The organism is Acidovorax sp. JHL-3 (assembly GCF_000526295.1).
Lineage (GTDB): Bacteria > Pseudomonadota > Gammaproteobacteria > Burkholderiales > Burkholderiaceae_C > Acidovorax > Acidovorax defluvii.
This window is the reverse complement of sequence record NZ_JAFU01000001.1, coordinates 57,672-284,585: the sequence shown is the minus strand read 5'-3', so window position 1 is coordinate 284,585 and position 226,914 is coordinate 57,672. Positions and strand designations below refer to the sequence as shown.

The 226,914-nt window shown below is 64.7% G+C and carries 208 protein-coding genes, 1 other RNA gene, 2 pseudogenes and 1 riboswitch (2 of these 212 running past the window's edge); of the genes and pseudogenes, 137 read left to right on the top strand and 74 right to left on the bottom strand.

Translation table 11 applies throughout. The features are described 5' to 3' along the window. The 4 genes from K226_RS0101320 to glk form a co-directional block, all read left to right on the top strand. Positions 1–472: the end of a class I SAM-dependent methyltransferase gene (locus K226_RS0101320; protein WP_024813074.1), read on the top strand. The gene continues 647 nt to the left of window position 1, outside the view; the window shows 472 of its 1,119 coding nt (coding positions 648–1,119); its start codon lies off the left edge, out of view; it ends in the stop codon at positions 470–472. 21 nt (positions 473–493) lie between these two features. Continuing rightward, positions 494–688, top strand: coding sequence for a DUF2905 domain-containing protein (locus K226_RS0101315; protein WP_024813073.1), 195 nt, complete (start codon positions 494–496; stop codon positions 686–688). A 209-nt stretch (positions 689–897) separates the two neighbouring features. Then, entirely contained in the window at positions 898–1,335 is a 438-nt protein-coding gene (gene trxC, locus K226_RS0101310; RefSeq protein ID WP_024813072.1) for a thioredoxin TrxC, read from the top strand. Between the two features lie 195 nt (positions 1,336–1,530). Next, a complete protein-coding gene (gene glk / locus K226_RS0101305) occupies positions 1,531–2,484 on the top strand; it encodes a glucokinase (RefSeq protein WP_369795378.1) in 954 nt (317 codons plus the stop codon). Positions 2,485–2,565: 81 nt separating this feature from the next. On the opposite strand, the gene K226_RS0101300 is transcribed toward glk, so the two are convergent. The 4 genes from K226_RS0101300 to otsB form a co-directional block, all read right to left on the bottom strand. Next, positions 2,566–3,471, bottom strand: coding sequence for a mechanosensitive ion channel family protein (locus tag K226_RS0101300; protein WP_024813070.1), 906 nt, complete (start codon positions 3,469–3,471; stop codon positions 2,566–2,568). Between the two features lie 73 nt (positions 3,472–3,544). After that, positions 3,545–4,927, bottom strand: a complete 1,383-nt coding sequence (otsA, locus tag K226_RS0101295; protein ID WP_024813069.1) for an alpha,alpha-trehalose-phosphate synthase (UDP-forming) — start codon at positions 4,925–4,927, stop codon at positions 3,545–3,547. Then, a complete protein-coding gene (locus K226_RS0101290; protein WP_024813068.1) occupies positions 4,928–6,733 on the bottom strand; it encodes a glycoside hydrolase family 15 protein in 1,806 nt (601 codons plus the stop codon). Further along, the gene (gene otsB, locus K226_RS0101285) at positions 6,730–7,482 is read right to left on the bottom strand and encodes a trehalose-phosphatase (RefSeq protein WP_024813067.1); all 753 of its coding nucleotides are present in this window, start codon (positions 7,480–7,482) and stop codon (positions 6,730–6,732) included. The genes K226_RS0101290 and otsB overlap by 4 nt, the downstream gene beginning before the upstream one ends. A gap of 242 nt (positions 7,483–7,724) precedes the next feature. On the opposite strand from otsB, the gene K226_RS18580 reads away from it, so the two are divergent. Continuing rightward, positions 7,725–7,985 (top strand): co-chaperone YbbN, encoded by a 261-nt coding sequence (locus K226_RS18580; protein ID WP_238324185.1) that lies wholly within the window; start codon positions 7,725–7,727, stop codon positions 7,983–7,985. Between the two features lie 12 nt (positions 7,986–7,997). Here the strand turns inward: K226_RS18580 and K226_RS0101275 are convergent, their stop codons facing one another. Genes K226_RS0101275 through K226_RS0101260 form a run of 4 tightly spaced genes read right to left on the bottom strand, consistent with a single transcriptional unit; the run spans position 7,998 to position 10,410 of the window. Further along, a complete protein-coding gene (locus tag K226_RS0101275; protein WP_024813066.1) occupies positions 7,998–8,480 on the bottom strand; it encodes a DoxX family protein in 483 nt (160 codons plus the stop codon). A gap of 9 nt (positions 8,481–8,489) precedes the next feature. Beyond that, on the bottom strand, positions 8,490–9,263 hold the full coding sequence (locus K226_RS0101270; protein WP_024813065.1) for a DNA-binding domain-containing protein: 774 nt from the start codon (positions 9,261–9,263) through the stop codon (positions 8,490–8,492). Next, complete coding sequence (locus K226_RS0101265; protein WP_024813064.1) at positions 9,254–10,096, bottom strand: DUF692 domain-containing protein; 843 nt, start codon at positions 10,094–10,096, stop codon at positions 9,254–9,256. Before K226_RS0101265 ends, K226_RS0101270 begins: the two co-directional genes overlap by 10 nt. 14 nt (positions 10,097–10,110) lie before the next feature. Further along, the gene (locus tag K226_RS0101260) at positions 10,111–10,410 is read right to left on the bottom strand and encodes a DUF2282 domain-containing protein (protein WP_024813063.1); all 300 of its coding nucleotides are present in this window, start codon (positions 10,408–10,410) and stop codon (positions 10,111–10,113) included. A gap of 199 nt (positions 10,411–10,609) precedes the next feature. Here K226_RS0101260 and K226_RS0101255 point away from each other — a divergent pair, with 199 nt between their 5' ends. Both K226_RS0101255 and K226_RS0101250 read left to right on the top strand, forming a co-directional pair. Further along, positions 10,610–11,152, top strand: coding sequence for a sigma-70 family RNA polymerase sigma factor (locus K226_RS0101255; RefSeq protein ID WP_024813062.1), 543 nt, complete (start codon positions 10,610–10,612; stop codon positions 11,150–11,152). Then, complete coding sequence (locus K226_RS0101250) at positions 11,149–11,790, top strand: NrsF family protein (RefSeq protein WP_024813061.1); 642 nt, start codon at positions 11,149–11,151, stop codon at positions 11,788–11,790. The genes K226_RS0101255 and K226_RS0101250 overlap by 4 nt, the downstream gene beginning before the upstream one ends. 24 nt (positions 11,791–11,814) lie before the next feature. Here K226_RS0101250 and K226_RS0101245 read toward each other — a convergent pair whose 3' ends face one another. Further along, entirely contained in the window at positions 11,815–13,065 is a 1,251-nt protein-coding gene (locus K226_RS0101245) for a multifunctional CCA addition/repair protein (protein WP_024813060.1), read from the bottom strand. A 45-nt stretch (positions 13,066–13,110) separates the two neighbouring features. Between K226_RS0101245 and K226_RS0101240 the strand changes: the two genes are divergently transcribed. After that, positions 13,111–13,599: a hypothetical protein gene (locus tag K226_RS0101240; protein ID WP_024813059.1), complete on the top strand. Its 489-nt coding sequence runs from the start codon at positions 13,111–13,113 to the stop codon at positions 13,597–13,599. A gap of 9 nt (positions 13,600–13,608) precedes the next feature. Here the strand turns inward: K226_RS0101240 and K226_RS0101235 are convergent, their stop codons facing one another. From K226_RS0101235 to K226_RS0101220, 4 genes are all read right to left on the bottom strand, one after another. Further along, positions 13,609–13,902, bottom strand: a complete 294-nt coding sequence (locus tag K226_RS0101235) for a type II toxin-antitoxin system RelE/ParE family toxin (protein WP_024813058.1) — start codon at positions 13,900–13,902, stop codon at positions 13,609–13,611. Between the two features lie 20 nt (positions 13,903–13,922). Then, a complete protein-coding gene (locus K226_RS0101230; RefSeq protein ID WP_024813057.1) occupies positions 13,923–14,207 on the bottom strand; it encodes a ribbon-helix-helix protein, CopG family in 285 nt (94 codons plus the stop codon). Between the two features lie 81 nt (positions 14,208–14,288). Then, positions 14,289–14,972 carry a glutathione S-transferase family protein gene (locus K226_RS0101225; RefSeq protein ID WP_024813056.1) on the bottom strand — a complete coding sequence of 228 codons (684 nt, stop codon included), beginning with the start codon at positions 14,970–14,972 and terminating at the stop codon, positions 14,289–14,291. 243 nt (positions 14,973–15,215) lie between these two features. Beyond that, a complete protein-coding gene (locus K226_RS0101220) occupies positions 15,216–15,788 on the bottom strand; it encodes a 5-formyltetrahydrofolate cyclo-ligase (RefSeq protein ID WP_024813055.1) in 573 nt (190 codons plus the stop codon). A gap of 14 nt (positions 15,789–15,802) precedes the next feature. On the opposite strand from K226_RS0101220, the gene K226_RS0101215 reads away from it, so the two are divergent. Then, positions 15,803–17,788, top strand: coding sequence for a lytic transglycosylase domain-containing protein (locus K226_RS0101215; RefSeq protein WP_024813054.1), 1,986 nt, complete (start codon positions 15,803–15,805; stop codon positions 17,786–17,788). A 150-nt stretch (positions 17,789–17,938) separates the two neighbouring features. Here the strand turns inward: K226_RS0101215 and K226_RS0101210 are convergent, their stop codons facing one another. Then, positions 17,939–18,865: an MBL fold metallo-hydrolase gene (locus K226_RS0101210; RefSeq protein ID WP_024813053.1), complete on the bottom strand. Its 927-nt coding sequence runs from the start codon at positions 18,863–18,865 to the stop codon at positions 17,939–17,941. A gap of 27 nt (positions 18,866–18,892) precedes the next feature. Then, a complete protein-coding gene (locus K226_RS0101205) occupies positions 18,893–20,578 on the bottom strand; it encodes an AMP-binding protein (RefSeq protein ID WP_024813052.1) in 1,686 nt (561 codons plus the stop codon). 237 nt (positions 20,579–20,815) lie between these two features. Here K226_RS0101205 and K226_RS0101200 point away from each other — a divergent pair, with 237 nt between their 5' ends. After that, positions 20,816–21,751, top strand: a complete 936-nt coding sequence (locus K226_RS0101200) for a triacylglycerol lipase (RefSeq protein WP_024813051.1) — start codon at positions 20,816–20,818, stop codon at positions 21,749–21,751. A 329-nt stretch (positions 21,752–22,080) separates the two neighbouring features. Here K226_RS0101200 and phhA read toward each other — a convergent pair whose 3' ends face one another. From phhA to K226_RS0101180, 4 genes are all read right to left on the bottom strand, one after another. Then, positions 22,081–22,920, bottom strand: a complete 840-nt coding sequence (gene phhA, locus K226_RS0101195; RefSeq protein WP_024813050.1) for a phenylalanine 4-monooxygenase — start codon at positions 22,918–22,920, stop codon at positions 22,081–22,083. Positions 22,921–22,933: 13 nt separating this feature from the next. After that, positions 22,934–24,076 carry a 4-hydroxyphenylpyruvate dioxygenase gene (gene hppD, locus K226_RS0101190; protein ID WP_024813049.1) on the bottom strand — a complete coding sequence of 381 codons (1,143 nt, stop codon included), beginning with the start codon at positions 24,074–24,076 and terminating at the stop codon, positions 22,934–22,936. Between the two features lie 190 nt (positions 24,077–24,266). Continuing rightward, positions 24,267–25,244: a lipase secretion chaperone gene (locus K226_RS0101185; RefSeq protein ID WP_024813048.1), complete on the bottom strand. Its 978-nt coding sequence runs from the start codon at positions 25,242–25,244 to the stop codon at positions 24,267–24,269. Positions 25,245–25,248: 4 nt separating this feature from the next. Beyond that, a complete protein-coding gene (locus tag K226_RS0101180) occupies positions 25,249–26,187 on the bottom strand; it encodes a triacylglycerol lipase (RefSeq protein WP_024813047.1) in 939 nt (312 codons plus the stop codon). A gap of 165 nt (positions 26,188–26,352) precedes the next feature. On the opposite strand from K226_RS0101180, the gene K226_RS0101175 reads away from it, so the two are divergent. The 13 genes and pseudogenes from K226_RS0101175 (at position 26,353) to K226_RS20115 (ending at position 39,251) form a co-directional block, all read left to right on the top strand. Then, the gene (locus tag K226_RS0101175; RefSeq protein WP_024813046.1) at positions 26,353–26,835 is read left to right on the top strand and encodes an Lrp/AsnC family transcriptional regulator; all 483 of its coding nucleotides are present in this window, start codon (positions 26,353–26,355) and stop codon (positions 26,833–26,835) included. A 180-nt stretch (positions 26,836–27,015) separates the two neighbouring features. Beyond that, entirely contained in the window at positions 27,016–27,744 is a 729-nt protein-coding gene (locus K226_RS0101170) for a GNAT family N-acetyltransferase (RefSeq protein ID WP_024813045.1), read from the top strand. 90 nt (positions 27,745–27,834) lie between these two features. Further along, complete coding sequence (locus K226_RS0101165; RefSeq protein ID WP_024813044.1) at positions 27,835–28,710, top strand: HlyC/CorC family transporter; 876 nt, start codon at positions 27,835–27,837, stop codon at positions 28,708–28,710. Next, positions 28,710–30,314: an apolipoprotein N-acyltransferase gene (gene lnt, locus K226_RS0101160; protein ID WP_024813043.1), complete on the top strand. Its 1,605-nt coding sequence runs from the start codon at positions 28,710–28,712 to the stop codon at positions 30,312–30,314. Before K226_RS0101165 ends, lnt begins: the two co-directional genes overlap by 1 nt. Positions 30,315–30,520: 206 nt before the next feature. Continuing rightward, positions 30,521–31,063, top strand: a complete 543-nt coding sequence (gene fabA, locus K226_RS0101155; RefSeq protein ID WP_024813042.1) for a 3-hydroxyacyl-[acyl-carrier-protein] dehydratase FabA — start codon at positions 30,521–30,523, stop codon at positions 31,061–31,063. Further along, positions 31,060–32,274 carry a beta-ketoacyl-ACP synthase I gene (fabB, locus tag K226_RS0101150; RefSeq protein ID WP_024813041.1) on the top strand — a complete coding sequence of 405 codons (1,215 nt, stop codon included), beginning with the start codon at positions 31,060–31,062 and terminating at the stop codon, positions 32,272–32,274. The genes fabA and fabB overlap by 4 nt, the downstream gene beginning before the upstream one ends. Before the next feature lie 185 nt (positions 32,275–32,459). Then, positions 32,460–33,380 carry a glycine--tRNA ligase subunit alpha gene (glyQ, locus tag K226_RS0101145; RefSeq protein ID WP_024813040.1) on the top strand — a complete coding sequence of 307 codons (921 nt, stop codon included), beginning with the start codon at positions 32,460–32,462 and terminating at the stop codon, positions 33,378–33,380. A 21-nt stretch (positions 33,381–33,401) separates the two neighbouring features. Next, the gene (gene glyS / locus K226_RS0101140) at positions 33,402–35,543 is read left to right on the top strand and encodes a glycine--tRNA ligase subunit beta (protein WP_024813039.1); all 2,142 of its coding nucleotides are present in this window, start codon (positions 33,402–33,404) and stop codon (positions 35,541–35,543) included. 42 nt (positions 35,544–35,585) lie between these two features. Further along, complete coding sequence (locus K226_RS0101135; protein WP_024813038.1) at positions 35,586–36,236, top strand: HAD-IIIA family hydrolase; 651 nt, start codon at positions 35,586–35,588, stop codon at positions 36,234–36,236. A 65-nt stretch (positions 36,237–36,301) separates the two neighbouring features. Further along, positions 36,302–37,048: a 1-acyl-sn-glycerol-3-phosphate acyltransferase gene (locus K226_RS0101130; RefSeq protein WP_024813037.1), complete on the top strand. Its 747-nt coding sequence runs from the start codon at positions 36,302–36,304 to the stop codon at positions 37,046–37,048. 10 nt (positions 37,049–37,058) lie between these two features. After that, positions 37,059–38,042, top strand: coding sequence for a M48 family metallopeptidase (locus K226_RS0101125; RefSeq protein WP_024813036.1), 984 nt, complete (start codon positions 37,059–37,061; stop codon positions 38,040–38,042). Between the two features lie 96 nt (positions 38,043–38,138). After that, positions 38,139–38,819, top strand: a pseudogene (locus tag K226_RS20120) (MBL fold metallo-hydrolase); the annotation flags it as partial. Next, complete coding sequence (locus tag K226_RS20115) at positions 38,814–39,251, top strand: rhodanese-like domain-containing protein (protein ID WP_238324237.1); 438 nt, start codon at positions 38,814–38,816, stop codon at positions 39,249–39,251. The pseudogene K226_RS20120 and the gene K226_RS20115, both read left to right, overlap by 6 nt. A gap of 83 nt (positions 39,252–39,334) precedes the next feature. On the opposite strand, the gene lysM is transcribed toward K226_RS20115, so the two are convergent. Continuing rightward, a complete protein-coding gene (gene lysM, locus K226_RS0101115) occupies positions 39,335–39,820 on the bottom strand; it encodes a peptidoglycan-binding protein LysM (RefSeq protein ID WP_024813034.1) in 486 nt (161 codons plus the stop codon). A gap of 214 nt (positions 39,821–40,034) precedes the next feature. Here lysM and K226_RS0101110 point away from each other — a divergent pair, with 214 nt between their 5' ends. Then, positions 40,035–40,799 carry a type III pantothenate kinase gene (locus K226_RS0101110; RefSeq protein ID WP_024813033.1) on the top strand — a complete coding sequence of 255 codons (765 nt, stop codon included), beginning with the start codon at positions 40,035–40,037 and terminating at the stop codon, positions 40,797–40,799. Positions 40,800–40,854: 55 nt separating this feature from the next. On the opposite strand, the gene K226_RS0101105 is transcribed toward K226_RS0101110, so the two are convergent. From K226_RS0101105 to K226_RS0101090, 3 genes are all read right to left on the bottom strand, one after another. Next, the gene (locus K226_RS0101105; RefSeq protein ID WP_024813032.1) at positions 40,855–41,631 is read right to left on the bottom strand and encodes a hypothetical protein; all 777 of its coding nucleotides are present in this window, start codon (positions 41,629–41,631) and stop codon (positions 40,855–40,857) included. Between the two features lie 37 nt (positions 41,632–41,668). After that, positions 41,669–42,331 (bottom strand): TetR/AcrR family transcriptional regulator, encoded by a 663-nt coding sequence (locus K226_RS0101100; protein ID WP_024813031.1) that lies wholly within the window; start codon positions 42,329–42,331, stop codon positions 41,669–41,671. A 243-nt stretch (positions 42,332–42,574) separates the two neighbouring features. Then, positions 42,575–43,201: a phasin family protein gene (locus K226_RS0101090; protein WP_024813030.1), complete on the bottom strand. Its 627-nt coding sequence runs from the start codon at positions 43,199–43,201 to the stop codon at positions 42,575–42,577. A 235-nt stretch (positions 43,202–43,436) separates the two neighbouring features. Here K226_RS0101090 and K226_RS0101085 point away from each other — a divergent pair, with 235 nt between their 5' ends. The 33 genes from K226_RS0101085 to K226_RS0100920 all read left to right on the top strand — a co-directional run bounded on the left by K226_RS0101085 (position 43,437) and on the right by K226_RS0100920 (position 78,214). Further along, positions 43,437–44,294, top strand: coding sequence for a Wzz/FepE/Etk N-terminal domain-containing protein (locus tag K226_RS0101085; protein WP_024813029.1), 858 nt, complete (start codon positions 43,437–43,439; stop codon positions 44,292–44,294). Positions 44,295–44,364: 70 nt separating this feature from the next. After that, positions 44,365–45,438, top strand: coding sequence for a dTDP-glucose 4,6-dehydratase (rfbB, locus tag K226_RS0101080; RefSeq protein WP_024813028.1), 1,074 nt, complete (start codon positions 44,365–44,367; stop codon positions 45,436–45,438). Then, positions 45,435–46,337 (top strand): dTDP-4-dehydrorhamnose reductase, encoded by a 903-nt coding sequence (gene rfbD, locus K226_RS0101075; protein ID WP_024813027.1) that lies wholly within the window; start codon positions 45,435–45,437, stop codon positions 46,335–46,337. The genes rfbB and rfbD overlap by 4 nt, the downstream gene beginning before the upstream one ends. Positions 46,338–46,359: 22 nt before the next feature. Beyond that, positions 46,360–47,247 carry a glucose-1-phosphate thymidylyltransferase RfbA gene (rfbA, locus tag K226_RS0101070; RefSeq protein ID WP_024813026.1) on the top strand — a complete coding sequence of 296 codons (888 nt, stop codon included), beginning with the start codon at positions 46,360–46,362 and terminating at the stop codon, positions 47,245–47,247. Further along, positions 47,244–48,059: a KilA-N domain-containing protein gene (locus tag K226_RS0101065; RefSeq protein WP_024813025.1), complete on the top strand. Its 816-nt coding sequence runs from the start codon at positions 47,244–47,246 to the stop codon at positions 48,057–48,059. Before rfbA ends, K226_RS0101065 begins: the two co-directional genes overlap by 4 nt. Further along, entirely contained in the window at positions 48,056–48,598 is a 543-nt protein-coding gene (gene rfbC / locus K226_RS0101060; RefSeq protein ID WP_024813024.1) for a dTDP-4-dehydrorhamnose 3,5-epimerase, read from the top strand. The genes K226_RS0101065 and rfbC overlap by 4 nt, the downstream gene beginning before the upstream one ends. An 83-nt stretch (positions 48,599–48,681) precedes the next feature. Further along, a complete protein-coding gene (locus K226_RS0101055; RefSeq protein ID WP_024813023.1) occupies positions 48,682–49,620 on the top strand; it encodes a WxcM-like domain-containing protein in 939 nt (312 codons plus the stop codon). Then, entirely contained in the window at positions 49,617–50,723 is a 1,107-nt protein-coding gene (locus K226_RS0101050; RefSeq protein ID WP_024813022.1) for a DegT/DnrJ/EryC1/StrS aminotransferase family protein, read from the top strand. Before K226_RS0101055 ends, K226_RS0101050 begins: the two co-directional genes overlap by 4 nt. After that, complete coding sequence (locus K226_RS0101045; RefSeq protein ID WP_024813021.1) at positions 50,716–52,227, top strand: O-antigen translocase; 1,512 nt, start codon at positions 50,716–50,718, stop codon at positions 52,225–52,227. The genes K226_RS0101050 and K226_RS0101045 overlap by 8 nt, the downstream gene beginning before the upstream one ends. A 37-nt stretch (positions 52,228–52,264) precedes the next feature. Beyond that, a complete protein-coding gene (locus tag K226_RS19385; RefSeq protein WP_081739305.1) occupies positions 52,265–53,359 on the top strand; it encodes a glycosyltransferase family 4 protein in 1,095 nt (364 codons plus the stop codon). Beyond that, the gene (locus tag K226_RS0101035) at positions 53,340–54,341 is read left to right on the top strand and encodes an EpsG family protein (protein WP_162150972.1); all 1,002 of its coding nucleotides are present in this window, start codon (positions 53,340–53,342) and stop codon (positions 54,339–54,341) included. Before K226_RS19385 ends, K226_RS0101035 begins: the two co-directional genes overlap by 20 nt. 53 nt (positions 54,342–54,394) lie before the next feature. After that, the gene (locus K226_RS19380; protein ID WP_238324184.1) at positions 54,395–55,339 is read left to right on the top strand and encodes a glycosyltransferase family 2 protein; all 945 of its coding nucleotides are present in this window, start codon (positions 54,395–54,397) and stop codon (positions 55,337–55,339) included. Further along, positions 55,336–56,415 carry a glycosyltransferase family 4 protein gene (locus tag K226_RS0101020; RefSeq protein ID WP_024813018.1) on the top strand — a complete coding sequence of 360 codons (1,080 nt, stop codon included), beginning with the start codon at positions 55,336–55,338 and terminating at the stop codon, positions 56,413–56,415. The genes K226_RS19380 and K226_RS0101020 overlap by 4 nt, the downstream gene beginning before the upstream one ends. 34 nt (positions 56,416–56,449) lie before the next feature. Then, positions 56,450–57,679, top strand: a complete 1,230-nt coding sequence (locus K226_RS0101015) for a glycosyltransferase family 4 protein (RefSeq protein WP_081739303.1) — start codon at positions 56,450–56,452, stop codon at positions 57,677–57,679. A 96-nt stretch (positions 57,680–57,775) separates the two neighbouring features. Then, complete coding sequence (locus tag K226_RS0101010; protein WP_024813016.1) at positions 57,776–58,369, top strand: sugar transferase; 594 nt, start codon at positions 57,776–57,778, stop codon at positions 58,367–58,369. After that, positions 58,366–58,998, top strand: coding sequence for an acetyltransferase (locus K226_RS0101005; protein WP_024813015.1), 633 nt, complete (start codon positions 58,366–58,368; stop codon positions 58,996–58,998). The genes K226_RS0101010 and K226_RS0101005 overlap by 4 nt, the downstream gene beginning before the upstream one ends. A 44-nt stretch (positions 58,999–59,042) precedes the next feature. After that, on the top strand, positions 59,043–60,218 hold the full coding sequence (locus K226_RS0101000; RefSeq protein ID WP_024813014.1) for a DegT/DnrJ/EryC1/StrS aminotransferase family protein: 1,176 nt from the start codon (positions 59,043–59,045) through the stop codon (positions 60,216–60,218). A 26-nt stretch (positions 60,219–60,244) separates the two neighbouring features. Next, positions 60,245–62,158: a polysaccharide biosynthesis protein gene (locus tag K226_RS0100995; RefSeq protein ID WP_035240789.1), complete on the top strand. Its 1,914-nt coding sequence runs from the start codon at positions 60,245–60,247 to the stop codon at positions 62,156–62,158. Positions 62,159–62,261: 103 nt separating this feature from the next. Then, positions 62,262–63,152 (top strand): acetylglutamate kinase, encoded by an 891-nt coding sequence (gene argB, locus K226_RS0100990; RefSeq protein WP_024813012.1) that lies wholly within the window; start codon positions 62,262–62,264, stop codon positions 63,150–63,152. Between the two features lie 182 nt (positions 63,153–63,334). After that, positions 63,335–64,027, top strand: a complete 693-nt coding sequence (locus K226_RS0100985) for a response regulator transcription factor (protein ID WP_024813011.1) — start codon at positions 63,335–63,337, stop codon at positions 64,025–64,027. Between the two features lie 38 nt (positions 64,028–64,065). Next, the gene (locus K226_RS0100980; protein ID WP_024813010.1) at positions 64,066–65,529 is read left to right on the top strand and encodes a sensor histidine kinase; all 1,464 of its coding nucleotides are present in this window, start codon (positions 64,066–64,068) and stop codon (positions 65,527–65,529) included. A 183-nt stretch (positions 65,530–65,712) separates the two neighbouring features. Beyond that, positions 65,713–66,396 (top strand): nucleoid occlusion factor SlmA, encoded by a 684-nt coding sequence (gene slmA / locus K226_RS0100975; protein WP_024813009.1) that lies wholly within the window; start codon positions 65,713–65,715, stop codon positions 66,394–66,396. A 234-nt stretch (positions 66,397–66,630) separates the two neighbouring features. Beyond that, on the top strand, positions 66,631–67,335 hold the full coding sequence (locus K226_RS0100970; protein WP_024813008.1) for a TetR/AcrR family transcriptional regulator: 705 nt from the start codon (positions 66,631–66,633) through the stop codon (positions 67,333–67,335). 4 nt (positions 67,336–67,339) lie between these two features. Then, positions 67,340–69,136: an acyl-CoA dehydrogenase C-terminal domain-containing protein gene (locus K226_RS0100965; protein WP_024813007.1), complete on the top strand. Its 1,797-nt coding sequence runs from the start codon at positions 67,340–67,342 to the stop codon at positions 69,134–69,136. Positions 69,137–69,287: 151 nt separating this feature from the next. Next, a complete protein-coding gene (locus K226_RS0100960) occupies positions 69,288–69,722 on the top strand; it encodes a DUF2147 domain-containing protein (RefSeq protein WP_024813006.1) in 435 nt (144 codons plus the stop codon). Between the two features lie 56 nt (positions 69,723–69,778). Then, positions 69,779–72,205 carry a 3-hydroxyacyl-CoA dehydrogenase/enoyl-CoA hydratase family protein gene (locus K226_RS0100955; protein ID WP_035240787.1) on the top strand — a complete coding sequence of 809 codons (2,427 nt, stop codon included), beginning with the start codon at positions 69,779–69,781 and terminating at the stop codon, positions 72,203–72,205. A gap of 8 nt (positions 72,206–72,213) precedes the next feature. Then, entirely contained in the window at positions 72,214–72,723 is a 510-nt protein-coding gene (locus K226_RS0100950; RefSeq protein WP_024813004.1) for a DUF4442 domain-containing protein, read from the top strand. 12 nt (positions 72,724–72,735) lie between these two features. Next, positions 72,736–73,935, top strand: coding sequence for an acetyl-CoA C-acyltransferase (locus K226_RS0100945; protein ID WP_024813003.1), 1,200 nt, complete (start codon positions 72,736–72,738; stop codon positions 73,933–73,935). Positions 73,936–74,266: 331 nt separating this feature from the next. Continuing rightward, positions 74,267–75,157: an alpha/beta fold hydrolase gene (locus K226_RS0100940; protein ID WP_024813002.1), complete on the top strand. Its 891-nt coding sequence runs from the start codon at positions 74,267–74,269 to the stop codon at positions 75,155–75,157. Between the two features lie 27 nt (positions 75,158–75,184). Further along, a complete protein-coding gene (locus K226_RS0100935; RefSeq protein WP_024813001.1) occupies positions 75,185–76,012 on the top strand; it encodes an acyl-CoA thioesterase II in 828 nt (275 codons plus the stop codon). A 73-nt stretch (positions 76,013–76,085) separates the two neighbouring features. After that, positions 76,086–76,862, top strand: coding sequence for an enoyl-CoA hydratase (locus K226_RS0100930; protein ID WP_024813000.1), 777 nt, complete (start codon positions 76,086–76,088; stop codon positions 76,860–76,862). A 174-nt stretch (positions 76,863–77,036) separates the two neighbouring features. Further along, entirely contained in the window at positions 77,037–77,519 is a 483-nt protein-coding gene (locus K226_RS0100925) for a thioesterase family protein (protein ID WP_024812999.1), read from the top strand. 137 nt (positions 77,520–77,656) lie between these two features. After that, a complete protein-coding gene (locus K226_RS0100920; RefSeq protein ID WP_024812998.1) occupies positions 77,657–78,214 on the top strand; it encodes a polymer-forming cytoskeletal protein in 558 nt (185 codons plus the stop codon). A gap of 54 nt (positions 78,215–78,268) precedes the next feature. Here the strand turns inward: K226_RS0100920 and K226_RS0100915 are convergent, their stop codons facing one another. Beyond that, positions 78,269–78,682, bottom strand: coding sequence for an acyl-CoA thioesterase (locus K226_RS0100915; protein ID WP_024812997.1), 414 nt, complete (start codon positions 78,680–78,682; stop codon positions 78,269–78,271). Positions 78,683–78,722: 40 nt separating this feature from the next. Here K226_RS0100915 and K226_RS0100910 point away from each other — a divergent pair, with 40 nt between their 5' ends. The 4 genes and pseudogenes from K226_RS0100910 to K226_RS19375 all read left to right on the top strand — a co-directional run bounded on the left by K226_RS0100910 (position 78,723) and on the right by K226_RS19375 (position 82,940). Then, complete coding sequence (locus K226_RS0100910; protein ID WP_024812996.1) at positions 78,723–80,540, top strand: ABC transporter ATP-binding protein/permease; 1,818 nt, start codon at positions 78,723–78,725, stop codon at positions 80,538–80,540. 19 nt (positions 80,541–80,559) lie between these two features. Continuing rightward, positions 80,560–81,492: a 2-hydroxyacid dehydrogenase gene (locus tag K226_RS0100905; protein ID WP_024812995.1), complete on the top strand. Its 933-nt coding sequence runs from the start codon at positions 80,560–80,562 to the stop codon at positions 81,490–81,492. A gap of 83 nt (positions 81,493–81,575) precedes the next feature. Further along, a pseudogene (locus K226_RS20110) lies at positions 81,576–81,881 on the top strand (nucleotide pyrophosphohydrolase); the annotation flags it as partial. A 69-nt stretch (positions 81,882–81,950) separates the two neighbouring features. Further along, positions 81,951–82,940: a PIN domain-containing protein gene (locus K226_RS19375; protein WP_255346694.1), complete on the top strand. Its 990-nt coding sequence runs from the start codon at positions 81,951–81,953 to the stop codon at positions 82,938–82,940. 34 nt (positions 82,941–82,974) lie between these two features. On the opposite strand, the gene K226_RS0100895 is transcribed toward K226_RS19375, so the two are convergent. Genes K226_RS0100895 through K226_RS0100885 form a run of 3 tightly spaced genes read right to left on the bottom strand, consistent with a single transcriptional unit; the run spans position 82,975 to position 85,913 of the window. Then, a complete protein-coding gene (locus K226_RS0100895; RefSeq protein WP_024812993.1) occupies positions 82,975–84,012 on the bottom strand; it encodes a DctP family TRAP transporter solute-binding subunit in 1,038 nt (345 codons plus the stop codon). Between the two features lie 48 nt (positions 84,013–84,060). Continuing rightward, the gene (locus tag K226_RS0100890; RefSeq protein ID WP_024812992.1) at positions 84,061–85,359 is read right to left on the bottom strand and encodes a TRAP transporter large permease; all 1,299 of its coding nucleotides are present in this window, start codon (positions 85,357–85,359) and stop codon (positions 84,061–84,063) included. Then, positions 85,356–85,913, bottom strand: a complete 558-nt coding sequence (locus K226_RS0100885) for a TRAP transporter small permease (RefSeq protein WP_024812991.1) — start codon at positions 85,911–85,913, stop codon at positions 85,356–85,358. The genes K226_RS0100890 and K226_RS0100885 overlap by 4 nt, the downstream gene beginning before the upstream one ends. Positions 85,914–86,097: 184 nt before the next feature. On the opposite strand from K226_RS0100885, the gene K226_RS0100880 reads away from it, so the two are divergent. The 9 genes from K226_RS0100880 (at position 86,098) to htpX (ending at position 94,031) form a co-directional block, all read left to right on the top strand. Continuing rightward, positions 86,098–87,021, top strand: coding sequence for a LysR family transcriptional regulator (locus K226_RS0100880; RefSeq protein WP_024812990.1), 924 nt, complete (start codon positions 86,098–86,100; stop codon positions 87,019–87,021). Between the two features lie 381 nt (positions 87,022–87,402). Then, a complete protein-coding gene (locus K226_RS0100875; protein ID WP_024812989.1) occupies positions 87,403–88,302 on the top strand; it encodes an amino acid ABC transporter substrate-binding protein in 900 nt (299 codons plus the stop codon). Positions 88,303–88,407: 105 nt separating this feature from the next. Continuing rightward, entirely contained in the window at positions 88,408–89,163 is a 756-nt protein-coding gene (locus K226_RS0100870) for an amino acid ABC transporter permease (protein ID WP_024812988.1), read from the top strand. Between the two features lies 1 nt (position 89,164). Next, complete coding sequence (locus K226_RS0100865) at positions 89,165–89,836, top strand: amino acid ABC transporter permease (RefSeq protein WP_024812987.1); 672 nt, start codon at positions 89,165–89,167, stop codon at positions 89,834–89,836. A gap of 152 nt (positions 89,837–89,988) precedes the next feature. Next, positions 89,989–90,726: an amino acid ABC transporter ATP-binding protein gene (locus tag K226_RS0100860; protein ID WP_024812986.1), complete on the top strand. Its 738-nt coding sequence runs from the start codon at positions 89,989–89,991 to the stop codon at positions 90,724–90,726. Between the two features lie 159 nt (positions 90,727–90,885). After that, positions 90,886–91,077 carry a hypothetical protein gene (locus tag K226_RS0100855; RefSeq protein ID WP_024812985.1) on the top strand — a complete coding sequence of 64 codons (192 nt, stop codon included), beginning with the start codon at positions 90,886–90,888 and terminating at the stop codon, positions 91,075–91,077. A gap of 73 nt (positions 91,078–91,150) precedes the next feature. Next, positions 91,151–92,191: a dihydroorotase gene (gene pyrC / locus K226_RS0100850; RefSeq protein WP_024812984.1), complete on the top strand. Its 1,041-nt coding sequence runs from the start codon at positions 91,151–91,153 to the stop codon at positions 92,189–92,191. Then, positions 92,176–92,940: a DUF3025 domain-containing protein gene (locus tag K226_RS0100845; protein WP_035240784.1), complete on the top strand. Its 765-nt coding sequence runs from the start codon at positions 92,176–92,178 to the stop codon at positions 92,938–92,940. The genes pyrC and K226_RS0100845 overlap by 16 nt, the downstream gene beginning before the upstream one ends. Before the next feature lie 212 nt (positions 92,941–93,152). Beyond that, positions 93,153–94,031 (top strand): protease HtpX, encoded by an 879-nt coding sequence (htpX, locus tag K226_RS0100840; RefSeq protein WP_024812982.1) that lies wholly within the window; start codon positions 93,153–93,155, stop codon positions 94,029–94,031. Between the two features lie 182 nt (positions 94,032–94,213). Here htpX and K226_RS0100835 read toward each other — a convergent pair whose 3' ends face one another. The 4 genes from K226_RS0100835 to K226_RS19245 form a co-directional block, all read right to left on the bottom strand. Further along, positions 94,214–95,740 (bottom strand): DASS family sodium-coupled anion symporter, encoded by a 1,527-nt coding sequence (locus K226_RS0100835; RefSeq protein ID WP_024812981.1) that lies wholly within the window; start codon positions 95,738–95,740, stop codon positions 94,214–94,216. A gap of 176 nt (positions 95,741–95,916) precedes the next feature. Beyond that, positions 95,917–97,653: an NAD(P)/FAD-dependent oxidoreductase gene (locus K226_RS0100830; RefSeq protein ID WP_024812980.1), complete on the bottom strand. Its 1,737-nt coding sequence runs from the start codon at positions 97,651–97,653 to the stop codon at positions 95,917–95,919. Between the two features lie 430 nt (positions 97,654–98,083). Beyond that, on the bottom strand, positions 98,084–99,001 hold the full coding sequence (gene cysK, locus K226_RS0100820) for a cysteine synthase A (protein ID WP_024812978.1): 918 nt from the start codon (positions 98,999–99,001) through the stop codon (positions 98,084–98,086). 209 nt (positions 99,002–99,210) lie between these two features. Then, positions 99,211–99,846 (bottom strand): class I SAM-dependent methyltransferase, encoded by a 636-nt coding sequence (locus K226_RS19245; RefSeq protein ID WP_024812977.1) that lies wholly within the window; start codon positions 99,844–99,846, stop codon positions 99,211–99,213. Positions 99,847–99,927: 81 nt separating this feature from the next. On the opposite strand from K226_RS19245, the gene rnpB reads away from it, so the two are divergent. Continuing rightward, positions 99,928–100,293, top strand: an RNA gene (gene rnpB, locus K226_RS19335) — RNase P RNA component class A. 87 nt (positions 100,294–100,380) lie between these two features. Here rnpB and K226_RS0100810 read toward each other — a convergent pair. The 4 genes from K226_RS0100810 to K226_RS0100795 all read right to left on the bottom strand — a co-directional run bounded on the left by K226_RS0100810 (position 100,381) and on the right by K226_RS0100795 (position 105,582). Beyond that, positions 100,381–101,499 (bottom strand): M48 family metallopeptidase, encoded by a 1,119-nt coding sequence (locus tag K226_RS0100810; RefSeq protein WP_238324234.1) that lies wholly within the window; start codon positions 101,497–101,499, stop codon positions 100,381–100,383. 137 nt (positions 101,500–101,636) lie between these two features. Continuing rightward, positions 101,637–102,899 (bottom strand): YjgN family protein, encoded by a 1,263-nt coding sequence (locus K226_RS0100805; protein ID WP_024812975.1) that lies wholly within the window; start codon positions 102,897–102,899, stop codon positions 101,637–101,639. A 166-nt stretch (positions 102,900–103,065) separates the two neighbouring features. Beyond that, positions 103,066–103,851, bottom strand: a complete 786-nt coding sequence (locus K226_RS0100800) for an rRNA pseudouridine synthase (RefSeq protein WP_024812974.1) — start codon at positions 103,849–103,851, stop codon at positions 103,066–103,068. A gap of 33 nt (positions 103,852–103,884) precedes the next feature. Next, a complete protein-coding gene (locus K226_RS0100795) occupies positions 103,885–105,582 on the bottom strand; it encodes an MBL fold metallo-hydrolase (RefSeq protein WP_024812973.1) in 1,698 nt (565 codons plus the stop codon). Between the two features lie 59 nt (positions 105,583–105,641). Between K226_RS0100795 and K226_RS18560 the strand changes: the two genes are divergently transcribed. Next, the gene (locus K226_RS18560; RefSeq protein ID WP_155886483.1) at positions 105,642–106,709 is read left to right on the top strand and encodes a metallophosphoesterase; all 1,068 of its coding nucleotides are present in this window, start codon (positions 105,642–105,644) and stop codon (positions 106,707–106,709) included. A 211-nt stretch (positions 106,710–106,920) separates the two neighbouring features. On the opposite strand, the gene K226_RS0100785 is transcribed toward K226_RS18560, so the two are convergent. Then, entirely contained in the window at positions 106,921–108,186 is a 1,266-nt protein-coding gene (locus K226_RS0100785; protein ID WP_024812971.1) for a flavin-dependent oxidoreductase, read from the bottom strand. A 59-nt stretch (positions 108,187–108,245) separates the two neighbouring features. On the opposite strand from K226_RS0100785, the gene K226_RS0100780 reads away from it, so the two are divergent. Together K226_RS0100780 and K226_RS0100775 are read left to right on the top strand one after the other, a co-directional pair. Further along, the gene (locus K226_RS0100780) at positions 108,246–108,833 is read left to right on the top strand and encodes a MarR family winged helix-turn-helix transcriptional regulator (RefSeq protein WP_024812970.1); all 588 of its coding nucleotides are present in this window, start codon (positions 108,246–108,248) and stop codon (positions 108,831–108,833) included. A gap of 65 nt (positions 108,834–108,898) precedes the next feature. Further along, on the top strand, positions 108,899–109,891 hold the full coding sequence (locus K226_RS0100775) for a Bug family tripartite tricarboxylate transporter substrate binding protein (protein WP_024812969.1): 993 nt from the start codon (positions 108,899–108,901) through the stop codon (positions 109,889–109,891). 261 nt (positions 109,892–110,152) lie between these two features. Here the strand turns inward: K226_RS0100775 and K226_RS0100770 are convergent, their stop codons facing one another. Next, on the bottom strand, positions 110,153–110,857 hold the full coding sequence (locus K226_RS0100770; protein WP_024812968.1) for a glutathione S-transferase N-terminal domain-containing protein: 705 nt from the start codon (positions 110,855–110,857) through the stop codon (positions 110,153–110,155). Between the two features lie 115 nt (positions 110,858–110,972). On the opposite strand from K226_RS0100770, the gene dapF reads away from it, so the two are divergent. From dapF to K226_RS0100750, 4 genes are all read left to right on the top strand, one after another. Continuing rightward, a complete protein-coding gene (dapF, locus tag K226_RS0100765; RefSeq protein WP_024812967.1) occupies positions 110,973–111,851 on the top strand; it encodes a diaminopimelate epimerase in 879 nt (292 codons plus the stop codon). Then, entirely contained in the window at positions 111,848–112,543 is a 696-nt protein-coding gene (locus K226_RS0100760; RefSeq protein WP_024812966.1) for a DUF484 family protein, read from the top strand. The genes dapF and K226_RS0100760 overlap by 4 nt, the downstream gene beginning before the upstream one ends. A 129-nt stretch (positions 112,544–112,672) precedes the next feature. Beyond that, positions 112,673–113,644, top strand: a complete 972-nt coding sequence (locus K226_RS0100755) for a tyrosine recombinase XerC (RefSeq protein ID WP_024812965.1) — start codon at positions 112,673–112,675, stop codon at positions 113,642–113,644. 61 nt (positions 113,645–113,705) lie between these two features. Continuing rightward, positions 113,706–114,941 carry a class I SAM-dependent rRNA methyltransferase gene (locus tag K226_RS0100750; RefSeq protein WP_024812964.1) on the top strand — a complete coding sequence of 412 codons (1,236 nt, stop codon included), beginning with the start codon at positions 113,706–113,708 and terminating at the stop codon, positions 114,939–114,941. Between the two features lie 9 nt (positions 114,942–114,950). On the opposite strand, the gene cadR is transcribed toward K226_RS0100750, so the two are convergent. Further along, complete coding sequence (cadR, locus tag K226_RS0100745; protein ID WP_024812963.1) at positions 114,951–115,436, bottom strand: Cd(II)/Pb(II)-responsive transcriptional regulator; 486 nt, start codon at positions 115,434–115,436, stop codon at positions 114,951–114,953. Between the two features lie 104 nt (positions 115,437–115,540). Between cadR and K226_RS0100740 the strand changes: the two genes are divergently transcribed. The 21 genes from K226_RS0100740 (at position 115,541) to ftsZ (ending at position 142,311) form a co-directional block, all read left to right on the top strand. Further along, positions 115,541–117,847 carry a heavy metal translocating P-type ATPase gene (locus tag K226_RS0100740; protein ID WP_024812962.1) on the top strand — a complete coding sequence of 769 codons (2,307 nt, stop codon included), beginning with the start codon at positions 115,541–115,543 and terminating at the stop codon, positions 117,845–117,847. Between the two features lie 159 nt (positions 117,848–118,006). Next, positions 118,007–119,071 carry a GTP-binding protein gene (locus tag K226_RS0100735; RefSeq protein ID WP_024812961.1) on the top strand — a complete coding sequence of 355 codons (1,065 nt, stop codon included), beginning with the start codon at positions 118,007–118,009 and terminating at the stop codon, positions 119,069–119,071. Positions 119,072–119,489: 418 nt separating this feature from the next. Then, entirely contained in the window at positions 119,490–120,038 is a 549-nt protein-coding gene (gene dksA, locus K226_RS19370; protein WP_369795373.1) for an RNA polymerase-binding protein DksA, read from the top strand. A 46-nt stretch (positions 120,039–120,084) separates the two neighbouring features. Then, the gene (locus K226_RS0100725) at positions 120,085–121,800 is read left to right on the top strand and encodes an STAS domain-containing protein (RefSeq protein ID WP_024812959.1); all 1,716 of its coding nucleotides are present in this window, start codon (positions 120,085–120,087) and stop codon (positions 121,798–121,800) included. Positions 121,801–121,967: 167 nt separating this feature from the next. Then, positions 121,968–122,534 carry an ATP-dependent protease subunit HslV gene (gene hslV, locus K226_RS0100720; RefSeq protein ID WP_035240780.1) on the top strand — a complete coding sequence of 189 codons (567 nt, stop codon included), beginning with the start codon at positions 121,968–121,970 and terminating at the stop codon, positions 122,532–122,534. A gap of 86 nt (positions 122,535–122,620) precedes the next feature. Further along, positions 122,621–123,946, top strand: a complete 1,326-nt coding sequence (gene hslU, locus K226_RS0100715) for an ATP-dependent protease ATPase subunit HslU (protein ID WP_024812957.1) — start codon at positions 122,621–122,623, stop codon at positions 123,944–123,946. A 363-nt stretch (positions 123,947–124,309) separates the two neighbouring features. Then, positions 124,310–124,738, top strand: coding sequence for a division/cell wall cluster transcriptional repressor MraZ (mraZ, locus tag K226_RS0100710; RefSeq protein ID WP_024812956.1), 429 nt, complete (start codon positions 124,310–124,312; stop codon positions 124,736–124,738). A gap of 8 nt (positions 124,739–124,746) precedes the next feature. Beyond that, positions 124,747–125,670 carry a 16S rRNA (cytosine(1402)-N(4))-methyltransferase RsmH gene (gene rsmH, locus K226_RS0100705; RefSeq protein WP_024812955.1) on the top strand — a complete coding sequence of 308 codons (924 nt, stop codon included), beginning with the start codon at positions 124,747–124,749 and terminating at the stop codon, positions 125,668–125,670. Between the two features lie 43 nt (positions 125,671–125,713). Then, the gene (ftsL, locus tag K226_RS0100700; protein ID WP_024812954.1) at positions 125,714–126,013 is read left to right on the top strand and encodes a cell division protein FtsL; all 300 of its coding nucleotides are present in this window, start codon (positions 125,714–125,716) and stop codon (positions 126,011–126,013) included. Then, positions 126,010–127,755, top strand: a complete 1,746-nt coding sequence (locus K226_RS0100695) for a penicillin-binding protein 2 (protein WP_024812953.1) — start codon at positions 126,010–126,012, stop codon at positions 127,753–127,755. The genes ftsL and K226_RS0100695 overlap by 4 nt, the downstream gene beginning before the upstream one ends. After that, positions 127,755–129,257 (top strand): UDP-N-acetylmuramoyl-L-alanyl-D-glutamate--2,6-diaminopimelate ligase, encoded by a 1,503-nt coding sequence (locus tag K226_RS0100690; protein WP_035240778.1) that lies wholly within the window; start codon positions 127,755–127,757, stop codon positions 129,255–129,257. The genes K226_RS0100695 and K226_RS0100690 overlap by 1 nt, the downstream gene beginning before the upstream one ends. Continuing rightward, entirely contained in the window at positions 129,254–130,669 is a 1,416-nt protein-coding gene (murF, locus tag K226_RS0100685) for a UDP-N-acetylmuramoyl-tripeptide--D-alanyl-D-alanine ligase (protein WP_024812951.1), read from the top strand. The genes K226_RS0100690 and murF overlap by 4 nt, the downstream gene beginning before the upstream one ends. A 30-nt stretch (positions 130,670–130,699) precedes the next feature. Continuing rightward, positions 130,700–131,878, top strand: coding sequence for a phospho-N-acetylmuramoyl-pentapeptide-transferase (gene mraY / locus K226_RS0100680; protein WP_024812950.1), 1,179 nt, complete (start codon positions 130,700–130,702; stop codon positions 131,876–131,878). A 359-nt stretch (positions 131,879–132,237) separates the two neighbouring features. Next, positions 132,238–133,755, top strand: coding sequence for a UDP-N-acetylmuramoyl-L-alanine--D-glutamate ligase (gene murD / locus K226_RS18550; protein ID WP_155886523.1), 1,518 nt, complete (start codon positions 132,238–132,240; stop codon positions 133,753–133,755). Beyond that, complete coding sequence (gene ftsW / locus K226_RS0100670; protein WP_024812948.1) at positions 133,752–135,017, top strand: putative lipid II flippase FtsW; 1,266 nt, start codon at positions 133,752–133,754, stop codon at positions 135,015–135,017. The genes murD and ftsW overlap by 4 nt, the downstream gene beginning before the upstream one ends. Before the next feature lie 247 nt (positions 135,018–135,264). Further along, the gene (gene murG / locus K226_RS0100665) at positions 135,265–136,329 is read left to right on the top strand and encodes an undecaprenyldiphospho-muramoylpentapeptide beta-N-acetylglucosaminyltransferase (protein ID WP_024812947.1); all 1,065 of its coding nucleotides are present in this window, start codon (positions 135,265–135,267) and stop codon (positions 136,327–136,329) included. Then, entirely contained in the window at positions 136,326–137,759 is a 1,434-nt protein-coding gene (gene murC / locus K226_RS0100660; RefSeq protein ID WP_024812946.1) for a UDP-N-acetylmuramate--L-alanine ligase, read from the top strand. Before murG ends, murC begins: the two co-directional genes overlap by 4 nt. Further along, entirely contained in the window at positions 137,756–138,769 is a 1,014-nt protein-coding gene (locus K226_RS0100655; RefSeq protein WP_024812945.1) for a D-alanine--D-alanine ligase, read from the top strand. The genes murC and K226_RS0100655 overlap by 4 nt, the downstream gene beginning before the upstream one ends. Beyond that, positions 138,766–139,554, top strand: a complete 789-nt coding sequence (locus tag K226_RS0100650) for a cell division protein FtsQ/DivIB (RefSeq protein WP_024812944.1) — start codon at positions 138,766–138,768, stop codon at positions 139,552–139,554. Before K226_RS0100655 ends, K226_RS0100650 begins: the two co-directional genes overlap by 4 nt. 50 nt (positions 139,555–139,604) lie before the next feature. Further along, positions 139,605–140,834, top strand: a complete 1,230-nt coding sequence (gene ftsA / locus K226_RS0100645; protein WP_024812943.1) for a cell division protein FtsA — start codon at positions 139,605–139,607, stop codon at positions 140,832–140,834. 235 nt (positions 140,835–141,069) lie between these two features. Further along, positions 141,070–142,311: a cell division protein FtsZ gene (gene ftsZ, locus K226_RS0100640; RefSeq protein WP_024812942.1), complete on the top strand. Its 1,242-nt coding sequence runs from the start codon at positions 141,070–141,072 to the stop codon at positions 142,309–142,311. Positions 142,312–142,464: 153 nt separating this feature from the next. Here ftsZ and K226_RS0100635 read toward each other — a convergent pair whose 3' ends face one another. Then, positions 142,465–144,249: a methyl-accepting chemotaxis protein gene (locus K226_RS0100635; protein ID WP_024812941.1), complete on the bottom strand. Its 1,785-nt coding sequence runs from the start codon at positions 144,247–144,249 to the stop codon at positions 142,465–142,467. A 228-nt stretch (positions 144,250–144,477) separates the two neighbouring features. Here K226_RS0100635 and lpxC point away from each other — a divergent pair, with 228 nt between their 5' ends. The 3 genes from lpxC to thiC all read left to right on the top strand — a co-directional run bounded on the left by lpxC (position 144,478) and on the right by thiC (position 147,792). Further along, positions 144,478–145,401, top strand: a complete 924-nt coding sequence (gene lpxC, locus K226_RS0100630; RefSeq protein ID WP_024812940.1) for a UDP-3-O-acyl-N-acetylglucosamine deacetylase — start codon at positions 144,478–144,480, stop codon at positions 145,399–145,401. Between the two features lie 7 nt (positions 145,402–145,408). Beyond that, a complete protein-coding gene (locus tag K226_RS20030) occupies positions 145,409–145,585 on the top strand; it encodes a hypothetical protein (RefSeq protein WP_201740999.1) in 177 nt (58 codons plus the stop codon). 47 nt (positions 145,586–145,632) lie between these two features. Then, positions 145,633–145,754: riboswitch (TPP riboswitch) on the top strand. A 112-nt stretch (positions 145,755–145,866) separates the two neighbouring features. Further along, positions 145,867–147,792 carry a phosphomethylpyrimidine synthase ThiC gene (gene thiC / locus K226_RS0100620; RefSeq protein WP_024812939.1) on the top strand — a complete coding sequence of 642 codons (1,926 nt, stop codon included), beginning with the start codon at positions 145,867–145,869 and terminating at the stop codon, positions 147,790–147,792. Between the two features lie 137 nt (positions 147,793–147,929). Here thiC and K226_RS0100615 read toward each other — a convergent pair whose 3' ends face one another. Then, the gene (locus tag K226_RS0100615; protein ID WP_024812938.1) at positions 147,930–149,576 is read right to left on the bottom strand and encodes a methyl-accepting chemotaxis protein; all 1,647 of its coding nucleotides are present in this window, start codon (positions 149,574–149,576) and stop codon (positions 147,930–147,932) included. Positions 149,577–149,896: 320 nt separating this feature from the next. Between K226_RS0100615 and K226_RS0100610 the strand changes: the two genes are divergently transcribed. Further along, the gene (locus K226_RS0100610; protein ID WP_024812937.1) at positions 149,897–151,561 is read left to right on the top strand and encodes a methyl-accepting chemotaxis protein; all 1,665 of its coding nucleotides are present in this window, start codon (positions 149,897–149,899) and stop codon (positions 151,559–151,561) included. 172 nt (positions 151,562–151,733) lie between these two features. On the opposite strand, the gene K226_RS0100605 is transcribed toward K226_RS0100610, so the two are convergent. The 10 genes from K226_RS0100605 to gspG form a co-directional block, all read right to left on the bottom strand. Continuing rightward, a complete protein-coding gene (locus K226_RS0100605) occupies positions 151,734–153,122 on the bottom strand; it encodes a GspE/PulE family protein (protein ID WP_024812936.1) in 1,389 nt (462 codons plus the stop codon). Between the two features lie 11 nt (positions 153,123–153,133). After that, positions 153,134–155,389, bottom strand: coding sequence for a type II secretion system secretin GspD (gene gspD, locus K226_RS0100600; RefSeq protein ID WP_024812935.1), 2,256 nt, complete (start codon positions 155,387–155,389; stop codon positions 153,134–153,136). A 4-nt stretch (positions 155,390–155,393) separates the two neighbouring features. Then, positions 155,394–156,209: a type II secretion system protein N gene (gene gspN / locus K226_RS0100595; RefSeq protein ID WP_024812934.1), complete on the bottom strand. Its 816-nt coding sequence runs from the start codon at positions 156,207–156,209 to the stop codon at positions 155,394–155,396. Positions 156,210–156,235: 26 nt separating this feature from the next. After that, positions 156,236–156,781, bottom strand: a complete 546-nt coding sequence (gene gspM / locus K226_RS0100590) for a type II secretion system protein GspM (RefSeq protein WP_024812933.1) — start codon at positions 156,779–156,781, stop codon at positions 156,236–156,238. Then, complete coding sequence (gene gspL / locus K226_RS0100585) at positions 156,778–158,040, bottom strand: type II secretion system protein GspL (RefSeq protein WP_024812932.1); 1,263 nt, start codon at positions 158,038–158,040, stop codon at positions 156,778–156,780. Before gspL ends, gspM begins: the two co-directional genes overlap by 4 nt. Positions 158,041–158,111: 71 nt before the next feature. Further along, positions 158,112–159,125, bottom strand: coding sequence for a type II secretion system minor pseudopilin GspK (gene gspK, locus K226_RS0100580; RefSeq protein WP_024812931.1), 1,014 nt, complete (start codon positions 159,123–159,125; stop codon positions 158,112–158,114). After that, the gene (locus K226_RS0100575; RefSeq protein ID WP_035241156.1) at positions 159,122–159,793 is read right to left on the bottom strand and encodes a type II secretion system protein J; all 672 of its coding nucleotides are present in this window, start codon (positions 159,791–159,793) and stop codon (positions 159,122–159,124) included. Before K226_RS0100575 ends, gspK begins: the two co-directional genes overlap by 4 nt. A 7-nt stretch (positions 159,794–159,800) precedes the next feature. After that, on the bottom strand, positions 159,801–160,163 hold the full coding sequence (gene gspI, locus K226_RS0100570; protein WP_024812929.1) for a type II secretion system minor pseudopilin GspI: 363 nt from the start codon (positions 160,161–160,163) through the stop codon (positions 159,801–159,803). 5 nt (positions 160,164–160,168) lie between these two features. After that, complete coding sequence (locus tag K226_RS18545) at positions 160,169–160,711, bottom strand: prepilin-type N-terminal cleavage/methylation domain-containing protein (protein ID WP_202899868.1); 543 nt, start codon at positions 160,709–160,711, stop codon at positions 160,169–160,171. 28 nt (positions 160,712–160,739) lie between these two features. After that, on the bottom strand, positions 160,740–161,180 hold the full coding sequence (gspG, locus tag K226_RS0100560) for a type II secretion system major pseudopilin GspG (protein WP_202899891.1): 441 nt from the start codon (positions 161,178–161,180) through the stop codon (positions 160,740–160,742). A gap of 71 nt (positions 161,181–161,251) precedes the next feature. Between gspG and K226_RS0100555 the strand changes: the two genes are divergently transcribed. Further along, the gene (locus K226_RS0100555; RefSeq protein ID WP_024812927.1) at positions 161,252–161,704 is read left to right on the top strand and encodes a type II secretion system protein N; all 453 of its coding nucleotides are present in this window, start codon (positions 161,252–161,254) and stop codon (positions 161,702–161,704) included. A gap of 25 nt (positions 161,705–161,729) precedes the next feature. Here the strand turns inward: K226_RS0100555 and K226_RS0100550 are convergent, their stop codons facing one another. The 3 genes from K226_RS0100550 to ilvA all read right to left on the bottom strand — a co-directional run bounded on the left by K226_RS0100550 (position 161,730) and on the right by ilvA (position 164,759). Continuing rightward, on the bottom strand, positions 161,730–162,320 hold the full coding sequence (locus K226_RS0100550) for a histidine phosphatase family protein (protein WP_024812926.1): 591 nt from the start codon (positions 162,318–162,320) through the stop codon (positions 161,730–161,732). After that, positions 162,317–163,123: an adenosylcobinamide-GDP ribazoletransferase gene (locus tag K226_RS0100545; RefSeq protein WP_024812925.1), complete on the bottom strand. Its 807-nt coding sequence runs from the start codon at positions 163,121–163,123 to the stop codon at positions 162,317–162,319. Before K226_RS0100545 ends, K226_RS0100550 begins: the two co-directional genes overlap by 4 nt. A 76-nt stretch (positions 163,124–163,199) precedes the next feature. After that, positions 163,200–164,759, bottom strand: a complete 1,560-nt coding sequence (ilvA, locus tag K226_RS0100540) for a threonine ammonia-lyase, biosynthetic (protein WP_024812924.1) — start codon at positions 164,757–164,759, stop codon at positions 163,200–163,202. 366 nt (positions 164,760–165,125) lie between these two features. On the opposite strand from ilvA, the gene K226_RS0100530 reads away from it, so the two are divergent. Further along, positions 165,126–165,575 carry an OsmC family protein gene (locus K226_RS0100530; protein WP_024812923.1) on the top strand — a complete coding sequence of 150 codons (450 nt, stop codon included), beginning with the start codon at positions 165,126–165,128 and terminating at the stop codon, positions 165,573–165,575. Positions 165,576–165,714: 139 nt separating this feature from the next. Here K226_RS0100530 and coq7 read toward each other — a convergent pair whose 3' ends face one another. Further along, positions 165,715–166,332, bottom strand: a complete 618-nt coding sequence (gene coq7, locus K226_RS0100525; protein ID WP_024812922.1) for a 2-polyprenyl-3-methyl-6-methoxy-1,4-benzoquinone monooxygenase — start codon at positions 166,330–166,332, stop codon at positions 165,715–165,717. 475 nt (positions 166,333–166,807) lie between these two features. Between coq7 and K226_RS0100520 the strand changes: the two genes are divergently transcribed. The 9 genes from K226_RS0100520 to K226_RS0100480 all read left to right on the top strand — a co-directional run bounded on the left by K226_RS0100520 (position 166,808) and on the right by K226_RS0100480 (position 177,316). Next, positions 166,808–167,902, top strand: coding sequence for a porin (locus tag K226_RS0100520; protein ID WP_024812921.1), 1,095 nt, complete (start codon positions 166,808–166,810; stop codon positions 167,900–167,902). A 340-nt stretch (positions 167,903–168,242) separates the two neighbouring features. Continuing rightward, complete coding sequence (locus K226_RS0100515) at positions 168,243–169,457, top strand: porin (RefSeq protein WP_024812920.1); 1,215 nt, start codon at positions 168,243–168,245, stop codon at positions 169,455–169,457. Positions 169,458–169,789: 332 nt separating this feature from the next. Further along, positions 169,790–170,770, top strand: coding sequence for an ABC transporter permease (locus K226_RS0100510; protein WP_024812919.1), 981 nt, complete (start codon positions 169,790–169,792; stop codon positions 170,768–170,770). Beyond that, positions 170,770–171,987 (top strand): M20 aminoacylase family protein, encoded by a 1,218-nt coding sequence (locus tag K226_RS0100505; RefSeq protein WP_024812918.1) that lies wholly within the window; start codon positions 170,770–170,772, stop codon positions 171,985–171,987. The genes K226_RS0100510 and K226_RS0100505 overlap by 1 nt, the downstream gene beginning before the upstream one ends. A gap of 64 nt (positions 171,988–172,051) precedes the next feature. Continuing rightward, positions 172,052–173,629 carry an ABC transporter substrate-binding protein gene (locus K226_RS0100500; protein WP_024812917.1) on the top strand — a complete coding sequence of 526 codons (1,578 nt, stop codon included), beginning with the start codon at positions 172,052–172,054 and terminating at the stop codon, positions 173,627–173,629. Between the two features lie 85 nt (positions 173,630–173,714). After that, on the top strand, positions 173,715–174,626 hold the full coding sequence (locus K226_RS0100495; RefSeq protein WP_024812916.1) for an ABC transporter permease: 912 nt from the start codon (positions 173,715–173,717) through the stop codon (positions 174,624–174,626). 113 nt (positions 174,627–174,739) lie between these two features. Beyond that, complete coding sequence (locus K226_RS0100490) at positions 174,740–175,711, top strand: ABC transporter ATP-binding protein (protein ID WP_024812915.1); 972 nt, start codon at positions 174,740–174,742, stop codon at positions 175,709–175,711. Next, positions 175,708–176,721, top strand: coding sequence for an ABC transporter ATP-binding protein (locus tag K226_RS0100485; RefSeq protein WP_024812914.1), 1,014 nt, complete (start codon positions 175,708–175,710; stop codon positions 176,719–176,721). Before K226_RS0100490 ends, K226_RS0100485 begins: the two co-directional genes overlap by 4 nt. Positions 176,722–176,818: 97 nt before the next feature. Continuing rightward, positions 176,819–177,316: a YbhB/YbcL family Raf kinase inhibitor-like protein gene (locus K226_RS0100480; RefSeq protein ID WP_024812913.1), complete on the top strand. Its 498-nt coding sequence runs from the start codon at positions 176,819–176,821 to the stop codon at positions 177,314–177,316. Between the two features lie 6 nt (positions 177,317–177,322). Here K226_RS0100480 and K226_RS0100475 read toward each other — a convergent pair whose 3' ends face one another. Then, positions 177,323–178,261: a LysR family transcriptional regulator gene (locus tag K226_RS0100475; protein WP_024812912.1), complete on the bottom strand. Its 939-nt coding sequence runs from the start codon at positions 178,259–178,261 to the stop codon at positions 177,323–177,325. A gap of 252 nt (positions 178,262–178,513) precedes the next feature. Between K226_RS0100475 and K226_RS0100470 the strand changes: the two genes are divergently transcribed. The 12 genes from K226_RS0100470 to K226_RS0100415 all read left to right on the top strand — a co-directional run bounded on the left by K226_RS0100470 (position 178,514) and on the right by K226_RS0100415 (position 192,796). Continuing rightward, complete coding sequence (locus K226_RS0100470) at positions 178,514–180,631, top strand: 3-hydroxyacyl-CoA dehydrogenase NAD-binding domain-containing protein (protein ID WP_024812911.1); 2,118 nt, start codon at positions 178,514–178,516, stop codon at positions 180,629–180,631. A 155-nt stretch (positions 180,632–180,786) separates the two neighbouring features. Continuing rightward, positions 180,787–181,962, top strand: a complete 1,176-nt coding sequence (locus K226_RS0100465; protein WP_024812910.1) for an acetyl-CoA C-acyltransferase — start codon at positions 180,787–180,789, stop codon at positions 181,960–181,962. 209 nt (positions 181,963–182,171) lie between these two features. Next, positions 182,172–183,380, top strand: coding sequence for an acyl-CoA dehydrogenase family protein (locus K226_RS0100460; RefSeq protein WP_024812909.1), 1,209 nt, complete (start codon positions 182,172–182,174; stop codon positions 183,378–183,380). A 10-nt stretch (positions 183,381–183,390) separates the two neighbouring features. Further along, positions 183,391–184,518: an acyl-CoA dehydrogenase family protein gene (locus K226_RS0100455; RefSeq protein WP_024812908.1), complete on the top strand. Its 1,128-nt coding sequence runs from the start codon at positions 183,391–183,393 to the stop codon at positions 184,516–184,518. Between the two features lie 130 nt (positions 184,519–184,648). Further along, positions 184,649–185,449 carry an oxepin-CoA hydrolase, alternative type gene (locus tag K226_RS0100450; RefSeq protein WP_024812907.1) on the top strand — a complete coding sequence of 267 codons (801 nt, stop codon included), beginning with the start codon at positions 184,649–184,651 and terminating at the stop codon, positions 185,447–185,449. 24 nt (positions 185,450–185,473) lie between these two features. Next, positions 185,474–186,727, top strand: a complete 1,254-nt coding sequence (locus tag K226_RS0100445; protein ID WP_051463450.1) for a CaiB/BaiF CoA-transferase family protein — start codon at positions 185,474–185,476, stop codon at positions 186,725–186,727. A 77-nt stretch (positions 186,728–186,804) separates the two neighbouring features. Further along, positions 186,805–187,812, top strand: a complete 1,008-nt coding sequence (locus tag K226_RS0100440; protein ID WP_024812905.1) for a tripartite tricarboxylate transporter substrate binding protein — start codon at positions 186,805–186,807, stop codon at positions 187,810–187,812. A gap of 26 nt (positions 187,813–187,838) precedes the next feature. Next, positions 187,839–188,855 carry a tripartite tricarboxylate transporter substrate binding protein gene (locus tag K226_RS0100435; protein WP_051463449.1) on the top strand — a complete coding sequence of 339 codons (1,017 nt, stop codon included), beginning with the start codon at positions 187,839–187,841 and terminating at the stop codon, positions 188,853–188,855. Between the two features lie 7 nt (positions 188,856–188,862). Continuing rightward, the gene (locus tag K226_RS0100430) at positions 188,863–189,846 is read left to right on the top strand and encodes a nitronate monooxygenase family protein (RefSeq protein ID WP_024812903.1); all 984 of its coding nucleotides are present in this window, start codon (positions 188,863–188,865) and stop codon (positions 189,844–189,846) included. Between the two features lie 38 nt (positions 189,847–189,884). Then, positions 189,885–190,634: an electron transfer flavoprotein subunit beta/FixA family protein gene (locus K226_RS0100425; RefSeq protein WP_024812902.1), complete on the top strand. Its 750-nt coding sequence runs from the start codon at positions 189,885–189,887 to the stop codon at positions 190,632–190,634. Between the two features lie 152 nt (positions 190,635–190,786). Continuing rightward, a complete protein-coding gene (locus K226_RS0100420; protein ID WP_024812901.1) occupies positions 190,787–191,719 on the top strand; it encodes an electron transfer flavoprotein subunit alpha/FixB family protein in 933 nt (310 codons plus the stop codon). A 93-nt stretch (positions 191,720–191,812) separates the two neighbouring features. Then, a complete protein-coding gene (locus K226_RS0100415) occupies positions 191,813–192,796 on the top strand; it encodes a tripartite tricarboxylate transporter substrate binding protein (RefSeq protein ID WP_024812900.1) in 984 nt (327 codons plus the stop codon). Between the two features lie 136 nt (positions 192,797–192,932). Here the strand turns inward: K226_RS0100415 and K226_RS0100410 are convergent, their stop codons facing one another. After that, positions 192,933–193,778, bottom strand: coding sequence for a MurR/RpiR family transcriptional regulator (locus tag K226_RS0100410; protein ID WP_024812899.1), 846 nt, complete (start codon positions 193,776–193,778; stop codon positions 192,933–192,935). Positions 193,779–193,942: 164 nt separating this feature from the next. Between K226_RS0100410 and tal the strand changes: the two genes are divergently transcribed. Continuing rightward, a complete protein-coding gene (gene tal / locus K226_RS0100405) occupies positions 193,943–194,890 on the top strand; it encodes a transaldolase (RefSeq protein ID WP_024812898.1) in 948 nt (315 codons plus the stop codon). Positions 194,891–194,994: 104 nt separating this feature from the next. Continuing rightward, the gene (locus K226_RS0100400) at positions 194,995–196,116 is read left to right on the top strand and encodes a beta-ketoacyl-ACP synthase III (RefSeq protein ID WP_024812897.1); all 1,122 of its coding nucleotides are present in this window, start codon (positions 194,995–194,997) and stop codon (positions 196,114–196,116) included. A 60-nt stretch (positions 196,117–196,176) separates the two neighbouring features. Here the strand turns inward: K226_RS0100400 and zwf are convergent, their stop codons facing one another. After that, entirely contained in the window at positions 196,177–197,631 is a 1,455-nt protein-coding gene (gene zwf, locus K226_RS0100395; protein WP_024812896.1) for a glucose-6-phosphate dehydrogenase, read from the bottom strand. Positions 197,632–197,797: 166 nt separating this feature from the next. Here zwf and pgi point away from each other — a divergent pair, with 166 nt between their 5' ends. Continuing rightward, positions 197,798–199,360: a glucose-6-phosphate isomerase gene (gene pgi, locus K226_RS0100390; RefSeq protein WP_024812895.1), complete on the top strand. Its 1,563-nt coding sequence runs from the start codon at positions 197,798–197,800 to the stop codon at positions 199,358–199,360. A gap of 13 nt (positions 199,361–199,373) precedes the next feature. Here the strand turns inward: pgi and K226_RS0100385 are convergent, their stop codons facing one another. Continuing rightward, complete coding sequence (locus K226_RS0100385; RefSeq protein ID WP_024812894.1) at positions 199,374–200,282, bottom strand: SMP-30/gluconolactonase/LRE family protein; 909 nt, start codon at positions 200,280–200,282, stop codon at positions 199,374–199,376. Between the two features lie 60 nt (positions 200,283–200,342). On the opposite strand from K226_RS0100385, the gene edd reads away from it, so the two are divergent. Beyond that, positions 200,343–202,112 carry a phosphogluconate dehydratase gene (gene edd / locus K226_RS0100380; RefSeq protein ID WP_024812893.1) on the top strand — a complete coding sequence of 590 codons (1,770 nt, stop codon included), beginning with the start codon at positions 200,343–200,345 and terminating at the stop codon, positions 202,110–202,112. 148 nt (positions 202,113–202,260) lie between these two features. Next, on the top strand, positions 202,261–202,893 hold the full coding sequence (eda, locus tag K226_RS0100375; RefSeq protein ID WP_024812892.1) for a bifunctional 4-hydroxy-2-oxoglutarate aldolase/2-dehydro-3-deoxy-phosphogluconate aldolase: 633 nt from the start codon (positions 202,261–202,263) through the stop codon (positions 202,891–202,893). A 99-nt stretch (positions 202,894–202,992) separates the two neighbouring features. On the opposite strand, the gene K226_RS0100370 is transcribed toward eda, so the two are convergent. The 5 genes from K226_RS0100370 to K226_RS0100350 are packed head-to-tail and all read right to left on the bottom strand — an operon-like array spanning position 202,993 to position 206,757. Beyond that, complete coding sequence (locus K226_RS0100370) at positions 202,993–204,354, bottom strand: ATP-binding protein (RefSeq protein ID WP_024812891.1); 1,362 nt, start codon at positions 204,352–204,354, stop codon at positions 202,993–202,995. Continuing rightward, on the bottom strand, positions 204,351–205,016 hold the full coding sequence (locus tag K226_RS0100365; RefSeq protein WP_024812890.1) for a response regulator: 666 nt from the start codon (positions 205,014–205,016) through the stop codon (positions 204,351–204,353). Before K226_RS0100365 ends, K226_RS0100370 begins: the two co-directional genes overlap by 4 nt. 12 nt (positions 205,017–205,028) lie before the next feature. After that, positions 205,029–205,790, bottom strand: coding sequence for a cytochrome b/b6 domain-containing protein (locus K226_RS0100360; RefSeq protein ID WP_024812889.1), 762 nt, complete (start codon positions 205,788–205,790; stop codon positions 205,029–205,031). An 8-nt stretch (positions 205,791–205,798) separates the two neighbouring features. Continuing rightward, entirely contained in the window at positions 205,799–206,305 is a 507-nt protein-coding gene (locus K226_RS0100355) for a diheme cytochrome c (RefSeq protein WP_035240772.1), read from the bottom strand. After that, on the bottom strand, positions 206,302–206,757 hold the full coding sequence (locus K226_RS0100350) for a DUF1924 domain-containing protein (protein ID WP_024812887.1): 456 nt from the start codon (positions 206,755–206,757) through the stop codon (positions 206,302–206,304). Before K226_RS0100350 ends, K226_RS0100355 begins: the two co-directional genes overlap by 4 nt. A 278-nt stretch (positions 206,758–207,035) precedes the next feature. Here K226_RS0100350 and K226_RS0100345 point away from each other — a divergent pair, with 278 nt between their 5' ends. Further along, on the top strand, positions 207,036–207,347 hold the full coding sequence (locus K226_RS0100345; protein ID WP_024812886.1) for a DUF805 domain-containing protein: 312 nt from the start codon (positions 207,036–207,038) through the stop codon (positions 207,345–207,347). 104 nt (positions 207,348–207,451) lie between these two features. Here the strand turns inward: K226_RS0100345 and groL are convergent, their stop codons facing one another. The 4 genes from groL to K226_RS0100325 all read right to left on the bottom strand — a co-directional run bounded on the left by groL (position 207,452) and on the right by K226_RS0100325 (position 212,505). Next, on the bottom strand, positions 207,452–209,104 hold the full coding sequence (gene groL, locus K226_RS0100340) for a chaperonin GroEL (RefSeq protein ID WP_024812885.1): 1,653 nt from the start codon (positions 209,102–209,104) through the stop codon (positions 207,452–207,454). A 174-nt stretch (positions 209,105–209,278) separates the two neighbouring features. Next, positions 209,279–209,569 (bottom strand): co-chaperone GroES, encoded by a 291-nt coding sequence (locus K226_RS0100335; RefSeq protein ID WP_024812884.1) that lies wholly within the window; start codon positions 209,567–209,569, stop codon positions 209,279–209,281. 356 nt (positions 209,570–209,925) lie between these two features. Beyond that, positions 209,926–211,185 (bottom strand): SPOR domain-containing protein, encoded by a 1,260-nt coding sequence (locus K226_RS0100330; RefSeq protein WP_024812883.1) that lies wholly within the window; start codon positions 211,183–211,185, stop codon positions 209,926–209,928. A gap of 348 nt (positions 211,186–211,533) precedes the next feature. Next, positions 211,534–212,505: a YcjF family protein gene (locus K226_RS0100325; RefSeq protein ID WP_024812882.1), complete on the bottom strand. Its 972-nt coding sequence runs from the start codon at positions 212,503–212,505 to the stop codon at positions 211,534–211,536. Positions 212,506–212,779: 274 nt separating this feature from the next. Here K226_RS0100325 and K226_RS0100320 point away from each other — a divergent pair, with 274 nt between their 5' ends. After that, entirely contained in the window at positions 212,780–213,436 is a 657-nt protein-coding gene (locus K226_RS0100320; protein ID WP_024812881.1) for a DsbA family oxidoreductase, read from the top strand. A 219-nt stretch (positions 213,437–213,655) separates the two neighbouring features. Here the strand turns inward: K226_RS0100320 and K226_RS0100315 are convergent, their stop codons facing one another. The 3 genes from K226_RS0100315 to cphA (K226_RS0100305) all read right to left on the bottom strand — a co-directional run bounded on the left by K226_RS0100315 (position 213,656) and on the right by cphA (K226_RS0100305) (position 219,031). Then, positions 213,656–214,165 carry a CreA family protein gene (locus tag K226_RS0100315; RefSeq protein ID WP_024812880.1) on the bottom strand — a complete coding sequence of 170 codons (510 nt, stop codon included), beginning with the start codon at positions 214,163–214,165 and terminating at the stop codon, positions 213,656–213,658. Next, positions 214,162–216,741: a cyanophycin synthetase gene (gene cphA, locus K226_RS0100310; protein ID WP_024812879.1), complete on the bottom strand. Its 2,580-nt coding sequence runs from the start codon at positions 216,739–216,741 to the stop codon at positions 214,162–214,164. Before cphA (K226_RS0100310) ends, K226_RS0100315 begins: the two co-directional genes overlap by 4 nt. A 79-nt stretch (positions 216,742–216,820) precedes the next feature. Then, positions 216,821–219,031 (bottom strand): cyanophycin synthetase, encoded by a 2,211-nt coding sequence (gene cphA, locus K226_RS0100305; protein ID WP_024812878.1) that lies wholly within the window; start codon positions 219,029–219,031, stop codon positions 216,821–216,823. 191 nt (positions 219,032–219,222) lie between these two features. On the opposite strand from cphA (K226_RS0100305), the gene K226_RS0100300 reads away from it, so the two are divergent. The 3 genes from K226_RS0100300 (at position 219,223) to K226_RS0100290 (ending at position 222,668) form a co-directional block, all read left to right on the top strand. Beyond that, on the top strand, positions 219,223–221,535 hold the full coding sequence (locus tag K226_RS0100300; protein WP_024812877.1) for an ABC transporter ATP-binding protein: 2,313 nt from the start codon (positions 219,223–219,225) through the stop codon (positions 221,533–221,535). Between the two features lie 20 nt (positions 221,536–221,555). Next, positions 221,556–222,053 (top strand): DUF1854 domain-containing protein, encoded by a 498-nt coding sequence (locus K226_RS0100295; RefSeq protein WP_024812876.1) that lies wholly within the window; start codon positions 221,556–221,558, stop codon positions 222,051–222,053. 183 nt (positions 222,054–222,236) lie between these two features. Continuing rightward, on the top strand, positions 222,237–222,668 hold the full coding sequence (locus K226_RS0100290; protein WP_024812875.1) for a hypothetical protein: 432 nt from the start codon (positions 222,237–222,239) through the stop codon (positions 222,666–222,668). A gap of 191 nt (positions 222,669–222,859) precedes the next feature. Here the strand turns inward: K226_RS0100290 and K226_RS0100285 are convergent, their stop codons facing one another. From K226_RS0100285 to gspF, 3 genes are all read right to left on the bottom strand, one after another. After that, positions 222,860–223,216: an EF-hand domain-containing protein gene (locus tag K226_RS0100285; protein ID WP_035240768.1), complete on the bottom strand. Its 357-nt coding sequence runs from the start codon at positions 223,214–223,216 to the stop codon at positions 222,860–222,862. 165 nt (positions 223,217–223,381) lie between these two features. Beyond that, a complete protein-coding gene (locus K226_RS0100280; protein ID WP_024812873.1) occupies positions 223,382–224,299 on the bottom strand; it encodes a 5'-nucleotidase in 918 nt (305 codons plus the stop codon). Between the two features lie 184 nt (positions 224,300–224,483). Next, on the bottom strand, positions 224,484–225,716 hold the full coding sequence (gene gspF / locus K226_RS0100275; RefSeq protein ID WP_024812872.1) for a type II secretion system inner membrane protein GspF: 1,233 nt from the start codon (positions 225,714–225,716) through the stop codon (positions 224,484–224,486). Positions 225,717–225,949: 233 nt separating this feature from the next. Here gspF and K226_RS0100270 point away from each other — a divergent pair, with 233 nt between their 5' ends. Beyond that, a complete protein-coding gene (locus tag K226_RS0100270; protein WP_024812871.1) occupies positions 225,950–226,699 on the top strand; it encodes an SDR family NAD(P)-dependent oxidoreductase in 750 nt (249 codons plus the stop codon). A gap of 33 nt (positions 226,700–226,732) precedes the next feature. Here the strand turns inward: K226_RS0100270 and K226_RS0100265 are convergent, their stop codons facing one another. Beyond that, positions 226,733–226,914 carry the 3' end of an LLM class flavin-dependent oxidoreductase gene (locus K226_RS0100265; RefSeq protein ID WP_024812870.1) on the bottom strand. The gene runs 850 nt beyond the window's last position, so the window shows 182 of its 1,032 coding nt (coding positions 851–1,032); the start codon falls outside the window, past its right edge; its stop codon occupies positions 226,733–226,735.

The following is a 226,914-nucleotide window of genomic DNA, read 5'->3' as shown; positions in this document are numbered from 1 at the left end:
CTACCTGACCGAAATCCACGCCCAGGGCGAGGGTTTCATCCGCACGCTGGCCGACCGGCTGGAGCGCGGCGCCATCTTCTTGCTGGACTATGGTTTTGGCGAGAGTGAGTACTACCACCCGCAGCGCCACATGGGCACCGTGATGTGTCACCAGGGCCACCTGGCCGACAGCGACCCGCTGGTGGCGGTGGGACTGAAAGACATCACCGCCCACGTTAATTTCACCGCCATGGCGCTGGCCGCACAAGATGCCGGGTTGGACGTGCTGGGCTACACCACGCAGGCGCACTTTCTGATTAACTGCGGGATGCTCCCAAAAATGGAGCAGCTTGCGCAGGCGCAGCGGGCGACAGCGGCCAAATTGATCATGGAACACGAGATGGGCGAGCTGTTCAAGGTGCTGGCTCTGGCCAAGGGCACGGTGTGGGATGCACTGGGTTTTGTGCGCGGCGACCGTTCGCACCGGTTATGAGTTCATGAAAAAGGCCTTGCCATGATCCGCTGGCTCATCGTTGTGTTCCTGGCGCTGGTGCTCATCAACGGCCTGTCACCTTGGCTGCAGCGCATGGGGCTGGGGCGGCTGCCGGGGGATTTTCGCTTTCGGCTGTTCGGGCGCGAGTGGTTCATTCCGCTGGCCAGCACGGTGCTGCTGAGTTTTGTGCTGAGCCTGGCGGTGAAGTGGCTCTGATATGAAACACCCCTCCTGTGGCGCTTTGTGCCTTCCCCCCGCTCTCGCAGCGCTGCGCGCTGCGGGCAAGGGGACGCTCCCAGCGCTGCGGGGCGGCCCTTGCGCGGGAGCCCTGGCCTGGGTCGCGCCAGTTCAGGCGTCACGGGTCGCGCAATGCGCAGTGGAGACACTGACTTGATTTTTGCGGGGTTTGGCCCGATGTCTGTGCCATGACCGAATCCCTGCACATCGTCTGCCCCCACTGCCACACCACCAACCGCGTCCAGACGGCGCAACTGGGCAGCGCGCCCGACTGCGGCAGTTGCCACAAGCCCCTGTTCACCGGCCACCCGGTGGCGCTGGACGAAGCGGCGTTCGAGAAACACATCGCGCGCTCGCAGGTGCCGGTGCTTGTGGATTTCTGGGCGCCCTGGTGCGGCCCGTGCCGCGCGATGGCACCGGCGTTTGAGCAGGCGGCGCAACAGCTGGAGCCCGGCATGCGGCTGGCCAAGGTGAACACCGAAGAAGCGCAGAGCCTCGCCGCACGCTTCAACATCCGCAGCATCCCCACGCTGGCGCTGTTCGTGAACGGCCGCGAGGTGGCGCGACAGCCCGGCGCTATGGGCGCGGCCGACATCGTGCGCTGGGCGCGTTCGCAGCGCGCCTGACCGCTGGGGCGACGGCCGCGGTGGCAAAGCCGTTCCACGCACTCTGACATTTGCGTAACTGAATTACATGTTCGGTATGATCCGCCCCACATCGCACCGGGGCCGTCATGGGGTGCTGTTGCGGATCGACTTTGTGGACCTGATCAGATGCCGAACACGACCAACGGACTCCTCCGCGCCCGACTGCTCGCTGACGTGGGCGGCACCAATGCCCGCTTCGCCTGGCAGGCCGGGCCGGGCGAGCCCATCACCGACGTGCGCGTGCTGCCCAGTGCCGAACACGCCCGCCTGCAGGACGTGATCCACGTCTACCTGAACGACCTGGGCCGCGGCACGCCGGACGCGGTGGCGATCGCCATCGCCAACCCGATCACCGGCGACCAGATCCGCATGACCAACCACCACTGGTCGTTTTCGCAGTCGGCGGTGAAGGCCGAGTTCGGCTTCAACACGCTGCGTCTGCTCAACGATTTCACCGCACTGGCGCTGGCGTTGCACGACCTGCCGGCGGCGGACCTGCGACCGGTGGGCGGAGGCGTGGCACTACCGGGTGCGGCGATCGGCCTGGTCGGCGCCGGCACCGGGCTGGGCGTGTCGGGCCTGCTGTCGAACGGATTCGGCGGCTGGGTGCCGCTGGAAGGCGAGGGTGGCCACGTCACGCTGCCGGCGGTCACCGCGCGCGAACGTCTGGTGATGGATGGCCTGGCGCGCCGGTACGGCCGCTGTTCGGCCGAGCGCGTGTGTTGCGGTCAAGGCCTGCTCGACACCTATGGCCTGCTCTGCCAGGCCGACGGTGTGGCGCCGGGCGGCGTGGCGAGTCCGGCCGGCGTGAGCGAGGCGGCCCTGCAGGCCGGTCACCCGCAGGCGCTGGAAGCGCTGCACATCTTCTGCGCCATGCTAGGCTCGGTGGCCGGCAACCTGGCGCTCACGCTGGGTGCACGCGGCGGGGTCTACATCGGTGGCGGCATCGTGCCGCAGCTGGGCACCTGGTTCGAGGGCTCTCCGTTTCGTGCGCGTTTCGAGGCCAAGGGCCGGTTCCGCAGCCTGCTGGCCGACATTCCCGTGTGGGTGATCACTTCTCGGCAGTCTCCGGCGCTCATGGGCGCTGCGCGCGCGCTGGACGGCTTGAACCTGAAAAAAGGCGCTTGACCGGTCTTTGGTCCCTCGGCTGGCGCGGGTCCGAATTGCAGGCGTGGCAGCGTGCCCGCGCCCAGCATGGCGCAAGGCTGTTCAGGCCGTTTCGAGTGGACGCATCTGGAACGCGGGTGCCTTGCCGGCGTGGTCCTGACCGGCGTACACGGTGAGGTGCGGGTAGGGGATCTCGATGCCAGCGGCATCGAAGGCGGCCTTCAGGCGGCGCAGGTATTCGCGTTTTACGTTCCACTGCTCCAAAGGCAGGCAACGAAAGCGGCAGCGGATCACCACCGCCGAGTCGGCCCAGCGTTCGACGCCGGCGATCTCCAGGTCGTTCGTGATGCTGGCGCTAAAGGCCGGCTCTTCGCGCATCGTCCGGGCCACCTGGGCCATGACCTGCATCACCTTGTCAACGTTCTCGCGGTAGGCCACGCCGATGTCCATCACCGCGTTGCTGAAGCCGCGCGTCATGTTGATCACGGTGCTGATGTGGCCGTTGGGCACATAGTGCACGTTGCCGTCGTAGTCGCGCAGCTGCACGTAGCGCAGCGTGATGACCTCCACCATGCCGGCGTGTTCCCCCAGCTTGACCACATCACCCTGACGGATCTGGTTTTCCAGCAGGATGAAGAAGCCGGTGAAAAAATCCTTGACCAGACTCTGGGCACCAAAACCCACCGCAAGACCTACCACGCCAGCCGCCCCCAGGATGGGCGCCACCGACACCCCCAGCTCGGAGAGCACCAGCATGCCGGCGATCAGGCTCACCACCACCCCGACCAAGTAGCGGAACACACGCCCCAGGGTTTCGGCTCGCTTGGTCGACTCGCGGTCGTCCATGCGGCTGGCGATGCGTATGCGCAGCGTGCGTATGCCGCGTTGCAGGATGGTGACCAGCAGCCAGGCGGCGATGAGGATGAGGGCCACCCGCATCAGCGTGGTGGCGGCGCTGCCCAGGCTGATCCACCAGCCGGTAGCGAGGTCCAGGATGTTGCTGTTCATGGTTTTTCTCCAGAAGGGGTGTAAAAAAAGCAGGGCGGTGCCCGCCGCCTGGTGGGCACCGCCCTGAGTCGGTTCAGGCTGCTGAAACGGCGTTGAGTGCGTTCAGGAAGCGCTGGCGCCACCAGTGCACGTCCTGTTCGCGGACGTTTTGCAGCAGCGCCTGGTGGCGCTGCTGGCGTTCTTTCAGCGGCATCTGCAGAGCGCGTTGCATGGTTTCGGCCGTGCGCGTGGTGTCGTAGGGATTCACCAGTAGGGCTTCCCGCATCTGCTCTGCGGCCCCGGCAAAGCGCGACAGCACCAGCACGCCGGGGTCTTCGGGGTCCTGCGCGACGATGAACTCCTTGGCCACCAGGTTCATGCCGTCGCGCAGGGGCGTCACCAGCGCCACGCTGGCCGCACGGTACAGGCCGGGAAGACGCTTGCGCGCCACGCTGCGGTGGATGTAACGCACGGGCATCCAGTCGAGTTCGCCGAAGTCGCCATTGACCGACCCGCAGAGACTTTCCAGCTCCTGGCGCAGTGCGGCGTACGCGTTGACCGCCTCGCGGCTGGGCGCGGCGATCTGGATCAGCGTCGCGCTACCCAGGTTTTCCGGGTAGTTCTGCAGCAACTGGCGAAAGGCCTTGATACGCTGCGGCAGGCCTTTGGAATAATCCATACGCTCAACACCCAGCAACAGGCGGCGGCGCGAATATTCGCCGCGCATCTGCTCGTACATGTCGACCGCCTCATGGCTCTGTCCGAGGGCCGTGAATTCGTCCACGTCGATGCCGATCGGGAAGGCTTGCGCCTGCAGGGTCTTGCCGAAGGCCCGGAATTCGTGTTCACCCAGGATGTCGGCCGAGGTTTCGGTGCCCACGTAGCGCGAGAAATGGGACACGTCGGCCTCGCTCTGGAAGCCCACCAGGTCGTAGGCGAACAGCGAGCGCATCAGCCACTCGTGTTCCGGAACGGCGGCCAGCAGCAGGGGCGGGGGCAGGGGGATGTGCAGGAAGAAACCCATGCGCTGCTGGCAGCCCATGTTGCGCAGCTCGGCGGCCAGCGGGATCAGGTGGTAGTCGTGCACCCAGATCACGTCGTCGGGCCGCAGCATCGCCGCCAGCTTGCGCGCGAACATCTGGTTCACCCGCCGGTAGCCGCCAATGAAGCCGGCGTCGAAATCGGCCAGGTCGAGCCGGTAATGGAACACCGGCCAGAGCACGCCATTGCTGTAGCCCAGGTAGTAGCTGTCGTGGTCCTCACGGCTCAGGTCCACGGTGGCGAGCTGCACCTTGCCGGCGGACTGCAGATGGATGTCGCCCTCGCCGGGCGTTCCGTCTTCCACGATCTTGCCGCTCCAGCCAAACCAGAGACCGCCAGAGGCCTGCAGTGCCTGGCCGAGCGCCACGGCCAACCCGCCCGAAGCGGTCTTGCGCGGATCGGCGACACGATTGGAGACAACAACGAGACGGCCCATCTAGATCACCGTGTCCCAGGCGGCCGAGAGGCGAACGGCCGCGTTGATGATGCCCACCATGGAATAGGTCTGTGGGAAGTTGCCCCACATCTCGCGCGTTTCGGGATGGGTGTCTTCGGACAGCAGGCCCAGCGGGTTGCGGGCGTTCAGCATGGTCTCGAAGATGGCGCGCGCCTCGGCCTTGCGGCCAATGCGCGCCAGGGCATCGATGCGCCAGAAGGTGCAGATGTTGAACGCCGTCTCGGGCCTGCCGAAGTCGTCGGCCGCCTCGTAGCGGCGCATGTAGGGGCCGTCGCACAGGCTTTTTTCCATGGCCTCCACGGTGCTCACAAAACGCGGGTCTTTCGGGTCGATAAGGCCCACCTCGGCCATCAGCAGCACGCTGGCATCTAGCTCGTGTCCACCAAAACTCTCGGCAAAGGCCTGGCGTGCTTCGCACCACGACCTGTCGAGAATTTCGGCACGCATGCGGTCTGCATGCTGCTGCCAGTGGCTGGTACGGTCGGCCAACTGCAGGGTTGCAGCGATCTTGGCCAGCCGGTCGCAGGCTGCCCAGCTCATCAGGGCGGACGAGGTGTGTACCCGGGCGCGCGTGCGCAGCTCCCACATGCCTGCATCGGGCTGGCCATACACACGCACCGCGTTCTCGCCCACTTGTTCCAGCCGCGTGAACTCGGCCAGGCCCGCACGGTGCAACAGGCGGTGGTCGTGAAAGGCCTGGGCCGCGCCCAGCACGATGTTGCCGTACACATCGTGTTGAAAGTGTTCGGCCGCCTGGTTGCCAACGCGCACGGGGCCCATGCCCCGGTAGCCCGCCAGCTGGGGCACAAAGCTCTCGGGAAGGTTCTTTTCCAGGCCGATGCCGTACAGCGGCTGGATGTGGCCGTCACCGCCTTCAACCACCACGTTGCTGAGCCAGCGCAGGTAGTCCTCCATGGTGCCAACCTCGGAGATGCTGTTGAGCGCGCGCACCACAAAAAACGCATCGCGCAGCCAGCAGTAGCGGTAGTCCCAGTTGCGGCCGCTGTGGGCGGACTCGGGGATGCTGGTGGTCATGGCGGCCACGATGGCGCCGGTGTCTTCGTACAGCGACAGCTTGAGCGTGATGGCCGCGCGGATCACGGCTTCTTGCCACTCCAGCGGGATGGCCAGGGCGCGGGTCCAGCTGCGCCAGTAGGCCGTGGTCTCCTGCTCGAAAAGGCGCGCGGTGTCGGCAATACCCTCTACCAGCGTCTCGTCGGCCCCCAGCAGAAAGTTGTGTTCGCGTGTAACCACAAACGCCTGACCCGACAACACGTGCGAGACCGGCGCGTCGGTGGACAGGCGCAGCGTCATGCTCTCGCCCACGTAGCGGATGTGGTTGCTGCCGCGTGTGATCTCGGGCGCGGTCTGGCCCCAGTCATAGCGCACCTTGAGCGCCACGCGGATGCGCGGCGCGCCCTGGATGGGGCGCACGCGGCGCACCAGCGTCATGGGTCGAAAGTAGCGCGAGCGGCTGTAAAAACGCGGCGCAAAGTCGGTTATTTCCACCCCATGCCCAGCCTTGTCAAACAGTTGCGTGCGCAGGATGGCGGTATTGGGCTCGTACCACTGGTGGGCCGAGGCCAGGTCTTCCAGCTCGATTGCGAAGTGGCTGCCTTCTTCGCCGGGCTGCAGCAGGGCGTTGAACACCGGGTCGCCATCAAAACGCGGCAGGCAGCACCACACCATGCGGGCGTGGTTGTCAATCAGTGCGCTGATGGCGCAGTTGCCGATCATCCCGAGGTTGAGCGAGCCCGCTTGGGGATCGTTGGCGGCGGTGTTCATCGGCTTCGCTCCGGTTGCGGTTGGTTCCAGTGGGTGCGTGCTGCCGACAGCCAGCCTCTCAACGCAGCCGGCGTCATGCAGCGGTGTTGCGCCATGGTCGGGCCTTCGCCCACCTTGATGCCCCAACCGCCCAATGCCTGCACGGCGGCAAAGCCGGCTTCGTCGGTGACGTCATCGCCCACGAAGACCGGTATGCGTCCCGCAAAAGGTGCCTGGGTCATGAAATCGGCAATGGCCTGGCCTTTGTGGATACCACGTGGCTTCACTTCAAGGACGCACTTCCCGCGCAGAAGCTCCACGCCTTCCATTTGCTGCATGGCTTTTGCAAGGGCGTCATGGCACAGGGCCTCAAGATGGGTTGCCTGGCGGTAGTGAAGGGCCACGCTCACCCGCTTTTGTTCTACCAGCAACTCCGGGTGGCGCGCCGCGAGGGCGTTGGCGGCGTGTAAAACGGGCCCCAGGTCTGGCGGGGAAATCGCAGGCAATGAGGTGTCGGCAAGGCGGTATTGCGCGCCGTGTTCGCTGGCCAGGGGCAAGCGCAGCGGCGCCAGAAATCCGTCGATATCGGCCTCGGGCCGACCCGTCACAATGGCCAGCGCACCGCCCAGGTTGGCATGCAGGGACGACAGTGTGGGAACCAGCCCCGAGGCGACGCGCACCGCCCCAGGGCGCGGTGCCAGCTCGGTGAGCGTGCCGTCGAAATCCAGGAAAAGCGCATGCGCAGTTGTCAGTAGTGGGAGCAGCTGCATGGGCCAAACCTTAGCAGACGCAGCGAAACTGACTGCTGTGAAAGGGTGTTTCAGTGCGGCGGATCGCGTGCAAGGTGTGCGTCCCAAGTTGCACCGGATATCACTGCGGGGCAGCCACGCCTCGAAATTTTGGGGCCGCAGTGCTATGTGTGGACAACCGGGTTTTGCTGCTCCGCTTCCGCATGCCGCCCATGACGGAAATCCTGCACATCGTCTAACCCCAGTGCCGCACCACCCACCGCGTGCAGAGCGCCGACCTGGGGAGCGCGACCGATTGTGGGAAGTGCCATCAGCGCCTGTATGCGGGCGCCCCACTGGAGCTGGAGCGGCGTGTACGCCTGGCCAAACTCGATACCCAGGCCCACCCGCAGGTGGCCGCGCCCGACGGTATTCGCGGCATTCCGACCATGGTGCTGTTCCAGAGCGAGCGAGAGGTGGCGCGCAATTCGGGTGCCAAGGGTGCGGCCGACATCGTGCGCTGGGTGCGCATAGCGGCAGCATGAAAAGCCAAATCCTCAGCGAATTCCGAGCGCCCGGTCGAGCGATACATTGCCCGCGCCGCGCCCCACCAGGTACAGCATCAGCCCCGCCCACGACAGGTGGGTGGGCCAGGCGGCGGGGTACACAAAGACCTGGATCACCAGCGTCATGCCCAGCAGCGCCAGGGCCGACAGGCGCGTGGCCAGCCCCAGCACCAGCAGCACCGGGAACAGGTGCTCAGACAAGGTGGCCATCTGCGCCGCCCATTCCGGGGGGATGAGCGGTAGCTTGTATTCCTCGCGGAACAGCAGGTAGGTCGTGTCGGTGATGGTGAACCAGCCTTCCACCTTGGTGCGGCCCGACATCCAGAATATGCCCGCCAGCGCCAGGCGCGCGGCCAGCGCGATCAGGCTGTGGGGCGTGAACCGCTCCAGCCTCTCGGCCAGGCCATTGCACAGCCCGCGCACGCCGGAGTGGGGTGTGGGGGCCGTACCGTTGGGTGCATGGGTGGTGTGCATGGGGTACTCCTAGTGCAAAGGGGTTTCGGGGGCGCGCAGGGCGCCGGTGCGCAACAGCAGTGCGACGAGCGCAGGCAGGTCGGCGCCAGGGTCGGCCTGCAGTGCCTGGGCGGCGGCGTCCTCAAAGGGGGCACCCGCTGCGCAGGCGTCCAGCAGCGCGCAGCCTGCGTGCGTCAGCGGCGCCCATTGCACGGCGTCGTGCGGGCGGGTCAGCAGCGCGCCTTCGCCCTGCCAGGGCAGGTTGGCATCCCACGCCAGGCCGGCGCGCTGGCGTTGCCACAGGCGGTAGGCCGGGTGCGCTGCGCACCATTGCCAGCGCGCGGCCGGGTGGGGCTGCAGGCGCAGCAGCGCCAGGGCCTCGGGCGCTTGCTGGGCCAGCCAGGCGGCTTGCAGCGCGGGTGCGTCGGCGGCCAGGTGGGATTCGGTCCAGCAGCGGTCCAGCCGCGCCACGGCGCCCAGGTAGGGCAGGTCGGCAGCGGGCGCGAAGTGGTCCAAAAATTCTGCAAAGCCCGCGCCATAGGCCATCAGCCGCCCGTCGGTAGGCGGGTGCTTGTGCACGAAGGCATGTGCCGCAGCGCGCAGCCAGTCGGTGCCCACCAGTGCGTGCACGGCGGGGTAGTTGGCCTGCAGCGCGTCGATGCAGCCCTTGGTCACGGTGTTGCGGTACACGGCAAAGCCCGGCTGGGCCAGCAGCGCATCGAGCCAGGCGGGCGGCGGTGTGCTGGCGCCGGGCCCTGGCAGCAGGGCGCTGGCCAGGCCGTCCTGGAAATCGCTCAGGCGCATGGCATTGCCTCCAGGTTCGTGAGGGCACTGTGCGCGCGTTCGCGCTCGGCCAGCAGCTCGGGCAGGGGCGGAATGGCGTCGTCGCGCTCAATCAGCGTGGGCCGGGGGCCGGTGCGTGCGATCAGGTGCTCGTACAGTGCCCACACGGGCTCGGCCACGGGGGCGTCGTGGCTGTCGATGAGCAGCGCGTCGCCCAGGCGCGGGTCGGCATGGTGGCCCGCGAGGTGGATTTCGGTGATGGCCTGCACCGGAAAGGCGTCGAGGTAGTCGCTGGCGCAAGTGCCCAGGTTGTGCGCGCTGAGGTACAGGTTGTTCACGTCCAGCAGCAGGCCGCAGCCGGTGCGGCGTACCAACTCGGCCAGGAAATCGGTCTCAGACCAGTCGTGCCCGTCGATGTGCAGGTAGTGCGTGGGGTTCTCGATGGCAATGGTGCGACCCAGGGCGTCCTGCGTGGCGCTGATGTTGGCCGCGATGCGCGCCAGAGCCTCGTGCGTGCGCGGAAAAGGCAGCAGGTCCGGGTGGTAGCGCCCACGCCAGGCCGACCAGGCCAGATGCTCGGACACCAGCGCGGGCTCGATGCGCCGCGCCAGTTGCGCCAGGCGGTGCAGGTGGCCCGCATCGGGCGGCGCATCTGCCGCGAGCGAGAGCGACACGCCATGCAGCGACACCGGGTGGCGCGCCCGGATGGCTTCAAGCCAGGCCAGGCGCGGGCCGCCGTCGGCCAGATAGTTTTCGGGGTGCACCTCCCACCACAGGCCGCTGGCGGTGCAGTGCAGGGCCTCGTCGTAATGCTGGGGCTTGAGGCCCAGGCCCGCGGTGAGAAGGGGTGTCATGGTGCGGCTTTCGGTCAGCTCTTCATGGCTTCCAGGGAACCCATGCCCTTGGGCGTTTTGATGCTGGCGCAGGTGCCTGCGGGAACAAACTTCCAGGCATTGCCCTGGTAGTCCACCTTCGAGGTGCCCGCGCAGGTGGTGCCGGGGCCCGCGGCGCAGTCGTTCTTGCCTGCCAGCGAGACGCCGTAGCACTTTTCCATGGCGGGTTTGGCCATGTCGCCGGATTTGTTCATGTTGTCCGACTGCGCCAGGGCGGCGCCGGAGGCGAGGGCGGCAAAGGCGAGTGCGCCAAGGGTGAGGGTGCGTGTGGTCATGGCAGTTTCTCCAGAAAAGATGAATGACAGGAAAGCAGACCTGGGTGCCAGAGCGCGGTGCGCCGCAGTCCCCGATCTGCGATGTAATTCGCGCTGCATGCGGGGCGGGTTACACCGAGTGCAAAAAAATGGGCAGCTTTTTTTGAAGCCTGCTGTAACCGGATGGCTCCAGCGCACGAATACCCTTCTGGGAGACACCATGGAGATTGAAGACAGGCTGCGTGCGCTGCTGCTGCAAGGGCTGGACGCCGACGCAGCGGCCTACCAGCGGTTTTTGAAGGAGTTGAGCGCCCATCTGCGGGCGTTCCTGCGGCGCCGTCTGGCGCAGTGGCCGGACGCGGTGGAAGACCTGGTGCAGGAGACGCTGCTGGCCGTGCACAACCAGCGCCACACCTACCAGCCCCAGATGCCGGTGACGGCGTGGGTGCATGCGATTGCCCGCTACAAGCTGGTGGACTGGTTGCGCTCGCACGCGGTGAAAGAAGCGCGCAACGATCCGCTGGACGATGCCCACGAGCTGTTCTCCAGCAGCGATGCCGAAGCCGCTGAGGCACGGCGCGATCTGGGTCAGTTGCTGCAGACACTGCCCGACCGCCAGCGCTTGCCCATCGTGCATGTGAAGTTGCACGGGCTTTCGGTGGTCGAGACGGCGCAACTCACGGGGCTGTCGGAGTCGGCGGTCAAAATCGGCGTGCATCGGGGGCTCAAGGCCCTGGCCGCCAAGATCAGGGGAATGGCATGAAAACCGATGAATTGATTCATCTGCTGGCCGCCGATGCCACGCCGGTGGCCCGCCACCGCATTGAGCAGCGCTTCGCCCTGGCCACTTTGGCTGGGTTGGTAGGTGCCGGGATGGCGCTGATGGCCTGGTTTGGCTTGCGGCCAGACCTGGCGCAGGCTGCGGCCTTGCCCATGTTCTGGGGCAAGCTGATGTTTGCTGCGTCGCTCGCGGTGGCTGGACTGGCGTTGCTGCGGCGCATGGCGCGCCCCGGCGCCACCCTGGGGCTTTCGGCCTGGTGGCTGGCTGTGCCGCCCCTGGTGGTGTGGGCCATGGCAGCATGGGCTCTGTGGCAGGCCGCACCGGCCGAGCGCCTGCCGCTGCTGCTGGGCAGCACTTGGCGCACCTGCCCGTTCAACATTGCGGCCCTGTCGGCGCCGGCTCTGGCGGCCTGCTTGTGGGCGCTGAAAGGTGCGGCGCCTACCCGCCTGGCATGGTCTGGTGCTGGCGCTGGCCTGCTGGCGGGCGCCCTGGGGACGCTGGTCTATGCATTGCATTGCCCCGAGATGGCGGCGCCGTTCCTGGCGGTGTGGTACCTGCTGGGCATGGCCATTCCCACGGCCGTGGGGGCCGCACTGGGGCCGCGCCTATTGCGCTGGTGAGGTGATTGGTGGTCCTGCGCAGGTTCAGTCGGCCGCAGTTGTCAGAAGCCAGGCGGCCACGGCCCGCACCCGCGCAGCGTGGATCATTTCACCCACTTTTTGGCCTGTAACGCCCGACTCTGCTGCGCGAGCAGCTATCACACTGGTAGCAACCGATTGCACCGCGGCCAGTGCTTCGCTTAGGCGCTGGCGCTGCGGGTAGGGCGCTTCGTCAAAGCCCAGGCGCCCGCGTGCATCGCATTCGCAGGCCAGCAAGATTTCATCAAAGCGCGCCGGTTTGCGAATGCCGTCGCAGCGCTCGATCAGGCGCACCAGGGCGGCTGCGCCCAGCTCGCCGCTGCGGTGGATGTTGCCGTGCTCGCGCGCCACCACGTCGGCGGTTTCGCGGCATTCGGTGGGCACGCGCAGGCGCTCGCACAGGCCCTTGAGCAGTTTGGCGCTGCGCTGCTCGTGGCCGATGTGGCGCGGCAGCATGTCGGCGGGCGTAGTGCCTTTGCCCAGGTCGTGTACCAGGCAGGCAAAGCGCACGGTGAGCGTCGTGGCCAGCCGCGCCGCCATGTCCAGCACCATCATCAGGTGCACGCCGGTGTCCACCTCGGGGTGGTATTCGGGCCGCTGGGGCACGCACCACAAGCGGTCTACCTCGGGCAGCACCACCTTGAGCGCGCCGCACTCGCGCAGCACGTCGAACATGCGCGAGGGGCGCTCTTCCATCAGCCCGCGCGCCAGCTCTTGCCACACCCGCTCTGCCACCAGGTGGTCGGCCTCGCCATGCGCCACCATCTCGCGCATGAGCTGCATCGTCTCGGGCGCCACCGTGAAATCGGTGAAACGCGCGGCAAAGCGCGCCACGCGCAAGATGCGCACCGGGTCTTCGCGAAACGAGTCGGTCACATGGCGCAGCACGCGGTCTTGCAGGTCGCGTTCACCTCCATAAGGATCATAATGGCCTGTAGCGCTTGATGGGTCTGCACTGATAGCTATCGCATTGATAGTAAGGTCACGCCGCGCCAGGTCTTCTTCCAGCGTCACATCGGGCGAGCTTTGCACCACAAAGCCCCGGTAACCGCGCCCGCTCTTGCGCTCGGTGCGCGCCAGCGCGTACTCCTCGCGCGTGTCGGGGTGCAGAAAAACCGGAAAGTCCCGCCCCACCGGCAGATAGCCCAGCGCCAGCATCTGCTCGGGCGTGGCACCCACCACCACCCAGTCGTGGTCATTCACGGGCCGGCCCAGAAGCTTGTCGCGGACGGCGCCGCCTACCATGTAGATTTGCATTGGGCTAGTTTAGAACCTGCGCTGCGCCGTATATTCCAGCCCACCATGTCCCTATCGTCCGACCTTTCCGACCTTTCCGACCTTTCCGACCTCACCATCGCCCAGCTCAACCCTGACGGCAGCGTTCCCGTGCCCACCGCGCCCGATGCGGCGGCCAACGCCGCAGCCGAAGCCCTGCAGCGCGAGGCGCAGTTCGAAGCCCTGAAAGCCAAGGTGGACGACCTGCAGGAAATTTTGGCCAAGCCGCTCAATGAAATCCTGGCCGACCGCGATAAGTTCAAGGAGGCGATGGCCGCGTGGGATGCCTTTGGCGCCATGTGGATGCTGTCGCAGCGCGCCATGAAGCGTGTGGCGCTCGACCTGGCCGCGCAGCAGGGTGTGAGCGACGAAGACGTGGTGGCGCGCGCGCTCGCCTATGCCAACCAAGTGCTGAACGCGGAGGACGAAGACCTGGGCGGCACCATCGCCCCCGCCCAGTTAGTGCACATTGCGCGGCACAAGGCGTTTTTGCGCAAGCAGTTCCGGCAGGGGTGAGGCCAGGCCTCAGCGCTTGAATCCTGCCTCCCGCTGGCTGCGCACCGCCAGCACGAACACGGTGTCAATAGCCTCCACGTAGTGGTACAGCGCCACATAGCCCCGCGAGGCGCGGCCAATCACCAGTTCGCGCTTGCCGCCTTGCACGGGCCGCCCGATCTGCGGGCTGTGGGCGAGGATTTGCAGGGCTTCCAGAATGGCGCCAATGCGATCGGGTGCGGATTCGGGGTCGTATTGGGCGATGTGCTCGAAGAAACGGTCGAAGTCGTCCAGGACTTCCGGGGCCAGCTCAATGCGGGTCATGTGGCGGTAGGCGCTGGCGTTTACTCGTTCGGGATGCGTGCAGCGGGCTTGCGGGGGCGCCCGCCCTGGGCGCGAGAGGCGAGGTAGGCCTTGGCGTCTTCCCAGCCCACCGTTTGGCCCGTGGCGCGGATGCGGGCCCAGCGCTCGTCGGCCAGTGCATGAAAGGTGTTGTCCAGCTCCACCTGCTCCACCGTCTGGGCAATGGCTTCCAGAATGAAGGCGTGGGCCGTTTTTCCCGCCTGCGCAGCAGCGGCGTTGATGCGGGCTTTCAGGTCGTCTTCAAGGCGTATGGTGGTGGTGGACATCGCGGCTCCAATGGTAGGCCAATGTAGCACGCAAGTGCTACATGTGCCATGCGTTTCGGGAAATCAGCCGGGCCGATCGTTTCAGCGCCTCAGCCGGTACGGCTCTTCAAAGTCCAGAAAGTCCTTCTCGGCCAGGGCCTCGTCGATCCAGGCCTTGACGCCGGGCAGCTCGCGCACGCGGTCCACATAGGCCTTGATGGGGGCGGGCACAGGCAGGGCGTAGGTGTGCAGCCGCATGCACACGGGTGCAAAGTAGGCGTCGGCGATGCTGAACTCGCCCAACAGCATCGGGCCGCCATATTGCGCGAGCAGGCCGCTCCACATATCCACCAGGCGCTGCACATCGGCGCGCACGGCGCTCTGGTCGCGCCAGATGAGGGCGCCGGTATCGGGCAGGTGGGCTTCGATGTTCATGGGGCAGGCGCCGCGCAGGGCGGTGAAGCCGCTGTGCATTTCGGCGCAGACGCTGCGGGCGTGGGCGCGGGCGGCCTTGTCCTGGGGCCAGAGATGTTTTTCGGGGTAGCTTTCGGCCAGGTATTCGGCGATGGACAGGGTGTCCCACACCACCAGGTCGCCGTCGACCAGCGCCGGCACCTTGCCGGTGGGGCTCAGGGGGCCGATGGTGCGCTTGAAATCGGAGTCGGCCTCGAAACTGTCAAAGCGCACGCGCACTTCGTCAAACGCAATGCCGGCCTGGCGCAGCAGCACCCAGGGGCGCATGGACCAGGACGAGTAGTTCTTGTTGCCGATATAGAGCGTGGGCATGAATGAAAAGTCTTGCTGGGGCGGAAAAATGGATGCTAACCCCGGCCCTGGCTTTCGCCAATGCTCATTGCCCCGTTGTTTGATGCACGATGCGCATCAAAGCTGCAATGCGTGCAGACTCTGGCCTCCGAGTGAGCCCCCCATGCCAGAGCCACCGTGGAACTGGCTCCACCAGGCCACGGGCGGCGTCCCCCTCGGGGGAAGGCGCCGCAGGCGACCCAGGGGGGGCTTCTATACAGGCCTCTATACCGGCCAGACCACCCCGTTGTCATTCAGGATGGCATCGAGCGGCAGGTCAAACGCTTCGGGCTCGAAGTCGTCCAGATAGCCGTTGGTAAAGCCCAGCCCCACGGTGAACGGCTTGGGCTGCAGCGTGGCCAGCGTGCGGTCGTAAAAACCGCCGCCATAGCCCAGCCGGTAGCCGCCGGGGGCATAGCCCACGCAGGGCACAAAAAGCAGGGTGGGCACGATGACCTCGGTGTCCTTGGGTTTAGGGATGCCATACGCGTCTTCTTCCATGGGGCAGCCGGGGTGCCAGGCATGAAAGGTGAGCGTTTTGTGCACCTTGTTGACCACCGGCAGGCCGATGCGCCGGCGCTGGGGTTCATCGAGCAGTTCGCCGTCTTCCTTCCAGCGGTGCAGGGCGGGCAGGGGGTCGAACTCGCCCTTGATGGGCCAGTAGGCGCCGATCACGGTGTCCGGCCGGTTCACCAGCCAGATGCGCATCACCTGCTGCAACAGGTCGGATCGCTGTAGGCGATCGGGCAAGTTGAGGCGTTCTTCTACCAATGCGCGCCGAAGGGCTGCTTTGTCCATCAGATAATTCCCCCATGCAATTACTCAGAGTGATTCTGACACCCCTTGTCGCCGCCGCCGTGCTGGCCGCCGGTGCGCCCCTTGTCCAGGCGCAAAACCGGGGTGACGACACCCTGCTGGAAATGCAGCAGGCCTTTCGCAAGGGGGACCGCAAAAAGCTCGAACTGCTGCTGCCCGCCGCGCGCGGCCATGCGCTGGAACCCTGGGCCGCCTACTGGGAGCTGAAGGCGCGCCTGAACGAAGCCACGTCGCAAGAAGTGCAGGCTTTCATGCAGCGCTATGCCGGCAGCTACCAGGAAGACCGCTTGCGCAACGACTGGCTGCTGCTGCTGGGCCAGCGGCGCGAGTGGGGTCAGTTTGCCGATCTGCACCCCCACTACCGCATGTCCGACGACCGCGAAGTGCGCTGCTATGCCCTGCTGATCGACCAGATCAAGGGCACGGCGCCCGCCAGCGCTGCCGACGATGTGCGCAGCAACTGGTATGCGCTGCGCGATGCAGACGACGGCTGCACGCACGCTGCTGGAGAGCTGTACAGCTACAAAAAGCTCTCGGCCCTGGACATCTGGCGCAAGGCCCGCCTGGGCGCCGAGGCCAACCGTTCCCGCGTGGTGCGGGCCGCGGTGGAGATCGTCGCGCCCGAGGCGCTCACGCAGCTCAAGGAGGTGCTGGACTCGCCCAGCAAGTACCTGTTGGCGCGCAACATGGCAGGCAGCAGGGTGCGCCAGGAGCTGGTGCTGCTCGCGCTGATCAAGCTGGCCTCTGGCGACCCCGACAGCGCTGCGCACCAGCTCGACAGCAAGTGGAGCGAATACCTTTCTGCCGAGGAGCGCAACTGGGCCTGGGGCGTCATCGGCAAGTCTGCTGCACAGAAGCTCTCGGGCAGCGCACACGGCTATTTCTCCAACGTGACACGCAACAGCCACCTGAACGACGATTTGCTGGGCTGGAAGGTGCGCGCCGCGTTGCGCGCCGGCCAGTGGAAGGCTGTGCGCAATGTGGTGGATGCCATGGGCGCCGAGGCCCGCCAGGACAGCACCTGGGTGTACTGGAAAGCCCGCGCCATGCTGGCCGCCAAGCCCAGCGAAGCCGATCGCGCCGAAGCGCGGCAATTGCTGGAGGGCATTGCCGGAACGCGCGGTTTCTATGAACAGCTGGCATTGGAAGAGCTGGGCCAGCGCATCACCGTGCCGCCCGCGCCTGCGCCGCTGACCGCCGAGGAAAAGGCCGCTGCCCGCGCCAACCCGGGGCTCAACCGCGGCCTTTACGCCATCTTGCAGGGCCTGCGCAGCGAAGGCGTGCGCGAGTGGAACTACACCACCAACTTGCACACGCCCGGCGGCATGGCCGACCGCGAGCTGCTGGCCGCCGCCGACTTTGCCTGCCAGCGCGAGGTGTGGGACCGCTGCATCAACACCAGCGAGCGCACCAAGACCGTGACCGACATGGCGCAACGCTTTCCCATGCCGTTTCGCGCCGCCGTGGTGGAGCGTGCCCAGGGCATCGGGCTGGACCCGGCCTATGTGTATGGCCTGATCCGCCAGGAAAGCCGCTTCATCATGGACGCTCGCTCGCATGTGGGCGCATCGGGCCTCATGCAGGTGATGCCCGCCACCGCGCGCTGGACGGCACGCAAGATCGGGCTGACCGGCTTCACCGCCGATCAGATCACCGACCGTGACACCAACATCACCATTGGCACGGCCTACCTCAAGCTGGCGCTGGACGATTTCGCGGGCTCCATGCCCATGGCTGCTGCTGCTTACAACGCCGGCCCCGGCCGCCCGCGCAGCTGGCGCAATGGTCCGGTGCTCGACGCCGCCATCTGGGCCGAAAACGTGCCGTTTGCCGAAACGCGCGACTATGTGAAAAAAGTGCTGGCCAACACCACCAATTACGCCGCCATGTTGACGGGCCAGCCCCAGTCGCTCAAGGCACGCCTCGGTACCATCGGCCCGCGTGATGCGGCTGCGCCCGAGGTGAACACCGATCTGCCCTGAAGCCCCACACGCGGGTCGGCGGCGTGTTTATGCTATTGAATTAATAGCTGTTAGCGCTTGTTATATAAGGGCTGTAGCCTGTTTTTGTTAAATATGTCGCAACCCGGTTGTCGCTGCGGTGGTGGCAGGGCCCCTCGGCACCCTGCGGCGTCAAGCGTTGTGCAGCCACTCACCCTGGCGCACAGCAGCGCCCGACCGCACCAGATCGTCGGCCAGACTGTGTAGCCATTCGGCCTGGTCCCGGTCGGCAAAGTGGCGGGCATGCAGCATGCCGAAATAGGGCGTGGCCCGCGCCCAGGCGAGCAGGTCTGCCAGCGCAATCTGCTGCCATTCGAGCAGCTTGTACTTGAGCAACACCTTGGCGGCATAAAGCGCGTGTTTGGCCGGGTTGCGCGCAAAGCCGTCCAGGCGACGGCGGGCGCCGTCGAGTGCGCGGGCCGCGTCGGTAAACACCGGGCCGTGGCCCGGGATCACGGTGCGCGGAGCCAGGTGCTCAATCACATCGAAGGTGGCGGCCACATCGGCAAAGGCGCTTTCGCCCTCCAGCTCGGGAAAGACCACGCCAAAGCCGTTTTCCCACAGCGCGTCGGCCGAGATCAGGATGCGGTTGTGCGGCTCGAACAACACCACCGAGTGCGTGTCGTGCCCGGGCGCGGCGTGCACCTGCCAGGGGCGGTCGCCCAGCAGCGTGGTGGTGTCTGGCTGCAGCAGCGTGTCGAAGCGAAAACGCGGGCATTCCTGGCCGGTGGGGGTGTAGCTGAGCGCATAGGCGTCCCAGTGGCGTACATGGGCGGCCTGCCCCGGCGGGATGGCGGTTTCTGCGCCCGGCCAGGCCTGTTGCAGCGCGGCGTTTCCGCCGCAGTGGTCGCTGTGCAGGTGGGTGTTGAGAATGCGGTCGAGCGCACGGCCCGCCAGTGCACCGTGCACCAGCGCCAGCGTCTGGTCGGCGTGGCTGCAGTAGCCGGTGTCCACCACCGCCGTGCCGTGCCGCCCACTGAACACGATGCTGTTGGCCGACAGCCAGCCGCGCTCCAGCACCGTGATATCGGGCGGCAGCGCAGGTGGGTGTTGCGGCATCTGCTATGAATAGGTGAGTGAACGAAATTACTTGGCCGTGCGCAGCTCGCGCCGCAGGATCTTGCCCACGTTGCTTTTGGGCAGCTCGTCGCGGAACTCGATGTACTTGGGGCGCTTGTAACCGGTGAGGTTGGCGTGGCAGAAATTGGCCACCTCGTCTTCGGTGAGGGCCGGGTCGTTCTTGATGATGAACACCTTGATGGCCTCGCCCTGCTTTTCATCCGGGATACCGATGGCTGCGCACTCCACCACGCCGGGGCACAGGCTGATGACCTGTTCGAGCTCGTTGGGGAACACGTTGAAGCCGCTCACCAGAATCATGTCCTTCTTGCGGTCGATGATGCGCGTGTAGCCCTGCGCGTCCATGATGCCGATGTCGCCCGTGCGCATGAAACCGTCAGCCGTGAAGGCCAGCGCGTTTTCGGCAGGCTGGTTGTAGTAGCCGGTCATCACATTGGGGCCGCGGATGCAGATTTCGCCCGATTCGCCCAGCGCCAGGCTGTTGCCCGCGTCGTCCTTGATGGCGATGTCGATGCCCGGCAGCGGCAGGCCGATGGAGCCACTGAACTCGGTGTTGGTCACGGGGTTGTTGGTGCCGATGGCGCAGGTCTCGCTCATGCCCCAGCCCTCGATCATGGTGCTGCCCGTGACCTTTTGCCAATGGCGCGCCGTGCCCTCGGATGCTGCCATGCCGCCAGCCTGCGACACGCACAGGTGCGAAAAATCGATGGACTTGAACTGCGGGTGCTGCAGCAGCGCGTTGAACAGCGTGTTCACGGCCGGCAGCATGTGGAAGGGGCGCTTTTTGAGTACCTCGACGAATTTGGGAATGTCGCGTGGGTTGGGAATCAGCGTGAGGCTGGAGCCCTGGCGGATGGCCAGCAGGCACAGCGTGAGCGCGAAGATGTGGTACAGCGGCAGCGCGGCAATGCTGTTGGCGCGGCTGAGGTCGCCCACCTTGGCCAGAGCCGGGGTGAACCAGGCCTCGGCCTGCAGCGTGGCGGCCACAATGCAGCGGTGGGTGAGCACCGCACCCTTGGACAAGCCTGTGGTGCCGCCCGTGTATTGCAAAAAGGCGATGGAGTCGAGCGTGGCCTGGCTGGGGGCCAGCGTGCGGCGCTCGCCCAGCGCCAGCGCCTTTTTGAAGCTGACGACCTTGCGGCCATGGGACAGGGGCAGCTCGTAGGCGGGCACCATCTTGGCCAGGTGGCGCACGGCAAAGGTGATCCACCGGCCATAAAAAGTGCCCAGCAGATCGCCCATGGATGCCATCACCACATGCTGCACCGCCGTGTGGTCGACGATTTCGCTCAGGGTGTGGGCAAAGTTCTCCAGGATCACGATGGCCGTGGCGCCCGAGTCCTTGAGCTGGTGCTCCAGTTCGCGGGCGGTGTACAGCGGGTTCACGTTGACGCAGGTGTAGCCGGCGCGCAGCACGGCCGCCATGGTCACGCCAAACTGCGGCACGTTGGGCAGCATGATGGCCACGCGCGCACCGGGCTCAAGCCCCAGGCCCTGCAGGTAGGCACCCAGGGCTGCCGACAGGCGCTCCAGTTCGCCATAGGACATCCACTGGTCCATGCAGACCGAAAACGGGCTCGATGCGTGCTTGCGAAAGGATTCTTCCAGAAGGTGCGCCACCGAGCGGTATTGCTCGGGCTGCACATCGTGGGGAACCCCCGGGGGGTAGCTTTTGAGCCAGATCTTTTCCATGCGGTGTCCTCGGGTGCTCCGAAAGGGGGGAATAGGTGTGGGCACAGATTGTGGGAGCAGGGGCGCGAATTCGACTACCGGGCTTGTCCTAGGGTGCGGGCCGGTTCGGTCTCGCAGGCGACAGGGTTGGCGTCCAACAGCCAGAGCGTCTGCAGGGTTTCGCGTCGCCGCATCCAAGCAGTGCTGAAGGGCCAGGCCGCACAATGCGCGCTGCTTTACAACGACAAACCCGATTCCATGAACGCACGCTGGCAGCAAGTTGTGGTCCTTTTCAATGCACTGGCCACCATCGCCTGGCTGGCATGGCAGTGGCCCCGCTCGCCGCTGGTGGCGCTGGCGGGCGTGGCTGGCGCACTGGCGTTGTTCGGGCTGGTGCTGGGGCTGCAGTTTGTGATCATGCGGCGCGTGAACCGGTCCGACCCCGCGCCGCGGCCGTCATGGCGGCAACTGGTGGTGGCCTGGTGGGCCGAGGCGCGCCTGGCGCTGGTGGTGTTTGGCTGGCGCCAGCCGTTTCGCCACAACGCCGTGCCCGACAGGCTTCCGTCCCTGTCACCCCTGTCACCCCTGTCGCCTGGCCAGCAGGCCACGCGCCGGGGCGTGGTGCTTGTGCACGGCTTTCTGTGCAACCGCGGCTTCTGGCTGCCGTGGATGGCCGCGCTGCGCGAGCGCGGCCACGCCCATGTAGCGGTCACGCTGGAACCCGCCTTTGGCTCGATAGACGACTACACCGCCACCATCGACGCTGCCGTGCAGCGGGTGCAAGAGGCCACCGGCATGGCCCCGGTGGTGGTGGGCCACAGCATGGGCGGGCTGGTGGTCCGCGCCTGGCTGCGCTCGTTGCCTGCGGACAGCGCTGCGGCGCGCGTGCACCGGGTCATCACGCTGGGAACGCCGCATGGCGGCACCTGGGCCGGGCGTTTCAGCCGCTCGGTGAATGGCCAGCAAATGGCGCTGGGGGGCGAGTGGGTGCGGCAATTGCAGCAGGAAGAGCCTGCGGCCCGTGCGGCCCGGTTTACCTGCTGGTATTCGAACTGCGACAACATCGTTTTTCCGGCGGGCACGGCGATGTTGCCGGGGGCGGACAACCGGTTGGTGGAGGGGGTTGCGCATATGCAGATGGCTTTTGATCCAGCGGTGATGCGGGCTTGTCTTGAGGAGATTGCGCGGGGGTGAGGGTGGGTTTTGGTGTTTTTTGGCTCTGGCGCTTATGTATCAAGCGCTGGTAGCTATTGTTTTTATAGTTTGGCTGTTTTTCCAACCGTTCGGGTTGAGTTTGTCGAGGCCTTGCGCTGGTCGTGGTTCGTGCCTTGGTTGAGGGCGGAGGCCGGGAGTCGCCCGGCGTGCGAGTAACTTTCTTTTGCTTCGCGAAGCAAAAGAAAGCCACTGCGCCGCCGGGCGCACAACCCGGCCTCTGAGCTAAAAACAAGCACAGCGGCGACTATAAAAAACATAGCTACCAGTGCTTGATACATAAGCGCTATAGGCCGATATTTCTCAAAAACTCAAACTGCAACCACCCCCCGCTCATCCGCCGCAAACTCCGGCACTCCCCGCAACCGCTCATAGATCGGCGCAAAGTCCGCTGCCGTCATGTCAAACAGCTGCTCAAAGCTGTCGATCACAAAATACGTCTGCTGGTAGGTGTCGATCTTGTAGCGCGTGCGCATGGTGCGCTCCAGCTGCAAGGGCAGGCGTTGGGGTTCGGGGCTTTGCACGGCATACGGCAGTTCGCCCGCCGAACTCAGGATGCCCGCGCCATACGCTCGCAGTCCACCGGCCTCCCGGATCAGCCCGAACTCGATGGTGTACCAGTACAGGCGGCTCAGCATTTCGCAAGACCCCAGCCCTTGCGCCTTCAGGCCGCCCTGGCCGTAACGCTGCACATAGTCGGCGAACACCGGGTTGAACAGCAGCGGCACATGGCCGAAGAGGTCGTGAAAGATGTCGGGCTCGACGATGTAGTCAAATTCTTGTGGCGTACGGATCCAGTCCGTCACCGGGAACTGGCGGTTGGCCAACAGCGTGAAGAAGGGCACCTCGGGAATCAGCCCCGGCACGGCCACGATCTCCCAACGCGTGGCGCGGTACAGGCGCTCGTTGATTTCCTCGAAGCGCGGTATGTGGTCCTTGATGCCCAGCGAGGGCAGGGCCGCGATGAAGTCCTCGCTGGCCAGGCCCGGCAGCAGGGCGCTCTGGCGCTCGTACAGGCGCCGGTAGGTGTCGTGGTCGGCGGCGGTGTAGGCCGCATGGTTTTGCGGGCAGGTGTAGTTGGCGGCGGCGCGCGAGTAGTCGCCGCGCGGCGCCCGCTCGCTGGCGCCGTAGACGACGGGTTCGATGGCCATGGCCGTATTCCGCTCAGGCCTTCTTGCCTTCGAGCACGCCGCGCCGGATCTGGTCGAGCTCGATGCTTTCAAACAGCGCCTTGAAGTTGCCGTTGCCAAAGCCGTCGTCGCCCTTGCGCTGGATGAACTCGAAGAAGATGGGCCCCAGCTGGTTCTCGCTGAAGATCTGCAGCAGCAGCTTGCCGGCCACGCCGTCGATCAGGATCTTGCGGTCTTTCAGGGCCTGCAGCGGCTCGCCGTGGCCGGGGATGCGTTTTTCCACCAGCTCGTAGTAGGTGTCGGGCGTGTCGAGCAGGCGCACGCCGCTGGCGCGCAGCGCGTCCACGGTGTCGTAGAGGTGGTCCGAGCCCATGGCGATGTGCTGGATGCCCTCGCCCTTGTACATGTCCAGGTACTCCTGGATCTGGCCGGACTTTTCCTTGCCCTCTTCATTGATCGGGATGCGGATCTTGCCGCAGGGGCTGGTCATGGCCTTGCTCTTGACGCCTGTGACCTGGCCTTCAATATCGAAGTATTTGATCTCGCGAAAGTTGAACACGCGCTCGTAAAAGTCGGCCCATTCGTTCATCCGGCCCCGGTGCACGTTGTGCGTGAGGTGGTCGATGTAGGTCAGGCCATGGCCCACGGGGTTAAGGGCCTCGTCGGCGCTCACGCCGGGCAGGGGTTCGAAGTCCACGTCAAAGAAACCGATGTTGCCAATGTCGCCCGGCTGCGCGCCGTTTTTGCCGCGCCAGCGGTCCACCAGATAAATCAGGCTGTCGCCCACGCCCTTGATGGCGGGGATGTTCAGCTCGCCCGGCCCGGCCACGCCCGCGTAGCCCCAGGCCCCCAGGCCCAGCGCGCGCTCGTAGGCGGCCTTGGTGTCGTGCACGCGAAAGGCGATGGCGCAGACGCTGGGGCCGTGCAGGCGGGCAAAGCGCTGGGCAAAGCTGTCGGGCTCGGCGTTGATGATGAAGTTGATCTCGCCCTGGCGGTACAGCAGCACGTTCTTGTGGCGGTGGCGCGCCACCGGCCTGAAGCCCATGCCCTCGAACACCTTGCCCATGGCCTGCGGGTCGGGCGCGGCGAATTCGATGAATTCAAACCCGTCCGTGCCCATGGGGTTCTCCCAGGCGGCGGTGTCTTGCGTGGCTTGCTGCGGCAATGCTGCGTTCATGTTGTCTCCGGCCAAAAAAATAGGAATGCCGTGCACTGTAGGCGCGTGCTGTCTCATGTTTCCGGCGATTTGGAGATGCAATGAACGGTTGTTTGCAGGAATGCTGCGTCAGATCAATGCGCGATGAAGGGATGGTGCTAGCCGGTTCGCGGCGCTCTGCGGTGTCTTGTCGCCTTCTTTGGGGCAGGGCTTAGCGCGGGGCGGGCGCCGGCTGCAGCTTGCGCACGGCCTGTGCGGCGGCCAGGCGCTGCTGCTCTTGCGGCGTGAAGAGTTGCTGGCGCAACTGCTGCAAGGCGGCGCTGTCGGTGGTTTGCGCCTGGGCCTGGCTGTACTGGTCGAGCCGGTTTTGCCAGTCGGTCTCGTCCCGGTCGAGCTGGGCCAGGGCGCGTGCTGCCTCTTCGCCATATTGGGCGCTGCGGGTGGCGTGGCGCGTGCGCTCGTCCGTGCCCTGGGCATTGAATTGCTGGGTCTGTTGGGCTACGGCCACGTGAAGGGTGGCGCCGGCGCGCTCGGCCTGGCGCTCTGGGGACAACCCGGCTTGCGCCTCGCGCAGGGCCAGCTCCTTTTGTTGCGCTGTCAGCGCGGGGTTGTGGGCAATTTCGAGCCGCGCGAGGGTGTACTGGTCAAGCTCGGCCTCGTGCGCAAAAAGCGCTTCGTATTCCTCGTCCTGGAAATGCTGGCGACGCAATTGCTCGCGCTGTGCCAGTGCGCTGCGCAGGGCCCGGGGGTCCTTGAGGTCGGCGGGGGCGCGCAATTGCCCCAAGGCCACGCGGTAATCCACGTAGCGCTCGGCCATCGCCAGCGCGCGGGTGGTGAGGTCGGGGGCAAAGTGCCGCCCCACCAGTGCGGCAAGGCGCTGCTTCAGTGTGGCGGGGTCGGCGGCGTCGCCCGCCTCCAGCAGCAGGGCTTCGAGGGTGTTGCGCAGCTCGCGGGTCAGAAAGGAATCACGGCCATCCACGCCGGCGCCCGCAGCCTGCGCTGCGAGGCGGTGCTCTGCCGGCGTTGCGGCGCGCAGGGCGCCGGGGTTGTGGCCGGCCACCGCCGCGCCCCCGGGTTGCTGCTGCGTGCGCAGTGGCGCAGGTTCCGCCGGCCAGGCCAGCCACAGCAGCGCGCCGGCGGCTACCGTGGCGGCGGCGGCCGCCACAGGCAGGGTGCGGTGGCGGGGCATGGCGTTACAGGCCGACCTGTTTGAGGCGGTTGGCGTGCTGGCGGTACAGCGTCACCGGGTCGGCAGAGAACCAGTCGCGCAGGCCCACCAGCTGGTTCACTTCGTCCAGGTGGTTCTGGCGGTAGTCGCCCAGATGCTTGCCCAGGCGCGAGGAGCAGGCCGACACCAGCCCGTCATTGGCTTCGCCAAACACCAGCCCCATGACGGCGAGAGGGCCGTCGGTCACGTCCAGCACGTTGGTGAGTTGCTGGGTGCCGGTCCACGAGTAATAGCGCACGCCATTCACCAGCTCGGCACCGCTGCCGCAGCCCGTGGGGACAGCCTGTGGAAACCGGCGGTTGAAGTCTGCCAGCCCGGCGGTGGTGAGCGAATCGAGCGCTGCCGTGGGCATTTGTGGCAGGCCGCTGCCGCCCGACACCAGGTTGATCAACCCCACCAACGCCGAGGCGGCGCCGTTGGCCACGGTTTCCGAGACCGATCCGGCGGGCGCCACGCCGCGCAGGATATCGGCCACGCGGGAGCCCCGGTTGACGCCGCCAATCGAGGTGACCGATGCCACCAGACCCGGCGCCACACCGGCCACGTAGCGCGTGGTGGGCCCGCCGTGCGAATGCCCCACTAGGTTCACCTTGGACGCGCCGGTGACGGCCAGAATGGTCTTCACCTGTGCCAGCAATTGCTCACCGCGCACCTCGGTGCTGTTGGCGGCAGATACCTGCGCCACAAAGACCCGCGCCCCGCCTTGTCGCAGGGCGTCCGGAATGCCATAAAAATAGTCCACGCCCAGCGCCGAATCAAAGCCAAAAAGCCCATGCACCAGCACGATGGGGTAGCGGGTCTGGGTGTAGCCACTTTGCGCGTGGGCAGTGGCCCCCAGCATGAGCGCGCAGGCCGTGACAGCGAACGAAAGGTGGCGCAAGAGGCGCCTGGTAAAACCGGTCATGTGTTTGTCTCCTGGTATTTGATTTTTGGTTTCGCGAAAAAGAACGACCGTACTTTTTCGCGAAGTTCATTGTTCAGCGGCGTGTGCGTTGTCACTATCGGGACATACCCGGTGCCCCAAAATCGGGGGCGCCTGACGCCGGCCCTGTTCGTAGAATCCTGCGCAATGAACGACGCCAATGCCCTCGACAAGCTGGACAAGGCCATCCTGCGCCGCCTGCAGGACAACGGACGCGAAACCTACGATGTGATTGGCGAGCAGGTGGGCCTGTCTCCCAGCGCCGTGCTGCGCCGCGTCAAGCGCCTGGAAGACAGTGGCGTGATCGCCCGCTATGTGGCACTGGTCCGGCCCGAGGCCGTGGGGCTGGGGCTGACGGCCTACCTCAATGTGCGGCTCGAAAAACACACCGAAAGCCACAAGCGCAATCCCATGGACCTGTTTCGCGCCAGCGTGCAGACCTGGCCCGAAGTGGTGGAGTGCGCCGCACTCACGGGTGAGATGGATTACCTGCTGCGCGTGGTGGTGGCCGACATGGCGCACTACAGCCGCTTCATCATGGATACGCTGCTCAAACACCCCAGCGTGCAGGATTGCAAAACGAGCTTCGTGCTGGACCGGGTAAAAGCCACCACCGCCGTGCCCGTGTGACGCTGGCAGGACGCCGCAACGGGGTGGTTGTGTAACAGTTGCTATGATGTTAGTAGCTGTAAGCGCTTTATCCGTATGGGTCTTAGCGCATTTTGTTGGGTTTTGGCAGGCGCCACTATTTTTGTTGCAGTGCAACAAAAAATGTGGAATTGACGAGGGAAAACCCGTAAAGTGGACTCCATGATCGCAACCAAAGACTGGCTCAAGGCTTCGTGGGACGCTGGCAAGGACATGCTGACGCCCCTCTCTGGCCGTTCGTCGGGTGAGGCCCACGCGCCCACTCCCGTGATGGTGCCCATCCGAGCGCTGGGCCCGTCTTACCGCGAGCGCATCACGCAGCATCTGTTGCAGCTGGAGCCGCCAGACCGGTATCTGCGCTTTGGCTACGCCGCCACCGACGAGCAGATTCGCCGCTACACCGAGCAGCTCGATTTTGATCGCGACGAAATCTTCGGCATCTACAACCGCCGTCTGGAGCTCATCGCCATGGCCCACCTGGCGTTTGCCGAGAACGCCGATCACAAGCAATGTGCCGAGTTTGGCGTGTCGGTGCTCAAGAAGGCGCGTGGCCGGGGATTTGGTGCGCGGCTGTTTGAACGGGCCGTCATGCACGCCCGCAATGAAGGGGTGAACATGGTGTTCATCCATGCGCTGACGGAAAACACCGCCATGCTCAAGATTGCGCGCAACGCGGGTGCCACGGTGCAGCGCGACGGATCTGAATCCGAGGCCTATCTGCAGATTTCTCCGCCCAGCCTGGACACGCGCATGGCCGAGATTGTCGAGCAGCAATACGCCGAGCTGGACTACCGCCTCAAGCGCCAGGCAAAGCAGTTCTGGGACTTTCTGGCGGGTGTGCAGGAAGTACGCCAAGGCGTGCGCAAAGCCCGCCACCAATCGGCCGAATAGCCACTCGCCGGCCCGCGGCAGGGGCGGTGTCACAACAATCCGGTATCCTAGCGGCCTGTTTCACTACCGCACGTCCTGCACTCCAAGACAGTGTCCGACCCGCACCCCCAGCGCTTGCCCGACAAGGAAGACAAGCGCACTTTTCTGCAAAAAGTGGCCGAGTTCATTCATCCCGGACCGGACTCCACTGAAGAGCTCATTGAAACCCTGGCCGAGGCCGAGGACAACGAAATCATTGGCGCCGACTCCCGCGTGATGCTTGAGCGCGTCATCCGCATGGCCGACATGACGGCCGGTGATGTGATGGTGGCCGCGCCACGCATGGACCTCGTCAACATCGAGGCGCCCTTCGACGAGCTGCTGCGGCTGGTGATCAACACCGCGCATTCGCGCTTTCCGGTGTACCAGGGGGAGCGCGAAAACATCATCGGCATCCTCATGGCCAAAGACCTGCTCAAGCTGCAGCGGGCACCCGAGCTGAACATCCGCGCCTTGCTGCGCCCGGCCGCCTTTGTGCCGGAAACCAAGGGGCTCAACGACCTGCTGCGCGAGTTTCGCGGCAACCGCAACCACCTGGCCATCGTGATCGACGAATTCGGCCGTGTGGCAGGTCTCATCACCATCGAGGATGTGCTGGAACAGATCGTGGGCGAGATCGAGGACGAGTTCGACATCCCCGAGGACGAAGGCGACATCTTTGGTCTGGCAGACCGCACCTACCGCGTGAGCGGCGACACCCCCATCGAGCGTGTGGCCGAGGCCTTTGGTGTGACCGTGCAAGGCAGCGATCCCGACGAAACCTTCGACACCATCGGCGGTCTGATCGCCCATGAAATGGGCCATGTGCCCAAGCGCGGCGAGCACCTGCAGCTGTGCGGACTGCACTTTGTGGTGCTGCACACCAAGGGTGGCGCCGTGCGCTGGTTCAAGGTGTCGCGCGTCGACGAAAACAGCGCAGCCGCCTGATGGCCCGGCTGCAACGGCTGCCCGGGGCCGCGTTCGCTGCGCATTCCAGCATGGCTGTGGTGGCGGGCGTGGCGCAGGCGCTGTCCCTCGCGTGGCCCTGGAACGGCGCGCCGCAATGGTGGTTGCAGATCGTGTCGCTGGCGGTGCTGGCCTGGCTGGTGCGCGCCCCAACGCCCTGGCGCCGGGCTGTGTGGCTGGGCTGGGCGTTTGCCACGGCCTGGCTGGCAGCTACCTTCTGGTGGCTTTTCATCTCCATGCACACCTATGGCGGACTCGCGGCGCCTCTGGCTTCGGCCGCCGTGCTGGGGCTGGCGGCCTTTCTGGGCACCTATTACGCTGTTGCTTTGGGGCTTTTTGCGCGCCTGGCGCCCACCCATCGGGCGCTGGCAGCTATTGTTTTTGCAGCGCTGTGGCTGCTGGCCGAGTTGGCGCGTGGCACGCTGTGGACGGGCTTTCCCTGGGGCGCCGGTGGCTATGCCCATGTGCAAGGGCCTTTGAGTGCGCTGGCGCGCACCGTGGGGGTGTATGGCGTCGGTTTCGTGGCAGCGGTGTTGGCCATGCTGCTGGCGCAGGCCCGCACCCGCGATCTGCACAGCCTGCGCGCCTGGGCACTGGTGGCGGGGGGCGCGCTGGTGCTGGTGGGAGCGGGGCTGCAGCGCCAATGCGCCATTGAGTCGTGCCACACACCGGCACGGCAGCCGTCGGCCCCGATCAGCCTGGCGCTGTTGCAGGGCAACATTCCGCAAAACGAAAAATTCGAGGCTGGCAGCGGCGTGCCGATGGCCCTGCAGTGGTATGCCGATGTGCTGGTCACCGCCAAGGCCTCCCTCGTGGTGGCGCCGGAAACCGCCATTCCGCTTTTGCCGCAGCAGCTCATGCCGGGGTATCTGGAGGGGCTCACGGCACGATTTGGCCAGGGCACGCAGGCGGCGCTGCTGGGCATCCCGCTGGGCGACGAGCGGCGGGGCTATACCAATTCGGTGCTGGGCATGAAGCCCGGCCAGCCAGCACCCTACCAGTATGACAAGCGCCACCTGGTGCCTTTCGGCGAGTTCATTCCGCCGTTTTTCCGGTGGTTCACGGCCATGATGAATATTCCCCTGGGTGATTTCAATCGGGGCGCCATCGGGCAGTCGTCTTTTGCCTGGGCCGGGCAGCGCATTGCACCCAACATCTGCTACGAAGACTTGTTTGGCGAAGAGCTGGGCGCGGCCTTTGCCGACCCGGCCAATGCGCCCACACTGTTTGTCAATTTCAGCAACATTGGCTGGTTCGGCAACACAGTGGCCATCGACCAGCACCTGCAGATCAGCCGCATGCGTGCGCTGGAGTTCGAGCGCCCCATGGTGCGCGCCACCAACACCGGGGCCACCGCGATCATCGACCACCGGGGCGTGGTCACCCATGCACTGGAGCGCCACACCCGCGGGGTGCTGACCGGCCAGGTGCAAGGGCGCGGGCTCAGCGCAGAAGAGGGCTGGGCCATCACACCGTATGCGTGGTGGGTGTCGCGCTGGGGCCTGGCGCCCCTGTGGGCGGTGGGTGTCTGCGTGGTCGCCGGGGCGGCGTTCGTGCGGCGCTGGCGCTTGCGGCACTGGGCCTGACGGCGGCGCGCGGCGATAACGGGTGGCAGGCGTTGATTTGTGTCATGCAGTTTCAGGCTGTCATGATGGACCTGAAAGCGAATCAGCGGGTGTGCGGGCCGTATGCCCTGATGTGCCTTGATAATGGAGCCCTGCAACCGGTAGCAGGGGTTGCGAACGGTGAATATTTGAAGCGGCGTGGCCGCTGTTCTGGAGTACGACTGAATATGGCAGATTCCTTTTCCTACGAACAACTGATTGCCTCGGGCGAGGGCCGGCTGTTCGGCGCCGACAGCGGGCGTCTGCCGCTGCCACCCATGCTGATGTTTGATCGCATCACGCACATTGACAGCGATGGCGGCGCGCACGGTCTGGGGAAAATCCGGGCCGAGCTCGACGTCAAACCTGACCTGTGGTTTTTTGCCTGCCATTTCCAGGGCGACCCGGTCATGCCCGGTTGCCTGGGGCTCGATGCCATGTGGCAGCTCATCGGTTTTTACCTGACCTGGCTGCAATTGCCCGGCCGTGGCCGTGCCCTGGGTGCGGGCGAAGTCAAGTTCACCGGTGAAGTGGGGCCCGACGTGAAACGCGTCACCTACGAAATCGACATCAAGCGCGTCATCAAGCGCAAGCTTGTCATGGCCATTGGCGACGCCCGCCTGCTGGCCGATGGGAAAGAGATTTACGTGGCCAACGACCTGCGCGTGGGCTTGTTCAAGCGTGAGGAAGACGCGGCCAAAGACGGAGCGCCGCAAGGAGAGGCAGCATGAAGCGCGTGGTGATCACGGGCACGGGCATTGTCTCGTGCATCGGCAACGATATGGCTACGGTGGAGGCCTCGCTGCGCGAAAGCCGCTCGGGCATCCGTGCCATGCCGCAGTTTGCCGAGCTGGGCATGCGCAGCCGCGTGGCAGGTGTGCCCCAGATCGATCTGGAAGCACTGATCGACCGCAAGCAGCTGCGCTTCATGGGCGATGCGGCGGCCTATGCGCACATTTCGTTGGCCAACGCCATTGCCGAGTCGGGCCTCACGCCCGAGCAGGTGTCGCACCCGCGCACCGGCCTCATCATGGGCTCGGGCGGCGGTTCGCCCGCCAACCAGATCGAGGCGGCCGATATTTTGCGCAGCAAGGGCATCCGTCGCGTGGGGCCTTACCAGGTCACCCGCTGCATGAGCTCCACCGTGTCGGCGTGTCTCTCGACCAACTTCGGCATCAAGGGCATCAACTACTCCATCACCTCGGCCTGCAGCACCTCGGCGCATTGCATCGGCGCGGCCGCCCAGCAGATCGCCTGGGGCATGCAGGACGTGATGTTTGCCGGCGGCGGCGAAGAGGTCACCTGGGGAATGGGCCTGCTGTTTGACGCCATGGGCGCCATGTCCAGCGCCTACAACGACACGCCCGAGAAAGCCTCGCGCGCCTACGACGCCAACCGCGACGGCTTCGTGCTGTCGGGCGGCGGCGGTGCCGTGGTGCTCGAAAGCCTCGATCACGCCCTGGCGCGTGGCGCCACCATTCTGGGCGAGGTTGTCGGTTTTGGTGCCACGTCCGATGGCGCCGACATGGTGGCCCCTTCTGGCGACGGCGCCATTGCCTGCATGCGCCAGGCCATCTCCACCGTGAGCGAGCCCATCGACTACATCAACACCCACGGCACCTCCACCCCCGTGGGCGACGTGCCCGAGCTGCGCGCCATCCGCGAAGTGTTTGGCGACACCATTCCGCCGTTCTCGTCCACCAAGTCACTCACCGGCCACTCGCTGGGCGCCACGGGCGTGCAAGAGGCCATCTATTGCCTGCTCATGCTGCGCCAGGGCTTCATTGCCGGCTCGGCCAACATCGAAACGCTCGAGCCCGCCGCAGAAGGCATGCCCCTGGTGCGCAAGACGGTTGACGCGCCCATTCGCACCGCGCTGTCCAACAGCTTCGGCTTTGGCGGAACCAACGCCAGCCTGGTGCTGCGCCGCTGGGAGCCTTGAGTCGCGCGCACTGGTTGCTATTAAAGTGAGAGCTGCTTGCGCTTGATGGACGGGCGCTTGCGGCTCTTTTTGCTTATAAGCCCTGTTTGCGGCCACGGCTCGTAAAATCAGGGGATCTTGCGCAGCACCAGGCGCACCCACACACACCAACCGCGCATGGCCTTGCTGCCATGCCAGACAAACGCATGTTGACCTTCCAGCAAATCATTCTCAAGCTGCAGTCGTACTGGGACGCCCAGGGCTGCGCACTGCTCCAGCCCTACGACATGGAAGTGGGCGCTGGCACCAGCCACACCGCCACCTTTCTGCGCGCCATCGGCCCCGAGCCCTGGAAGGCCGCCTACGTGCAGCCCAGCCGCCGCCCCAAGGACGGCCGCTACGGCGAGAACCCCAACCGCCTGCAGCACTACTACCAGTTCCAGGTGGTCCTGAAGCCCGCACCGGCCAACATTCTGGAGCTGTACCTGGGCTCGCTCGAAGCGCTGGGGTTCGATCTGAAAAAGAACGACATCCGCTTTGTCGAGGACGACTGGGAAAACCCCACGCTCGGCGCCTGGGGTCTGGGCTGGGAGGTCTGGCTCAACGGCATGGAAGTCACGCAGTTCACCTATTTTCAGCAGGTGGGCGGCATCGACTGCAAGCCCGCCACGGGTGAGATCACCTACGGCCTGGAGCGCCTGGCCATGTACCTGCAGGGCGTGGACAACGTCTACAACCTGACCTGGACCGAAGGCGCCGACGGCTCCAAGCTGACCTACGGCGATGTGTACAAGCAAAACGAGGTGGAGCAGTCCACCTACAACTTCGAGCACAGCGACGCCGACTTTTTGTTCACCGCCTTCAATGCGCACGAAAAGCAGGCCAAGCACCTCATGGAGCAGCAGCTCGCGCTGCCTGCCTACGAGCAGGTGCTCAAGGCCGCGCACAGCTTCAACCTGCTGGATGCCCGCGGCGCCATCAGCGTGACCGAGCGCGCCGCCTACATCGGCCGCATCCGCAACCTGGCGCGCGCCGTGGCGCAAAGCTACTACGAAAGCCGCGAGCGCCTGGGCTTTCCCATGGCGCCGCGCGAATGGGTGGCACAAATGGCGAAAAAGGCAGCCTGAGCGCGCGGAAAGAACAAGAACATGACAACCCAAAACCTTCTCGTTGAACTGTTTGTAGAAGAGCTGCCCCCCAAGGCGCTGCAGAAGCTGGGCGATGCTTTCGCCTCGGTGCTGGCTGACCAGCTCAGGGCGCAAGGCCTGACCTCTGCCGACACTGCCGTCACCGCCTACGCCTCGCCGCGCCGGCTGGCGGCCCATGTGAGCCATGTGGCGATCAAGGCCGAGGACAAGGCGGTTCAGCAAAAGCTCATGCCTGTGAGCGTGGGCTTGAATGCCGAGGGCCAGGCAACGCCCGCCCTGCTGAAAAAACTGCAAGCCCTGGGCGCTGACCTGTCCGACCCCGCCGCCGCTGTGGCCGCGCTCAAGCGTGCACCCGACGGCAAGGCCGAGGCGCTGTTCTACGACAGCCTGGTCACCGGCGCCACGCTGGACACCGGCCTGCAAAAAGCCCTGGACGAGGCCATTGCCAAGCTGCCCATCCCCAAGGTGATGAGCTACCAGCTGGAGACCGACTGCGAGCTGCCCGGCTGGAGCAGCGTTCACTTTGTGCGCCCCGCGCACGGCCTGGTCGCGCTGCACGGCACGACCGTGGTGCCCGTCAAGGCGCTGGGCCTCACCGCCGGTTGCACCACGCAAGGCCACCGTTTTGAGGCCCTGGTGAGCCCGGTGGTGGTGCCGCACGCCGACCAATACGCCGAAGTGCTGCACAGCGATGGCGCCGTGATTGCCAGTTTTGCCGCGCGCCGCGCCGAAATCGCCCGTCAACTGGCCGCTGCTGCCGCCCAGGTGGGCAATGGCGCGCGCCCCATTGAAGACGACGCGCTGCTCGATGAAGTGACCGCGCTGGTCGAGCGCCCCAATGTGCTCATCTGCCAGTTTGAAGAACAGTTCCTCGATGTGCCGCAGGAATGCCTCATCCTCACGATGAAGGCCAACCAGAAGTACTTCCCGCTGCTCGACGCCGCAGGCAAGCTGACCAACAAGTTCCTGGTGGTGAGCAACATCAGCCCCGAGGACACGAGCTTTGTGACCGGCGGCAACGAGCGCGTGGTGCGCCCGCGCCTGGCCGACGCCAAGTTCTTTTTCGACCAGGACCGCAAGAAGACGCTGGCTTCGCGCGTCGAGGGCCTCTCCAAGGTGGTTTATCACAACAAGCTCGGCACGCAGGGTGAACGCGTGGAGCGTGTGCGCGCGATTGCCAAAGCCATCGCAAAGCAACTGGGCGATGCCGCTCTGGTGGCCGACGCGGACCAGGCCGCGCTGCTGGCCAAGACGGACCTCGTGACCGACATGGTGGGTGAGTTCCCCGAACTGCAGGGCACCATGGGCCGCTACTACGCGCTCAATGACGGCCTGGGCGAAGTGGTGGCCGATGCCATCGAAGACCACTACAAGCCCCGTTTTGCTGGCGACACGCTGCCGCGCAATACTGCGGGTGTGGTGGTGGCGCTGGCCGACAAACTGGAAACGTTGGTGGGGATGTTCGGCATCGGCAACCTGCCCACGGGCGACCGCGACCCGTTTGCGCTGCGCCGCCACGCGCTGGGCGTGATCCGCATGCTGGTCGAAAAAGACCTGCCGCTCGATCTCAACGCGCTGCTGGCCGGTGCCGTGCCCGCGTTTGGCGACAAGATCACCGATGCTTCGGCCGCGCTGGCCGATTTCATCTACGACCGCCTCGCTGGCAGCCTGCGCGAGCAGGGCTACAGCGCGCAAGAGGTCGATGCCGTGCTGGCCCTGCGCCCACAGCGGCTGGCGCAGGTGCCCCAGTTCCTCGCGGCGGTGCGCGCCTTTGCCGCACTGCCCGAAAGCCCGGCCCTGGCTGCGGCCAACAAGCGCGTGGGCAACATCCTCAAGAAGGCCGAGCTCGAAGGCCCGGTGGACGCCCACGTCAACCCCGCCTTGCTGCAGGAACAGGCCGAAAAAGACCTCTATACCGCCCTGCAGCGCTTCGTGCCCGAGGCCAATGACCAGTTTGATGCGGGCGACTACACCGCCAGCCTGCAAACCCTGGCCGTGCTGCGCGCACCGGTGGATGCGTTCTTTGACGACGTGATGGTCAACGCCGAGCAGCTCGACCTGCGACTGAACCGCCAGGGCCTGCTCAAGACCCTGCACGAAGCAATGAACCGCGTGGCCGATCTCTCGCGCCTGGCTTCCTGAGCCGTCTGCTAGGCTGGCTGCTTCAACTTGGCAAGGGTACCCATGAAACTCGCCATCCTCGACCGTGACGGCACCCTCAACCCGCTGGGAGATGACTTCATCACCTCGCCCGAGGAGTGGAGCGCCCAGCCTGGCGCGCTGGAGGCCGTGGCCCGGCTCAACCATGCCGGCTGGCGTGTGGTGGTTGCCACCAACCAGCCGGGGCTGGGGCGGGGCCTGTTCGACGTGGTGTCGCTCAACGCCATCCACGCCAAGATGCTGCGACAGGTGGCGGCGGTGGGGGGGCGCATCGACGCCGTTTTCTATTGCCCGCACGCGCCCGACGAGGCCTGCCATTGCCGCACGCCTGCGCCCGGCCTGCTGGAACAGATCTGCGACCGCTATGGCGTGGAGCCTTTCGATGCGCGGGTGGTGGGCAGTTGCGCCGAGCATCTGCAGGCGGGCGCGGCGCTGGGCGCGCAGGTGCACCTGGTGTGCACGGGCAGCGCGGCCCATTTGCAACCCGGGCAGCCCTTGCCCATCGAGTTTCCCGCCACCACGCGGGCGCATGCCAGCCTGGCAGCATTTGTCGAGCATTTGCTGCCCCCGGCGTCTTCAACGCCTGTGCCGCAGCCAGCGGCTGCGCAGCAGGCTGCCGCTGGGCCAGACGCATCGCATCGCCCCGCAGCGGATGCACCGCCGCTCTTTTCTTGATGCTATATATTTAATAGCTACTTGCGCTTAATTGGTAAGCGCCAGAACCAAAAAACACTATAAATATGGCCTTGATCCGTTCCATCCTTCACATGCTCTGGATGGGCATCACCGTGGTGCCCTACACGCTGGCCATCCTGCTGGTGCGGCTGTTCGGTGCCAGCAGCCGCACGCGCTACCGCATTGCGCGGGCCTGGCTCAAGCTCAGTGTGGACTCGGCCGGCGTCATCATGGGCATCCGCACCCGCATCACCGGCATGGAGCACCTGCCCACGCAGGAAAACCAGGGCGTGGTGCTGCTCGTCAAGCACCAGTCCACCTACGAAACCTTCCTCATGCCGGCGATCATGCCGCGCCCGCTGGCCTATGTGTTCAAGAAAGAGCTGCTGCGCGTGCCGTTTTTTGGCTGGTCGATTGGCAGCCTGGACATGATCCACATCGACCGGGGCCAGGGCGTGCGGGCTTTTGTCAAGGTGGTGCAACAGGGCCGGGCGCTGCTGGCCCGGGGCACCTGGGTCATCATGTTCCCCGAGGGCACGCGCATAGAGCGCGGCCAGGTGGGCCAATACAAGAGTGGCGGCACGCGGCTGGCCATTGACGCCGGGGTGCCCGTGGTGCCCGTGGCCGTCACCTCGGCACGGGTGTGGCCGCGCAAGGCCTTCATCAAGCGCCCCGGGGTGGTGGATGTGTCGATTGGCCAGCCCATCCCCAGCGTGGGCCGCAAGCCCGACGAGCTGATGCGGGAGGTCGAAGACTGGATTGAAGCCGAAATGCGCCGCCTCGACCCCGAGGCATATCCCGCCAAACCCTGAGCGCGCCATGATGCAGCGGCTGGTGCAACTGGCGCTCGACCTGTTCGACCCGCCCGGGCCGGAGCGGGTGGTCGGCGCCTTGCCCACGGATGCGGGTTCAGCGGCGCAGGAAATCAAGCAAAAACTGCCCGTAGGCCTTGTCGATAAAGCGCAATCAGCTCCTGAAACAGGAGCGATCATGGCGCTTCCCGCCGCTCCGCCGGCGCCTGCTTTGGCGTCGCTGCTGTCCCCCACCGAGTTCCGTCACCCCCAGGCCAGCCGCGAGGTGCTGCTGGGCGATGCTGTGGTGGCCTATGCGCTGCAGCGCGTGCGCCGGCGCAGCATCGGCTTCACGGTTGGCGCCGATGGCCTGGCCGTGCGGGCGCCTAGCTGGGTCACGCTCTCGGCCGTGGACGCGGCGCTGCGCGAAAAATCGGGCTGGATTCTGCGCAAACTGAACGAGTCGCGCGAACGCCAGCAGCGCATGGAAGGCGGTCGCATTGCCTGGGCCCATGGCGCGCAACTGCCCTACCTGGGCGAGGCGCTGACCGTGGTGCTGGACCCCACCCACGGTTTTATTGGCAAGGGCGGCGCCTTGCACGGCGGCAGCGAAGACGCCGGGGGCACGAGCCTGCGCATCGGCCTGCCCCACAGCGCCAGCCCGGCGCAGATCCGCGATGCTGTGCAGGCTTGGCTGATGCGCGATGCGCGCCGCCATTTCACCGCCCGGCTCGACCATTTCGCGCCACTGCTTGATGTGCGCTGGACCAGCCTGCGCCTGTCCAGCGCCCAGACCCGCTGGGGCAGTGCCAAGGCCGACGGCTCCATCCGCCTGAACTGGCGCCTGCTGCACTACCGCCCGGCCATCATCGACTACGTGGTGGCGCACGAGCTGGCACACCTGCGCGTGATGGACCACAGCCCGCGCTTTTGGGGCACCGTGGCCACGGTGGTGCCCGACTACCCGGTGCTGCGCCACGCGCTGCGCGAACAACCGGCACCGCTGTGGGAATAAGCGCGCACGGATGCGCGGCAAGCGGTTGAAGGCCAGGGCAGTGCGCGGCAAAATGACGATCCGTTCCGCCTGAATCTCATTGCCTGGATGCCCACCATGATTCCCCTGCAGCTGTTCGACCCTGCTTCCAGCACCTACACCTACATCCTGCACGACGCCGCCACGCGCGATGCGTTGATCATCGACCCGGTGGACGAGCAGCTCGACCGCGATCTGGCGGTGCTGCAGTCGCACCACCTCACGCTGCGCTGGGCCCTGGAGACCCACGCCCATGCCGACCACATCACCAGCGCGGGCCGCCTGGCCGAACACACCGGTGCGCGCACGGCGGTGCCTGCGGGCTGCGGCATTGGCACGGCGGCGGTGCAATTGCTCGACGGCGAGACGCTGACCTTTGGCGGCGAAACCCTGCGCGCCCTGCACACCCCCGGCCACACGGCGGGCAGCATGTCGTACCTGTGGCGCGACCATGTCTTTACGGGTGACGCATTGCTCATCAACGGCTGCGGCCGCACCGATTTCCAGTCGGGCAGCGCGGCCGACCTTTACCGCAGCATCACCGGCGTGCTGTTTGCCTTGCCCGAGGGCACCACCGTCTGGCCCGGCCACGATTACAACGGGCGCAGCCACTCCACCATCGGCGCCGAAAAGGCCGGCAACGCCCGCGTGGCCGGGCGCAGCCAGGCCGAGTTTGTGGCGCTGATGGAGTCGCTGCACCTGCCGCGCCCGCGCCGCATCGACGAGGCGGTGCCCGCCAACCAACACTCGGGTCTGCGGCACGATGCCGATGGCGCCACCCTGCAGGCACCCCGCGCAGCAGAGGGCTATGCGGGTGATGTGTCGGCCCATCTGGCGTGGCAATGGGTGCAGGACGGGCAGGCCGTGCTGATCGATGTGCGCAGCGATGCCGAGCGCGAATGGGTAGGGCAGGTGCCCGGCGCCATTGCCGTGGCCTGGAAGCAATGGCCCGGCATGGTGATGAATGCCGATTTCGACGCACAGTTGCGCGCCGCCGTGCCCGAAGGTGGCCGCGCCGTGCTGCTGTGCCGCAGCGGCGTGCGCTCGGTGGCCGCCGCGCGCCGCGCGACCGACCTGGGCATCACCGCCTACAACATTCTCGAAGGCTTTGAGGGCGACCCCGACAGCCATGCGCAGCGCGGCAAAAAGGGCGGCTGGCGCAGGCAGGGACTGCCCTGGCGCCAAGGCTGAACGGCGCTGCTCCATGAAAAAGCGGGCACCTCCGGTTGGAGGGGCCCGCTTTTTTCTTGAGAGGCTGAAGCGCCCCAGGGCCCTTAAACGGGCGGAATGCGCAGTTTCTGACCGGGGTAAATCTTGTCGGGGTGCGTCAGCATGGGCTTGTTGGCCTCGAAGATCTGCGGGTACTTGTTGGCATCGCCATAGAACTTCTTGGCAATGGCCGAGAGCGTATCGCCGCGCACCACGTCGTGGTACTGGGCTTCGGGCTCGGGATTGGTCACATCCATCAGGTTGTCCACACTGGTGACATTGGCCACGTTGCCGCAGCACAGGGTGATTTTTTCCTTGGCCGATTGCGTGGGTGCCGTGCCTTTTACGGTGACCTTGCCCTGCGCGCCGTCAAACGCCACCTGCACGTTGCTGGCGCCCAGGTTCTGCGATGCGATGTAGGTCTCGATGGCCTTGGCCGCCTTGGCGTTGAGTTCTTCGGTGGCCGCGGGGTTGTTTAGCGTTGCCGCCTCTGCGTCCTTGCCGCCAAAAAGTTTTTCGCCCGCTTCTTTGATGAAACTGAATAAACCCATGTCGATTCTCCTGTGGTTGCAAAGTATTGAACGGTTACTGTAGTCCAACAGGTGCTGCGCGCCATGTCAGACAAGTGCCTGATCTCGTGCGCACCCGTCGTACCGGCCTTGCTGCTTGTCGCCACGCGCCCAGTGCGGGTGGCTGGGCTGGGGTGCCGACCTTGCCTGCGAAAAGTGCAAATGGGGAGAATAAAAACTCTGGATAATGCGCCGCATGACATTTTTGGCCATCGACGTCGGCAACACGCGTCTCAAATGGGCGTTGTACGACGCTCACCGCCCGGGCGCTGCGTTGCTGGCGCACGGCGCCGAGTTCCTGGATCACATCGACCGCCTGGCCGAAGGCTCGTGGGCGCAACTGTCGGCGCCCAGCCGCATGCTGGGGTGCGTGGTGGCGGGCGATGCCGTCAAACGCCGCGTGCAAGACCAGATGGAACTGTGGGATGTGCCGGCGCAATGGGTGGTGTCGTCTGCGCAGGAGGCCGGTGTCACCAACGGGTACGACTACCCTTCACGTCTGGGCTCGGACCGCTGGGTGGCCATGATCGGTGCGCGCCACCATGTGCTGGCAAAGGGCCCCGCGCGCCCCATCGTGGTGGTGATGGTGGGCACGGCGGTCACCGTGGAATGCATCGACACAGAAGGGCGCTTTCTGGGCGGCCTGATCCTGCCCGGCCACGGCATCATGCTGCGCGCCCTGGAGGCCGGCACGGCCGGCCTGCATGTGCCAACGGGCGAGGTGCGCCTTTTTCCCACCAACACCAGCGATGCTTTGACCAGCGGCGGCACCTATGCCATTGCCGGGGCGGTCGAGCGCATGGTGCAGCATGTCATTGCCCACTGCGGCGCCGAGCCGGCGTGCGTCATGACCGGTGGTGCCGGCTGGAAAATGGCGCCCAGCATGACGCGCCCATTTGAGCTGGTGGACAACCTGATTTTTGACGGCCTGCTGGAGATCGCCGCACGGCGTTTCGGCTGAGCCAGTCACTCCGGGCCTTGCCACTGCACCGCACCGGGTGCGCTGGCCCATGCTTTCAGTCTGCTTCCAGTTCGACGCGCGCCATTTCCACGTCGAGGCGCTCTCGCGCATCCCGGGGCTCACAGGCAGCAGCCTGCTCATATAGCTGCGTGGCCTGCTGCATTTTTGGCTCGCCTTCCAGCATCACCAGCGCGTTGGCATATTCGATCATGCCAATGGCTGAGCCCGGGTGGATCCGCAGCGCTTCCTGAAACAACTGAAGGCTTGTGTCTTTCTTGGCACCATAGGTCATACCGCCAATCAGCGCGCCCACCTTGTCGATCACCTCGGCATGGAAGGTGCCCAGTGCAATCCGGGCATCGGCATGTCGGGGCGACAGGGCAATGGCTGTCTCCAGCGCATTCTTGACCTTGCCGCCCAGCCCTTGTGCCAGCGCCTTGCCCACGCTGATGCCCTGGCTGTAGCGGCCCAGTGCGTAGGCATGCCAGTACCAAGCGTTGGCGTTGGCTGGCTCCTGGACCGCCTGGGCTTGGGCGCGCTCGGCCACCTGCATGAACAGATCAAGGCGGGTTTTTTCCTTGGGCTCAAGGTAGTTGGCGTAAATTGCGGTGGCCTTGTTGGCCACCGTGATGCCCGGCCCGCCTGCGCCCAGGCCCGCTGCCGCCGCTTGCTCAAATTCGCCGTTGTGGTACAGGGCCCAGGCCTGCAGCGCCACGGCATCGTGGGGGCAGGGCTCGGCATCGCCGCAGTGCAGCTGGCTCCACAGGTTCTTCACGCTGGCCACATCAAACCGGTAGTCACCAGCATGGGGGAAAGGGGTCCATCGGGCCATGGTGTATCTCCTCGGTAGGGGTTGTTGCGCTTGGCGTTTAGCCATTTGCTGGCGCGTAGGCGGCCACGATGTGCTGCAGATGCGCCCGTTGTCCGTCTTCCAGATACGGCATGAGCAAGGTGAGCACATGGTGCGCTCCCCGCTGCATTGCGGCCTGGGCGCTCTCGGGCTCGAGTGCGTGGCGTGGGTCCTGCACATATTCGAAGCTGAGCCAATAGGTCAGCACCACCACCATGCTGGTGGCCGTGGCCTTCTGGTCGCTCGCTTCGATGCGCAAGGCGCCTGCACGGCCCATGCCGTCAAGCATGGCTCGCACCGCGCGGGTCTTGCTTTTCAGGATGGTCTGGAAATGTGTTTCTAGCCGGCGGTTCTTGGACAGCAAGTCATTGAGATCGCGGTACAAAAAGCGGTATTGCCAGATGATTTCAAACAGCGTGTGCATGAAAAACCAGGCGTCCTCCACATTGCGCACGCTGTCGCCGGCACCCAGCAATTCGTTCAGCGCGTGTTCATACCGGTCAAAGAGCGCATTGATGAGCTCGTCCTTGGCCGGGTAGTGGTAGTAAAGATTGCCGGGGCTGATGCGCAGCTCGGCCGAGATGAGCGTGGTGGAAACGTTGGGTTCGCCAAACCGGTTGAACAGGTCCAGCGATGCTTCCAGGATGCGTTCGGCAGTGCGGCGCGGCGCTTTCTTCACCATGGATGCATGCCCTTTGATGTCGTTGTTTCTTGCTCTCTTGTGGCTACTCTAACCGAGCTGCATTTGCTGCAATGCAGCATCGAGGCGCAGCGCTGGTGCCGCTTGCGGGCGCATCGGCCCGGTTGCCACGCTGCGGTGGCGCATGGAGGAGGCAAGAAAAAAGCGACTGCACGCACGGGCGTGTCAGTCGCTTTGACCCAGGCGCGTGGCCCCAGGGATGGGCCCGGTGTGCCTGCAGTGTGCTCAGTTGCCTAAGGGTGTGTCTGGCGCAGCAACGGCCTTGGGGGCCGCAGGCGTGCGCGGCTTTGCAGCGGCCTTTTTGGCGGCAGCCGCTTTCACGGCGGGCTTGGCTGCGGGCTTGGCGGCTGCCTTGCGCGGGGCGGCCTTGGTTGCCAACGGTGCGGCAGGTTTGGCTATGGCGGCGGTCTTGGCTGCCGGCTTCGCCGTGGTCTTTGCGCTTGCGGATTTGCCCACAGCCTTGGTCAGCGCCTCGATGCGTGCATGCAGCGCCTCGATGTCGCGGGCCGAGGGCACACCCAGCTTGCCGAGGGCCTTGGCCACACGCTCTTCAAAAATGTTCTCCAGCTTGTCCCACTGCCCCTGGGCCTTGGAGCCGATGTCGCTGGCCATGTGCGTCATGCGGTTGGTGGCTTCAGTAATCTTCTCTTCGGCCACGGCCTGCGTCTTGCGCTGAATGGTCATGCCTTCCTTGACCAGGGCTTCAAACACCTTGCCACCTTCTTCCTGCGCCTTCGAGAAGGCCCCCAGGCCCGCCAGCCAGATTTGCTGCGCCGAATCCTTGACGGTGCTGGACAGTTGGGCATTGCTCTGCTTTTTGTCGTTGCTGGTCTTTTGCATTTTTTTGGCCATGGGGACTCCGGAATGGGTAGGGGTGGGTTGCCAGGGCCCCTTGCCGCTGGCACACAAAATGCACTTTACGCCGCGTGGGGCGGCCGGTGTAGGGGTGTGCTCCTAAAAGTGCAGTGGTGCACCCAAGTGGCATACGAGCAGTGGTTCTCGCACCATTGGCTGAGGTATTCCGTAACAGCTGCGAAAACGTACGCTACTTACAATGAGCCTTATTACAAGTACCCAACGAGCCTTCATGGAACAGTCTCACCACACCAGCGAAACCATTCAGCCTGTACAACAACAAGAAATCGACCTGCTCGACATCCTGTTAACGCTTGCAGAAAACATCAAGCTGCTGATTCTTGGCCCCTTGTTCGTGGGCATTTGCGCTTTGGGCATCGCCTACATCGTGCCTCAAACGTTTGAGAGCATCGCGGTACTTAAAGTAGAACAGGCCACCGCCAGCTTGATGACCACCGCTTCTGTGTTGGATCCGGTAGCCGCCGACCTGGGTTTAACCAAAGTGGATTCGGCTGAAGAAGCTCGCAAGCTATTGCGCGAGCAAATCAAGGTGTCGGTGGGGCGCAATGACAAACTGCTCACCCTCACAGTTTCAGCCCCCGCACCGCAACAGGCCCAGGCTATTGCCAACGCCGTACTCCAGCAAGCCTATGTGCAAAGCCGACCCAAGGGGAGCGATCTGACGCGGCTTGAAATCCAGCTGAAGGATGCGAAGGCACGCACCAAGAGCGCCGAAGACGCCGCAGGCGCCCTGCTCAAGCGCATGGAGTCCAACGGCGCCGCCGGCAGCACCGAGTCGGCGCGTGGTTACGCCGAGCTGCTCAACGTGGCTGCCGCCGCACAGAATCAAGTGGCTGCGCTTCAGGCCCAGCTGGAGGGCTTGACCGACGCCCAGCTCATCCAGGCGCCCACGCTTCCCGAAAAAGCCAGCAAACCCAAGAAAGGCCTGATTGCCATTGGCGCCACACTGGCCGCTGGGTTGGCGCTGATGCTTTTTGTTTTTGTGCGCCAGGCCGTGCGCGGCGCGGCCAAAGATGCAGGTGCTGCCAGCAAGATGGCCCGTATTCGGCGAGCATTGGCGCTGCGATAGTCGCGCAAGCAATCCTGAGTTGAGGGGTTATCCTCAAATTTGGCATTCGTTTATTTCAATCCGTGAATTTATGACCATTCTCATCACCGGAGCGGCAGGCTTTATTGGCGCCAACTTCGTCCTCGATTGGCTGGCGCAATCGCAAGAACCTGTCGTCAACCTGGACAAGTTGACCTACGCGGGCAACCTGGAAACCCTGGCATCGGTGCAAGGCGATGACCGGCACATTTTTGTGCAGGGCGACATTGGCGACAACGCCCTGGTGGCCCGCCTGCTGGCCCAGCACCGGCCGCGTGCCGTCATCAATTTTGCCGCCGAAAGCCATGTGGACCGTTCCATCCACAGCCCCGACGACTTCATCCAGACCAACATCGTCGGCACCTTTCGCTTGCTGGAAGCCGTGCGCGCCTACTGGGGCAACTTGCCGGCCGGAGTCAAGGCAGCTTTCCGCTTGCTGCATGTCTCTACCGACGAGGTGTATGGCTCGCTGGGCGCCGGCGATGCGGCTTTTACCGAGCAGCACCGCTACGAGCCCAACAGCCCCTACAGTGCCAGCAAGGCCGCCAGCGACCACCTTGTGCGCGCCTACCATCACACCTACGGCCTGCCGGTGCTGACCACCAACTGCAGCAACAACTACGGCCCCTACCACTTCCCCGAAAAGCTCATCCCGCTGATGATCGTCAACGCCCTGGCCGGCAAGCCGCTGCCGGTATATGGTGACGGCATGCAGATCCGGGACTGGCTGTACGTCAAAGACCACTGCAGCGCGATCCGCCGCGTGCTGGAAGCAGGCAAACTGGGCGAGGTGTACAACATCGGCGGCTGGAACGAAAAACCCAACATCGGTATCGTCAACACCGTCTGCGCGCTGCTCGACGAACTGCGCCCCAGGGCCGACGGCGCCAGCTACAACACGCAAATCAGCTACGTCAAAGACCGCCCCGGCCACGACCGCCGCTACGCCATCGACGCCAGCAAGATCGAGCGCGACCTTGGATGGAAGCCCGCCGAAACGTTTGACACCGGCATCCGCAAGACAGTGCAGTGGTACCTGGCCCACCCCGAGTGGGTGGCCAATGTGCAAAGTGGCGCCTATCGCGACTGGGTGCAGACCCAGTACGCAGGCACGGCTGAGGCATGAAAATCCTCCTGCTCGGCAAAAACGGCCAGGTGGGCTGGGAGCTGCAGCGCAGCCTGGCCCCGCTGGGCGAAGTGACCGCGCTGGACCGGCACAGCACCGATTTCTGTGGCGATCTGGGCAACCTGACCGGGCTGCGTGAGACCGTGCAGCGCCTGCGGCCCTCCGTTATCGTCAATGCCGCCGCCCACACCGCCGTGGACAAGGCCGAGAGCGAGCCCGAACTGGCCCGCCTCATCAACGCCACCGCCCCCGGCGTGCTGGCGCAAGAAGCTCACCAACTGGGCGCCTGGCTGGTGCATTACTCCACCGACTACGTGTTTGACGGCAGCGGCAGCCAGCCCTGGGTGGAAACCGACACGCCCGCACCGCTCAGCGTGTATGGCCATACCAAGCTTGAAGGCGAGCAACTGATCGCCCAGCACTGCCCAAAGCACCTGATCTTCCGAACCAGCTGGGTCTATGCCGCGCGCGGCGGCAACTTCGCCAAAACCATGCTGCGCCTGGCGCGTGAACGCGAGCGCTTGACCGTGATTGACGACCAATGGGGCGCGCCCACCGGCGCCGAGCTGATAGCCGATGTCACGGCCCACGCCATCCGCCAGGTGCAGCAGCGCCCAGTCGGTCCGCACGACGAGGCAGGCATCTACCACCTGGCCGCCAGCGGCCACGCCAGCTGGAATTCTTATGCAAAACATGTTCTGGCCCAAGCAGCGCAGGCGCAACCAGCTATTGAGTTGGTAGCAAAAGAAGTGGCCCCCGTGCCCACGAGCGCTTTCCCCACGCCCGCCAGGCGCCCGCACAACTCGCGCCTGAACACGGCCAAGCTGCAAGCCACCTTTGGCCTGCGCCTGCCGCCCTGGCAGCAGGGCGTGGACCGCGTGCTGGCCGAAATCCTTTGAAATACCGAGAACGATCCAAGTCATGACCCAACGCAAAGGCCTCATCCTCGCCGGCGGCTCCGGCACCCGCCTGCACCCGGCCACGCTGGCCATCAGCAAGCAGCTGCTGCCGGTGTACGACAAGCCCATGATCTATTACCCGCTCAGCACCCTGATGCTGGCCGGAATCCGCGACGTGCTCATCATCAGCACCCCGCAAGACACCCCCCGCTTTGAACAACTGCTGGGCGATGGCAGCCAATGGGGCATGAACCTGCAATACGCGGTGCAGCCCAGCCCCGATGGTCTGGCTCAGGCCTTCATCATTGGCGACAAGTTCGTGGGCAACCAGCCCAGCGCTCTGGTGCTGGGCGACAACATCTTTCACGGCCACGACTTTGCCCCCTTGCTGGCCGAGGCCGATGCTAAAACCAGCGGCGCCACAGTCTTTGCCTACCATGTGCAAGACCCCGAACGCTACGGCGTGGTGGCCTTCGATGCCACCGGCAAGGCCAGCAGCATCGAAGAAAAGCCGCTCAAGCCCAAGAGCAACTACGCCGTCACCGGCCTGTACTTCTATGACAACCAGGTGGTGGACATCGCCAAGGCCGTCCAACCTAGCGCCCGGGGCGAGCTCGAAATCACCGCCGTCAACCAGGCCTATCTGGATCTGGGCCAGCTCAACGTGCAGATCATGCAGCGCGGCTACGCCTGGCTCGACACCGGCACGCATGACAGCTTGCTCGAAGCCGGCCAGTTCATCGCCACGCTGGAGCACCGCCAGGGCCTGAAGATCGCCTGCCCGGAAGAGATTGCATGGCGCAATGGCTTCATCACGTCCGAGCAGCTTGAAAAGCTGGCCATGTCGTTGGCCAAAAATGGCTACGGCCAGTACCTGCAGCGCTTGTTAAATGAAGGGGTTCAGCTTTGAAAAAGCTGGTCGTTCAAGACACCCTCGTGTCGCTGACCAGAGTCCATGACGATGATTACATCTCGTTGACTGATATTGCACGCGTTCGAAATCCCGATGAACCAAAGGATGTCGTCAAAAATTGGCTTCGTAACCGCGCCACAGTTGAGTTCCTGGGGTTGTGGGAAAAGATCAACAACGCCGCCTTTAAAGGGGTCGAATTCGACTCCTTTAGACTTCAAGCTGGCTCCAACAGCTTCACTTTATCGCCCAATAAATGGATAGAGGCTACAGGAGCAATTGGCATTAAAAGTACCGCAGGGCGCGGCGGTGGCACCTATGCTCACAGAGATATCGCTTTTGAGTTCGCATCCTGGGTGTCAGCGGAGTTCAAGCTCTACCTGATAAAGGAATTTCAGCGACTCAAGGAAGACGAAGCCATAAGGCTTGAGTCGGGTTGGGACATCAAGCGCAGCCTGGCCAGAATCAACTACAAAATACACACCGATGCGATCAAGGAAACGATCATCCCGCATAGCATCACATCAGCGCAAACCGGTTACATCTACGCATCAGAAGCCGATCTGCTAAATGTCGCCCTATTTGGCATGACAGCAAAAGAGTGGCGCGATAAAAACCCAAATCAACCCGGGAATATTCGGGATGGCGCGACTGTTGAGCAACTCGTTGTCCTCTCCAATCTCGAAAGTTTAAACGCCGCATTTATTCGGCAAGGTCTTGCGCAAGCTGAGCGACTGATGGTACTCAATGAGTTAGCGATTAGCCAATTGCGCTCTTTGATGGGCTTCAACACCGCAGGAAAACTCAAATGAAAGTCACACCCACCGCCATCCCAGACGTACTCATCATCGAGCCCAAGGTGTTCGGCGATGCGCGCGGTTTTTTCTATGAGAGCTTCAACCAGAAAGCCTTCAACGAAGCCACCGGCACCAACCACCAGTTTGTGCAAGACAACCACAGCCGCAGCGCCAAAGGCGTGCTGCGTGGCCTGCATTATCAAATTCAGCAGCCCCAGGGCAAGCTGGTGCGTGTGGTGCGCGGTGCGGTGTTTGATGTGGCGGTCGACATCCGCAAAAACTCGCCGACGTTTGGGAAGTGGGTGGGAGTGGAGTTGAGCGAAGAAAATCAAAGGCAGATGTGGGTGCCGCCGGGCTTTGCGCATGGGTTTGTCGTTACAAGCGAGTCAGCGGATTTCTTGTATAAAACCACAGATTACTACGCGCCGGAATATGAGCGCTGTATTGCCTGGGATGACCCTGTGATTGGTATTAATTGGCCTTCGATCGTCCAACCCAGCCTGTCCTCTAAAGATCAGTTGGGGCGTTGGCTAAGCGATGCCGATACGCTTTGACTCCACAGCTTCATTGGCTTAAGAAAGCATTTTTTCGAACAAAATATATTTGCAGTTTTTTACATAATTCAGATTGAAACACTGTGACTGATCCATTTATTCATGCCTTGGCTGATGTTCAGTCAAAACATATCGGAGCGGGTTCGCGCTTTTGGCAATTTGTTGTCATTCTTGCCGGAGCCAAGATTGGCCAAGACTGCAACATCTGCTCGCACAGCCTGATCGAAAACGACGTCGTTATCGGCGACCGCGTTACCGTCAAGAGCGGTGTGCAACTGTGGGACGGTTTGCGTGTTGGCAATGATGTGTTTATCGGCCCCAACGCCTCGTTCGCCAACGACCGATTTCCCCGCAGCCGTAAAAAGCCCGAGAAGTTTCTTGTTACCACCCTTCACGATGGCGCTTCGATTGGCGCAGGAGCAGTGATCCTCCCTGGCCTGGAGATTGGCCGCAACGCCATGGTGGCAGCCGGGGCAGTCGTCACCCGTTCGGTGCCGCCCAATGCGGTGGTCGTTGGCAACCCGGCCAAGATCGTCGGCTATGTTGATGCCGCGCGCGGCGAAGAGGCAAGCGCGGCACCCGCGAAGGCTGAGGTGGGCACGTCCGCAACCCGCGTGAACGGTGTCACGCTGCATCGCCTGCCCCGTGTGGCTGATATTCGCGGCAGCCTGACAGTAGGCGAGTTTGATCGAAGCATTCCGTTTGCCGCTAAACGCTATTTCATGGTGTTTGACGTTCCCAGCGTCGAAACTCGCGGCGAGCATGCGCACCGGGAATGCCATCAATTCCTTATCTGCGTGCGCGGCAGTTGCGCCGTGGTAGCAGATGACGGCACCAACCGCCAGGAGTTTCTGCTCGATCGCCCGGATGTGGGCATTCACCTGCCACCGATGGTATGGGGCATCCAGTACAAATACTCGGCAGACGCCATGCTGCTGGTGTTTGCCTCGCACTATTACGACAACGCCGATTACATCCGCGACTATTCTGAATTTCGCCAGTTGGCAGGAGCCACCGCATGATCCCGTTTCTTGACCTGAAAGCCCCTTACCTGGAACTGAAACAGGAGCTAGATGAAGCCATCGCCCGCGTTGTCAGCTCCGGCTGGTTTATTGGAGGCGGCGAGGTCGATCAGTTCGAGGCGGATTTCGCTCAATACTGCAGCGCGACCCACGCGGTAGGCGTAGCCAACGGCCTGGACGCCCTGCACTTGGCCCTGCGCGCCATGGATGTGGGGCCGGGTGACGAAGTCATCGTGCCAAGCAACACTTACATCGCCACCTGGCTGGCTGTCAGTCAATGCGGCGCGACGCCGGTGCCGGTGGAGCCCGATGCACGCACCTACAACATCGACCCGGCGCGGATCGAGGCGGCCATCACGCCCCGGACCAAGGTCATCCTGCCCGTGCACCTGTATGGCCAACCGGCCGACATGGCCCCCATCCTGGCCATCGCCCGCAAGCACGGCCTGCGCGTGCTCGAAGACGGGGCGCAGGCCCACGGTGCACGCTACAAGGGCCAGCGCTTGGGCGCTCATGGCGACGCCGTGGCCTGGAGCTTTTACCCCGGCAAGAACTTGGGCGCCATGGGCGACGGCGGGGCAGTGACCACTAACGACGCCCAACTGGCCGAACGCATCCGCGTCTTGCGCAACTATGGCTCGCGCGTGAAATACGTGAACGAAGTGCAAGGCTACAACAGCCGGCTGGACCCACTCCAGGCCGCCATCCTGCGTGTGAAGTTGGCGCATCTGGACGAGTGGAACGGCCGCCGCAGTGCTATCGCTGCGCGCTACCAGCAGGGCTTGGCGGGCTGCGGCCTCACGTTGCCTCATGTACCCGATTGGGCAGAGCCAGCCTGGCACCTGTATGTGGTGCAACATCCAAAGCGCGACGCATTGCACAAGGCGCTGGCTGATGCTGGCGTGGGTTCGCTAATTCATTACCCCATTCCCCCGCACCGTCAAAAAGCCTATACACAGGCCGAATGGGAGAAGGGTGCCTTTCCTCTCGCTGAGCGTATGGCGAATCAGGTGTTGAGCCTGCCGATGGGGCCGCACCTACCAGCAAACCAAGCGCAACAGGTGGCAGCAGCGCTACTCTTCAGCATGGGGGCAGATGACTGACGCAAAGTCTTATCGCCAGATACTGCGTTCTTCTTTCATTATTGGTGGGGCGTCCGTACTGAGCATTTTGGTGGGTTTGGTACGCACCAAGGTAGCGGCCGTGCTGCTAGGACCATCGGGTATAGGTTTGATCGGACTTTTTCAGAGTTTGATGGCGACGGCGACTACCGTTGCAGGCTTAGGCTTTGGTAATGTGGGTACGCGTCAAATCGCCGAAGCCATGGGCCGCGAGGACGCGCAGGGCGTTGCAGCCGCGCGCCGCGCCTTGTTCTGGGGTACCTTGGGATTGTCGGTGGCGGGGGGCACCGTTGTTTGGGCGCTACGAGACGTCTTGGCCATGCGGGTGCTGGGCGATGCCGCTTTGGCAACCAGCGTCGGCTGGCTGGCTTTGGGTGTAACGCTCATGGTCGCCGCAGGTTCCCAAGGCGCTTTACTAAATGGCTTGCGCCGAATTGGTGACATCGCTCGCGTGAGTGTGCTGTCGGCATTGCTGTCCACGGTTCTGGGCGTGGGGATGTTGTGGTGGTGGGGGCCAGACGGCTTGTTGGCTTTTGTATTGGCAGCCCCGTTGTGCAGCTTCCTGTTTGGGCACTGGTATGTGTCACGTTTGCCCAAGGTACGCTCGCCGGCCACACCTTGGCCTGTGCTAGTCGCGCAGTGGCGCACGCTCGCAAAATTGGGGGCTGCGTTCATGTTGGCGGGGCTGGTGGCTACTTTGACGCAATTCATGGTACGCACGCTGGTGCAGCGGCAATTGGGGGCGGAGGCGTTGGGTAATTTCCAGGCGGCGTGGCAGATATCCATGACTTACCTCGGATTTGTTCTAACTGCCATGGGTACGGACTATTACCCCCGCCTTACCGCCACTATCCATGATCATGCTGCCACCAATCGCATGGTGAACGAACAAACCGAGGTGGCCTTGTTACTGGGCGGGCCGGTGCTGCTTGCCATGTTAGGTCTGACGCCGTGGGTGATTGAGTTGTTGTACTCCAGCCGTTTTCATGACGCCGCCGGCGTGTTGCGTTGGCAAGTCTTGGGGGACGTGCTCAAGGTTGTCAGTTGGCCGCTGGGGTTCATCCTGTTGGCAGCTGGCGATGGGCGGACTTTTTTAATTACTGAATCTATCGGCTTTGGTGTGTTTGCGGTATTGACGTGGGTAGGCCTGCCGTGGCTTGGTGTCGAGGCGACCGGCGCCGCCTTTCTCGGTATGTACCTGGTTTATTTGCCGTTGGTTTATTGGTTGGCCAGGCACAGAACAGGGTTCCGCTGGTCTTCTGGCATCTGGTGGCAAGTTTGTTTGCTTTTTGGAGTATGCGCCTTGCTCAAGGGGGTGGCTATGTGGTCGTTAATTGCTAGCGCAAGTTTGGGTGTACTGACCGCTTTCTGTTGGGCTATCTATGCAATGGTCCGACTTTCAAATATGGGCGTTGTAGGGGGTCCGATTGGTCGCCTTTGTAATCGAATTCTTGCAACAAAAAAATCAGATAAGAGCATTTTTTGATTCCGCGTCAAGTACAGCGGAAAATCTCATAAATTTCATGAAAATACTTATTCCTGTGATCGGTTTTGGAGCGGCGGGCGGCTACAGGGTATTGTCCGAGTTAGCGAATCACTGGCAGTCTGATGGACACCTGGTGGATTTTCTTGTTGACGAAAGATCTGCAGAGCCGTATTTTCCAACTCGGGCCGGAATACGTCATTTTGATAAAAATGGCCGAGTTCTGGATAAGACTTCACGGAACAAAGGCGGTGGTTTTTCTTCGTCTGGAAATGCATTTTCTATTTATAGAGGAATGTGGCGTGCCTTGCAACATATCGGTGCCGGTTATGATATTATTTTGGCGAATCATTCGCTTACAGCAATTCCTGTTGCGTTGGTGCGAGTAGGATTGGCTAGAAAGTTTTATTATGTTCAAGCCTATGAGCCGGAATATTATGCCCTTGAGAAAGGCAAAAAAGCTCTGATTTTAAAGTGGTTTTCCATTTTGAGTTATAAGCTTCCCCTGCGGCAAATTGCAAATGCCCCTATCTACATAGGATATCGCGGTGTGCGTGCGAAGCATTGGATTCCTCCAGGGGTGGATGAGACGATTTTCTATCGGCGTCCGTCTCCACCTTCATTTGGGCCGACGCAACCATGGACACTGGGTGTTATTGGCAGAAGCGAACCATCAAAAGGAACGCGTTATGCCCTAGATGCCTTCGAGGAACTGGCCCGTATTGATCCATATGTGCGGTTAAAGGTTGCTTTTGGAAACTTGCCTGAAGGCTGGCATCATGATCGGGCTGAAGTGGTAATCCCGCGTAACGATGGCGAGTTAGCTGAATACTATCGTTCTGTGGATATCCTGATTGCACCGGGTACGGTGCAGCTTGGTGCGTGCCACTATCCAGTGCTGGAGGCCATGGCCTGTGGAACTCCTGTTGTTACAACGGGGTATTTGCCGGCAGACAATGATAATTCTTGGATCGTTCCTGTCGCCGACAGCGCAGCAATCACCGTCGCTGCACTGTCCATCAAAGCCATGACGCCCGATGCGATGCAGCGAAAACTGGATGCAGCAAATAATTCAATTTCCGCTTTCGCGTGGGGACGCGTTTCTGAGAATTTCCTTGAACTTTTTAAGTCATAAAAACTTACCGGGTGATACCGTGTTCAGTAGAAATTTGGTGATTATTTTTATCATCTCTTCTGTTGCGTTCTTCATCGCAACGTTCCAACCTTTTGGGTTGAGTCCTGATTATGAAAACTATGAAATTTTTTTCCAGGATGCTCGGGATGACTTTTGGGGCTTAGCTGATGAGACTAGGTTTGAGCCGGCATTCGTGTATTTGACGGGCGTGCTGGTGAAGGCGTTGAGTGTTGATGTTTTTGTGTATGGGGTAATGGTATTTATTTCGGTTGCATTGAAATCATATTTCATTCATCGAATGTCTCTTGGATATTTTGCGCTCGTTGCGTTGGTATTTTATCTATTCAAGATATTCCCGCTTCATGAGTTGACTCAGTTGCGCGCTGCTTTGGCTGCAGCATTTGTTGTTGGGGCGTGTTTCTTTGTTTGGAGCGGTAGACCTTGGCATGGTCTTTTGATGTGTGTGCCAGCGTTCCTTTTTCATTATTCGTCGTTGATGGTCTTTCCTTTTCTTTTTGTGCCAAGGGTTGAGAGAGAGAAGGCTCTTGTTATTCCATTTTGCATTTTTCTTCTCTTGTTTGTGATCGTGCAGTATGTGGTCGTGATGCTGGAGGGGTTTGTGCCGGTTTTTCAGAGTTATGAGAGCTTGAACTATGGGGGCGAAGTAGTTAATCCTTGGTCTATTGTCATGTGGCCTGAGTTTTTCATGATTCTCGCTGCAATGTTTTTCTGGCGTGATCTGACAGATGTGATGCGTCGGATCGTGGTGTTGCAGCTGATTGGATTTGCGATTTTTTATGCGGCAATTCAATTCCCTGTAGTTGCGGCGCGTGGGAGGGAGATGTTTTCTGTGCTTTGGGTGCTCTTTGTTGGCCAGGGGTTTGCGAGCACCCTTCGGGTCAAAATCTCTATCATTGCATTTGTTATTTTTTCAATTATCGTGTCGATTAATTTGTATTTAATTCTTGATTTTTTTCATTGATAGTTGATGTCGTTGAATGACGTGGTGTTTTTGTCTGGGCGAAGGAGCTAGGATTGATTTCGATTGTTATTGTGAATTGGAATTCTGGCAATCAATTAACTGATGTCTTGTCGAGTGTGGATCATTATCATAGTGGATGGGTAGAGTCAGTAATTGTTGTGGACAATGCTTCCATGGATGATTCTGTCAGCTTGGCTGAGTCGAAGGCGTCCGGATGGCACTTTCCATTGCAGGTAATTCGCAATCTTGAAAACAAAGGTTTCGGCGCTGCTTGTAATCAAGGTGCGGCGCTTGCGAAGACCGAGTTCCTTCTATTTTTGAATCCTGATGCGCGCCTTTTTGCGGATTCACTGGAAACGGTTGTTGAGTTCATGCGACGACGGGAGAATGCTGATGTGGGCGTCGTTGGTCTCCAGTTGGTGGATGCGCAAGGTCATATTTCACGCAGTTGCAGTCGGTTTCCGTATGTGGGAGCTTTCATTGCGCATGCGACTGGAATTAACCGTCTGCCAGGATTTTCCAAGATGGATTTGCACATGTCGGATTGGCCGCACGACAAAACCCGGGTGGTTGATCATGTGATAGGCGCTTTTTATTTGATACGCCGTACGTTATTTGAGTCGTTGCATGGTTTTGATGAGCATTTTTTTGTTTATCTTGAAGATTTGGATTTGTCTCTGCGTGTACATCAGGCGGGTTATAAAAGCGTATTTTTGGCTGAAGCTCAAGCTTTTCATGCTGGAGGTGGCACCTCCCATCAGGTGAAGGCTCGTCGCTTGTTCTATTTCCTGCGAAGCCGTTTGGTATATGCGTTCAAGCACTTCTCATGGTTAGGTGCCTTGGGGGTGCTGCTGGCGACGCTTTTGGTGGAGCCCTTGTCTCGGTCGGCACTGGCACTACTTCGCCGTTCCTGGCCCAACTTTAAAGAAACTTGGGCCGCTTACGGTCTGTTGTGGCGTTGGTTGCCGCAGTGGATTTTTAAAGGAACAACACGGTGAAAGCCTACAAGGTGTTGGCATTGACCAAGTACGGACGCCTGGGCGCATCGTCGCGTATGCGGTTTTTGCAATATCTGCCGTGGCTGCAGCAAGCGGGCATAGAGGTCACGATCCGGCCGCTATTGTCCGATGAGTTGTTGCAGGCGCGTTATCAGAGCGGTGCTTATGGCTTATGGCCGCTAGTGGGGGCGTATGCAGACCGTTGTCGGGCTCTGCTGCAACGCCTGGATTTTGATGTGCTTTGGATTGAAAAAGAGGCATTGCCTTGGGCTCCCTTATGGATAGAACATGCTCTGTTGCGTGGTGTGCCCTATGTATTGGACTACGACGACGCAGTTTTTCACCAATACGACCAGCACCCTCAGGCTTGGATCCGGCGGCTGTATGGTCGGCGCTTGAACGGACTCATGGCGAATGCCGCTCTGGTTGTAGGCGGTAACAATTATCTTGCGCAACGCGCTCGCGATGCTGGCGCTCCGTGGGTGGAAGTGGTGCCGACTGTGATTGATTTGGATCGCTACCCTCACTGGATAAATGTGCCGGTCGTTAATGAACCGCTACGCATCGTATGGATTGGTTCTCCATCTACGGCACGTTATTTGGACTTGCTGCGTGAGCCGTTACGGATTCTTGCGAAGCAGCAGCCGTTTGTCTTGCGCGTGATTGGCGGCGGCGCGGTGGACCTGCCTGGCGTGCAGGTGGAGATAATCCCATGGGCAGAAGACACCGAAGTTGAAAATATTCGAGCCTGCGATGTGGGCGTGATGCCGTTGATGGATTCTTCTTGGGAACGGGGCAAGTGCGGCTACAAGTTGATTCAGTACATGGCCTGTGGTTTGCCTGTCGTGGCATCCAGCGTGGGCGTCAATCCTGAAATTGTGCACCAGGATAATAACGGGTACTTGGCCAATTCGCCCGATGAATGGGTGGCCTCGCTAGGCAAGTTGCTGGTAGATCAGTCTTTGCGCGCGCAAATGGGACAGGCTGGGCGGCAGCTAGTGGAGCATGTTTATTGCATTCAGAAGACTGGACCCAAAATGGTTGAATTATTGCGTGTGATCGCTGCGGGACGTTGACTATGTATGGCTTCTCCGTGGTCAAAGGTACAGGATGCTGAAAGAGAAATTACAGCCTGTTAATAATTACCAGGCATCCAATCTCGCAAAGGCTATTTCAGCAGCCCCATTGGCACGGGTTCTGATTTCTACAACGGTACCCGAGACGTTGGCCACAATTCTTAAGAGTCAACCTCATTATTTGGCGCGTTATTTTCAGGTTGCCTTGGCAACTAGCCCGGGTGAAGGACTTTCGCAAGTAGCGCACAGTGAAGGACTTGTAATTCATGTCGTCCCCATGGCGCGTGGCATTAGTGTGTTGCGTGATTTGGTGTCTGTGGTTCGCATGGCGTGGGTGCTTTGGAGAGTGCGCCCAGATCTTGTGCACTCCTATACCCCGAAAGCCGGTTTGGTAACGATGTTGGCTGCCTGCTTGTGCCGCGTACCTGTACGAGTGCATACCTTTACCGGGCTTATTTTTCCAACTGCGCAGGGGTTTCGGCAAAAGTTGTTGGTCTGGGTGGACCGATTGATCTGTGCGTGCGCGACCCACATCGTTCCAGAGGGGCTCGGCGTCAAGAAGGATCTGGTGAGCTTTCGTATCACCCGCAAGCCGCTTAGGGTGATTGGCTACGGAAATATTGCCGGTGTAGATACGGCTTATTTCACGCCAACGGCGCCTGGAGTTTGCGATGATGCTATCGAGTTAAGGAAACAGTTAGGTATTGGGAGCAAGGACTTCCTGTTTTGTTTTGTGGGGCGCTTGAACAGGGACAAAGGTCTGGCGGAGTTGTTGGTGGCTTTCGCTGCCCAGCCGTCTACAGCACATTTGGTGTTGGTCGGCGGTGTCGATGCGAGCGCACCGGTGGATGCCGCGACACTGGTTGCAATCAAATCGCACCCGCGGGTGCACCAGTTAGGCTTTTTGAATGACATTCGTGCGGCGCTTCGGGCCGCCGATGTTCTAGTGCTTCCCAGCTACCGCGAAGGTTTTCCGAATGTCGTGTTGCAGGCGGGAGCCATGGAATTGCCAGTCATCGCCACAGATATCAATGGCTGCAATGAGGTGATTGAACCGGGTTACAACGGCTGGCTGGTGCCACCGCGTGACGCGCCGGCTTTGGGCGATGCGATGCATCAAGCGATGCATACGCCTGCTTCTGTCCGTCGCAAGATGGCGCTGCAAGCAAGAGTTCGCATCCAGCAACGCTTTGAGCGTCAGGAACATTGGGGGCGCATGGTGGCGTTTTATCAAGAGATTCTTTTTGCTCGTCAGAAGGACTAACGGGTGAAGAAATCCATTTTTGTAATGAGTGAGCTTGCTACATTGGCTCGCGCCACTTTTGGCGCTACGGGGGCCGCTAATTTTCGGATTTGACTCGTGAAACGTTTTTTTGACACGATTTTATCCTGTACATGCTTGCTGGTATTGGGCTTACCGCTCCTGTTTTTGATCTGGCAGGTACGCCGCAAGCTTGGCAGTCCGGTGTTTTTTCGCCAGACGCGGCCTGGCCTGCACGGAAGGCCGTTTGAAATGGTCAAGTTCCGCACCATGACGGATGCGCGCGGGGACGACGGCAATTTGTTGTCGGATGCAGAGCGCTTGACGGCCTTTGGCCGCTTCTTGCGTGCCACCAGCCTGGATGAACTTCCCGAGTTATGGAACGTGCTTAGGGGTGACATGAGTCTGGTCGGCCCGCGTCCGCTGCTGATGGAATACCTGCCGCTTTACTCCCCCGAACAGGCGCGCCGCCACGAGGTGCGCCCCGGCATCACCGGCTGGGCGCAGGTCAATGGCCGCAATGCGCTGAGCTGGGACGACAAGTTCAAACTCGACGTGTGGTATGTGGATCACCGCTCGCTGTGGCTGGATGTCAAGATTCTGTGGCTGACCGTGAAGAAGGTGCTAGTGCGTGAGGGCATCAGCGCGGCGGGTGAGGCGACGATGTCTAAGTTCACGGGCAGCAAGCCATGAAGCGGTTGGCCTTGTTGGGTGCCAGCGGCCACGGCAAGGTGGTGGCCGATGCCGCGCTGGCGATGGGCTGGCGCGAGGTGGTGTTCTTTGACGATGCGTGGCCGCGCATCGAGCTCAATGGCCATTGGCCGGTGGTGGGCGACACTGCGGCGCTGATGGCCCGTCTCGGGGAGTTTGATGGTGTGCTGGTGGCGATTGGCAACTGTGCGGTTCGCTGGCAGAAGCACCAGGCGCTGCAGGCGGCGGGGGCGCGGCTGGCGACGGTGGTGCATCCTTCGGCCTGCGTGAGTCCATATGCCCGTTTGGGCGCCGGCACAGTGGTAATGGCGGGCGCTGTGGTCAACGTGGATGCGGTGGTCGGCGAGGCCGGGATCATCAACACCAGCGCCACGGTGGACCACGACTGTCGGCTGGCGCATGGCGCGCATGTGAGTCCCGGTGCGCATCTGTCCGGCAATGTGCAGGTGGGGGTCTGCAGCTGGGTGGGCGTGGGTGCGTCTGTGCGGCAGGGCATGTCGATTGGTGCCGGGGTCATGGTGGGCGCTGGAGCGGTTGTGGTCAAGTCGGTTGCCGATGGACTAATGGTGGTGGGTTGCCCTGCGGCACCGCGCTCTTCACCTTCAATGTGAAGCGACATTCGTCGCAGCGATGTTTTTGATTGATTGAGATTCGAATGCTTAACACTCCTTTTTCCCCCTGGCCCAGTTTCACCACCGAAGAGGCCAATGCTGTTCAGCAGGTGCTGCTTTCCAACAAGGTCAATTATTGGACCGGTACAGAATGCCGCGAGTTTGAAAAAGAATTCGCCGGCTGGTGCGGAACCCGCCATGCGGTCGCGTTGAGCAATGGCACCTTGGCGCTGGATGTCGCGCTGAAGGCTCTGGGCGTCGGACCGGGCGACGAGGTGGTGGTGACGCCGCGCACCTTTATTGCCAGTGTTTCCTGTGTGGTGAATGCCGGCGCCACACCGGTGTTTGCCGATGTGGAGGCCGATAGCGGCAATCTCTCGGCCGCCACCATTGCCAAGGCACTGACACCGCGTACCAAGGCCGTGATTTGCGTGCATCTGGCCGGTTGGCCCTGTGATATGGACCCGATCATGGCGCTGGCAGAAACGCATGGTTTCAAGGTGATTGAAGACTGTGCGCAGGCGCATGGAGCGCGATATAAAAACAGGGGTGTCGGGTCTATTGGACATGTGGGCGCGTGGTCGTTTTGCCAGGACAAGATCATGAGCACGGGTGGCGAGGGCGGCATGGTCACGACGAATGATGAGGCCCTGTGGCGCGCCATGTGGTCGTTCAAGGACCATGGCAAGAGCTACGAGGCGGTGTACGAGCGACAACACCCGCCAGGCTTTCGATGGTTGCACGAGGGTTTTGGCACAAACTGGCGCATGCTTGAGATGCAGGCGGCCATTGGCCGCATTCAGTTGCGTCGCATAGCCGACTGGACGGCGAAGAGAACCGCAAATGCCGAAGCCATCTGGGCCGCCTGCCGCCCGCACGCAGTGGTGCGTGTGCCAGCCGTGCCCACTGGCAGCGTGCATGCACATTACAAGTGCTACGTGTATGTGCAGTCCGACCACCTGGCGCCCGGTTGGTGTCGCGACCGTATCGTGGAGGCGGTCAACGCCCAAGGCGTGCCGTGCTTTCAGGGTTCGTGCTCCGAGGTTTACCTGGAGAAAGCCTTTGATAACACCGGCTGGCGCCCCGCGCAGCGCCTGCCTGTGGCGCGCCAATTGGGCGAGAACAGCTTGATGTTACTGGTTCATCCTACGTTGACTCCCGCAGAAATTGCGAAGACGTGCGAAGTGGTGGCCGAAGTGTTGAGGCAGGCATGCCGCTGAGTCGGTTCGCGCCACCCCTGTTAGCGATGCCCCGGCCCGCCAAGCGCCTGGTGGTGATTGCGCTTGATCTGGTTTTGGCTCTGGTATCTGTCTGGTGCGCTTTCTATTTGCGAATCGACCAAACGGGCTTGCCGCAACTGCAGCAGAGACATGTCTATCTGCTGGCGCCTGTGTTGGCCTTCCCGCTGTTTGTTCGCATTGGTTTGTATCGCGCCATTTTTCGATACACGGGGTTGGCTGCCCTGGCAACCATCGCCAAAGCGGTGGGGGTTTATGCGCTGCTGTTCTTTTTGGCACTGTTGTGGTTCAAATGGGATGGCGTGCCGCGCAGTGTCGGGCTGATTCAGCCCATTCTGTTTTTGCTTCTGGTCGGCACCAGCCGCGCGTTGGCCCGGTTCTGGCTGGCGGGCTGGTCGGGCAAGGCGACGCATGCTGTGGGCCGCATGCTGATCTACGGTGCGGGTGAGGCGGGGGTGCAAACCGCTTCGGCCTTGGGGGTGGCACGCCAGTTTGTATTGCTGGGCTTTATTGACGACGACCCGAAAAAAGCCGGAAGAAGCATCAATGGCGTAGGCATCATGAAGCCGGGCGATGTGCCCGACGCTGTGGAGCGCATGGGCGTAACCGACATTTTGTTGGCTATGCCGGCGCTGGATCGAGCACGGCGCAATGAAATCATCAACCGCTTGCGCGCACTCCCGGTGCACGTTCGCACCTTGCCTGGCATGGGCGATTTGGCATCTGGGCGCGTGACGGTTCAGGATTTTCAGGAGCTGGATGTCGAAGACCTGTTGGGTCGGCCGCCAGTGCCACCTGATTCGACCTTGCTGGCACGCAATCTGGCCGACAAGGTGGTGCTGGTCACGGGCGCAGGCGGCAGTATCGGCAGTGAGCTGTGTCGTCAGATTATTCTCGAGCGGCCCCGGCAGCTGGTGCTGTTGGATCACAACGAGTTTGGCCTCTACACCATCCACCAAGAGCTGGAAGGCTTGTGCGCCGAGCAGCAACACCCGGTGGAGTTGGTGCCCTTGATCGCGAGCGTGGGCAACTTTGGGCGCTTGCGCGAGGTTTGCAAGCTGTATCGGCCCGCCACGGTGTACCACGCGGCCGCCTACAAGCATGTGCCCCTGGTTGAATGCAATCCTTCCGAAGGCGTGCTCAACAATGTGTTTGGCACCTTGAACATGGCCCGCGCCGCCATGGAAAGCGGCGTTGCGCACTTTGTGCTGGTGTCCACCGACAAGGCGGTTCGCCCCACCAATGTGATGGGCGCCACCAAGCGCATGGCCGAGCTGGTGTTGCAGGCGCTGGCGGCAAGCCCGTCGGTGTGCTTTCATTTGCCCGATGGCACGCACAGCCCTCAAGTCACCAACAACACCCTGTTTGCCATGGTGCGCTTTGGCAATGTGCTGGGCAGCAGTGGCAGCGTGGTGCCACTGTTTCGCAAGCAGTTGCGCGCTGGCGGGCCACTCACGGTCACACACGAGGAGGTCACCCGCTATTTCATGACCATCCCTGAGGCCGCGCAGTTGGTGCTGCAGGCCGGCGCCATGGCGCATGGCGGCGATGTGTTTGTGCTGGACATGGGCCAGCCCGTCAAGATCGTGGACCTGGCCCGGCGCATGGCGCAGCTGTCTGGCTTGACCGTGCGCGATGAGCGCAACCCGACTGGCGACATTGAAATCAAGGTGGTGGGCTTGCGCCCCGGCGAGAAGCTCTATGAAGAGTTGCTGATTGGCGAAAACCCCGAACCCACTGCGCACCCGCGCATCATGAAAGCCCATGAGGATTTCGTTGCATGGCCGCAGCTTGCGCCGGTGCTGGTGGATATGCGACGGGCTGCTACGCAGAACGATGTGGCCGTGATGAAAAAGATTCTCACGCAACTGGTGCATGGCTACAGCCCGCCACCTGCAAGCAACTCTGCGATCCAGACATAGACCAACAAGGGCGTTGCCAGCCATCTGATGCCCGGGGGCAGATGCAGGCGTGCAAATGCGGCACAATTTGCGCCTCATTGTTTTCTCCGGATGGCACGCCCCCATGACCGACCTTCTTTCGATAGCACCCCGCGACAAGGCTGAAATTCTGGCCCAGGCGCTGCCTTATATCCGCAAGTTCCATGGCAAGACCATGGTCATCAAGTATGGCGGCAACGCCATGACCGACCCCGACCTGCAGGCCGACTTTGCCGAGGACGTGGTGCTGCTCAAGCTGGTGGGCATGAACCCGGTGGTGGTGCACGGGGGCGGTCCGCAGATCGAGACAGCGCTCAACCGCCTGGGAAAGAAGGGCCATTTCATCCAGGGCATGCGCGTGACCGACGCCGAAACCATGGAAGTGGTGGAGTGGGTGCTGGCCGGCGAGGTGCAGCAGGACATTGTGGGCCTGATCAACCAGGCCGGCGGCAAGGCCGTGGGCCTGACGGGGCGCGACGGCGGCATGATCCGCGCGCAAAAGCTCAAGATGGTGGACAACAAGGACCCGAGCATTGAGCACGACGTAGGCCAGGTGGGCGACATCGTGTCCATCGACCCCAGCGTGGTCAAGGCGCTGCAAGACGATGCCTTCATTCCGGTCATCAGCCCCATTGGTTTTGGTGAAAACAACGAAAGCTACAACATCAACGCCGACGTGGTGGCCAGCAAGCTGGCCACGGTGCTGCAGGCCGAAAAACTGATGCTGCTGACCAACACCCCCGGCGTGCTGGACAAGGCGGGCAAGCTGCTCACCGACCTCACGGCGCGCGAGATTGACGCGCTGTTTGCCGATGGCACCATTTCGGGTGGCATGCTGCCCAAAATTGCGGGTGCACTGGATGCGGCCCGGGCTGGCGTGAATGCCGTGCACATCATCGACGGCCGCGTGCCGCACGCCATGCTGCTGGAGATCCTGACCGATCAGGCCTACGGCACCATGATTCGCAGCCACTGATATGCCCCCCCTGAGTCGCTTCGCGCCATCCCCCCCAAGGGGGACGCCGCCAGCGCGGCGGGGCGGCCCTTGCGCGTCGGCTGCTGGCCTCGGCCGCGCCAGTGTCACGGGCCACGGCCAGGTGGGGGACGCTCGTTCGTACCAGCAACTGCGAGCCACCCCTGGCGCAGGGCGGCACTGACATGCGCTTGTTGCTGGTCGAAGACGACGTCATGGTGGCCAGCGGCATCAAGCTGGGGCTTACCGATGCGGGTTATGCCGTCGATTGGGTGGGCAGTGGCGAGCGCGCTGAAGAAGTGCTGCGCACCGAGTCGTTTGATGCAGCCATCATCGACATCGGCCTGCCTGCCATGGATGGGCTTGAACTCACGCGCCGCCTGCGCCGCCCCGGCATGGCCAGCCCCGCCATGCCGGTGCTGATTCTCACGGCCCGTGATGCCTTGCACGACCGGGTGCAGGGGCTGGACCTGGGCGCTGACGACTACATGGTCAAGCCCTTCGAGTTGCCCGAGCTGCTGGCGCGGTTGCGCGCGTTGTTGCGGCGCTCGCAGGCGGCCACCACGGCGGTGCTGAGTTTTGGCCCGCTCGAGCTCGACACGGCGGGGCGCCGCGCGAGCATCCGGTCGAACGACACCGAGCAGGTGATTGATCTCGGCCCGCGCGAATGGACGGTGCTGGAATACCTGCTGATCCACGCCCCCAAACCGGCCAGCAAAGACAAACTGCTGCAGGCGCTGACCGGCTGGGACAAGGAAATCACGCCCAACGCTGTCGAGGTGTATGTGTCGCGGCTGCGCGGCAAGCTGGAGCCCCATGGCGTGGCCCTGCGCTCGATTCGCGGCTTTGGCTACCGGCTGGAATTGCAAGCGCAGTAAACCTGGGCACCACCATGCAGCGGCCCCGACTTCGCGCGATGACCTCCGATCTGCGCAACCGCCTGCTGATGCTGCTGGTGCTGCCCCTGATGGCGCTGGCCACGGTGGGCGTCTGGCTCGACTACCGCTCGGCAGACGAAGCCGCAGGGCGGCACGATCTGCGCCTGTTGCGCCTGCTGCCGGCCCTGGCCGATTCCGTGCTGGCCCCGCCCTTCCTCGACCGCGAACCGCCCTTGCTGCTGCTGGCCCCGCCGGTAGAAGATTTCCTGCGCCAGAACGCGGGCTATGCGGCTTACAGCGTGCGTGACACCACGGGCCGGCTGCTGCTGGGAGAAGGCTGGGTGCATGGCGGCGTGCCCACCACGCAGGCGCCTGAGTTTCACAGCATGGAGTATGGCGGCGTCACCTACCGGGTGGCGGTGCAGCGCGGGCGCACGGGCGCCGGCGAGCTGGTGGTGGCGCTGGCCGATGGGTCGGATCCGCGCCAGCAATGGGCGCAGCAGTTGCTGATGCGGGTGCTGTTGCCCAACTTGGTGCTGGTGACGGCGGCGGGGCTGGCCATTCACTGGGCGGTGCGCCGGGCCTTCAAGCCGCTGGTGGACCTGGCGGATGCCGTGGAGCGCCGCTCCCCCCGCGATCTGAGCCCGATCGACGAAGCCGCATCGCCCTCCGAGGTGCGCCCTTTGGTGCACTCGCTCAACCGCCTGTTTGCCTTGGTGAACGCGCAGGCAGAGGGGCAGCGCCGCTTTGTGGCCGATGCGGCCCACCAGTTGCGCACGCCGCTGGCCGGCCTGCAGGCCCAGGTGGAGGCATGGGCCCTGATTGCGCGCGCCTCGGTGCCAGCGCCGTTGTCGCTGAATTTTGATAAAAAACACCCTCTAGCCCAACAGCAAAAAGCGCAAGGCGCTATTTTTTTAGGAGTCGATGAAATCGAAAAGCTGCGCAACGCCACCCGGCGCACCTCGCAGCTGGCGCACCAGTTGCTGGCGCTGTCGCGCGCCGACGCGCGCAGCCTGGATGCCCAGCCTTCCCAGCGTGTGGATTTGAAGGATTTGTGCGAATCCCTGCTCGAAACCTTTCTGGATGCCGCCACGGGCAAGGGGCTCGACCTGGGGCTTGATGTGCAGTCGGTGCGGGTCACCGGTCATGGCTGGCTGCTGCGTGAACTGCTTTCCAATCTGGTGGACAACGCCATCAAGTACACGCCCGCTGGCGGGGTGGTCACCATTCGCTGCGGTGTGCGGCGCAACGCCATGAACCCTCCCCGGGTTTTTTTGCAGGTGGAAGACGATGGCCCCGGTGTCCCTGATGCCGAGCGCGGGCGCGTGACGCAGCGCTTTTATCGGGTTCCCGGCACGGTGGGCGAGGGCACTGGCCTGGGGCTGGCCATTGCCGACGAAATTGCCCGCGTGCACCACGCCGCACTCACACTGGGAACTGGCAGCCAGGGTCGCGGGCTGGTGGTGGCTGTGGTGTTCCCGCCCGAGCCGCCGATTGCCTGAGCCAGAGCCACCGGGCCAGACGCGCGCCAGACGCGTGCCGGGGGTGCCGAAGGGCTGTGCGAGAATCATTTCCATACATGATTTACGCCCTGCCCAAGATCGCCAAAAGCGCTCACTGCCCGTCCAGCAAGCCTTGGCCGTGCGGTTTTCTTGGGATCAGTGTTTCCATTCCTCCCCACCAGCATGTCTGAACTTTTGCCCATCCCCGAGCCAGTCACCACTGCCGATGTGGGCGACAGCCCAGCGGCGCGCAAGCGGCCCAAGCCCGGCGAGCGGCGCATGCAGATCCTGCAGACACTGGCCGAGATGCTGGAGCAGCCCGGGGCCGAGCGCATCACCACGGCGGCGCTGGCCGCGCGCCTGTCGGTAAGCGAGGCAGCCCTGTACCGCCACTTCGCCAGCAAGGCCCAGATGTTCGAGGGGCTGATCGATTTCATCGAGCAGGCCGTGTTCACGCGGGTGACGCAGATTGTCGGGCGCGACCCGGCCGATGCCGCGCAACCTGCCGAGGGCGGCGCCCACCAGGCAGCGCGCGTGGTGGCGCTGCTGCTGCAGTTTGGTGAGCGCAATCCGGGCCTGGTGCGCGTGATGGTGGGCGATGCGCTGGTGCTGGAGCACGAACGCCTGCAGCAGCGCATGAACCAGTTTTTCGAGCGCATCGAATCCTCGCTGCGCCAGTGCCTGCGCGCAGCAGCAGGCGCGGCAAGCTCCTCCACGCCCACGGTGGACGCCCAGGTGGCCGCCAGTGTGCTCACGGCCTTTGCGCAGGGCCGGTTGCAGCGCTACGCACGTTCGGGTTTTCGGCGATTGCCAACCGAATATCTGGACGCTAGTCTTGCGTTGTTGATCCGGCCCGATGCGGCTTGAACTGTTTGCGCCGGGTTTGCCTGAGCGGTAAACGGCGCTCAGGCTGAACTGAGGTATCAGGGCGCCAGAGCCCTGATGCACTGAAGGCGCTGCCGCCAGCAGCCCGGCCGCCCGCAGCATGGCGGTGGCGTGCGAACAACGCCCGGTGCGATAAGACCCAAATTGTTTGGGGGACTTTCGGCACCGGTTCAAAAATACTGCAAAATAGCACGAACGTTCGTTTTATTTTTGCGCATGCCTTCACCTACCCCATCTCGCCAAGTCACCCGTATCCCGCGCGCTACCAGCGGCACGGGCCGCGCGTTGCAAAAAGGCCAGCAAACCAAGGCCGTCATTGTGGATGCCGCCCTGGGTCTGGCAACGCACATTGGGCTGGAAGGGCTGTCGATTGGCGCGCTGGCCGATGTCACGGGCATGAGCAAGTCGGGCGTGTTTGCCCACTTTGGCTCGCGCGAAGAGCTGCAGATCTCGGTCATCCGCGAGTACCACAACCGGTTCGAGCAGGAAGTGTTCTATCCGGCCATGAGCTCACCGCGCGGCGTCGCCCGTTTGCGGGCCATGTTTGACAACTGGATGAAGCGCACCTCGATCGAAATCGACTCGGGCTGCATCTACATCAGCGGCGCCATCGAGTTTGGCGACCGCACAGGCCTGGTGCGCGATGCGCTGGTCAGCTCGGTCATGACCTGGCACGCCGCCATGAAGCGCGCCATCGAGCACTGCAAAGAGCTGGGCCAGCTGCGCGACGAGGTCAGCCCCGAGCAGATGCTTTTTGAAATTCACGGTCTCATCCTGGCGCTGCACTACGAAGCGCGTTTTCTGCAAACCCCCGGGTCCATCGATCGGGCCATCACGGGGTTCAACAACATTCTGGCCCGCTGCAGCCAACCGGCTGCGGCAAAGGCCCTCACCCTTTCCACCCAAACCATCAAGGAGTAACCCCATGCCTACCTACACGCCGCCCCTGCGCGACATGCAATTCGTCATGCACGAAGTCTTCAAGGTCACCGACGAGTTCAAGGCCATGCCCCAGCATGCCGAGGTGGATGTGGACACGATCAACGCCGTGATCGAAGAGGCAGGCAAGTTCGCCTCCGAAGTGATCTTCCCGCTGAACATCAGTGGCGACACAGAAGGCTGCACGCTGGACAAAGTCACCCACGAGGTCAAGACCCCCACGGGTTTCAAGGAAGCCTACGACAAGTTCGTCGAAGGTGGCTGGGCGGCGCTCTCCTGCGACGCCGCCTACGGTGGCCAGGGCCTGCCCTTTGTGCTGAACCAGTGCCTGTACGAAATGATGAACTCGGCCAACCAGGCCTGGACCATGTACCCCGGCCTGAGCCACGGTGCCTACGAAGCCCTGCACGCGCACGGCACCGACGAGCAAAAGGCCCTGTACCTGCCCAAGCTGACCAGCGGTGAGTGGACCGGCACCATGTGCCTGACCGAACCCCATTGCGGCACCGATCTGGGCATGTTGCGCACCAAGGCCGAACCCCTGGCCGATGGCACCTACAAGATCACCGGCAACAAGATCTTCATCTCTGCAGGCGAGCACGCCATGGCCGCCAACATCGTGCACCTGGTGCTGGCCCGCCTGCCCGATGCGCCCAAGGGCAGCAAGGGCATCAGCCTGTTCGTCGTGCCCAAGTTCAACGTCAAGGCCGACGGCTCTTTGGGTGACCGCAACCCCATCTACTGCTCGGGCCTGGAGCACAAGATGGGCATCCACGGCAACGCCACGGCGCAGATCGCCATCGACGGCGCCATCGGCACCCTGGTGGGCAAGCCGCACAAGGGCCTGGCCGCCATGTTCGTGATGATGAATGCCGCCCGCCTGGGCGTGGGCAACCAGTCGCTGGGCCTGACCGAAGTGGCCTACCAGAACGCGCTGGTCTACGCCAAGGACCGCATCCAGATGCGCAGCCTGTCGGGCACCAAGGCCAAGGACAAGGACGCCGACCCGATCATCGTGCACCCCGACGTGCGCAAGATGCTGCTCACCGCCAAGGCCTACGCCGAAGGCGCCCGTGCCCTGCAGATCTATTGCACGCTGCTGCTGGACAAGGTGCACAGCCACCCCGATGAAAAGGTGCGCGCCGAATCCGAAGAACTCGTGGCGCTGCTCACGCCCATCGTCAAGGCCTTCATCACCGACAACGGGCACACCGCCACCAACGCCTGCATGCAGGTCTACGGCGGCCATGGCTTCATCAAGGAATGGGGCATGGAGCAGTACGTGCGCGACAACCGCATCAACATGATCTACGAAGGCACGAACACCGTGCAGTCGCTCGACCTGCTGGGCCGCAAGATCCTGGGCAACAACGGCGCCACGCTCAAAAAGCTGGGCAAGCTGATTGGCAAGCTGGTGGAAGAAGAAGGCGTGAACGAGAAGATGGCCGAGTTCATCAACCCCGTGGCCTACCTGGGCGACCAGATGACCAAGTTCACCACCGAAATCGGTTTCAAGGGCCTGCAAAACCCCGACGAAGTGGGCGCTGCTGCCGTGGACTACCTGCGCGTGGCAGGCCACCTGGTGTTTGGCTACTTGTTTGCCCGCATGGCCCAGGTGGCACTGCGCGAAATCGCCGCCGGCAATACCGACCCGTTCTACGGCGCCAAGCTGCAGACGGCACGTTTCTACTTTGCCAAGCTGTTCCCCGAGACCGCCACGCTCATGCGCACGGCGCGTGCCGGCAGCAAGGTGCTCATGGACACCGACCTGGCCCTGGCCTGATACGGTGTTGCCGTCAAACGGGTAACGCCGTTGGGGCGCCGCGCCGTGCTAGCGCATGGCCTTCGGCGCCCCGGCTGGTTATCCGGTTGAATGCAAAGCCGGATGAATCCCCGCCAGCACGAATTTCAAGCCTTTTAGTACTGGAACCCTTATGTATAAAGCGGTAGCAGCTATTATTATTGTAGCGTTTTCGGTGCCTGCATGGGCCCAGATGACACCCGAGGGTCTGTGGCGCAACATCGACGACAAGACCGGCGAGGCCAAGGCCGAAATCCGCATCCGCGATAACGCAGGTGCGCTGACCGGTGTGCTCGAAAAGCGCCTGGCCAAAGACGCCAAGCCCGACGACCTGTGCAAGGAATGCAGCGACGACCGCAAGGACAAGCCGCTCTTGGGCCTGGAGATCATCCGCGGCGCCAAAAAGGCCGAAGGCAAGGATGTGTGGGAGGGCGGCAAGATTCTCGACCCCGAGAACGGCCGCAACTACACGCTGCGCATGACACCTGTCGAGGGTGGCAAAAAGCTCGAAGTGCGCGGCTCCATCGGGCCATTCGGCCGCACGCAGACCTGGGTCCGGGTCCAGTAACGGCCACTGCGTTGCCCGCGCACGGCGCGGCAACGCCACAACAAGGAACAAAAGACATGTCCCGATTTATCGAAACCCGCGCTACGGCTCGTTTTCAAGTGAAGAAAGTCGCCGTCCTCGGCGCAGGCGTGATGGGCGCGCAGATTGCTGCGCACCTGGTCAACGTCAAGGTGCCCGTGGTGCTGTTCGACCTGCCGGCCAAGGAAGGTGCCAAGAACGGCATCGTCACGCGCGCCATCGACAACCTCAAGAAGCTCAAGCCCGCGCCGCTGGGCGTGGCCGACGACGCCGCATTAATCGGCCAGGCCAACTACGAAGAGCATCTGGAGCAGCTGCGCGACTGTGACCTCATCATCGAGGCCATCGCCGAGCGCATGGACTGGAAGCTCGATCTGTACACCAAGATCGCCCCCTTTGTTGCACCGCACGCCATCGTGGCGTCCAACACCTCGGGCCTGTCGATCACCAAGCTCTCCGAGGCGCTGCCCGAGAGCATCAAGCCGCGCTTTTGTGGCATCCACTTCTTCAACCCACCCCGTTACATGACGCTGGTGGAGCTGATCAACACCCCCACCACCGCCCCCGAAGTGCTCGACCAGCTCGAAGCCTTTGTGACCAGCGGCCTGGGCAAGGGCGTGGTGCGCGCGCACGACACGCCCAACTTCATCGCCAACCGCGTCGGCATTGCCGGCATGCTGGCCACCATGAAGGAAGTCGAGAACTTCGGCCTGACCTTCGATGTGGTGGACGACCTCACGGGCAAGAAGCTCGGTCGCGCCAGCAGCGGCACCTTCCGCACCGCCGACGTGGTGGGTCTGGACACCATGGCCCACGTCATCAAGACGCTGCAGGACAACCTCAACGAACAAAGCGATCCGTTCTACGGCAGCTTTGAAACGCCCGCCGTGCTGAAAAAGCTGCTGGAGCTGGGCAACCTGGGCCAGAAGACCAAGGCCGGTTTCTACAAAAAGGTGGGCCGCGATGTGCTGCGCTTTGACCTGGAAGCCGAAGAGTACGTGCCGGGCGGCCAGAAGGCCGACGAGGTGTATGGCCGCATGCTCAAGAAGCCCGCTGCCGAGCGCCTGAAGCTCCTGCGCAATGCCGAAGGCGCGCAGGGCCAGTTCTTGTGGGCCATTTTGCGCAACAGCTTCCACTACGCCGCCGTGCACCTGGGCACCATTGCCGACAACGCGCGCGACGTGGACTTGTGCCTGCGCTGGGGCTTTGGCATGCAGCAGGGCCCGTTCGAGCTATGGCAAGAGGCTGGCTGGCTCGAAGTGGCCAAGATGATCCAGGAAGACATCGACGCCGGCAAGGCATTGAGCAAGGCGCCGCTGCCCGAGTGGGTGTTCAAGGGCCCCGTGGCCGAGGCCGGTGGCGTGCACACCGCGCAAGGTTCGTGGAGCGCTTCTGCTAACAAATTCATAGCGCGCCGCGCTTTGCCTGTCTACGAAAAGCAGCATTTCCCTGAAAAACTGCTGGGCGAGTCGCTGCCCGACTTCAAGACCGCTGGCAAGACGCTGCACGAAGACGACGCCATCCGCCTGTGGACGCTGGACGACGAGGTGCTGATTGCCAGCATCAAGACCAAGATGCACGCCATCAGCCCCGACGTGTGCGAGGGCCTGAATCTGGCCGTGGAAATGGCCGAGAAGGATTTCCGGGGTGTGGTCGTCTGGTCGGGCAACGAGCCGTTCAGCGTGGGCGCCGACCTGCAGGCCATGCTGCCCGCCTTCATGGTTGCTGGCGTCAGCGCGGTCGAGGGTGCCGAGCACGAAATGCAGCAGACCATGCTGCGCCTGCGCTACGCCAATGTGCCCGTGGTCTCTGCCATCCGTGGCATGGCCCTGGGTGGCGGCTGCGAGCTGGCCGTGCACTCGGCACGCCGTGTGGTGCACATGGAAAGCTACATTGGCCTCGTCGAAGTGGGCGTGGGCCTGGTGCCCGGTGCCGGTGGCCTGACCTACATCGCGCGCCGTGCGGCCGAGAACGCCGAGACGTCCACTGGCAAAGACCTGATGCCCTTCCTGACCGAAGGCTTCACCGCCGCCGCCATGGCCAAGGTGGGCACCAGCGCACTGGAATCGCGCAAGCTGGGCTATGTGCTGCACAGCGACGTGATCGTGCCGCACAAGGACGAGCTGCTGTATGTGGCCATCAACGAAGCCAAGGCCATGGCCAACGGTGGCTGGCGTGCCCCGCACAAGCGCCTGTTCCCGGTGGCGGGCCGCAGTGGCATTGCCACCATCAAGGGCTCGCTGGTCAACATGCGCGACGGCGGCTTCATCAGCGCGCACGACTTCCATATCGCCAGCCTGATTGCCAACGTGGTGTGTGGCGGCGACGTGGACGCGGGCACGCTGGTGAGCGAGGAATACCTGATGGCACTGGAGCGCAAGGCGTTCTGCGCGCTCATCGAGCACCCCAAGACGCAAGAGCGCATCCTGGGCATGTTGTCCACCGGCAAGCCCGTACGCAACTGACCGCCCGCATGAGCGAACACGCCCCCAACAAACTGCAGCGCTCGCTGATGCGCCTGGACGAGGCCCCCGCTTTCATGCGGGGCTTTGTGCAGAACATCATCTTGCGCCGCGCCGTGCCGTTTACCGGCACGGCCGGGGTGCAGTTTGTGTCGCTGACGCCCGAGCGGGTGGAAGTGCGCCTGGCCAACGAGCACCGTGTGCGCAACCACATCGGTAGCGTGCATGCCTCGGCCATGAACCTGCTGGCCGAAACGGCCACGGGCATGGCGGTGGGCATGAACGTGCGCGACGACTGTCTGCCGCTGGCCAAAGAGTTGAGCATGGCGTTCAAAAAGCGCGCCACCGGTGCGCTCAAGGCCGTGGCCACGCTCACGGCAGAGCAGCGTGCGGCCATGCAGGCCAGCGACAAGGGCGAGGTTCAAGTCAAGGTCACCGTGACCGACGAAACCGGCGTGGAGCCGGTCGAATGTGCATTTACGTGGGCCTGGGTTCCATCCAGCCGCCCCGCCAAGAATTGAAGGAGTTTCACCATGGCCAAACAAGTCCAGGAAGCCTACATCGTCGCGGCTACGCGCACGCCCATCGGGCGCTCGCACCGCGGCTTCTTTCGCAACATGCGCCCCGATGACCTGCTGGCCACCACGCTCAAGGCAGCGCTGGCAGCCGCGCCCGGTCTCGACCCCGCAGCGATTGAAGACATCATTTGCGGCTGCGCCATCCCCGAGGCGCAGCAGGGTCTGAACGTGGCGCGCATTGGCGCCGTGCTGGCGGGCCTGCCCACCAGCGTGGGCGGCATCACCGTGAACCGCTTTTGCGCATCGGGCCTGTCGGCCGTGCAGATGGCGGCCGACCGCATCCGCGTGGGCGAGGCCGAAGTCATGATCGCCGCCGGTGTGGAAAGCATGAGCATGGTGCCCATGATGGGCAACTCGCCCAGCCTGTCGCCCACCATTTTTGAGCGCGAAGGCGACGTGGGTATTGCCTACGGCATGGGCCTCACGGCCGAGAAGGTGGCCCAGCAGTGGAAGGTCAGCCGCGAAGCGCAGGACGAATTTGCGCTGCAGTCGCACCTGAAAGCCCTGGCCGCGCAAAAGGCCGGTTACTTTGCCGACGAGATCACGCCCATCGAAGTGACCGACCGCACGGCCAACCTGGAAACCGGCGAATCCATCGCCCGCACCCGCACCGTGAGCCTGGACGAAGGCGCGCGCGCCGACACGTCGCTGGAAGGCCTGGCCAAGCTGCGCACGGTGTTTGCGGCACGCGGCTCTGTCACGGCGGGCAACAGCTCGCAGACCAGCGATGGCGCAGGGGCTCTGATCCTGGCCAGCGAATCGGCGGTGAAGCGCTTTGGCCTCACGCCGCTGGCGCGTTTTGTGAGCTACGCCGCCAAGGGCGTGCCACCGCACATCATGGGCATTGGCCCCATCGAGGCGATCCCTGCGGCGCTGCGCTATGCCGGCCTCAAGCACCAGGACATCGACTGGTTCGAGCTGAACGAAGCGTTTGCCGCGCAGTCGCTGGCGGTGATGAACACGCTGGGGCTGGATGCGTCCAAGGTCAACCCGATGGGTGGCGCGATTGCGCTGGGGCATCCGTTGGGGGCTACCGGTGCCATCCGGTCGGCGACGGTGGTGCATGCATTGAAGCGCAACAAGCTCAAGTACGGCATGGTGACGATGTGTGTAGGCATGGGACAAGGCGCCGCCGGCATCTTCGAATCTGTTTGAGTTGACTGGCTACCGAGCGGGCGATCTGCGTCGTTGGGCGGTGCTCGCCATCCTCACGTACCGCAAGTACGTTCCGGTGGCTCCGCTCCGTCCGCCTAGCAGCTCATCCCGCTCGCTACGCCCTTGAGGGCGGGGTTTGGGGGCATGAGCAGGGATAGGCAGGTCGGGTTTGGCAGCTCAGTGCGCCCCCGACTGTTCGGGCTGAGCTTGTCGACGCTAGGGCGCTGCCTCCGCCACCGTTCCGACTGAGCCTGTCGAAGCCCTGTTTCGGGGCGTGGCAGGCGTTTTCATTTCAAACCGGCACAGATCGGTGTTGAGCCAGGAGACAGACATGAACAAGCAAACCTTGCAGGTGAACGGCGCCGTAGTCTTGGCACTGCGCGTGTACGAGCCCGCGGGCGCTGCGCGTGCCAGTGTCGTCATTGGCGGGGCCATGGGCGTGCGGCAGTCGTTTTACGAGGCCTTTGCACGCTGGATGGCGCAGCAGGGGTTTCGGGTCACCACGTTTGACTACCGGGGCCATGGCGATTCGCTGCACGGGGCCATGCGCGATGTGAAGGCCGATCTGTTTGACTGGGCGCAGGACTACGAGGCGGTGATCTCTGCGGCCAAGGCCGCGCTGCCCATGCAGCCCTTGTACCTGCTGGGCCACAGCCTGGGCGCGCAACTGCCGGGCCTGCTCAGGAAGCCCGGGCAGGTCGATGGCCTGCTCAGCGTGGCGGCGGGCAGTGGCTACTGGCGCGATAACGCGCCGAAGCTCCGGCGCGTCGTTCCGTATTTCTGGTGGGTGCTGGTGCCGCTGGCTACGCGGCTGTGCGGGTACTTTCCGGGGCGCGCGCTCAAGAAGGTGGGCGACCTGCCGTCCGGGGTGATCCTGCAGTGGCGCCGCTGGTGCCTGCACCCGACCTACAGCGTGGGGGCCGAGGGGGCTGCCGTGGCACAGAGCTATGGCGCGGTGCGGTTTCCGGTGCTGGCCTTGTCGATGGCCGACGATGAGCTGATGACGCTGCGCGGCACGCACAACCTCGTCAACCTGTATGCCAACACCGAGCGCCGGGTGGAGAGCATCTCCCCGGCAGAGCTCAAAGTGCGGCGCATCGGGCATTTCGGGTTTTTTCGCGACCAGTTCCGCCAGAGCCTGTGGCCGCGCGCCGTGGCGGCGCTGGCCCAGCTGGGTGGCGGTGCGGCGGTGGGCACACCAGTCGCCGGTACGACGCTTTAGCGCCCCATTTCGCGGCACACTTGCGGCATGACTTCATCCATCCATCCATTGGACGAGGCGCTTGCGCTGACGTCTTCGTCGCCCGGCCAGTACACGGGCCAGACCCATCCCGGTTACTGGAACATGGTGGGCCCCTTTGGCGGGGTGACGGCGGCCACGCTGCTGCAGGCCGTGATGCAGCACCCCCAGCGCCTGGGTGATCCGCTGTCGCTCACCGTCAACTATGCGGGCGCCCTGGTGGCCGGGCCTTTCACGGTGCAGGCAACGCCGGTGCGCACCAACCGCTCAACCCAACACTGGACGCTGTCGATCCTGCAGGCCGACGCCGAGGGCGCCCAGGTGGTCACCACCACGGCCACCGCAGTGACGGCCGTGCGCCGCGATACCTGGAGCGCGGGCGACGTGCCCATGCCCGGCGTGCCGCAGCCGGCCGATCTGCCCGCCATTCCCCCGGGGTTTGGCTCGGAGTGGCTCAGCCGCTACGAGATGCGGCCCGTCACCGGGACGCTGCCGCGCGCCTGGGACGGCAGCGGCGACCACAGCCTGACCCAGCTGTGGATGCGCGACGCACCCCCGCGCCCGCTCGATTTTTGCGCGCTGGCGGCGCTGGCCGATGTGTTCTTTCCCCGCGTCTGGTTGCGCCGCGCGCACCGGGTGCCGGCGGGCACCGTGTCGATCACGGTGTATTTCCATGCGAGTGCGGCACAGTTGCAGGAGACCGGCATGGGCTACCTGCTGGGTCAGGCGCGCGGGCAAGAGTTTCGCAACGGGTTTTTTGACCAGACCGTGCAGCTGTGGAACGAGGCGGGCACCATGCTGGCCACCAGCCACCAGATCGTTTATTACAAGGAATGAAGGGCGGGCCACCTTGCCGCAACAAGGCCCTGCCTGTCATCACGTCCCCCTCAGACCTCACAAAATGACCACCATGACCGAAGCCACCCAAGACATCCTCGTGCACACCGAAGCGGGCGTGACCACCATCACCTTCAACCGCGTGGACAAGAAAAACTCCATCACGACCCGCATGTATGCCGCCATGGCCGATGCGCTGGCCGCCGCCGAAGCCGACGCCAGCGTGCGCGCGGTGGTGTTCCAGGGCGATGTGGCGGTTTTCAGCGCCGGCAACGACATTGGCGACTTTCTGCAGCAGCCGCCCGCTACCCAGGATTCGCCGGTGTTCCGCTTCTTGCGCGGCCTGGCGGCTTTTCCCAAGCCGGTGATTGCGGCGGTGTGCGGCCCGGCGGTAGGCATTGGCACCACCATGCTGTTCCACTGTGATCTGGTCTATGCGGGCGACAACGCAGCGTTCTCCATGCCCTTCGTTAACCTGGGCCTGTGCCCCGAAGCCGCATCGAGCCTGCTGGTGCCGCAAATGATGGGCTACCACCGCGCTGCCGAAGCCCTGCTGCTGGGCGAGCCCTTCATGGCCGAGGCGGCGCTGGAAGTGGGCCTGGTCAACCGCGTGGTGCCGCCCACCGAATGCAATGGCGTGGCCCAGACGCAGGCGCGCAAGCTGGCCGCCAAGCCGCTGTCGGCACTGATCGAAACCAAACGCCTCATGAAAAAGGGCCAGGCCCCGCAGGTGCAAGCCGTGATGGCCGAGGAAGGCGCCAGCTTTGGTCGCATGCTGCGCGAGCCCGCAGCCCGCGAAGCCTTTGGCGCGTTCATGGCGAAACGCAAGCCCGACTTCAGCAATTGCTGAAGTCCGCGCGGTCTGAGGGCTGCCTCAGGCCGTGTGCACTGGTGCCTGATCGTGGGCGTTGATGTGAATGAAAATAGCGTCAAGCGCTTATTGCGCATTGGTTTATAGCTATTAATAAAGTAGCATTGTGCATGAGGGCGCCAAGCCCCGCGCACCTGCTGCCCCAAGGACCCCATGACAAAAACCGTGATACCCCCCGTCGAGTTTGAGCCGGAGTTCATTGCCGGCGTGAAAACCATCTTTGAGGAAAAGATTGTTTTCAACCATGTGCTGGGCCTGAAGGTGGTGAGCCTGGCGCCCGAGCGTGTGGTGGCCCGCATCGACATGAAGCCCGAGCTGGTGGGGCACTATGCCTACAACCGCATTCATGGTGGTGTGATCAGCGCGGGGCTCGATGCCATGGGCGGTCTGGCCGTGATGGCTGCCATTGGCGCGCGCCACATGGACGAGACGCCCGAGCAGCGCCTGCACCGCTTTGCCCGGCTGGGCACCATCGACTTGCGCGTGGACTATCTGCGGCCTGGCATTGGCAGCCATTTCGAGCTGCGCGCCGAGGTGCTGCGCCTGGGCTCGCGCGTGGCCACCACGCGCATGGAGTTTTTCGGGCCCGACGGCGTGCTCATGTCGGCGGGCGCCGCAGCCTACATCGTGTCCTGAACCGGCCGCAGCGGGTGTGCCCATGCAAGTGGTGCAAGTGCATGCAACCATCGAACGATTTGGTTACCGAACTTGCGTGAGACGGCAGGTTGAAATGCCCCTGCGCTCCTACGATCCCTTCTTTTCAAGGAGATCCGATGGCCGTGCAGAACCCTTTTTTTGGCAAACGCGAACCCGAAACTTTTCAGCCCCGCCACACAACGGTCACCCCCAGCAGCAGTGTGAACAGTGTGGCCCCCACTAGCGCCAGCACCAGCGCCGCCACTGCGACCGCAGCAGCGGCCAAGGCACCAGCAGAAAACAGTGGCAGCAAGCTCACTGTGGGCCCCAACATCAAGCTCAAGGGGGTCGAGATCACCGATTGCGACACCCTGGTGGTGGAAGGCACGGTGGAAGCCACCATGGACTCGCGGGTCATCCAGATTGCCGAGCAGGGCGCGTTTCGTGGTTCGGCCGACATCGACATCGCCGAAATCCGTGGTGAATTCAATGGCACGCTCACCGTGCGCGACAAGCTGGTGATCTTTGGCACCGGCCGGGTCAGCGGGAAAATCCGCTATGGCAAGCTGGTGGTGGAAGAGGGCGGCCAGTTGTCGGGCGAAATCGCGGTGGGTGTGGGCACCAGCGCCAGTGCCCGCCCGGCGGCCGCAGCGCGGTCCGTTGAGGTGCCGGTGCCTGCGGTGGCGCTGGCCTGAAGCGAAGCGCCCGATCGGGGCTGAGCCTGCGCCCATGGCCTGGGCGCAACGCGCTCAGGAATGCACCGGCACCGGGCGCGGCCGGCCATCGGCGTCGATGGCCACATAGGTCAGGCGCGCTTCGGTCACTTTCAGGTATTTGCCCTGGTCCGAGAACCGCTCGGCATACACCTCGACTTCCACCGTGATGGATGTGCGGCCAATGCGCGTGACGGCGGCGAAGAACGACAGGATGTCTCCCACCCGCACCGGTTGCTTGAAGATGAACTCGTTCACGGCCACGGTGGCCATGCGGCCCTTGATGTAGCGCGCGGGCAGCACCGAACCGGCCAGATCGACCTGCGCCATCACCCAGCCGCCGAAGATGTCGCCGTTGGCGTTGCTGTCGGCAGGCATGGGTATGACCTTCAGAACAAGTTCATGGCTGGAGGGCAACGCGGGCGCGGCAAGGACGGGCAAGTCGGTCATAGGCACAATCTCGGTAAAACAACTATCGGAATTGTCCTTCATGCGCCACTACGGCGAGCCTTCTCCTCCCCCCTCTGCCACCAATCCCGCGCAAAAGCGCTCTGACTGGGCCACGCTTTCCCGCCTTCTGCCCTATTTGTGGCAATACAAGTGGCGCGTTGTGCTGGCCATCGTGTTCATGGTGGGCGCCAAGGTTGCCAACGTGGGCGTGCCGGTGCTGCTCAAAAACCTGGTCGATGCCATGACGATCAAGCCCGGCGACCCCGTTGCCGTGCTGGTGGTGCCGGCGGGGCTGCTGCTGGCCTACGGGCTTTTGCGCCTGTCCACCTCGCTGTTCACCGAGCTGCGCGAACTGGTGTTTTCCAAGGCCACGCAGGGCGCGGCGCGCTCGATTGCGCTGCAAACTTTTGAACACCTGCACGCTTTAAGCCTGCGCTTTCACCTGGAGCGCCAGACCGGCGGCATGACGCGCGACATCGAGCGCGGCGTGCGCGGCATCGAGTCGCTGATCTCGTTCACACTGTTCAACATTGGCGCCACCCTGATCGAAGTGGCCATGGTGCTGACGGTGCTGGCGGTCAAGTTTGACGCCTGGTTTGCCTGGATCACGCTGGCCGCGTTGGCCTGCTACATCACCTTCACGGTGCTGCTGACCGAGTGGCGCACCAAGTTTCGTCGCGAGGCCAACGAGTTTGATTCGGCTGCGCACAGCAAGGCGGTGGATTCGCTGCTCAATTACGAAACCGTCAAGTATTTCAACAACGAAGGCTTCGAGGCCCGCCGCTACGACGAAAGCCTGCAGCGCCTGCGCGCCGCACGCCTGAAGGCGCAAAGCTCGCTCTCGCTGCTCAACACGGGCCAGCAGCTCATCATTGCCACGGGCTTGGTGGCCATGCTCTGGCGCGCCACGCAGGGCGTTGTCGATGGCCGCATGACGCTGGGCGACCTGGTCATGGTCAACGCCTTCATGATCCAGCTCTACATTCCGCTGAGCTTTCTGGGTGTGATTTACCGCGAGATCAAGCAGAGCCTGACCGACCTGGACAAGATGTTCACCCTCATGGACCGCGAGCGCGAGGTGGCCGATGCCCCCGGCGCGCAGCCGCTGGTGGGGCTGGCCCAGCCCACGGTGCGCTTTGAAGACGTGCAATTTGCCTACGACCCGGCGCGGCCCATCCTCAAGGGCATCAGCTTCGAGATTCCGGCGGGCAAAACCGTGGCGGTGGTCGGCCCCTCGGGCTCGGGCAAGTCCACGCTGGCGCGGCTGCTGTTTCGCTTTTACGACATTCAGCAAGGCCGCATCACCATGGCGGGTCAGGAAATCCGCAGCGTGACGCAGGCCAGCCTGCGCCAGGCGATCGGCATCGTGCCGCAGGACACCGTGCTGTTCAACGACACCGTGGCCTACAACATCGCCTACGGCCGCCCTGGCGCCACCCAGGCCGAGGTGGAGGACGCGGCCCGCGCAGCGCGCATCCACGATTTCATTGCCTCCACGCCCAAGGGTTACGCCACCATGGTGGGCGAGCGTGGCCTCAAGCTGTCGGGCGGCGAAAAGCAGCGCGTGGCCATTGCGCGCACCCTGCTGAAAAACCCGCCGGTGTTGATTTTTGACGAGGCCACCTCTGCACTCGATTCAGCCAACGAGCGCGCCATCCAGGCCGAGCTGCAAAGCGCTGCCCGCAACCGCACCACGCTGCTCATCGCCCACCGCCTGTCCACCGTGGTCGATGCGCACCAGATTCTGGTGATGGACGCCGGCCAGATCGTCGAGCGCGGCACGCACAGCGAGTTGCTGGCGCTGGGCGGGCGCTATGCCAGCATGTGGGCCTTGCAGCAAAGCGATCCGTCGGCGTGATTCTTATAAAAACCCTCCTATGAAACCTGTCCTTTTGGCCATCACCGTGCTCACCGACGGGCACCGCGCGCAGATCGCACAGTCCTTCGAGCTCCTCTACGCGCCCGAACCTGCCCAGGCTTTTGAAGCCATCGCCCGCCACGGCGCCCGTGTGCAGGCCGTGCTCACCATCGGCTCCATCGGCCTGTCGGCCGCGCAGATGGATGCGCTGCCGCAGCTGCAACTGGTTTGCGCACTGGGTGCGGGCTACGAGAACATCGACCTGGCTCACGCCCGGGGATGTGGCATCGCCCTGGCCAACGGCGCGGGTACCAACGATGACTGCGTGGCCGACCACGCTTTCGGGCTACTCATTGCCACCGTGCGCGGCATCGTGCAGCTCGATGCGCGCACCCGCGAAGGTGTGTGGCGCACCGCGCTGCCGCTGCCGCCCAACGTCTCGCACAAGCGCCTGGGCATCCTGGGCCTGGGCACCATCGGCCGCAAGATCGCGCAGCGCGCCCTGGGCTTTGAGATGGAGGTGGGCTACTGCAACCGCAGCCCCAAGGGCGACCTGCCCTATCGCTACTTCGACAGCCTGCAGGCCCTGGCCGCGTGGTGCGATGTGCTCGTCATCGCCACCCCCGGCGGGCCGGGCACGCGCCACCTGGTCGATGCAGACATTTTGCAGGCGCTGGGCGAACGCGGCTGGCTGGTCAATATCGCGCGTGGCAGCGTGGTGGACACCGCCGCGCTAGCCCGGGCGCTGCGCACCCACGCCATCGCCGGTGCAGGCCTCGACGTGTACGAGAGCGAGCCCGCACCGCCCGCCGAACTCATCGCTCTGTCCAACGTGGTGCTCACGCCGCATGTTGCAGGCTGGTCGCCCGAGGCGGTGCAGAACTCGGTGGACCGCTTCATCGCGAACGCCACGCGCCACTTCGCAGGGCAGCCCATGGTGTCGCCGATCTAATTCGATTTTGAGCTAAATCGGCCTCTAGCGCTTATGGAATAAGCGCAAGAAGCTATGAAAAAATGAGCATCGGAGGGCGGCACATGGACATCAAGGCACTGCAAACCTGCCTGCGCGAATTCGCCGCTGCGCGCGATTGGCAGCCCTACCACGCGCCCAAGAACCTGGCGATGGCGCTGATGGTGGAGGCGGCGGAGCTGCTGGAGCTGTTCCAGTGGCAGACCCTCACCGAATCGCGTGGCTTCACGCGCAACGCGCCCGACAAGGAGCGCGTGGCCGATGAGATTGCCGACGTGCTGCTGTACCTGCTGCAACTGGCCGACCACACCGATGTGGACGTGGAACAGGCGGTGGAGCGCAAGCTGCGCAAGAACGCCCAGAAGTACCCGGCCAAGCACCCCGAACCGCCGCCCGCCGCGCCTGCGCCCACGCCCGAGTCTGCGCCCGCAGCGTCCAAGGTGCATCTGCTGGTCGATTGGGAAAATGTGCAGCCGACCGGACATGCGCTTCAGGCGCTTGTGCCCGAGGGCAGCGATGTGTGGCTGTTTCATGGACCTCACCAGAAAGTGGACGACACCGGCCACCGGCAGGCCTTTGGCGAGAGCGTCACCCAGGTGCCTCGCTCTGGTGCTGGCAGGAATGCACTGGATTTTCAGCTCAGCTATTACGTGGGCTACATCGCGGCACGCCAGCCCAATGCCCGTTTCGTCGTCATCGCAAACGACCAGGGCTACGACCCGATGCTGGAGCATGCGCGCGAGCTGGGGTTTGATGCCCGCCGCTGCACCCACCACAAGGCCGCGGCGAAGCAGCCGCCCGCACCGCCCCCAGCTGCGCCGGTCGTGCCACCACCAGCGCCGGTAGCACAGGTGAAGCGCGAGAAAAAGAAAACCCCCACCAAAGCAGCACCGGCCAGCACCAAAGCCACGCGCAAAGATATGCAGCAACTGGTGAAACTTCTGGATGGTTTGGCGGTGTCCGACCGTCCGGCGCGCAAGGACATGCTTGTGGCCCTGTTGCAGAACCACCTGGGTGAGACCAGCGTGCAATCGCTGCGAGTCGCTCATGCGCTAGCGCAGTTGCAGGCGCTCAAGCGGGTCACTGTGAAGAAGGATGTGGTGAGTTATCCATCGCCTGAACTCGCGCCAGCGACTGCCAAGAAGGCGGCTGATCCTGCACTGTCCAAGGTCGCCGCCGCCAAGCCCACGGCGGCCAAGGTAGCGCAAGCGGTACTCGCCAGCTTGCAGAAAATGCCCATGAACAAACCCACCCGCGTCACGGGTCTGCTCAAGTTCATCGAAACGCACGCGGCCAAGGCGGCCGACCCGCAGTCTATGGCCCGGCAGGTCTGCACCTTGCTGCAGGCGCGCCAAGAGGTGGCGCTCTCGCCCGACGGCAAGGGCGTCACCTATCCGGGATTGAAAGCGAAAAGGGCTGCTGGCGCTTGATGGATAAGCGCTGACAGCTCTTGTTTTTATAGCGTTACTTCTTGCGCGCCGCAATCGCCTTCTCGGCCATGTTCACCAGGTCCGCACCAATCTGGCCCTTCCACTTCTCGACCACGGGGCGCGTGGCCTTCACGAAGGCTTCGCGCTCGGCGGGGCTCAATTGCGTCACGGTCACGCCGTGGCTGGCAATTTCTTTCAGCAGCGGCTTGTCGGCCTCGATCACGCCTTTGCGCGCAATGACGACTTGCTCTTTGCCTGCGTCAATGGCGGCCTGCTTGACGATCTCGCGGTCGGCGGGGGTCCAGCTGTTCCAGATGTCCTTGTTGACCACAAAGATCAGCGGATCATTCATGTAGCCCCACAGCGTCAGGTGCTTTTGCGCCACGGTGTAAAGCTTGGCGGCCATGTAGACCGACAGTGGGTTTTCCTGCCCATCCACGGCGCTGCTGGCCATGGCGGGCTGGGCGTCGGCCCAGCTCATCTGCGTGGGGTTGGCGCCCAGGGCGGTGAAGGTGTCCAGGAACAGCGGCGAGCCCACCACGCGGATTTTCATGCCCTTGAGGTCATCCGGGGACTTGATCGCCTTTTTGGAGTTGGAGATTTCGCGGTAGCCGTTTTCGCCCCATGCCAGCGGCACCACGCCAGCCTTGTCCAGCGTCTGGAACAGGCTCTTGCCTACTTCACCCTGCGTCAGTGCGTCGGCAGCGGCGTAGTCGGGCATCAAAAAGGGCAGCGAGAACAGGTTGAGCTGCTTGACCTGGGGCGACCAGTTGATGGTGGAGCCCACGGCCATGTCGATCACGCCCTGGCGCAGCGCCGAGAACTCACGCGTCTGGTCGCCCTGGATCAGCGAGACGCCGGGGTACAGCTTGATGTTGATGCGGCCATTGGTGCGCTCGCGCACCTTGTTGGCCCACAGCTCGCCGCCCTTGCCCCAGGGGAAGGCCGTGCCCAGCACCAGCGACATGCGGTATTCGCTCTTGTACGCGGTTTGCGCCAGGGCGGCGGGGGCGGTGAAAGCCAGGGCGGCTGCAGCGGCCACGGCCGAGGTGAGGAATGTACGCAGTTTCATTTTTTCAGTCTCCTTCAGTTCAGTATTGACAACGGTTGCACAGCGAAATCAGTAGCCCAGGCGGGCGGGCAGCCACAGCGCCAGTGGCGGGAATGCAATCACCAGCACCATCACGAGGAACATGGCCAGCAGCATCCAGCCGACCCAGCGCACGGTGGATTCCATGCGCACGCCGGCGATGCGGCACGACACCATCAGGTTCACGGCGAGTGGCGGGGTGAACTGGCCCAGCGCTACCTTGAGCGTGAGGATCACACCGAACCATACCGGGTCCCACTGGTAGTGCTGCATGATGGGCAGCAGCAGCGGCACGAAGATCAAAAAGATCGAAATGCCGTCGAGGAACATGCCCACGGTGACCAGCAGCACGATCAGCAGTGCCAGCACGCCGTATTCGCCCAGGCCCGAGTTCACGATGGCGTTGGCCACGGGGTCGATCACGCCCAGGGTGGACAGTGAATAGGCAAAAATGCCGGCCAGCGACACCACGAGCAGGATCACTGCCGACAGCTCGCCCGATTCACGCAGGATGGGGAACAGGTCGCGCACAGAGATGGTGCGGTGGACCACCATGCCTACGAACAGGCCGTAGAAAACCGCCACCACGGCGGCCTCGGTGGGTGTGAACCAGCCCGCACGCATGCCGCCCAGAATCAGCACCGGCGCGGCCAGGCCCCACAGGGCTTCGCGCAGGCTTTTCCAGAACGGTGGGCGCGGCATGGTGGCTTCCAGATGGCCCATCTTGTGCCGGCGCGCCATCCACACGGCGGGGACGATCAGTGCAAAGCCGGCCAGGATGCCGGGGATCATGCCCGCCGCAAACAGCGCAGGCACCGAGGCACCGGGCACCAGCACCGAGTAGATGATGAAGGCGACCGAGGGCGGGATCAGGATGTCGGTGGCCGCTGCGGCCCCCACCACGCTGGCCGAGAACGAGGGTGGGTAGCCCGCGCGCGACATGGCCGCAATCATCACCCCGCCCACGGCAGCTGCGTTGGCCGGGCCCGAGCCCGAGATGCCGCCCAGGAACATGGCCACGGCAATGGCCACCAGCGGCAGCATGCCGGGGCCGCGCCCGACCATGGCCACGGCGAAGTTGACGAGGCGCAGCGCGACGCCCGAGCGGTCGAAGATGGAGCCCACCAGCACAAACATCGGAATCGCCAGCAGCGGGTATTTGCCCAGCCCGGCATAAAAGTTTTGCGGCACGGCCAGCAGACCGAACCACTGGCTGTCGGCATTGGCCAGCGCAATGGCGGCGGCACCGGCCAGGCCGAGCGCGGCGCCGATGGGCACGCCCATCAACATCATGGCCAAAAAGGCCACGAACAGCAGGGTGGCGATCATGCCTGGAAGTCTCCGTGGTGGTCTGCGGGCGGTGCCTGGCGGCTGCGCCGGACGAACAGGCCGATGGCGCGCGCGGCGATCAGCGCCGAAATCACGGGCAGCCAGATCGAATACCACCACTGCGGCAGGCCGATGCCGGGCGAGGTTTCGCCAAAGCGGTAGTCGTCCCACACCATGCGCACGCTGAGCACGGCAATCAAGGCGAACAGCAGGGCCACCAGCAGCGCGCCACATTGCGCCAGCAGCTTGCGGCGGGCATCAGAGCCGCCTTCGGCGAAGTATTCGATGCGGATGTGCTGGTCGCGTGCCACGGCGGCTGAGCCAGCCACCAGCGCCAGCACGATCATCAGGAAGACGGAAATCTCTTCGGTCCAGGCAAACGAGGAATTGGTGAAGTAACGCACCAGCACGTTGGCGAAAGTGATGAGGGCCAGCGCCGCCATCACGATCACGGTGAGCCAGTCTTCAATGCGCAGCGAGCGGGGGGCGTTGTCTTCAGGCGCCGGGGACGCAGGGGCAGAAGCCGTCGGCCCGGGAGGGGAGGAGGGTGGCATGGGGGCAGAGTCTCGGGGAAACAAACATGGCGAATGCTGTCGCTCTGCCCGGCGGTGTTGTGCACCAGGGGCCTGGACGGCGCGCGCGCTGTGGGCGCGGCCACCTATTATGGGGTGTGTTGATATGCATGCACACCTTCGGGCAGTGCCGTCGGTGCCATCGGTGCGCGCGGATAATGCAGCGATGGAAACCAAGTGGCTTGAGGATTTTGTCAGCCTGGCAGAGACGCGCAGCTTTAGCCGCTCCGCCCAGTTGAGGCATGTAACGCAACCGGCTTTTTCGCGCCGCATCCAGGCGCTGGAGGCGTGGGCCGGAACCGATCTGGTGGACCGCAGCTCGTATCCCACGCGCCTGACTCCGGCGGGCAAGACGTTGTACGACCAGGCGCTGGAAATGCTGCAGGCCATGCAGAACACGCGTGCCATGCTGCGCACGCACACCAGCGCCGGCAAGGACATGATCGAGTTCGCGGTGCCGCACACGCTGGCGTTCACTTTCTTTCCGGCGTGGGTTTCGAGCCTGCACGAGAAATTCGGCCCCTTCAAAAGTCGCCTCATTGCGTTGAATGTGCACGATGCGGTGATGCGCCTGGTGGAAGGGGGCTGCGACCTGATGATTGCCTACCACCACTCTTCGCAGCCTTTTCAGCTGGATGCCGACCGCTACGAAATGGTGAGCCTGGGGCAGGAGGTGCTGTCGCCCTACAGCAAGGCCGACGCCGACGGGCAACCCCTGTTTCGCCTGCCCGGCCGTGTCGGCCAGCCGCTGCCTTATCTGGGCTATGCGCCAGGTGCCTATCTGGGGCGCATGACCGAGCTCATCCTCAAAGAATCGGGCACCGCCATCCACCTGGAGCGGGTCTATGAAACCGACATGGCCGAAGGCCTCAAGGCCATGGCACTGGAAGGCCATGGCGTGGCGTTTCTTCCGCACAGCGCCGTTAAAAAAGACGTGCGCGCGCGCAAGCTGGTAAGCGCGGAACCCCCGGACCACACGGGCTTGCAGATCGTGATGGATGTCCGCGCCTACCGTGAAAAACCCAGCGCAAAAGAGGCCCCCAAAGGCACGGCGCAAGCTTTATGGGCGTATTTGCAGGGTTTGGGCTGATGCCCAAGGTGAATGCGGATATAAACTATTCATACAGTTGTTCGCGCATTCGGCGCCCAGGTTGGGCCGGACTGGGTTGAATGCGTTACGTTGGAAGTTTGGTGGCACAAAGATTGCAAGCGTCAAGCCCATGCATTCAATGGACTGGTCTTGTTGAAGGCATCCCACGGCAAGTGGTTTCATGCCCATTGCGTTCAGCCCAACCGTGCTGAATCTGCTGGTCGGTTGTCTGTTGCGCGACTTCTGGTTACCCACTGTGGCGGGGTTTTCTGCCAACCGGTACGGCAGGTAAACCCCCTGTTCTGGACTGTGTGGCCCGCTCACAATGCGGGTAGACGCAAGTCTTCAGAAACCTTTTTGAAATGACACAAGGAGATAGAAATGAAAAAGCACATTTTCGCAATGGCCGTGGTCACCCTCGCGGCAGGCAGCGCGTTTGCGCAGGCTGGCGATACGCTGGCCAAGATCAAGTCCTCGGGCAGCGTCACGCTGGGCGTGCGTGAATCCTCGGGCCTTTCCTACACGCTGGGCAACGGCAAGTATGTGGGCTTTCACACCGAGATGGCCGAGCACATCATCTCCGACATCCGCAAGCAGCTGGGCCTGGCCGCGCTGGAAACCAAGTACCAGCCCGTCACGTCGCAAAACCGCATTCCGCTGGTGACCAACGGCACGGTGGACCTGGAGTGCGGCTCCACCACCAACAACGCCACGCGCCAGAAAGATGTGGCCTTTGCTGTGACCACCTATGTGGAAGAAGTGCGCATGGTCGTCAAGGCCAATTCGGGCATCGCCTCCATCAAGGACCTGAACGGCAAGAGCGTGGCCACCACCACGGGCACCACCTCGGTGCAGACGCTGCGCAAGAACGAGCGCGCCGGTGGCATCGACTTCAAGGAAGTCTATGGCAAGGACCACGCCGACAGCTTCCTGCTGCTGGAAACCGGTCGTGCCGATGCTTTTGTGATGGACGGCTCCATCCTGGCCGCCAACATCTCCAAGTCCAAGAACCCGGCCGACTTCAAGATTGTGGGCGAGGTTCTGAGTGTCGAGCCCATCGCCTGCATGCTGCGCAAGGACGACCCCGCCTTCAAGAAGGCCGTGGACGACTCCATCAAGCGCCAGATCGCCGACGGCTCGCTGGCCAAGCTGTATGACAAGTGGTTCATGCAGCCTGTGCCCCCGACCAACACCAAGATCGGTCTGCCACTGTCTGACGCCACCAAGGCCGCATGGGCCAACCCCAACGACAAGCCCATGGAAGACTACGCCAAGAAGTAATCCCCAGGATTGAACCGCCCCTTCGAACCGCGGGTTTGAAGGGGCTTTTTTGTTGGGCGCCTCTGGCGGGGCCCAACACCCTCCGTTTGAAGAAGGAACGATCCTATGAGCTGGGATTGGCAGGTGTTCTGCGAAGACACACTGGAGCGGCAGGTGGTGCAGGGCTGCTTTGGCAAAGGCGGCGACATCACTTATCTGGATTGGATGCTGTCGGCCTGGGGCTGGACGGTGTCGGTATCGGTGCTGGCGCTGCTGCTGGCGCTGGTTTTGGGGTCGTTCATCGGCACCCTGCGAACGCTGCAGGATCGGCCGGTCGTGGTGCGGCTGGGCAATGCCTGGGTGGAGTTGTTTCGCAACATTCCGCTGCTGGTGCAGATTTTTCTGTGGTACCACGTCGTGCCCACCATGTTTCCGGCCATGAAGGCTGTGCCGGGCTTTGTGCTGGTGGTGCTGGCGCTGGGGTTTTTTACCTCGGCGCGCATTGCCGAACAGGTGCGCTCGGGCATACAGGCACTGCCGCGCGGTCAGCGCTACGCAGGCCTGGCCATGGGCTTCACCACGTTTCAGACCTACCGCTATGTGCTGCTGCCCATGGCGTTTCGCATCATCATTCCGCCGCTGACCAGCGAGACGATGAACATCTTCAAGAACTCGTCCGTGGCGTTTGCCGTGTCGGTGGCCGAGCTCACCATGTTCGCCATGCAGGCGCAGGAAGAAACCTCTCGCGGCATCGAGGTGTACCTGGCCGTCACGGCCTGCTACATCGTCTCGGCCTTCGCCATCAACCGCATCATGGCCTTCATCGAGAAGCGCGCGCGCGTACCGGGCCTGATCGTGGCCGGTGGATCGGGAGGGCACTGACATGAACCTCAGCCTTGATTTTTCGTTCTACAACTGGGACTTGATCTCCAACTTCGTGCTCAAGGGGCTGTACTTCAGCCTCATGCTCACGCTGGTGGCCACCATTGGTGGTGTGATCTTCGGCACGGTGCTGGCGCTCATGCGCCTGTCGGGCAAGAAGTGGCTGGATGTGCCCGCCACCATCTACGTCAACGGCATGCGCAGCATTCCGCTGGTCATGGTGATTCTTTGGTTCTTTCTGCTGGTGCCGGCCATCATCGGCCGGCCCATCGGTGCCGAGGTGTCCGCAGTGATCACCTTCATCGCCTTTGAGGCCGCATATTTCAGCGAAATCATGCGGGCAGGCATTCAGTCGGTACCGAGGGGGCAGGTGTATGCCGGCCAGGCGCTGGGCATGACCTACAGCCAGAACATGAAACTGGTGGTGTTGCCGCAGGCGTTTCGCAATATGCTGCCGGTGCTGCTCACGCAGACCATCATCCTGTTTCAGGACACCTCGCTGGTCTATGCCATTGGTGCCTACGACATGCTCAAAGGCTTTGAAGTGGCCGGCAAGAACTTTGGCCGCCCTATCGAGGCCTATCTGGCGGCGGCCGTGCTGTACTTTGTGATGTGCTACGCGCTGTCCTGGGCGGTCAAGCGCCTGCACCAGAAGATCGCCATCATCCGATGAGATACCCACCCCCTGAGGCGCTGCGCGCCTTCCCCCTTGAAGGGGGACGACTGCCTTTGCTGCGGGGCGGCCCTTGCTGGCCGTCCCGCAGTCTGGGTCGCGTCCATGGCCAGCGCAGTGCGATGGGCAACTGACACGAGTTGGAGTGAAAAATGATTGAACTCAAAAATGTTTCCAAGTGGTATGGCCCCGTGCAGGTGCTGACCGATTGCTCCACCACCATCCAGAAAGGCGAGGTGGTGGTGGTGTGCGGTCCTTCGGGCTCGGGCAAGTCCACGCTGATCAAGACCATCAATGCGCTGGAGCCCTTTCAGAAGGGCGAGATCTATGTGGATGGCATTGCCGTGCACGACCCCAAGACCGACCTGCCCAAACTGCGCAGCCGCGTGGGCATGGTGTTCCAGCACTTCGAGCTGTTCCCCCACCTGTCGGTGACGGACAACCTCACCATTGCACAGATCAAGGTACTGGGCCGCAATGCCGACGACGCCAAGAAGCGTGGCCTCAAGATGCTGGAGCGCGTGGGCCTGATGGCGCACAAGGACAAGTTTCCGGGCCAGCTTTCGGGCGGCCAGCAGCAGCGCGTGGCCATTGCGCGCGCTCTGAGCATGGACCCTATCGTGATGCTGTTCGACGAGCCCACCTCGGCGCTCGACCCCGAAATGGTGGGCGAAGTGCTCGACGTAATGGTGGGCCTGGCCAACGAGGGCATGACCATGATGTGCGTCACCCACGAAATGGGTTTTGCCCGCAAGGTCAGCAACCGTGTGATCTTCATGGACGTGGGCGGCAAGATTCTGGAGGATTGCTCGAAGGAAGACTTCTTCAACAACCCCGATGCACGCCAGCCACGCACCAAGGATTTCCTCAACAAGATCCTGCAGCACTGAGTACATTGCACTGCACGGCGGCACCTGCGGGTGCCGTTGGTGTTTTTGGGCGGGGTGTCGGGCTGTGCCGTGTGAAGGGCGGGTCTTCTTTCAGTCGGTAAGATCGCCGGGGCCGGAATCTTCCGGTGCGGCCAGTATGGTCTGAACGAGATATCAAAAATGAAACAACCCGTGGTCATCACCGCCGAACTCACCCCCGAAAACGCACAGGCGCTGGCGCGCTTCGTCAAGAACATCAGCCATGAGGGCATCCGGGCATGTTCCAGTGACGATGCAGAAACCTTCCTTGTGCGCGACGCCCTTGATTCGCTGCGCGAAGCGCTGGATCTGGCCGGCTTCGACCCCGTATAACCCATCGGTGCTCGCCAGCCGGGCGCCGATGGCGAATGCCCTGCGGCCGGGGAGTGATGGGAGAATGGCGCCCATGACTGCCGCCCCAGACACCCTCACCCTCACCCGCCCCGACGACTGGCACCTGCATGTGCGCGACGGCGCGCCCCTGCACACCGTCGTGCCGCACACGGCCGCCCAGTTCGGCCGCGCGATCATCATGCCCAACCTGCGCCCGCCCGTGACCACGGCGCAGCAGGCGCTGGACTACAAGGCCCGCATCCTGGCTGCCGTGCCGGCCGGTGTGCAGTTTGAGCCGCTGATGACGCTGTATCTCACCGACAACCTGCCGCCTGAAGAAATCGGGCGCGCCAAGGCTGCGGGCGTCGTCGCCGCCAAGCTCTACCCCGCCGGTGCCACCACCAACAGCGACGCTGGCGTGACCGACCTGCGCAAGACCTACCCCACCCTCGAAGCCATGCAGAAAGCCGGCATGCTGCTTTTGGTGCATGGCGAGGTCACCAGCAGCGACATCGACCTGTTCGACCGCGAGGCCGCGTTCATCGAGCAGCAGCTCATCCCGCTGCGCCGCGATTTCCCCGAACTCAAAATCGTCTTCGAGCACATCACCACCAAGGATGCAGCCGACTACGTGCGCGAGGCCGACGGCTTTACGGCCGCCACCATCACGGCACACCACCTGCTTTACAACCGCAACGCCATCTTTACCGGGGGCATCCGTCCGCACTACTACTGCCTGCCCGTGCTCAAGCGCGAAACGCACCGTGTGGCCCTGGTGCAGGCTGCCACCAGCGGCAACGCCAAGTTCTTTCTGGGCACCGACAGCGCGCCGCATCCCGCGCACCTCAAGGAACACGCCACCGGCTGCGCAGGCTGCTACACGGCTCACGCCGCCATCGAGATGTATGCCGAGGCGTTTGACAACGCAGGGGCGCTCGACAAGCTCGAAGGCTTTGCCAGTTTTCATGGCCCCGACTTCTACGCCCTGCCGCGCAATACCGGCACCATCACCCTGCGCCGCGAATCGTGGACGCCGCCTGACAGCTTTGCGTTTGGCGAAGCCGAGCTCAAGCCCCTGCGCTCGGGTGAAGCGTTGCCGTGGCGGCTGGTGTAAACCACGCCCTGGAGGCCATCGACTGGAGCGCGCCCTGGCTGGAGCCTTTCAGCCACGTTGGCCCGCAGATGGCACAGCAGGTGCAGGGCGGGGACCCCGTGCACCGCGCACTGCAAGCTGCCACGTTGCCGGGGCCTGTCGTGCGCTTTGTCCCCCAGTCCGAACTGCCCGGTGGCACCGCCTACGAGCAGTACATCTTCGACACCCGCCGTGTCCCCACCCGCGACAACTTGCACGATTTCTTCAACGGCTTGGTGTGGCTGCAGTTTCCGCACACCAAGCGCCGCCTGAACCAGCTACAGGCCCAGGCCATTGCCGCCGATGGTGTGCAGGCCGTGCGCGGGCCGCTGCGTGACGCGCTCACGGTGTTTGACGAAAACGGCGCGGTGCTCAGTGCTCCGCCTGCGCTGTGGGCGGCGCTGCGCGCGCGGGACTGGCAGGCGCTTTTTGTCGATTTGCGCCCGCTGTGGCGCGAGGCGCGGCTGGTGTTGTTTGGGCACGCTTTGCTCGAAAAACTGGTTTCACCACGAAAACCTATGGTAGCCCACGTCTATCAAGCGCCATTAGCTATAAATTCAATAGCAAACCTGGATGCCTGGCTGGCGCAGGCCGTGCAGCCCGAGCCGTGGGCCGCCAAACCCTTCACGCCGCTGCCGGTGCTGGGGGTGCCCGGCTGGTGGCCAGCCAACGAGGTGCCGGGCTTTTATGGCGATGCGCAGGTCTTTCGGCCGCCCCGCGCGGCGCGCTGACACCTAATTCCCGTCAAGGCTTGTGTGATAAGGCCCTGGAGCTGGTTTGGACCTACCATTGCGCGATGAAATCGCGGCCATAGGGGCGCCCCGGGGGCGTGCAAGCAGCGCGGTACCGTGCCGCCGTCTGGTTGTGCAGGTGCTTGAAGCGCCGCCTCCGGCCCCCATCTGAGCCATCAAACACTTGTTGTTGTTTACCCCACGGAGAACTCATGAAGCGGATTCTTTTATTTGTGATGACCAACCTGGCCGTCGTTGCGGTGCTGGGGGTGGTGGCCAGCCTGCTGGGCGTCAACCGGTACCTCACGGCCAACGGCCTGAACCTGGGCGCCTTGCTGGGCTTTGCGCTGGTGATGGGCTTTGGCGGTGCCATCATCTCGCTGCTCATCAGCAAGCCCATGGCCAAGTGGAGCGCCAAGGTGCAGATCATCGACGGCTCTGGCTCGGCGGATGAGGCCTGGATCGTCGAGACCGTGCGCAAGTTTGCCGACAAGGCCGGCATCGGCATGCCCGAGGTCGGCATTTTTGAAGGCGACCCCAATGCCTTTGCCACCGGTGCGTTCAAGAACTCGGCGCTGGTGGCAGTGTCCACCGGTCTGCTGCAGGGCATGACGCGCGACGAGGTCGAGGCCGTGATCGGCCATGAGGTGGCCCACATTGCCAATGGCGACATGGTCACCATGACGCTGATCCAGGGCGTGATGAACACCTTTGTGGTGTTCCTGTCGCGCGTGATCGGCTACGCCGTGGACAGCTTCCTGCGCAAGAACGACGAAAACAGCTCGGGCCCCGGAATCGGTTACATGATCACCACCGTCGTGCTCGACATCGTGCTGGGCTTTGCAGCCGCCATCATCGTGGCGTGGTTCTCGCGCCAGCGCGAGTTCCGTGCCGATGCAGGCGCTTCCCAGCTCATGGGCCGTCGCCAGCCCATGATCAACGCCCTGGCCCGCCTGGGTGGCATGCACCCCGCCGAGCTGCCCAAGAGCATGGCCGCCATGGGCATTGCCGGTGGCATTGGCAAGCTGTTCAGCACCCACCCGCCAATTGAAGAGCGCATTGCCGCGCTGCAGAACGCTCAGCAGGGTTGATCCGGTTGGCGGGCCGGGCCTTCGGGCCCCGGTTCAAACAGACCGCCGCAGGGTTTGCGCCCTGCGGCGGTTTTGTTTTTGGGGTGCGTGGTTGATGGCTGCAAGGCTGCCGGGCAATGCCAGCGTTTCCATCTGGCTGGCAGGCGGATGCCTGCATGGGGCCCGGTGCTTGCCCCCAAGCGCTATGGCTGGTGCACCATGAGGCCCATCCAGGGCCAGTAGGTCAGTGCAAAAATAACCAGCAAAGCAGTGGCCACGATGGTGATCACGATGCCGGTGCGCACAAAGTCACGGGCTTCGAAGGTGTCGGTGCCGTAGGCAATCATGTTCTGCGGCGCGTTCACCGGCAAGATGAAGCCGAAGCTCACCACAAACTGCAAAATCATGGTCATGCCCACGATGTTGATGCCCGGCGTCTGCACGGTGGACAGCACGCTGATGATGATGGGAATCATGGTGGACGCCAGCGCCGTGGCACTGGCAAAACCCAGGTGAATCACGATCAGGAAGCCCGACAGCAGCATCAGGATGGCGAATGCCGACGCCATCTGCAGGCCCAGGTTGCTCACGATAAGCTGGGCCAGCCAGCCCGCTGCCTTGGTCTGCAGCAGGGCCGAACCCACGCTGATGCCCACGGCAAACAGCACCACCGTGCCCCAGGGGAAGCCCTTTTGCGATTGCTTCCAGTTCATCACGCCGATGCGCGGAAACAGCATCAGCGCCACCGCCGCGATGGTGGTGGAGGTGGTGTCAAAGCTGTGCAGCACTTTTTCGGTGGACCAGAACCCCAGCAGCACCAGCACGATGCCCAGCAGTTTCCACTGGTTCAGAGTCATGGGGCCCAGCTCTTGCAGTTGCCTGCGGATGGTTTCCTGCCCCCCGGCAATCTCTTTCATTTCGGGCTTCATCATGCGGGTCATGATGAAGAACAGCGCCACCGTCATCAGCGCGGCAAAAGGGGCTGCCGCCACGAACCATTCGCCCCAGGTGATCTGCGCGCCCAGCTGCTTTTCGATGAAACCGATGGCCACCATGTTCTGCGCTGCGGCGGTCTTGATGCCCACGTTCCAGATGCTGGCCGTTTGCGCCGTGGTGATCACCAGCAATGCGGCAAAGCGGCTTTTGCGGTCCACATTGAAGGCCAGCACAAAGCCCATCATGATGGGCATGAGGCACGCTACCCGGGCCGTGGTGCTGGGCACAATGAACGACAGCAAAAAGCCCACAATCATGGCGCCAATCACGATGTGGTGCGTCTTGGCCCCCACCTTGGAGAGCACCGTGAGCGCGATGCGCCGGTCCAGCCCCGTGGCCGTCATGGCCGAGGCAATGAAACACGCCGCCGCCACCAGGGCCACAGCACTGTTGGCAAAGCCTGAGAGCGCCAGGCCGAGCGAGGCCCCGGTACCCATGGCCGTTGTCACGCCGGGCTTGGCGGCGCTGGGTGCGTAGGCCAGCAAGAAGAGCATCAGCGCGCCAATGACCACGGCGCTGACCGAATAGTCGAGCGCCTCGGTCATCCACACGATCACGGCAAACGCCAGGATGGCCAGCATGTAGTGCCCGGCCAGCGGCAGATCGGCCGGCGTGGGCAGCAGCAGCACCGCCACCAGGGCCGCCAGTGCAGCCCACAGCCCAAGGCGTTTGATCAGTCCCGGGGGCGGCGCGGTAGGCGGTGCGGGCAGGGGTGTGGCGATCGGTGCGGTCATGCGGTGCTCCTTTGGCGTGGGTGCCTTCCTGCCTGCAGTGTGCCTCCCCGGTGCGGATGCGGTCTGACTGATGTCAAGAAAATTTAGCTGCCGTCGCCCACCATGTCCTGTCGCTGCAGGCCGCAGTCAATGCGCTGGACGGGCGGGCGTTGCCCGCGACCCTGACCTGGGCGCCGTCAGGCCGCTGCGCCCAGCAGGCTGCGTGCCACGGCTTCGCCCACCTTGATGCCATCCACGCCCGCTGAAAGAATGCCGCCGGCGAAGCCCGCCCCTTCGCCGGCCGGATACAGGCCGGGGGTGTTGGGGCTTTGCAGGTTGTCGCCGCGGTCAATGCGCAGCGGGGCCGATGTGCGCGTCTCCACGCCGGTGAGCACGGCATCGGGCATGTCGTAGCCCTTGATCTTGCGGCCGAACACCGGCAGGGCCTCGCGCATGGCTTCGATGGCATAGCCGGGCAGTGCGCCATGCAGGTCGCCCAGCGTCACGCCGGGCTGGTAAGAGGGCTGCACGCTGCCCAGCTCCCTGGAGGGCCGGCCCGCGATGAAATCGCCCACCAGTTGGCCGGGCGCGCTGTAGTTGCTGCCGCCAAGCACATAGGCGTTCGATTCGAGCTGGCGCTGCAGCACGATGCCCGCCAGCGGGTGGTGCTGGCCGGCGGCCAGCGCCTCGACCCCGTGCGTGGCGCCCAGCGCGGCTTCATAGGCTGCGGGTGCGCGCGGAAAATCGTCCGGGTCAATGCCCACCACCATGCCCGCATTGGCGTTGCGCTCGTTGCGCGAATACTGGCTCATGCCGTTGGTGACCACGCGGCCGGGTTCGCTGGTGGCGGCTACCACGGTGCCGCCGGGGCACATGCAAAAGCTGTAAACGGCGCGGCCATTGGCAGCGTGGTGCACCAGCTTGTAGTCGGCGGCGCCCAGCAAGGGGTGGCCGGCATGGCGGCCCCAGCGAGCGCGATCGATCACGCCCTGCGGGTGCTCGATGCGAAACCCGATGGAAAACGGCTTGGCCTCCATCTGCACGCCCCGCTCGTACAGCATGGCAAAGGTGTCGCGCGCGCTGTGGCCCAGGGCCACCACCACATGGTCGGCACGCAGCTCGGTGGTGGTGCCTGAGGCCTGGTCCAGCACCTGCACGCCACGCACATGTCGGCCTTGCGGGCCGGTTTCAACCACCAGATCGGTCACGCGCTGACCGAAACGGATCTCCCCGCCCAGCGCAATGATCTGCGCGCGCAGGCTCTCCACCACCTTCACCAGCTTGAAGGTGCCGATATGCGGATGCGCCACATACAGAATTTCTTCGGGCGCGCCCGCCTTCACAAACTCGGCCATCACCTTGCGGCCCAGGTGGCGCGGGTCCTTGATCTGGCTGTAAAGCTTGCCATCGCTGAACGTGCCCGCGCCACCTTCGCCAAACTGCACATTGCTTTCGGGGTTGAGCTCGCGCTTGCGCCACAGGCCCCAGGTGTCCTGGGTGCGTTCGCGCACGTTCTTGCCGCGCTCCAGCACGATGGGCTTGAAGCCCATTTGCGCCAGCACCAGCGCCGCAAAAATGCCGCAGGGGCCAAAGCCCACCACCACCGGGCGCAGGGGCAGCTCGGCCGGGGCCTGGCCCACGGGGTGCCAGGCCATGTCGGGCGTGGGCTGGATGTGCGGGTTGCCTGCAAATTTTTCGAGCAGTGCGGCTTGCTGCGTGGGGTCGGCGAGCGTGATGTCGACGATGTACACCGCCAGCAAATCGACCTTGCGCGCGTCAAAGCTGCGCTTGAAAACCCGCAGCGTGGCAATGTCGGCGGCATCGACCAGACCCAGTGCCTGGGCGGCGCGGGCGCGCAGGGCGGCTTCGGGCTGGGTGTCGGGGTCGGACGGCAGCGCGGACAGCGGCAGCCGGATTTCAGAAAGGCGGATCATGGTCTTGCGGCCCGTGGTTATCGGGCGAAGGGCAATGCAGGGGAGGGTGATTTTACCGACCGCCGCATGGTTTGGCATGTCCGCGATGGCTGCGCTTTTCCGGTACACCAGCACCGGAATTCTGGAATGCGCCAACACCTTCTGCGTCGCGCTGCCCAGCAGCAGGGGGGTCGCCGCCCCGCACCCGCGCGCGCTGCTGGAGGCCGAATGGCAGGACCGGTTTTGTTCCAGACCCTGCAGCCCATCACAGACGACGAAATCCATGCCACGGTGCAGCGGGCCGTGGCGGCGCTCATGGCGGCGTATGGGCCGGTGAAGGCGTGACGCTCTGCACCGGGCGAAAAAATAAAGGAGCTCGAAAGCTCCTTTATTAATAGCTACTTGCGCTTGATGGATAAGCGCTAGAGGCCGATTTGGCTCAAATTTTGCCTTACGTTGGCAAAAAGCCTTCGACCGACAGGTAGCGCTCACCCGTGTCGTAGTTGAAGCCCAGCACCTTGGCCCCGGCGGGCAGCTCGGGCAGCTTTTGCGCAATGGCGGCCAGTGTGGCGCCGCTGGAGATGCCGACCAGCATGCCTTCCTCGCGGGCGCTGCGGCGGGCGTATTCGCGCGCGGGCTCGGCCTCGACCTGGATCACGCCGTCGAGCAGGCTGGTGTCCAGGTTTTTGGGGATGAAACCCGCACCAATGCCCTGGATGGGGTGCGGTGCCGGCTGGCCGCCACTGATCACGGGCGACTGCGTGGGCTCCACGGCAAACACCTTGAGTTGCGGGAATTTGGCTTTCAGCACGCGCGCCACGCCGGTCAGGTGGCCGCCGGTGCCCACGCCGGTAATCAGCGCATCCAGCCCGTCGGGAAAATCGGCCAGGATTTCCTGCGCCGTGGTGCGCACATGCACGTCGATGTTTGCGGGGTTTTCGAACTGCTGCGGAATCCAGGCGCCGGGCGTCTGGGCCTTGAGCTCTTCGGCGCGGGCAATGGCGCCCTTCATGCCCTTTTCGCGCGGCGTCAGGTCGAAGCTGGCGCCATAGGCCAGCATCAGGCGGCGGCGCTCAATACTCATGCTGTCGGGCATCACCAGAACCAGCTTGTAGCCCTTGACGGCCGCCACCATGGCCAGGCCCACACCGGTGTTGCCGCTGGTGGGCTCGATGATGGTGCCGCCCGGTTGCAGGGCGCCCGATTTCTCGGCGTCTTCCACCATGGCCAGCGCAATGCGGTCTTTGATGGAGCCGCCGGGGTTGCCGCGCTCGGACTTGATCCACACGTTGGCGCCCGCGCCAAACAGGCGGTTGATGCGCACATGCGGCGTGTTGCCAATGGTTTGCAGAACGTTGTCGACTTTCATGGCGTCTCCTGAAGGGGAAATGAAAAGGGGTTGGCACGCATTCTGAACCACTTGTTCTGCGCAGCGGCTATATGGATATGCACAGCGCAGGGGCATCGCAGCCTGCGGGCGGTGTGCAGTGCCCGCAGGCGGGCGGCCTCGGCCAAATTTATAGATGAAAACGGGCTGTAACCGCCGTCCATCAAGCGGGTGCAGCTATCAATGTTGAATCATGGTTTGTGCCCCGTCATCAAAAACAGCGGATAGCTTTGGCCATTGCGGTGCTGCATGTGCAGGATGCCGGTAAAGACGATGCCTTGCAGGCCCGCCTGCTCGGCCTGCGCCTGCAAGGCTTCGGGCGCAAAACCCAGGTGCTGCACGCCCTTGGCGGCGTTGTCGCCGTGAAAGCTGCCGTCTTCGGCATACAGATCCACCAGCGCAATGCGCCCGCCGGGGTGCAGCGCAGCGGCAAAGGCGCGCATCAAAGCGGCGGTGTCGGCCACATGGTGCAGGGCCATGCAGCTCACGATGGCGTGGTAGCGCCCCGGCAGGCCGTCAAAAATGTCGCCATGGTGCGTGGTGATGTTGGCAACGCCTTTTTCGTCCAGCACCTGCAGCATGGCGGCAGACATGTCCAGCGCGGTGACATGCGCCACCTTGGGTGCAATCTGCGTGGCCAGCAGGCCGGTGCCCGCGCCAAAGTCGAGCACCTGGTCGGTGGGCGACAGCGGCAGATGCGCCAGCAACAGCGGCGGCACAGCGGCCAGTTGCTGCGACATGGGGCGCTGGTCCCAGTCGCGGGCGGCAGCGTCGAAATGCGACGACGGCGTGGTTGGCGTGGATTGCGGTGGATGCGTAGTGGTCATGGTGTCTAAAGCTTGCGTAAAACGTGCGCCACAGCGGGCGTGCCCGGCCTGCACGGCGAAATCTGGGACAATCGCCCCCGTGAAGCGCGCCAGACCGCCGCTGGTGCAATCTGGGAAACCAGGCACTGGAGGAACGTCCGGACTGCACAGGACAGCGTAGCAGCTAACGGCTGCCCACCGTGAGGTGAGGATCAGAGCAACAGAGACGAGTCGGAGCAGGCTGCAAGCCACGGAGGGTGTTTCACCCGAAGCGGGCGGCGCCCGCTTCGGGTGAAACGGGCAATCTCTACGCGCAGCAATACCAAGTAGGCCAACGTTGATGTGGTTCCGCAGAGTTGGCGGGTAGGTAGCATCGAGCCGTGGTGGCGACACCCGGCCCAGAGTAATGGCGGTCACGCTGCGGGCAACCGCAGTGCACAGAATCCGGCTTATCGGCGCGCTTCACACTTTTCATGAAAACAGGCGCCAGCGCTTATGAAATAAGCGCAGTGCGCTATTGTTTTTGATTATTCTGAAGTAAATCGCGGCGTTCCATCAAGGCGCAGCGCAACGCGGTGCATGGCCGCGTTCCAGCTCGGTGGCGCGCTCCACCGTGTCCGGGTGGCTGCTAAGCCACGACCACACGCCTTGCTCCCCGGGTGGGGCTCGCTTGGTATCGGCGGGCTTGCCGGCCTTCGTTTCGCCCTTCGCTTGTGCCTGCGCTTCGGCCTTCTCTTGCGCATCTTCTTCGCCATGCGCAATGGCCAGCAGCAACTGGCCCATGGGCGCCGTGGGCAGCGCGGCGTGGCCCATCAGTGCGATGGCAAAGCAGTCGGCCTCGCGCTCATGGTTGCGGCGGTAGGCCAGGCCGGTGAGCAGCGAACCGCCCGTGGACAGCACGGACGACACATCTCCCAGCGCCAGGCCCAGGCCCACGTTGAGCACGCCTTGCTCTACCAGCATGCGCGTGGTGTGGCGGTGCGCCACATGGCCGATTTCGTGGGCCAGCACACCGATCAGCGCGTTGTCGTCCAGGCCCTTCTCGGCAGCAACCCGCACCAGGGCGTCCGTCATCACCACCGTGCCGCCGGGCAGTGCGAAGGCATTGGCGTCCATGCCCGAACGAAAGGCCAGCGTGAGCCGGGGTGCATAGCCGCGGTAGCGCTGCAGCGCCGGTGGCGTTTGCTGCGCCAGCTGGTCAAAGCGGGCGCGCAGCTGGGCCTGCCGTTCGGCGGGCAGCTTGCTGGGCTTGAGCGTGCCCTCGTCCATCTGCTGCAAGGCGTTTTCGGCCAGGCTGGTTTCCCACGACAGCGGCACATACCGCGTGAGCTGGGTGGCTGCCCAAGGGGTGCCAAAGCGGTAAAACAGCGCAACAGCCACGGCGGCGGCCACCGCCACGGCCAGCAGCACGGGCCAGTGGATCTGCATACGCTGGGCCAGTCCAGGGCGCGCACCCGCCGCGGCCAGCGCGGCGTGCCACTGCGCCGTGGCGTCGATTTCAAGGCTGCCGTGGTCGCGCAAATCGACCACCACGCGCCGCGGCGACCGGTGTGCGCTCCAGGCCTGAGGCCAGGCCACTTGGTCATGGGTGAATACACGGGGTGCCGCGCCCGGCGCCGCCATCGGGTGCAGCACCAGCGAGGGGCCCTTGGGCGTGGGCTGCAGACCCACCATCACCGGCTGCGCCTTGCTGCTCAGGCCATCAAACCAGCGTGCGGGCAGCAGGTGTACGTTTCCCTGAGTGGCTGCGTCCAATGGCTCGGGTTGCCCTGCGGCCACCGGCCCGGTCAACGAGGACGGCGGACGCGACATCATCCAATCAGGTCCAGCCCAGCGGCATCGGCCAGGGCATCGCCCAGGCCGCCTTGCTGCTGGCGCACCAGGATGCCGGCGATCTGGTCCACGCCGCCCTTGATGTGCAGCGTGACCGACTCGAACTTCATGCGGTATTCGCTGACCCGCGCAAAGGGCCGGTACAGGCCCAGGGTGAGCAGGGTCAGCAGCATGTTTTTCAGGCGCAGCAGCACATAGCGGCCCGTGCCCAGCTGGCATTTGAAGCGTGCCACCTGGCTCACGCCCACGTTGCTCCACATCAGCTGGAACATGCGCGCCTCACGGTAGGCGCGGGCCGGTGCCGAGGCCAGCAACAGCAAAAAGATACCGCCCACGATGGCCACAAAAATCACCACCACCAGCCACAGGCCCATGCGCTGCGTCTGGCCGGCGAACAGTGCGAAAGAGCCGCCCGCCAGCGCGGCCAGCAGGGCGCCCATCGCCAGGGCCGATACGATGAACACCGCCACCGTGGCCAGCCAGATCTTGACGAAATCCATGTACACGGGCTTCCAGCGGCCCGGCTCGGTGCCCAGGTGGGCGCGCAGCACCAGCAGGCTCTTGTAGTTGTATTCAAGGCGAATGATGCACAGCAACGACAGCACCAGACCCAGCGCCAGCAAGGCCCCCATGGGCGCGGTGAAGGCCGGCAGCGATTTGCGCACTTTCTCGCCCGCCAGGCCCGGGGCCGCCTGCGCCACCTCGGGCGCCAGGGCCTGCAGCCCGAACACCAGGGCCATCCACACCAGCGCCAGGGCAAACACCGGCCAGCTGGCGGTATAAACCTCGCGCCAGCTGGCGGTGAACTGCAGGCGCAGACCGCGCCAGCGCGTGGCGCTCAGGCGAAAACGCATGGCACTGGCCCAGATGAAGGGCGCCAGCACCGCGCCAGCCAACAGAAACAGCGCCACCGCCGTGTCCTGCCCCGACTCGGCGGCAATGTTGTAGGCCACGGTGAGCAGCACCAGCATCACAAAGCCCATCACCATCTTGCGCTGCTGCGCAGTGAACTCCAGCGGACTGCCGACCACCATGCTGTGGTCATAGAAATACTGGGCCGTGCGCCGGCGTGCCCAGGGGGTGTAGAAACCCAGCGTGAGAATGCCCAGCAGCACATTCACGATCCACACGCGGAAATATTCGCCGCCACTGCCCGTGAATTCCAGGGGATGGGCCTCGATGCTCTGCAGGGTCAGGTTGGGGGGCAGTTGCGCTGCACTGCCTGAATCGTTGTGGTTCATGAACTCCCTCCAGAGTTGCAGCGCAGTGTATCAGCGGTGGTGGTAAAAAGTCTTCATCAAAATGGGCGTTTGTGCTTGTGGAGTAAGCGATTGCAGCTATTGTTTTTGACGGTGCTGCGCAATGGTGTCGCCCAGTGGCGCAATGGCGCCATGTGCCAAAAACGTCTTAGAACCGCTCCCACGGCTGCAGATAGCGCCACTGCCCCTCGGGCACCTTGGCCAGTGGCACGCGGCCGATGCGGATGCGCTTGAGGGCCACCACTGTCAGGCCCACGGCATCGCACATGGCCGGAATCTGCCCGGGGCGGATGCCTTTGAGGGCAAAGCGCAGCTTGGTCTCGCTTTGCCAGCTCACCTTGATGGGGGGCAGCGGGCGGCCGTTGAATGAGAGGCCGTGGCACAGGCGCTGCAGGCCGTTGGGTGCGATGTTGCCCTTCACCTCGACGATGCACTCCTGCTCCAGCGATTCGATGTCTTCGGCCAGCTTGCGCGCAATGCGCTTGTCCTGCGTGTAGACCACCAGGCCGCTGGCCTCGGTGGGCAGGGGGGTGAAGCATTCGAGCTGCTTGAAGTGGCGCTGCAGCACGCGGATGCCCGAGGCATCGCCGCCCAGGTGCGATGCCGCATTCAGCAGCGTGGTGGCCGGGGTGGCGCCCTGGCTGCGGCTGGCGTGGGCCGCTTGCCCGGCTGGCACGCCCAGGCCTGCTTCAAACCCCGCCGGCTTGTGCAGCAGCAGCGTGACCGGGGTCAGCTCCAGCAGGCTGGCGTCTTGCGCCACCGTTACGGCCTGGTCGGGGCGCACGCGGGCGCCGGGGGCTTCGACCACCTGGCCGTCCACGCTCACAAAGCCGCCTTCGATGAATTGCTCGGCCGTGCTGCGCGAGCAGTTCAGTTGTTCGGCCACGCGCTTGGCCAGGCGGATGTGGGTGGGGTCGGGGTTCTTGTCGGTCATTGAATGAATGCGGTTGGGTGTTGTTCTTGTTGTTCAGTTGTTGCCGGGCTGCTGTGAGCGGATACGTTCTACGTGCGCCAGCAGCGAGCGCTGGGCCACCGGCCACATGCGCGGGGGTACGTCGTCGTACGCGTGCTGCACCCAGTCTTCCATGCTGCCATCGGGCAGCGCCTGCATGGCGGCCAGCACCTTGGCCTCGCGCGCCAGGCGGTGGGCCTTGAGCTTGGCAATGGCGCTGCGTGCGCCGTTGATCGGGCCTCCCAGCACATGGCCATGGGCCGGCAGGATGAATTCCACGCTGTGTTCGGCGCACAAGGCATCGAGCCGGTCCAGCGAATCCAGGTAATCGGCCATGTTGCCGTCGGGCGGGTCGATCACGGTGGTGCTGCCGTTCAGGATGTGGTCGCCGCTGAAGAGCAGGCCATCTTCCTGCAGCAGCAGGCATACATGGTTGGCCGCGTGGCCGGGTGTATGGATGACCTGCAGGGTGTGGGTGATTTTGCCCTCTGGCGCTTTTATCATAAGCGTCAGCAGCTCATTATTTTGTAGCGCCCGGTCGGGCGTGAAGGCGCTGGCTGCGCGTGCGGTGGGGGCCGAGGGCAGGCCCAGAATGGGCGGCGCAGCGCGGCCCGCCTGCACGCACAGCGCCTGCAGCGGCGCGGCGCCTGGCGAGTGGTCGGGGTGCGAGTGGGTGCACACGATCATGCGGATGTCGCCCCCGGCAGCGCGCCAGAGTTTGTCCAGGTGCTCGGCATCGGCCGGGCCGGGGTCGATGGCGATGAAGCCGGTGGCCGGGTCGCCCACCAGGTAGCTGTTGGTGCCGGGGCCGGTCATCACGCCGGGGTTGGGGGCGGTGAGGCGCTGCACGTTGCGCAGCAGCGGCACGGCCCGTTCGGTCTGCCAGTCGAGCGGGTGCACGATCTGCCCGTCGGGACACACCAGCGCCAGTTCGCCAAACGGCATCTCGTCCTCCATGTAGCGCGCTTCCGTGCCGCCCAGCAAACCGGCGCGCGGGCAGCTTACCCACAGAGGTTGTTCGTGCGCCACGGCATCCAGCACCGCCTGGGTGCTGACAAACTTTGCCAGCCGCTGCAGTGTGCGGATGGTGGGATAGATCATGAAGAACTGGCCCGCCTCATGCCGCGCCAGCGCATCGGCCGGGCGCACCCACACGGGCTCGAACTGCTCGGTTTCGTCGGCCACGGGCTCCTGGCCCTCGGGCATGCGGGCCACGAGAAAAGGCACCTCAAAGCGCCGGGGCAGGTCGCGGTCACCCGTCCAGTGGGCCAGCAGGTACACGCTGTCGGCCGCCAGACGCAGGCCGCGTGCGGTGCACTGTGCAGCAAAGGGCTGGTGGCGGTCGATGGCGGCAATGTCGTGTGCGTCGGCCATCAACCCTTTGCGGGGGCCACCGGTGTGGCGCGCCAGCAGCACGCCCAGCTCTTCAAAGCTCTCGCGGATGGCGGCAATGGCCTGCGTGAGATGCAGGTCGCCCTGCGCCGGTCGGCGGTCGGCGGCGGCGTGCGTCTCGGGCGAAGCATCGAGCGCGTCGATGCCACCGCCGGGGAACACGTAGGCGCCGGGTGCAAAGCTGGCGGTGCCCGAGCGCCGGGTCATCAGCACTTCAAGACCGCCGTTGTCCGGCGTATCGCGCAGCAGCAGCACGGTGGCGGCGGGGCGGGTGGCAACGGGTTCGCGGTGGGGGTGCAGTAGCTGGCTGGGACGTGTCATGGACTGCATTATGGGCAGGGCGGCAGGAGGGGCGCGGGCACAATGCGTCGCCCTCATTGATGAAGCGACAACCCACGATGGATCGATCCCCGTTTTCTTCGGCCTTTACTTCCCGCACCGCGCAGGTGCGTCGCGCGCTGGCAGGCGTGGGCTGGGCATGGCTGCTGCTGTCGGTGGTGCTGGCCTGGCTGGATCGCGAAGAACGCTGGATCGATGCCGGGCGCGAAGGTGTCGTGCTGCTCAAGCTCTGGATCTTCTGGGCCGTGTGGGCGGTGATTCCCTGGTGTGGCGCCGCGCTGCTGTGCCTGCGCCAGCCGGCGGGGCGCAGCGTGCTGCGGCTGGCGTGGCTGGCTGCGCTGGCTTTGGTGGGCTACAGCGGCCTGGTGGAGCCGCGCCTGCTGACCGTGCGCGAACACCGGCTGCACCTGCAGACGCCCGCAAAGCTGCCGCCGCTGCGGCTGGCGCTGGTGGCCGATGTGCATGCGGGCCTGTTCGTGCGGGGCTGGCAGATTGAGCGGCTGGTCGACCGGCTCAATGCGCTGGACGTGGATGCCGTGGTGGTGGCTGGCGACTGGACGTACGACCCGCCGCGCGACCTGCATGCGCTGCTGCAGCCGTTTTCCCGGCTGCGCCACCCGGTGTGGGGCGTGCTGGGCAACCACGATACCGGGGCGCCCGGGCCACCGCTGGCACAGGCGCTGCGCCAGGCATTGCAGGACCACGGCGTGCAGGTGCTGGATGGCCGGCGCCTGCAATTTCAGGGTTGGGATGTGATGGGCCTGAGCGACCTGTGGGGCGGGGAGCCGCGTGGCGAGATGGCCCGGCTGCTGCCACCGGGCACGCCCACGGTGCCCCGGCTGGTGCTGGCCCATCAGCCCGACACGGCAGCACTGCTCCCAGCGGGCAGCGCCAGCCTGGTGGTCAGCGGCCACACGCACGGCGGCCAGATCATGTTGCCCTGGGTCACGCGCCAACTGGTGCTGCCGGGCATGAGCGCGCAGGGCTGGTTTGAGGGCCTGTACACCACGCAGGCGGGTCCGTTGTTCGTCACTGGGGGCATCGGCACCATCGGCCTGCCTGCGCGGCTGGCCGTGGTGCCGCGCATCGATGTGCTGCTGCTCGAGTGAGTTTTCTCAGTCCCGCGCGGGTAGGACCAGCCCGCGCCGCACGGCAGGCCGGACCATAAAAGCGTCGAGCACTCACTGGCCGCCGGCAAGTGCAACAAGGTCGCGCTCATGCCCTGCATGCGCAAACTGCTGACGATGCTTGACGCGATAGCTACGCATCGCTCCACTTGTGATCCAGCGCACCATTGCGCTTGCCTTCCAAGGCGGTTGCTCAGTGGGCGGCTTGCGGGCGGGCCACCTGGTGGCCTGCGGCCCTCTTGTAGGCCTGCACCCATTCGGCCAGCACGCGCGGGTCGGTCACGTCTTCGATGTGCGCAAAGCCTTCGGGCGCAGCTTCTTCCACCATGTCAAGGATCGCGTCCAGCCCCTCGCGGCGGTTCATGGCGACGATGTCGCGCGTCATGGGCAGGCGGGCGGCCTCATAGGCATTCAGCGCGGCGGTGATGCTGGCATGGCCGTCCAGCGCATCGGCCAGCGCGGCTGCGTCCAGAATGGCCTGCGTCGCACCGTTCGAGCCGATGGGGTACATCGGGTGCGCCGCATCGCCCAGCAGCGTGGTGTGGCCATGGCGCCAGCGCGGCAGGGGGTCGCGGTCCACCATGGGCCATTCGAGGATCTGCTCGGCCGCGCGGATCAGTCCGGGCACGTCGAGCCAGGCAAAGCGCCAGCTGCCGAAAGTGGGCAGCAGGTCGTCCAGCGAGCCGGGCTTGCTCCAGTCCTCGCGGCTGGGGGCCGTGAGGCCGCCGCCAAACCCGTCTTCGCGCAGGCGGCGGTCGCAGATCCAGTTGATGCGCTGCAGGCCGTCTGGGCGCACCGGCTCGATCGGGTAGACCACGAATTTCGCCCGCCGGTGACCGGCCTGCACCATGGTGCGGCCGTCCAGAAAGGGCCGCGCCAGCGTGGTGCCGCGCCACATCATCATGCCGTTCCAGCGCGGGGCCCCCTCGTCGGGGTAAAACTGCTGGCGCAGCGCCGAGTGGATGCCGTCGGCCCCCACCAGGATGTCGCAGGCCCGCTCGCTGCGCGTGCCGTCGGCGTGCAGGATCTCGGCCACCGCGCCGTTGGCTGTTTCGCGCGCGGCCACCACGCGCTCGCCGGTGCGCACCTGGGCCGGGCCCAGGCGCTGCGCGGCCTCGTCCCATAGGCGCATCTGCAGGTGACCGCGGTGAATGCTGAGCTGCGGATGGCTGCTGCCCGCAGCCAGGCCACGCAGGTCTTCGTAGATGGTTTGCCCGTGCCGGTTGGCGAACACCAGCGCGCGCGTGGGCACGGCCATGGCTTCCAGCGCGGGCAACAGACCCAGGCCCGCCAGCACGCGCACCGCATGCGGCAGCAGGTTGATGCCCACGCCCAGCGGGCGCGGCTGAACGGCGGCTTCGCACACCGTGACGTGGTGGCCGTGCGCGGCCAGGGCCAGGGCCGCCGTCAGGCCGCCGATGCCGCCGCCGGCCACAACGATGGAGCGGGAGGGGTTCATAGGGTGTCTCCGGGTTTTTGGGGTTGACGCACATCAAATTTCACCGATATTGTTGCGCTATGCAACAAAAAAATGCAAGCCGTCGCAAACCCCAGTCCAGTGCGCCTGCGGGCCGTTCCGCTGCCGCCAGGCCCGCGCGCTGCGCCCCGCCAGCCGACTGGGCCCAGGCCGAGCTGCGGCCGCTGCCCGGCCTGGCTTATGGCGTGCTCGACGAGTTGCTGGGCTACGCGCTGCGCCGGGCGCAGAACGCCCTGTACCTGCACTTTCAACGCAGCGTGGACCGTGCGGATGTGAGCCCGCAGCGCTTTGCGGCCCTGGTGCTGGTGGCGCAGAACCCGGGCCTGCGCCAGGGCCTGCTGGCCGACGCCATGGGCCTGCACCGCAGTGGCGGCATGCGTCTGACCGACTGGCTATGCGAGCAAGGCTGGGTGCAGCGTGCCGACGATCCTCTGGACCGCCGCTCCTGGACTGTTCACCCCACCCCGGCCGGCCTGGCGCTGCTGGAGAGCGTGACCGCCCAGGTGCGGACCCACGACGAGGCGCTGCTGGCCGCGCTGGGCGACGAGGGGCCGCAGTTGCGCCGCCTGCTCGACCGGCTGGCTGCTGCCGCCAATGCACTCGCCACCCCCATGCCACCGTCCGGGTGAGCAACGGCGTTCGCCCCTCTTGGTTTGTTACCCCCCCCTGAAAACCCCCACAAGGAGACCCCTGCATGCATCCGATCAACCGCCGCCAGCTCGGCTGGAACCTGGGCCGCGCACTGGGCGTGGCCGCTCTTGCCTCTGCCGGGCTCGGCGCCCGTGCCCAGACGGGCACGCCCCGCATCCTGGTCGGCTTTCCGGCCGGGGGCTCGGTGGACGCCACGGCGCGCCGCCTGGCGGAAACCTGGCGCCCACGGCTGGGCACCGTGGTGGTGGAGCAAAAGGTGGGCGCGGGCGGCCGCATCGCCGTGACCACGCTCAGGGATGCAGCGCCCGACGGGCTGACCATGCTGCTCAGTCCCTCGTCGATGTTCACCATCTACCCGCATGTGTTCAAGCGCCTGCAGTACCAGCCGGCCACGGATGCGATCGCGGTGTCGCCCGTGGCGCTGTCCACCTGCGGCTTCATGGTCGGGCCCAAAGTGCCCGAATCGGTGCGCACGCTGCGCCAGTTTGCCGACTGGGCCAAGGCCCAGCCCGAGCCGCAGGGCTATGCGTCACCAGCCGCCGGGGCCATGCCGCACTTCCTGGGCAACCAGTTTGCGCGGGCAGCGGGCGTTGCGCTCACGCACCTGCCCTACCGCGGCGCAGCCCCGGGCCTGCAGGACCTGATGGGTGGGCAGGTGGCCTCGGGGTGCTTCAGCGTGGGCGACTGCCTGCCGCATTTGCCCTCTGGCCGGGTGCGGGTGCTGGGCGTGACAGATGCGCGCCGCTCGCGTTTTTTGCCCGAGGTGCCCACGTTCGAGGAGCAGGGCTTTGCCGGTATCCAGGGTGTGGAGAGCTACGGCCTGTTCCTGCCTGCGCGCACCCCGGCCGCGCAGGTAGAGCGGCTGGCCGAGCAGGCACCCGCCGCCGTGAAAGACCCTGCCGTGATCGAGACCCTGGCCAAGCTGGGTTTCGAGCCCATTGCCTCGGGCCCGGATGACTATGCGCGCCAGCTCGCGCAGGAGCGCGACCGCTGGGCGCCGGTGGTGGCCGCGTCCGGTTTTTCGTCGGACGACTGAGCCTAGAAACGGCAGTTGGATGCGCCCGGCGGTGCCGTGATCGGGGCGTCAGGCAAGGCGCGACGACGCCGCGGGCTCCTGCCCGCAAGGAGGCGCAACGCCGCATGGCGCCCTGAGCGCGGTGCTGGCGGGTGCATAGCGTTCACCCATCAGGTGAACACCATCGAAGCCTTGAAACGTTGATTTCATGCGGTCTGGCAAGGGAAACAAAGCGGTCAACTGCGGTTTCTAGGCTGAACCTTGCCCGGCGACCTGGAGAGCTCAGCCCTGGCTGGGCACGGCCAGGCCACGCTGCGCGGCAGGCCGCTCCACAAACGCCGCCAGCGCCCGCTGCACCTGCGGGAAGCGCTCGATCTCCACCAGCTCGCCCGCGCCATAAAAACCCACCAGGTTGCGCACCCACGGGAAGATGGCGATGTCGGCGATGGTGTAGTCCTCGCCCATCACCCAGCGGCGGCCCGTCAGGCGCTGCTCCAGCACACCCAGCAGGCGCTTCGATTCGGCCACGTAGCGGTCGCGTGGGCGCTTGTCCTCAAAGTCCTTGCCGGCAAACTTGTGAAAGAAGCCCAGCTGGCCAAACATGGGGCCCAGGCCGCCCATCTGCCACATCAGCCACTGGATGGTGTGGTAGCGCGCCACGGCGTCTTGTGGCATCAGCCGGCCGGTTTTCTCGGCCAGATACAGCAGGATGGCGCCTGACTCGAACAACGCCAGCGGCTGGCCGCCGGGGCCGTTGGGGTCGAGGATGGCGGGGATCTTGTTGTTGGGGTTGAGCGACAGGAACTCGGGTGAGGTCTGGTCGTTGGTCTCAAAGCGCACCAGATGCGGCTCGTAGCGCAGGCCCAGTTCTTCCAGCGCAATCGATACCTTCACGCCGTTGGGCGTGGGCAGCGAATACAGCTGGATGCGCTCGGGGTGCCGGGCGGGCCATTTGTGGGTGATGGCAAAGGCGGAAAGATCGGGCATGAAGGAGTCCTGGCGGGTGGCGGCCACAGCGGTGCCGAAAGAGCCCAAGCCTAGCCCGGCAGCGAAACCGGCGCTGGCCGAGGTGATTGGCAGCCCACCGACGATAATCCGGCCCATGAAGATTCGCTTCACCAAAATGCAGGGCGCGGGCAACGATTTCGTGGTGCTCGACGAAACCCAGGGCCGCCTGGGCCTGACACCGGCGCACTACCGCCTGCTGGCCGACCGCCACTTTGGCGTGGGTGCCGACCAGATCCTCACCGTGCGGCCCTCGCCGGCCGAAGGCATCGATTTCGAATATGTGATCCACAACGCCGACGGCGGCGAGGTGGAGCAGTGCGGCAACGGTGCGCGCTGCTTTGCGCGCTATGTGCATGACAAGGGCCTGACCGCCAAGGACACCATCCGCGTGCAGACGCTGGCCGGCGTGATTGCGCCCCGGCTCACGCCCGACGGCCGCGTGACGGTGGACATGGGCCGCCCGGTGTTCGATGCCGCGCTGGTGCCCTTTGACGCGACCGGCCTCACGCCCGTGGCGCAGGGTTCAGGGCAAAAATGGCTTCTAGCGCTTGCTGGATATGCGCAAAATGCTTCTATTTTGATAGCGGTTGTGTCCATGGGCAATCCACACGCCGTGCAACTGGTGCCCGATGTGGACACCGCGCCCGTGGCCCAGACCGGCCCGCTGATCGAATCGCACCCGCGCTTTCCAAAGCGGGTGAATGCCGGTTACCTGCAGATCGTGGATCGCAGCCATGTGCGCCTGCGTGTGTTCGAGCGCGGCGCGGGCGAAACCCTGGCCTGCGGCACCGGCGCCTGTGCCGCCGTGGCAGCGGGCGTACGCCTGGGGCTGCTTGACGCGCAGGTAGACGTGCAAACGCGCGGCGGCCTGCTCACCATCGCCTGGAGCGGCCAGGAGGCCGACTCCGTTTTCATGACTGGCCCGGCCACTTCGGTATTTGAAGGCCAGATCGAACTCCCTGACACGCCATGACCACCAGCTCCCACATCCCACCGATCACCGAAGACGACATCGCCCAGTTCCTCACCCAGACGCCCGGATTCTTCGAGCGCCACGCCGAGGTGCTGGCCAGCGTGCAGATCACCAGCCCGCACGGAGCCCGCGCCGTGAGCCTGCAAGAACGCCAGGCCGAAATGCTGCGCGAGAAGATCAAGGGGCTGGAGCTGCGCATCATGGAAATGGTGCGCCACAGCCACGAGAATGCGGCCATCGCCGCCAAGGTGCACCAATGGACAGGTGCCCTGCTGCAGGTGCGTGACCCCATGGACCTGCCCCACGCCCTGGTGGACGGCCTGCAAACCCTGTTCGATGTGCCGCAGGCTGCCGTGCGGGTGTGGGGTGTGGCGGGTCCGTATATTGACGCCGATTTCACCCAGGGCGCCAGCGAGGATTCGAGGGCCTTTGCCACCTCGCTGACCATGCCGTTTTGCGGCCCCAACCTGGGTTTCGAGCCTGCGGCCTGGCTGGCGCACGGCGACGTTGAGGCCGCCCAGTCGCTGGCCCTGCTGCCGTTGCGCGAGGGCGCCGTGGACAGCGCCACGCCAGCCTTTGGCCTGCTGGTGCTGGGCTCGCCCGACCCGCAGCGTTTTGACGCCACCATGGGCACCGAATTTCTGACGCGCCTGGCCGAGCTGGCCAGCGCCGCACTGATGCGCTTGCGGTGAACTCCCCTCTGCGGCACTTCGCGCGGCCCCCCCGGGCCGGCGCCACCAGCGGCCCGGTACGCACCTTGCTGCAGTGCGGTGCCGTGGCGGATTTGGGGCGCCCAATGCCGCTTTACGGGCACTGAGCCCATGCCTGAAGCACCAGCCACGCCGCTCCCTGCCGATCCCGATGTGCAGCGGTACCTGGACCATGCGCGCTTCGAAAAGCGCCTGGCCGCGCGCACCCTCACGCTCTACACCCTTGATCTGGAGCGGCTTGCGCAGCTGGCGGCGGGCGTGAATGTGCCGTTGCTGCAATTGCAGACAGCGCACATCCGCCGCTTTGTGGCCCAGATGCACAGCGCAGGGCGCAGCGGGCGCGGTATTGCGCTCATCCTGTCGGGCTGGCGCGGTTTTTTCACCTGGGCCGGCCGGCAGGGCCTGATGGCCCACAACCCCGTGCAGGACGTGCGTGCGCCCAAGGCACCCAAGCCCCTGCCCAAGGCGCTGGGCGTGGACGACGCCGTGCGCCTGGCCGAGTTTGACCACGCCGGCGCCGACCCCTGGCTGGAGGCGCGCGATGCCGCCATGGTCGAGCTGCTGTACGGCTGCGGCCTGCGCGTGGGTGAGCTGGTGGGGCTGGATGCCGTGCCCGGCCCCGACACCCAGCGCCACGGCCGCGGCTGGATCGACCTGCAGGCCTGCGAGGCCCATGTGTTCGGCAAAGGCAGCAAGCGCCGCAGCGTGCCTGTAGGCCGCGCCGCCGTGGCGGCACTGCAGGCCTGGCTGGCGCTGCGCGCCACGCCGTTTGGCGGTGAGGGATCGGCGCGGCTCGATGGGGCCTTGTTCGTGGGCCAGCGCGGTGCGCGCCTCACGGCCCAGTCGATCTGGCTGCGCCTGCGCCAGCGCAGCCAGCAGGCGGGCCTGACCACGCCCGTGCACCCGCACATGCTGCGCCACTCGTTTGCCAGCCACCTGCTGCAAAGCAGCGGCGACCTGCGCGCCGTGCAAGAGCTGCTGGGCCATGCCAACATCACTACCACGCAGGTCTACACGCGGCTCGATTTTCAGCACCTGGCCAAGGTGTATGACGCGGCGCACCCGCGGGCGCGGCGCAAGTAATCGCAGACACAGCGCCGGGGCGGGGTGGCATGGCCGGGCGCAAACCACCGACAATTGCCCCATGAAAACCCTCCGTCTACGCCCCGGCAAAGAGCGCTCGCTGCAGCGCCGCCACCCCTGGATCTTTGAAAGCGCCATCGCCAAAGGCAGTGGCGACAGTGGCGAGACCGTGCGCGTGGAGTCGCATGAGGGGCAGTTTTTGGCCTGGGCGGCGTTCAGCCCTGCGTCGCGCATCCGTGCGCGGGTGTGGAGCTTTGACGAAGCGCAGCGCATTGATGCTCCGTTTTTCATAGCTGCTTGCGCACGTTCTATAAGCGCTAGAACCCGTTTTGATGTGCAAAGTGATGGCGTGCGGCTGGTGCACGGCGAATCGGATGGCCTGCCCGGCCTGATCGTGGACCGCTATGGCGACACGCTGGTGGCGCAGTTCACCAGCGCGGGCACCGAGCGCTGGAAGGCGGTGATTGCGGACGCACTGCTCCAGGCAACGGGCCTCACCCGCCTGTACGAGCGCTCGGACGCCAGCGTGCGCGCCCTGGAAGGCCTGGAGCCCGCCACGGGCTGGCTGCGCGGCGGGCCGGTAGCCGGGGGCGAGGCGCCGCCCGTGGAGCTGACCATTCATGAGCACCAGTGGCAGCTCACCCTCAACATTGCAGAGGGCCACAAGACCGGTTTTTATCTGGACCAGCGCGACAGCCGCAAGCGCTTTGCCGACTACGCCCGGCGCCTGGGTTTTCAGCGCGTGCTCAACTGCTTTTGCTACACCGGCGGCTTCAGCGTGGCCGCGCTGGCGGGCATGCGCGCTGCCGAGGCAGAAGGCGGCGCGCCGGGTGGTCAGGTGGTCTCGATCGATTCATCCGGCCCGGCGCTGGAGCGCGCACGGGCGCATGTGGCGCTCAATGGTTTTGACGTGAACCGGGCGAGTTTCATGGATGCCGATGTGAACGCCTCGCTGCGCCAGTTTCTCAAGGAGGGGCAGCGTTTTGATGCCATCGTGCTCGACCCGCCCAAGTTTGCCCCCACCGCCGCCCATGCCGACCGCGCCGCGCGGGCCTACAAGGACATCAACCGGCTGGCGCTGCAACTGCTGACGCCGGGCGGGGTGCTGTTCACGTTTTCGTGCTCAGGCGGCATCAGCGCCGACCTGTTCCACAAAATCGTGGCGTCGGCAGGCGCCGATGCCGGGGTGGACGGCTACATCCTGGAGCGCCTGGGCGGCGCGCCCGACCATCCGATGACGCTGGAGTTTCCCGAGGGCGAATACCTCAAGGGCCTGGTGGTGATGCGCAAGGGCTGACGGAGCCGGCTAGCTGCCCGTTTTTTGCAGCGCCGGCGCCGGCGCCGCCGAGCGGGCATGCGTGCCGTGCACATGGCCCGCGTTGGGGCGGCCCGGCCGGCTGGCGATGTCGGTCAGCTCGTTGAGAATGCCGCAGTGGGCGGCGTCCTGCGCCTCGTGGCACTGCTCGCGCAGGCTCTTGAGCTGCTTTTCCAGCAGGCGCAGCTCACGGATGCGCGCAGCCACATGGCCGATGTGCGCGTCCAGCAGGGCGTTGACATCGCCGCAGTTGCGGGTGGGGGCATCCTTGAAGCGCAGCAGCGTGCGGATCTCGTCCAGCGTCATGTCCAGGCCCCGGCAATGCCGTATGAACGACAGGCGTGTGGCCTGGGCCTCGTTGTAGATGCGGTAGTTGCCCCCGGTGCGGGCGGCCTGGGGCAGCAAGCCCTCGCGTTCGTAATACCGGATGGTTTCGACCGGAGTGTGGGTCAGGGTGGCCAGCTCGCCGATTTTCATGGGGTGCGCCGCAGGGGTGGAGGTGCGGCGATGGTACGCCTCGGGCGTGCTTGACTCTGAAGTGGCATCAGGGTTTCCAATAGCGGCAAGCAAGGAAAGCAACCATGAGCCCATCTCCCCACACACCTCCCGCTCCGGCGGATGCCTGCGGCCATTGTTCGTGCACGCAGCCATCCGCTCCGCCCCCTGCACCGGCCGCCGGGCAGGGCGGTGAACGCACCGCGCCGGGTGCCGGCCATGGGACTGTTTTTCGCATCGCATCCATGGACTGCGCGGCCGAGGAAAGCGAGATTCGCCACGCGTTGGCGGGTGTTTCGGGCCTGCGCGGTCTGCATTTTCAGCTGGCTGCCCGCACGCTGGCCATCGATGCGCTGCCGTCGGCCATGCCGCAAATCCTGGCGGCCATCCGGCGGGCGGGGTTTGATCCGCAGCCCCTGGCACAAAACGTTGCGGGCAAGGGCGCGCAGGCGCACAGCCACCAGCCGGGCGCCGGGGGCCTGGGGCGCCTGGGCTTGGCGCTGGGGCTGGCCGTGGCCGCCGAGCTGCTGGCTTTTTTGGCGCCAGAGACGCGGGAGTTTCAGGTGGCGGGCATGGCGCTGGCCGCTGCCGCCATCTGGCTGGCCGGTTTTTCCACCTACCGCAAGGGCGTTGCTGCGCTCGGGCGGGGGCGGCTCAACATCAATGCGCTGATGACCGTGGCCGTGACCGGGGCGTTTGTTATCGGCCAGTGGCCCGAGGCCGCCATGGTGATGGCGTTGTATGCCCTGGCCGAGCTGATCGAGGCGCGTTCGGTGGACCGGGCGCGCAACGCCATCAAGGGCCTGCTCGACCTGGCCCCCGACACGGCCGAGGTGCGCCAGCCCCACGGCGCCTGGCAGCAGGCCGCTGCGGCCAGCGTGGCGCTGGACGCCGTGGTGCGCATCCGGCCGGGCGCGCGCGTGCCGCTCGATGGCGTGGTCATTGCGGGCGCGAGTGCGGTGAACCAGGCCTCGGTGACGGGCGAGAGCATGCCCGTGGATAAGACCGTGGGCGACACCCTGTTTGCCGGCACCATCAACGACACCGGCACCCTGGAAATGCGGGTCACGGCCACGGCCAGCAACACCACGCTGGCCCGCATCATCCATGCGGTCGAGCAGGCCCAGGGAAGCCGCGCGCCCACGCAGCAGTTTGTGGACAAGTTTGCCGCCATCTACACGCCCGTGGTGTTTGCGCTGGCCGTGGCAGTGGCAATGCTCATGCCCTGGCTGGTGGATGTGGCATGGACGCAGGCGCTGTACAAGGCCCTGGTCCTGCTCGTGATTGCCTGCCCGTGTGCCCTGGTCATCGCCACGCCCGTCACGGTGGTTAGCGGCCTGGCGGCGGCCGCGCGGCGCGGCATTCTTGTCAAGGGCGGGGTCTATCTGGAAACCGCCCACCAGATCAAGGCGATAGCGCTCGACAAGACGGGCACCATCACCGAAGGTAGGCCCCGGCTGGTGGCCACCGAGGTGCTGCCGTCGCCAGAGGGGAACGCCCCGGTGGCTTCGGCGCAGGTGCTGCGCTGGGCGGGCGATCTGGCGGGGCATTCCGACCACCCGGTATCACGCGCCATTGCGCAGGGGCTGGCCGCAGCGCAGGGTGCGGCCCCAGGCGCGGCACCTGGCGGTGCGCTGGAAGCCTTCACGGCGCTGCCGGGGCGCGGTGTGCAGGCCCGTGTCGCAGGGCAGCGGCTGGTGCTGGGCAACCACCGCCTGATGGAGGAGCTGGGTCTGTGCAACCCCGGCATCGAGGCGCGGCTGGCCGCCCACGAGGCACAGGGGCGCACGGTGACACTGCTGGCGACCGATGCCGCTGTGCTGGCCTTGTTTGCCGTGGCCGACACCATCAAGGACAGCTCGCGCGAGGCACTGGCCGCGCTGCATGCGCTGGGCGTGGTGCCGGTCATGCTGACGGGTGACAACACCGTGACCGCCCGCACCGTCGCCGCCCAGGCAGGTCTGGATGAGGTGCAGGGCAATCTGCTGCCACAAGACAAGCTGGCGGCCATTGAGGCCCTGCAGGCGCGCCATGGCCTCACGGCGATGGTGGGGGACGGCATCAACGATGCCCCTGCACTGGCCCGGGCAGACATCGGCATCGCGATGGGGGCCGCCGGTACCGACACGGCCATGGAGGCCGCCGACGTGGTCATCATGAACGACGATTTGCGGCGCATTCCCCAGCTCATCCGGCTGTCGCGCCAGACCCGCACCGTGCTCTGGCAGAACATTGCCCTGGCGCTGGGCATCAAGGTGGTCTTTTTGTTCCTGGCGCTGTTCAACGGCGCATCGATGTGGATGGCCGTGTTTGCCGACATGGGGGCCAGCCTGATCGTGGTGTTCAACGGCCTGCGCATGCTGCGCGCGGTGGACGAGGCGCCAGCGAAATAGGGGAAATGTTGCTTGTACCGGCAGCAAGTGGCACGGTTTGGCAGTGTCCGGCACGGGCTTTGGTCCCCCGCTAAACTCTTCCCTTTTGCGGTCTGGCTCCCCAGCGCCACACCATTTGGCAGCGGGTTGCACGGCCCGTTGCATCTCCCAAGGTTTCCAATGTCCCTCATTCCTGTCACCATCCTCACCGGCTTTCTGGGTTCCGGAAAGACCACGCTGCTCAAGCGCCTGCTGAGCGAAGCCCATGGCCAGAAAATCGCCGTCATCGAAAACGAGTTTGGCGAAGAGAACATCGACAACGACATCCTGGTGACCGACTCGAAGGAGCAGATCGTGCAGATGAGCAACGGCTGCATCTGCTGCACCATCCGCGAAGACCTGCGCGAAACCCTGCAGTTGCTGGCAGCCAAAAAGCGCAAGGGCCTGCTTGCATTCGACCGCATCGTGATCGAAACCACCGGCTTGGCCGACCCCGGCCCGGTGGCGCAGACCTTCTTCATGGACGAAGAAATCGCCGAAACCTACCTGATCGATTCGATCATCACGCTGGTGGACGCCAAACATGCCGCCCAGCAGCTCAATGACCGCCAGGAGGCGCGCCGCCAGGTGGGCTTTGCCGACCAGATCTTCCTGTCCAAGACCGATCTGGTGAGCGCCGGGGAAACCGATGCGCTGATCCATCGCTTGAAGCACATGAACCCGCGTGCGCCCATCAAGGCCGTGCACTTTGGCGAGGTGCCTCTCAAGGAGGTGCTGGACCTGCGGGGCTTCAACCTCAATGCCAAGCTCGATATCGACCCCGATTTCCTCAAGGAGGAAGAAGAGGCGCACGATCATCACGACCATGACCACGTGCATGGCGAGCAGTGCAACCACCCATCGCACCAGCACGGCCACGAAGGCCACGGGCACCACCACCATCACGACGATGACGTCAAAAGCTTCGTTTACCGCTCAGACCGCCCGTTCGATCCGGCCAAGCTGGAGGATTTTCTGGGTGCCATCGTCAACATCTATGGTCCACGCATGTTGCGCTACAAGGGCGTGCTGAACATGCAGGGCACCGATCGCAAGGTGATTTTCCAGGGCGTGCACCAGCTCATGGGCAGTGACCTGGGCCCCCAGTGGGCCGAGGGTGAGGCGCGCACCAGCAAGATGGTGTTCATTGGCATAGACCTGCCCAAGGACATCTTTCTGCAGGGGCTGGAGCAGAGTCTGGTTTGACCGGATTGCACCTGGTGGGGCGGGTATGGCCCTACATCCTTTTGTGTTGTATCTGCAACGTTCCCGTTTGCCTTGGCGCAGGTCGATACAATCGCGCCCCGGTAAAACCCCGGAAGGCTTGCCACCCGCCCTTGGCTGCCTGTGCAGCCCGGGCCAGCCCGTTACGCGAGGAGTCCCGTCAGTGAAAGCCGAAACCAGCAAACCCAAGGCAGCCGCAAAAGCGGCCCCAACCGCGGCAAAAACTGCCGCCGCCCCAGCGGCAACCAAGGTTGCTGCAAAGGCTACTGCCAAGGCCACCCCCAAAGTTGCCCCACCGGCAGTGGCAGATGTGCCAGCCCAGCCTTTGCAGGCCGGCAGTCAAGTACCTGTGCGCAGCACCCGGCCTTCTTCCCGGCTGGCCCAATTGACCGTACCATCCATGGCACAGGCGGTGGCTTCAACCGCTGCCAAAGCCAGTTATCTACACACCATGCCCACGACTGCGCAAGTGCATCCCACCTATACGGCAGCCAAAAAAGATCCCAAATTGGCGAACAACTGGAAAACCAAGCCGGCCGAAGAGCTGACCGACGCCGAAGTGATGGCTATGCCCGACAGCGAGTACATGAACGACAAGCAGATGGCGTTCTTCCGTCTCAAGCTCGTCCATCTCAAGCAGGAAATCCACAACAGTGCCGGTGAAACCACCGAGCATCTGCGCGAAGACACCGTGGTGGTGCCCGATCCCGCCGACCGCGCCACCATCGAAGAAGAGCACGCACTGGAATTGCGCACCCGCGACCGCGAACGCAAGCTTCTCAAGAAAATCGAGCAATCCATTGGCCGCATCGATTCGGGCGACTATGGTTATTGCGACGAAACCGGCGAACCTATCGGCGTGGGACGCCTGATCGCCCGACCCACCGCCACGCTGTCGCTGGAGGCCCAGCAACGCCGTGAACTCAAACAAAAAATGTTTGGAGACTGAAGGCGAACCGGCCTGAACTCTTCATGCGCACACCATCTGACTGCTTATGAGCAAGGAAGAAACCACACCCGGCGGCCTGTTGTCCAAGGTGGTGCGGTTTGTGCGCAACCCCACGGTCAACTGGACGGAACTCGATTCGATCCAGGGGGATCGGGAGAGCCAGTACAGCAAGCAGATGCTCAAGGAGATGATCGAGCGAAAGCGGCGCAACGACTTCGTGCGCCGCCGTGAGTTCGACCAGTTGCGCAAATTGCGCCAGCGCGAAGTGCTCCAAGGCCAGCGCGCGGAAGACCCCACGGGCAGGCCATCGTTCTTTCAGAGCAGCATGGCGTCGCCCGACGAGCGCGCGGTCACGATCAAGAAGATCGATGAGATCGAAGCGCAGATGTCACAGCAGTGGTGGAAGAGCAAGCAGTCGGCAGATGCTCCCACCCAGCCTGCCAGCATGCAACCCGAGGGCGATGAGGGCTCTGCTGCGCGCGCTTATGCCCCCACCACGCCCGGCACCTTGCAGGTTCCGCTGGAGGTCCGGCCCTCGGTGGCCCCTTTGTTTGCAGATGACAGCATGGCCATCGCGGGGTTTGGCGGCAAGGATGCCCCCATGATGGCTGACGCACCTGAGGCGTCTTTCAGTCCTGCGGCCCCTGGTGCCGAGTCTGAATCCGCAGTCGAACCGGAGGAATTCGTGCACGAACCCGATCTAGAAGAAGCCGCCATCCGGTTTGCCAATGGCGACCATGCGGGCGCTGAGTCTGGCCTGCTGGATGTTCTCGCCCAGCACGCACAGGACGACCCGCAGCAGCAGCTGGAAATCTGGATGACGCTGTTTGACCTGTACCGTGCGACAGGCCAGCAAGACCGTTTTGACAACCTGGCGATCGATTTTGCCGCACGCTTTAGCCGATCGGCCCCCCTGTGGTTTTCGATGCCCGACCAGCTGGGGCTGGCCCCTGCCGCGGCTCCGGCTGCGGCGCCAGTGGCGGCACGGCGTGATTTCAGCTGGGCTGCCCCTTCCACCGTTGCGGTGTCGTCGGTGGCTGCGTTGCAGGCCGCGCTGGGGCGTGCCACCTCGCCCTGGACCCTGGCCTGGGGACGCCTGACCGCCATCGACGAGGCCGCCGTGCCGCTGATGGCCGACCAGTTCACCCAATGGGCGGATCGCAGCGGGCAGTTTGTGTTTTCCGGCGTGTCTGCGCTCAATGCCTTGCTGGAGAGCAAGACGCAGTCGGGCGACCGGTCCAACAGCCCTGAGTGGTGGCGCCTGCGCATGGCGGCCCTGCGGCTCATGGCCAGCCCGGATGAGTTCGAGCTGGTGGCGCTGGATTACTGCGTGACGTTTGAAGTCTCGCCCCCCTCTTGGACTGCGCCGCGCTGCGGCTACTCCGACAGCGAAAATGCGCTGACGCCCGGGGCGCAGGCCGACGGCCAGGATCTGCTGGCCCCCGAGGCGGCCGATTCTGCGGTGCTGACGGCGCCCGAGGCGGCCCGGTCGGCGGCGCTGAGCGGTCACATTGATGGCGATGCCACGCCGCTGCTGGAGCCATTGGAGGCGCTGCTGCGCCCCGGTGAGCCTCTGACCATTGCCTGCGACCGGCTTATCCGCATTGATTTTGGCGCCGCCGGCTCGGTGCTCAACTGGGCGGCCGAGCAGCAGTCCCGCGGCCATGTGGTGCAGTTCCAAAATCTGCACCGCCTGGTAGCGATCTTCTTCAACGTGATCGGTGTCAACGAGCACGCGTGGGTCGTTCCACGCAAAAACTAGTAACTTATCCGTGAGCCAGTTCGCGGCGTCCCCTTCTGTTGCGCTTTCGCGGCAAGGGGGGCTCCGCCAGCGCTTGCACTGAGGAATTGGCGGCCCTCGCGCAGCGGCCATCGGCCAGGTTGTGATGCGGCTTGCAAAATGGGCGGCAAACCCCATCTGCCGCAGCTATGGACTCATCAAACGACAACCACCCGGTGTTTCACGGCACCACCATCTTGAGCGTGCGCCGCCAGACGCCCCAGGGACTGCAGGTCGCCATCGGGGGCGACGGCCAGGTCACTCTGGGCAACATCATCGTCAAGGGCACGGCGCGCAAGGTGCGCAAGCTCTACCACGGCAAGGTGCTGGCGGGCTTTGCCGGCGCCACAGCCGACGCCTTCACGCTGTTTGAGCGTTTCGAGGCCAAGCTGGAAAAGCACCAGGGGCATCTCACCCGCGCTGCCATCGAACTCACCAAAGACTGGCGCACCGACCGTGTGCTGCGTCGCCTGGAGGCCATGCTGGCCGTGGCCGACGCGAGTGCCTCGCTGATCATCACCGGCAATGGCGATGTGCTGGAGCCCGAGCAGGGCATTGTGTCCATCGGCTCGGGCGGTGCCTATGCGCACTCCGCAGCCAAGGCATTGCTGGTAAACACCGATCTGTCTGCGCAGGAGATCGTCAAGAAGTCGCTCGAGATCGCCGGTGAACTGTGCATTTACACCAACATGAACCACACCATCGAGACGCTCTGACGGTAGGTGTTGGGTTGCTATATTATTCATAGCTGTTGGCGCTTGATGTATAAGAGCCAGAGCCATTTTTGACTGGAATTTTTCCCATGTCGTCCATGACCCCCCAGGAAATCGTTTCCGAGCTTGACCGCCACATCGTTGGCCAGGCCAGTGCCAAGCGCGCAGTCGCCATTGCGCTGCGCAACCGTTGGCGCCGCCAGCAGGTCGAAGGCAGCCTGCGCCAGGAAATCACGCCCAAGAACATCCTCATGATCGGGCCCACCGGTGTGGGCAAGACCGAGATCGCGCGCCGTCTGGCCCGGCTGGCCGATGCGCCCTTCATCAAGGTCGAAGCCACCAAGTTCACCGAGGTGGGTTATGTGGGCAAGGATGTGGACGCCATCATCCGCGACCTGGCCGAAATGGCCGTCAAACAGACGCGCGAGTCCGAGATGAAGAAGGTGCGGGCACTTGCCGAAGATGCTGCCGAAGAGCGCATCCTGGATGTTCTGATTCCCCCAGCCCGAGCCGCCGCGGGCACCGAGCCGGCCACGGACAGCACGGCGCGCCAGGTGTTTCGCAAAAAGCTGCGCGAAGGCAGCCTGGACGACAAGGACATCGAGATTGACCTGACCGAAAGCCGCCCGCAGGTGGAGCTCATGGGCCCGGCAGGCATGGAAGAGATGACCGAGCAGTTGCGTGGCATGTTCAGCCAGATGGGGCAGGACAAGCGCAAGACCCGCAAGCTCAAGATCGCCGAGGCCCTGAAGCTGCTTACCGAGGAGGAGGCCGGCAAGCTGGTGAACGAGGAAGAGATTCGCACCCGCGCCATCACCAATGCCGAGCAGAACGGCATCGTTTTCATTGACGAGATCGACAAGGTGGCGGCGCGCCAGGAGACCAGCGGCGCCGACGTGTCGCGCCAAGGCGTGCAGCGCGACCTGCTGCCCCTGGTGGAGGGCACCACGGTGTCCACCAAATACGGCATGGTCAAGACGGACCACATCCTGTTCATCGCCTCGGGGGCGTTCCACCTGTCCAAGCCCAGTGACCTAATTCCCGAGTTGCAAGGTCGTTTTCCCATCCGGGTGGAGCTCGACTCCCTGTCGGTGGAGGATTTTGAAGCCATCCTCACGCAAACCCACGCCTCGCTCGTCAAGCAATACCAGGCGCTGCTGGCCACCGAGGGGGTGGCGCTCGACTTTCTGCCCGAGGGCATCACTCGCCTGGCGCACATCGCCTTTGATGTGAACGAGCGCACGGAAAACATCGGCGCACGCCGCTTGTCCACCGTGATGGAGCGGCTGCTGGACGATGTCAGCTTCGATGCGGCGCGCCTGTCTGGCCAGACGGTGACCGTGGACGCGGCCTATGTCGACAAGCGTCTGCAAACCCTGAGCCAGGACGAAGACCTGTCCCGCTACATCCTCTGACACGGATTCGCAACCCGGGCGATCCGGCTTACGCGCTGCTCAGCCTTGACGTGCCGCGGCACTGTCTGCGGCGCCGCGTCCTGCGGCCCAACGGATTGCCAACCGGTGCAGAAGCCCGTGCCGCCTTCAGGTATCACTTGAGTAGGCAGTTGTAAGTGCTTATTGGATAACGGGTTTTGCTGTTTTCCTTCCTCCGAAAACGCGGCTAAGTCCTTGATTTCATTGCAAAAGTTTGTTGCAAGCCCTCTTGCTTGGAGTGCTTTTCCTGCTACAGTGCAAAAAAGTGCAATTAAGTGGTGAAAAGTGCCCTTGAACTCCGTTTTTCGGGTTTGGGGGATGTCAACCGAGTGGGGGAATCATTCCGTGTTTCAAGGTGCTTCGTCGCTGAGTCTCGATGCGAAGGGTCGGCTGTCTGTGCCGACCCGGCACCGTGACGTCCTGAGCGCGACGGCGGCTGGCCAACTCACGATCACTAAGCACCCCCACGGCTGCCTGATGGTGTTTCCCCGTCCAGAGTGGGAGAAGTTTCGCGAACGCATTGGCCAGCTGCCTATGGCGGCACAGTGGTGGAAGCGGATCTTTCTGGGTAACGCCATGGATGTAGAGATGGATGCCACCGGCCGGGTGCTGGTGTCGCCTGAGTTGCGCCAGGCGGCCGGTATTGCCAAGGATGCGATCTTGCTGGGCATGGGCAACCACTTCGAACTGTGGGACAAGGCCACTTACGACGCGCAGGAAGCGCAGGCCATGCAGGGCGAAATGCCCGATGTGTTCAAGGATTTTTCTTTTTAAGGCCCGTGGTGACCCCTGATCTGCAACACACCACCGTCCTGCTGGATGAAGCCGTGGACGCGCTGCTGGGCGGCGCGGGCCCCGAGCCTGCCGGCACCTGGGTGGATGCCACCTTTGGGCGTGGCGGCCACTCCCGGCGAATTTTGCTGCGGCTGGGGCCACAGGGGCGCCTTGTGGCGTTCGACAAAGACCCGGAAGCCATCCACGAGGCAACGCGCATCACCGATGCGCGTTTTTCCATTCGGCACGAAGGTTTTCGCCATCTGGCGGATTTGCCACCAGGCAGCGCGGCCGGGGTGCTGATGGACCTGGGGGTGAGTTCGCCCCAGATTGACAGTCCAGAGCGCGGTTTCAGCTTTCGTTTTGATGGCCCGCTGGACATGCGCATGGACACCACGCGTGGCGAGAGCGTGGCTCAGTGGCTGGCCACTGCCGAGGTTCAACAGATTGCGGAGGTGATACGTGACTACGGTGAAGAACGGTTTGCTGGCCCCATTGCAAAGGCGATTGTTGCTCGGCGCGAGGAACGGGGGCCTCTTGCAACCACCGCCGAACTGGCCGATCTCGTGGCTGGTGCGGTCAAGACCCGCGAGTCGGGCCAGAACCCTGCAACGCGCACATTTCAGGCTCTACGGATTTTCATCAACGCTGAGCTTGAAGAGCTGCAGCAAGCCCTAGAAGCCAGCCTGTCGGTGCTGCAGCCCGGCGGGCGGCTGGTGGTGATCAGCTTTCATTCGCTCGAAGACCGCATCGTCAAGCAATTCATTGCGCAGCATTCCAAGGAGGTTTACGACCGCCGGATGCCTTTTGCTCCGCCCAAGGTCATGAAGCTGGTCGCGCTGGACCGGATCAAGCCGAGCGCGGCCGAAGTGTCAGCCAACCCCCGTTCGCGCAGCGCCATCATGCGCGTTGCAGAGCGCACGGAGGCCTGACAATGCACGCCGCTGGCGCCAATGCAAGCCGGGGAGTCGCCGCATGACCCGGCTCAATCTCGTCCTGCTGGTGGCGGTGATGGCCAGTGCCCTGTATCTGGTGCACACGCAGTACGAATCGCGCCGGCTGTTTACCCAGCTGGACCGCGCGGTGTCTGAGTCGCGCCGCCTGGAGACCGAGCACCAGCGGCTGCAGGTTGAAAAGCGCGCGCAGGCCACGCCGCTGCGGGTGGAAAAGCTGGCACGGGCCCAGTTGCACATGCGCACCGCTACCCCCGCCATCACCCAGTATGTCGCTGATCCTGCGGGCGCCGTCACGTCCGCGCCGGAGTCGCAGCCATGAGCCGCAGCGTGCTCTACACCTCCAGCCCCCTGCTGGCCAGCAAGACGCCCGTGTGGCGCAGCAAGTTCATTGTTGCCATGATTGCGCTGGGCTTTGCCGGGTTGGCAGCGCGTGCGGCCTATGTGCAGGTGTTTGGCAACGCATTTTTTCAGCGGCAGGGTGAGGTGCGCTTTGCGCGCACGCTCGAACTGCCCGCCAATCGGGGCAAGATTCTCGATCGCAATGGGCTCATTCTGGCCTCCAGTGTGCCGGCGGCCAGCATCTGGGCCATTCCCGAAGATGTGGAGCAGGACAAGCCCGAGGTGCGTGCCAAGCTCAAGCAGTTGGCCCGTCTGCTTGGCATGTCCCAGGCCGAGCTGAACGCCAGGCTGGCGGACGAGGACAAGTCCTTTGTCTGGGTCAAGCGTCAGCTCGATTGGGACGTGGGCCAGCAGATTGCGGCGCTGGACATCAAGGGCATCTACCAGCGCAAGGAATACAAGCGCCAGTACCCCGAGGGCGAATCGGCCGCGCATGTGGTGGGCTTCACCAATGTGGAAGACAAGGGCCAGGAGGGCATGGAACTGGCCTTCAACAGCGAGCTGGCCGGGCGCGCCGGCTCGCGCCGCGTGATCAAGGACCGCCTGGGCCGCGTGGTCGAAGGCGTGGGCGAGACCGTGCCGCCGGTGGATGGCCGCGACATGCAGCTGTCCATCGACAGCAAGGTGCAGTTCTTTGCCTATCAAAAGCTGCGCGATCAGGTGGCGGCGCACAAGGCCAAGGCCGGTAGCGTGGTGGTGCTTGATGCGCACACCGGCGAGTTGCTGGCGCTGGCCAACTATCCCAGCTATGTGCCCGACAAGCGCCAGAACCTCACCGGCGAGCAATTGCGCAACCGTGCGCTGACCGATGTGTTCGAGCCCGGCTCCACCATGAAACCGTTCACCATCGGTCTGGCGCTGGAATCGGGCCGCATGCGGCCAGACACCGTCATCGACACCACGCCGGGCCGGCTCACCATCACCGGCTCCACCATTTCGGATACGCACAACTACGGTGCGCTCACCGTCGAGGGCGTCATCCAGAAGTCCAGCAACGTGGGCACCACCAAGATCGCCATGCAGATACCCGCACGCGAGATGTGGGAGACCTTCTCTGCCGCCGGATTCGGCCAGAAGCCGCAACTCGCTTTTCCTGGCGTGGTGAGTGGCCGTCTGCGGCCCTACAAGACCTGGCGCCCGATCGAACAGGCCACCATGTCCTATGGCTACGGCCTGTCGGCCAGCCTGTTCCAGATGGCGCGGTCGTACACCGTATTCGCCAACGGTGGGCGCGTCATTCCTGCCACCATGCTCAAAAGTACCGAGCCCGCCATCGGCGTGCCCGTGTTTTCCGAGCGCACGGCCGACCAGGTGCGCAAGATGCTGCAGATGGCCGCTGGGCCCGGCGGCACGGGGCAAAAGGCACAGACCGTGGGCTACTCGGTGGGCGGAAAGTCTGGCACTGCCCGCAAGCAGGTGGGCAAAAGCTACGCCGCCGGCAAATACCGCGCCTGGTTTACCGGCATGGCACCCATCGACAAGCCGCGCATCATCGTGGCCGTGATGATCGACGAGCCCAGCAACGGCCAGGTGTATGGCGGCCTGGTGGCGGCGCCGGTGTTCAGCGAGGTGGTGCAGCAGACCTTGCGCATGATGGGCGTGCAGCCGGACGTGGCCGTCAAGCCGCAGATCATGACCGACGGGGTGGAGGAGTCGCTGTGATGCATACATTGACCACTGCCCATGACGCCGTGCAATGGCTGCGTGAGCGCGTCACCGGCACCTTGCAGACCGACAGCCGTCTGATTCGCCCGGGTGACGGATTCATTGCCTGGCCGGGCGCCGCCACCGATGGGCGTGCCCATGTGGCCGATGCCATGGTGCGGGGCGCCACAGCCTGTCTGGTGGAGCAGTCGGGTGTGGAGGCGTTCGGGTTCACGGGCGACCACATGGCCGCATTGCATGGCCTCAAGGGCGCCACCGGGCCCATTGCCGCACAGTGGTTTGATCACCCCACCAGTCAACTCGCCGTGCTGGCAGTGACAGGAACCAACGGCAAGACCAGCACCGCGTGGTGGCTGGCGGGCGCCCTGAATGCACTATCAAATAGAGAGCTACCTGCGCTTGCTGGCTGTGCGTTGGTGGGTACTTTGGGTATGGGTGTTGCGCCAGCCCTTGAATCCACGGGTATGACTACCCCCGACCCGGTGCGCCTGCAGCGCGCGTTTCGCCAGTATGTCGATCAGGGGTTGGGCGCGTGCGCCATCGAGGCGTCTTCCATCGGACTGGCCGAAGCGCGCCTGGATGGCTCGCTAATTCGCACGGCCATCTTCACCAATTTCACCCAGGACCATCTCGACTACCACGGCAGCATGGCCGACTACTGGCTGGCCAAGCGGGCCTTGTTTGACTGGCCGGGTCTGCAGGCGGCCGTCATCAACGTGGACGATCCGGCCGGAGTGCAGCTGCATTCCGAACTGTCGGGGCGCGCGCTGGATCTGTGGAGCATCTCGGCCCACGGACCGGCGCGGTTGGCGGCGCGGGACATTGCCCTGGGCGACCAGGGGCTGCGCTTCACGGTGGTGGAAGGCGCAGAGCAGCGGATATTGCAAACCTGCGTGATTGGCCACTACAACGTGCTGAACCTGCTGGGCGTGCTGGCCACGCTGCGCAGCCAGGGCGTGCCGCTGCTTGATGCCGTGCGCGCCTGCGCGGGCCTGCAACCCGTGCCCGGCCGCATGCAGCGGCTGGTGGCGCCGGGGCAGCCGCTGGTGGCGGTGGACTATGCCCACACCCCCGACGCCCTGGACAAGGCCCTGCAGGCACTGCGCCCGCTTGCCGTGGAGCGCGGGGGGCAGCTGTGGTGTGTATTCGGTTGCGGCGGCGACCGCGATGCCAGCAAGCGCCCGCTGATGGGTGCGGTGGCACAGCAGCATGCCGACTGGGTGGTGGTGACCAGCGACAACCCGCGCAGCGAAGAGCCCGTGGCCATCCTGCACCAGATTTTGCAAGGCACGATCGCGGGCGAAACCGTGCGGGCACAGCCTGATCGCGCTGCCGCCATTGCATTGGCGATTGGCGAAGCCGATGCGGCCGATGTGGTGCTGATTGCCGGCAAGGGCCACGAGGATTACCAGGAAACGGCCGGTGTGCGCCGGCCGTTCGACGACATGGCGCAGGCGCAGGCAGCCCTGACCGCCCGGGGAGCCAGCACATGGGCATGATGAACCTGCAGCAAGCGCTCGACTGGATTCGCCAAAGCATTCCCCAGGCGCGCCTGGTGGGCGATGGGGCAACACCGGTGGCACGCGTGCACACGGACACCCGCACTTTGCAGCCGGGTGACCTGTTTGTGGCGCTCAAAGGCGAGCGCTTTGATGCCAATGCCTTCCTGGCCGACGCCCGCGATGCGGGTGCCGTGGCCGCCGTGGCCCATGGCGGGCTCGAAGCTGCCGGGCTGCCCGGCATCGAGGTGCCCGACAGCCTGGCTGCGCTGGGCGCGCTGGCCACCGCGTGGCGTGCCCAGTTCAGCCTGCCCCTGATTGGCATCACGGGAAGCAATGGCAAGACAACGGTGACGCAGATGGTGGCGTCCATCCTGCGCGCCTGGAAGGGTGACGCGGCCTTTGCCACACAGGGCAACTTCAACAATGACATCGGCGTGCCCCTGACGCTGCTGCGCCTGCGGGCAGAGCACGCCGCCGCGGTGATCGAGATGGGCATGAACCATCCCGGCGAAATTGCCACCCTGGCCGCCATCGCGCAGCCCACGGTGGCGCTGGTCAACAACGCACAACGCGAACACCTCGAATTCATGCACACGGTGCAGGCCGTGGCAGAAGAAAACGGCTCGGTGCTGGCGGCGCTGCCCGCCGATGGCGTGGCGGTGTTCCCTGCAGGTGATGCCTACACCGGCCTGTGGGCGCGCCTTGCTGCGCCGCGCCGGTGCATCACCTTTGGCGCGGGGGGCGATGTGCAGTGTGGGCGCGCCAGCTGGGAGCAAGGCAAATGGCAGGTCGAGATGACCACACCCGTCGGGGCGCTGTCATGCACCCTGCAGATTGCGGGACTGCACAACGTCACCAATGCGCTGGCCGCTGCCGCCTGCGCCGTGGCGGCCGGCGTTTCGCTGGATGCCATTGCGCGCGGCCTAACTGCATTCAGCCCCGTCAAGGGGCGCTCGCGCGCGCTCAGCGTGCGGCATGCGGGGCGCGACATCACCGTGGTGGATGACACCTACAACGCCAACCCCGACTCCATGCGCGCCGCCATCGATGTGCTGGCCGCACTGCCCGCACCGCAGCTGCTGGTGATGGGCGACATGGGCGAGGTGGGTGACCAGGGCCCGCAGTTTCACGCTGAGGCTGGCGCCCATGCGCGCGCGGCGGGCATTGCGCACCTGTATGCGCTGGGCGTGCAGTCGGCCAACGCCGCCCAGGCGTTCGGCGCCGCAAGGCATTTTGACAACATGGCATCGCTGCAGGCGGCGTTGCTCGAGGCATTGCCCCAGGTGGGCAGCGTGCTGGTGAAGGGATCGCGGTTCATGAAGATGGAACAGGTGGTGGAGGCGATGGTCGCCAACGCAGAACAACAAGAAATCGTCCATTCGGAGGCGCCGCATGATGCAAGCCATTGATGCCCGCCGTACCGTGCAAGGAGGTGTCCCATGCTGCTGATGCTGTCGCAATGGCTGCAGGGTCTGTCGCCCGAGTTCGGTTTTTTCCGGGTGTTCCAGTACCTCACCTTCCGCGCCGTGATGGCCGCCATGACGGCGCTGCTCATTGGTTTGGTGGCGGGCCCCAAGGTGATCCGCGTGCTTACCTCGCTCAAGATCGGCCAGCCGATTCGCGGCTATGCGATGCAGTCGCACCTGTCCAAGAGCGGCACGCCCACCATGGGCGGCGTGCTCATCTTGCTGTCGATTGCGATCTCCACGCTGCTGTGGTTTGACCTGTCCAACCGCTTTGTCTGGATCGTGCTGCTGGTCACGCTGGGTTTTGGTGCCATTGGCTGGGTGGACGACTGGCGCAAGGTGGTCAACAAGGACCCCGAGGGCATGCGCTCGCGCGAGAAGTATTTCTGGCAGTCGGTCATCGGCCTGATTGCAGCGCTGTACCTGGTGTTCAGCATTTCCGAGAGCTCCAACGCCAAGGTGTGGGAGCTTTTCGTGGGCTGGGTGCAGTCGGGTTTCTCGCTCGACCTGCCGCCCAAGGCGGGCTTGCAGTTGCCGTTCTTCAAAGAGATCAGCTACCCGCTGGGTGTGCTGGGTTTTGTGATCCTCACCTACCTTGTCATCGTGGGCTCCAGCAATGCCGTCAACCTGACCGACGGTCTGGACGGCCTGGCCATCATGCCGGTGGTGATGGTGGGCTCGGCCCTGGGCGTGTTTGCCTATGTCACCGGCAGCTCGGTGTATTCCAAATACCTGTTCTTCCCGCATATACCGGGCGCGGGCGAGTTGTTGATCTTTTGTGCCGCCATGGCGGGCGCAGGCCTGGCATTTCTCTGGTTCAACGCCCATCCGGCGCAGGTGTTCATGGGCGATGTCGGCGCGTTGGCACTGGGCGCTGCGCTGGGCACCATCGCCGTCATCGTGCGCCAGGAGATCGTGCTGGCCATCATGGGCGGCATTTTTGTGGTCGAGGCGCTGTCGGTGATGCTGCAGGTGGCCTGGTTCAAGTACACCAAAAAGCGTTATGGCGAAGGCCGCCGCCTGCTGAAGATGGCACCCCTGCACCACCACTTTGAAAAGAGCGGATGGAAGGAAACGCAGGTGGTCGTGCGCTTCTGGATCATCACCATGCTGCTGTGCCTGGTAGGCCTGTCTACCCTGAAACTGCGATGAGCGACAACGACCCCATTCTTCCTGCCCACCCCGTGGCCACGCCTTTGGAGGAAGGGGCGGGTGCGCCCAGCTCCCCGCTTGCGCCAGCCGCAGGCGCTGGTGAGTTGCGTGCGGTCACAGACGAGGCCCCGGGCGTCGCAGCAAGTGCTGGTCGCAGTGGCAGCACCTGGAGCCTGGACAAGGCCCCGGCCATTTCTGCCGCCAAGGCTGCGGCCGATTTTGTGGCGCAGATCTTTGCCGAAGTGGCCGCGCCAGAGCCCACGCCCGCCGTGTTGCCAATGGCTGCGCAAGACGGTGGCGAATCGGCGGCCGACCCCGCTCAGGCCCCTGCCGCGCCGGCCGGTCGCCCAGGCGAAGGCATGGCGCCGCTGCAAGACCAGAACATCCTCATCCTCGGGCTGGGTGCTTCGGGCCTGGCCATGGCGCGCTGGTGCGTGCGCTGCGGCGCGCATGTCACCGTGGCCGATACGCGGCAGTTGCCTCCCCAGCTGGCTGCCTTGCAGCAAGAGCTGCCACAGGTGCGTTTCGTGGCGGGCGCCTTTGGTGCGCATCTGGTGCAAGGGCAGGGCCTGCACGCGGTGTACCGCTCGCCAGGGTTGAGTCCTGACTCAATTGCTCCTGTTTTCGTAGCTGCTAGCGCAATGGGTATAAGCACTGGAGGCGAATTAAGCTTGTATTCCATGGCCCTTGCCGCACTGCGCGCTGCGCACGGGTATGCGCCAGCGGTGCTGGCAATCACCGGCACCAATGGCAAGACCACGGTCACGTCGCTCACGGGCCAGCTGGTCGAGCGCGCGGGCAAAACCGTGGCCGTGGCCGGCAATATCGGCCCCACGTTGCTCGATACGCTGGCGTCCCATATCGACGCGGGCACGCTTCCCCAGGTGTGGGTGCTGGAGCTGTCGAGTTTTCAGCTCGACGGCGTGGTGGACTTTGAGCCCACGGCCGCCACGGTGCTCAACATCACGCAGGACCACCTGGACTGGCATGGCGACATGCAGGCCTATGCCGCTGCAAAGGCACGCATCTTCGGGCAGAGCGCAGTCATGGTGCTCAACCGCGACGAACCAGCGGTGATGGCCATGCTGCCGGAGCCCGTGCGCGTGAAATTGCAAAAACCGCAGCAGCGCGCGCACACCACATTTGGCGGCGACATGCCCCGGCGCCCGGGCGACTTCGGCATTGAGCTGGTGAGCGGCATGGCCTGGCTGGTGCGTGCCCTGGAGTCGGACGAAACCCGCAAGCGCGGCCGCAGCGAAGAGCCCGAGCTGCACATCCAGCGCCTGCTGCCGGCCGATGCGTTGCGCATTCGCGGGCGCCACAACGCCATCAACGCCCTGGCAGCCCTGGCGCTGGCCTGTGAGGCGGGTTGCGCTTTGTCCCCCATGCTGTATGGCTTGCGCGAGTACCGCGGCGAGCCGCACCGTGTGGAACCCATTGGTGTGGTGGCAGGCGTGGAATATTTCGACGACAGCAAGGGCACCAATGTGGGCGCCACGGTGGCGGCGCTGTCCGGTCTGGGGGCAGATCGCCGCCTCGTGGTGATTCTGGGCGGCGAGGGCAAGGGGCAAGACTTTTCGCCGCTGGCAGCGCCGGTGGCGCGCTCTGCGCGGGCAGTGGTTCTGATGGGCCGGGATGCACCGTTGATTCGCGCTGCACTGCAGGGTGCGGGTGTTGCGCTGGTCGATGCGCAGACGCTGCCGCACGCCGTGCAGTTGGCCACGCAGCACGCCCGTCCGGGCGATGCGGTGTTGATGTCTCCCGCCTGCGCCAGCTTTGACATGTTTCGGGACTACGCACACCGTGCCCAGGTGTTCTGCGACGCTGTGCGCGAGCTGGCGCACGACGCCGGACAGGAACTGGAGGGCATGCAATGACCGCCGCCACCAGTGCATGGCAACGCCTTACGGCTTGGCTGGGAGGGCTGTCTGGCAAGGCCGCCGATGTGCTGCCGGTGCGCGTGGGCGGCACCGATTACAGCCCCACCCGCAGCACGCCCGCCGCCGTGCTGGGTTTTGACCAGACCCTGCTGTGGGTGGTGGTGGCGCTGCTGGCCTGGGGGTTGGTCATGGTGTATTCGGCGTCGATTGCCATGCCGGACAACCCCCGTTTCGGCAAGATCGCGCCCACCCACTTCCTCATGCTTCACGCGCGTGCGCTGGTTGTCGGTTTTGTAGTGGCGCTGCTGGCGTTCCAGGTGTCCATGGCCACCTGGGAGCGTGTGGCGCCCTGGTTGTTCGTGGTCTCCATCGTCCTGCTGGTGGCGGTGCTGATCCCGCATGTGGGCATTGTGGTCAATGGTGCGCGGCGCTGGCTGTCGCTGGGCATCATGAACTTCCAGCCCTCGGAGCTGGCCAAGTTTGCCGTGCTGGTGTATGCGTCCGACTACATGGTGCGCAAGATGGATGTGAAAGAGCGCTTCTTTCGCGCCGTGCTGCCCATGGGCGCCGCCGTGGCCATTGTGGGTGTGCTGCTGCTGGCCGAGCCGGACATGGGCGCCTTCATGGTGGTGGCGGTGATCGCCATGGGCATCCTGTTCCTGGGCGGCGTCAATGCGCGCATGTTCTTCCTGATTGCGGGCGTGCTGGTCTCGGCCTTCGCCGTCATGATCGCCAGTTCGCCATGGCGGCGCGAGCGCGTGTTTGCCTACCTCGACCCGTTCAGCGAAGAGCACGCGCTGGGCAAGGGTTACCAGCTTTCGCATTCGCTCATTGCCATCGGGCGTGGGGAAATCTTTGGCGTGGGGCTGGGCGGCAGCGTTGAAAAGCTCCACTGGTTGCCCGAGGCCCATACCGACTTCTTGCTTGCCGTGATCGGCGAGGAGTTCGGTCTGGTGGGCGTGCTTACGCTCATCGTGCTGTTTGTCTGGATGACGCGCCGCATCATGCACATCGGCCGCCAGGCCATCGCCCTGGACCGCGTATTCGCTGGCCTGGTCGCGCAGGGCGTGGCCATCTGGATGGGCTTTCAGGCCTTCATCAACATGGGCGTGAACCTGGGCGCGCTGCCGACCAAGGGACTCACGCTGCCGCTGATGAGCTTTGGCGGCTCTGCCATCCTGATGAACCTCGTCGCGCTCGCGGTCGTATTGCGCGTGGATTATGAAAACAAACTGCTCATGCGCGGAGGCCGCGTATGAGCAGTTTGTTTCACCAAAACAGGCTGCAGCAGCGTGTCAACGCTGCCGAATGCGGAGCATTCGATGCGCGGAGGCCGCGTATGAGCAGTTTGTTTCACCAAAACAGGCTGCAGCAGCGTGTCAACGCTGCCGAATGCGGAGCATTTGATGCACGGAGGCCGCCTATGAGCAATTTGTTTCGCCAGAACAAGCTCCGCATTGCGCATGCAATGCAAGGCGCGCAGCGCCTCATGAGAGGGGGGCGTGTATGAGCCAGAAAACGGCACTCATCATGGCTGGCGGCACCGGCGGCCATATCTTCCCGGGCCTTGCTGTCGCTGAGGAGCTGCGCGCACGCGGCTGGCGCGTGCACTGGCTGGGTGCACCGGGCAGCATGGAGTCGCGCATCGTGCCGCAGCACGGCTTTCCGCTCGAACTCATTGATTTTTCCGGTGTGCGTGGCAAGGGCCTGGCCACGCTGGCGTTGCTGCCCCTGCGCCTGCTGCGCGCCTTCTGGCAGGCCTTGCACGTGGTGCGCCGCGTGAAACCCGATGTGGTGGTGGGCCTGGGTGGCTACATCACCTTTCCGGGCGGGATGATGGGCGTGCTGTGCGGCAAGCCCCTGGTGCTGCACGAGCAGAACTCGGTGGCCGGCATGGCCAACAAGGTGCTGGCCGGTGTGGCCGACCGGGTGTTCACCGCGTTTCCGGGCGTGCTGAAGAAAGCCCAGTGGGTGGGCAACCCGCTGCGCGCGGCGTTCACGCGCCAGCCGGCACCGGCTGAGCGTTTTGTCGGGCGCACGGGCCCCCTGCGCCTGCTGGTGGTGGGCGGCAGCCTGGGCGCGCAGGCGCTCAACGACATCGTGCCCCGGGCTCTGGCGCTGATCCCTGCGGAAAACCGGCCAGTGGTCACGCACCAGAGCGGCGCCACGCAGATCGACACCTTGCGCGCCAACTACCAGGCTGCCGGTGTGCAGGCAGAGCTCACCCCGTTCATCGACGACACGGCCAGCGCGTTTGCTGCGGCCGACATCATCGTGTGCCGCGCCGGCGCCAGCACCGTGACCGAGATTGCCGCCGTGGGTGCTGCCGCCATCTTTGTACCGTTCCCCTTTGCAGTGGATGACCACCAGACCACCAACGCCCGCTTTTTGGTGAGCGCGGGCGGCGGCTGGCTGGTGCAGCAAAGCGACCTGACCCCCGAAGGGTTGGCGAAGATGCTATTGAATTCAGAGCGCACAGCGCTCGTCGATATTGCCGAGAAGGCCAAAAACATGCAAAAAATCAATGCCACCCGCGAAGTGGTGGCAGCGTGCGAGGAGTTGTCTGCATGAAGCACGCTGTTCGCCATATTCATTTCGTCGGTGTGGGCGGCGCCGGCATGAGCGGCATCGCCGAGGTGCTGTTCAACCTGGGCTACCAGATCTCGGGTTCGGACCTGAGTGACAGCGCCACGCTGCGCCGCCTCGCGGGCTTGGGCATCAAGACCTGCCTGGGTCACGCGGCAGCGCACATTGAGGGGGCTGATGCGGTGGTCACCTCCACCGCCGTCACGGCCGACAACCCCGAGGTGCTGGCCGCGCGCGACAAGAAGATTCCCGTGGTGCCACGCGCCCTCATGCTGGCCGAGCTGATGCGCCTCAAGCAGGGCATCGCCATTGCCGGCACGCACGGCAAGACCACCACCACCAGCCTTGTGACCAGTGTGCTGGCCGAGGCGGGGCTCGACCCCACCTTTGTGATTGGCGGGCGCCTGAACAGCGCGGGCGCCAATGCCAAGTTGGGCAGCGGCGACTACATCGTGGTCGAGGCCGACGAGTCCGATGCCTCGTTTCTGAATTTGCTGCCCGTGATGGCTGTGGTCACCAACATCGATGCCGACCACATGGAAACCTACGGGCATGACTTTGGTCGCCTCAAGGGGGCCTTCATCGATTTTCTGCACCGCATGCCGTTTTATGGCACTGCCATCCTGTGCGTCGATAGCCCGGCGGTGCGCGACATTCTGCAAAGCGTGACCTGCCCCGTCACGAGCTACGGCTTTTCGGAAGACGCCCAGGTGCGCGCCATCAACGTGCAGGCCGAGGCGGGGCAAATGCGCTTTACGGTGCAGCGACGCAACGGCGTCACGCTGCCCGATATGGAGGTGGTGCTCAACCTGGCGGGCGAGCACAACGTGCTCAACGCCCTGTCGGCCATCGCGGTGGCCGTGGAGCTGAACATTCCGGACGAAGCCGTGCAGCGCGCGCTGGCCGGTTTCAAGGGCGTGGGCCGGCGCTTTCAGCGCTATGGCGAACTGCCCGCCAAGGACGGTGGCCAGTTCACGCTGATCGACGACTACGGCCACCACCCCGTCGAAATGGCCGCCACGCTGGCAGCGGCCCGCGGGGCTTTCCCTGGGCGCCGCCTGGTGCTGGCGTTCCAGCCGCACCGCTACAGCCGCACGCGCGACTGCTTTGAAGATTTTGTGAAGGTCATCGGCAGTGCCGACGCCGTGCTGCTCACCGAGGTGTATGCCGCTGGCGAAGCGCCCGTGGTGGCCGCAGACGGCCGCTCGCTGGCGCGTGCGCTGCGCGTGGCCGGCCGGGTAGAGCCCTTGTTCGTTGACGCCGTGGCCGACCTGCCCCAGTCCATTGCAGACAACGCAAAAGATGGCGACGTGGTGATGTGCATGGGTGCGGGTTCGATTGGTGCCGTGCCCGGAAAGGTGGTTGATTTGCTACAAAATAATGAGCTGTTGCCGCAAGCAGGGAGGTCGCAATGAACACATTTGGCTCAAATATTGACGCCCGCACGTTGGGCAAGGTGGCAGTGCTGATGGGCGGTGCATCGGCCGAGCGCGATGTGTCCCTGATGTCCGGCCGCGGCGTGCTGCAGGCGCTGCGCTCGCGCGGTGTGGATGCTTACGCGTTCGACCCGGCACAGAGCGAACTGGGCGAACTCAAGCGCGGCGGTTACGCCCGCTGCTTCATTGCCCTGCACGGGCGCCACGGTGAAGACGGCACGGTGCAAGGCGCGCTGGAGTTGCTCGGAATTCCGTACACCGGCTCGGGTGTGATGGCGTCCAGCATGTCGATGGACAAGATCATGACCAAGCGCATCTGGCGCGCCGAGGGCTTGCCCACGCCCGACTGGCGTCTTGTGGCCAGCGGCGATGAAACGGCTATGGCCCTGCAGGCGCTGGGCGCGCCCATGATCGTCAAGCCCGCGCGCGAGGGCTCGACCATCGGGCTGACCAAGGTGTCCTCGCCCGAGCAGTGCGAGCAGGCCTATGCGCTGGCGTCGAAATACGACCCCGAGGTGCTGTGCGAACAGTTCATCGAGGGCGATGAAACCACCTGCCCCATCCTGGGCGAAGGCGCCAGCGCCCATGCGCTGCCGGTGATCCGCATCGTGGCGCCGCAAGGCAATTACGACTACGAACACAAGTATTTCACCGACGACACCCAATACCACTGCCCAAGCGGCCTGCCCGAGGCGGAAGAACGCGAGATCCAGCGCCTGGTGGTGCAGGCCTTCCGTTCGCTGGGCTGTCGGGGCTGGGCGCGGGCCGACATCATGATCCGCGCCAGTGACCGCAAGCCCTTCCTGCTGGAAATCAACACCTCGCCGGGCATGACCGGTCATTCGCTGGTTCCCATGTCGGCACGGGCTCTGGGCATCAGCTACGAAGACCTGTGCGTAGGCGTGCTCGCCACCGCCACGCTGGACACGCCGCCCGGTGCCACGCTGAGCCCGGCACAGAGCCAGCCCCAAGAGGCCACCACGCCATGAACCAGTCGCTGCCCGCACCGCTGGACGTCAAGCTCATGAACCTGACCGCTTCGGTCTTGTTCCTGTGCTGCGTGCTGCTTTTGCTGGCAGCGGGGGCGCGCTGGGTGTTGCGTTATCCCGGTTTTTCTGTGGCGCGCATCGTGGTTCAGGGTGAGCTGGTGCACAACAATGCAGTGACCTTGCGCGCCAATGTGGCGCCGCAGCTGGCGGGCAACTTCTTCACCATCGATCTGCGGGCCGCGCGCGCGGCCTTCGAGCAGGCGCCCTGGGTGCGCAAGGCCCTGGTGCGGCGCGAGTTTCCGGGTGGCCTGCGCGTGGAGCTGCAGGAACACGATGCTGTTGCCTTCTGGGGGGGCGAAACCGGTTCGGCACTGGTCAACAGCCAGGGCGAGGTTTTCGAGGCCAATGTGGGCGATGTGGAGCAAGAAGGCTTGCCCCGCCTCACGGGTCCCCAGGGTAGTTCGGCCGAGGTGCTGCAGATGCACGGCGTACTGCAGCCACTGTTTGAGCCGCTGGGCATGGCTGTGGATGCGCTGGAACTCACCGGGCGCGGCGGCTGGCGCGCCACGCTCGACACCGGCGCAGCGCTGGAGCTGGGAGGCGGCACGCAACAAGAAGTGGTGCAACGCACGCAGCGCTTCATCAGCACACTGACGGGGGTGGCGGCGCAATACCAGCGCCGTGCGGACGCACTGGAGTCGGCAGACCTGCGGCATGCCGGAGGCTATGCGCTGCGGTTGCGTGGCGTGACGACAGTCACCGCGGAAGCGGCTGCGAAGAAATAGCCGCGTGCAGCAGATGCGACAGGACAGAACAATGAAGGGCAGACACTGATATGGCAAGAGAATACAAAGACGTCGTGGTGGGGCTGGACATCGGCACGGCCAAGGTCATGGCCGTGGTGGCCGAGGTGTTGCCCAATGGCGAGCTCAAACTCGCAGGCCTGGGCGTGGCCCCGAGCAATGGCTTGAAGCGTGGCGTGGTGGTGAACATCGACGCCACCGTCCAGAGCATCCAGCAGGCGCTCAAAGAAGCCGAGCTGATGGCCGACTGCAAGATCCAGCGCGTCTACACGGGCATCACGGGCAGCCATATCCGGGGCCTCAACTCCAGCGGCATGGTGGCCGTGAAGGACAAGGAAGTCACCGCCGCCGACGTGGCGCGCGTGGTCGAGACGGCCAAGGCGATCAACATCTCCAGTGACCAGCGCCTGTTGCTGGTGGAGCCGCAGGAATTTGTGATCGACGGGCAGGACGTGAAAGAGCCCATCGGCATGAGTGGCATCCGTCTGGAGGCCAAGATCCATATCGTGACCGGTGCGCAGAGCGCGGCCGAGAACATCATCAAGTGCGTGCGCCGCTGCGGCCTCGAAGTCGAGCAGCTCATGCTCAACCCACTGGCCAGCAGCCAGGCCGTGCTGACCGATGACGAGCGCGAGCTGGGCGTGGTGCTGGTGGATATCGGCGCGGGCACGACCGACGTGGCCATCTTCACCGGCGGTGCCATCCGCCACACGGCGGTGATCCCGATTGCGGGCGACCTCATCACCAGCGACATTGCCATGGCACTGCGCACGCCCACCAAGGACGCCGAAGACATCAAGGTCGAAAGCGGCTACGCCAAGCAATTGCTGGCCGACCCCGAGGCCCAGGTGGAAGTGCCCGGCCTGGGCGACCGCAGCCCGCGCATGCTCAGCAAGCAGGCGCTGGCTGGCGTGATCGAGCCCCGGGTCGAAGAAATTTTCTCGCTCGTGCAGCAGGTGGTGCGCGAGTCGGGCTACGAAGAGGTGCTGTCATCGGGCATCGTGCTCACCGGCGGCAGCTCGGTCATGCCCGGAATGATCGAACTGGGCGAGGACATCTTTTTGAAACCCGTGCGCCGCGGCATTCCCAAGTATTCCAGCGCCCTGTCGGACATGGTCGCCCAGCCCCGTGCCTCCACTGTCATGGGCTTGCTCGAAGAAGCGCGCCTGGCACGTCTTCGCGGGTTCAAGGTGGCGCAAAAGAGCGGGTCGATGAAGACCGCGTTCGGGCGCTTCAAGGATTTCATCGTGGGGAACTTCTGACCATGAAATACCCAGGCATGAGCGCCGCCGGGCCGCCCCAAGGCGCGAAGGCCCCCTTGCGGGGCAGCGCAGCAGACGCAGTTGCAAGCGTGGGGGCGATCTGGCTAGCAAGAGGGAGTCCCCATCGCATACCGCGCGGGCGATGGCGATGTATCGGACCGCCCTATGTCCCGCGAAACAGACCCCCTTTCCCCATTTGGCAATTGAATACGTATTTAGAAACAGGAGCTCCAACATGACCATCGAAATGATCGAAGCCGAAGAATTCAACCAGGGCACCCAGATCAAGGTGATCGGTGTGGGCGGCGGCGGCAGCAATGCTGTCGAGCACATGATTGCGCGCAGCGTGCAGGGCGTGGAGTTTGTCAGCGCCAACACCGACGCGCAGGCGCTTACCCGCAGCTCCGCCCACCGCACCATCCAGCTGGGCCAAAGCGGCCTGGGTGCCGGCAGCAAGCCCGACAAGGGCCGCGAAGCCGCCGAAGCCGCCGTGGATGACATCCGCGCCGCCATCTCGGGCGCGCACATGCTGTTCATCACCGCCGGCATGGGTGGCGGCACGGGCACCGGCGCCGCACCGGTGATTGCGCGTGTGGCCAAGGAAATGGGCATTCTCACCGTGGGCGTGGTCACCAAGCCCTTCGACTGGGAGGGTGGCCGCCGCATGAGCAATGCCGACAACGGCCTGGCCGAGCTCGAAGCCAATGTCGATTCGCTGATCGTGGTGCTCAACGAAAAGCTGCTCGAAGTGCTGGGCGATGACATCACTCAGGACGAAGCCTTTGCCCACGCCAACGACGTGCTGAAAAACGCCGTAGGCGGCATTGCCGAAATCATCAACGAATACGGCCATGTGAACGTCGACTTCGAAGACGTGCGCACCGTGATGGGCGAGCCTGGCAAGGCCATGATGGGCACGGCCACCGCCAGCGGCCCCGACCGCGCCCGCATTGCCGCCGAGCAGGCCGTGGCCTGCCCGCTGCTCGAAGGCATCGACCTGTCGGGCGCCAAGGGCGTGCTGGTGCTGGTCACCGCCGCCAAGGGCAGCCTCAAGCTGTCCGAATCGCGCCTGGCCATGAGCACCATCAACGCCTACGCCTCGCCCGACGCGCATGTCATCTACGGCGCTGCCTACGACGACAGCCTGGGTGAAGAGATCCGCGTGACCGTGGTGGCCACGGGCCTGTCGCGCCCCAATGCGCGCCGCCAGCCCATCTCGGTGGTGCAGGGCGGCCTGCGCACGGGCACGGACAACATGGCCTACCAGATGCCCATGACCACCAGCGGCGTGATGGGCGGAGCCGTCGGCGTGGCAGGCGGCATGGGCGTCGGTTCCCAGGCCGATTACGGCGGCATGTCGGTGCCCAGCGTCTGGCGCACCAACCGCACGCAGGCAGCAGCCCGCGTCGATGCACTGTCGTCGGGCGGCATGGACGATCTGGAAATTCCGGCTTTCCTGCGCAAGCAGGCCGACTGATCGGCGTTCTCTTGCGCCCCCTCGGTTGCCCTGTGGCGACTGGGGGGCGAAGAAAAGAAGCCCTGCCAGCGTGAGTTGGCAGGGCTTCTTTGCATGGAGCGCAGGTTTACCGTGCGCGGACTTGCTTCGATGGGGCTACGCAGCGCTCCCGGTTCAGAAGGACTCCCAATCGTCGTTGTCACCTGCCGCTGGTTTTGGGCTGCTGGACTTCGGCGGCAGCGCTGCCACCGGGGCCTTGGCGGCTGGGGCGGGGCGAGGGGATGCGGGCTTGACCAATGGTGGGGGCGCTTTGCCCGCGCGTACCGGGGCTGGGGCAGGGCGAAGTGCGGCTGGGGGTGCAGGCCGTCTTGCCGGTGCGGGCGCCGAGGCATTGCTGCCGTTCACCCGGAACAACGCGACCACCTGGGTGAGTTTCATGGCTTGCTCGCGCAGGCTGTCTGCGGCGGCGGTGGATTGTTCCACCAGGGCCGAATTCTGCTGCGTCATCTGGTCGAGCTGGTTCATGGCGGTGTTGACCTGCGCGATGCCCTGGCTCTGTTCTGAGGTGGCAGATCGGATCTCACCGATGATGTCAGTCACGCGCTGAACGCTCTCAACGATCTCGGTCATGGTGGCGCCTGCATTGCCCACCAGCTGCGTGCCCGATTCCACCTTTTCAACCGACGCGCCAATCAAGGCTTTGATCTCCTTGGCGGCTTCTGCACTGCGTTGTGCCAGGCTGCGCACCTCGCTGGCCACCACGGCAAAGCCCCGGCCCTGCTCGCCCGCACGGGCGGCTTCGACAGCGGCATTCAAGGCCAGAATATTGGTCTGGAAGGCGATGCCATCGATCACACCGATGATGTCGCTGATCTTGTTGCTGCTGGCGTTGATGTCCTGCATGGTGGCGACCACACGCGACACCACTTCCCCGCCACGCGCTGCCACCGTGGCCGCCGATGTGGCCATCTGATTGGCGGTCTGGGCAGAGTCTGAGGTCTGCCGGACGGTGCTGGTCAGCTCTTCCATGCTGCTCGCAGTGCTCTGCAGGTTGCTGGCAGTGTCTTCGGTGCGGTGGGCCAGGTCGTTGTTGCCCTGGGCAATCTCGCTGGAAGCCGTGGCGATGCTTTCGGTGGCCGAGCGCACTTCGGTCACGAGCTGGCGCAGCGAGACAACCATGCGGCCCAGGCCGTCGAGCAGGGAGCCTGCTGGAGCGTCAGGGATGGGGGTGTCCAGATTTCCCTGGGCCACCTCTGACATCACTGCGATGGCGTCGGTGGGTTCGCCTCCGATCTGGCGCAGCACCGAGCGCGTGACCAGCAACCCCACGCCACCCACGACCAGCATCACGACGAGCACGATCGCCAGGTTGGACAGCAGGGTTTTGCGAACGAGCTGGTCGATGTCGTCCGTATACAGACCGGAGCCGACCATCCAGTTCCAGCCGTCCACACGGATCACGTACTGGAGCTTGGGCACCAGCGACTGCGAGCCGGGCCGCGCGAACATGGTGGGCACAAATACGCGGCCGTTGGAACTGGCGTTGAGCGCGGTTGATATCTGTTTGAGAATGTCCGTGCCGGCGCCGTCCTTCACTTTGCCAGCCATGTCCTGGCCTTCCCATTCAGGCTTGATGGGGTGCATCACGCCTTTGGAATCCAGCGTCCAGATATAGAAGTACTCGGTTTTGCCTTCAGGTCCACCAAAGCGGGACACGCGCAAAGCGTCCTTGGCCGCCTTTTGGGCTTCTTCTACCGGCATCGCCCCGCTTGCGGCCTTGGCCTGGTACGAGGCCACGATGCTGTGGGCCGATTGCACCGCTGTGGTCAGCAGCTCACGCCGCGACTCGATGATCTGTGACCGCTGCTGCAGCAATGCACTGACCGCCATAAACAGCAGTGCTACCAATGCTGTGGCCAGCATCAGCAGGATCTTGCCTCTGAAACTGAGTTTGCTCATGAAATCTCCCGGGATGAAAAAAAAGGGCTGTTCTTGGGCCCGCAAGCAAAGGAGCGGCCCGGGTCGTGGGCCATGCGGATCCTTTGGGGCTTGCCCTGTAACCGATTGTGTGATTGTCCTCCATGCCGGTTGTGAGGGAAAACGAGTGCATTCCACTCAGAGTGGACCCCGCCCAGCGCAGCGCCGAGCGCGGCAGCACAAAATCCTTGCGGCAACTAAAATCGCAGGATGCTCAAGCAACGCACCCTCAAAACCCTGACCCGCGCCGTGGGGGTAGGTTTGCACAGCGGCCAGCGGGTCGAGTTGACCCTGCGGCCGGCCCAGCCCGACACGGGCATCGTGTTTCGCCGCGTGGATTTGCCCCAGCCGGTGGACATCCCCATTTCTGCGGCCGCCGTTACCGACACCCGCCTGGCATCGACCATCGGCACCGGCAACGCCAAGGTGCACACCGTCGAGCACCTCATGTCGGCCTGTGCCGGCCTGGGTATCGACAACATGTACGTGGACATCACCGCAGAAGAAGTCCCCATCCTGGATGGTTCATCGGCATCGTTTGTTTTTCTGCTGCAAAGCGCAGGCATTGAATTGCAGAACGCACCCCGCCGCTTCATCCGCGTGACCCGGCCGGTCGAGGTGCGAGAGGGCGAGGGCGCCCATGCCAAATGGGCGCGTCTGACGCCCTACCATGGCTACAAGCTCAGTTTCGAGATTGATTTCGACCACCCGGCGGTGGATTCCACGGGCCAGCGGGTCGAGTTTGACCTGGGCTCCGGCAACTACAGCCGCGACATCGCCCGTGCGCGCACCTTCGGCTTCACGCGCGATGTGGAAATGATGCGCGCAAGTGGCCTGGCGCTGGGCGGCGGGCTCGACAACGCCATCGTGATGGACGACTACAAGGTGCTCAACAGCGACGGGCTGCGCTATGACGATGAATTCGTCAAGCACAAGATCCTGGACGCCATGGGCGACCTGTACCTGGTTGGCAAGCCTTTGCTGGCCGCCTACAGCGCCTTCCGTTCAGGCCATGCCATGAACAACCTGCTGCTGCGCGAGCTGCTGGCCCAGCGCGACGCCTGGGAAGAGGTGACGTTCGAGGACGACCGCCAGGCACCCAGCGGTTTCCTGCAACCCGTGCGAGCCTGGTAGCAGACCCATGCTGCTGTTTCGCTGGCTGGCCATGGCACTGCTGCTGACTGCGGCGGTTTCCTTCGCGTTTTATGCGGGCACCGGCCAGGCACGCTACAAGCGCTTTGGCCTGGTGGTGCTGAAATGGACCATCATCGCGGCGGTTTTCTTCTTTGCCGTGATGTTCATCGGGCGCCTGGCCTGAGCCCGAAAGTTGGGTCGCGGCAGCGCAAGCAGTGCTGGCCTATACTCGCGCCTGCTCCGGGGTGTGCTGATGCACTGAGATGCGGGAGGGCGTGAAACACACGCCCCTCTGCGAACCCGACGAACTTGATCCGGTTCATACCGGCGGAAGAAGAGCCGACCTCCATGCGCCCGTGCCTGCCTATCCGGCATGCACGCCATGCCCCAGGTGCCCCGCGCACCTGCGGGGGAGCAGGTCCATTCCGGAGCAACCCCCGCCACCGGAACCAGGAGACCTGCCCCATGAACGCCCCCGACCGACACGCCGATTTGGCACAGCTGGCCACCCCCGAAAAGTTTGCCGAACTGCTGGCGCGGACGCGCGAGCCCTTCCCCGCATCCCGCAAGGCCCACCTCCCCGGCCATCTGCACACCGATTTGCGCGTGCCGGTGCGCGACATCGCACTCACCAATGGCGAGGTGGTCAGCGTGTACGACACCTCCGGCCCGTACACCGACCCCGAGGCTGCGATCGATGTGCGCCAGGGCCTGGCCAGCGTACGCGGCGGCTGGATCACCGGCCGTGGTGATGTGGAGCACTACGAGGGCCGCGCCCCGGTGGCGCTGGACGACGGGCAAAAAAGCGAAGACGCCACCCGCCTGGCCCAGTTGCGCGCCGAGGCTGCCGCCCTGCAGCGCAAGCCGTTGCGCGCCAAGAGTGGTGCCAACCACACCGGTAACGTGACGCAGATGCACTACGCACGCAAAGGCATCATCACCCCCGAAATGGAATACGTGGCCATCCGTGAAAACGGCAAGCGCGAGTGGATGGAGCAGTACATGCAGGACGCGGGCCGTGAGAAGCGCCTGATGGGCAACCCCATGGGCGCGAGCATCCCGCGCATCATCACGCCAGAGTTCGTGCGCGACGAAGTGGCCCGTGGCCGCGCCATCATTCCCGCCAACATCAACCACCCCGAGGTGGAGCCGATGGCGATTGGCCGCAACTTCCTCGTCAAGATCAACGCCAACATCGGCAACTCGGCTGTCACGTCCAGCATTGAAGAAGAAGTGGAAAAGCTGGTCTGGGCGATCCGCTGGGGTGCCGACAACGTGATGGACCTCTCGACCGGCAAAAACATCCACACCACACGCGACTGGATCGTGCGCAACTCGCCCGTGCCCATTGGCACGGTGCCGATCTACCAGGCGCTCGAAAAAGTGGGCGGCGTCGCCGAAGACCTGACCTGGGAGATCTTCCGCGACACGCTGATCGAGCAGGCCGAGCAGGGCGTGGACTACTTCACCATCCACGCCGGCGTGCGCCTGGCGTACATCCACCTCACGGCGGCGCGGCGCACCGGCATCGTCTCGCGTGGCGGCTCCATCATGGCCAAGTGGTGCATGGCGCACCACCGCGAGAGCTTTTTGTACGAGCACTTCGAGGACATCTGCGACATCATGAAGGCGTACGACGTTTCGTTCAGCCTGGGCGACGGCCTGCGCCCCGGGTGCGCGTCCGACGCCAACGACGAGGCGCAGTTTGCCGAGCTGCACACGCTGGGCGAGCTGACCCAGGTGGCCTGGAAGCACGACGTGCAGACCATGATTGAAGGCCCCGGCCATGTGCCCATGCACATGATCCAGGCCAACATGACCGAGCAGCTCAAGACCTGCCACGAAGCGCCGTTCTACACCCTGGGCCCGCTGACCATCGACATCGCACCGGGCTACGACCACATTGCCTCTGCCATCGGCGCGGCCATGATCGGCTGGATGGGCACGGCCATGCTGTGCTACGTGACGCCCAAAGAACACCTGGGCCTGCCCGACCGCGACGACGTCAAGCAAGGGATCATCGCCTACAAGATCGCCGCGCACGCCGCCGACGTGGCCAAGGGCCACCCCGGTGCCCGCGCGCGTGACGATGCGCTGAGTCAGGCGCGTTTTGATTTTCGCTGGCAGGACCAGTTCAACCTGGGTCTGGACCCTGAGACAGCGCAGGCCTTCCACGACGAAACCTTGCCCAAGGATGCCTCCAAGGTGGCGCACTTTTGCTCGATGTGCGGCCCCAAGTTCTGCTCGATGAAGATCACGCAGGAAGTGCGCGACTTTGCCGCGCAAAAGGGCGTAGCCGAGGCCGAAGCGCTGGCGGCGGGCATGGAGACCAAGGCTGAAGAGTTTCAGCGCGGCGGCGGCAGCCTGTACGTGCCGATCAAGCCTGTCTGATTGATTGCTATTAAAAACGTAGCTGTTAGCGCTTGCTGCATAAGCGCTAACAGCACTTTTTACCTATTTTTTAGCGGATTCACCCAATTTTCAGCCCTCACCAGCCATCTACAACGGGGCGGCCGCAACCCCGTTGTTTAGCCATTCGCCAGCAGTGCCTGTTGCCGGTGTGCGTGGGCAATCTGGCCGATGGGCGGCAGGGCTGTTTCGGCGCCCTGGCCAGGCAGCACAAACCGGCTGATCAGGGTGGAAAGCTCGTGGGCCTGGCTGCGCAGGCCGGCCGATGCGGCCATTGACTGCTCTACCAGCGCCGAGTTGGCTTGGGTCATCTGGTCCAGCCGCGCTACTGCGGTGTTGATCTGGCCAATGTCGCGGTTCTGGTCCTGCGTGGCGGAGGTGATCTCGCCCATCATGCGTTCGGCGTTCTGGATGGAGCCCACGATGCGCTGCATGGTAGTGCCCGCTACGCCCGCCAGGCTGGTGCCCTCTTTCACCTGATCGACCGATTCATTGATCAGCGCCTTGATTTCCCGCGCCGCGGCGGCCGACCGGGTGGCCAGGCTGCGCACCTCGGCAGCCACCACCGCAAAGCCCCGGCCCTGGTCGCCCGCATGGGCCGCCTCCACGGCGGCATTGAGAGCCAAAATGTTGGTCTGGAACGCAATGGAGTCGATCACGCCGATGATGGCGGCGATCTTGCCGGCCGACGCATGGATGCCTTGCATGGTGCGCTCTACCTGGGCCACCACGCTGCCGCCCTCGTGCGCCACCGTCGTGGCCGTGGCCACGATCTGCTGCGCGTCGTGCGCCGCTTGCGCCGACTGCATTACCCGGATGGTGATCTGCTCCAGCGCCGCCGCGGTCTGCTGCAGGCTGGCAGAGGTTTCCTCGGTGCGGCTGGAGAGGTCGGTGTTGCCATTGGCGATTTCCGATGCGGCGGAGCTCACGTTCTGTGCCGACCCGCGCACCTGCACCACCAGGGTGCGCAGCGCCTGCTGCATCACCGCCAGCGAATTGAGCATGCGGCCCGCTTCGTCTTTTTCATGGCCGGCAATGTCGTGGCGCAGGTCCAGGGCCGCCACGCGGTCGGCCGTGACGTTGGCCAATGCGATCGGGCGTGTGATGCTGCGCACCAGCCACAGCGCCAGCACGCTGCCCACCACCAGGGCCAGTGCCCCAAAGGCCAGCAGCGCAGTGCGGGCCACGGCGCCCAGGCGCTCCACCTCGCGTGCGCCGGCATCAATCGCGTTGCGCTGCGACTGGGTCAGCGTGCCCAGTGCGGACAGCAGTGCACCGGAAGAGGGCAGGAACCGCTCTGCATATACCTTGCGGATGCGCACGGTAAAGTTGGATTCGCTGGCCGCCATCAGCTCGGCGCGGGCTTTCTGAAAATCCTTTCCTGCGGCCTGGATGCCCTCCAGCAGTGCGCGGTCTTCGGCAGCCTGCAGTCCCTTGTCCAGCTCGGCGATCAGCCCGTCGTAGCGCTGCTGGGTGGCGGCGATGTCGGCGCCCAGAATTTCATTCACTTCGGGCTCCGAGCTCAGGGCGATGGCCTTGAAACGCTCGGAGTTGATGGCCTGATAACGGTAGGCGTCGGCAACCAGGCGTTCGGTGGCAACGCCCTGGCTCACCATGGTTTCGGTGGATTGCTGGATCTGGCGAAGCGACCAGATGCCAATGACCGAGCCCAGCAGGGTCAGCGTGAGCACCACGCAGAACGTGGTCAGCAGCCGCTTGCCCAGGGTTCCCCGGGATGGTGTGGTGGTGTGCAGGGGGGCAGACATGGTGTTCCTGGGTTCTTCGATGAGGCCGGGGCTATGCCGGGGTGCGCAAAGGGCGCTGGTGTCGGCCCTGTGGATGCCGCTGCCTGGGCGGCGGTGCGACCCATTGTCTGCCCCAAATGTGACAAAGTGTTTTCAAATCCATGCCACAAAAACGTGCCGCGGCAGCACGGCGGCGGAGGCAAAAACGCCGGTAAATACCCTGTGCGCCATAGGAGGATGTGGCATTTATAGTCCCCGAGCGCCAGCCCAGAAGGCTGGTTGAGGGCGTGGCATCAAAGTTGCTTCGCCAGGGTACTTGTCAAAATTTGTAAGGGTGAGCCATGAACGCTCTGGGCCGACTTTCCATTCGTGCGCGCCTGTATTTCGGCACGATCTTTTCGCTGGTGTTGCTGGTGATCATTGGTGCGATGGGTTTCATTGCGCTGGACCGCACCCGCGGCACGCTGGAGGTGCTGTTTTCGCAACGGGTGCAGACGCTGACCGATATGTCCGATCTGCGCACCGCGCTGGGCGACCTGCGCCGTGCCGAGAAAGACATCATCATCAACTTCAACAACACCGTGGAAGTGGCGGCGCTGCGCGAAAGCTGGGGCAAGACGCTGGCGACCCTGCGCAAGAGCCTGGCCGAGGTACGCCAGGTGCAGGCGGGCGACGCGGCCTTTGTGACGGCTATCGACAAATCGCTCGACGAGATCAAGCAATACGAAGCCGGCATTGTTCCGATCTTCGACCAGATCGAGCGCGCCCAGATCGACGGTGCCGGCGGTGGCGCCTATGCCGACCGGCTGAAAACACACATGGAAGCCACCGACCAGCTGTTCTCTCGCCTGGCCACTTCGGCCCGGGAGCAGATGCAGGAGGCGCGCCAGGGCGTGGACACCCTTGCCGCCACCATGTCCGGCCTGATTGGCGTGGCCCTGGTACTGGCCCTGGCGGTGCTGATTCCGCTCACCTACCTGAGCGTGCGCTCGATCACCCGTTCATTGGCCCAGGCCCGCGATCTGGCCGAGCGCATTGCCGGGGGTGACCTGTCGCGCGACACGCAGGCACTCAACCACGACGAAGTGGGCCAGCTGGTGACGGCCATGGGCCGCATGCAGCAATCCTTGCGCGGCCTGGTGCGCCAGGTGCAGGATGCGGCGGGCAACATTTCTACCGCCAGTTCAGAAATCGCCACGGGCAACCACGACCTCAGCCAGCGCACCGAGCAGACCGCTGCCAACCTCGAAGAAGCGGCATCGTCGATGGAGATGCTCACCAGCACGGTGCAGCAAAGCGCGCAGGCCTCGCGCCAGGCCAGTGACTTTGCCTCGTCGGCCGCCGAAGTGGCAGCACGCGGCGGTGCCGTGGTGTCGCAGGTGGTGAGCACCATGGACCAGATCACCACCAGCTCGCGCAAGATTGCCGACATCACGGGCGTGATCGACTCCATTGCGTTCCAGACCAACATTTTGGCGCTCAATGCTGCCGTGGAAGCCGCACGCGCCGGTGAGCAGGGCCGGGGCTTTGCCGTGGTGGCCAGCGAAGTGCGCAGCCTGGCCCAGCGCAGCGCCGGGGCGGCCAAAGAGATCAAGGAGCTGATTGGTTCATCGGTCGAGCGCGTGGAAGATGGCTCGCGCCTCGTGAGCCAGGCAGGCCAGACCATGACCGAAATCGTGGGCAGCGTGCGCCGCGTGTCCGGCATCATTCACGAAATCACCGCCTCGGCCGCCGAGCAAAGCGACAACATCGGCCACATCAGCCAGTCGGTCACGCAGCTTGATCAGATGACCCAGCAAAACGCCGCGCTGGTGGAGCAGTCCACGGCGGCATCGGAATCGCTGCGCGAGCAGGCCCTGCAACTCACGCGCGCAGTCAGCCAGTTCAAGCTGCACGATGGCGCTGCCGCGAGTGCGCAGCCAGGCGGCCTGCCCGCCGCTGCTGCGGCCCGCGGCCGCCAGCCCGCCAGGGCGCGGCAGGCGCAAGTGGCGCTGCAGATTCAATAGTGGTGTTTTTGGCTGCTAGCGCTTATGCAGGAAGCGCTAGAAGCTATTAAATAAATAGCATTTAATTCCGGAGCTTCAAGCTGCGGTTCATGGCGCGACGGCGCCAGCACCCTGCGCGATCCAGGCCAGTGCCACCGTGGAACCGGCTTTGCCGGGCAACGGGTGGCGTCCCCTAATCTCTGGTCACTCGCACCACTTCTTCACGGCTGGTGATGCCGGCGGCAATCAGGCGCTCGCCGTCGTCGCGCATCAGTGCCATGCCGTTGGCCAGAGCGGCGGCGCGGATGTCGGCCTCGGAAGCCTGGTTGTGGATCTGGGCGCGGATGGCGTCGGTGGTCACCAGCAGCTCGAACACGCCCGTGCGGCCTGCGTAGCCGGTCTGGCCACAGGCGTCGCAACCCTTGCCGGCGCACTGCGTGCAGATCTTGCGCACCAGACGCTGCGCCAGCACGCCCAGCAGGGACGAGGACAGCAGAAACGGCTCCACGCCCATGTCGGTCAGGCGCGTGACGGCACTCGCGGCGTCGTTGGTGTGCAGCGTGGCCAGCACCAGGTGGCCCGTCAGCGAGGCCTGGATGGCGATCTGCGCGGTCTCGAAGTCGCGGATTTCGCCAATCATGATGATGTCCGGGTCCTGGCGCAGGATGGCGCGCAGGGCCTTGGCGAAGGTCAGGTCGATCTTGCTGTTGACCTGCGTCTGGCCCACGCCGGGCAGCTCGTATTCGATGGGGTCTTCCACCGTCATGATGTTGTTGCGCGTGGCGTCCAGCCGCGACAGCGCCGCATACAGCGTGGTGGTTTTGCCCGAACCCGTGGGGCCCGTGACGAGCACGATGCCGTGCGGCTGGGCGATCAGGTCTGTAAAGCGGTGCAGGGTGTCGCCCTGCATGCCCACGGCCTCCAGGCTGATCTTGCTTTCGCTCTTGTCCAAGAGGCGCAGCACGGCGCGTTCGCCGTGCGCGCTGGGCAGGGTGGACACGCGCACGTCGATGGCGCGGGTGCCCAGGCGCAGGCTGATGCGGCCGTCCTGCGGCAGGCGCTTTTCGGAGATATCGAGGTCGGCCATGATCTTCAGGCGCGAGATCAGGGCAGCGTGCAGCGCGCGGTTGGGTTGCACCACCTCGCGCAGGCTGCCGTCCACGCGAAAACGCACGCTGCTGTGGCGCTCGTAGGGCTCGATGTGGATGTCACTGGCGCCGTCGCGCGCGGCCTGCGTGAGCAGGGCGTTGAGCATGCGGATGATGGGCGCGTCGTCGGCCGTTTCCAGCAGGTCTTCCACGGCGGGCAGCTCTTGCATCATGCGCGAGAGGTCGGCGTCGCTTTCCACCTCGCTCACCACGGTGGCGGCGCTCGATTCGCCCTGCGCATAGGCCGCGCTGATGCGCTGGGCCATGCCATGGGCATCAAGCGGCAGCAACTGCTGCACGGGGTGCTTGCGCAGCACTTCCGACAGCGCGCTGGCGTTGGGCTGGGGGCCGTGCCACAGCACCAGCTGCTGGCCGTCGTCCTCCAGCAGCAACTGGGCGGTGCGCGCAAAGGCGTAGGGCAGGGGGTGGCGCATGGCGGGGCTGCTCAGGGCGTTGTGATGGGCGTGCTGATGGGCGTGCTGATGGGCGCGGGGGTGTAAACCGGTGTGGGCAGAGCGGTTTCGGGGCGCAGCGCGGGCAACACCGGGGCGCCCGAGACAGAGCCCATCACGGCGCTGGGGGCGGGCTGCGCAACCTGCTGCAGCGCGCGGATGGCGTCGTAGCGGTCAAGCATCAGCGCGTCGCTGGCGGCGGCATCGCGCACCACCACGGGGCGCAAGAACACCATCAGGTTGGTCTTCTTGCGCGAGCGGTTCTCGCTGCGAAACAGATTGCCCAGCACGGGGATGTCGCCCATCAGCGGCACCTTGTCCTCGGCCTGCTGGTAGCTGTCTTCCAGCAGACCGCCCAGCACGATGATGCTGCCGTCTTCAACGAGCACGTTCGATTCGATGGAGCGCTTGCTGGTGGTGGGGCCGTTCACGTCCTTGAGGGTGTTGCCGTCGATCTTCGAGACTTCCTGGTAAATCGCCAGCTTGACGGTGCCGTTCTCGTTGATCTGCGGGCGCACACGCAGCATCAGGCCCACGTCCTTGCGCTCTACCGTGGTGAAGGGGTTCACGGTGTTGTTGCCCGTGGTGTTGGCATACGAGCCCGTGACAAAGGGCACGTTGTTGCCGATGACGATCTTGGCCTCTTCGTTGTCCAGCGTCATCAGGTTGGGGGTGGAGAGCACGTTGGCATCGCCACTGTTTTGCAGAAAATTGGCCAGCGCGCCCAGGTAATACTGGCCGTTGACGCGCGGCGCCAGCGCAATGTTCAGGCCCCCGCCGAGCGAGGTCAGCGCCGAGGTGCTGCCCGAGGCAATGCCTGCGGCCAGGCTCAGGATGTTGCCGCCCGACACCGCCGAGTTGGTGCCGATGGCGCCCACCACGCCATCGCCTTTGCTGCCCAGCACGCTTTGCCACTGGATGCCGAACTCGGCCAGCTTGCTGGCCGTGACTTCGACGATCAGGCTTTCCACCAGCACCTGCGCGCGGCGGCCGTCGAGCTTGTCGATCACGGCACGCAGCTGCCGGTATTGGGGCTCGGGCGCGGTGATGATGAGCGAGTTGGTGGTGGGGTCGGCCTGGATCTGCCCGCCGGTCGAGGGCTGGTTGCTGTTGGCGCTGCTGGAGCCGCCGCCCGCGCCCATGCCCAGGCCTCCGCTGCCGCCCAGCCCGGCGCTGTTGCTGGAGTTGCTGGCCGATGCCGTGCTGGACGACGCCGCAGAGGTCGCGAGCCCGCCAGAGCCGGAAGTGCCCGCTGCGGCAGCGCCGCTGCCGCCTCCTGTGGCCGACATGGCCGCGCGCAGCGTGGTCGCCAGCTTGGTGGCATCGGCGTTCTTGAGGTACACCACATGGATGTTGCCGCTGGCCGCGCTGCTGCCGGGCACGGGCGGCTGGTCGAGCTTGTCCACCAGCGCGCGCACCTGGGCCACGCGGGCGGGGTTGGCGGCGCGCAGGATCAGGGCGTTGCTGCGCGGCTCGGCAATCAGCGTGGTCTTGAACGAGGTGTCGCTCTGTCCCTGGGCCGCCGCCGGGGCGGCTGCGCTGCCACCGTCAATCAGCCGCGCCACCAGCGGGGCCAGGTCGGCGGCCACGGCGTTCTTGAGCGGGATTACCTCGACATCGCTGGCATTGGAGACATCCATGGCCGCCACGATGCGCGCCAGGCGCTGCAGGTTGTCGGCATAGTCGGTGATCACCAGCGAGTTGTTGCCGGGGTTCACGTTGATGGTGTTGTTGGGGCTGATCAGCGGGCGCAGCACCGGCACCAGGTTGGCCGCGTTTTCGTAGTTGAGCTTGAAGATCTGCGTGACGATCTGCCCGCCGCCAGGGCCGGGCGCGCCGCCGCGCGACACGCTCACGCTGCCGCCCTGCAGCTTGGCGTCGGCCTCGGGCACCACCTTGTACAGGCCGGCGGACTCGACCACCGTGAAGCCCTGCAGACGCAGCGCCGCCAGAAACTGCTGGAAGGCGGCCGCTGGCGTTACGGCGCGTTCGGTGATCAGGGTGAGCTGGCCTTTGACGCGCGGGTCCACCACCACGTTGCGGCCGGTGATGGTGGCCATGGTGCGGGCCACGGCTTCGATCTCGGCGTTGGCGAAGTTGAGCGTGACGGGCTCGCCCGGGCGCACGCTGCTGGTGCCGGTTCCGATGGCCGTTTGTGCATGAATTTGCCCGCTAGCGCTTGCCAGTAAAGCGCAAGCAGCTATCGTATTCAGAGCAAATCGCAGTTGGGGCGAAAGATTGGAAGTCATAGGATCAACCCACGGTGATGATGGAGCGCGCGCCGTTGCGCCGTCCGATGATGTTCAGAAGATTGGCCAGGGCCGCCTCGCGCTCGGGCGTGGCACTGGCCTCGCCCGTGAAGCGCAGGCGCTGGCCTACCCATTGGCCGCTGCCGCTGAGCTGCAGATGGCCGTCAAGCGTGCCCAGGGTGAGCGTGGGCACATCTCCGCCCTGAAGTACCAGCCGGTAGCTGCCCATGGGGCGCAGGGTGGAAAGGCGCGACGACATCGCCCGCGCGTCGAGTTGAACCGTGCCGGTCAGCGCCATGCGCCCTGCGGCCCAGGCGGCCTCGAAACCCTGGGTCTGCACGGCCAGTTGGCCCTGGGGTTGCAGGGTGTTCCAGGGGGTTCCCAGGCCGGTCAGCAGGCCTGCCGGGAACTGGCTTTGCCCATCGGCCAGAGCCAGCCGCGCGCCGCCCCAGCGTGCATCCAGGCGGGCCTGCAGCGGCGCGGTCATGCAGCACGCGGCATGCACCTGCGCATGCAGGCCGCGCAGCGTGGGGCGCAGCTGCCACTCCAGCCGTCCGGGCAGGGCAGCACGGTCCTGGCTGGCGCCGCCACCGGTCAGCACCAGCTGGGCCGAGCCGGTCCACACCGTGCCGCGTGCCTGGGCCAGCAGCACTTGCCCGCCGGTGGCACTGTCCACCGCCCGGGCCAGCCACTGTGCTGGCGCAAAGCTGATCACCGCAGGCAGCACTCCCACCAGCACCCCGGCTGCAGCCCAGCCCCAGGGCGAGCGCGGGGCTGCCGTGGCGGCTAACCGCTGGCGGGGACGCAGGGAAGAAGACACGTTGCGAAACACGAGAGGGACGCCGTTCAGCGCGCGGGCAGTGCCAGCACCAGGCTGCCATCCCAGCGCGGTGCGGCCGCAGCGGGCACATTGCCCAGGGTGGCAGGTGGCGATGTGCCCGCAGCCGCCGCCGCGCTGCGCGTGAGCCGGGCTTCCACCGGCACCGCCAGCGCATTGCTGCGTGCCTGGGCCAGCCATTGCGCCAGGGCGTCGGCGGGCGCGCCCTTCAGGGTGATGGTGGCGCGGTCGCCCACCAGGCTGAGCTGGGCGGTGGCGCCCAGGCGCTGGGTCAGCGACGCGCGCAGGCTGCCCACGGCGTCGCCCGGTGTGCCGCGTGGCGCGGCCTGCAGTTGCAAGGCTTCGGCCTGCAGGCTTTGCATGCGCTGCAACTGGGCATCCAGGGCGGCATGGCGGGCGGGAGCCGTGCGCAGCGTTTTCAGGGCTGGCGCCAGGGCCACCCACCACAGCAGCGCCAGGGCCACGATGGCGCTTGCAGCCAGAACCAGGTTTTGCTCGCGAGGGGCCAGGGCCTTCCAGCGCTGTTGCAAGGTGTGGTGGGTGGAGGTGCTCATGGCGTTGTCTCCGCGCGCAGCGACAGGCTGCCATCGTCCATGCGGGCGCCATAGCCCGCGGTCTGCAGCCGGGTGACCATGGCGGTGTGCTCTTCGTCCGTTAGCGTGATGCCGCGCAGGCGCAGTTCACCCGCGGTGTATTCCAGTGCGTTGGGCAGCTGGCCTTCGGGCAGGGCCGCGCCCGCCGCAGCCAGCAGGGGCTCCAGGTCGCGTGGTGAGACGCTGCCGGCGGCCTGGCGCAGCACGGCCAGCTCACGCTCCATCTGAACCGGGGCATCCACCACCACCTGCACCTTCGGAAATGTCTGGGTGAGCGCATTGCGCACACCGGCTTGCTTGGCGGCGAGCGCGTCGCGCTCTTGCCAGGCCCACGCGTTCAGGCCAACCAGGTGGGCCGCCGCCAGCAGGCCGACGCCCCAGCGTGCCGCCCGCCATTGCGGCGCATACAAAAACGCACTGGCGGCGCTGCCGGCCTTGCGCAGGGCCCGGGTGCGCCCGGTGCTGGCCAGATCGAACTGCGCCAGATCCCAGGCGCCGCGCGCCGCATCCAGCGCGCGCTGGCTTGCGGTGTGCAGCGCCGCCGGGCGGCCCAGCGTGCGCTCGGCCAGCGCTGCCACAGCCGGTTCGGCGTGCAGCGGCAGCGGGGGGGCTTCGGTGTCTGTGGGGCTGGTGGCCGGGCTGATCAGGCCCAGCGCCGCCGATGACAGGGGCAGCACGGCCACGCCCTGGTCGGGGCCGTGGCCACACAGAACCAGGTGGGCTTCTTCGGGCGTGCCCAGCGCAAACAGCTCGGGCCCGCCGCTGGCGGTGGGGCCCGGCGCAAATTCGGGCACCACGCGCGAGACGCGGCGGCCGGCGGCCTCCAGCACCTGCAAGGCTTCGCGCAGCCAGGCGCGGTCGCACACGGCCACCCACACGGGTTCGCCGGCGCGGGCGCCCGGTTCCAGGGCAAAGTGCAGCTGGGCGGGGTCGTCGAGCAGCTGGTCTTCCAGCAAACCCTCCAGCACCGAGCGCAGGCGCGGCGTTTGCTGGCCTGCCCCCAGCGGCACGCCCTGGGGCAATTGCACGCGCTGCCAGGAAAGCGCCCTCGCCGGCACCACGGCCACCACCTCGCCACCCGGCCGGGCGGGCTCGGGCAGCAGCGCCGCCGGGGCACTGGCATGGCGAAGTTCGGTATGGCCGTCGGCGGTCAGCGTGTAGCTGAAGGCGGTCGTGGGCCCGCAAGGGGCTTGGGGCAGGAAAAGGATCAGGGTGCTCATGGACGGGTTTTGCGCGCCATTCTAGGCTGCAGACTTGACAGTACGGAGGCGCTCAGAGAGTGACCGCGTTCTCATCGGCCCGACTCGGGCGCTGCGGTCAAGGGGGCACGGTCAAATGCGCCGCGTTCGCGCCACAAGGTGGTGATGATGGTGCCCTGGCGCGACACCAGCGAGCGCTCGTCCACCATGGTGGCGCCCAGGCGCAACCGCCCGCGCACCTCGAAGTAGCGCGAGGCGATGGCGTGGTCGTCGGCGTTCAGCGCAATGCTGGCGCCCAGCTGGTTGGTGACATCGGTCAGCCCCCGGAAATGGCGCGCCTGCCGGGCCTGCACGATCTTTTGCGCGCTCGCCGTGTCCAGCCCGTCGATGGCGGCCCACAGCACATCCACATCGGCGGTGTTCAGGTTCACGGGGGTGCGCACCGGCAGCAGCGTGACATGGGGCGCCAGCACGGCCACGGTGGTCGGGGGCAGGCCCAGCCAGCCCAGCTGGGTCACGCTGGGCGGCGCCAGGGGGGCGCTGCTGTCGGCGCCCTTGCTGGCCTTGGCCTCGCGCAGGGCCTGCACCAGCTGGTCCAGTTGCTGCGGGGGCAGGCCCAGCCGCTCGAACAGGCGGGAGAACTGGCGCAAGGCGCCAGCGTTGACCTTGTCGCCCTCCATCAGGTTGGTCAGGTTCAGCCGGGCCTGCATGTCGGTGATCTGGCCCGACAGAAAGGCATCGGTGGTGTCGGTGCTGGCATCGTCCACTTGGGCCACGTTGCGGTCGGCCGCGAGAAAGGTGGACAGGCGGGCCTCTTGCAGCGGCACGGCCCAGGGTTCGGCCAGGTGGTCGGCGCCGCCGGTGATGGCGTCCTCGCGCAGGATCAGGCGCGACCAGTCGAGGGCCCCCACCAGAATCCAGGCCGACTGCAGCCGGGCGCGCTCGGCCGTCTCTACCTCGACTGCGCGCCACTGCTGCCACAGGGCGGCAGCGGCAAAGGTCGCCACCAGCGTCACCGTCAGCATGGCCGCCAGCAAGGCCGCGCCGCGCTGGTGGACGCGGGCGCGGGCGGCGTTGGGCTGCGCAGGGCGGGCGCCGTGCGTCATGACTTGCCGCCGCCCAGCAAGGGGTTCACCCAGTCGCGCGTGACCTGCCCGGCCAGGGCCTGGCCCGGGCTGATGCTGATCTGCAGGCGCACGCCATCGGGCAGCGCGGCGGCGTTGCCGGGCGTGGCGTCGCCACTCGACTGCGGGTTCGACCAGGCGCCCCCGCGGTAATAAAAGAGCTGCCAGTTGTCCAGCGGCAGCAGCACCACTTCGCGGCGCCGCTCGGCTTCGCCGGGGTTGCGGGCCCACAGGGCGGCCTGCTGCCACGCCTGTTGCCAGTCGGCGCGGGTGCGCACCGGGGCAGATTGCCAGCGCAGCCAGTGGCCCGCGCCCTGCACATCGCGCCGGGTCCAGGCCACCACCAAAGCGCCTTCATCGGGCACGGCGTTGCTGCGCCGCGTCATGCGCAGCACCTGGCCATCCCAGTCCAGGGGCGTGGTGTTGGGCACGGCCAGCAGGGCATCCAGATCGGCGCCCCACTGTCCCAGCGCAGCCTGCACCAGCAGCAATTCGTCGGCCCGCTGGCGGGTGGTTTCCTGCGCCCGCGCCATCCCGTCCAGCCCGCGCCACCCCAGAACCGCCATCAGCGCCATGATGGAAATGCCCACCAGCAGCTCGATCAGGGTGAAGCCATGCTGCGTGCGCAGGAGGCGTTCTTTGAAAGCCATCCCCATATCAATACCGCCCCACAATGGTGGACAGGCGCAGCACCGAGATGTCTCCATCCAGCACCTGGGCATCCACCCGCCGAAAACTCGGGTTGGGCGTGGGCCGCACGATCACGGCTACGTCAAAGCGGCGCCCCGACTGCTCGCAGGGCTCGGTGCTGTCGCCCACCCCTGGCATCTGGCGTGAAAGGCGGGCCTTGACCAGCTCGTTCTCGGCACACAGCTGGGCCAGCACGATGTCTGATTGGCGCTGCGCATTGCGCGTCAGCGCGGTGGTGGCCTGCAGGCCCGCCATGAGGGCGATGGCCACGATGCCCAGTGCCACCAGCACCTCGACCAGCGTGAAGCCGCGCTCGGGCGCGCGCGCCATGAGAGTCACGGCAGCGGCTCCACCGTGAACGGCCGCACCCCGTCGGTGACCACGCGCAGCATGCGCTCAGGGTAGGCCTGGTTGACCAGCAGCACCTGCTGCGGGCCGATCAGCGGCTCGGGCCCCAGCTGCAGGATAGCGGGGCCGCGCACGGTGGTGCCGGCATCGAGCCATTGGGTGGGCAGCGTGCTGGCGGGCAGGCCTTCAAAGCGGAAACCCCGCGCATCGGCGCGCCAGCGCACAGGCACCCCCGTGCCGCGCGACTGGGCCCGGCCCGATTCCAGCAGGGCCGCCAGCCGCGCCGCTTCGCGCTCCAGCTGGGTTTGCCCACTGTCGCGCATCGCCAGACTGACCCCCGCCGTAGCCAGCGCCATGATGCTGATGACGACCAGCAGCTCCAGCAGCGTGAATCCGCGTGAGGCAGCGACACCCCCCTGAGCCGCTGCGCGGCTTCCCCCCTCTCTCGCTTCGCGGGAGGGGAGACGACGCCAGCGCGGCGGGGCGGCCCTTGCGCGGCGTCCGCTGGCGTGGGGCAGTGCCAATTTCATGCGCTGGGGATGCTCTGAACAGAAATCTCTATTGCCAGCTGCCGATATCCGCATCCTTGCCTTCGCCGCCCGACTGCCCGTCGGCGCCAAACGACATCACGTCGATCTCGCCCTTGATGCCGGGGTTCAGGTACTGGTAAGGCCGGCCCCAGGGGTCGTTGGGCAGCTTTTCGAGGTAGGGCTTCCAGTTGCCGGGCACGGGGCCGGCCGTGGGTTTGACGACCAGCGCCTGCAGGCCCTGCTCGGCCGTGGGGTAGCGCTGGTTGTCCAGGCGGTACAGCTTGAGGGCCTGCATCACATTGGTGACGTCGGTGCGCGCGGCGGTGCTGCGTGCGTCGTCGGCGCGGTCGAGCACGTTGGGCACGATCAGCGCGGCCAGCACGCCGATGATGACCAGCACCACCATCAGCTCGATCAGGGTGAAGCCCCGCGACGCATGCGTGGTCAGGCGGCGGCGGGCGCCGCGCAAGAGGAAAAGGGAGGAGGTGTTCACGTCAGCCAGTCTCGGGAGGGTCGGATCGCGTGAATCATAATCCCCCGATGATGACCAATTCATACAGCAAATGGGGCGTGCGTCTGGGGACTCTGGCTCTCTGGGCCCTGGCGGGCGCCAGCGTGGTCTATTGGGGGTTGCGCCTGTCGGCACGGCCCGTGGGGCTGACGGTGCCGGTTGTTGCCCCGGCCGCTGTGGCCCCCGATGCCCAGGCCATGGCCCGCTTGCTGGGGGTGCCGGCTGCTGGTGCGGCCGCTGCCCGGGCGCCGGCGGCATCGCTGACCAGCCGGTTCGCCCTGATCGGTGTGCTGGCGGGCCGCAGCAGCGGCGGCGGTGCGGCGCTGATCGCGGTGGATGGCCAGCCGGCCAAACCATTTCGCGTGGGCGCCGTGGTGGACGAGGGGCTGGTGCTGCAGTCGCTCGACCCGCGCCAGGCCCGGCTGGGTGCCAGCGTGGATGGCCCCGCTACGCTGACGCTGGACATGCCCGCCAAGAACTGACACTGTGGTGCGCCTGTGCACCGCGTTACGCCAGATCGTGCAATTCCCACGCGCCCCACGCCGGGGCCGCCAGGGGCCATTCGTCGGCCCTGGGCATGGGCCCTTCTCCATGGGCCAGCAACCAGGCCACGCAGCGCGCCACGCCCCCATGGGTGAACCACACCACATCGTTGCCGTCCTGCGCCTGCTGGCGTGCGTCGCTCAGGGCGGCGGCCACGCGGGTCAGCAGGGTGGCCAGGTTGTCGCCGCCGCCGGGGCGGTGCAACGCAAAGTCGGCGGTCCAGGCGTCGATGGCGCTTTGGCCAATGCTGTCCCAATCGTGGCCCTCCCAGGCGCCAAAGTCCATTTCGCGCAGGCGCGCATCGGGATGAATGGTCAAATTGGGCTGTAGCGCTTGTGTAGCAAGCGCGAGTAGCTCACATCTTTGTAGCGTTGAATAGTGTGCCGCAGCGCCTGCTGGCAACGCCTGCGCCAGGCGCTGTGCGGCCACCTGCGTGGCAGCTGCATCGGCGGGCACATCCAGGGCGCCATAGCAGGTGCCAGCGGCCACCACAGGCTGGGCGTGGCGCACCAGCCAAAGACGGGCGCGGGGCCGCACGGCGGGCGGTGGGGTCATGCCCAGCGCAGGGCCAGAGCCGCGCCCAGGTAAAAGCCGATTTCGCTGACCTGCTGCGTGGCGCCCAGGCAGTCACCGGTAAAGCCCTGCAGGCGCCGCGCAAACCAGCGGCCCATCCAGGCGGCGGCCAGGCCGCTGCAGCCTGCGGATGCTATTAAAAACAGAGCTGATTGCGCTTGCCATACAAGCGCTATAGGCACAAAACACCACAAAACAGCAGCAACCAGCGCCGCGCCGGTGATCTGGTCTGCCAGCGGCTTGCTTTTGGATTGGGCGGTGTCGCCCACATGGGGCAGGCTGCGCACGATGAGCAGCGGCCACAGCCGCGACAGCACATGCCCGCCCACCAGTGCAGCCAATGCGGCCTGCAGGCTGTGGGCCCCCAGCAGCGCCAGCAGGCACAGCTTGGCCAGCAATGCCAGCACCAGCGCCATGGCCCCAAAGGCGCCAATGCGCGAGTCTTTCATGATGTCGAGCGCCCGCTCGCGGTCGTAGCTTCCGCCCAGCCCGTCGGCCACATCGGCCAGGCCGTCCTCGTGGAAGCCCCCGGTCATCAGCACCGTGGCAATGGTGCAAAACACCGCCGCCACGGCGGGGGCCAGCGGGTTGGGCGCCAGGGCCCAATGCAGCGCGGTATAAACGCCCGCCGACAGCGCCGCTGCCAGCCAGCCTATGCCCGGAAAATGCGCCGCACTGGCGCGCAGCATGGCTGGGCTGTAGCCCACCCAGTCGGCCAACCGCCCCGTGACGGGAATGCGGGTAAAAAACTGCACGGCCAGCAGGTAGTGGCGCAGGGCTTGCATGGGGAGAGGTTGTGGCAATGTCAAAAATAATAGCTACTAGCGATTGATGCATAAGCGCTAGAGGCTGTTTAGACCATTATTTTGAGCGCAAGAACAACCGGTAGGCCGGGTTCAGCGTTTCTTCCACGCAGGGGTAGCCCAGCGTGGCCAGAAAGGCGTCAAACGCCGTGGCGTCTTCGGGCGGCACCTGCAGGCCCACCAGAATGCGGCCATAGTCGGCGCCCTGGTTGCGGTAGTGGAAGAGGCTGATGTTCCAGGTGGGCTGCATCAGGCTCAGAAACTTGAGCAGCGCGCCGGGCCGCTCGGGGAACACAAAGCGCAGCAGGCGCTCGTCCTGTGCCAGCGTCGAGTGGCCGCCCACCAGGTGGCGCAGGTGCTCTTTGGCCAGCTCGTCGTGCGTCAGGTCGAGCGACTCGAAACCGTGGCGCTCGAAGTTCTTGGTGATCTTTTCCGACTCACCCTTGCCATGCGTGGTCAGGCCCACAAACACATGGGCGCGCGTGGCGTCGCTGATGCGGTAGTTGAACTCGGTCACGTTGCGCGGGCCGCCGGGCAGGCCGCCAATCACTTCGCAAAAGCGCCGGAAGCTGCCGCGCTCTTCGGGGATGGTGACCGCCAGCAGCGCCTCGCGCTCTTCGCCCACTTCGGCGCGCTCGGCCACGAAGCGCAGGCGGTCGAAGTTCATGTTGGCGCCGCACAAAATGGCCGCGTAGGTCTCGCCCCGGGTCTTGTTTTTGGCGACATATTGCTTGATGGCCGCTACGGCCAGCGCCCCAGCGGGCTCGACGATGCTGCGCGTGTCCACAAACACGTCCTTGATGGCAGCGCACACGGCATCGGTGTCCACCGTCATGTATTCGTCCACCAGGTCTTGCGCCACGCGAAAGGTTTCTTCGCCCACCAGCTTGACGGCAGTGCCGTCGGAGAACAGGCCCACGTCGGCCAGCGTGACGCGCTCATGCGCGTTGATCGACTGGATCATGGCGTCCGAGTCGTTCATCTGCACGCCAATCACCTTGATCTCGGGCCGCACGGCCTTGATGTAGTTGGCCACGCCCGCCACCAGGCCGCCGCCGCCGATGGCCACAAACACGGCATCGAGCTGGTTGCTGCCCAGCTTTTGCAGCTGGCGCAGGATCTCCATGGCAATCGTGCCCTGGCCGGCAATCACGTCGGGGTCGTCAAAGGGGTGCACAAAGGTCAGCCCCTGCTCTTTTTGCAGCCGCACCGAGTGGTCGTAGGCATCCGAATAACTGTCTCCCGCCAGCACCACCTCGCCGCCCAGCGCCTGCACGGCGTCGATCTTGAGCTGTGGCGTAGTGGTGGGCATCACCACCACGGCACGCGTGCCCAGCTTGCGCGCGCTCATGGCCACGCCCTGTGCGTGGTTGCCGGCCGAGGCGCAAATCACCCCCTTTTGCAACTGCTCGGGCGTCAGGTGGGCCATCTTGTTGTAGGCGCCACGCAGCTTGAAGCTGAATACCGGCTGCTGGTCTTCGCGCTTCAAGAGCACCTTGTTGTGCAGGCGGCGGCTCAGGTTCTTGGCGGGTTCCAGGGCCGACTCCACGGCCACGTCATAGACGCGGGCGGTCAGGATCTTTTTCAGGTAATCGAAAGGGGTGAGGTGCTGGGTCATGTGAGGCAGGGTGTGCGCCGCCACAGCGGGGGTGGCGGGCAGACATCATAGGCGCAACGCCTGACGGCCCGACGCGCGGTCATCCGTAGGGCAGGGCGGGCGGCCCCCGCAACCCGGCGCGGGCAAAAAAAAGCCCCAGGCCGTAAGGCCCGGGGCTGAATCCATCCTTTGAGGAGATGGAGGAGACAATCAGCGCATTGCAGCTGTTGGTGGCTTTGGGGCTACCAACCTTGCCAGTTACAAGGTGCAACGCATGGCGCTATCTTAGCGCGGCAGGTGCTGCAATGCAGCAAAATCCACGGCAAATTTGTGAGATGGCCTGCCCATTTCGTCAAAAAAACCACGCACCAACAAGGAGTGACAGACATGGAATGCACAGTCAGCTGGACCGGCGGCGCCGGAACGCGATCAGGAATGGGGTTTGTGGCCGAAACCGGCAGCGGCCACATCCTGGCGATGGACGGCGCACCCGATGCCGCCAATCCCGCCAATGGCGGCCTAAACCTCGCCCCCCGGCCCATGGAAACCCTGCTGGCCGGCACGGGCGGTTGCACCGCCTACGACGTGGTGTTGATCCTCAAGCGTGGGCGCCACGACGTGCGTGGCTGCAGCGTCAAGCTCACGTCGCAACGGGCCGAGGTAGACCCCAAGGTGTTCACCGCCATCCACATGCAGTTCACCGTGACGGGCAAGGGCCTTGCGCCCGCCGTGGTAGAGCGCGCCATTGCCATGAGCCACGAAAAATACTGCTCGGCCAGCATCATGCTGGGCAAAACGGCGCATATCACCACCGGGTTTGAAATCGTCGAGGCCTGACGCCGCAGCGATTCATAGATTCTTCGGGGCGGCTGCGGCGGCCTTCCCCAGCATGGTGCATTGGCCCCTGCGGCATGCGCATTGTTGGCGCAACCCGCAACCCGTAACCCGCAACCCGCAACCCGTAACCCTCAAACGGTCACACGTAATGCGCCGTGGTGGTCATCACCTTGGCGGCCATTTTCATCATCACGCGGGCGGGCGCGGGCAGGGCCATGGCGCCGACATCGCGTGCGCTGGCTGCGTGGCGCTCTTCGTCGTCTTTCATGCGGCTGACCACGGCGCGCGAGGCCAGGTCATCTGCCGGAAGCCGTGCCAGGTGGCCCTGCAGGTGCTGTGCCACCTGGTTTTCGGTCTCCACCACAAAACCCAGGCTCACGCGGTCGCTCACCTTGGCGGCCGCCAGGCCCAGCGCAAACGCGCCCGCAAACCACAGCGGGTTGAGCAGGCTGGGCCGGGCGCCCAGAGCGTCGAGCCGCTGCTGCGTCCAGGCCAGGTGGTCGGTTTCTTCGCGGGCGGCTTCGAGCAGGTGGCTGCGCAACTGGGCATCACGCGTCACTGCGGCCTGCGCTGTGTAAAGGGCTTGTGCGCACACCTCACCCACATGGTTGACCCGCATCAGTGCACCGGCCAGCCTTTTTTGGGCCTGGTCAAGCGCTGCCTCGGCATAAGGGGCGGCCGGGGATGCCTGCGACGCGTGGGGTTTTGCAAACAGGGTGCGCAGTGCGTTGTCTGCGGCGCAAAGGAGTGAGTCCATGGCGGTTGATAAAAATTGGTGGCTGCGGGCACGAAACATGCTCTTGTAACCCCGCTTGCGTGGTTTGAATTCGGGCAAGTGCGACGAAATGTTGCCGCGTTGCCAAGGCTAGCGTGAGGATGCCTGAAGAAAAGCGACAGTTGTTACAGACAGGAGGGGTTGTTTCAGGGTAATTTGCTGTTGTTTTGGTGGTATTTGCCGTAAACGGGGTGTCGGGTGCCACATTTTTGTCACACAAGGGCTGACTGAAACGGTGCCCTGGTGCACACGGCCTCTGCGAGGAGGTCGAGTTGTTGCAATGCCGCAACGAAATTGACCCTGCTTGCTGATTTCCTTTGCGCAACTGCGCCCTGTCTGGTGCAATAACTCCAACTTCCCCACCAGGAGGTTGGCCCGGGGAACCGGTGGGACTGCGCTGGCGCTGTGCCCTAGACCTCCGAACCGGCGCCCATGTTTAACCTTGGAGTAACTCGCAATGAAAAAATCCCTGATTGCCCTGGCTGTGCTGGCTGCTTCCGGCGCCGCAATGGCCCAATCTTCTGTCACCCTGTACGGCGTTGCTGACGCTGGCGTGACCTACCTGAACGGTGCTGACAACTGGAGCGGTGTGACCTCCGGCAACAACCTGACCAGCCGTCTCGGCTTCCGTGGCGTGGAAGACCTGGGTGGTGGCCTGAAAGCTAACTTCGTGATCGAAGGTGGCTTCAACCTCGACAATGGTGATGGCGCTTCTGGTTACGCAGGTGCCAAAGCTGGCGAAGGCTTCCAATTCAAGCGTCGCTCCACCGTGGGTCTGTCCGGCGGTTTTGGTGAAGTGCGTATGGGCCGCGAATTGACCGCTGCTTACAACGCTACCGCACGTTACGATGTGTTTGGCAGCGTCGGTATCGGCCAGTCGCGCCTGTGGGCTGATGGTGGTGTGCTGGACGCATCGGGCACTCCAGTTGCCAATCAAAACGGTACCAGCCGTGTTACGACCAACCAGCGCATCAGCAACGCTCTGACCTATGTGTCGCCAAGCTTCAGCGGCTTCAAGGTCGGCCTGAACTACGGTTTTGGCGAAACCACGGCTTCCAACAGCGACAGCGGTTACCTGGGTGCTGGCCTGATGTATGACAACGGCCCTCTGAGCCTGGGTCTGGGTCTGGAACGCCTGAACAGCGGCCTGAACTCGGACGCTGTCAGCGACATCGACGCCTGGAGCCTGGGTGGTTCGTATGACTTCGGCGTGGCCAAGCTGCTGGCTGGCTACCGCGAGTCGACGGTTGACCGTGCCGCGGTCGAGAACAAGCGCAGTGGCTACTACGTGGCTGCAACCGCTCCTGTGGGCGCTGGCACTGTGCGTGTTTCGTACAACCGTTACGAAAACGAACTCGGTAACGTCACGGGCAAGGCTGACCAGTTTGCTATCGGCTATGTTTACGGCCTGTCCAAGCGCACTTCGGTGTACGGCACCTACGCGTACCTCAAGAACAAGAACGGTGCTAACCTGTACACCTTGGGCTCCGGTGGTCTGAAGACCAACGGTTCGCAGCAAGGCGTGCAAGTGGGTGTCAGCCACTCTTTCTAATGAACAGCTGGCGTGAGCCAGCGTTCATGGAAATATGACAAAAGCCATCCGTCGCGAGACGGGTGGCTTTTTTCATGGATGTTCAGTTTCTTCAGAGTGTTCTATTTCGCCACTTTGAGTGAGCCAGTTATGGCCTTTACGCCTAGCCTTGCAGCGGTGTGCATCTTGCGTTCACGCAACCACTTTTAGAAAAGAGTTGTTTTTGGTGAATCTTTCATAAGTGAACGATCGTGCTATTAGGGAAAACCTGTGTACGCAATGCGCAACAAGCGCTTACACGCGGGCATGCCTTCACTACACTGGGTCCGTGCCAAACCAACCACAGAAAGAGATGCAAGCCATGAAGAAGACCGATATGAAGAAGCTGTTCGCCTTTGGAGCCGTTGCGTTGGCTTCGAGCTTTGCCTGTGCGCAGACCGCCAGCGCACCAAAGAGCAGCGTGCAGTTATGGGGCATTGTTGATATGGCCTATCGCCATACCAATAACGAAGGCGCCGGTAAAGATGGTCTGTCGAAGATGATGGGTGGCGGCATGTCGCAAAGCCGCTGGGGTATCAACGTGGACGAAGATTTGGGCGGTGGCTCCAAGGCTCTGGTTGTTTTGGAAAATCGTTTCGATGCAGATACCGGCAATGTTTCCACTCCCTTCTTCCAGTTGTCCTATGTGGGATTGCAGGGCCCTTACGGTCGCTTGACCGCAGGCCGTCAATGGAACGTCCTGTTCGATGTTGTGACCAGCACCTACGCTTCGTTCCCCTATTCGCCGTATATGGAAGCCTACAAGCCTGAGTTGGGCATGGCCATGGGAGCGCGCACCAGCAACATGCTGAAGTACACCTTCGCAACGCCGGACCGCAGCTTCGTGGGTTCGCTGCAATATTCGTTCGATGAGAATAACGATACCAAGGCTCTGGAAGCGGGTCTGCCTGCTTCTGCTGCGCAGGTGCCTGCCTATGTGGGCAGCACGCTGGGTGGCGGCGCCTGGCAGACAGCTGGCGGCTATCTGCGCTACGCTGCCAACGGCTTCGCATTGGGTGGGGGCTTCATGCGTACCACGCTGCCTGGCGGCACCGATGTCGATGCCTGGACTCTGGGCGGCTCGTACCGCACCGGCCCCTGGTACTTCAACACCGGCTACGGCCTGAACAAGGCGAAATACGCGGCGGTGACCAGCCCGGTCCAGGGTTTCCGTAACGTTGTAGACAGAGCGATCCTGGGCCAGTTCTGGGCGGGTCAGTCCAACGGCGGTTTCCAGCCGGGTGATGCAGACAAGCGCCAACTGTTCAAGGTGGGCGTGGGCTATCAGCTGACGCCTCAACTGAACCTGGGTGCACACTACTTCCGGGGTAAGCAATCGGGCTCGGCCTCGGGTGCATCCAACGGGAATGTGAACTTCTACGTCGCCGTGGCGGACTACGCTTTCAGCAAGCGCACCGACGCCTACTTTGGCGTGGACCGTACCAGCATCAGCGGGGGCAGCGCGATTGTTCTCGACGCAGCGAGCGGCGCCCGCAGCCGTACCGGTGTCACCATGGGTATTCGTCACCGCTTCTAATCACTGGTGGGGGAAAAGCGCTGCTCTGGCAACAGAGTGGCGCAGGTTTCCAAGGGAAAACCGGGTCGCTAGCGATAGTGATCCGGTTTTTTTCTTTTTCAGAACGACCCCAATTTCCAGGACGCCTCAAGAAAAACCCAAAAAGCCCATCCCAACCCGCAAGGGCGCGAGAGAGTGCTTTTTTCAGGTGCCCGCGGGGTAGAAGCGGTTGGCACCTTTCCTGCATGGGAGGGCTGAGCGGCACGGGCGTTTTCGGCGTCGTGCGCTCGAAAACCATGGGTCATCGCCACAAACTTCCCTGTTAGCATGGTCCATCATTCTTTGCTTTTCTGATGCTTGCCTTTATTTTGCGGCGCCTGATTCAGGCGGTCATGGTGATGGTCACGGTGGCCTTCATTGCCTTCATGCTGTTTCAGTATGTGGGTGATCCGGTGGTGTTTTTGCTGGGGCAGGATGCCACCCCCGAGCAGATTCGCAGCCTGCGCGCCGATCTGGGGCTCGACAAACCCTTTTTTGTGCAGTTCTGGCACTTTCTGGTGAATGCCGCGCAGGGTGAGTTTGGGCTGAGCCTGCGCCAGGGCGCCAAGGTGTCCCGCTTGATGGCCGAGCGGTTTCCGGCCACCCTGGAGCTGGCCCTGGTGGCCGCAGCGCTGGCCCTGCTGGTCGGAGTGCCCATGGGGGTGTATGCGGCGCTCAAGCGCGGCACCTTCATCAGCCAGGCGTTCATGACCTTGTCGCTGCTGGGTGTGTCGCTGCCCACCTTTTTGATCGGCATTCTGCTCATTTTGGTGTTTGCCGTAGTGCTGGGCTGGTTCCCCAGCTTTGGACGGGGCGAGGTGGTGCATATCGGGTGGTGGACTTCGGGGCTGCTCACGGCCAAGGGCTGGCACCACATCACGCTGCCAGCCATCACGCTGGCGATTTTTCAGCTCACGCTCATCATGCGCCTGGTGCGCGCCGAGATGCTGGAGGTGCTGCGCACCGACTACATCAAGTTTGCACGCGCGCGGGGCCTGTCCAACCGGGCCATCCATTTCGGCCATGCGCTCAAAAACACGCTGGTGCCGGTGATGACGATCACCGGGCTGCAGCTGGGCGGGCTGATTGCCTTTGCCATCATCACCGAGACGGTGTTCCAGTGGCCGGGCATGGGGCTGCTGTTCATCCAGGCGGTAACGTTTGCCGACATTCCGGTGATGGCCGCCTACCTGTGCCTGATTGCGCTGATTTTTGTGGTGATCAACCTGGTGGTTGATCTGCTGTATTTTGTGGTGGACCCCCGACTGCGCGTGGGCCACGCCGGAGGGCACTGATGCACAACCCGCGATGGAAGGCTGGGGGCAGGGCGTTTGCCCACATTGCGCAATTTCACCCGGAATTGACGGCGCTGCGGCGCGACCTGCATGCGCACCCTGAGCTGGGTTTTGAAGAGCTGTACACCGGCCGGCGCGTCAAAGAGGCTTTGCAACTGTGCGGCGTGGACGAAATCCACGAAGGCATTGGCCGCACGGGCCTGGTGGCTGTGGTGCGGGGGCGCAGCCAATCGAGCGGCAGCATGGTGGGCCTGCGCGCCGACATGGACGCGCTGCCCATTGCCGAGCACAACGACTTTTCCTGGAAATCCTGCAAGCAAGGCCTCATGCATGGCTGCGGCCACGATGGCCACACCGCCATGCTGGTGGGCGCCGCCCGCTACCTGGCCGAAACCCGCAACTTTGACGGCACCGCCGTGCTGATCTTCCAGCCCGGCGAAGAGGGCTTTGCCGGCGCCCGCGTCATGATGGAAGACGGCTTGTTCGACCGGTTTCCGGTGCAATCGGTTTTTGCCATGCACAACTGGCCCGCCATGAAGCCGGGCACCGTGGGCATCAACACCGGGCCCATGATGGCGGCGGCAGACCGCATCACCATCGAGATCACCGGGCGCGGCGGCCACGGCGCCCATGCCTACCAGACGGTCGATGTGGTGCTGGTGGCGGCGCACATCATCACCGCGGCGCAGAGCATTGTTTCGCGCAATGTGCGGCCCATCGAAAGCGCCGTGGTCAGCCTGTGCGCCATTCAGGCGGGCGACCTGGGCGCTTTCAGCGTGTTGCCGGGCACGGCCACGCTGGTGGGCACGGTGCGCACCTTCGACCCGGCGGTGCAGGAGATGGTGGAGCAGCGCCTGAAAGAGCTTTGCAGCGCCATTGCTCTGGGGTTTGGCGCCACGGCCACGCTGCACTACGAGCGCATGTATCCCGCCACCATCAACACCGAAAGCGAGGCCGTATTTGCGGCCGACGTGGCCGAATCGCTGGTGGGCGCAGACCATGTGGTGCGCGACCTGGAGCCCAGCATGGGGGCGGAAGATTTTTCGTTCATGCTGCAGACCAAGCCCGGCGCCTACCTGCGGCTGGGGCAGGGCACGGGCGCCAGTGGCAGTGCGCTGCACAACAGCCGGTATGACTTCAATGACGAGATTCTGCCGCTGGGGTCGGCGCTGCACGCCAGCCTGATCGAGCAGGCCATGCCGCTACCCATGCCTTGATTGCCCCCTCGCGTTCCGGTTGAAAGACTGGTTTTTTGTTCCCGTCCATCCTCAGGAGATTTGCATGAAATATCAGAAGAAAACTGCTCTGGCCCTTATGCTGTCTGCGCTAGCAGCTACTACTTTGGTAGCTAATGCCCAAACCATCCGGATCGCCAACCAGGGTGATGCACTCTCCATGGACCCCCATTCGCTCAACGAGTCGTTGCAGCTGAGCACAACGGGCAACGTGTATGAGCCGCTGGTGGGCCGCAACAAGGACCTGAGCCTGGCGCCCGCGCTGGCCACGGCATGGAAGCAAACCGCGCCCACCGTGTGGCAGTTTGAGCTGCGCAAGGGGGTGCAATTCCATGATGGAACCCCGTTCACGGCCGACGATGTGCTGTTCAGCTTTGCGCGCACCCAGGTCGATGGCTCTGACATGAAGAGCTACACCAACGACTTCAAGGAAGTGCGCAAGATCAACGATTTTCTGGTGGAGATCGAGACCAAGACGCCTTTCCCCATTCTTCCGGACGTGATCTCGCAAGTGGGCATCATGAGCAAGAAGTGGTGCGAGGCCAACCAGGCCCTCGCGCCGGTTGACCGCCGCAAGGGCATAGAGAATGCCGCGTCGTTCCGTGCCAACGGCACCGGGCCGTTTCGCCTGCGCGAGCGCCAGCCCAACGTGCGCACGGTGTTCACGCGCAATGGCACCTACTGGGGCAAGATCGAGGGCAATGCGGCCGAGGTCATCTTCACGCCCATCGGCAACGACGCCACCCGCGTGGCGGCCCTGCTGTCGGGCGAGGTGGATGTGATGGAGCCCGTGCCGGTGCAGGACATCGAGCGCGTGAACAACGGCGCCAAAACCCGCGCCATCACCGGCCCCGAGCTGCGCACCATTTTTCTGGGCATGGACCAAAAGCGCGACGAGCTGCTGTATTCGAGCGTGAAGGGCAAGAACCCGTTCAAGGACAAGCGCGTGCGCCAGGCCTTCTACCAGGCCATCGACATCGACGGCATCAAGAAAACGGTGATGCGCGGTGCCTCCAACCCCTCGGCGCTGATGGTGGGCCCGGGCATCAACGGCTTCCAGCCCGACGCCAAGCGCCTGCCGTATGACGTGGAAGCCGCCAAGAAGCTCATGGCCGAAGCAGGCTACGCCAGTGGTTTTGAGGTGTCCATGAACTGCCCCAACGACCGCTATGTGAGCGATGGCCGCATCTGCCAGGCGGTGGCGGCCAACCTGTCGCGCATCAACGTCAAGATCAATCTGCAGGCCGAGACCAAGGGCACCTATTTCCCCAAGATCTTGCGCCGCGACACCAGCTTTTACATGCTGGGCTGGACGCCTTCCACCTACGACGCGCACAACGCCCTCAATGCCCTGATGGCCTGTGTAGACGACAAGGGCGCGGGCCAGTTCAACCTGGGCGCCTATTGCAACCCCAAGGTGGATGAGCTGACCAAGAAAATCCAGGCCGAGACCGACAAAGCCAAGCGCAACGCCATGATCAAAGAGGCGTTTGACCTGCATTCGGCCGACGTGGGGCACCTGCCCCTGCACCAGCAGGCCCTGGCCTGGGGCGTGGGCAAGAACATCAAGCTGGTGCAACTGGCAGACAACTACATGCCCTTCAAGTGGATGAGCAAGAACTGATCTGCCTCCCGCCACCCTCCCAATGGGCTGCAAGGCAAGGCCGCACGGTGCGCCGGGCCTTGCTGCCTGTTTATTGTTTCCTCTGATGAAAAAAACCCTTGCGCGCTGGTTTGACAGCGATGTTGGCTACAGCTTTCGCACATCGCCCATGGCCATGCTGGCGGCGGCGATTGCCGTGGTGTGTGTGTTCTGCTCGCTGTTTGCGGGCTGGGTGGCACCGCACAACCCGTTCGATTTGTCCACGCTGGAGCTCAGTGATGCGCGCCTGCCGCCGGCATGGATTGCCGAGGGTTCGAGCAAATACCTGCTGGGCACTGATGACCAGGGGCGCGACATTCTCTCGGCCGTAATCTACGGCGCCCGCATCTCGCTGGTGGTGGGGCTGGCGTCGGTGCTGCTGTCGGTGGTGGTGGGCGTGGCGCTGGGGTTGCTGGCCGGTTTCCGGGGTGGCTGGATTGATGCGGTGCTGATGCGCCTGTGCGACGTGATGCTGTCGTTTCCGGCCATTTTGGTGGCCCTGCTGATCGCGGGGGTGGGCCGCGCGCTGTTTCCCAATGCCCACGAATCGCTGGCCTTTGGCGTGCTGATTTTTTCGATCTCGCTGACCGGCTGGGTGCAATATGCGCGCACGGTGCGCGGCTCTACCCTGGTCGAGCGCAACAAGGAATATGTGCAGGCCGCGCGCGTGACCGGCGTGGCGCCCCTGCGCATCATGCGCAAGCATGTGCTGCCCAATGTGATGGGCCCGGTGATGGTGCTGGCCACCATCCAGGTGGCCACGGCCATCATCACCGAGGCCACGCTGTCGTTTCTGGGCGTGGGGGCGCCGCCCACATCGCCCTCGCTGGGCACGCTGATCCGCGTGGGCAACGATTACCTGTTCTCGGGCGAGTGGTGGATTACGGTGTTCCCGGGGCTCATGCTGGTGTTGATTGCACTGTCGGTGAACCTGCTGGGCGACTGGCTGCGCGATGCGCTCAACCCGAGATTGAGATGACCCCCCTGAGTCGCTTCGCGCCTTCCCCCCAGGGGGACGCCCCCAGTGGCCCGGCAAAGCCGGTTCCACGGCGTCTGCTGGTCCGGGCCGTGCCCTTGCAATGAATCGCTGACATGTCCCTTCTAGAAGTCAAAAACCTCGTTGTCGAATTCCCGGGCCGGCGCGGCACGCTGCGTGCCCTGGATGACATTTCGTTTTCCATTGCCCCCGGCGAAATATTGGGCGTGGTGGGCGAGTCGGGTGCGGGCAAGTCGCTCACGGGCGCTGCCATCATCGGCCTGCTGGAATCGCCGGGGCGCGTGGCCTCGGGTCAGATCTTGCTGGAAGGCGAGCGCATCGACAACCTCAGCGACGCGCACATGCGCCACATCCGGGGTCGGCGCATCGGCGCGATTTTCCAGGACCCGCTGACCTCGCTGAACCCGCTGTACACCGTGGGTCGGCAGCTCACCGAAACCATCCAGGCGCACCTGCCAGTGAATGCGGCAGAGGCCCGGCGGCGCGCCATTGCGCTGCTGCAGGACACCGGCATCCCGGCGGCCGAGCAGCGCGTGGACCATTACCCGCACCAGTTCTCGGGCGGCATGCGCCAGCGGGTGGTGATTGCCCTGGCGCTGGCGGCCGAGCCGCAACTCATCGTGGCCGACGAGCCCACCACGGCACTCGATGTGTCGATCCAGGCGCAGATCATCACGCTGCTCAAATCCATCTGCAAATCGCGCGGCGCGGCCGTGATGCTGATCACCCACGACATGGGCGTGATTGCCGAAACCTGCGACCGCGTGGCGGTGTTGTATGCCGGGCGCGTGGTCGAGATCGGCCCGGTGCACGAGGTCATCAACCACCCCGCGCACCCCTACACCGCGGGCCTCATGGCCTCGATCCCCGACATGGCGCAAGACCGCGAGCGCCTGAACCAGATTGACGGAGCCATGCCCCGCCTGAACGCCATTCCCCCGGGCTGCGCCTTCAACCCGCGCTGCCCGCGCCGCTTTGACCGCTGCACCACCGAGCGCCCCGAACTGCTGGAGGCAGGTGCCACCCGCGCGGCCTGCTGGCTGCACGCCGCAGAGGTGGCAGCATGAGCGCAACCACACCGGCCAGCACGCCCCTGGTGCAGGCGCACGACCTCGCCAAGACTTTCGATGTCTCGGCCCCCTGGCTCAACCGCGTGCTCGAAGGCAAGCCGCGCACGCTGCTGCATGCCGTCGATGGCGTGAGTTTCGACATCGAAAAAGGCAAAACGCTGGCCCTGGTGGGCGAGTCGGGCTGCGGCAAAAGCACCGTGGCGCGCCTGCTGGTGGGCCTGTACGAGCCCACGCGCGGCGGCCTCACCTTTGACGGACAGGATGCACACGCGGCCTTCAAGGGCAGCAACGCCAAGGCCATGCGCCGGCGCATCCAGATGATTTTTCAGGACCCCTACGCCAGCCTCAATCCGCGCTGGCTGGTGGAAGACATCGTGGGCGAGCCGCTCAAGGAGCATGGTCTGATCACCGACAAGGCGCAGCTGAAAGAGCGCGTGGGCGAGTTGCTGCAATCGGTGGGCCTGTCGCCCCTGGACATGGTCAAGTACCCGCACCAGTTCTCGGGCGGGCAGCGCCAGCGCATCTCGATTGCGCGTGCTTTGGCCACCGAGCCCGAGTTTTTGGTGTGCGACGAGCCGACCAGCGCGCTCGATGTGTCGGTGCAGGCGCAGGTGCTCAACATCATGAAGGACCTGCAGCGCCAGCGGCACCTCACCTACCTGTTCATCAGCCACAACCTGGCCGTGGTGCGCCACGTAAGCGACCAAGTCGGCGTGATGTACCTGGGCCGCCTGGTGGAGCTTGCCGACAAACACACGCTGTTTGACACGCCGCGCCACCCCTATACGGTCATGCTGCTCGACGCCATCCCCAAGATGCACGACACCGGCAAGGCGCGCACCCCCGTGCAGGGCGAGGTGCCCAACCCGCTCAACCCGCCGCCGGGCTGCGCCTTCAACCCGCGCTGTCCGCATGTCAACGAGCGCTGCCGCACCGAGCGGCCCCAGCTGCTCACGCTGCGCGGCATCCGCATCGCCTGCCACGCGGTGGAGGAAGGCCGAATCTAGATGAGATGCTATTTAAATAGTAGCTGTTGGCGCTTGCTGGTAAAGCGCTAGAGGCCTTTTTTGTATAAACGACTGTCTTCAACCCAGGAGTTGCACGATGACCGTATTCACCCTCTCCAGTCCCGACATCCCCAGCGGCGGCACCGTGCCGCCGCATTTCGAGTTTGACGGCTTTGGCTGTTCGGGCCAGAACCAGTCGCCCATCCTGCAGTGGAGCGGCGCGCCCGTGGGCACGCAAAGCTTTGCCGTCACCGTGTACGACCCCGACGCGCCCACCGGCTCGGGCTGGTGGCACTGGTTTGTGGTGGACCTGCCGGCGACCACCGCGCAGCTGGTGCCCAACGCGGGCGCCCAGGGCGGTGCCGGTTTGCCTGCGGGTGCGCGCCAGATCCGCAACGACTACGGCGCTTTTGCCTGGGGCGGCGTGTGCCCCCCGCCGGGCGACAAGCCGCACCGCTATGTGTTCACCGTGCATGCGCTCAGCGTGCCCCGGCTGGACATTCCCGACGACGCCACCGCCGCACTGGCGGGCTTCATGGTCAACGCCCACACGCTGGCCAAGGCCAGCTTCACGGCCACCTACGGCCGGCCCTGAGCGCCTTCAGGGGGCTGGCAGGGCGGACACTGGCGGGTGAGTGGCGGGCAGCTCGGCGCCGGGCAGGGCGCGGCCCAGCAAATACTCGATGCAGGTGCGCACCGCCCGCGTCTGGTGGCGGTCGGGCATGTAGAGCATGAACATCTGCGTGCCAAAAATGCTCAGGCGCCAGTCGTCCAGCGTGGTCAGCACCTCGCCGCTGGCCACGGCGTCCTGCACCACGTAGTCGGGCACCAGCCCCACGCCCAGCCCGGCCAGGATGCCCTGGCGCAGAAACGGAAAGTGCTCTGAAATCAGCGTGGGCTCCAGCATCACTTCGTGGCGCTCACCGCCCCGGTAGCCGCGCAGGCGCAGCTGCTTGCCCACCACGCCCGATGTAATGACCGGCGCGGTGCGCAGCGCCTCCAGCGCCGTGGGCAGTCCGTGCGCCTGGGCGTAGCCGCGCGAGGCACAGGCGGTGTAGCGCACCGCGCCCATGTCGCGCGCGACCAGCGTGGGCGGAGGCTCGGGCATGACGCGGATGGCAATGTCCACCTCGTCGCGGATCAGGTCGTCCACCCGGTTTTCAAAGCGCACATCGAGCACGATGCCCGGGTACAGGTGCTTGAAGTCGATCAGCCAGTCGGACATCACCATCTGCCCGTAGCCGCTGGGCACGCTCAGGCCCACGCGGCCCTGCAGGCCCTGGCCCAGCGTGGTGATGGTTTCGCGCGCGGCCAGCATTTCGTTCTGGATGGCGCGGCCATGGGCATACAGGCGCAGGCCCACCTCGGTGGGCTCGACGCGGCGCGTGGTGCGGCGCACCAGCTGCACACCCACCGATTTTTCGAGCTGATTGAGGTGGTAGCTCACGTTGGCGCGCGTCATCTTGAGGTTGCGCGCGGCCTGACTCAGGTTGCCAGCGTCCAGGATGTCCACCAGCACGGTGAGGGAGGTAAGTTCCATGTCTTTCTGTTTCTCCAGGAACGTGCTTGCGTTCTGAAAACCGTGCACTGTGGTGGCGCGGCTGGTGGTGCGCCAGCGCGGCCTGTGCCTTGCCTTTGCAAGAAACGGCGCTCCAGATTCAGCAGCGATCGGCTGTTTTCGGCCGCGTGTGTCAAAGAATTTTTGACAGTCTGTCAATCATTAATGTAATTGTCAAGATTGTTTGCCGCATCAACAATACAAAGCTACTTGAAACCACCAGGAGACTCCCGCATGGGCGCAGCTACCCCCGAATCCGTTGTCACCACTGCCCGCGCGGGCGCCATCCTGGTCGTGACCGTCAACAACCCGCCGGTCAATGCGCTGGGCGTGGCCGTGCGCCAGGGGCTGGCCGCCGCCATGGCACAGGCCCAGGCCGACAGCGCCGTGGCGGGCGTGCTGCTGGTGGGCGCAGGCAAGGCCTTCATTGCGGGCGCCGACATCCGCGAGTTTGGCAAGCCCGCCATGCCGCCCTCGCTGCCCGAGGTGTGCCGCAGCATTGAAGACTGCACCAAGCCCGTGGTGGCGGTGCTGCACGGTGCGGCGCTGGGCGGTGGCCTGGAAGTGGCGCTGTCGGCCCACTACCGCATTGCACTGCCCGCTGCCAAGCTGGGCCTGCCCGAAGTCTCCCTGGGCCTGCTGCCGGGCTCGGGTGGCACGCAGCGCGCGCCGCGCCTGATGGGCGCGCGCGCCGCCACCGAGCTCATGCTCAGCGGCAAGCACCTGTCGGCCAAGGCCGCGCTGGCTGCAGGCCTGGTGGACCAACTGGCTGAGGGCGACGACGCCCAGGCTGCTGGCCTGGCCTACCTCAACGCGCTGCTGGCGCAAAACGCCCCCGTGCGCCGCACGCGCGACATCGCCATCCCCGACCCCGCCGCAGCGCTGGCCGAGCTGGAGGTGCTGAAAGCCGACACCGCCAAGAAAACCCGGGGCCTGTTTTCGCCCCTCAAGATCATTGAATGCGTGCAGGCCGCCGTGCAGCTGCCATTTGACGAAGGCATGGCGCGCGAGCGCGCGCTGTTTCTGGAGTGCCTGGACAGCCCGCAGCGTGCCGGCCTGATCCACGCCTTTTTTGCCGAGCGCGAAGTGGTCAAGATCCCCGAGGCCAAGGCCGCCGCGCCGCGCGCATTTGCCACCATCGCCATCATTGGCGGCGGCACCATGGGTGCGGGCATCACCGTGTCGGCCCTGGACGCGGGCTACCCCGTGACCATGGTCGAGCGCGATGCGGCATCCATCGCGCGGGGCCGTGCCAATGTGGAAAAGGTCTACACCGGCCTGGTCGCCAAGGGCCGCATGACCGAAGAAGCCAAGGCCGCCGTCATGGCGCGCTATACCGGCAGCACCTCGTACGACGACCTGGCCAACGTGGACCTGGTGATCGAGGCTGTGTTTGAAGAACTCGACGTCAAAAAAGCCGTGTTCAAGGAGCTGGACCGCGTGTGCAAACCCGGCGCCGTACTGGCCACCAACACCTCGTACCTGGACATCGACGCCATCGCCGCCGTCACCAGCCGCCCGCAGGACGTGATTGGCCTGCACTTCTTCAGCCCCGCCAACATCATGAAGCTGCTGGAGATCGTGGTGCCCGCCAAGGTGGGTGCTGACGTGGTGGCCACCGCCTTTGAACTGGCCAAGAAACTCAAAAAAGTGCCCGTGCGCGCCGGTGTGTGCGACGGCTTCATCGGCAACCGCATTCTGGCCGTGTACAAGCAGGCCGCCGACTACATCATGGAAGACGGCGCCAGCCCCTACGAGATCGACGAGGCCGTGCGCGGCTTTGGCTTTGCCATGGGCCCGTTCCAGGTGACGGACCTGGCCGGTGGCGACATTGGCTGGGCCACGCGCAAGCGCCGTGCCGCCACGCGCGACCCGAAAGCGCGCTATGTCGAGGTGGCCGACCGCATCTGCGAGCGTGGCTGGTTCGGCCAGAAAACCGGCCGCGGCTTTTACCTGTACCCCGAAGGCGCCCGCGTGGGCCAGCCTGACCCCGAAGTGCTGGCCATTGTGGATGCCGAACGCGCCAAAAAAGGCGTCACCCCGCGCCAATTCACGGCCGACGGCATCATGCGCCGCTACATGGCCGCCATGGCCAACGAAGGCGCCAACGTCGTGCACGAAGGCATTGCGTTGCGCCCGCTGGATGTGGACGTAACCTTCATGTCCGGCTATGGCTTCCCGCGCTTTCGTGGCGGCCCCATGAAGTGGGCCGACATGTACGGCCTGCCCCGGCTGCTGGCCGACATCGAGGAATTTGCCAAGGAAGACGCGCTGTTCTGGAAACCCTCGCCCCTGCTGGTCAAGCTGGTGCAGGAAGGGCGCAATTTCGACAGCCTGAACCAGCTTGCCTGAGCACCCGTCGCCACACCACCCGCCACCACAGCATCTGTCACATAGATATCAAATCAATAGCTGTTAGCGCTTGTAAATAAAGGGTTTGGTAGTGTTTTTGCTATCAAACCCGTTCGATGCAAGCGCAATCAGCTAGAAAAACAGGAGCAACCACCATGCGCCAAGCCGTTATCGTTTCTACCGCCCGCACGCCGCTGGCCAAATCCCACCGGGGCGAATTCAATGCCACGCCCGGCCCGCAACTGGCCGCTTTCTCGGTGAAAGCGGCGGTCGAGCGCGCGGGCATCGACCCGGCCCTCATTGAAGACCTGGTGATGGGCTGCGGCTACCCCGAAGGCATCACCGGCAAGAACATTGGCCGCCAGACCGTGGTGCGCGCCGGTTTGCCGCTGTCGGTGGCGGGCGTTACCGTCAGCCGTTTTTGTGCCTCGGGCCTGCAAGCCATTGCCATGGCGGCAGACCGCATCGTGGCCGAAGGCGTGCCCGCCATGGTGGCCGGGGGTGTCGAGAGCATTTCGGCCATCCGCGCCGGTTTGCCCGCCGACATCGACCCCTGGCTGATGCAGCACAAGCCCGACCTCTACATGGCCATGATCGACACCGCCGACAACGTGGCCCACCGCTACGGCATCCGCCGCGAAGACCAGGACCTGTTCTCGCTGGAGAGCCAAAAGCGCACCGCCGCCGCGCAAGACCAGGGCCTGTTTGCCGACGAGATCGTGCCCTGTGCCACGCGCATGGCCGAAAAGAACAAGGACACCGGCGAAGTCACCTTGCGCGACGTGGTGGCCACGCGCGACAACTGCAACCGCCCCGGCACCACGCTGGAGGGCCTGGCCAAGCTGGAGCCCGTCAAGGGCCCCGGCCAGTTCATCACGGCGGGCAATGCCTCGCAGCTGTCCGATGGTTCCAGCGCCTGCGTGCTGATGGAGGCCACCCAGGCCGAGCGCCTGGGCCTGTCACCCCTGGGCGCCTTCCGCGGTTTTGCCGTGGCCGGGTGCGAGCCCGACGAAATGGGCATCGGCCCGGTGTTTGCTGTGCCCAAGCTGCTGGCGCGCCACGGCCTCACGGTGCAAGACATCGACCTGTGGGAGATGAACGAGGCCTTTGCCTCGCAGGCGCTGTATTGCCAACGCAAGCTGGGCATTCCCGGCGAGCGGCTCAATGTCAACGGCGGCGCCATCTCGATCGGCCACCCGTTTGGCATGACCGGCGCGCGCCTGGTGGGCCACCTGCTGCTCGAAGGCCGCCGCCGCAAAGCCAAGTGGGGCGTGGTCACGATGTGCATTGCCGGAGGCATGGGTGCCGCTAGCTTGTTTGAGATTTACTGAGTCCTTGTGGGACAGACCAAGAAATTGCATAGCAATTTTTGCTCTGTCCCCAACTGACTAATGCCTTCCTTGCGGGACAGACCAAGAAATTGCATGGCCATTTTTGCTCTGTCCCCCACTGATGAATGCCTCGGGACAGCCCCAGACATTGCGCAACAACCGTTGCCCTGTCCCCACCGACCAATGCCCAACTGACTTAAAGGCACGACATGGACCTGAATTTCACCCCCGAAGAAGAAGCCTTCCGCGCCGAAGTGCAGGCTTTCCTGCAAGAAAAACTGCCCGCGCGCATCGCCACCAAGGTCAAGGCCGGGCAGCGCCTGACCAAGGAAGACCAGGAAGAATGGCACGCCATCCTCAACGCGCGCGGCTGGCTGGCCAACCACTGGCCTGAGCAATATGGCGGCCCCGGCTGGGGTGCAGTGGAAAAATTCATTTTTGACAACGAGTGCGCCGTGGCCGGTGGCCCGCGCATCGTGCCCTTTGGCGTCAACATGCTGGGCCCGGTGCTCATCAAGTACGGCAACGAGGCGCAAAAGCAATACTGGCTGCCGCGCATTCTGAGCGGCGCCGACTGGTGGTGCCAGGGTTACTCCGAGCCGGGCTCGGGGTCCGATCTGGCCTCGGTCAAGACCACGGCGGTGCGCGGTGTGGATGCCCAGGGCGACCACTACATCGTCAACGGCCAGAAAACCTGGACCACCCAGGGCCAGCACGCCAACATGATTTTTTGTCTGGTGCGCACCGACCGCGAAGCGCGCCCGCAGTCGGGCATCAGCTTTTTGCTGGTGGACATGAACACGCCTGGCGTGGAAGTGCGCCCCATCCGCACGCTCGATGGCGACCGTGAAGTCAATGAAGTGTTCTTTACCGACGTGCGCGTGCCCGCCGAGAACCTGGTGGGCGAAGAAAACAAGGGCTGGACTTACGCCAAGTTTTTGCTGACCTACGAGCGCACCGGCATTGCTGGTGTGGGCTTTTCGGTGGCGTCGCTGGAAAAGCTCAAAGTGGTGGCCAGCAAGGTGCAGCGCAATGGCCGCCCGCTCGCTCAGGACCCGCAGTTTGCCGCCCGCATGGCCAAGGTCGAGATTGACCTCGAAAACATGAAGACCACCAACCTGCGCGTGATTGCCGCCGTGGCCCATGGCAGCGTGCCGGGTGCCGAGAGCTCGATGCTCAAGATCCGGGGCACCGAGATCCGCCAGGAAATTTTGTCGCTGATCCGCCGCGCCATGGGGCCATATGCGCTGCCCTTCATTGAGGCTGCGCAGTACGAGGGCTATGCCGATGCGCCCGTGGGGCCCAAAGAGGCCGCCACCGCAGCAGCCAATTACTTCAACTACCGCAAGCTGTCGATTTTTGGCGGCTCCAATGAAATCCAGAAAAACATCATCTCCAAGATGATTCTCGGACTGTGAGACCGTAGCCATGAACTTTGAACACACCGAAGACCGCCGCATGCTGGCGGACACCCTGAACCGTTTTGTCGCCGAGCAGTACGGTTTTGAAACCCGCAACGCCATTGCCTATGGCGACGTGGGCATGCAGCCTGCGCTGTGGGCGCAGTTTGCCGAGTTGGGCGCCATTGGCGCGCTGTTCCCCGAGGCCGAAGGCGGCTTTGGCGGCGCAGGCTTTGACGTGGCCGTGGTGTTTGAGGCCCTGGGCCGTGGCCTGGTGGTCGAGCCCTTTTTGGGCGCGCTGGTGGTGGGGCGCGCCCTGGCCGCTGCGGGCACGCCCGCACAAAAAGAGCAGATTGCCAGCCTGATCGACGGCAGCACCGTGGCCGCCCTGGCGCACGACGAGCCCGGCAGCCACTACGAAATGGCCCGCGTCAGCACCCGTGCGGTGCGCAGCGGCGAGGGCTGGGTACTCAACGGCGCCAAGGCCGTGGTGGTGCAGGGCGACAACGCGCAGCTCTTGCTGGTGTCGGCCCGCACGGCGGGCGATGTGGGCAGTGAAGACGGCATTTCGCTGTTCCTGGTGCCTGCCGATAGCGCGGGCGTTGCACGCCGCGGCATGGGCCGCATCGACGGTGGCCGGGTGGCCGAAATCACGCTCGACAACGTGCAAGTGGGAGCCGATGCGCTGCTGGGCACCGAAGGCCAGGGCTTTGCCACGCTGGAGCTGGCCATGGGCTGGGGCGTGCTGGCGCTGTGCGCCGAAGCGCTGGGCGCGATGGAAGTGGCCAAAAAGGACACCCTCGAATACCTGCAAACGCGCAAGCAGTTTGGCGTGCCCATTGGCAGCTTCCAGGCCCTGCAACACCGCATGGCCGACCTGTTGCTGGAGGTGGAGCAATCGCGCTCGGCGGTCATCAACGCCGCTGCCGCCATGGACAGCGCCGACCGCGTGGAGCGCGAGCGCGCGCTGTCGGCGGCCAAGTTCACCATTGGCCGCATTGGCGCGCTGGTGTCGGAAGAAAGCATCCAGATGCATGGTGGCATTGGCATGACCTGGGAGCTGCCCTTATCGCACTACGCCAAGCGCCTGGTCATGATCGACCACGAGCTGGGCGACGAAGACCACCACCTGGCGCGCTACATCGCGCTGGGCTGAAATGAGCTACCCCCTGAGTCGCTTTGCGCCTTCCCCCTGGCAAGGGGACGACAGCCTCGCTGCGGGGCGGCCCTTGCTTGCTGTCCCTGGCGAAGCAGGCCGGCTACAGGCATAGAACTGGAGAACGAAGATGAGCGAAGTCCTGCTGACCCGCCGCGAAGGCGCCGTGCTGGTGCTCTCCAACAACAACCCGGCGGCCCGCAATGCGCTGTCGCCCGAGTTTTACGCGGCGCTCACCCAGGCGCTGGCCCAGGCCGAGGCCGACCCCAGCGTGGGCGCCATCGTGCTGACGGGCGAGGGCGGGCATTTTTGCTCGGGCGGTGACCTGCGCCAACTGGCCAGGCGCCGCGAGCTGCCTGTTGAAGAGCGCCGGGCCAAGCTCGAAGGCCTGCACGACCTGATTCGCGCCGTGCGCGATTGCCGCAAGCCGGTGATTGCTGCCGTCGAAGGCGCGGCCGCGGGTGCAGGCCTATCGCTGGCGCTGGCCTGCGACATGCTGGTGGCCGCGAAAAATGCGGTGTTCTCGGTGGCCTATGTGAAGGTGGGCCTCACGCCCGATGGCGGCGCCACGGCCTTCCTGGCCGAGTTTGTGTCGCGCCAGGTGTTGACCGAGCTGTGCCTGACGGGCGAGCGGATCAGTGGCGAACGCCTGCACGCGCTGGGCCCCGTCAACCGCCTGGCTGAGCCCGGCGATGCCCTGGCGCAGGCGCTGGCCCTGGCCACCCAGGTGGCGGCTGGCCCCGAGCTGGCCATGGCCCGTATCAAGACCTTGTGCCGCAACGCCTATGCGAACACACTGCAAGAACAGCTGGAGCAGGAAGCCCAGTGCATGGTGCAGTCGCAAGAGACCGAGGAGTCCCGCGAAGGCATCGGTGCCTTCCTGGAAAAGCGGCTGCCCGATTTCGCGCCACTGCGCCAACCCCCGGCCTGAGCGCTGGCAAGGAGACAAACACACATGACGACCACAACGACAACAACACCCACCACTCCGCCGGACGGCATGGACTTTCCCCTGCAAGGCGTGCGCGTGCTCGACCTCTCGCGCGTGTTTGCCGGGCCGCTGTGCGGCATGGTGCTGGCCGACTTCGGCGCCGAGGTCATCAAGGTGGAGCACCCCGGGCGCGGCGACGACACGCGTGACTGGGGCATGCGCATTGGCAAGACCGAAACCACCTACTACAACAGCATGAACCGCAACAAGCGGTCGATTACGGTGGATTTGCAGACGCCCGAGGGCGTGAAAATCATCCACGACCTGCTGCCCCAGTGCGACGTGGTGGTGCAAAACTTCAAGACCGGCGGCGCCGAAAAGCTGGGCCTGGGCTACGAGCAGCTCAAGGCCATCAAGCCCGACCTTATTTATTGCTCGGTGGCCGGTTACGACAGCTCTGGGCCCGAGGCCAAGCGCCCCGGCTACGACCTGGTGATCCAGGGTGAGTCCGGGTTGATGGCCCTCAACGGTGAGGCAAACACGCCACCACTCAAGTTTGGTGTGGCCGTGGTGGACCTGATGACCGGCATGTACGCGGCCCAGGCCGTGCTGGCGGCGCTGTTTCAGCGCACGCGCACCGGCAAGGGCCGCCACATCGAGATGGCGCTGTACGACTGCGGCCTGATGATCACCGGCTACTACGGGCTTGATGCCATGCTGCTGGGCCACGACCCGCAACGTTATGGCAACGCCCATCCGTCCATCGTGCCTTACGGCATGTACGACGCGGCCGACGGCCCGCTCATCATTGCCGTGGGCAACAACGCCCAGTTCGACAAGTTTTGCCGCCAGGTCATCGAGCGCCCCGACATCGTGGAAGACCCGCGCTTTGCCACCAATGTGGAGCGCGCCAAGAACCGGCTGGTGCTGGGGCCCATGCTCAAGGAGCTGATCGCCGGATTTGCCCGCGATGTGCTGCTGCAGCGCATGACGGCCGCTGGCATCCCCTGCGGCAAGGTGGCGGGCCTGCACGAGGCCCTGACCAGCGAGCGCACCCGCCGGGGCGGCCTGCTGCAAGAGCTGCCCCACCCGGTGGCGGGCAGCACCCATGTGTTCGCGCCGCCCTATCGGCTGGACGGCCAGCGCCTGCCGATTCGCAACGCGCCGCCCACGCTGGGTGAGGGCACCCGCGAGGTGCTGCAGCAACTGCTGCAACTGTCCGAGCCCGAGTTGCAGGCCCTGCGCGACAAGGGCGTGCTGACACTTCCGCACATTTAATTAGTTCAAAAATCATAGCTATTAGCGCTTGCTGCATAAGCGCTAGAGCTTGTTTCTATATAAAAGAGGAGATTTTTATGAACCTTTCGCCAATCAAGCGCCGCAGCGTGCTGCAAGGCATGGCCGCACTGGGCAGCACGGGCCTGCTGGGCACGGCACTGGCACAAACGGGCAAGGCCGCCTGGCCCACCAAGCCGATCCGGCTGGTGGTGCCCTTCAACGCGGGCGGCGCCACCGACATCATTGCCCGCACCGTGGGCGAGGCCCTGTCCAAGCGCATCGGCCAGCCCGTGGTGGTGGACAACAAGGGCGGCGCGGCAGGCATTCTGGGCACCGATGCCGTGGCCAAGGCACCGGCCGATGGCCACACCTTGCTGCTGACGCTCAGCACCTCGATGCTGATCAACCAGTTTCTGTACACCAAGCTGCCCTACAACCCGCAAAAGGACCTGGCGCTGATCACCCAGGTGGCCGCGGCGCCGGTGACGCTGGTGGTGCACCCCTCGGTGCCCGCCAACAACATGAAAGAGCTGCTGGCTTATGTGAAGGCCCAAAAGGGCAAGCTGTCGTATGGCTCCTGGGGTACGGGCTCGTATGCCCACCTGGCGGGCGCGTACATGAGCAAAACCACAGACAGCGACATGGTGCACGTCGCCTACAAGGGCGAGGCGCCCATGATCCAGGAGCTGATTGGCGGCCAGTTGCAGCTGTGCTTTTCGAGCGCGCTCAATACCAAGCCCTTCATCGACTCGGGCCGCGTCAAGGCCATTGGCGTCACCGGCAAGCAGCGCATGGACATCCTGCCCAAGGTGCCCACCATCTTTGAGCAAGGCGTGCAGGACGACGCCTATTCCATCTTTGGCTGGGTGGCCATGGGTGCACCGGCGGGCATCCCGAAAGACATCGTGGACCAGCTTTCTGCCCACCTGCGCGAAGTGGCCAAAGACCCCAAGGTGGTTGAGCGCATTGCAGCTGCGGGCTTTTTGCCCATGATGAACAGCCCGCAAGAGTTTCAGCAGAACTACCAGCGCGACATGCCCATCTGGAAAGCCCTGGTCGAGGCCGCTGGCGCCCGGCTGGATTGAGACCCCCATTGTTTTCAGGAGACACCATGACCTTTTCCACCATTTCCCGCACCGCACCCCTCGCCCGTTTCACCCGCCGCGCCGCTTTGGCGCTGGCCGCCGCGCCGCTGCTGATCGGCAGCGCCATGGCCCAGCAGGCGGCCTGGCCCGACAAAATGGTCAAGTTGGTGGTGCCTTTCCCGGCGGGTGGCCCCACCGACACGGCCTCGCGCATCGTCGGACAGAAGCTGGGCGAGCGCCTCAAGCAAACCGTGCTCATCGAGAACAAGGCAGGCGCCTCGGGGTCGATTGCCGCAGCCCAGGTCAGCAAAAGCCCTGCGGACGGCTACACGCTGATGATGCTGGCCACACCCACCATGCTGGCGCCGCACCTGTACAAGAAGGCGGGCTACGACACGGTGAAAGATTTCACGCCCGTGGCCACGGTGTATGACCTGCCCATCGTGGTGGTGGTCAACCCCAAGCTGCTGCCCGATGTGACCGACCTCAAGGGCCTGATTGCCAACGCCAAGGCGCAAAAGACGCCACTCAACTACACCAGCTCGGGCGCGGGCAGTTTTGGCCACCTGAGCATGGAGCTGCTCAAGCAGATGGCCAGCTTTGACATGCAGCATGTGCCCTACAAGGGCGGCGTGCCGGCCATCACCGACACCATCGGCGGCCAGGTGCCCGTGATGTATGCCGACCTGGTGGCTGCGTTGCCACACATCCAGGCCGGCAAGCTGCGCGCCATTGCCGTGGGCTCGCCCCAGCGCGTGACCATGCTGCCCGACGTCAAGACCATTGCCGAGCAGGGCATCAAGGGCTATGACGCCGTGTCGTGGGGCGGCCTGCTGGCGCCTTTGGGCACACCCAAGGCGGTGGTCGATCGCATTGCAAACGAAGTGCAGCAGATCCTGGCCGAGAAGGAAGTGCAGGACAAGCTGCTGAACGCCGGTGCCATCGCCCATTTCCAGACCCCGGCGCAGCTGGGCCAGCGCGTGCAGCAGGACTACACCCGCTGGGGCCAGCTGATCCGCGATAAGGGCATTGCCTCCGAGTAACGCCGTCATGAAGACACGCATTACCGAGCTGTTTGGCATAGCGCACCCCATCATCCAGGGCGGCATGCACCATGTCGGCCTGGCCGAGCTGGCTGCGGCGGTCTCCAACGCGGGCGGCCTGGGGATCATCACCGGCCTCACGCAGCGCACACCCGAGCTGCTGGCGCGCGAGATTGCGCGCTGCCGCGCCATGACCGACAAGCCCTTCGGCGTCAACCTGACCTTTTTGCCATCGGTGAACCCGCCCGACTACCCCGGCTACGTGAAAGCCATCATCGACGGCGGCGTGAAAGTGGTGGAAACGGCGGGCAACAACCCGCAAAAGTGGCTGCCCGCCCTCAAGGACGCCGGTATCAAGGTCATTCACAAGTGCACCTCGGTGCGCCACGCACTCAAGGCCGAGGCCATTGGCTGCGACGCCATCAGCGTCGATGGCTTTGAATGCGGTGGCCATCCGGGCGAGGACGATGTGCCCAACTTCATCCTGTTGCCGCGTGCGGCAGAGGCGTTGAAGATTCCCTTTGTCGCCTCGGGCGGCATGGCCGATGGCCGCTCGCTGGTGGCCGCGCTCGCGCTGGGCGCCGAGGGCATCAACATGGGCACACGCTTCATTGCCACACAAGAGGCGCCCGTGCACGACAACGTCAAGCGCGCCATCGTGGCGGCCAGCGAGCTCGACACCCGCCTGGTCATGCGCCCGCTGCGCAACACCGAGCGTGTGTTGACCAATGGTGCCGCCGAGCGCCTGCTGCAAAAAGAGCGCGAACTGGGCGCGGCCATCACCTTCGCAGACATTGCGCCCGAGGTGGCGGGCGTCTATCCGCGCATCATGCAGGATGGCGACATGGAGGCGGGCGTCTGGTCGTGCGGCATGGTGGCCGGCTTGATCCACGACGTGCCCACCGTGCAGCAATTGATCGACTCCATCATGGCCCAGGCCGATACGCTCATCAGCGAACGGCTGGCCGGGCTGTTGCGCCCGACGGCCTAGCCCGTTTATTTCTGGAACCCCCCAAGGAAAGATCTCCCATGAAAATTCTTGTCCCTGTCAAACGCGTGGTGGACTACAACGTGAAAGTCCGCGTCAAATCGGACGGCAGCGGTGTGGACACAGCCAACGTCAAGATGAGCATGAACCCCTTTGACGAAATCGCCGTCGAAGAAGCCGTGCGCCTCAAAGAAAAAGGCCTGGTGACCGAAGTCATCGCGGTGAGCTGCGGCGTGGCCCAGTGCCAGGAAACCCTGCGCACCGCCATGGCCATCGGCGCCGACCGCGCCATCCTGGTGGAAACCGACGCCGACCTGCAGCCGCTGGCCGTGGCCAAGCTCTTGAAAGCGCTGATCGACAAGGAACAGCCATCGCTCGTGATCCTGGGCAAACAAGCCATCGACGACGACGCCAACCAGACCGGCCAGATGCTCGCTGCCCTGGCCGACCTGCCCCAGGCCACCTTTGCCAGCAAAGTCGAACTCTCGGCGGACAGCGTCAGCGTCACCCGCGAAGTCGACGGCGGCCTGGAAACCCTGGCATTGAGCCTGCCTGCCGTCATCACCACCGACCTGCGCCTGAACGAGCCCCGCTACGTCACCTTGCCCAACATCATGAAGGCCAAGAAAAAGCAGCTGGACACCATGAAGCCCGAAGACCTTGGCGTGGACGTGGCCCCGCGCCTGAAGACCCTGAAGGTCAGCGAGCCTGCCAAACGCGGCGCCGGCATCAAGGTGGCTGATGTGGCTGCCCTGGTCGACAAACTCAAGAACGAAGCAAAAGTGATTTGACCCCCCTGAGTCGCTTTGCGCCTTCCCCCCAAGGGGGACGACACCCTCGGTGCGGGGCGGCCCTTCCTCGGTGTCCCGCGCATCGGCCCCGGTTGATCGAAGACCGCGGTTGATGCCGACACCCTCCAAGATTCAAGAGAAAGACGACTGTCATGACAACTCTCGTTATTGCTGAACACGACAACGCCACCATCAAAGGCGCCACCCTCAACACCGTCACCGCCGCTGTGGCCTGTGGTGGGGATGTGCACGTGCTGGTGGCCGGCCACAACGCAGCCGCCGCCGCACAGGCAGCCGCCCAGATCACCGGCGTTGCCAAAGTCATCCACGCCGACGCCCCTGGTCTCGAACACGGCCTGGCAGAAAACGTTGCCGCGCAAGTGCTGGCCATCGCATCCAACTACAGCCACATCCTGTTCCCGGCCACCGCCAGCGGCAAGAACGTGGCCCCCCGCGTGGCCGCCAAGCTCGACGTGGCCCAGATCAGCGACATCACCAAAGTGATCGCGGCCGACACCTTCGAGCGCCCCATTTACGCCGGCAACGCCATTGCCACCGTGCAAAGCGCAGACAGCGTCAAGATCATCACCGTGCGCACCACCGGCTTTGACGCCGCCGCCGCCACGGGAGGCACCGCACCAGTGGAAACCGCCGCTGCCACAGCAGACGACGGCAAGAGCAAGTTCATGGGCAGCGAAATCGCCAAGAGCGACCGGCCCGAACTCACCGCCGCCAAGATCATCGTCTCCGGCGGCCGCGCCCTGGGCAGCAAGGAAAAGTTCGACGAAGTCATGACCCCGCTGGCCGACAAGCTCGGTGCAGCTCTGGGCGCCAGCCGCGCTGCAGTGGACGCGGGCTACGCGCCCAACGACTGGCAAGTGGGCCAGACCGGCAAGATCGTGGCGCCGCAGCTGTACATCGCAGCGGGCATCTCGGGCGCTATCCAGCACCTGGCGGGCATGAAGGACTCCAAGGTGATCGTGGCGATCAACAAGGACCCCGAGGCGCCGATCTTCAGCGTGGCCGACTATGGGCTGGAGGCGGATCTGTTTGCGGCCGTGCCGGAACTGGTCAAGGCGCTGTAACGCCTGCAGATGCTATTATTATTATAGCTGTTGACGCTTATTCCATAAGCGCTAGCGTCAGTATTTATCTAGAAACAGAACGGAGACAAACCCATGAGCGTGAAACTTTCCCGCCGCACCCTGGTGCAGGCCGGCACCGCCGCACTGGCCAGCGTGGCCCTGCCATCGCTGGCGCAATCGGCCTGGCCGAGCAAGCCTATCAAGATCATCGTGCCCTACACGGCCGGTGGCTTTACCGACCAGATGGCGCGCCTGCTGCAGGTGGGCCTGCAAAAGCAGCTGGGTCAGCCCGTGGTGATTGACAACAAGCCCGGTGCCAACAGCATCATCGGTGTCGATGCGGTGGCCAAATCGGCGCCCGACGGGCACACCTTTGGTGTCGTGATTCCGGCCTTCACGGCCAACACCACGCTCTACCCCAAGCTGCCCTACAACGCGCGCAAGGATCTGGTGGGGGTTTCATTGATGGGCGTGTCGCCCCTGGTGGCGGCGGTGTCTGGCAATGCGCCGTTCAAGAACACCAAGGAGCTGGTGGCCTACGCCAGGGCCAACCCCGGCAAGGTGAGCTTTGCCTCGTCGGGCAGCGGCTCGGCGGCGCACCTGACCAGCGAGTTGCTCAAGACGCTGACCAAGACCTACATGGTCCACATACCGTACCGGGGTGCGTCGCCCGCGCTGGCCGATCTGCTGGGCGGCCAGGTGCCGCTGTTCCTCGACCCGCCACCCAACCTGATCCAGCCCGCCAAGGCCGGTCGCATCCACCTCATCGGTGTGGCCAGCGAAAAGCGCCTGCCCATCCTGCCCGATGTGCCGACCTTCGTGGAGCAGGGCATTCCCGGCATGCTGGGCAGCACCTGGGCCAGCATGATTGCCCCGGCAGGCACACCGCGCGACATCGTCAAGCGCATGTCGGAGGCAGTGAACCAGATCATCCACAGCGAAGAAACCCGCGCCAAGCTGGAAACCATGGGCACGTTTGCCGAAGGCACCACGCCCGAGGCCTGCGACGCGTTTCTCGCGTCGGAGACGACCAAGTGGGGCAAGGTGATTCGGGACGCCGGGGTGACGCTGGACTAAGGCCCGGACAGCGGCTGGGCATCCCTAAACCCCCTGACCAGGGCGCGCCCCACACCAGTGCCACCGTGGAACCGGCTTTGCCGGGCCACCGGTGGCGTCCCCCTGAGGGGGATGGCGCGCAGAGCCTCAGGGGGCTTCATGTATACCGCTTGGCGCGCAGGTTGTCCTTTATCTGCTGCAGCACCGGTTGCAGCGATGGTCCGATGCGCAGCGCCACGCACGTGGCCAGCACGTCAATCACCAGCAGGTGCAGCAGGCGCGACACCATGGGGCTGTAGCGGTCGTAGCCCTCGGGGTGGTCGGCGGCCAGGTGGATGGCGCAGGCGGTTGCCAGGGGTGAGCCGCTGGCGGTGATGGCAATGGTGGTGGCGCCGTTCTTGCGCGCGATGTCTGCCGCGTCCATCAGGTCGCGCGTGCGGCCCGAGTTGGAGATGATCACCGCGCAGTCGCCCGGGCCGAGCAGGGTGGCGCTCATTACCTGGATATGGCCGTCGCTGGTGGCGATGGATGTCACGCCCAGGCGAAAGAACTTGTGCTGCGCATCCTGCGCCACGAAGCCGGAATTGCCCGCGCCATAAAACTCGATGCGCTTTCCCGCTTTCCAGGTGCTGGTGATGGCCTCGGCAGCGCGTTCAATGGCCAGCGTGCTGGCCGCGTTGCGGTATTGCAAAAAGGCGGCCACCGCGTTGTCCACCACCTTGACCAGCACATCGCCGGTCTTGTCGTCGGCGTCCACGCTGCGGTGAATGAAGGGCACGCCTTCGCTCACGCTGCCGGCGAGCTTGAGCTTGAAATCGGCCAGGCCGTCGTAGCCCATGCTGCGGCAAAAGCGCACCACGGTGGGCTTGCTGACCTGCGCGCGCGCGGCCAGCTCGCGCACCGGAAGGCGGGCAAATGCGCGTGCGTCCTCCAGCACCAGACGGCCCACGCGCTGCTCGGCGGGGGCCAGGGAAGGCAGGGAGGCGGTGATGCGGTCCAGCATGTCAAATCCACGGAAAAGTCAGAAACGAGGGTGCGCCAATGTAACGCGGTTTCATGCCCGGGGCCGTCTCGGTAACGGGCCGTCTACACTTGGGGGTTGCCGTCGCCCTCGCAAAAATGCTTCCGGGCCTGCTTGTCCACTGTCCACCCCATGAGACTTTTGCCATGAATCAGCTTGACGCCCTCAAACAGTTCACCACCGTGGTCGCCGATACCGGCGACTTCAAGCAGCTGGCGCAATTCCAGCCCCAGGATGCGACCACCAACCCGTCGCTGATCCTCAAGGCCGTGCAAAAGCCCGAATACGCGCCTTTGCTGCAGTCTACCGTGGCCCAATGGAAAGATCGCCCCATGGATGAGGTGATCGACCGGCTGCTGGTGCGCTTTGGATGCGAGATCCTGGCCACCATTCCGGGGCGGGTGTCCACCGAAGTGGATGCGCGCCTGAGCTTTGACACCAGCGCCACCGTCACGCGGGCGGAGCGGATCATCGAGCTGTACCAGGCGCAGGGCATTCACATCGACCGGGTGCTCATCAAGGTGGCGGCCACCTGGGAAGGCATCAAGGCCGCAGAAAAACTGGAGCAGCGCGGCATTCACACCAACCTCACGCTGCTGTTCTCGTTTTGCCAGGCGGTTGCCTGCGGGCAGGCCAAGGTGCAATTGATTTCGCCGTTTGTCGGGCGCATCTACGACTGGTACAAAAAACAGGCCGGTGCCAGCTGGGACGAGGCCGCGCGCAGCGGCGCCAACGACCCGGGCGTGCAATCGGTCACCCAGATCTACAACCACTACAAGCATTTCGGCATTGCCACCGAGGTGATGGGCGCGAGCTTTCGCAACATTGGCCAGATCACCGCGCTGGCCGGCTGCGACCTGCTGACCATCGCCCCCGAGCTGCTGGCACAGCTCGCGGCCTCGGAGGTTCCCTTGCAACCGGCGCTCAATGCCGAGGCAGCCCGCACCATGCCGCTGCCTGCGGTCCAGTTCGACGAATCGGGTTTCCGCTTTGCGCTGAATGAAGACGCCATGGCCACCGAAAAGCTGGCCGAGGGCATTCGCAGCTTCGCGGCAGATGCCGTAAAGCTGGAAAAACTCATCCAGGCGGCCTGAGCGCGTAGGGCTGCGCTGGCGCGCACCCGGCACTCGCGCAGCCCTTGCCCTGGCTCGTTACACTTGCGCACCCTGCCTGGAGTTCAGGCAACAGGAATTGATTCATGCACTCAGTTATCATCAGCGGAACCGGCATTTACCAGCCCCCGTACACCATTACCAATGCCGAGCTGGTTGAAGCCTTCAACCGCTATGTGGACCAGGAAAACGCGCGCCTTGCCGACGAAATCGCCGCAGGCGTGCGCGAGCCGTTGACCTATTCCAGCGTCGAATTCATCGAAAAGGCCTCCGGCATCCAGCAGCGCTATGTGCTCGAAAAATCCGGCGTGCTGGACCCTTCCCGCATGTACCCGCGCTTTACCGAGCGGCCCGACGACCAGCTCTCGCTGATGGCCGAGATTGCCGTGGATGCCGCGCGCAAGGCGCTGGATGCCGCCGGCAAGACCGGCGACCAGATTGATGCCGTGCTGTGCTCGGCGGCCAACATGCAGCGCGCCTACCCGGCCATGGCCATCGAGATCCAGCAGGCGCTGGGGGCGAGCGGCTATGGGTTTGACATGAATGTGGCCTGCTCATCGGCCACCTTTGCCATCGAGCAGGCCGTCAACGCCGTGCGTACCGGCAGCGCCAAGTGCGTGCTGGTGGTCAACCCGGAGATCACCTCGGGCCACCACGAATGGCGCGACCGTGATTGCCATTTCATCTTTGGCGATGTCTGCACGGCGGTGATTGTCGAGCGGGCCGACTGCGCCACCTCGGCCGACCAGTGGGAAGTGCTGGGCACCAAGTTGGCCACCCAGTTCTCCAACAGCATCCGCAACAACTTCGGCTTTCTCAACCGCTGCGAGGACAGCGACCCGAACGCGCGCGACAAGACCTTCCGCCAGGAAGGCCGCAAAGTGTTCAAGGAAGTGGTGCCGCTGGCTGCCGCCCACATCGAGGCCCATCTGGCCGCGCTGGAGCAGGCACCGACGGCCGTGCGCCGCTATTGGCTGCACCAGGCCAATCATGGAATGAACCAGCTGGTCATCAAGAAGTTGGTGGGCGCGGATGCGGGTGCTGACGTGGCCCCCCTGATCCTGGACGAGTTCGCCAACACCGCATCGGCGGGCTCCATCATTGCGTTTCACAAGCACCGGGACGACCTGGCTGCCGGTGATCTGGGCGTGATCTGCTCCTTTGGCGCGGGCTATTCCATCGGTAGCGTGGTGGTTCGCAAGCGCTGACCCTTTCCCTTTGCCGCCATTGCGTCGCCGTGGCTGCGTGAGCCACCGGCGCGGGAAATCTCAGACTTCTTCGCTCCAGCAAAATCCGTCGCGCGCGATCATGGCGCTGGCGGCGCTGGGGCCCCAGCTGCCGGCTGCGTAGGGCCTGGGGGCGTGCGGGTCGGTGCGCCAGTGCTCCAGAATGGGCTCCACCCAGCGCCAGGCTTCTTCCTGCTCGTCACTGCGCACAAACAGGTTCAGCCGCCCTGCGATCACGTCCAGCAGCAGGCGCTCGTAGGCGCCCACGCGCTCGGTGCCAAAGCGCTGGTCAAAGTCGAGGTTCAGGTGCACCGGCGCCAGGGCGGGTTCGGTCTGGTGCTGCGCGGCGCCCTGGGCCAGCAGGTGCAATTCCAGCCCGTCCTTGGGCTGCAGGTGGATCACCAGGCGGTTGGCAGCGCCCGCAGGGGTCTTGAAAATCGGGTGGGGCACGGGCCGGAAGTTGACCACGATATGGGCGTTGCGGCTGGCCAGGCGTTTGCCGGTGCGGATGAAAAATGGCACGCCCGCCCAGCGCCAGTTGGAAATTTCGGTGCGCAGGGCCACAAAGGTCTCTGTGGTGCTGCCCGGGGCAACGCCGCTTTCCTGCAAATAACCCGCAACGGCCTGGCCCTGGCGCGTGCCGGCGGCATATTGCCCCCGCACCACATGCTGGCCGATGGTGTCGGGGCTCCAGGGCTTGAGCGATTGCAGCACCTTGAGTTTCTCGTCGCGAATGGCGTTGGCGCTGGCGTTGATGGGCGGTTCCATGCCAATGGCGCACAGCAATTGCAGGGCATGGTTTTGCACCATGTCGCGCAGGGCGCCCGTCTGGTCGTAGAAGGCGCCGCGGGTTTCCGCGCCCAGTTCTTCGGCGATGGTGATCTGGATGTTGGCAATGGTTTCGCGCCGCCACAGGGGCTCGAACAACGCATTGCCAAAGCGCATGGCAAAGAGGTTCTGCACCGACGGCTTGCCTAGGTAGTGGTCGATGCGAAACACTTGGTCTTCCCGCAGCACGTGCCGCAGTGCCTCGTTGATGGCGCGGTTCGATTGCAGGTCATGGCCCAGGGGTTTTTCGAGCACCACGCGGGTGGCGGGGCCGTTCAGTCCGACGGCCGCGATCTGCTCGCAGACGGTCGTGAAAAGACTGGGCGCCGTGGCGACATACATCACCAGCGAGTCGGCATTGCGGGCCTTGATCATGTCGGCCAGCCGCCCATAATCCTGCGGTTGCGACAGGTCCATGCGAAGGTGGTGCAGCAGTGCCGCGAAGCGCGAAAACTCCTGAGGTGTCGGGCGTTTGGCCAACTCGACATCGTCAAAGCGCATCTGGATTCGGCTGCGGTATTGATCGTCGGTAAGATCGTCCCGCGCCACGCTGATAATGCGGCCACCTTCGGGCAGCGTGCCGTGCCGAAAGGCCTGGAACAGCGCGGGCAGGAGTTTGCGCCAGGCGAGGTCGCCGGTGCCGCCAAACAGGACGAGGTCAAAACTCATGGGGGTCTCCGGCGATGGGGCGAGGCTGCATCAGGTTGCAAATTGTAATCTCGTTACATTGGTGCTTGGCGTTCGTCGTCTGGGCCTGATTTTCTTGGGGTTTGCAGTTTTTTGCCGTTTGAGATTTTTGTAATCTGATTACCTTTTTTGTTTGCGCACCATCGACATGTCCGAGTTTCTTCGTTGTGATCAGACGCCCCAGTGGCCCTTGTTGAAGGCCCATTTTTCAGCGCAGGGTGCGCGTCTTGATCTGCGCCAGGCTTTTGCCGAGGACACCGGGCGTTTTGAACATTTCAGCCAGGTGGCACCCCACCTGTTTGCCGATCTTTCCAAGAACCTCTGGGACCCGACCACCGAGGCGCTGCTGCTAGACATGGCGCGCTCGTGCGGGCTGGAACAGCACCGCGACGCCATGCTGCACGGCGAGCCCATCAACACCACCGAGGGCCGTGCGGTGTTGCACACCCTGCTGCGGCGTCCGCCAGGGCAGGTGCTGCCGGGTGATCTGCCCGGAGTGGCCGAGAGCCTGGTCGAGGTGCACTCCACGCTGGACGCCATGCTGGCTTTTGCCGACCGCATGCGCGCTGACGAGGGCATCACCGACGTGGTGAACATCGGCATCGGCGGCTCGGACCTGGGGCCGCACATGGCCGTGCTGGCGCTGGATGCCTACCGCGCGCCGGGCAAGCGGTTTCACTTCGTTTCCAACGCCGATGGTCACGAGCTGGCGGGCGTGCTGCGGCTGCTGCGGCCGCAAAGCACCTTGTTCCTGGTGGCCTCCAAAACCTTCACCACGGCAGAAACCATGACCAACGCACGTTCGTGCCTGGACTGGTTTGCCCAGCAGGGTGGCACGGATGTGGCGCGCCATTTTGTGGCGCTCACCACGCAGGTCGACGCGGCGAAAGCCCTGGGTATCACCACCACGTTTGGTTTTTGGGAGTGGGTGGGCGGGCGCTATTCCTTGTGGTCGTCCATTGGCCTGCCGCTGGCCATATCAATTGGCGCTGCTGGTTTTCGGGGGTTGCTGGCCGGCGGGCATGCCATGGACGAGCACTTTCGCACGGCGCCGCTGGAGGTGAACCTGCCCGTACGGTTGGGCGTGCTGGATGTCTGGTACCGCAATTTCCATGGCTTCACCAGCCGTTGTGTCGCGCCGTATCACGCCGGGCTGCGGCGCTGGGCGGCCTACTTGCAGCAGCTCGAAATGGAAAGCAACGGCAAGCGCGTGGCCACCAGTGGCGAGGCCCTGGTTTATGCCACCTCGCCGGTTGTCTGGGGCGAGCCGGGCACCAACGGGCAGCATGCTTTTTTCCAGATGCTGCACCAGGGCTCGGATGTGCTGCCGCTGGAAATCGTGGCCGTGCGCAAACCATCGCACGCTCTGGTGGGTCACCATGGGCAGGTGCTGGCCAACGCCCTGGCGCAAGCGCAAGCGCTGATGGTGGGCAAGGCCAGCGATGATGGGCAACGGCATTTTCCCGGCAACCGGCCCAGCACCTTTTTGTTGCTGGAGTCCCTCACACCCGAGTCGCTGGGGGCGCTCATTGCCTTGCAGGAGCATCGGGTGTTTGTCAGCGGCGCCCTGTGGGGCATCAACAGCTTCGACCAGTGGGGCGTGGAACTGGGCAAGGTGCTGGCGCGCGACTTGCTCCAGCGCCTGGCCAGCGGCGATGCCTCGGGGCTGGATGCCTCCACGGCAGGCTTGCTGAACCGCCTGCGGGGCTGAGACCGGCGTCCCCTCAGCAGGGTCGAAAAAAGTTCACCGGCAGACCCGGAGTGTCTACCCGCATGCGCAGCAGCGAGCCCGCCGGAATCGCCGCCTCGCATTCGCTGACGGGCCGCCCGGCACGCGCCGAGGTGACATAGAGCGTGCGCAGGTCATCGTCGCCAAAGCACACCATGGTGGGGCATTGCACGGGCGTGGGGATGCGCTGCAGCACATCGCCCGAAGGCGACAGCTGCACAATGCTGGCCCCTTCGTACATGGCCACCCAATAGTTGCCGTCTACGTCCACGCTGGCGCCATCGGGCCGGCCACCATAGGGCTCGCCGACCACCTTGGGGGCGAAGCGGGCCCAGGGTTGCCGATCACTGAGGCTCCCTGTGGCGGCGTTGAACGCAAAGCGGTCAATGCGGTGTTCGGGGGTGTTGGACCAATACATCCAGCGGTTGTCGGGGCTGAAGGCGAGGCCATTGGCCGTGAAGTTGTCGCCCGCCATGCGGTCGATGGCGCATCGGCCCATGGCGCAGTCCAGGCGCCATAAGGCGGCATCGGGTTGCGTGCGCGGGGTGATCATGGAGCCGGCCCAGAACCGCCCGGCGGTGTCGCATTTGCCATCGTTCAGGCGCAGCAGCCGGGTGTTGTGCGCATCGGCCGGCAGGGTGGCCAGGCAAGCCAATGCACCTGTGGAGGTGGTCAGGCTGTAAAAACCATCGCGTAACCCGATTACTATTTTTCCATCCTCCGACGGGGCGCAGCATCCGGGCTCGGACGGCGTCTTCCATTGCCAGGTGCGACCGGTGCCGGGTTCCCATGCATTCACCGAGAAGCCCGCAATATCGCACCAATACAGCCGCTTCTCCAGTGGATGCCAGAACGGTGACTCACCCAGCTCAGAGGGTGGCAACGGGAGTGCTTGCAAGGGCATTGCTTGATCCGGAGGTGTTATCAAATTACATTCTAGGTCGATATCCGGATGGAGCATCCCATGCATTCAGTTGTAGCGCGCGTGACGGCTCGCATCACCCAGCGCAGCGCAGGCACCCGCGCCGCCTATCTAGTCGGCGTGGATTCCATGATCCACCGCCAACCCTCCCAAGACCGCATGGGCTGCGCCAATCTGGCCCATGCCTTCGCCGCATTGCCGGGCGCCGACAAGTTCCGGGTCACGGTTGAAAAGGCCCCCAACATCGGCGTTGTGACGGCGTACAACGACATGTTGTCGGCCCATCAGCCCTACCAGAGCTATCCCGCCATCCTGCGCGACGAAGCGGCCCGCCACCAGGCCACGGTGCAGGTGGCTGGCGGCGTGCCCGCCATGTGCGACGGCGTCACGCAGGGCACGCCCGGCATGGAGCTGTCGCTGTTCTCGCGCGATGCCATTGCCATGGCCACTGCGGTAGCGCTGTCCCATGATGTTTTTGATGGCGCACTGCTGCTGGGTGTGTGCGACAAGATCGTGCCGGGCCTTTTGATTGGCGCGTTGCACTACGGACATTTGCCCTGCGTGTTTGTGCCTGCCGGGCCCATGGGTACCGGGCTGCCCAACAAGGACAAGGCCAAGGTGCGTGAGCAGTACGCCCAGGGCTTGGTGGGGCGCGAAGATTTGCTCCAGGCCGAAACGGCCTCGTACCACAGCCCCGGCACCTGCACGTTTTACGGCACGGCCAACAGCAACCAGATGCTGCTCGAAGCCATGGGCCTGCATGTGCCCGGCGCTGCGTTTGCGCCACCGGGCACCGAAGAGCGCGAAGCCTTCACGCGCCAGGCCCTGCGCACGGTGCTGGACATCGGCAAACGCGGCCAGCGGTTCACACCCATCGGGCGGCTGGTGGACGAGCGCTGCATCGTCAATGCCATGGTGGCGCTGCTGGCCACGGGCGGTTCCACCAACCACCTCATCCACTGGGTGGCCGTTGCGCGCAGTGCGGGCATTCTGATTGACTGGTCCGACTTTGATGAGCTGTCGTCTGCTGTGCCGCTGCTGGCCCGCGTGTACCCCAATGGCGATGCCGATGTGAACCAGTTCCAGGCGGCAGGCGGCCCTGCCTGGGTTCTGCGCGAGCTGTTGTCTGGCGGCCTCATGCACCCCGATGTGATGAGCGTGAACGCCGGTGGCATTGCCGCAGGCGGGCAGGGGGCCCCGGCGGTTTCGGGCGACGAAACCGTGCTGCGCCCCGTGACTCTGCCGTTCTCGCCCACCGGCGGGCTGCGCTTGCTGCAAGGGCGCCTGGGCCGTGCGGTGATCAAGGTCTCAGCCGTGCCCGAAGACCGCCACATCATCGAGGCGCCTGCGCGTGTGTTTGATTCGCAAGAGGCCTTGCTCGCCGCCTTCAGCGCAGGCGAGGTGCAGCAGGACATGGTGGCCGTGGTGCGCTTTCAGGGCCCGCAGGCCAATGGCATGCCCGAGCTGCACAAGCTCACCCCGCCGTTGGCCGTGCTGCAAAACCAGGGCTTCAAGGTGGCGCTGGTGACCGATGGGCGCATGAGTGGCGCGTCGGGCAAGGTGCCCGCTGCCATCCATGTCACGCCCGAGGCGCTGGCCGGTGGCCCGCTTGCCAGGGTGCGCGACGGTGACATCGTGCGTGTGGATGCGGTGGCCGGCACGCTGGATGTGCTGGTGGATGAAGCCGAGTGGGCTGCCCGCACGCCCGCGCCGTACAACGCCCCCGCTGCCACCGGCTTTGGCCGCGAGCTATTCGCCAACTTTCGCCGCCATGCAGGCGGTGCAGAACAAGGAGCCTGCACATGGATGTAAAGGCTGGCCCCCTGAGCCGCTTCGCGTCATCCCCCCGGGGGGACGCCACCACTGGCCTGGCAAAGCCAGTTCCACGGTGGCCCTGGCTTTGCATCGCGACCGTTTCAACCGCCGTGCGCGGCACCCAGTCCTCAGGAACACAACACTTATGAACCCGCTTGATATCGCCAGCCATGGCCCCGTCATCCCGGTGATCGTGATCGACCGCGTGGCCGACGCGCTGCCCCTGGCCGAGGCGCTGCTGGCCGGTGGTGTGAAAGTGCTGGAGGTGACCTTGCGCACGCCGGTGGCTCTGCCGGCCATCGAAGCCATTGCCCGCCAGTTGCCCGAGGCTGTGGTGGGCGTGGGCACGGTGCTCCATGCGGACGATGCTCGCCGTGCCAGCGAGGCGGGTGCCCGCTTTGCCGTGAGCCCGGGTTACACGTCCGAAGTGGGCCGAGCCTGCCAGGGCCTGAACCTGCCCCTGCTGCCCGGCGTGGCCACGGCCAGCGAGATCATGGCGGCGCTGGCCGACGGTTTCTCGTTCCTCAAGCTGTTTCCGGCCGAGACGGTGGGCGGCATCCCGCTGCTCAAGGCCTGGGCCAGCCCGTTTGGCCAGGTGAGCTTTTGCCCCACGGGGGGTATCACCCCGATCACCGCCCCCAACTACCTGGCGCTGCCCAACGTGCGCTGCGTGGGCGGTTCGTGGCTCACGCCCGCCGATGCGGTGCGTGCTGGCGACTGGGCGCGCATCACCCAGCTGGCACGGGCCGCGCAGGCCTTGGGGCGTGGTGGCGACTGAAATATTGATGGAAAGTGGCTCTAGCGCTTATTTAACAAGCGCTGGCAGCTATTAAAAATGGAGTAATTTTGGTGCGGTGTGGCTGCGGAGAATGCCGGGCTAAGGCTTCCAGCGCACCGTGACGCGCAGCCCACCCAGCCCCGGGCTGGTGTCGGTGCCGACCTGCAAATGGTGCAGGCGCGCAATGCGCTGGATGATGGACCAGCCCAGTCCGCTGCCGCTTTGGCCGGTGCCCAGCACGCGAAAAAACCGTTCTCCCAGGCGCGCTTGTTCTTCGGGTGTGAGGCCGGGGCCGCTGTCTTCCACGCTCAATTGCGCGTGGCCATCGCCTAGCTCGTTTATCTGCAGCTGCACCTCGGCACCCTCCGGGCTGTAGCGCAAGGCGTTGTCCAGCAGGTTGCGCAGCAGTACGCGCGCCAGGGGCTCGGGCAACGGGATGTGCACGCCGGGCGCCATGGGCTCGCGCAGCACGATGCGCTGCTGCCGGCGCTCTGCCGTGGCCTGCAGATCGGCGGCCACCTGGCGCGCCACGTCGGCCAGCGGCGCGCTGCTCCCGCTGTCGGGGGTGGCTTCGGCGTCGAGCCGGGCCAGTTGCAGCAGTTGTTCCACCAGCCGGGTGGCACGGTCGCAGCCTTGCACCGTGGCCTGCAGTGCCGTGGCGCGCTCTTGCGTATTGGTGGCGCCTTGCGCCACCTGGGCCTGCATGCGGATGCCGGCAATGGGGGTGCGCAACTCGTGCGCCGCGTCGGCGGTGAATTGCTGCTCTGTGGCCAGCAGCCGGGCCATGCGCTCGAACAGCTCGTTCAGCGCCGTGACCAGCGGCAGCACCTCGGGCGGCACACCTTCAGGGGATAACGGCGCCAGCGACTGCGGCTGGCGCGCGGCCACGGCGTGCCCCAGTCGGCCCAGCGGCTGCACCGACCCGCGCACTGCCCACCAGATGCCCAGCGCAAGCAGCGGCAGCGCCCACGCCATGGGCTTGAGGATGCTGGTCAGGCTGGCCTGCACGATCTCGCGGCGCACCGATTGCAGCTCGCCCACCACAATGCGTACATCGCTTTCTCGCCCCTGGGTGACGAACACGCGCCAGGCCTTGCCATCCACCTGGCTGTCCGCAAAGCCCCGCTTGCGCCGCTGCGTCAGGGGCTCCTGCGGCGCGCTGGCCGAGCGGGCCAGCAGCTGGTCTTCGTGCCACAGCTGGAACACCACGCGCGGCTGGTGTTTGTCGAGCTCGGGGGCTTCGTTCAGGCGGCTTTCGTCCAGCTCGTCGAGCGGTTGCAGGCGCAGCAATGCGGCGGTCTGCGCCAGATGCGCATCGAGCAGGTCGCTGACTTCTTCGTCGGTTTCGTGCCAGGCCAGCGCTGCGGCAATGCCCCAAGCCACTAGCACCAGCGTCAGCACCGTGGTCAGCAGCCGGGTCTGCAGCGAGCGTGGCGTGCGGGGGGCGGCAGCGCTGCTCATGCCGGCTCCCGTGCGATGCGGTAGCCCACGCCGCGCACGGTCTCGATCAGGGCCGCGCCCAGCTTGCGCCGCAGGTGGTAGATGTGCACCTCGACGGCGTTGCTGTTGATTTCGCTGCCCCACTGGTACAGGCGCTGCTCCAGCTGTTCGCGGCTGAGCACACGCCCGGCGTTCAGCAGCAGCGCGTGCAGCAGGTCGTATTCGCGGTTGGACAGCTCCACGGGTTGGCCATCCACCAGCACCTGGTGGGCGGCCGGGTCCAGCGCCACGTTGCCAGCGACCAGCCGGGTTTCGCTCTGGCCGTGCGCGCGCCGCACCAGGGCGCGCAGGCGGGCGGCCAGCTCATGCAGGTCGATGGGCTTGATGAGGTAGTCGTCAGCGCCCGCATCCAGCCCGGCAATGCGGGCGGGCACGGCGTCGCGGGCCGTCAGCACCAGCACGGGCGTGGTGTTGCGCCGTGCGCGCACCTGGCGCAGCACCTCCATGCCGTCCAGCCGTGGCAGGCCCAGGTCCAGCACGGCAGCCTGGTAGGCGCCGGTGGCCAGCTCGCGCTCGGCGGCCACGCCATCGCGCACCCAGTCCACCTGGAAACCGTTTTGCGCCAGGCCGGCGCGGATGCCCGAGCCCAGCAATTCGTCGTCTTCGGCCAGCAGGATGCGCATGGGGGCCTTCAGTCAATCGTCGTCATCGTCGTGATTCTCGCTCCAGCTGGCACCAGCCGGTTGCACCGGAGCGTTGTTCCACTGCCATGCCCAGAACCCCAGCACACAGGCCAGCACCAGGGCTGCCAAGGCGCGGTGGTTGTGTTTGGCCAGGTCGGGCCCAGGGCCTTGCACGCGGCCCGTCAGCATGGGCAGTGCCTGGTTCTTGCGGCGCAGCGCGCTCAAGAGGGCGATCAGGCCGATGTGCGCCAGCACCACGAACAGCAGGGTGTTGCCAAAAAACTCGTGCACTTCCTCCAGCCATTCGCCGCCCCATTCGTCCCACACCGCGTAGCCGCTGAGGGAGAGCGGCGCTACCAGCGCCAGGATCAGCGCCACGGCCAGTGCCATCAGCAGGTTTTGCCCCGGGCGCCAGGTGGCCTGAAGTGCTGTGGGCGAGCTCACGGCGGCCATGGATTTGAGCCACGCCGGCACCCCTTGCAGCTTGCGCCACAGCACCGACAGGCGGGTCTGGCGCGGCCCGAACAGGCCCCACAGCACGCGCGCCACCACCAGCCCGGCCAGCGTGTAGCCCAGCGTGACATGAACCAGCCGCCAGCGCTCGCCGTCGGCGGTGATGTAGGCCACCGTGAAGCTCAGCGCCATCAGCCAGTGCAGCATGCGCGTGGTGGCATCGACCACGCGGCGGGTGGCAGGCCGGGGCGTTTGCGCTTGCGCCGGGGACGGCGCGGAAGCTGAAGAGGGCGAGGCGGTAGAAAGGGTGTCAGAAGTCATGGCGGTTCTCACTTCGGAATGCGGACGCGGTCGTCGTCAAAGTCGCCCTGGTCGGCGCGGGTGTGGCAGGCCATGCAGTTGGCGCGGCTGCCCACGGCGGCGCGCTTCCACACCGCCGGCTCCACGTCGCGGTGCTTGCGCTCAAACCAGGCGGACTGGCTAATGCGGTCTTGGTGCGGCGCCTCGCGCACGCGCTTGTAGGTGCCGGCATGGGCTTCGAGCCAGGTGCCGATCTGGCGCACCATGGCCGCATCCAGCGAGGCGTCGGTGCCGTAATGCTGGTCCAGCCCGTTCATCATGCGGCTCCACGAACTGGCGGGCAGCATGCCGGGCGGGTAGGCCATGTGGCAGGCGGCGCACTCCTGCTTGTAGGCCGGCAGCATGGCGCTGGCGGGCATCTCGCGGCTGTCGGCCCAGGCGGCGGGCAGTGCGCAGGCCAGCGCCAGCAGCGTGGCAAAACGGCCAGTGGTGCGCAGGAGCGGTGCGGGGGGAATCATCAAGGCGTTGCGGTTCATGGCTTGTCCTTGGCGGGGGCGGGTGGGGGTGGGTTTTTGGCGTCGAACTGCAGCAGCCAGGCCAGTACATCGGCCTTTTCGACGGCGGTGCATTCGCGGCTCAACACATCGTTGCAGTTGCGGCGAAACCATTTGTCCACCTTGGCCTGGTCGGTAAAGCGCTCGGGGTTGAACGCCGGCGCCAGCGGGGTGATCGTCTTGCCCGTGCTGGCGTGGCGTGTGGGCGTGGTGGGCGGATTGCCGTGGCACGAGGCGCACGACCATTCGCCACCATGGCGGCTGGTGAAGAAGACGCGGCCGCGCTCGGCGTTGACCGACTTGCCGGAAACATCGCTCCAGCGCTGCATCTGCGAGGCGGCGGTGGTGTCGCCGGCGTGGGCCGGTACCAGGGCAAAGGTCAGCGCGAGCAGCGCAACCATGCGTGCGAGAGAGATGGGGTGTTGTTTTTGCATGCCGCCATGGTGCAGGGCGGGCATGAAGAATGGCTTAAGGAGCGCCAAGGCCGCCGCAGGTCATTTCGTCAAAATAATGGTCAAAATTGCCTCTGGTGCTTATGTATAAAGCGCTAATAGCTATTAAAATAATAGCAAATGGGGGTGCGGGTCGACGCCGCTGCAGCGATCCGACGGACGTGGCCACGCACACGCACTTGTCGCACTGCCCGCCTATCATGCTTCGGGGCACTCGCCCGCAATTCGTCAGCATTCAACCAAGACAGAGGGAATTCACCATGGATTTTGTTCAGGCAATCAGGTCGTGTCTGGGGCAGTACGCCACGTTCACGGGGCGTGCATCACGCTCCGAGTTTTGGTGGTTTTTTCTGTTCCAGGTGCTGGTCATGGCGGCCACCGGCATGCTGGGCGATGTGATCAACGGCATCGCATCGCTGGCGTTGCTGTTGCCGGCACTGGCCGTGGGCGCCCGCCGCCTGCACGACATCGGCCGCACGGGCTGGTGGCAACTGCTGCTGCTCACCGGTATCGGTTTTCTGGTGCTGCTGTACTGGTGGGTGCAGCCCAGCGACGCGTCGGCCAACGCCTAAACGCAGCCCCTCGCCGCGTGGCATGAAAAAAGCCCGCAGGCCAAAAGACCTGCGGGCTTTTCGTGGGGCTGCGCAGCCAGCGCGGCTGCGCGAGGACCAGGCAATTACATGCCCATGCCGCCCATGCCACCCATGCCGCCCATGTCAGGCATGCCGCCGCCAGCACCGGCTTCTTCCTTCGGTGCGTCAGCCACCATGCACTCGGTCGTCAGCAGCAGCGATGCCACCGATGCTGCGTTTTGCAGCGCCGTGCGGGTGACCTTGGTGGGGTCCAGAATGCCCAGTTCGAGCATGTCGCCGTAGCTGTCGTTGGCAGCGTTGAAGCCGAAGTTGCCCTTGCCGGCCAACACAGCGTTCACCACCACCGAGGCTTCGCCGCCGGCGTTGTTCACGATTTCGCGCAGAGGCGCTTCGATGGCCTTCAGCACCAGGGCAATGCCATGGTCCTGGTCAGCGTTGTCACCCTTGATGGAGGTGCCAACGGCTTGCTTGGCACGCAGCAGGGCCACGCCACCACCGGCCACAACGCCTTCTTCCACAGCTGCGCGCGTTGCGTGCAGTGCGTCTTCCACGCGGGCCTTCTTTTCCTTCATTTCGACTTCGGTGGCAGCGCCGACCTTGATCACGGCCACACCGCCGGCCAGCTTGGCCACGCGCTCTTGCAGCTTTTCGCGGTCGTAGTCGGACGTGGCTTCTTCGATCTGCACGCGCACTTGCTTGACGCGGGCTTCGATGTCAGCAGCAGCGCCAGCGCCGTCGATGATGATGGTGTTTTCCTTGCCCACTTCGATACGGGCAGCCGTGCCGAGGTCGGCCAGCGTCACCTTTTCGAGGGTCAGGCCCACTTCTTCAGCGATGACCTTGCCGCCCGTCAGGATGGCGATGTCTTCCAGCATGGCCTTGCGACGGTCGCCGAAGCCAGGTGCCTTCACAGCCACCACCTTCAGGATGCCGCGGATCGTGTTCACGACCAAGGTAGCCAGGGCTTCGCCTTCGACTTCTTCGGCAATGATCAGCAGCGGACGGCCAGCCTTGGCAACTTGCTCCAGCGTGGGCAGCAGGTCGCGGATGTTGCTGATCTTCTTGTCGAACAGCAGCACGAAGGGGTTGTCCAGAATCGCGGATTGCTTTTCGGGGTTGTTGATGAAGTAGGGCGACAGGTAGCCGCGGTCAAACTGCATGCCTTCCACGACGTCCAGTTCGCTTTCCAGCGACTTGCCGTCTTCCACGGTGATCACGCCTTCCTTGCCAACCTTGTCCATGGCGTCAGCGATCAGCTTGCCGATGGTTTCGTCGGAATTGGCAGAGATCGAGCCGACCTGTGCGATTTCCTTGGAGGTGGTGGTGGGCTTGGAAGCCTTCTTCAGCTCGGCAACCAGGGCCGTCACAGCCTTGTCGATACCGCGCTTGAGGTCCATCGGGTTGATACCGGCGGCCACGTACTTGAAGCCTTCGCGAACGATGGCTTGTGCCAGCACGGTGGCGGTGGTGGTGCCGTCACCCGCGTTGTCGCTGGTCTTGGAGGCCACTTCCTTCACGAGCTGGGCGCCCATGTTCTGCAGCTTGTCCTTGAGTTCGATTTCCTTGGCCACGGACACACCGTCCTTGGTCACGGTAGGGGCGCCGAACGAGCGCTCCAGCACCACATTGCGACCCTTGGGGCCCAGAGTCACCTTGACCGCGTTGGCCAAAATGTTCACGCCTTCAACCATGCGTGCGCGGGCTTCGCCGCCGAAAACTACGTCTTTTGCTGCCATGATGGAGCTCCTGAATATCTAAAAATTTGTGAAACAGATGACTGTGTCGGGAAAAGAATTGCGTAGCGAGCGGTTCACAGGCTAGGCGGACGGAGCGCAGGAACCGGAACGTACTCCCTGTACGTGAGGACTCCGAGCACCGCCCAACGACGCATGTGGGCCGCGCAGTAGCAATTACTTCTCGACAACGGCGAACAGGTCGTCTTCTTTCATGACCAAGAGTTCGTCTCCGCCGACCTTGACGGTCTGGCCCGAGTACTTGCCGAACAGAACGCGGTCGCCGACCTTCACGTTCAGGGCGATCAGCTCGCCCTTGTCGTTCTTCTTGCCGGGGCCGACGGCCAGCACTTCACCTTGATCAGGCTTTTCAGCGGCGTTGTCAGGGATCACGATGCCGGAGGCGGTCGTGGTTTCGCTTTCGATACGCTTGACGATCACGCGATCGTGCAGAGGGCGAAGATTCATTGCATTGCTCCTGTTGACTGAAAAAAATAGCCGGATTACAAGCGCCCGAAGTTTCGGACGCCACCAAACTTCCTCCGCACCAGCGCCTTGTTAGCACTCGTTTGGGGTGAGTGCTAATGATACGGGCATTTGTGGCCATTTCAAGACGCCCCTGTGCGAGCGGGGGATTTTGGGTGGGGTTGCAGCGTGCAGTCACCCTGATGGGTGTGCCCTGGCCAGACCGTGTTGCGCTCACCTGGCCGTGCGTTTATGCGGGGGGTTGAGTGCCGCAAAAATATAGGCTAATTGGGCAATGCCAGCAAGCACTTGCGCCTGTTTTTGCTCCCAATCATGTGGATCGGAGTCATTGAGCTTACTCAGGCCCCCTGCCGGGCCACCAGCGCATCCAGCCCCATGGCGCGGATGGTGATGGCGGCGGCGTCGGCGTCAGCGCGGTCGCTGTAGGGTCCCACCCGCACTCTTAGTCGGCGCTTTTTGCCCACCCGTGTTTCCTGCCGAAAGGCAGGCAGGCCCTCGTTGAGCAACCGCGCCTGGGCCTTGCGGGCATTGGCTTCTTCGGCAAAAAGACCAACGTTGATGTAGTAGCCCGGCGCAGTGCCGACTGCTGGCAGGGGTTGGGCGGTGCTTGCGGAGGCGGTGGTGTCTGGCGGTGCTGCCGGAGCGTCGGGAGCGGATGCCCTGGCCTTGGCCTGAGGCGGCGAGAGGCGTTTTGGGGGCGTGGCCTTGTCTGCGGCCTGCGCCAGGGGCGCTGCGGCAGGAGGGGTGGAGGAGGCGGGTTGTGGTTGAGCAGCAGGAGCAGGAGCAGGAGCCTGTTCGGAAGCTGCCGCAGGCACCGGGGTGGGCATTGTTTCCGAGGCGGGCAATTGGGTGGGGGCGGCGCTGTCGGTCGCTGCTGGCGACGGCAGTGCTGCGGGTTCTGACGCTACTGGCAGGGCCGAAATGGTGGCTGGGTGCGGGAGCGGTGGTGGTGGCGCTGGTGGCTCGGAGGGGGTGAGAGGCACGGGGCGAATCGGGGCAACGGGCGTGGCAGAGTCTGCCCCCGCCGTGCCGGTGGAAGGCATGGCCAGATAGGCACCGGCAGCGGCCAGCGCCAAGGCCAGATTGCCAGCCACCAGCCAGGCGAGCCGTTTCCAGGAGCTGGCTTGCCGCGCCAGCAGTGCGCAGGCTTCGTTGAGGGTATGCGTGGCAGTAAGGGCCCGCGCTATTTTTTTGTGGGTATCGGCATGCAGCAGGGCATTGCCGTAAAGGCCAGGCACGGCACAACTGAGCAGTACAAACGCCGCCGCCACGCCCCATTCCACTGCCTCGGGCCACTCCAGCAGCGGGCGTCCCACCCCGAACACCAGCAGTGCCACGCCCTCGGCCGCCGCCACATACACCAGCGCTGCGCCCCACAGCTGGCGAAACACCATCCAGTTCAGGGTGCACAGGCTGGCGGCCCAGTTCCAGCTGGTGGTGGTGCGGCCCGCCTCATCGAAGCGCGCAAAAATCGGCAGATAGCGGGATAGATGCACGGGGCCCAGCGCGGCGCTGTAAAGCGCCGTCAAGGCGCTGTCGGACCGGGGTTTCGACGGCAGCTGTGCGGTAATTTCTGCAGATTCCGTGGTGGCGTGCATGGCTGATTCTGGCATGTGCCGATCCGCAGGCCACGGGGTTTGACCGTGGTGTTGCAGCGGCGCAGCGGCCCTTGCCCGCAGTTGCAGAGGCGGCCGCCGGGCCGTGCGGGAGGCGCCGGGTTGGCAGTGCAGGTGCGTGGGCCGTGGAATATATGCCAAAACGGCCGCTAGCCCTTTTGGGTAAAGCGCTAGCAGCTATCAAAATTGATGATGCCGATGGGGTGCAGCACACACCGTTCGCGCTGGGTGAAACCGTTTCACGAGTTCAATGCGAACGGCTCCAGCCTTATGGCACCGGTCCCGCCACCCAGCACCATGCACCATGCGCGGCTCGGCCCTGTGGGTTGCTTATGCCCCCCGCACCATCGCCAGGATCTGCCCTGCGTCCAGCGTAGCGGCCTTCTGCTGGATTTGCGGCAGGTATTGCGTCTGGAGTTGCTTGGCGGGGCCGAGCAGGTTCTGGAAGGTTTCGCGCAGCATGGCCGTGCTCATCACCCGGCCGCCCGCGTAGTAGCGCCGGGCTACCTGCCCCAGCGCGTAGGTGGTGGCAAACGAAAACGCCATGCCGGTGGCGGCACCGCCCATGCGGCCCAGGGTTTTGCTCGCTGCCTTGCCCAAGAGGCCACCGAGCAACTTGCGGCCAAACTGCTCCAGGTATTGCGAGGTCAGGCCCACCCCGGCGGCGGCGATGAATTCCTTGATGTGGCCCTGGTCCAGCTCTACGCCGTAGGCCTTGCCAATGCCATACACCATCTTCACCTGCAGCGGAATGATGGCCATCGACGCCCACGACTGCGGCAGCAACTCCAGTGCGCCGTTGAGCAGGGCGTAGTTGAGGATGGATTTGTCCAAGTCCGCATCCGATGTGCCCGTGGCGGGGGCAGCGGGCGCGGTACCCGGTGCTGCTACTGCAGGCAGGGTGGGCGGGATGGCTTTTTCTGCCACATCCACCAGCGCATCGGCTTCCTGGTCAAACGCCGCAGTCTGCTGGGCATCGAGTTGCAGCGCCGTTTTGAGCGTGGCCAGAAAGTCGCGCTCGGCCGCCGTCTGGCGGCCGTCCACATCGCACACGCACACCGCCATTTCGTAGGCCAGCTGGCGCTGCATGGGGTCACCCAAGGCGCTGGCCGCCGCCTGCACACTGGTGCGCTGCAGCAGCACGTCCTGGTAGATGCGCGGCAGGTCGGCCATGCCCGCGTCGCCAGCCAGCGACTGGGCCAGGCGGCGGATTTCCTCGCGCTCGGTGTCGTCCTTGCTGCCGTCGGCAAATGCGGCCAAAAGGGCAATGGTAAGAATGGATTTTTGCTGGTCCAGGGTCATGGTGGCAGGTCTCGCGCGGCGTTAAAAATGGTGAGGGGCGGATGGCTTGGCGCAGCACCAACGCGGTGCTGTGCAAGTGCCGCTCACACAGGTGCAGTCTAGGCAAGCTTGTTTCAACGCCACAGTTTGTGTGGAATTGTGGGCGGGTGCCCCTGCAATGGCGTGGCACAACCATGCGCTGCAAGTACATCGCCTGTAGCCGCAGTGCCCCGCTGGCTGCGCAGGCATTGCCAAGTCACTACCATGCAGCTTTTCCCCGCCGGAGCACTTTGCCATGCCTGCCACGCCCACTGCCCTCAAGATTGATTTCGTCTCTGACGTGTCCTGCCCCTGGTGCATCATCGGGCTCAAGGCGCTGGAGCAGGCGGCAGATCGGCTGAAGGATGAAGTCGCGGTCGACCTGCACTTTCAGCCTTTCGAGCTGAACCCGCAGATGGCACCGGAAGGCCAGGACATTGGCGAGCACCTGCACGAAAAGTACGGCGCCTCGCCCGAGCAGAGCCAGAAGAACCGCGAATCCATTGCCGCGCGCGGTGCCGAGCTGGGATTCACCTTCGGCATGGACAAGCGCAGCCGCATCTACAACACCTTTGATGCGCACCGCCTGCTGCACTGGGCGCAAGAGCACGGCCTGCAGCGAGCGCTCAAACATGCGCTGTTCACGGCGTATTTCACCGATGGGCAGGACCCCAGCAGCCACGAAGTGCTGGTGCGGGTGGCGGGCGAGGTGGGGCTGAACCCTGATGCCGCCCGCGAGCTGCTGGCCTCAGACCGCTATGCCACCGAGGTGCGCGAGCGCGAGCAGTTCTATCAGCAGCAGGGCATTCACTCGGTGCCCGCGATCATCATCAACGACCGCCACCTGATCTCGGGCGGGCAGCCGGTGGAGGTGTTCGAACAGGCGCTGCGCCAGATTGCGGCGCAGGGTTGATGGGGTTGATTTGCTATAAAATTAATAGCTGTTAGCGCTTTAAGGGTAAGGGCTAGAGGCTGATTTCATTAAAAAACCAACCGGGTGCTCCATGCGAACGGGTGCGTGACCCATCCTCAAAGGCTGGTTTTGTCACCGCCTGCATGCAAGGGGCAGGCCCTTCGACTAGCCCAGGATGAATGGCGTTGACGGGCTGCCTCCGGCGTAGCGCCCGCCGGTTCACTTGCGCAGCGGAATCGGCGTGGCGCGGTCCACCGGCACGGCGGTTACGCTGTTCTGGGGCGAACCGTCGATCAGCTTTTCTGAATAGGTGAGGTAGACCAGCGTGTTGCGCGCCGGGTCCACCATGCGCACGATGCGCAGGCGCTTGAACAGGATCGACATGCGCTCGCTGAAAACTTCTTCCTGCTTCTTGAGCGGCTCAGGGATGCTGATGGCACCTACCTGGCGGCAGGCGATCGATGCCTCTGCGCGGTCTTCGGCCAGGCCCAGCGTGCCTTTGACGCCCCCGATACGCGCGCGCGAGACATAGCAGGTCACGCCCTGCACGCCGGGGTCGTCGTAGGCCTCCACGATGATGTCGTGGTCGCGTCCGATCCATTGAAAGGCCGTGTCCACTGTGCCGATTTTTTCACCGGAAGCGGCCAGCGCAGCGCCCGACAGCAGGGTGGAGGCCAGCAGGCCCCCGGCCACAGCCACCCGACCTGCCCATCGGCGCGCGGCCATCATGCGGCCACTCCCGCTTCGGCGCAGCGCCGGGCCAGGTGCGCCAGGGCTTCTTCCACCTGGTCCACCAGCACCAGGCACAGGTCGCCCGGCTGCAGGCGATCCAGGGCAGTGTCGATGGCAATGAACTCGCCCCGGATTTCCTCGACATGCCTGGTGCGGGCTGCGCCGGCAAGGCCTTCACGCAGCAGCGCCATCACTTCGCCATCGCCGCGGCCGCGTTGGGCGGCGTCCTGGTACAGGATCACGTCGTCAAAGGCCGCGCCGAGGATCACGGTCTGCTCGCGGATGTCTTCGTCGCGGCGGTCGCCGGCGCCGCTGATCACCACGCTGCGGCGGTTGCCGGGCAGTGCATCGACGGCGGCGACCAGGGCGCGCATGGCGTCGGGGTTGTGGCCGTAGTCGGCAATCACCGTGGCGCCCTTGAAGTCCATGAGGTTGAAGCGGCCCGGGGCGTTGTCGCTGTCATTCACAAAGCCCGAAAGACCGCGGCGAATGGTCTGCCAGGGCAGGCCAGCGCCCCAGGCGGCCGCCACGCTGGCCATGACGTTTTCGACCTGAAAACCGATCTTGCCGTTGCGCGTGATGGGTACGTCGCGCAGGTGGATGGTTTCGCGCCACGAGCCTTCTGCGGCCACCACGGAGTCGCCGTCCACATACACGGTGCGGTGGCCCTGGGCGCGGTGCGTGGCCATCACGGGGTGGTGGCGGTCGCTGGCAAAAAAGATGATCTTGCCTGGGCAAGACGAGGCCATGGCCGCCACGATGGGGTCGGTGGCGTTGAGCACGGCATAACCGGTGGCGGCCACGTTCTGCACGATCACGCGCTTCAATACCGCCAGGTCTTCCACCGTGGTGATGTAGTTCAGCCCCAGGTGGTCGCCCGCGCCGATGTTGGTGACCACGGCCACCTGGCAGCGGTCAAAACCCAGGCCTTCGCGCAAGATGCCGCCACGGGCCGTTTCGAACACCGCCGCGTCTACCTCGGGGTGCAGCAGCACGTTGCGGGCGCTCTTGGGGCCACTGCAGTCGCCGCTGTCGATCTGGCGGCCGTTCACATACACGCCATCGGTGTTGGTCATGCCCACGCGCATGCCCTGGGCCGTGAACAGGTGGGCGATCAGGCGTGCGGTAGTGGTCTTGCCGTTGGTGCCGGTGACGGCCACCACCGGAATGCGGCCGTTGTCGCCATGGGCGAACAGGCGGTCCACCATGGCCTGGCCCACGTTGCGGGGCTTGCCATAGCTGGGGGCCAGGTGCATGCGCAGGCCGGGGGCGGCGTTCACCTCCACAAAGCCGCCGCCTTGTTCTTCCAGCGGGCGCAACACGGTTTCGGCCACCATGTCCACGCCGCAGATGTGCAGGCCCACCATCTGGGCGGCGGCCACGGCGCGGGCGGCCACTTCGGGGTGCACGTCATCGGTCACATCGGTGGCGGTGCCGCCGGTGGACAGGTTGGCGTTGTTGCGCAGGATGACGCGCTGGCCCTTGGAGGGCACCGAATCGGGCGTCAAATCCTGCATGGCCAGGCGGGCCACGGCAATGTCATCGAGGCGTATCTTGGTGAGCGAAGTGGCGTGGCCTTCGCCACGGCGCGGGTCGAGATTGACCTGGTCCACCAGCTCGCGCACGGTGTGCTGGCCGTCGCCCAGCACCTGGGGCGGCTCACGCCGGGCGGCGGCCACCAGCTGGTCGCCCACCACCAGCAGGCGGAAATCGTGGCCGGGCAAAAAGCGCTCGACCATCACGGTGCCGTAGTCGGCCGCGTTCTTGTAGGCTTCTTCGAGCTGGGCGCGGTCGGTGATGTTGACCGTGACGCCCTTGCCCTGGTTGCCGTCCTGGGGCTTCACCACCACGGGCAAGCCGACCTTGAGGGCGACTTCCCAGGCCTCTTCCACGGTATCCACGGGCTGGCCCAGCGGCACCGGCACGCCGGCCGCGTGCAGCAGGCGCTTGGTGAGGTCTTTGTCCTGGCCAATCGATTCGGCCACGGCGCTGGTCGAATCGATTTCGGCGGCCTGGATGCGGCGCTGCCTGGAACCCCAGCCAAACTGCACCAGGCTGCCGCGGGTGAGGCGGCGAAACGGAATGTCGCGCGCCACGGCGGCATCGACGATGGCGCCGGTGCTCGGGCCCAGGCGCTCGTCTTCGTCCAGCTCTCGCAGGTTGGCAATGGCGGCTTCGGCATCGAAGTCGCCCTGGCCCAGCGCGGCGTTGATGAGGCGCTGGGCATCTTCAAAGGCCTGCCGGCCCACCGCTTCCTCGCTGTATTCCACGACCACCTGGTACACGCCGGGATCGATCGTGGCGGTGGTGCGGGCAAAGGTCACCGGGCAGCCGGCCTGGGCCTGCAGGGCCAGCGCTGCCGTTTGCAGCACATGGGCGAGCGAGACATCGCCGCTGCCGCCTTCGGGGTGCAACATGCCGATGGCCGGAAACAGGGCCCGCAGCCGGGCTTCGAAGCCGTCCATGCGGGAGATGGCCTGTTCAGACTCGGCGCAGGCCACCACGGCCTCGATGGCCATGTGGCGGCTCCAGAGGTTGGGGCCGCGCAGGGCCCGGGTGCGAGATACATCCATGAAAGTGTCTTTCTGTGGTCCATCAGGGCTGGCAGGCCCCGGTCAGTTCGAGGGTGATGGAATCAACAACGGGTTGGCATCAGGTGGGCAGGGTGCTCACGGACGGCAGTTCGGGCTCGAAAGTCTTGATCCCGGCGCCGATGAGGTCGGGGGCAATGTCCAGCGCCCAGGCGGCGCCAATTGCGGCCAGCAGGGCATCGGTGTCGGGCACGATGGCGTTGCGCCCGAAAGTCAGCTCGGACAGCGTGCCCAGCACATGCTCCGCGCTGCCCGTGGCCAGTACCACGCGGTTGTTGCGCACCACCACGGCCCGGCCATGGTCGCGGGCGCGGTGTTCCACGATGGCGGGCAGGCTGGCGTCTTGTGCGTACAGCACCACGTCGCCATCGCACAGCGGGGCGAGATCGGCCACTTGTGGGTCGGCAGCGTTGAGCACGGCGGCGCCGCCGTCCAGCACCACATCCACCTGCGTGCGCAGCACCTTGGTCATCTGCTCACGGGTCTGGATGTCGAATTCGGCCAGGTTTTCTGCGCCGTCCATGTCGGTGACCACGCCCACCTGGCAGCGGTCGTAGGCCAGCCCGTCGCGCAGGATGGTGCGGGCGTCGTTTTCAATCACGGCCGCTTGCACCATGCGGTTCATGAGCATGCGGTGGGCCGCCTCCCAGTGGGCGCTGTCTGCGGATTCCACGCAGCGGCGGTCCAGAAAAAGGCCATCACGGCAGGCCAGGCCGGTGTGACGCCCGCCCAGATGCAGCAGCCAGGCCACCAGGCGTGCAATGGTGGCGGTGCCCCGGGTGCCGGCCACGCCCACCACCGGGATGCGGCCGACGGTGTCATCGTCTTGGTGTTCTTCTGCGGGGAACAGGTGCTCGACGATGGCCTGGCCCACGGGCCGGGGCGCGCCCTCCGCGGGCTTGAGGTGCATGAGCAGGCCGGGGCCGGCGTTGACTTCCACAATGGCGCCGCCTTGTTCGTGCAGCGGGCGGGAGATGTCCTGCGCCACCATGTCGATACCGGCGATGTCCAGCCCCACCACCTTGGCGGCCAGCGCGGCGATGTAGGCCACCTCGGGATGCACGTCGTCGGTGCAATCCACGGCCACGTTGCCGTTGCGCTGCACCACGATCTGGCGGCCCGCGACGGGCACGGAGTCTGCGCCCAGGTCCTGGCGCTTGAGTTCGAGCTGCACCTTGGTGTCGGTTGCCAGGTCGATGATTTCGAGCGGGTATTCTTCTTCGTAGCCCCGGCGTGGGTCGGAGTTGAGCTGGGTGTCGATCAGTTCCTTGACGGTGGACCGGCCATTGCCGGTGATGGACACCACTTCACCCCGCGCCGCCGCCACCAGCTTGCCGCCCACCACCAGCAGGCGGTGTTCATCACCCAGGATGAAGCGCTCCACCATCACGTCGCTGCCTTCGGGGTAGGCGACGTGGTAGGCCGCCTCAATGTCTTCCTTCTTTCGCAGGTCCAGTGTCACGCCACGGCCATGGTTGCCGTCCGAGGGCTTCACCACGACGGGCAGGCCGATGTCCTCGGCGGCTTCCCAGGCCTCTTCAGGGCTGTTGACCACCTGGCCGTCTGGGATGGGCACACCGCAGGATTTGAGCAGGCTCTTGGTGAGGTCCTTGTCGGAGGCGATGCCCTCGGCAATGGCGCTGGTGAATTCGCTCTCGGCCGTCCAGATGCGGCGCTGGCGGGCCCCGTAACCCAGCTGCACCAGATTCCCGTCGTTCAGGCGGATATGCGGGATGCCGCGGTCGGTGGCCGCCGTGACGATGCACGCGGTGCTGGGGCCCAGGTAGCGGTCGTCCACCTCGGTGCGCACCTTGGCCACGGCCGACGGCACATCAAAAGGTTCATCGTTGATGGCGGCCATCAGCAGGCGGTGGCCTTGTGCCAGTGCCATGCGTGCCACCTGCTCGTCGCGGGCACGGAACACCATGCGGTAAACGCCGCGCACCGACGTGCTGCGCGTCTGGCCAAATCCCGTGGGCATGCCCGACAGATTGAGCAGCTCGATGACGACATGCTCCAGCACATGGCCACACCAGGTGCCTTCTTGCAGCCGCTGCAGGAAACCGCCGCGCTCGCCCACGCCGCAGTGGTGCTCTTCCAGCGCCGGCAACCAGGTGGTGAGGCGGTCGTTCAGCCCGGGAATGGTGTGGGAGGGATGGTCTTCCAGAACACCAAGGTCGAGCCAGACCTCGAGTGCCGGCCGGTAGGTCCAGATGTTGGGGCCGCGCAGGTAGTTGATGCGGAGCAGTTGGATATCGTCGATTTTTGCCATGTTGCGGAGCGGTTCAGGGGCACCGGGCGGGCCGGACAGGGAGTGCAATTGTGCGCCCGGTTGTGCGTGAGTTTTGCTATTGAAGGGGTGGAGGGGGGAGCCGTTTGCTCCGGCGCTTCAGGTTTCGGTCAAAATTCCGGCTTCTGCACCGCGTGCGGCTTTGTATCGCTGGCGGCAGAGAACCCAAACTTATGCAACATCACCATTCTGTGGACGCCTCCGGTGTCTTTTCTGGCCCCCAAGGGGCCGATTTGCGGGCCATGCTCGCTCCCCAAGAGAACGTGCTGGCGGCGTTACAGGTTGACCTGAGCGCCGAACTGCGCTTTGCCACCGGGTGGGTGGTGCTGACCCCGGAGCGCATCCTGGCCTGTGACCCGGGCGCTGCCGCCTGGCGTGCCTGGCCATTGTCCGGCGGGCTGGCGCTGCGGTTGCAAGACCATGGCGGGGTGGGAACGCTGGAGCTGCAGGCCCCCGATGCGCGGCTGGCCTTCTGGCGGTTCACCCTGGGCAATCATCCCCAGGCCCTGCGCCTGGTGCAGCGCTTCGAGCAGGCGGTGGCCCGCGGCCTGGTGGCTGGTGCGGCGCCGCAAGAGGCCGACGAGCCCACCTGCCCCCTGTGCCATACCCCGCTGCCCCCCGACACCGAAGAATGCCCCGCCTGCGCGCGTGCGCAGCCGCCGCAAACGTCTACCTGGGTGCTGCTGCGCCTGTGGCGCTTTGCGCGCCCCTACCGCAAGCAGCTGGCCGCTGGCTTTGCCCTCACACTGGCTTCTACTGCGGCCACGCTGGTGCCGCCCTATCTCACCATCCCGCTGATGGATGACATCCTGATCCCGTTCCAGAACGGCCAGCAGATCGAGCCCGGGCTGGTCGTGCTGTATCTGAGCGGCCTGCTGCTATCGGCACTGGCTGCATGGGGGCTCTCCTGGGCGCGCACCTACATCCTGGCGCTGGTGTCCGAGCGCATTGGCGCCGACCTGCGCACCACCACCTACGAGCACCTGCTGCGCCTGTCGCTTGACTACTTTGGCGGCAAGCGCACGGGCGACCTGATGGCACGCATCGGCTCCGAGACCGACCGCATCAACGTGTTCCTGTCACTGCATGCCCTCGATTTCGTCACCGATGTGCTGATGATCTGCATGACGGCGGCCATCCTTTTCTCGATCAACCCCTGGCTGGCATTGGTCACACTGGTGCCGCTGCCCTTTATTGGCTGGATGATTCACACCGTGCGCGACCGCCTGCGCACGGGTTTTGAGAAGATCGATCGCGTGTGGTCTGAGGTGACCAATGTGCTGGCCGACACCATTCCGGGCATCCGCGTGGTCAAGGCCTTCGCCCAGGAAAAGCGCGAAGCCCAGCGCTTTCGCGATGCCAACCAGCACAACCTGGAAGTGAACGACAAGCTCAACAAGACCTGGTCGGTGTTCACGCCTACCGTGTCGCTGCTGACCGAAATCGGCCTGCTCGTGGTCTGGGCGTTCGGCATCTGGCTGGTGTCGCACAACCAGATCACCGTGGGTGTGCTGACGGCCTTCATTGCCTACATCGGGCGCTTTTACGGCCGGCTCGATTCAATGAGCCGCATCGTTTCGGTCACGCAAAAGGCAGCGGCGGGCGCCAAGCGCATCTTTGACATCCTCGACCATGTCAGTAACGTGCCCGACCCGGTTCAACCCGTGAAGCTGGCCCGCGTGGAGGGTGCGATCCAGATGCGCAACGTGGGCTTTCGCTACGGCAGCCGCGCGGTCATCAAGCACCTGGATTTGGACATTCGCCCCGGCGAGATGATCGGCCTGGTGGGGCACAGCGGCTCGGGCAAGAGCACGCTGGTCAACCTGATCAGCCGGTTTTACGACGTGAGCGACGGTTCCATCCAGGTCGATGGCGTGGACATTCGGCGTTTTGCCGTGGCCGACTACCGCCGCCACATCGGCCTGGTGCTGCAGGAGCCCTTCCTGTTTTTCGGCACCATTGCCGAGAACATTGCCTACGGCAAGCCCGATGCCACGCGTGAAGAGATCATTGCGGCCGCCCGCGCCGCCCATGCGCACGAGTTCATCCTGCGCCTGCAGCACGGCTACGACTCACTGGTGGGCGAGCGCGGCCAGGGCCTGTCGGGTGGCGAGCGCCAGCGCATCAGCATTGCGCGCGCGCTGCTGATCGACCCGCGCATCCTGATACTGGACGAAGCTACGTCGGCCGTGGACACCGAAACCGAAAAGGAAATCCAGAAGGCGCTCGATAACCTGGTGCAAGGACGCACCACCATTGCCATCGCCCACCGCCTGTCCACCCTGCGCAAGGCCGATCGGCTGGTTGTGATGGACCGGGGCGAAGTGGTCGAGGTCGGGCCGCACGACGAACTCATGGCAAAAGAGGGCGCCTACTGGCGGCTGTATGAAGCGCAGGCCCGCCGAGCCGAAGAAGACGCACAGGCGGCTGGCGTCATCATCGACAGCGGTCTGCTGCACCCGGCGCACCCCGCTGGCAATACTTGATTGACACCGAAGGAACCGTCATGAACACCACTGCCTTCACGCTTGTGTCCTCTCCTGTATTCACCCTGGCTCGCAACTCCCACGGCCGCCTGGTTCTGACCCAGCCCGACGGCACTGCCCATGAGGGCGTAACGCCCGTGCGCGCATTTCCCATTGCGGCGCCCTCCGAAGGCCTTTCGCTCATCGGCCCGGATGGCCATGAGCTGGCATGGATTGACCGCCTGGACCAGCTGCCCGAGTCGGCACGCCACCTTATTGATGAGGAGCTGGCGGTACGGGAGTTTGTGCCCACTATCAGCCAGATCACGTCCGTATCGAGTTTCTCCACCCCCAGCACCTGGGCCGTTGTCACCGACAAAGGGCCCGCGCAGTTTGTGCTGAAGGCCGAGGAAGACATTCGTCGCCTGGGCGGGCGCACGCGTCTGCTGATTTCCGCGGGGGACGGCATGCAGTTTCGGGTGCCGGACACCACGGTGCTGGACAAGCACTCCCGGCGCTTGCTGGAGCGGTTTCTGTAAGCGCTTCGTAGCGCGTTGCGCAAGAAGGAGCGGGCATCGCTACACCGGCTGTTTTTTAAGGGTAAACCCTTGTTTTGGCCAATAAGGCGAAAAAGGGCTTAATTTCCCCTTCTTTTTGCCGTTATGGATGTACGAGGAGGCTGTAAAGCAATTTCTCGTTTCCATTCATGAAGGGCCATGGTTATGCAACTGCCACCTGTCGATCGATCGCCAAGCTGGCGTCCTCAGGGCGCTGATTTGTATTCCACTGGTGCTTCGGGCGCCCCTGCGGTGCGTCCCATCAACGCGCCCAACCCGGTCGAGTCCATGGACCGCCTGGGAGAAGGCGCCATCGTGCGCGAGCCCGATAAGCCCTCCGCCCCAGAGGCCCCCAACCGCGACTGGACGGAAGTCAAGAAAAAAGAAACGGTCGAGGAGCCCCCCGAGCCGCCCAAGGAACCCATCTCCAAGCAGTTGCTGGAGTTCATCCAGTCCATGTGGCGGGCCAGCGGCAGTGCGGTGGAGCTGGCACAGGACATCAACAAGATGACCCTGCAGGAACGCCTGGCCCAACAGGTCAAGGAAGAGCCACTGACCTATTCAGACCCCAAGATCAAGCGCACCTCGGGCTTGTAGGGCTGCCCGCTGGGTCTGCACGCATGCGTGGGGTTGATGCAAGCCCGCGCGTGGGAACGGGGTAAACACTTACCCGTGATATTTGCTATCAAATAAATAGCTTATGACGCTTGCTGCATAAGCACTTTGCGGCATTTTGACGTGTATTCCGTCGCGACCCATTGCATGGCCTCGCATTGCCTCAAATTGGGTCAAGGCTTCACGACCTGATTGCCCGACGCCACATCGGCTTGCGCGGCCCGCTTGCGTTGACGTTCTGCGCGGTATTTGACGGCAAAAACCTGCACTTCGGCGTAAGAAACGAGGTTGTCGCGGTTGGTGTCGGCGTCGTCAAAGGCGGCGGACAAAGGCGGAAAGAGCACCACTTCGCTGCGACTGAGCTTGCCGTCGCCGTTGAAGTCGAGCATCTTGAATTGCTGCATGGCCTTGATTTCGCCTTTGGAAAGCGGGGTACCGGCCTGTGCCGGAGCGCCGGCCACCGACGGGTTGGCCAGCGCCGCGGTGCAGCCCAGGGCAGCCAGCAGTGCCAGCGAAATTTTCATGCGCATGCGCAAAGCTCCTTGAATCGAACCCGACCATGGTGACATAGCTGCGGCTGGCCGGCGGTATTGCAACGCCGTGCAGGCAGGCTTTCACCGGGTGTTGCATGTTTTTGCCGGAGGGACACGGCCCACACATGGCAACTTTGCACTCAACGGGGCGGGGAACGCGCCTCAGTGGGCCGGCTGAGTGCCTTGGTTGGCGATGCCGCTGCGCACATGGCCGGCGGGCACATGGCGCGCTGCCGAGGTGACATGGCCCGTCTGGTCGTCAAAAAAGAAATCGGGCTCGAACTCGCGCAGGAACTCGCCCTTGGGCATGCCGCCCAGAAACATGGCTTCATCCACTGCGATCTGCCAGCTCATCAGCGTCTGGATGGCCCGCTCGTGTGCGGGCGCGCCGCGCGCCGTGACCAGTGCGGTGCGGATGCGCATGGACGGCGCGCCGCTTTGCTGCAGGCGGTGCAGGGCCGACAAAAAGGGCTTGAACGGCCCGGGGGGCAGGGGCAGCAAGGCTTTTTCGACCTCGTGGGCCTGGAAGGCGTCGAGCCCTGAAGACTGGAACACCCGCTCGGCCTCGTCCGAAAACAGCACGGCGTCGCCGTCGAACGCAATGCGCACTTCGTGCGGGTGGGCGATGCTGGCCTGGGCCGATTGCGTGGCGACCTGGGCAGCGGGGAAGCCCATGGCCAGCGCCTCGTTCACATCGGCCGCATTGGCCGAGAGAAACAGGTGCGCGCCCAGCGGCCGCAGGTAGCGAAACGGCGCCGCCCCCTGCGTGAAAACTCCGCGCTGCACAGACGCCAGCCCGTGGGCCTTGGCCGAGCGGAACACGCGCATGCCGCTGACCGGGTCGTTGCGCGACAGCACCACCACCTCCACCCGCTGCTGAGCGGGCTCGTTGAAGGCCAGCAGCTTCTTGACCAGCGAAAACGCCACGCCAGGCCGCGCTGGAACGTCCAGCCGGTCGAGCTGCAGCTGCATGTAGCTTTGCGGGTGGTCCGGGTCGAAGAGGCGGTTTTCTTCTTCAAAATCGAACAGTGCGCGCGACGAAATCGCCACCACCAGCTTGTCATCCAATGTCACGGCCATGGAGCCTCCATATCAGTTGCTCCACCGCGCGGCGCCCCATCCGCAGCCCACGCAACGGGCGTGGCCCAGACCAGCGGCCGCCGTGCAAGGGCCGCCCCGCCGCACTGGCGGCGTCCCCCCTCCGGCATTGCGCAGCGAGGCGAGAGAGGGGGTGAAGGCGCGCAGCGCCACAGGGGGGTGCACTTCACTTCACAAACTGGTTGAGCTGGATGATGGGCAGCAGCACCGCCAGCACGATCAGCATCACGATCAGGCCCATGGCCACGATGAGCAGCGGCTCCAGGATGGTGGCCAGCTGCATGGCGCGGCGCTGCACTTCGGTGGACAGCTGGGTGGCGGCGCGCTGCAGCATCACCGGCAGCTGGCCGGTCTGCTCGCCCAGGCGCGCAAACATCGACAACAGCCCGGGAAAGCGCTTTTTCTGCGCCAGTGCCGAGGCCAGCGGGGCACCCTCGCGCACCAGCACCAGCGCATCAAGTGCGTCGGCGCGCAGCGCGCGGTTGTTCAGGGTTTCGGCGGCAGCCTGCAGGGCCTTGAGGATGGGCACGCCCGCGCTGGCCAGCATGGCCAGGGTGCTGGCAAAGCGCGCCGCGTTGTAGCCGCGTGCCAGTTTGCCCACCAGGGGCAGGTTCAGCCAGGCGGCGTCAAATTTTTGGCGGAAATGCTCAAAAGTCAACGCCCATCTTGCGCCTATAGCTATAAATACAATAGCAATCAACATCAACCAGCCATAGCTTCGGACCACGGCGCTCAGCCCCAGCATGGCCACGGTGAGGAAGGGCAGGGCGCGCTTGGTGCCGGCAAACACGCTGGCCACCTGCGGCACCACGTAGCTCACCAGAAACAGCACGATCACGATGGCGACCAGGGTGACGATGGCCGGGTACAGCGCCGCGCCCATCAGCTTGGCCTGCAGGGCCTGGCGCTCTTCGAGGTCGTCGGCCAGGCGCTCCAGCACCAGGCCCAGGTTGCCGCTGTGCTCGCCCGCGCCGATGACGGCGCAGTAGATGTCTGAAAACTCGCGCGGGTGCTGGGCCAGGGCGCGGGCAAACGTGGCGCCGGCATTGACCTCGGCGCGCAGCGCGGCCACCAGGTGGCGCTGGCGTTCGTCGTCGGCTTCTTCGGCAAGCGCCGTGAGCGCCCGCTCCAGCGGCAGGCCGGACGACACGAGCCCGGCGATCTGGCGCGTCCAGATGGCCAGGGCCGAGGCGCCAAACACTGGCCGCGTGAACAACCGCTGGCCCAGGCTGGCCGAGCTGCCATCCAGCGACTGGCCGGTCTGCACCGGTTCCACCGCCAGCGGCACCAGCGCCTGGGCCCTCAGCAGGCTGCGCGCCGCCTTGGCCGTGTCGGCCTCCATGAGGCCCTTGCGGGTCTGGCCCTGGGCGTCCAGGGCTTCAAAGGAAAATGCGGGCATGCGATGCGAAGGGGCGGTAAAGAGGCGTTCGGGCGGGCAGTGAATCACACCACTGGCGGTCCCAGACAAAAAATTCGTCGGCCCGTGATGGTAGCGGCTCGCTGGTGCCTTGGCCGACGCACTGTGGTGGCGCCACGGCGATGACTCAGGTCAAGACGGCGCCGCACTGGGCGCGCAGAATGAAAAGAGATCTGCGGCATCGGGTTGCAGATGTTCTGAACAAGGAGCCTTTCATGCTGAAGAACAAGATGGCGTTGGTCACGGGTGCGTCGTCGGGTATCGGGCGTGCGGTTGCGCTGATGTGGGCGCGCGAGGGTGCCACGGTGGTGGTGTCAGACGTGAATGTGCAGGCGGGCGAGGAAACTGCCGCTCTGGTGCGTGCCTCCGGGGGCGACGCCATTTTTGTCGCGGCCGATGTGGGCAAGCCTGCGGATTGCGAGGCGCTGGTCCACCGCACCGTGGCCCACTATGGCCGCCTGGATGTGGCGTGCAACAACGCTGGCATTGGTGGCCCGCAGGCGCCTACGGCCGACTACCCGCTGGACGGCTGGGATCAGGTCATCAACATCAACCTCTCGGGCGTGTTTTACGGCATGAAATACCAGATCGCCGCCATGCTGAAAAATGGGGGCGGCTCTGTCATCAACATGGCGTCCATTCTGGGCGCGGTGGGTTTTGCCACCTCGCCTGCGTACGCCGCCGCCAAGCACGGCGTGTTGGGGTTGACCAAGGCAGCGGCCCTGGAATACAGCGCACAGGGCGTACGCATCAATGCCGTGGGCCCCGGTTTCATCCATACGCCCATGATCAGCGGGCTGGAGCAGGACGCTGGTGTCAACGCCATGCTGGTAAGCGCTCACCCGATCGGCCGCCTGGGCCGGCCTGAAGAGGTGGCCGAGCTGGTGACCTGGCTGGCGTCCGACAAGGCGTCGTTCGTGACCGGGGCTTACTACCCCGTGGATGGCGGCTACCTGGCGCGGTGATGTGCCGCTAGCCGGTAGGGCGCCGAGAAGCGCTCAGGCGTTCACGGCTTCGCTGCCCTCTGCCATCGCGGCATGCGCCTGGGCCGCGATATCCAGCGACCGAAGGCGCAGCGCCGGATCGAACACATCGCTCACCAGCATCAGTTCGTCGGCGCTCGTGGCCTTGTGCAGGTGGGCCAGGCCGGCGCGCACGGTGTCGGGCCCGCCGATCACGG

Coding starts and splice junctions, on each gene's coding strand:
- cysK (WP_024812978.1), bottom strand. CDS start 99,001: ATGAAAGTCGACAACGTTCTGCAAACCATTGGCAACACGCCGCATGTG.
- K226_RS0100315 (WP_024812880.1), bottom strand. CDS start 214,165: ATGATGGCCGCGCGCCGATGGGCAGGTCGGGTGGCTGTGGCCGGGGGC.
- K226_RS0101245 (WP_024813060.1), bottom strand. CDS start 13,065: ATGCAAATCTACATGGTAGGCGGCGCCGTCCGCGACAAGCTTCTGGGC.
- K226_RS0100750 (WP_024812964.1), top strand. CDS start 113,706: ATGAAAACCCTCCGTCTACGCCCCGGCAAAGAGCGCTCGCTGCAGCGC.
- K226_RS0100295 (WP_024812876.1), top strand. CDS start 221,556: ATGAACACCACTGCCTTCACGCTTGTGTCCTCTCCTGTATTCACCCTG.
- K226_RS0101270 (WP_024813065.1), bottom strand. CDS start 9,263: ATGCGCCTGAGCGATTTCCAGGACGGCCTGGCCAGCGCCCTGCTGCCA.
- murC (WP_024812946.1), top strand. CDS start 136,326: ATGAAGCACGCTGTTCGCCATATTCATTTCGTCGGTGTGGGCGGCGCC.
- K226_RS0100360 (WP_024812889.1), bottom strand. CDS start 205,790: ATGACTTCTGACACCCTTTCTACCGCCTCGCCCTCTTCAGCTTCCGCG.
- gspI (WP_024812929.1), bottom strand. CDS start 160,163: ATGGCGCGCGCGCCCGAGCGCGGCTTCACGCTGGTCGAGGTGCTGGTG.
- K226_RS0100475 (WP_024812912.1), bottom strand. CDS start 178,261: ATGGAACTTACCTCCCTCACCGTGCTGGTGGACATCCTGGACGCTGGC.
- K226_RS0100410 (WP_024812899.1), bottom strand. CDS start 193,778: ATGCTGGACCGCATCACCGCCTCCCTGCCTTCCCTGGCCCCCGCCGAG.
- K226_RS0100805 (WP_024812975.1), bottom strand. CDS start 102,899: ATGAACCACAACGATTCAGGCAGTGCAGCGCAACTGCCCCCCAACCTG.
- K226_RS0100890 (WP_024812992.1), bottom strand. CDS start 85,359: ATGATCGCCACCCTGCTGTTCGTGGCCTTTTTGGCCATGATGTTGATG.
- K226_RS0101235 (WP_024813058.1), bottom strand. CDS start 13,902: ATGACCCGCATTGAGCTGGCCCCGGAAGTCCTGGACGACTTCGACCGT.
- K226_RS0100965 (WP_024813007.1), top strand. CDS start 67,340: ATGCCTACCTACACGCCGCCCCTGCGCGACATGCAATTCGTCATGCAC.
- K226_RS0100480 (WP_024812913.1), top strand. CDS start 176,819: ATGACCGTATTCACCCTCTCCAGTCCCGACATCCCCAGCGGCGGCACC.
- K226_RS0100450 (WP_024812907.1), top strand. CDS start 184,649: ATGAGCGAAGTCCTGCTGACCCGCCGCGAAGGCGCCGTGCTGGTGCTC.
- K226_RS0100835 (WP_024812981.1), bottom strand. CDS start 95,740: ATGACCGCACCGATCGCCACACCCCTGCCCGCACCGCCTACCGCGCCG.
- K226_RS0101250 (WP_024813061.1), top strand. CDS start 11,149: ATGAAAACCGATGAATTGATTCATCTGCTGGCCGCCGATGCCACGCCG.
- K226_RS0100800 (WP_024812974.1), bottom strand. CDS start 103,851: ATGACCGACAAGAACCCCGACCCCACCCACATCCGCCTGGCCAAGCGC.
- K226_RS0101090 (WP_024813030.1), bottom strand. CDS start 43,201: ATGGCCAAAAAAATGCAAAAGACCAGCAACGACAAAAAGCAGAGCAAT.
- K226_RS0101130 (WP_024813037.1), top strand. CDS start 36,302: ATGGCCTTGATCCGTTCCATCCTTCACATGCTCTGGATGGGCATCACC.
- K226_RS0100795 (WP_024812973.1), bottom strand. CDS start 105,582: ATGACACGTCCCAGCCAGCTACTGCACCCCCACCGCGAACCCGTTGCC.
- K226_RS0101170 (WP_024813045.1), top strand. CDS start 27,016: ATGATCGCAACCAAAGACTGGCTCAAGGCTTCGTGGGACGCTGGCAAG.
- coq7 (WP_024812922.1), bottom strand. CDS start 166,332: ATGGACTCACTCCTTTGCGCCGCAGACAACGCACTGCGCACCCTGTTT.
- thiC (WP_024812939.1), top strand. CDS start 145,867: ATGAACGCCCCCGACCGACACGCCGATTTGGCACAGCTGGCCACCCCC.
- K226_RS0100635 (WP_024812941.1), bottom strand. CDS start 144,249: ATGAGCAAACTCAGTTTCAGAGGCAAGATCCTGCTGATGCTGGCCACA.
- K226_RS0100905 (WP_024812995.1), top strand. CDS start 80,560: ATGAAACCTGTCCTTTTGGCCATCACCGTGCTCACCGACGGGCACCGC.
- K226_RS19385 (WP_081739305.1), top strand. CDS start 52,265: ATGAAAATACTTATTCCTGTGATCGGTTTTGGAGCGGCGGGCGGCTAC.
- K226_RS0100290 (WP_024812875.1), top strand. CDS start 222,237: ATGCAACTGCCACCTGTCGATCGATCGCCAAGCTGGCGTCCTCAGGGC.
- K226_RS0100735 (WP_024812961.1), top strand. CDS start 118,007: ATGTCCCTCATTCCTGTCACCATCCTCACCGGCTTTCTGGGTTCCGGA.
- K226_RS0100880 (WP_024812990.1), top strand. CDS start 86,098: ATGGAAACCAAGTGGCTTGAGGATTTTGTCAGCCTGGCAGAGACGCGC.
- lnt (WP_024813043.1), top strand. CDS start 28,710: ATGGCCCGGCTGCAACGGCTGCCCGGGGCCGCGTTCGCTGCGCATTCC.
- K226_RS0101085 (WP_024813029.1), top strand. CDS start 43,437: ATGGAACAGTCTCACCACACCAGCGAAACCATTCAGCCTGTACAACAA.
- K226_RS0100435 (WP_051463449.1), top strand. CDS start 187,839: ATGACCTTTTCCACCATTTCCCGCACCGCACCCCTCGCCCGTTTCACC.
- K226_RS0101100 (WP_024813031.1), bottom strand. CDS start 42,331: ATGGTGAAGAAAGCGCCGCGCCGCACTGCCGAACGCATCCTGGAAGCA.
- K226_RS0100445 (WP_051463450.1), top strand. CDS start 185,474: ATGACGACCACAACGACAACAACACCCACCACTCCGCCGGACGGCATG.
- K226_RS0101230 (WP_024813057.1), bottom strand. CDS start 14,207: ATGTCCACCACCACCATACGCCTTGAAGACGACCTGAAAGCCCGCATC.
- gspL (WP_024812932.1), bottom strand. CDS start 158,040: ATGAGCACCCTGATCCTTTTCCTGCCCCAAGCCCCTTGCGGGCCCACG.
- K226_RS0100610 (WP_024812937.1), top strand. CDS start 149,897: ATGAACGCTCTGGGCCGACTTTCCATTCGTGCGCGCCTGTATTTCGGC.
- hslU (WP_024812957.1), top strand. CDS start 122,621: ATGTCGTCCATGACCCCCCAGGAAATCGTTTCCGAGCTTGACCGCCAC.
- edd (WP_024812893.1), top strand. CDS start 200,343: ATGCATTCAGTTGTAGCGCGCGTGACGGCTCGCATCACCCAGCGCAGC.
- K226_RS0100875 (WP_024812989.1), top strand. CDS start 87,403: ATGAAAAAGCACATTTTCGCAATGGCCGTGGTCACCCTCGCGGCAGGC.
- K226_RS0101015 (WP_081739303.1), top strand. CDS start 56,450: ATGCTGAAAGAGAAATTACAGCCTGTTAATAATTACCAGGCATCCAAT.
- K226_RS0101220 (WP_024813055.1), bottom strand. CDS start 15,788: ATGGACAAAGCAGCCCTTCGGCGCGCATTGGTAGAAGAACGCCTCAAC.
- K226_RS0101185 (WP_024813048.1), bottom strand. CDS start 25,244: ATGCCCCGCCACCGCACCCTGCCTGTGGCGGCCGCCGCCGCCACGGTA.
- murG (WP_024812947.1), top strand. CDS start 135,265: ATGAGCCAGAAAACGGCACTCATCATGGCTGGCGGCACCGGCGGCCAT.
- K226_RS0100855 (WP_024812985.1), top strand. CDS start 90,886: ATGAAACAACCCGTGGTCATCACCGCCGAACTCACCCCCGAAAACGCA.
- K226_RS0100755 (WP_024812965.1), top strand. CDS start 112,673: ATGCCTGAAGCACCAGCCACGCCGCTCCCTGCCGATCCCGATGTGCAG.
- K226_RS0101125 (WP_024813036.1), top strand. CDS start 37,059: ATGCAGCGGCTGGTGCAACTGGCGCTCGACCTGTTCGACCCGCCCGGG.
- K226_RS0100355 (WP_035240772.1), bottom strand. CDS start 206,305: ATGAACCGCAACGCCTTGATGATTCCCCCCGCACCGCTCCTGCGCACC.
- K226_RS0100440 (WP_024812905.1), top strand. CDS start 186,805: ATGAACCTTTCGCCAATCAAGCGCCGCAGCGTGCTGCAAGGCATGGCC.
- gspM (WP_024812933.1), bottom strand. CDS start 156,781: ATGAGCACCTCCACCCACCACACCTTGCAACAGCGCTGGAAGGCCCTG.
- K226_RS0100650 (WP_024812944.1), top strand. CDS start 138,766: ATGAACCAGTCGCTGCCCGCACCGCTGGACGTCAAGCTCATGAACCTG.
- K226_RS0100690 (WP_035240778.1), top strand. CDS start 127,755: ATGCATACATTGACCACTGCCCATGACGCCGTGCAATGGCTGCGTGAG.
- K226_RS0100510 (WP_024812919.1), top strand. CDS start 169,790: ATGCTTGCCTTTATTTTGCGGCGCCTGATTCAGGCGGTCATGGTGATG.
- gspK (WP_024812931.1), bottom strand. CDS start 159,125: ATGACGCACGGCGCCCGCCCTGCGCAGCCCAACGCCGCCCGCGCCCGC.
- K226_RS0100285 (WP_035240768.1), bottom strand. CDS start 223,216: ATGCGCATGAAAATTTCGCTGGCACTGCTGGCTGCCCTGGGCTGCACC.
- K226_RS0101255 (WP_024813062.1), top strand. CDS start 10,610: ATGGAGATTGAAGACAGGCTGCGTGCGCTGCTGCTGCAAGGGCTGGAC.
- K226_RS0100695 (WP_024812953.1), top strand. CDS start 126,010: ATGAGCCGCAGCGTGCTCTACACCTCCAGCCCCCTGCTGGCCAGCAAG.
- K226_RS0100415 (WP_024812900.1), top strand. CDS start 191,813: ATGAGCGTGAAACTTTCCCGCCGCACCCTGGTGCAGGCCGGCACCGCC.
- pyrC (WP_024812984.1), top strand. CDS start 91,151: ATGACTGCCGCCCCAGACACCCTCACCCTCACCCGCCCCGACGACTGG.
- K226_RS0101105 (WP_024813032.1), bottom strand. CDS start 41,631: ATGGCCCGATGGACCCCTTTCCCCCATGCTGGTGACTACCGGTTTGAT.
- K226_RS0100925 (WP_024812999.1), top strand. CDS start 77,037: ATGACAAAAACCGTGATACCCCCCGTCGAGTTTGAGCCGGAGTTCATT.
- K226_RS0100330 (WP_024812883.1), bottom strand. CDS start 211,185: ATGCACGCCACCACGGAATCTGCAGAAATTACCGCACAGCTGCCGTCG.
- K226_RS0100870 (WP_024812988.1), top strand. CDS start 88,408: ATGAGCTGGGATTGGCAGGTGTTCTGCGAAGACACACTGGAGCGGCAG.
- dapF (WP_024812967.1), top strand. CDS start 110,973: ATGAAGATTCGCTTCACCAAAATGCAGGGCGCGGGCAACGATTTCGTG.
- K226_RS0100270 (WP_024812871.1), top strand. CDS start 225,950: ATGCTGAAGAACAAGATGGCGTTGGTCACGGGTGCGTCGTCGGGTATC.
- K226_RS0100345 (WP_024812886.1), top strand. CDS start 207,036: ATGGATTTTGTTCAGGCAATCAGGTCGTGTCTGGGGCAGTACGCCACG.
- lpxC (WP_024812940.1), top strand. CDS start 144,478: ATGCTCAAGCAACGCACCCTCAAAACCCTGACCCGCGCCGTGGGGGTA.
- K226_RS0100725 (WP_024812959.1), top strand. CDS start 120,085: ATGAGCAAGGAAGAAACCACACCCGGCGGCCTGTTGTCCAAGGTGGTG.
- rfbA (WP_024813026.1), top strand. CDS start 46,360: ATGACCCAACGCAAAGGCCTCATCCTCGCCGGCGGCTCCGGCACCCGC.
- K226_RS18560 (WP_155886483.1), top strand. CDS start 105,642: ATGAAGCGACAACCCACGATGGATCGATCCCCGTTTTCTTCGGCCTTT.
- fabA (WP_024813042.1), top strand. CDS start 30,521: ATGGCAGATTCCTTTTCCTACGAACAACTGATTGCCTCGGGCGAGGGC.
- K226_RS0100365 (WP_024812890.1), bottom strand. CDS start 205,016: ATGCGCATCCTGCTGGCCGAAGACGACGAATTGCTGGGCTCGGGCATC.
- K226_RS0100550 (WP_024812926.1), bottom strand. CDS start 162,320: ATGACCCCACCGCCCGCCGTGCGGCCCCGCGCCCGTCTTTGGCTGGTG.
- hslV (WP_035240780.1), top strand. CDS start 121,968: ATGGACTCATCAAACGACAACCACCCGGTGTTTCACGGCACCACCATC.
- glyQ (WP_024813040.1), top strand. CDS start 32,460: ATGTTGACCTTCCAGCAAATCATTCTCAAGCTGCAGTCGTACTGGGAC.
- K226_RS0100520 (WP_024812921.1), top strand. CDS start 166,808: ATGAAAAAATCCCTGATTGCCCTGGCTGTGCTGGCTGCTTCCGGCGCC.
- K226_RS0100320 (WP_024812881.1), top strand. CDS start 212,780: ATGCCTGCCACGCCCACTGCCCTCAAGATTGATTTCGTCTCTGACGTG.
- K226_RS0100350 (WP_024812887.1), bottom strand. CDS start 206,757: ATGCAAAAACAACACCCCATCTCTCTCGCACGCATGGTTGCGCTGCTC.
- K226_RS0100575 (WP_035241156.1), bottom strand. CDS start 159,793: ATGGCTTTCAAAGAACGCCTCCTGCGCACGCAGCATGGCTTCACCCTG.
- K226_RS0100555 (WP_024812927.1), top strand. CDS start 161,252: ATGATGACCAATTCATACAGCAAATGGGGCGTGCGTCTGGGGACTCTG.
- K226_RS0100505 (WP_024812918.1), top strand. CDS start 170,770: ATGCACAACCCGCGATGGAAGGCTGGGGGCAGGGCGTTTGCCCACATT.
- K226_RS0100300 (WP_024812877.1), top strand. CDS start 219,223: ATGCAACATCACCATTCTGTGGACGCCTCCGGTGTCTTTTCTGGCCCC.
- hppD (WP_024813049.1), bottom strand. CDS start 24,076: ATGAACGCAGCATTGCCGCAGCAAGCCACGCAAGACACCGCCGCCTGG.
- trxC (WP_024813072.1), top strand. CDS start 898: ATGACCGAATCCCTGCACATCGTCTGCCCCCACTGCCACACCACCAAC.
- K226_RS0100325 (WP_024812882.1), bottom strand. CDS start 212,505: ATGACCCTGGACCAGCAAAAATCCATTCTTACCATTGCCCTTTTGGCC.
- phhA (WP_024813050.1), bottom strand. CDS start 22,920: ATGGCCATCGAACCCGTCGTCTACGGCGCCAGCGAGCGGGCGCCGCGC.
- fabB (WP_024813041.1), top strand. CDS start 31,060: ATGAAGCGCGTGGTGATCACGGGCACGGGCATTGTCTCGTGCATCGGC.
- K226_RS0100955 (WP_035240787.1), top strand. CDS start 69,779: ATGTCCCGATTTATCGAAACCCGCGCTACGGCTCGTTTTCAAGTGAAG.
- groL (WP_024812885.1), bottom strand. CDS start 209,104: ATGGCAGCAAAAGACGTAGTTTTCGGCGGCGAAGCCCGCGCACGCATG.
- K226_RS0101135 (WP_024813038.1), top strand. CDS start 35,586: ATGAAACTCGCCATCCTCGACCGTGACGGCACCCTCAACCCGCTGGGA.
- K226_RS0101225 (WP_024813056.1), bottom strand. CDS start 14,972: ATGCCCACGCTCTATATCGGCAACAAGAACTACTCGTCCTGGTCCATG.
- K226_RS0100940 (WP_024813002.1), top strand. CDS start 74,267: ATGAACAAGCAAACCTTGCAGGTGAACGGCGCCGTAGTCTTGGCACTG.
- K226_RS0100930 (WP_024813000.1), top strand. CDS start 76,086: ATGACCGAAGCCACCCAAGACATCCTCGTGCACACCGAAGCGGGCGTG.
- K226_RS0101290 (WP_024813068.1), bottom strand. CDS start 6,733: ATGAACACCGCCGCCAACGATCCCCAAGCGGGCTCGCTCAACCTCGGG.
- K226_RS0101000 (WP_024813014.1), top strand. CDS start 59,043: ATGCTTAACACTCCTTTTTCCCCCTGGCCCAGTTTCACCACCGAAGAG.
- K226_RS0100615 (WP_024812938.1), bottom strand. CDS start 149,576: ATGTCTGCCCCCCTGCACACCACCACACCATCCCGGGGAACCCTGGGC.
- K226_RS0100860 (WP_024812986.1), top strand. CDS start 89,989: ATGATTGAACTCAAAAATGTTTCCAAGTGGTATGGCCCCGTGCAGGTG.
- K226_RS0100945 (WP_024813003.1), top strand. CDS start 72,736: ATGGCCAAACAAGTCCAGGAAGCCTACATCGTCGCGGCTACGCGCACG.
- K226_RS0100785 (WP_024812971.1), bottom strand. CDS start 108,186: ATGAACCCCTCCCGCTCCATCGTTGTGGCCGGCGGCGGCATCGGCGGC.
- K226_RS0100605 (WP_024812936.1), bottom strand. CDS start 153,122: ATGCGCCACCCCCTGCCCTACGCCTTTGCGCGCACCGCCCAGTTGCTG.
- K226_RS0100865 (WP_024812987.1), top strand. CDS start 89,165: ATGAACCTCAGCCTTGATTTTTCGTTCTACAACTGGGACTTGATCTCC.
- K226_RS0100425 (WP_024812902.1), top strand. CDS start 189,885: ATGAAAATTCTTGTCCCTGTCAAACGCGTGGTGGACTACAACGTGAAA.
- K226_RS0100885 (WP_024812991.1), bottom strand. CDS start 85,913: ATGCCACCCTCCTCCCCTCCCGGGCCGACGGCTTCTGCCCCTGCGTCC.
- K226_RS0100780 (WP_024812970.1), top strand. CDS start 108,246: ATGCAACAAAAAAATGCAAGCCGTCGCAAACCCCAGTCCAGTGCGCCT.
- ftsZ (WP_024812942.1), top strand. CDS start 141,070: ATGACCATCGAAATGATCGAAGCCGAAGAATTCAACCAGGGCACCCAG.
- K226_RS0100280 (WP_024812873.1), bottom strand. CDS start 224,299: ATGGCCGTGACATTGGATGACAAGCTGGTGGTGGCGATTTCGTCGCGC.
- ilvA (WP_024812924.1), bottom strand. CDS start 164,759: ATGACCCAGCACCTCACCCCTTTCGATTACCTGAAAAAGATCCTGACC.
- gspD (WP_024812935.1), bottom strand. CDS start 155,389: ATGACTTCCAATCTTTCGCCCCAACTGCGATTTGCTCTGAATACGATA.
- pgi (WP_024812895.1), top strand. CDS start 197,798: ATGTCCGAGTTTCTTCGTTGTGATCAGACGCCCCAGTGGCCCTTGTTG.
- K226_RS0101175 (WP_024813046.1), top strand. CDS start 26,353: ATGAACGACGCCAATGCCCTCGACAAGCTGGACAAGGCCATCCTGCGC.
- K226_RS0101200 (WP_024813051.1), top strand. CDS start 20,816: ATGAACGCACGCTGGCAGCAAGTTGTGGTCCTTTTCAATGCACTGGCC.
- K226_RS0100830 (WP_024812980.1), bottom strand. CDS start 97,653: ATGATCCGCCTTTCTGAAATCCGGCTGCCGCTGTCCGCGCTGCCGTCC.
- K226_RS0100470 (WP_024812911.1), top strand. CDS start 178,514: ATGGGCGCAGCTACCCCCGAATCCGTTGTCACCACTGCCCGCGCGGGC.
- rfbB (WP_024813028.1), top strand. CDS start 44,365: ATGACCATTCTCATCACCGGAGCGGCAGGCTTTATTGGCGCCAACTTC.
- cadR (WP_024812963.1), bottom strand. CDS start 115,436: ATGAAAATCGGCGAGCTGGCCACCCTGACCCACACTCCGGTCGAAACC.
- K226_RS0100760 (WP_024812966.1), top strand. CDS start 111,848: ATGACCACCAGCTCCCACATCCCACCGATCACCGAAGACGACATCGCC.
- K226_RS0100455 (WP_024812908.1), top strand. CDS start 183,391: ATGAACTTTGAACACACCGAAGACCGCCGCATGCTGGCGGACACCCTG.
- K226_RS0101110 (WP_024813033.1), top strand. CDS start 40,035: ATGACATTTTTGGCCATCGACGTCGGCAACACGCGTCTCAAATGGGCG.
- ftsL (WP_024812954.1), top strand. CDS start 125,714: ATGACCCGGCTCAATCTCGTCCTGCTGGTGGCGGTGATGGCCAGTGCC.
- K226_RS0100920 (WP_024812998.1), top strand. CDS start 77,657: ATGGCCGTGCAGAACCCTTTTTTTGGCAAACGCGAACCCGAAACTTTT.
- gspF (WP_024812872.1), bottom strand. CDS start 225,716: ATGCCCGCATTTTCCTTTGAAGCCCTGGACGCCCAGGGCCAGACCCGC.
- otsA (WP_024813069.1), bottom strand. CDS start 4,927: ATGGGCCGTCTCGTTGTTGTCTCCAATCGTGTCGCCGATCCGCGCAAG.
- lysM (WP_024813034.1), bottom strand. CDS start 39,820: ATGGGTTTATTCAGTTTCATCAAAGAAGCGGGCGAAAAACTTTTTGGC.
- slmA (WP_024813009.1), top strand. CDS start 65,713: ATGTCTGAACTTTTGCCCATCCCCGAGCCAGTCACCACTGCCGATGTG.
- K226_RS0100420 (WP_024812901.1), top strand. CDS start 190,787: ATGACAACTCTCGTTATTGCTGAACACGACAACGCCACCATCAAAGGC.
- K226_RS0100960 (WP_024813006.1), top strand. CDS start 69,288: ATGTATAAAGCGGTAGCAGCTATTATTATTGTAGCGTTTTCGGTGCCT.
- K226_RS0100545 (WP_024812925.1), bottom strand. CDS start 163,123: ATGCAAGCCCTGCGCCACTACCTGCTGGCCGTGCAGTTTTTTACCCGC.
- K226_RS0101180 (WP_024813047.1), bottom strand. CDS start 26,187: ATGACCGGTTTTACCAGGCGCCTCTTGCGCCACCTTTCGTTCGCTGTC.
- tal (WP_024812898.1), top strand. CDS start 193,943: ATGAATCAGCTTGACGCCCTCAAACAGTTCACCACCGTGGTCGCCGAT.
- K226_RS0100985 (WP_024813011.1), top strand. CDS start 63,335: ATGCGCTTGTTGCTGGTCGAAGACGACGTCATGGTGGCCAGCGGCATC.
- K226_RS0100775 (WP_024812969.1), top strand. CDS start 108,899: ATGCATCCGATCAACCGCCGCCAGCTCGGCTGGAACCTGGGCCGCGCA.
- dksA (WP_369795373.1), top strand. CDS start 119,490: ATGGCACAGGCGGTGGCTTCAACCGCTGCCAAAGCCAGTTATCTACAC.
- K226_RS0100995 (WP_035240789.1), top strand. CDS start 60,245: ATGCCCCGGCCCGCCAAGCGCCTGGTGGTGATTGCGCTTGATCTGGTT.
- cphA (WP_024812878.1), bottom strand. CDS start 219,031: ATGGCAAAAATCGACGATATCCAACTGCTCCGCATCAACTACCTGCGC.
- K226_RS0100465 (WP_024812910.1), top strand. CDS start 180,787: ATGCGCCAAGCCGTTATCGTTTCTACCGCCCGCACGCCGCTGGCCAAA.
- htpX (WP_024812982.1), top strand. CDS start 93,153: ATGAAGCGGATTCTTTTATTTGTGATGACCAACCTGGCCGTCGTTGCG.
- rfbD (WP_024813027.1), top strand. CDS start 45,435: ATGAAAATCCTCCTGCTCGGCAAAAACGGCCAGGTGGGCTGGGAGCTG.
- K226_RS0100385 (WP_024812894.1), bottom strand. CDS start 200,282: ATGCCCTTGCAAGCACTCCCGTTGCCACCCTCTGAGCTGGGTGAGTCA.
- K226_RS0100950 (WP_024813004.1), top strand. CDS start 72,214: ATGAGCGAACACGCCCCCAACAAACTGCAGCGCTCGCTGATGCGCCTG.
- K226_RS0101260 (WP_024813063.1), bottom strand. CDS start 10,410: ATGACCACACGCACCCTCACCCTTGGCGCACTCGCCTTTGCCGCCCTC.
- K226_RS0100935 (WP_024813001.1), top strand. CDS start 75,185: ATGACTTCATCCATCCATCCATTGGACGAGGCGCTTGCGCTGACGTCT.
- ftsA (WP_024812943.1), top strand. CDS start 139,605: ATGGCAAGAGAATACAAAGACGTCGTGGTGGGGCTGGACATCGGCACG.
- ftsW (WP_024812948.1), top strand. CDS start 133,752: ATGACCGCCGCCACCAGTGCATGGCAACGCCTTACGGCTTGGCTGGGA.
- eda (WP_024812892.1), top strand. CDS start 202,261: ATGAACCCGCTTGATATCGCCAGCCATGGCCCCGTCATCCCGGTGATC.
- K226_RS0100530 (WP_024812923.1), top strand. CDS start 165,126: ATGGAATGCACAGTCAGCTGGACCGGCGGCGCCGGAACGCGATCAGGA.
- K226_RS0100495 (WP_024812916.1), top strand. CDS start 173,715: ATGAAAAAAACCCTTGCGCGCTGGTTTGACAGCGATGTTGGCTACAGC.
- murD (WP_155886523.1), top strand. CDS start 132,238: ATGGCGCCGCTGCAAGACCAGAACATCCTCATCCTCGGGCTGGGTGCT.
- K226_RS0100970 (WP_024813008.1), top strand. CDS start 66,631: ATGCCTTCACCTACCCCATCTCGCCAAGTCACCCGTATCCCGCGCGCT.
- K226_RS0100895 (WP_024812993.1), bottom strand. CDS start 84,012: ATGAAACTGCGTACATTCCTCACCTCGGCCGTGGCCGCTGCAGCCGCC.
- K226_RS0100515 (WP_024812920.1), top strand. CDS start 168,243: ATGAAGAAGACCGATATGAAGAAGCTGTTCGCCTTTGGAGCCGTTGCG.
- K226_RS0100400 (WP_024812897.1), top strand. CDS start 194,995: ATGCACTCAGTTATCATCAGCGGAACCGGCATTTACCAGCCCCCGTAC.
- K226_RS0100460 (WP_024812909.1), top strand. CDS start 182,172: ATGGACCTGAATTTCACCCCCGAAGAAGAAGCCTTCCGCGCCGAAGTG.
- mraY (WP_024812950.1), top strand. CDS start 130,700: ATGCTGCTGATGCTGTCGCAATGGCTGCAGGGTCTGTCGCCCGAGTTC.
- zwf (WP_024812896.1), bottom strand. CDS start 197,631: ATGAGTTTTGACCTCGTCCTGTTTGGCGGCACCGGCGACCTCGCCTGG.
- K226_RS0100490 (WP_024812915.1), top strand. CDS start 174,740: ATGTCCCTTCTAGAAGTCAAAAACCTCGTTGTCGAATTCCCGGGCCGG.
- K226_RS0101300 (WP_024813070.1), bottom strand. CDS start 3,471: ATGAACAGCAACATCCTGGACCTCGCTACCGGCTGGTGGATCAGCCTG.
- K226_RS0100810 (WP_238324234.1), bottom strand. CDS start 101,499: ATGGTGGGTCTGCAGCCCACGCCCAAGGGCCCCTCGCTGGTGCTGCAC.
- murF (WP_024812951.1), top strand. CDS start 129,254: ATGATGAACCTGCAGCAAGCGCTCGACTGGATTCGCCAAAGCATTCCC.
- K226_RS0101215 (WP_024813054.1), top strand. CDS start 15,803: ATGCAATTACTCAGAGTGATTCTGACACCCCTTGTCGCCGCCGCCGTG.
- K226_RS19245 (WP_024812977.1), bottom strand. CDS start 99,846: ATGACCACTACGCATCCACCGCAATCCACGCCAACCACGCCGTCGTCG.
- cphA (WP_024812879.1), bottom strand. CDS start 216,741: ATGGATGTATCTCGCACCCGGGCCCTGCGCGGCCCCAACCTCTGGAGC.
- K226_RS0100370 (WP_024812891.1), bottom strand. CDS start 204,354: ATGAGCAGCGCTGCCGCCCCCCGCACGCCACGCTCGCTGCAGACCCGG.
- argB (WP_024813012.1), top strand. CDS start 62,262: ATGACCGACCTTCTTTCGATAGCACCCCGCGACAAGGCTGAAATTCTG.
- K226_RS0100980 (WP_024813010.1), top strand. CDS start 64,066: ATGACCTCCGATCTGCGCAACCGCCTGCTGATGCTGCTGGTGCTGCCC.
- K226_RS20030 (WP_201740999.1), top strand. CDS start 145,409: ATGCTGCTGTTTCGCTGGCTGGCCATGGCACTGCTGCTGACTGCGGCG.
- K226_RS0101050 (WP_024813022.1), top strand. CDS start 49,617: ATGATCCCGTTTCTTGACCTGAAAGCCCCTTACCTGGAACTGAAACAG.
- K226_RS0100915 (WP_024812997.1), bottom strand. CDS start 78,682: ATGACCGACTTGCCCGTCCTTGCCGCGCCCGCGTTGCCCTCCAGCCAT.
- K226_RS0101240 (WP_024813059.1), top strand. CDS start 13,111: ATGTCCCTATCGTCCGACCTTTCCGACCTTTCCGACCTTTCCGACCTC.
- otsB (WP_024813067.1), bottom strand. CDS start 7,482: ATGCAGCTGCTCCCACTACTGACAACTGCGCATGCGCTTTTCCTGGAT.
- K226_RS0101045 (WP_024813021.1), top strand. CDS start 50,716: ATGACTGACGCAAAGTCTTATCGCCAGATACTGCGTTCTTCTTTCATT.
- K226_RS0100430 (WP_024812903.1), top strand. CDS start 188,863: ATGAAGACACGCATTACCGAGCTGTTTGGCATAGCGCACCCCATCATC.
- K226_RS0100500 (WP_024812917.1), top strand. CDS start 172,052: ATGAAATATCAGAAGAAAACTGCTCTGGCCCTTATGCTGTCTGCGCTA.
- K226_RS0101005 (WP_024813015.1), top strand. CDS start 58,366: ATGAAGCGGTTGGCCTTGTTGGGTGCCAGCGGCCACGGCAAGGTGGTG.
- glyS (WP_024813039.1), top strand. CDS start 33,402: ATGACAACCCAAAACCTTCTCGTTGAACTGTTTGTAGAAGAGCTGCCC.
- K226_RS0100485 (WP_024812914.1), top strand. CDS start 175,708: ATGAGCGCAACCACACCGGCCAGCACGCCCCTGGTGCAGGCGCACGAC.
- K226_RS0100740 (WP_024812962.1), top strand. CDS start 115,541: ATGAGCCCATCTCCCCACACACCTCCCGCTCCGGCGGATGCCTGCGGC.
- K226_RS0101205 (WP_024813052.1), bottom strand. CDS start 20,578: ATGGAAAAGATCTGGCTCAAAAGCTACCCCCCGGGGGTTCCCCACGAT.
- K226_RS0100655 (WP_024812945.1), top strand. CDS start 137,756: ATGAACACATTTGGCTCAAATATTGACGCCCGCACGTTGGGCAAGGTG.
- K226_RS18545 (WP_202899868.1), bottom strand. CDS start 160,711: ATGAAATTGGCACTGCCCCACGCCAGCGGACGCCGCGCAAGGGCCGCC.
- rfbC (WP_024813024.1), top strand. CDS start 48,056: ATGAAAGTCACACCCACCGCCATCCCAGACGTACTCATCATCGAGCCC.
- K226_RS0101275 (WP_024813066.1), bottom strand. CDS start 8,480: ATGCACACCACCCATGCACCCAACGGTACGGCCCCCACACCCCACTCC.
- K226_RS0101315 (WP_024813073.1), top strand. CDS start 494: ATGATCCGCTGGCTCATCGTTGTGTTCCTGGCGCTGGTGCTCATCAAC.
- K226_RS0100335 (WP_024812884.1), bottom strand. CDS start 209,569: ATGAATCTTCGCCCTCTGCACGATCGCGTGATCGTCAAGCGTATCGAA.
- K226_RS0101265 (WP_024813064.1), bottom strand. CDS start 10,096: ATGACACCCCTTCTCACCGCGGGCCTGGGCCTCAAGCCCCAGCATTAC.
- K226_RS0100910 (WP_024812996.1), top strand. CDS start 78,723: ATGCGCCACTACGGCGAGCCTTCTCCTCCCCCCTCTGCCACCAATCCC.
- K226_RS0100770 (WP_024812968.1), bottom strand. CDS start 110,857: ATGCCCGATCTTTCCGCCTTTGCCATCACCCACAAATGGCCCGCCCGG.
- K226_RS0101210 (WP_024813053.1), bottom strand. CDS start 18,865: ATGCCGCAACACCCACCTGCGCTGCCGCCCGATATCACGGTGCTGGAG.